Source organism: Kribbella sp. NPDC050470 (assembly GCF_044458365.1).
Taxonomy (GTDB): Bacteria; Actinomycetota; Actinomycetes; order Propionibacteriales; family Kribbellaceae; genus Kribbella.
In genome coordinates, this window is sequence record NZ_JBITHV010000003.1 from 445,714 (window position 1) to 669,883 (window position 224,170).

At 69.0% G+C, this 224,170-nt stretch carries 209 protein-coding genes, 11 tRNA genes, 1 pseudogene and 1 riboswitch (2 of these 222 running past the window's edge); of the genes and pseudogenes, 121 read left to right on the top strand and 100 right to left on the bottom strand.

All coding sequences use genetic code 11. The features are described from left to right. Positions 1 to 201, top strand: partial view of a hypothetical protein gene (locus ACIBGM_RS10635; RefSeq protein ID WP_360514962.1) — the 3' portion only. The gene continues 222 nt to the left of window position 1, outside the view; 201 of the gene's 423 nt are visible here — the last part of the coding sequence; the start codon falls outside the window, past its left edge; its stop codon occupies positions 199 to 201. Here the strand turns inward: ACIBGM_RS10635 and ACIBGM_RS10640 are convergent. Continuing rightward, entirely contained in the window at positions 185 to 769 is a 585-nt protein-coding gene (locus ACIBGM_RS10640) for a TetR/AcrR family transcriptional regulator (protein ID WP_396385192.1), read from the bottom strand. The two genes, ACIBGM_RS10635 and ACIBGM_RS10640, sit on opposite strands and share 17 nt — an antisense overlap. Positions 770 to 837: 68 nt before the next feature. On the opposite strand from ACIBGM_RS10640, the gene ACIBGM_RS10645 reads away from it, so the two are divergent. Both ACIBGM_RS10645 and ACIBGM_RS10650 read left to right on the top strand, forming a co-directional pair. Further along, complete coding sequence (locus ACIBGM_RS10645; RefSeq protein WP_360514968.1) at positions 838 to 1,941, top strand: FAD-dependent monooxygenase; 1,104 nt, start codon at positions 838 to 840, stop codon at positions 1,939 to 1,941. Further along, entirely contained in the window at positions 1,938 to 2,804 is an 867-nt protein-coding gene (locus tag ACIBGM_RS10650) for a phosphoribosylaminoimidazolesuccinocarboxamide synthase (RefSeq protein ID WP_360514971.1), read from the top strand. The genes ACIBGM_RS10645 and ACIBGM_RS10650 overlap by 4 nt, the downstream gene beginning before the upstream one ends. 96 nt (positions 2,805 to 2,900) lie before the next feature. On the opposite strand, the gene ACIBGM_RS10655 is transcribed toward ACIBGM_RS10650, so the two are convergent. The 5 genes from ACIBGM_RS10655 to ACIBGM_RS10675 form a co-directional block, all read right to left on the bottom strand. Further along, positions 2,901 to 3,389, bottom strand: a complete 489-nt coding sequence (locus ACIBGM_RS10655; protein WP_396385194.1) for a hypothetical protein — start codon at positions 3,387 to 3,389, stop codon at positions 2,901 to 2,903. Between the two features lie 175 nt (positions 3,390 to 3,564). Beyond that, complete coding sequence (locus tag ACIBGM_RS10660) at positions 3,565 to 4,182, bottom strand: CDP-alcohol phosphatidyltransferase family protein (RefSeq protein WP_396385195.1); 618 nt, start codon at positions 4,180 to 4,182, stop codon at positions 3,565 to 3,567. Continuing rightward, positions 4,182 to 5,507, bottom strand: coding sequence for a hypothetical protein (locus ACIBGM_RS10665; protein ID WP_396385196.1), 1,326 nt, complete (start codon positions 5,505 to 5,507; stop codon positions 4,182 to 4,184). The genes ACIBGM_RS10660 and ACIBGM_RS10665 overlap by 1 nt, the downstream gene beginning before the upstream one ends. After that, entirely contained in the window at positions 5,507 to 6,178 is a 672-nt protein-coding gene (locus ACIBGM_RS10670; RefSeq protein WP_360514982.1) for an ABC transporter ATP-binding protein, read from the bottom strand. The genes ACIBGM_RS10665 and ACIBGM_RS10670 overlap by 1 nt, the downstream gene beginning before the upstream one ends. Further along, positions 6,175 to 6,696: a PadR family transcriptional regulator gene (locus ACIBGM_RS10675; RefSeq protein WP_360514985.1), complete on the bottom strand. Its 522-nt coding sequence runs from the start codon at positions 6,694 to 6,696 to the stop codon at positions 6,175 to 6,177. Before ACIBGM_RS10675 ends, ACIBGM_RS10670 begins: the two co-directional genes overlap by 4 nt. A gap of 124 nt (positions 6,697 to 6,820) precedes the next feature. Here ACIBGM_RS10675 and purS point away from each other — a divergent pair, with 124 nt between their 5' ends. The 4 genes from purS to purL are packed head-to-tail and all read left to right on the top strand — an operon-like array spanning position 6,821 to position 12,063. After that, positions 6,821 to 7,072, top strand: coding sequence for a phosphoribosylformylglycinamidine synthase subunit PurS (purS, locus tag ACIBGM_RS10680; RefSeq protein WP_360514988.1), 252 nt, complete (start codon positions 6,821 to 6,823; stop codon positions 7,070 to 7,072). After that, the gene (purQ, locus tag ACIBGM_RS10685; RefSeq protein WP_360514991.1) at positions 7,072 to 7,743 is read left to right on the top strand and encodes a phosphoribosylformylglycinamidine synthase subunit PurQ; all 672 of its coding nucleotides are present in this window, start codon (positions 7,072 to 7,074) and stop codon (positions 7,741 to 7,743) included. Before purS ends, purQ begins: the two co-directional genes overlap by 1 nt. After that, the gene (locus tag ACIBGM_RS10690; protein ID WP_360514994.1) at positions 7,743 to 9,800 is read left to right on the top strand and encodes a hypothetical protein; all 2,058 of its coding nucleotides are present in this window, start codon (positions 7,743 to 7,745) and stop codon (positions 9,798 to 9,800) included. Before purQ ends, ACIBGM_RS10690 begins: the two co-directional genes overlap by 1 nt. Before the next feature lies 1 nt (position 9,801). Further along, entirely contained in the window at positions 9,802 to 12,063 is a 2,262-nt protein-coding gene (gene purL / locus ACIBGM_RS10695; RefSeq protein WP_396385198.1) for a phosphoribosylformylglycinamidine synthase subunit PurL, read from the top strand. Here the strand turns inward: purL and ACIBGM_RS10700 are convergent. Then, on the bottom strand, positions 12,060 to 12,422 hold the full coding sequence (locus tag ACIBGM_RS10700; protein ID WP_396385199.1) for a hypothetical protein: 363 nt from the start codon (positions 12,420 to 12,422) through the stop codon (positions 12,060 to 12,062). The two genes, purL and ACIBGM_RS10700, sit on opposite strands and share 4 nt — an antisense overlap. Positions 12,423 to 12,558: 136 nt before the next feature. Here ACIBGM_RS10700 and ACIBGM_RS10705 point away from each other — a divergent pair, with 136 nt between their 5' ends. The 3 genes from ACIBGM_RS10705 (at position 12,559) to ACIBGM_RS10715 (ending at position 14,318) form a co-directional block, all read left to right on the top strand. Further along, positions 12,559 to 13,044, top strand: a complete 486-nt coding sequence (locus ACIBGM_RS10705) for a DUF1707 domain-containing protein (protein WP_360515003.1) — start codon at positions 12,559 to 12,561, stop codon at positions 13,042 to 13,044. Between the two features lie 72 nt (positions 13,045 to 13,116). Next, entirely contained in the window at positions 13,117 to 13,665 is a 549-nt protein-coding gene (locus tag ACIBGM_RS10710) for a GNAT family N-acetyltransferase (protein ID WP_360515006.1), read from the top strand. Then, entirely contained in the window at positions 13,662 to 14,318 is a 657-nt protein-coding gene (locus tag ACIBGM_RS10715) for a hypothetical protein (RefSeq protein ID WP_360515009.1), read from the top strand. The genes ACIBGM_RS10710 and ACIBGM_RS10715 overlap by 4 nt, the downstream gene beginning before the upstream one ends. Here ACIBGM_RS10715 and ptsP read toward each other — a convergent pair. Genes ptsP through ACIBGM_RS10735 form a run of 4 tightly spaced genes read right to left on the bottom strand, consistent with a single transcriptional unit; the run spans position 14,297 to position 18,909 of the window. Further along, positions 14,297 to 16,675 (bottom strand): phosphoenolpyruvate--protein phosphotransferase, encoded by a 2,379-nt coding sequence (gene ptsP / locus ACIBGM_RS10720; RefSeq protein WP_396385201.1) that lies wholly within the window; start codon positions 16,673 to 16,675, stop codon positions 14,297 to 14,299. The two genes, ACIBGM_RS10715 and ptsP, sit on opposite strands and share 22 nt — an antisense overlap. Next, complete coding sequence (gene dhaL, locus ACIBGM_RS10725; RefSeq protein ID WP_360515126.1) at positions 16,672 to 17,295, bottom strand: dihydroxyacetone kinase subunit DhaL; 624 nt, start codon at positions 17,293 to 17,295, stop codon at positions 16,672 to 16,674. Before dhaL ends, ptsP begins: the two co-directional genes overlap by 4 nt. A 2-nt stretch (positions 17,296 to 17,297) precedes the next feature. Next, complete coding sequence (gene dhaK, locus ACIBGM_RS10730; RefSeq protein ID WP_396385202.1) at positions 17,298 to 18,302, bottom strand: dihydroxyacetone kinase subunit DhaK; 1,005 nt, start codon at positions 18,300 to 18,302, stop codon at positions 17,298 to 17,300. 46 nt (positions 18,303 to 18,348) lie between these two features. After that, positions 18,349 to 18,909, bottom strand: coding sequence for a sigma-70 family RNA polymerase sigma factor (locus ACIBGM_RS10735; RefSeq protein WP_360515015.1), 561 nt, complete (start codon positions 18,907 to 18,909; stop codon positions 18,349 to 18,351). A gap of 62 nt (positions 18,910 to 18,971) precedes the next feature. On the opposite strand from ACIBGM_RS10735, the gene ACIBGM_RS10740 reads away from it, so the two are divergent. Together ACIBGM_RS10740 and ACIBGM_RS10745 are read left to right on the top strand one after the other, a co-directional pair. Then, positions 18,972 to 20,540 carry a serine/threonine-protein kinase gene (locus ACIBGM_RS10740; protein WP_396385203.1) on the top strand — a complete coding sequence of 523 codons (1,569 nt, stop codon included), beginning with the start codon at positions 18,972 to 18,974 and terminating at the stop codon, positions 20,538 to 20,540. Positions 20,541 to 20,550: 10 nt separating this feature from the next. Continuing rightward, the gene (locus ACIBGM_RS10745; protein WP_396385204.1) at positions 20,551 to 20,682 is read left to right on the top strand and encodes a hypothetical protein; all 132 of its coding nucleotides are present in this window, start codon (positions 20,551 to 20,553) and stop codon (positions 20,680 to 20,682) included. Positions 20,683 to 20,706: 24 nt separating this feature from the next. Here ACIBGM_RS10745 and ACIBGM_RS10750 read toward each other — a convergent pair whose 3' ends face one another. Together ACIBGM_RS10750 and ACIBGM_RS10755 are read right to left on the bottom strand one after the other, a co-directional pair. Further along, complete coding sequence (locus ACIBGM_RS10750) at positions 20,707 to 21,465, bottom strand: hypothetical protein (RefSeq protein WP_396385205.1); 759 nt, start codon at positions 21,463 to 21,465, stop codon at positions 20,707 to 20,709. A 121-nt stretch (positions 21,466 to 21,586) separates the two neighbouring features. Continuing rightward, a complete protein-coding gene (locus tag ACIBGM_RS10755; protein ID WP_396385206.1) occupies positions 21,587 to 22,279 on the bottom strand; it encodes a hypothetical protein in 693 nt (230 codons plus the stop codon). A 306-nt stretch (positions 22,280 to 22,585) separates the two neighbouring features. On the opposite strand from ACIBGM_RS10755, the gene ACIBGM_RS10760 reads away from it, so the two are divergent. From ACIBGM_RS10760 to ACIBGM_RS10780, 5 genes are all read left to right on the top strand, one after another. After that, positions 22,586 to 23,872 (top strand): extracellular solute-binding protein, encoded by a 1,287-nt coding sequence (locus ACIBGM_RS10760; protein ID WP_360515028.1) that lies wholly within the window; start codon positions 22,586 to 22,588, stop codon positions 23,870 to 23,872. Further along, entirely contained in the window at positions 23,869 to 24,801 is a 933-nt protein-coding gene (locus ACIBGM_RS10765; protein ID WP_360515031.1) for a sugar ABC transporter permease, read from the top strand. The genes ACIBGM_RS10760 and ACIBGM_RS10765 overlap by 4 nt, the downstream gene beginning before the upstream one ends. Then, entirely contained in the window at positions 24,798 to 25,625 is an 828-nt protein-coding gene (locus tag ACIBGM_RS10770; RefSeq protein ID WP_360515034.1) for a carbohydrate ABC transporter permease, read from the top strand. Before ACIBGM_RS10765 ends, ACIBGM_RS10770 begins: the two co-directional genes overlap by 4 nt. Before the next feature lie 2 nt (positions 25,626 to 25,627). Then, a complete protein-coding gene (locus ACIBGM_RS10775; protein WP_396385208.1) occupies positions 25,628 to 29,356 on the top strand; it encodes a hypothetical protein in 3,729 nt (1,242 codons plus the stop codon). A 114-nt stretch (positions 29,357 to 29,470) separates the two neighbouring features. Beyond that, positions 29,471 to 31,105 carry a DUF222 domain-containing protein gene (locus ACIBGM_RS10780; RefSeq protein ID WP_396385209.1) on the top strand — a complete coding sequence of 545 codons (1,635 nt, stop codon included), beginning with the start codon at positions 29,471 to 29,473 and terminating at the stop codon, positions 31,103 to 31,105. Between the two features lie 42 nt (positions 31,106 to 31,147). Here the strand turns inward: ACIBGM_RS10780 and ACIBGM_RS10785 are convergent. Then, a pseudogene (locus ACIBGM_RS10785) lies at positions 31,148 to 31,435 on the bottom strand (DUF1963 domain-containing protein); the annotation flags it as partial. A gap of 358 nt (positions 31,436 to 31,793) precedes the next feature. On the opposite strand from ACIBGM_RS10785, the gene ACIBGM_RS10790 reads away from it, so the two are divergent. Both ACIBGM_RS10790 and ACIBGM_RS10795 read left to right on the top strand, forming a co-directional pair. Next, positions 31,794 to 32,033 carry a helix-turn-helix domain-containing protein gene (locus ACIBGM_RS10790; protein WP_396385210.1) on the top strand — a complete coding sequence of 80 codons (240 nt, stop codon included), beginning with the start codon at positions 31,794 to 31,796 and terminating at the stop codon, positions 32,031 to 32,033. 85 nt (positions 32,034 to 32,118) lie between these two features. Further along, on the top strand, positions 32,119 to 34,227 hold the full coding sequence (locus ACIBGM_RS10795) for a hypothetical protein (protein WP_396385211.1): 2,109 nt from the start codon (positions 32,119 to 32,121) through the stop codon (positions 34,225 to 34,227). A 5-nt stretch (positions 34,228 to 34,232) separates the two neighbouring features. On the opposite strand, the gene ACIBGM_RS10800 is transcribed toward ACIBGM_RS10795, so the two are convergent. After that, positions 34,233 to 35,645 (bottom strand): family 43 glycosylhydrolase, encoded by a 1,413-nt coding sequence (locus ACIBGM_RS10800; protein WP_396385212.1) that lies wholly within the window; start codon positions 35,643 to 35,645, stop codon positions 34,233 to 34,235. A gap of 131 nt (positions 35,646 to 35,776) precedes the next feature. On the opposite strand from ACIBGM_RS10800, the gene ACIBGM_RS10805 reads away from it, so the two are divergent. The 14 genes from ACIBGM_RS10805 (at position 35,777) to ACIBGM_RS10870 (ending at position 50,570) form a co-directional block, all read left to right on the top strand. Continuing rightward, on the top strand, positions 35,777 to 36,001 hold the full coding sequence (locus tag ACIBGM_RS10805; RefSeq protein WP_396385214.1) for a hypothetical protein: 225 nt from the start codon (positions 35,777 to 35,779) through the stop codon (positions 35,999 to 36,001). A 25-nt stretch (positions 36,002 to 36,026) separates the two neighbouring features. Beyond that, positions 36,027 to 38,678, top strand: a complete 2,652-nt coding sequence (locus ACIBGM_RS10810; RefSeq protein ID WP_396385215.1) for a hypothetical protein — start codon at positions 36,027 to 36,029, stop codon at positions 38,676 to 38,678. A gap of 242 nt (positions 38,679 to 38,920) precedes the next feature. Next, positions 38,921 to 39,154, top strand: a complete 234-nt coding sequence (locus ACIBGM_RS10815) for a hypothetical protein (protein WP_396385216.1) — start codon at positions 38,921 to 38,923, stop codon at positions 39,152 to 39,154. Between the two features lie 181 nt (positions 39,155 to 39,335). Continuing rightward, positions 39,336 to 40,673: an FGGY-family carbohydrate kinase gene (locus tag ACIBGM_RS10820; protein WP_396385218.1), complete on the top strand. Its 1,338-nt coding sequence runs from the start codon at positions 39,336 to 39,338 to the stop codon at positions 40,671 to 40,673. Continuing rightward, the gene (locus tag ACIBGM_RS10825; protein WP_396385219.1) at positions 40,670 to 41,287 is read left to right on the top strand and encodes a histidine phosphatase family protein; all 618 of its coding nucleotides are present in this window, start codon (positions 40,670 to 40,672) and stop codon (positions 41,285 to 41,287) included. Before ACIBGM_RS10820 ends, ACIBGM_RS10825 begins: the two co-directional genes overlap by 4 nt. Beyond that, entirely contained in the window at positions 41,284 to 42,084 is an 801-nt protein-coding gene (locus ACIBGM_RS10830) for a DeoR/GlpR family DNA-binding transcription regulator (protein WP_396385220.1), read from the top strand. The genes ACIBGM_RS10825 and ACIBGM_RS10830 overlap by 4 nt, the downstream gene beginning before the upstream one ends. 12 nt (positions 42,085 to 42,096) lie before the next feature. Next, positions 42,097 to 43,557: an FGGY family carbohydrate kinase gene (locus ACIBGM_RS10835; protein ID WP_396385221.1), complete on the top strand. Its 1,461-nt coding sequence runs from the start codon at positions 42,097 to 42,099 to the stop codon at positions 43,555 to 43,557. Next, the gene (locus ACIBGM_RS10840; RefSeq protein WP_396385223.1) at positions 43,557 to 44,576 is read left to right on the top strand and encodes a 2-hydroxyacid dehydrogenase; all 1,020 of its coding nucleotides are present in this window, start codon (positions 43,557 to 43,559) and stop codon (positions 44,574 to 44,576) included. The genes ACIBGM_RS10835 and ACIBGM_RS10840 overlap by 1 nt, the downstream gene beginning before the upstream one ends. A gap of 99 nt (positions 44,577 to 44,675) precedes the next feature. After that, the gene (locus ACIBGM_RS10845; protein WP_396385224.1) at positions 44,676 to 45,482 is read left to right on the top strand and encodes an inositol monophosphatase family protein; all 807 of its coding nucleotides are present in this window, start codon (positions 44,676 to 44,678) and stop codon (positions 45,480 to 45,482) included. After that, the gene (locus ACIBGM_RS10850; RefSeq protein WP_396385226.1) at positions 45,479 to 46,432 is read left to right on the top strand and encodes a carbohydrate ABC transporter permease; all 954 of its coding nucleotides are present in this window, start codon (positions 45,479 to 45,481) and stop codon (positions 46,430 to 46,432) included. Before ACIBGM_RS10845 ends, ACIBGM_RS10850 begins: the two co-directional genes overlap by 4 nt. Beyond that, the gene (locus tag ACIBGM_RS10855; RefSeq protein ID WP_360515084.1) at positions 46,429 to 47,241 is read left to right on the top strand and encodes a carbohydrate ABC transporter permease; all 813 of its coding nucleotides are present in this window, start codon (positions 46,429 to 46,431) and stop codon (positions 47,239 to 47,241) included. The genes ACIBGM_RS10850 and ACIBGM_RS10855 overlap by 4 nt, the downstream gene beginning before the upstream one ends. A 2-nt stretch (positions 47,242 to 47,243) precedes the next feature. Further along, positions 47,244 to 48,563 carry an ABC transporter substrate-binding protein gene (locus ACIBGM_RS10860; RefSeq protein WP_396385227.1) on the top strand — a complete coding sequence of 440 codons (1,320 nt, stop codon included), beginning with the start codon at positions 47,244 to 47,246 and terminating at the stop codon, positions 48,561 to 48,563. Further along, a complete protein-coding gene (locus ACIBGM_RS10865) occupies positions 48,560 to 49,240 on the top strand; it encodes a glycerophosphodiester phosphodiesterase (protein ID WP_396385229.1) in 681 nt (226 codons plus the stop codon). Before ACIBGM_RS10860 ends, ACIBGM_RS10865 begins: the two co-directional genes overlap by 4 nt. 133 nt (positions 49,241 to 49,373) lie before the next feature. Further along, entirely contained in the window at positions 49,374 to 50,570 is a 1,197-nt protein-coding gene (locus ACIBGM_RS10870) for a Gfo/Idh/MocA family protein (protein WP_396385230.1), read from the top strand. A gap of 793 nt (positions 50,571 to 51,363) precedes the next feature. Here the strand turns inward: ACIBGM_RS10870 and htpX are convergent. Continuing rightward, positions 51,364 to 52,242, bottom strand: a complete 879-nt coding sequence (gene htpX, locus ACIBGM_RS10875) for a zinc metalloprotease HtpX (RefSeq protein ID WP_396385232.1) — start codon at positions 52,240 to 52,242, stop codon at positions 51,364 to 51,366. 95 nt (positions 52,243 to 52,337) lie between these two features. Between htpX and ACIBGM_RS10880 the strand changes: the two genes are divergently transcribed. Together ACIBGM_RS10880 and ACIBGM_RS10885 are read left to right on the top strand one after the other, a co-directional pair. Beyond that, complete coding sequence (locus tag ACIBGM_RS10880; protein ID WP_396385233.1) at positions 52,338 to 52,682, top strand: VOC family protein; 345 nt, start codon at positions 52,338 to 52,340, stop codon at positions 52,680 to 52,682. Positions 52,683 to 52,710: 28 nt separating this feature from the next. Then, on the top strand, positions 52,711 to 52,989 hold the full coding sequence (locus ACIBGM_RS10885; protein WP_360518200.1) for a hypothetical protein: 279 nt from the start codon (positions 52,711 to 52,713) through the stop codon (positions 52,987 to 52,989). Positions 52,990 to 52,992: 3 nt separating this feature from the next. Here ACIBGM_RS10885 and ACIBGM_RS10890 read toward each other — a convergent pair whose 3' ends face one another. Together ACIBGM_RS10890 and ACIBGM_RS10895 are read right to left on the bottom strand one after the other, a co-directional pair. After that, a complete protein-coding gene (locus ACIBGM_RS10890) occupies positions 52,993 to 53,151 on the bottom strand; it encodes a hypothetical protein (RefSeq protein WP_360518197.1) in 159 nt (52 codons plus the stop codon). Next, positions 53,151 to 53,861: an LLM class flavin-dependent oxidoreductase gene (locus tag ACIBGM_RS10895; RefSeq protein WP_396385236.1), complete on the bottom strand. Its 711-nt coding sequence runs from the start codon at positions 53,859 to 53,861 to the stop codon at positions 53,151 to 53,153. Before ACIBGM_RS10895 ends, ACIBGM_RS10890 begins: the two co-directional genes overlap by 1 nt. A 119-nt stretch (positions 53,862 to 53,980) precedes the next feature. On the opposite strand from ACIBGM_RS10895, the gene ACIBGM_RS10900 reads away from it, so the two are divergent. Next, positions 53,981 to 55,108, top strand: a complete 1,128-nt coding sequence (locus ACIBGM_RS10900; RefSeq protein WP_396385237.1) for a hypothetical protein — start codon at positions 53,981 to 53,983, stop codon at positions 55,106 to 55,108. 279 nt (positions 55,109 to 55,387) lie between these two features. Here the strand turns inward: ACIBGM_RS10900 and ACIBGM_RS10905 are convergent, their stop codons facing one another. Next, on the bottom strand, positions 55,388 to 56,023 hold the full coding sequence (locus ACIBGM_RS10905; RefSeq protein WP_360518188.1) for a DAPG hydrolase family protein: 636 nt from the start codon (positions 56,021 to 56,023) through the stop codon (positions 55,388 to 55,390). 37 nt (positions 56,024 to 56,060) lie between these two features. After that, entirely contained in the window at positions 56,061 to 56,741 is a 681-nt protein-coding gene (locus ACIBGM_RS10910; RefSeq protein WP_396385238.1) for a GntR family transcriptional regulator, read from the bottom strand. Positions 56,742 to 56,863: 122 nt separating this feature from the next. On the opposite strand from ACIBGM_RS10910, the gene ACIBGM_RS10915 reads away from it, so the two are divergent. The 7 genes from ACIBGM_RS10915 to ACIBGM_RS10945 all read left to right on the top strand — a co-directional run bounded on the left by ACIBGM_RS10915 (position 56,864) and on the right by ACIBGM_RS10945 (position 67,413). Then, positions 56,864 to 59,578 carry a UxaA family hydrolase gene (locus tag ACIBGM_RS10915; protein ID WP_396385239.1) on the top strand — a complete coding sequence of 905 codons (2,715 nt, stop codon included), beginning with the start codon at positions 56,864 to 56,866 and terminating at the stop codon, positions 59,576 to 59,578. Between the two features lie 11 nt (positions 59,579 to 59,589). Next, positions 59,590 to 60,480, top strand: coding sequence for a fumarylacetoacetate hydrolase family protein (locus ACIBGM_RS10920; RefSeq protein ID WP_360518179.1), 891 nt, complete (start codon positions 59,590 to 59,592; stop codon positions 60,478 to 60,480). Then, positions 60,477 to 61,928 carry an aldehyde dehydrogenase (NADP(+)) gene (locus ACIBGM_RS10925; RefSeq protein WP_396385240.1) on the top strand — a complete coding sequence of 484 codons (1,452 nt, stop codon included), beginning with the start codon at positions 60,477 to 60,479 and terminating at the stop codon, positions 61,926 to 61,928. The genes ACIBGM_RS10920 and ACIBGM_RS10925 overlap by 4 nt, the downstream gene beginning before the upstream one ends. Then, positions 61,925 to 63,742 (top strand): IlvD/Edd family dehydratase, encoded by a 1,818-nt coding sequence (locus ACIBGM_RS10930; protein WP_396385241.1) that lies wholly within the window; start codon positions 61,925 to 61,927, stop codon positions 63,740 to 63,742. Before ACIBGM_RS10925 ends, ACIBGM_RS10930 begins: the two co-directional genes overlap by 4 nt. Continuing rightward, positions 63,742 to 65,049, top strand: a complete 1,308-nt coding sequence (locus ACIBGM_RS10935) for a DUF2088 domain-containing protein (RefSeq protein WP_360518170.1) — start codon at positions 63,742 to 63,744, stop codon at positions 65,047 to 65,049. The genes ACIBGM_RS10930 and ACIBGM_RS10935 overlap by 1 nt, the downstream gene beginning before the upstream one ends. Further along, on the top strand, positions 65,046 to 65,912 hold the full coding sequence (locus tag ACIBGM_RS10940) for a U32 family peptidase (RefSeq protein ID WP_360518167.1): 867 nt from the start codon (positions 65,046 to 65,048) through the stop codon (positions 65,910 to 65,912). Before ACIBGM_RS10935 ends, ACIBGM_RS10940 begins: the two co-directional genes overlap by 4 nt. 118 nt (positions 65,913 to 66,030) lie before the next feature. Beyond that, positions 66,031 to 67,413: an FAD-linked oxidase C-terminal domain-containing protein gene (locus ACIBGM_RS10945; RefSeq protein ID WP_360518164.1), complete on the top strand. Its 1,383-nt coding sequence runs from the start codon at positions 66,031 to 66,033 to the stop codon at positions 67,411 to 67,413. Between the two features lie 116 nt (positions 67,414 to 67,529). Here the strand turns inward: ACIBGM_RS10945 and ACIBGM_RS10950 are convergent, their stop codons facing one another. The 13 genes from ACIBGM_RS10950 to ACIBGM_RS11010 form a co-directional block, all read right to left on the bottom strand. Then, positions 67,530 to 67,718: a hypothetical protein gene (locus tag ACIBGM_RS10950; protein WP_360518161.1), complete on the bottom strand. Its 189-nt coding sequence runs from the start codon at positions 67,716 to 67,718 to the stop codon at positions 67,530 to 67,532. A gap of 54 nt (positions 67,719 to 67,772) precedes the next feature. Beyond that, positions 67,773 to 67,856: transfer RNA gene (locus ACIBGM_RS10955), tRNA-Tyr, on the bottom strand. An 11-nt stretch (positions 67,857 to 67,867) separates the two neighbouring features. Continuing rightward, on the bottom strand, positions 67,868 to 68,695 hold the full coding sequence (locus ACIBGM_RS10960) for an alpha/beta fold hydrolase (protein WP_396385242.1): 828 nt from the start codon (positions 68,693 to 68,695) through the stop codon (positions 67,868 to 67,870). 95 nt (positions 68,696 to 68,790) lie between these two features. After that, positions 68,791 to 68,879, bottom strand: a tRNA-Ser gene (locus ACIBGM_RS10965). Positions 68,880 to 68,921: 42 nt separating this feature from the next. Beyond that, positions 68,922 to 70,115, bottom strand: coding sequence for an RtcB family protein (locus tag ACIBGM_RS10970; protein ID WP_396385393.1), 1,194 nt, complete (start codon positions 70,113 to 70,115; stop codon positions 68,922 to 68,924). A gap of 28 nt (positions 70,116 to 70,143) precedes the next feature. After that, positions 70,144 to 70,236 (bottom strand) — tRNA-Ser (locus ACIBGM_RS10975). Between the two features lie 31 nt (positions 70,237 to 70,267). Further along, a tRNA-Gln gene (locus tag ACIBGM_RS10980) sits at positions 70,268 to 70,340 on the bottom strand. Positions 70,341 to 70,373: 33 nt separating this feature from the next. Continuing rightward, on the bottom strand, positions 70,374 to 70,820 hold the full coding sequence (locus ACIBGM_RS10985; RefSeq protein WP_360518155.1) for an HNH endonuclease: 447 nt from the start codon (positions 70,818 to 70,820) through the stop codon (positions 70,374 to 70,376). A gap of 69 nt (positions 70,821 to 70,889) precedes the next feature. Then, positions 70,890 to 70,966: transfer RNA gene (locus ACIBGM_RS10990), tRNA-Leu, on the bottom strand. Between the two features lie 81 nt (positions 70,967 to 71,047). Next, positions 71,048 to 71,124: transfer RNA gene (locus ACIBGM_RS10995), tRNA-His, on the bottom strand. 2 nt (positions 71,125 to 71,126) lie between these two features. Further along, a tRNA-Arg gene (locus ACIBGM_RS11000) sits at positions 71,127 to 71,200 on the bottom strand. A gap of 92 nt (positions 71,201 to 71,292) precedes the next feature. Then, positions 71,293 to 71,368: transfer RNA gene (locus ACIBGM_RS11005), tRNA-Pro, on the bottom strand. Positions 71,369 to 71,541: 173 nt separating this feature from the next. After that, positions 71,542 to 71,610: transfer RNA gene (locus ACIBGM_RS11010), tRNA-OTHER, on the bottom strand. Positions 71,611 to 72,093: 483 nt separating this feature from the next. Here ACIBGM_RS11010 and ACIBGM_RS11015 point away from each other — a divergent pair. After that, a tRNA-Thr gene (locus ACIBGM_RS11015) sits at positions 72,094 to 72,169 on the top strand. A gap of 869 nt (positions 72,170 to 73,038) precedes the next feature. Here the strand turns inward: ACIBGM_RS11015 and ACIBGM_RS11020 are convergent. Together ACIBGM_RS11020 and ACIBGM_RS11025 are read right to left on the bottom strand one after the other, a co-directional pair. Beyond that, positions 73,039 to 74,490: a SpaA isopeptide-forming pilin-related protein gene (locus tag ACIBGM_RS11020; RefSeq protein WP_360518096.1), complete on the bottom strand. Its 1,452-nt coding sequence runs from the start codon at positions 74,488 to 74,490 to the stop codon at positions 73,039 to 73,041. A 1,075-nt stretch (positions 74,491 to 75,565) separates the two neighbouring features. Beyond that, positions 75,566 to 75,985, bottom strand: coding sequence for an ATP-binding protein (locus tag ACIBGM_RS11025; protein ID WP_360518093.1), 420 nt, complete (start codon positions 75,983 to 75,985; stop codon positions 75,566 to 75,568). A gap of 338 nt (positions 75,986 to 76,323) precedes the next feature. On the opposite strand from ACIBGM_RS11025, the gene ACIBGM_RS11030 reads away from it, so the two are divergent. Together ACIBGM_RS11030 and ACIBGM_RS11035 are read left to right on the top strand one after the other, a co-directional pair. Continuing rightward, a tRNA-Thr gene (locus tag ACIBGM_RS11030) sits at positions 76,324 to 76,420 on the top strand. Between the two features lie 970 nt (positions 76,421 to 77,390). Beyond that, positions 77,391 to 77,717, top strand: coding sequence for a hypothetical protein (locus ACIBGM_RS11035; protein WP_360518090.1), 327 nt, complete (start codon positions 77,391 to 77,393; stop codon positions 77,715 to 77,717). A 93-nt stretch (positions 77,718 to 77,810) separates the two neighbouring features. Here ACIBGM_RS11035 and ACIBGM_RS11040 read toward each other — a convergent pair whose 3' ends face one another. Then, positions 77,811 to 78,398 carry a GNAT family N-acetyltransferase gene (locus ACIBGM_RS11040; RefSeq protein ID WP_396385243.1) on the bottom strand — a complete coding sequence of 196 codons (588 nt, stop codon included), beginning with the start codon at positions 78,396 to 78,398 and terminating at the stop codon, positions 77,811 to 77,813. 476 nt (positions 78,399 to 78,874) lie between these two features. Here ACIBGM_RS11040 and ACIBGM_RS11045 point away from each other — a divergent pair, with 476 nt between their 5' ends. After that, positions 78,875 to 79,198 carry a hypothetical protein gene (locus tag ACIBGM_RS11045; protein ID WP_396385244.1) on the top strand — a complete coding sequence of 108 codons (324 nt, stop codon included), beginning with the start codon at positions 78,875 to 78,877 and terminating at the stop codon, positions 79,196 to 79,198. Between the two features lie 273 nt (positions 79,199 to 79,471). Then, positions 79,472 to 79,798, top strand: a complete 327-nt coding sequence (locus ACIBGM_RS11050; protein WP_396385245.1) for a hypothetical protein — start codon at positions 79,472 to 79,474, stop codon at positions 79,796 to 79,798. A gap of 185 nt (positions 79,799 to 79,983) precedes the next feature. On the opposite strand, the gene ACIBGM_RS11055 is transcribed toward ACIBGM_RS11050, so the two are convergent. Both ACIBGM_RS11055 and ACIBGM_RS11060 read right to left on the bottom strand, forming a co-directional pair. Next, positions 79,984 to 80,397 carry a hypothetical protein gene (locus tag ACIBGM_RS11055; protein WP_360518078.1) on the bottom strand — a complete coding sequence of 138 codons (414 nt, stop codon included), beginning with the start codon at positions 80,395 to 80,397 and terminating at the stop codon, positions 79,984 to 79,986. Between the two features lie 121 nt (positions 80,398 to 80,518). Continuing rightward, positions 80,519 to 80,953 (bottom strand): hypothetical protein, encoded by a 435-nt coding sequence (locus tag ACIBGM_RS11060; protein ID WP_396385246.1) that lies wholly within the window; start codon positions 80,951 to 80,953, stop codon positions 80,519 to 80,521. A gap of 921 nt (positions 80,954 to 81,874) precedes the next feature. Here ACIBGM_RS11060 and ACIBGM_RS11065 point away from each other — a divergent pair. After that, the gene (locus tag ACIBGM_RS11065) at positions 81,875 to 82,192 is read left to right on the top strand and encodes a hypothetical protein (protein WP_360518072.1); all 318 of its coding nucleotides are present in this window, start codon (positions 81,875 to 81,877) and stop codon (positions 82,190 to 82,192) included. Positions 82,193 to 82,769: 577 nt separating this feature from the next. Here ACIBGM_RS11065 and ACIBGM_RS11070 read toward each other — a convergent pair. The 3 genes from ACIBGM_RS11070 to ACIBGM_RS11080 form a co-directional block, all read right to left on the bottom strand. Further along, a complete protein-coding gene (locus ACIBGM_RS11070) occupies positions 82,770 to 83,249 on the bottom strand; it encodes a hypothetical protein (RefSeq protein ID WP_360518069.1) in 480 nt (159 codons plus the stop codon). 228 nt (positions 83,250 to 83,477) lie between these two features. Further along, positions 83,478 to 83,744, bottom strand: coding sequence for a hypothetical protein (locus ACIBGM_RS11075; protein ID WP_396385247.1), 267 nt, complete (start codon positions 83,742 to 83,744; stop codon positions 83,478 to 83,480). 140 nt (positions 83,745 to 83,884) lie between these two features. Further along, positions 83,885 to 84,835, bottom strand: a complete 951-nt coding sequence (locus ACIBGM_RS11080; RefSeq protein WP_396385248.1) for a histidine phosphatase family protein — start codon at positions 84,833 to 84,835, stop codon at positions 83,885 to 83,887. Between the two features lie 126 nt (positions 84,836 to 84,961). On the opposite strand from ACIBGM_RS11080, the gene ACIBGM_RS11085 reads away from it, so the two are divergent. Then, positions 84,962 to 85,321: a hypothetical protein gene (locus ACIBGM_RS11085; protein WP_396385250.1), complete on the top strand. Its 360-nt coding sequence runs from the start codon at positions 84,962 to 84,964 to the stop codon at positions 85,319 to 85,321. Positions 85,322 to 85,337: 16 nt separating this feature from the next. Here ACIBGM_RS11085 and ACIBGM_RS11090 read toward each other — a convergent pair whose 3' ends face one another. After that, entirely contained in the window at positions 85,338 to 85,820 is a 483-nt protein-coding gene (locus ACIBGM_RS11090) for an NUDIX hydrolase (RefSeq protein ID WP_396385251.1), read from the bottom strand. A gap of 34 nt (positions 85,821 to 85,854) precedes the next feature. Between ACIBGM_RS11090 and ACIBGM_RS11095 the strand changes: the two genes are divergently transcribed. Both ACIBGM_RS11095 and ACIBGM_RS11100 read left to right on the top strand, forming a co-directional pair. Continuing rightward, complete coding sequence (locus ACIBGM_RS11095; protein ID WP_396385252.1) at positions 85,855 to 86,577, top strand: hypothetical protein; 723 nt, start codon at positions 85,855 to 85,857, stop codon at positions 86,575 to 86,577. Between the two features lie 49 nt (positions 86,578 to 86,626). After that, positions 86,627 to 87,193 (top strand): DUF664 domain-containing protein, encoded by a 567-nt coding sequence (locus ACIBGM_RS11100; protein ID WP_396385253.1) that lies wholly within the window; start codon positions 86,627 to 86,629, stop codon positions 87,191 to 87,193. A 29-nt stretch (positions 87,194 to 87,222) separates the two neighbouring features. Here the strand turns inward: ACIBGM_RS11100 and ACIBGM_RS11105 are convergent, their stop codons facing one another. The 5 genes from ACIBGM_RS11105 to ACIBGM_RS11125 form a co-directional block, all read right to left on the bottom strand. Continuing rightward, positions 87,223 to 89,121, bottom strand: coding sequence for a heparinase II/III family protein (locus ACIBGM_RS11105; protein WP_396385254.1), 1,899 nt, complete (start codon positions 89,119 to 89,121; stop codon positions 87,223 to 87,225). 360 nt (positions 89,122 to 89,481) lie between these two features. Beyond that, positions 89,482 to 90,231 carry a hypothetical protein gene (locus tag ACIBGM_RS11110; RefSeq protein ID WP_360518048.1) on the bottom strand — a complete coding sequence of 250 codons (750 nt, stop codon included), beginning with the start codon at positions 90,229 to 90,231 and terminating at the stop codon, positions 89,482 to 89,484. Positions 90,232 to 90,270: 39 nt separating this feature from the next. Further along, positions 90,271 to 91,026: a hypothetical protein gene (locus ACIBGM_RS11115; protein WP_360518045.1), complete on the bottom strand. Its 756-nt coding sequence runs from the start codon at positions 91,024 to 91,026 to the stop codon at positions 90,271 to 90,273. Between the two features lie 120 nt (positions 91,027 to 91,146). Further along, positions 91,147 to 93,084, bottom strand: coding sequence for a heparinase II/III family protein (locus tag ACIBGM_RS11120; protein WP_396385255.1), 1,938 nt, complete (start codon positions 93,082 to 93,084; stop codon positions 91,147 to 91,149). A gap of 180 nt (positions 93,085 to 93,264) precedes the next feature. Then, positions 93,265 to 93,714, bottom strand: a complete 450-nt coding sequence (locus ACIBGM_RS11125; RefSeq protein WP_396385256.1) for a winged helix-turn-helix transcriptional regulator — start codon at positions 93,712 to 93,714, stop codon at positions 93,265 to 93,267. 139 nt (positions 93,715 to 93,853) lie between these two features. Here ACIBGM_RS11125 and ACIBGM_RS11130 point away from each other — a divergent pair, with 139 nt between their 5' ends. The 4 genes from ACIBGM_RS11130 to ACIBGM_RS11145 are packed head-to-tail and all read left to right on the top strand — an operon-like array spanning position 93,854 to position 97,685. Beyond that, complete coding sequence (locus tag ACIBGM_RS11130; protein WP_396385257.1) at positions 93,854 to 94,765, top strand: nitrilase family protein; 912 nt, start codon at positions 93,854 to 93,856, stop codon at positions 94,763 to 94,765. 4 nt (positions 94,766 to 94,769) lie between these two features. Then, the gene (locus ACIBGM_RS11135; protein ID WP_396385258.1) at positions 94,770 to 95,942 is read left to right on the top strand and encodes a hypothetical protein; all 1,173 of its coding nucleotides are present in this window, start codon (positions 94,770 to 94,772) and stop codon (positions 95,940 to 95,942) included. After that, positions 95,939 to 97,252, top strand: a complete 1,314-nt coding sequence (locus tag ACIBGM_RS11140) for an amidase (protein WP_396385260.1) — start codon at positions 95,939 to 95,941, stop codon at positions 97,250 to 97,252. The genes ACIBGM_RS11135 and ACIBGM_RS11140 overlap by 4 nt, the downstream gene beginning before the upstream one ends. Before the next feature lie 22 nt (positions 97,253 to 97,274). Continuing rightward, on the top strand, positions 97,275 to 97,685 hold the full coding sequence (locus ACIBGM_RS11145; RefSeq protein WP_396385262.1) for a hypothetical protein: 411 nt from the start codon (positions 97,275 to 97,277) through the stop codon (positions 97,683 to 97,685). A 7-nt stretch (positions 97,686 to 97,692) separates the two neighbouring features. Here ACIBGM_RS11145 and ACIBGM_RS11150 read toward each other — a convergent pair whose 3' ends face one another. Further along, positions 97,693 to 98,067, bottom strand: a complete 375-nt coding sequence (locus ACIBGM_RS11150; protein ID WP_360518024.1) for a VOC family protein — start codon at positions 98,065 to 98,067, stop codon at positions 97,693 to 97,695. Between the two features lie 121 nt (positions 98,068 to 98,188). On the opposite strand from ACIBGM_RS11150, the gene ACIBGM_RS11155 reads away from it, so the two are divergent. Further along, positions 98,189 to 98,596 carry a VOC family protein gene (locus tag ACIBGM_RS11155; protein ID WP_360518021.1) on the top strand — a complete coding sequence of 136 codons (408 nt, stop codon included), beginning with the start codon at positions 98,189 to 98,191 and terminating at the stop codon, positions 98,594 to 98,596. Between the two features lie 73 nt (positions 98,597 to 98,669). Continuing rightward, on the top strand, positions 98,670 to 99,182 hold the full coding sequence (locus ACIBGM_RS11160; protein ID WP_396385263.1) for a DinB family protein: 513 nt from the start codon (positions 98,670 to 98,672) through the stop codon (positions 99,180 to 99,182). On the opposite strand, the gene ACIBGM_RS11165 is transcribed toward ACIBGM_RS11160, so the two are convergent. Beyond that, a complete protein-coding gene (locus ACIBGM_RS11165; RefSeq protein WP_396385264.1) occupies positions 99,179 to 100,144 on the bottom strand; it encodes a 2-hydroxyacid dehydrogenase in 966 nt (321 codons plus the stop codon). The genes ACIBGM_RS11160 and ACIBGM_RS11165 overlap by 4 nt on opposite strands. 118 nt (positions 100,145 to 100,262) lie before the next feature. Between ACIBGM_RS11165 and ACIBGM_RS11170 the strand changes: the two genes are divergently transcribed. The 3 genes from ACIBGM_RS11170 to ACIBGM_RS11180 all read left to right on the top strand — a co-directional run bounded on the left by ACIBGM_RS11170 (position 100,263) and on the right by ACIBGM_RS11180 (position 102,185). Continuing rightward, complete coding sequence (locus tag ACIBGM_RS11170; protein WP_396385265.1) at positions 100,263 to 101,138, top strand: CorA family divalent cation transporter; 876 nt, start codon at positions 100,263 to 100,265, stop codon at positions 101,136 to 101,138. A 99-nt stretch (positions 101,139 to 101,237) separates the two neighbouring features. Continuing rightward, a complete protein-coding gene (locus ACIBGM_RS11175) occupies positions 101,238 to 101,672 on the top strand; it encodes a VOC family protein (protein ID WP_360518009.1) in 435 nt (144 codons plus the stop codon). A gap of 12 nt (positions 101,673 to 101,684) precedes the next feature. After that, a complete protein-coding gene (locus ACIBGM_RS11180; RefSeq protein ID WP_396385266.1) occupies positions 101,685 to 102,185 on the top strand; it encodes a kinase in 501 nt (166 codons plus the stop codon). Between the two features lie 90 nt (positions 102,186 to 102,275). Here the strand turns inward: ACIBGM_RS11180 and ACIBGM_RS11185 are convergent, their stop codons facing one another. Next, positions 102,276 to 103,595: a Gfo/Idh/MocA family oxidoreductase gene (locus ACIBGM_RS11185; protein WP_360518003.1), complete on the bottom strand. Its 1,320-nt coding sequence runs from the start codon at positions 103,593 to 103,595 to the stop codon at positions 102,276 to 102,278. Between the two features lie 78 nt (positions 103,596 to 103,673). On the opposite strand from ACIBGM_RS11185, the gene ACIBGM_RS11190 reads away from it, so the two are divergent. Next, positions 103,674 to 104,645: a LacI family DNA-binding transcriptional regulator gene (locus tag ACIBGM_RS11190; RefSeq protein ID WP_360518000.1), complete on the top strand. Its 972-nt coding sequence runs from the start codon at positions 103,674 to 103,676 to the stop codon at positions 104,643 to 104,645. Here the strand turns inward: ACIBGM_RS11190 and ACIBGM_RS11195 are convergent. Beyond that, positions 104,642 to 105,130: an Lrp/AsnC family transcriptional regulator gene (locus tag ACIBGM_RS11195; RefSeq protein WP_360517997.1), complete on the bottom strand. Its 489-nt coding sequence runs from the start codon at positions 105,128 to 105,130 to the stop codon at positions 104,642 to 104,644. The genes ACIBGM_RS11190 and ACIBGM_RS11195 overlap by 4 nt on opposite strands. Before the next feature lie 198 nt (positions 105,131 to 105,328). Between ACIBGM_RS11195 and ACIBGM_RS11200 the strand changes: the two genes are divergently transcribed. Genes ACIBGM_RS11200 through ACIBGM_RS11210 form a run of 3 tightly spaced genes read left to right on the top strand, consistent with a single transcriptional unit; the run spans position 105,329 to position 108,669 of the window. Further along, positions 105,329 to 106,417 (top strand): thiamine pyrophosphate-dependent dehydrogenase E1 component subunit alpha, encoded by a 1,089-nt coding sequence (locus ACIBGM_RS11200; protein ID WP_360517994.1) that lies wholly within the window; start codon positions 105,329 to 105,331, stop codon positions 106,415 to 106,417. A gap of 3 nt (positions 106,418 to 106,420) precedes the next feature. Continuing rightward, on the top strand, positions 106,421 to 107,407 hold the full coding sequence (locus ACIBGM_RS11205) for an alpha-ketoacid dehydrogenase subunit beta (RefSeq protein WP_396385268.1): 987 nt from the start codon (positions 106,421 to 106,423) through the stop codon (positions 107,405 to 107,407). After that, positions 107,404 to 108,669 (top strand): dihydrolipoamide acetyltransferase family protein, encoded by a 1,266-nt coding sequence (locus ACIBGM_RS11210; protein WP_396385270.1) that lies wholly within the window; start codon positions 107,404 to 107,406, stop codon positions 108,667 to 108,669. Before ACIBGM_RS11205 ends, ACIBGM_RS11210 begins: the two co-directional genes overlap by 4 nt. Here the strand turns inward: ACIBGM_RS11210 and ACIBGM_RS11215 are convergent. Then, positions 108,666 to 109,373 carry a TetR/AcrR family transcriptional regulator C-terminal domain-containing protein gene (locus tag ACIBGM_RS11215; RefSeq protein ID WP_360517985.1) on the bottom strand — a complete coding sequence of 236 codons (708 nt, stop codon included), beginning with the start codon at positions 109,371 to 109,373 and terminating at the stop codon, positions 108,666 to 108,668. The genes ACIBGM_RS11210 and ACIBGM_RS11215 overlap by 4 nt on opposite strands. A 358-nt stretch (positions 109,374 to 109,731) precedes the next feature. Here ACIBGM_RS11215 and ACIBGM_RS11220 point away from each other — a divergent pair, with 358 nt between their 5' ends. After that, complete coding sequence (locus tag ACIBGM_RS11220) at positions 109,732 to 110,673, top strand: hypothetical protein (RefSeq protein WP_396385271.1); 942 nt, start codon at positions 109,732 to 109,734, stop codon at positions 110,671 to 110,673. Position 110,674: 1 nt separating this feature from the next. Then, positions 110,675 to 111,415: a sortase domain-bontaining protein gene (locus ACIBGM_RS11225; RefSeq protein ID WP_396385272.1), complete on the top strand. Its 741-nt coding sequence runs from the start codon at positions 110,675 to 110,677 to the stop codon at positions 111,413 to 111,415. Between the two features lie 14 nt (positions 111,416 to 111,429). Here the strand turns inward: ACIBGM_RS11225 and ACIBGM_RS11230 are convergent, their stop codons facing one another. Further along, positions 111,430 to 112,245 carry an aldo/keto reductase gene (locus tag ACIBGM_RS11230; protein WP_396385273.1) on the bottom strand — a complete coding sequence of 272 codons (816 nt, stop codon included), beginning with the start codon at positions 112,243 to 112,245 and terminating at the stop codon, positions 111,430 to 111,432. Positions 112,246 to 112,258: 13 nt separating this feature from the next. Beyond that, on the bottom strand, positions 112,259 to 113,485 hold the full coding sequence (locus ACIBGM_RS11235; protein WP_396385274.1) for an MFS transporter: 1,227 nt from the start codon (positions 113,483 to 113,485) through the stop codon (positions 112,259 to 112,261). Between the two features lie 123 nt (positions 113,486 to 113,608). Between ACIBGM_RS11235 and ACIBGM_RS11240 the strand changes: the two genes are divergently transcribed. Next, a complete protein-coding gene (locus tag ACIBGM_RS11240) occupies positions 113,609 to 114,058 on the top strand; it encodes a MarR family transcriptional regulator (protein ID WP_360517970.1) in 450 nt (149 codons plus the stop codon). Between the two features lies 1 nt (position 114,059). After that, on the top strand, positions 114,060 to 114,242 hold the full coding sequence (locus ACIBGM_RS11245; protein WP_132210089.1) for a DUF3099 domain-containing protein: 183 nt from the start codon (positions 114,060 to 114,062) through the stop codon (positions 114,240 to 114,242). Here ACIBGM_RS11245 and ACIBGM_RS11250 read toward each other — a convergent pair. Further along, on the bottom strand, positions 114,233 to 115,093 hold the full coding sequence (locus ACIBGM_RS11250; protein ID WP_360517966.1) for a LysR family transcriptional regulator: 861 nt from the start codon (positions 115,091 to 115,093) through the stop codon (positions 114,233 to 114,235). The two genes, ACIBGM_RS11245 and ACIBGM_RS11250, sit on opposite strands and share 10 nt — an antisense overlap. 71 nt (positions 115,094 to 115,164) lie before the next feature. Here ACIBGM_RS11250 and ACIBGM_RS11255 point away from each other — a divergent pair, with 71 nt between their 5' ends. From ACIBGM_RS11255 to ACIBGM_RS11285, 7 genes are all read left to right on the top strand, one after another. Continuing rightward, positions 115,165 to 116,214: an SDR family oxidoreductase gene (locus ACIBGM_RS11255; RefSeq protein ID WP_360517963.1), complete on the top strand. Its 1,050-nt coding sequence runs from the start codon at positions 115,165 to 115,167 to the stop codon at positions 116,212 to 116,214. A gap of 35 nt (positions 116,215 to 116,249) precedes the next feature. Next, entirely contained in the window at positions 116,250 to 116,834 is a 585-nt protein-coding gene (locus tag ACIBGM_RS11260) for a helix-turn-helix domain-containing protein (protein ID WP_396385394.1), read from the top strand. Positions 116,835 to 116,898: 64 nt separating this feature from the next. Continuing rightward, entirely contained in the window at positions 116,899 to 118,059 is a 1,161-nt protein-coding gene (locus ACIBGM_RS11265) for an NAD(P)/FAD-dependent oxidoreductase (protein WP_396385276.1), read from the top strand. Beyond that, a complete protein-coding gene (locus ACIBGM_RS11270) occupies positions 118,056 to 119,780 on the top strand; it encodes an FAD-dependent oxidoreductase (protein ID WP_396385277.1) in 1,725 nt (574 codons plus the stop codon). The genes ACIBGM_RS11265 and ACIBGM_RS11270 overlap by 4 nt, the downstream gene beginning before the upstream one ends. Beyond that, positions 119,777 to 120,679, top strand: coding sequence for a dihydrodipicolinate synthase family protein (locus ACIBGM_RS11275; protein ID WP_360517954.1), 903 nt, complete (start codon positions 119,777 to 119,779; stop codon positions 120,677 to 120,679). Before ACIBGM_RS11270 ends, ACIBGM_RS11275 begins: the two co-directional genes overlap by 4 nt. Further along, the gene (locus tag ACIBGM_RS11280) at positions 120,676 to 121,677 is read left to right on the top strand and encodes a proline racemase family protein (RefSeq protein WP_396385278.1); all 1,002 of its coding nucleotides are present in this window, start codon (positions 120,676 to 120,678) and stop codon (positions 121,675 to 121,677) included. Before ACIBGM_RS11275 ends, ACIBGM_RS11280 begins: the two co-directional genes overlap by 4 nt. Before the next feature lie 106 nt (positions 121,678 to 121,783). Then, entirely contained in the window at positions 121,784 to 122,128 is a 345-nt protein-coding gene (locus ACIBGM_RS11285; protein ID WP_360517948.1) for a UBP-type zinc finger domain-containing protein, read from the top strand. Between the two features lie 5 nt (positions 122,129 to 122,133). Here the strand turns inward: ACIBGM_RS11285 and ACIBGM_RS11290 are convergent, their stop codons facing one another. Next, complete coding sequence (locus tag ACIBGM_RS11290; RefSeq protein WP_360517945.1) at positions 122,134 to 122,772, bottom strand: HD domain-containing protein; 639 nt, start codon at positions 122,770 to 122,772, stop codon at positions 122,134 to 122,136. Between the two features lie 56 nt (positions 122,773 to 122,828). On the opposite strand from ACIBGM_RS11290, the gene ACIBGM_RS11295 reads away from it, so the two are divergent. Both ACIBGM_RS11295 and ACIBGM_RS11300 read left to right on the top strand, forming a co-directional pair. Continuing rightward, the gene (locus tag ACIBGM_RS11295) at positions 122,829 to 123,830 is read left to right on the top strand and encodes a helix-turn-helix domain-containing protein (protein ID WP_360517942.1); all 1,002 of its coding nucleotides are present in this window, start codon (positions 122,829 to 122,831) and stop codon (positions 123,828 to 123,830) included. A 114-nt stretch (positions 123,831 to 123,944) separates the two neighbouring features. Continuing rightward, positions 123,945 to 124,304 (top strand): hypothetical protein, encoded by a 360-nt coding sequence (locus ACIBGM_RS11300; RefSeq protein ID WP_396385279.1) that lies wholly within the window; start codon positions 123,945 to 123,947, stop codon positions 124,302 to 124,304. Between the two features lie 99 nt (positions 124,305 to 124,403). On the opposite strand, the gene ACIBGM_RS11305 is transcribed toward ACIBGM_RS11300, so the two are convergent. Together ACIBGM_RS11305 and ACIBGM_RS11310 are read right to left on the bottom strand one after the other, a co-directional pair. Beyond that, the gene (locus ACIBGM_RS11305) at positions 124,404 to 124,808 is read right to left on the bottom strand and encodes a hypothetical protein (RefSeq protein ID WP_396385281.1); all 405 of its coding nucleotides are present in this window, start codon (positions 124,806 to 124,808) and stop codon (positions 124,404 to 124,406) included. A 288-nt stretch (positions 124,809 to 125,096) separates the two neighbouring features. Continuing rightward, positions 125,097 to 128,690: a hydantoinase B/oxoprolinase family protein gene (locus ACIBGM_RS11310; RefSeq protein ID WP_396385282.1), complete on the bottom strand. Its 3,594-nt coding sequence runs from the start codon at positions 128,688 to 128,690 to the stop codon at positions 125,097 to 125,099. A gap of 101 nt (positions 128,691 to 128,791) precedes the next feature. On the opposite strand from ACIBGM_RS11310, the gene ACIBGM_RS11315 reads away from it, so the two are divergent. From ACIBGM_RS11315 to ACIBGM_RS11325, 3 genes are all read left to right on the top strand, one after another. Continuing rightward, positions 128,792 to 129,538: a GntR family transcriptional regulator gene (locus tag ACIBGM_RS11315; protein ID WP_396385284.1), complete on the top strand. Its 747-nt coding sequence runs from the start codon at positions 128,792 to 128,794 to the stop codon at positions 129,536 to 129,538. Positions 129,539 to 129,625: 87 nt separating this feature from the next. Then, positions 129,626 to 131,056 (top strand): aminopeptidase P family protein, encoded by a 1,431-nt coding sequence (locus ACIBGM_RS11320; protein ID WP_360517927.1) that lies wholly within the window; start codon positions 129,626 to 129,628, stop codon positions 131,054 to 131,056. A 200-nt stretch (positions 131,057 to 131,256) separates the two neighbouring features. Continuing rightward, on the top strand, positions 131,257 to 131,484 hold the full coding sequence (locus ACIBGM_RS11325) for a hypothetical protein (protein ID WP_396385285.1): 228 nt from the start codon (positions 131,257 to 131,259) through the stop codon (positions 131,482 to 131,484). A gap of 49 nt (positions 131,485 to 131,533) precedes the next feature. Here the strand turns inward: ACIBGM_RS11325 and ACIBGM_RS11330 are convergent, their stop codons facing one another. Continuing rightward, complete coding sequence (locus ACIBGM_RS11330) at positions 131,534 to 133,006, bottom strand: alpha/beta hydrolase (protein ID WP_396385286.1); 1,473 nt, start codon at positions 133,004 to 133,006, stop codon at positions 131,534 to 131,536. Between the two features lie 124 nt (positions 133,007 to 133,130). On the opposite strand from ACIBGM_RS11330, the gene ACIBGM_RS11335 reads away from it, so the two are divergent. Together ACIBGM_RS11335 and ACIBGM_RS11340 are read left to right on the top strand one after the other, a co-directional pair. Next, positions 133,131 to 133,484, top strand: a complete 354-nt coding sequence (locus ACIBGM_RS11335; protein ID WP_360517918.1) for a DUF3817 domain-containing protein — start codon at positions 133,131 to 133,133, stop codon at positions 133,482 to 133,484. Continuing rightward, positions 133,482 to 133,587, top strand: a riboswitch (glycine riboswitch). (Overlaps the previous gene by 3 nt.) Before the next feature lie 79 nt (positions 133,588 to 133,666). After that, a complete protein-coding gene (locus ACIBGM_RS11340) occupies positions 133,667 to 135,040 on the top strand; it encodes an L-serine ammonia-lyase (RefSeq protein WP_396385288.1) in 1,374 nt (457 codons plus the stop codon). On the opposite strand, the gene ACIBGM_RS11345 is transcribed toward ACIBGM_RS11340, so the two are convergent. Next, positions 135,027 to 135,701 carry an alpha/beta fold hydrolase gene (locus tag ACIBGM_RS11345; protein ID WP_396385290.1) on the bottom strand — a complete coding sequence of 225 codons (675 nt, stop codon included), beginning with the start codon at positions 135,699 to 135,701 and terminating at the stop codon, positions 135,027 to 135,029. The two genes, ACIBGM_RS11340 and ACIBGM_RS11345, sit on opposite strands and share 14 nt — an antisense overlap. A 179-nt stretch (positions 135,702 to 135,880) precedes the next feature. On the opposite strand from ACIBGM_RS11345, the gene ACIBGM_RS11350 reads away from it, so the two are divergent. Further along, entirely contained in the window at positions 135,881 to 136,510 is a 630-nt protein-coding gene (locus ACIBGM_RS11350) for a hypothetical protein (protein WP_396385291.1), read from the top strand. On the opposite strand, the gene ACIBGM_RS11355 is transcribed toward ACIBGM_RS11350, so the two are convergent. From ACIBGM_RS11355 to ACIBGM_RS11370, 4 genes are all read right to left on the bottom strand, one after another. Beyond that, positions 136,507 to 137,421: a hypothetical protein gene (locus ACIBGM_RS11355; protein ID WP_396385292.1), complete on the bottom strand. Its 915-nt coding sequence runs from the start codon at positions 137,419 to 137,421 to the stop codon at positions 136,507 to 136,509. The genes ACIBGM_RS11350 and ACIBGM_RS11355 overlap by 4 nt on opposite strands. A 183-nt stretch (positions 137,422 to 137,604) precedes the next feature. Then, complete coding sequence (locus ACIBGM_RS11360; RefSeq protein ID WP_396385293.1) at positions 137,605 to 137,742, bottom strand: hypothetical protein; 138 nt, start codon at positions 137,740 to 137,742, stop codon at positions 137,605 to 137,607. After that, a complete protein-coding gene (locus ACIBGM_RS11365; RefSeq protein ID WP_396385295.1) occupies positions 137,739 to 138,059 on the bottom strand; it encodes a hypothetical protein in 321 nt (106 codons plus the stop codon). The genes ACIBGM_RS11360 and ACIBGM_RS11365 overlap by 4 nt, the downstream gene beginning before the upstream one ends. A gap of 56 nt (positions 138,060 to 138,115) precedes the next feature. Next, on the bottom strand, positions 138,116 to 138,925 hold the full coding sequence (locus tag ACIBGM_RS11370; RefSeq protein WP_396385296.1) for a PaaX family transcriptional regulator C-terminal domain-containing protein: 810 nt from the start codon (positions 138,923 to 138,925) through the stop codon (positions 138,116 to 138,118). Positions 138,926 to 139,074: 149 nt separating this feature from the next. Between ACIBGM_RS11370 and ACIBGM_RS11375 the strand changes: the two genes are divergently transcribed. The 4 genes from ACIBGM_RS11375 to ACIBGM_RS11390 are packed head-to-tail and all read left to right on the top strand — an operon-like array spanning position 139,075 to position 145,604. Beyond that, the gene (locus ACIBGM_RS11375) at positions 139,075 to 140,400 is read left to right on the top strand and encodes an MFS transporter (protein ID WP_396385297.1); all 1,326 of its coding nucleotides are present in this window, start codon (positions 139,075 to 139,077) and stop codon (positions 140,398 to 140,400) included. Between the two features lie 13 nt (positions 140,401 to 140,413). Beyond that, on the top strand, positions 140,414 to 141,946 hold the full coding sequence (locus tag ACIBGM_RS11380; protein ID WP_396385298.1) for an FAD-dependent monooxygenase: 1,533 nt from the start codon (positions 140,414 to 140,416) through the stop codon (positions 141,944 to 141,946). Then, positions 141,943 to 143,949, top strand: a complete 2,007-nt coding sequence (locus ACIBGM_RS11385; protein WP_396385299.1) for an acetate--CoA ligase family protein — start codon at positions 141,943 to 141,945, stop codon at positions 143,947 to 143,949. The genes ACIBGM_RS11380 and ACIBGM_RS11385 overlap by 4 nt, the downstream gene beginning before the upstream one ends. Then, positions 143,949 to 145,604 (top strand): (2,3-dihydroxybenzoyl)adenylate synthase, encoded by a 1,656-nt coding sequence (locus ACIBGM_RS11390; protein ID WP_396385300.1) that lies wholly within the window; start codon positions 143,949 to 143,951, stop codon positions 145,602 to 145,604. Before ACIBGM_RS11385 ends, ACIBGM_RS11390 begins: the two co-directional genes overlap by 1 nt. On the opposite strand, the gene lysX is transcribed toward ACIBGM_RS11390, so the two are convergent. Continuing rightward, positions 145,601 to 148,960: a bifunctional lysylphosphatidylglycerol synthetase/lysine--tRNA ligase LysX gene (lysX, locus tag ACIBGM_RS11395; RefSeq protein WP_396385301.1), complete on the bottom strand. Its 3,360-nt coding sequence runs from the start codon at positions 148,958 to 148,960 to the stop codon at positions 145,601 to 145,603. The two genes, ACIBGM_RS11390 and lysX, sit on opposite strands and share 4 nt — an antisense overlap. Before the next feature lie 109 nt (positions 148,961 to 149,069). Between lysX and ACIBGM_RS11400 the strand changes: the two genes are divergently transcribed. After that, positions 149,070 to 149,744, top strand: coding sequence for a DUF998 domain-containing protein (locus tag ACIBGM_RS11400; RefSeq protein WP_396385303.1), 675 nt, complete (start codon positions 149,070 to 149,072; stop codon positions 149,742 to 149,744). Beyond that, entirely contained in the window at positions 149,741 to 150,490 is a 750-nt protein-coding gene (locus ACIBGM_RS11405; RefSeq protein ID WP_396385304.1) for an alpha/beta fold hydrolase, read from the top strand. The genes ACIBGM_RS11400 and ACIBGM_RS11405 overlap by 4 nt, the downstream gene beginning before the upstream one ends. 69 nt (positions 150,491 to 150,559) lie before the next feature. Here ACIBGM_RS11405 and ACIBGM_RS11410 read toward each other — a convergent pair whose 3' ends face one another. The 4 genes from ACIBGM_RS11410 to ACIBGM_RS11425 form a co-directional block, all read right to left on the bottom strand. Then, positions 150,560 to 151,789 (bottom strand): ROK family transcriptional regulator, encoded by a 1,230-nt coding sequence (locus ACIBGM_RS11410; protein ID WP_360517872.1) that lies wholly within the window; start codon positions 151,787 to 151,789, stop codon positions 150,560 to 150,562. A 180-nt stretch (positions 151,790 to 151,969) separates the two neighbouring features. Then, positions 151,970 to 154,894, bottom strand: a complete 2,925-nt coding sequence (locus ACIBGM_RS11415) for an ATP-binding protein (RefSeq protein WP_396385306.1) — start codon at positions 154,892 to 154,894, stop codon at positions 151,970 to 151,972. A 113-nt stretch (positions 154,895 to 155,007) separates the two neighbouring features. Beyond that, positions 155,008 to 155,223 carry a hypothetical protein gene (locus ACIBGM_RS11420; RefSeq protein WP_360517866.1) on the bottom strand — a complete coding sequence of 72 codons (216 nt, stop codon included), beginning with the start codon at positions 155,221 to 155,223 and terminating at the stop codon, positions 155,008 to 155,010. A 23-nt stretch (positions 155,224 to 155,246) separates the two neighbouring features. Next, the gene (locus ACIBGM_RS11425) at positions 155,247 to 158,126 is read right to left on the bottom strand and encodes a type 2 lanthipeptide synthetase LanM family protein (RefSeq protein WP_396385307.1); all 2,880 of its coding nucleotides are present in this window, start codon (positions 158,124 to 158,126) and stop codon (positions 155,247 to 155,249) included. A gap of 336 nt (positions 158,127 to 158,462) precedes the next feature. Here ACIBGM_RS11425 and ACIBGM_RS11430 point away from each other — a divergent pair, with 336 nt between their 5' ends. Continuing rightward, positions 158,463 to 159,533 (top strand): MsnO8 family LLM class oxidoreductase, encoded by a 1,071-nt coding sequence (locus ACIBGM_RS11430; RefSeq protein ID WP_396385308.1) that lies wholly within the window; start codon positions 158,463 to 158,465, stop codon positions 159,531 to 159,533. A 22-nt stretch (positions 159,534 to 159,555) separates the two neighbouring features. Further along, positions 159,556 to 161,016: an NAD-dependent succinate-semialdehyde dehydrogenase gene (locus ACIBGM_RS11435; protein WP_396385309.1), complete on the top strand. Its 1,461-nt coding sequence runs from the start codon at positions 159,556 to 159,558 to the stop codon at positions 161,014 to 161,016. Here ACIBGM_RS11435 and ACIBGM_RS11440 read toward each other — a convergent pair whose 3' ends face one another. From ACIBGM_RS11440 to ACIBGM_RS11470, 7 genes are all read right to left on the bottom strand, one after another. Next, a complete protein-coding gene (locus tag ACIBGM_RS11440) occupies positions 161,017 to 162,243 on the bottom strand; it encodes a glutathionylspermidine synthase family protein (RefSeq protein ID WP_396385311.1) in 1,227 nt (408 codons plus the stop codon). Then, positions 162,243 to 162,644, bottom strand: a complete 402-nt coding sequence (locus ACIBGM_RS11445; RefSeq protein ID WP_360517852.1) for a hypothetical protein — start codon at positions 162,642 to 162,644, stop codon at positions 162,243 to 162,245. Before ACIBGM_RS11445 ends, ACIBGM_RS11440 begins: the two co-directional genes overlap by 1 nt. Then, entirely contained in the window at positions 162,641 to 163,993 is a 1,353-nt protein-coding gene (locus tag ACIBGM_RS11450) for an APC family permease (protein WP_360517849.1), read from the bottom strand. Before ACIBGM_RS11450 ends, ACIBGM_RS11445 begins: the two co-directional genes overlap by 4 nt. Before the next feature lie 22 nt (positions 163,994 to 164,015). After that, positions 164,016 to 166,445, bottom strand: coding sequence for a glycoside hydrolase family 2 protein (locus ACIBGM_RS11455; protein WP_396385312.1), 2,430 nt, complete (start codon positions 166,443 to 166,445; stop codon positions 164,016 to 164,018). 51 nt (positions 166,446 to 166,496) lie between these two features. Further along, positions 166,497 to 167,105 carry an SGNH/GDSL hydrolase family protein gene (locus tag ACIBGM_RS11460; RefSeq protein WP_396385313.1) on the bottom strand — a complete coding sequence of 203 codons (609 nt, stop codon included), beginning with the start codon at positions 167,103 to 167,105 and terminating at the stop codon, positions 166,497 to 166,499. Further along, on the bottom strand, positions 167,102 to 168,199 hold the full coding sequence (locus ACIBGM_RS11465) for a Gfo/Idh/MocA family protein (RefSeq protein WP_396385314.1): 1,098 nt from the start codon (positions 168,197 to 168,199) through the stop codon (positions 167,102 to 167,104). Before ACIBGM_RS11465 ends, ACIBGM_RS11460 begins: the two co-directional genes overlap by 4 nt. Before the next feature lie 76 nt (positions 168,200 to 168,275). Next, on the bottom strand, positions 168,276 to 169,025 hold the full coding sequence (locus ACIBGM_RS11470; RefSeq protein ID WP_396385315.1) for a sugar phosphate isomerase/epimerase family protein: 750 nt from the start codon (positions 169,023 to 169,025) through the stop codon (positions 168,276 to 168,278). A gap of 276 nt (positions 169,026 to 169,301) precedes the next feature. Here ACIBGM_RS11470 and ACIBGM_RS11475 point away from each other — a divergent pair, with 276 nt between their 5' ends. Next, the gene (locus ACIBGM_RS11475; protein WP_396385317.1) at positions 169,302 to 170,315 is read left to right on the top strand and encodes a LacI family DNA-binding transcriptional regulator; all 1,014 of its coding nucleotides are present in this window, start codon (positions 169,302 to 169,304) and stop codon (positions 170,313 to 170,315) included. On the opposite strand, the gene ACIBGM_RS11480 is transcribed toward ACIBGM_RS11475, so the two are convergent. From ACIBGM_RS11480 to ACIBGM_RS11490, 3 genes are all read right to left on the bottom strand, one after another. Next, positions 170,312 to 172,405 carry a molybdopterin-dependent oxidoreductase gene (locus ACIBGM_RS11480; RefSeq protein WP_396385318.1) on the bottom strand — a complete coding sequence of 698 codons (2,094 nt, stop codon included), beginning with the start codon at positions 172,403 to 172,405 and terminating at the stop codon, positions 170,312 to 170,314. The genes ACIBGM_RS11475 and ACIBGM_RS11480 overlap by 4 nt on opposite strands. A gap of 35 nt (positions 172,406 to 172,440) precedes the next feature. Beyond that, on the bottom strand, positions 172,441 to 172,953 hold the full coding sequence (locus ACIBGM_RS11485) for an AAA family ATPase (protein ID WP_396385319.1): 513 nt from the start codon (positions 172,951 to 172,953) through the stop codon (positions 172,441 to 172,443). A gap of 81 nt (positions 172,954 to 173,034) precedes the next feature. Further along, entirely contained in the window at positions 173,035 to 173,634 is a 600-nt protein-coding gene (locus ACIBGM_RS11490; protein ID WP_396385320.1) for a TetR/AcrR family transcriptional regulator, read from the bottom strand. A gap of 79 nt (positions 173,635 to 173,713) precedes the next feature. Here ACIBGM_RS11490 and ACIBGM_RS11495 point away from each other — a divergent pair, with 79 nt between their 5' ends. Genes ACIBGM_RS11495 through ACIBGM_RS11505 form a run of 3 tightly spaced genes read left to right on the top strand, consistent with a single transcriptional unit; the run spans position 173,714 to position 175,603 of the window. Further along, entirely contained in the window at positions 173,714 to 174,265 is a 552-nt protein-coding gene (locus ACIBGM_RS11495) for a 2TM domain-containing protein (protein WP_396385321.1), read from the top strand. A 40-nt stretch (positions 174,266 to 174,305) separates the two neighbouring features. After that, a complete protein-coding gene (locus ACIBGM_RS11500; RefSeq protein ID WP_360517820.1) occupies positions 174,306 to 174,947 on the top strand; it encodes a Pr6Pr family membrane protein in 642 nt (213 codons plus the stop codon). Positions 174,948 to 174,958: 11 nt separating this feature from the next. Next, a complete protein-coding gene (locus ACIBGM_RS11505; protein WP_396385322.1) occupies positions 174,959 to 175,603 on the top strand; it encodes a hypothetical protein in 645 nt (214 codons plus the stop codon). Between the two features lie 202 nt (positions 175,604 to 175,805). On the opposite strand, the gene ACIBGM_RS11510 is transcribed toward ACIBGM_RS11505, so the two are convergent. Beyond that, positions 175,806 to 176,387, bottom strand: coding sequence for a transglycosylase family protein (locus ACIBGM_RS11510; RefSeq protein WP_396385324.1), 582 nt, complete (start codon positions 176,385 to 176,387; stop codon positions 175,806 to 175,808). Between the two features lie 500 nt (positions 176,388 to 176,887). Between ACIBGM_RS11510 and ACIBGM_RS11515 the strand changes: the two genes are divergently transcribed. After that, on the top strand, positions 176,888 to 177,487 hold the full coding sequence (locus ACIBGM_RS11515) for a response regulator transcription factor (protein WP_360517812.1): 600 nt from the start codon (positions 176,888 to 176,890) through the stop codon (positions 177,485 to 177,487). On the opposite strand, the gene ACIBGM_RS11520 is transcribed toward ACIBGM_RS11515, so the two are convergent. The 5 genes from ACIBGM_RS11520 to lanKC all read right to left on the bottom strand — a co-directional run bounded on the left by ACIBGM_RS11520 (position 177,466) and on the right by lanKC (position 185,609). After that, positions 177,466 to 179,163, bottom strand: coding sequence for an ATP-binding cassette domain-containing protein (locus tag ACIBGM_RS11520; protein WP_396385325.1), 1,698 nt, complete (start codon positions 179,161 to 179,163; stop codon positions 177,466 to 177,468). The two genes, ACIBGM_RS11515 and ACIBGM_RS11520, sit on opposite strands and share 22 nt — an antisense overlap. Beyond that, entirely contained in the window at positions 179,160 to 180,812 is a 1,653-nt protein-coding gene (locus tag ACIBGM_RS11525; protein ID WP_396385326.1) for an ABC transporter ATP-binding protein, read from the bottom strand. The genes ACIBGM_RS11520 and ACIBGM_RS11525 overlap by 4 nt, the downstream gene beginning before the upstream one ends. Beyond that, positions 180,809 to 182,725 (bottom strand): prolyl oligopeptidase family protein, encoded by a 1,917-nt coding sequence (locus ACIBGM_RS11530; protein WP_396385327.1) that lies wholly within the window; start codon positions 182,723 to 182,725, stop codon positions 180,809 to 180,811. The genes ACIBGM_RS11525 and ACIBGM_RS11530 overlap by 4 nt, the downstream gene beginning before the upstream one ends. A gap of 161 nt (positions 182,726 to 182,886) precedes the next feature. Continuing rightward, positions 182,887 to 183,021: a SapB/AmfS family lanthipeptide gene (locus ACIBGM_RS11535; protein WP_132210032.1), complete on the bottom strand. Its 135-nt coding sequence runs from the start codon at positions 183,019 to 183,021 to the stop codon at positions 182,887 to 182,889. Between the two features lie 5 nt (positions 183,022 to 183,026). Further along, complete coding sequence (lanKC, locus tag ACIBGM_RS11540) at positions 183,027 to 185,609, bottom strand: class III lanthionine synthetase LanKC (RefSeq protein WP_396385329.1); 2,583 nt, start codon at positions 185,607 to 185,609, stop codon at positions 183,027 to 183,029. A 243-nt stretch (positions 185,610 to 185,852) separates the two neighbouring features. Between lanKC and ACIBGM_RS11545 the strand changes: the two genes are divergently transcribed. Beyond that, a complete protein-coding gene (locus tag ACIBGM_RS11545; protein ID WP_396385330.1) occupies positions 185,853 to 186,380 on the top strand; it encodes an NUDIX hydrolase in 528 nt (175 codons plus the stop codon). Further along, positions 186,364 to 187,404, top strand: coding sequence for a hypothetical protein (locus ACIBGM_RS11550; protein ID WP_396385331.1), 1,041 nt, complete (start codon positions 186,364 to 186,366; stop codon positions 187,402 to 187,404). Before ACIBGM_RS11545 ends, ACIBGM_RS11550 begins: the two co-directional genes overlap by 17 nt. A 46-nt stretch (positions 187,405 to 187,450) precedes the next feature. Here ACIBGM_RS11550 and ACIBGM_RS11555 read toward each other — a convergent pair whose 3' ends face one another. Genes ACIBGM_RS11555 through ACIBGM_RS11570 form a run of 4 tightly spaced genes read right to left on the bottom strand, consistent with a single transcriptional unit; the run spans position 187,451 to position 190,522 of the window. After that, the gene (locus ACIBGM_RS11555) at positions 187,451 to 188,551 is read right to left on the bottom strand and encodes an ABC transporter ATP-binding protein (protein WP_396385332.1); all 1,101 of its coding nucleotides are present in this window, start codon (positions 188,549 to 188,551) and stop codon (positions 187,451 to 187,453) included. After that, positions 188,548 to 189,354 carry a molybdate ABC transporter permease subunit gene (gene modB / locus ACIBGM_RS11560; protein ID WP_360517794.1) on the bottom strand — a complete coding sequence of 269 codons (807 nt, stop codon included), beginning with the start codon at positions 189,352 to 189,354 and terminating at the stop codon, positions 188,548 to 188,550. Before modB ends, ACIBGM_RS11555 begins: the two co-directional genes overlap by 4 nt. Next, positions 189,351 to 190,127, bottom strand: coding sequence for a molybdate ABC transporter substrate-binding protein (modA, locus tag ACIBGM_RS11565; RefSeq protein WP_360517791.1), 777 nt, complete (start codon positions 190,125 to 190,127; stop codon positions 189,351 to 189,353). Before modA ends, modB begins: the two co-directional genes overlap by 4 nt. After that, the gene (locus ACIBGM_RS11570) at positions 190,127 to 190,522 is read right to left on the bottom strand and encodes a helix-turn-helix transcriptional regulator (RefSeq protein WP_360517788.1); all 396 of its coding nucleotides are present in this window, start codon (positions 190,520 to 190,522) and stop codon (positions 190,127 to 190,129) included. Before ACIBGM_RS11570 ends, modA begins: the two co-directional genes overlap by 1 nt. A gap of 100 nt (positions 190,523 to 190,622) precedes the next feature. Here ACIBGM_RS11570 and ACIBGM_RS11575 point away from each other — a divergent pair, with 100 nt between their 5' ends. Next, the gene (locus tag ACIBGM_RS11575) at positions 190,623 to 192,635 is read left to right on the top strand and encodes an acyl-CoA dehydrogenase (protein ID WP_396385334.1); all 2,013 of its coding nucleotides are present in this window, start codon (positions 190,623 to 190,625) and stop codon (positions 192,633 to 192,635) included. Further along, the gene (locus ACIBGM_RS11580) at positions 192,628 to 193,254 is read left to right on the top strand and encodes a hypothetical protein (RefSeq protein WP_360517782.1); all 627 of its coding nucleotides are present in this window, start codon (positions 192,628 to 192,630) and stop codon (positions 193,252 to 193,254) included. The genes ACIBGM_RS11575 and ACIBGM_RS11580 overlap by 8 nt, the downstream gene beginning before the upstream one ends. Before the next feature lie 780 nt (positions 193,255 to 194,034). Here the strand turns inward: ACIBGM_RS11580 and ACIBGM_RS11585 are convergent. Further along, the gene (locus ACIBGM_RS11585; RefSeq protein WP_396385395.1) at positions 194,035 to 196,539 is read right to left on the bottom strand and encodes a bifunctional FO biosynthesis protein CofGH; all 2,505 of its coding nucleotides are present in this window, start codon (positions 196,537 to 196,539) and stop codon (positions 194,035 to 194,037) included. Between the two features lie 115 nt (positions 196,540 to 196,654). Here ACIBGM_RS11585 and ACIBGM_RS11590 point away from each other — a divergent pair, with 115 nt between their 5' ends. Together ACIBGM_RS11590 and ACIBGM_RS11595 are read left to right on the top strand one after the other, a co-directional pair. Beyond that, entirely contained in the window at positions 196,655 to 197,209 is a 555-nt protein-coding gene (locus ACIBGM_RS11590; RefSeq protein WP_396385335.1) for a TetR/AcrR family transcriptional regulator, read from the top strand. A gap of 69 nt (positions 197,210 to 197,278) precedes the next feature. Then, a complete protein-coding gene (locus tag ACIBGM_RS11595; RefSeq protein ID WP_396385336.1) occupies positions 197,279 to 199,123 on the top strand; it encodes an FtsX-like permease family protein in 1,845 nt (614 codons plus the stop codon). Here the strand turns inward: ACIBGM_RS11595 and ACIBGM_RS11600 are convergent. From ACIBGM_RS11600 to ACIBGM_RS11620, 5 genes are all read right to left on the bottom strand, one after another. After that, entirely contained in the window at positions 199,106 to 199,432 is a 327-nt protein-coding gene (locus ACIBGM_RS11600) for a DUF2867 domain-containing protein (RefSeq protein WP_396385337.1), read from the bottom strand. The genes ACIBGM_RS11595 and ACIBGM_RS11600 overlap by 18 nt on opposite strands. Position 199,433: 1 nt before the next feature. Next, positions 199,434 to 200,645, bottom strand: coding sequence for an MFS transporter (locus ACIBGM_RS11605; protein WP_396385338.1), 1,212 nt, complete (start codon positions 200,643 to 200,645; stop codon positions 199,434 to 199,436). Next, positions 200,642 to 201,079 carry a MarR family transcriptional regulator gene (locus ACIBGM_RS11610; protein ID WP_360517764.1) on the bottom strand — a complete coding sequence of 146 codons (438 nt, stop codon included), beginning with the start codon at positions 201,077 to 201,079 and terminating at the stop codon, positions 200,642 to 200,644. Before ACIBGM_RS11610 ends, ACIBGM_RS11605 begins: the two co-directional genes overlap by 4 nt. Before the next feature lie 24 nt (positions 201,080 to 201,103). Continuing rightward, the gene (locus tag ACIBGM_RS11615) at positions 201,104 to 201,709 is read right to left on the bottom strand and encodes a DUF998 domain-containing protein (protein ID WP_396385339.1); all 606 of its coding nucleotides are present in this window, start codon (positions 201,707 to 201,709) and stop codon (positions 201,104 to 201,106) included. A gap of 68 nt (positions 201,710 to 201,777) precedes the next feature. Beyond that, positions 201,778 to 203,025: a hypothetical protein gene (locus ACIBGM_RS11620; protein WP_396385340.1), complete on the bottom strand. Its 1,248-nt coding sequence runs from the start codon at positions 203,023 to 203,025 to the stop codon at positions 201,778 to 201,780. Positions 203,026 to 203,063: 38 nt separating this feature from the next. Here ACIBGM_RS11620 and ACIBGM_RS11625 point away from each other — a divergent pair, with 38 nt between their 5' ends. After that, complete coding sequence (locus tag ACIBGM_RS11625; protein WP_396385341.1) at positions 203,064 to 203,543, top strand: MarR family winged helix-turn-helix transcriptional regulator; 480 nt, start codon at positions 203,064 to 203,066, stop codon at positions 203,541 to 203,543. After that, entirely contained in the window at positions 203,536 to 203,997 is a 462-nt protein-coding gene (locus tag ACIBGM_RS11630; protein WP_360517752.1) for an isoprenylcysteine carboxylmethyltransferase family protein, read from the top strand. Before ACIBGM_RS11625 ends, ACIBGM_RS11630 begins: the two co-directional genes overlap by 8 nt. On the opposite strand, the gene ACIBGM_RS11635 is transcribed toward ACIBGM_RS11630, so the two are convergent. Beyond that, complete coding sequence (locus tag ACIBGM_RS11635) at positions 203,987 to 204,178, bottom strand: hypothetical protein (protein ID WP_360517749.1); 192 nt, start codon at positions 204,176 to 204,178, stop codon at positions 203,987 to 203,989. The two genes, ACIBGM_RS11630 and ACIBGM_RS11635, sit on opposite strands and share 11 nt — an antisense overlap. Positions 204,179 to 204,328: 150 nt before the next feature. Here ACIBGM_RS11635 and ACIBGM_RS11640 point away from each other — a divergent pair, with 150 nt between their 5' ends. From ACIBGM_RS11640 to ACIBGM_RS11650, 3 genes are all read left to right on the top strand, one after another. Next, entirely contained in the window at positions 204,329 to 204,949 is a 621-nt protein-coding gene (locus tag ACIBGM_RS11640; protein ID WP_396385343.1) for a TetR family transcriptional regulator, read from the top strand. Next, complete coding sequence (locus tag ACIBGM_RS11645) at positions 204,946 to 206,502, top strand: MDR family MFS transporter (protein WP_396385345.1); 1,557 nt, start codon at positions 204,946 to 204,948, stop codon at positions 206,500 to 206,502. The genes ACIBGM_RS11640 and ACIBGM_RS11645 overlap by 4 nt, the downstream gene beginning before the upstream one ends. A 159-nt stretch (positions 206,503 to 206,661) precedes the next feature. Beyond that, a complete protein-coding gene (locus tag ACIBGM_RS11650) occupies positions 206,662 to 206,961 on the top strand; it encodes a thiamine-binding protein (protein ID WP_360517740.1) in 300 nt (99 codons plus the stop codon). On the opposite strand, the gene ACIBGM_RS11655 is transcribed toward ACIBGM_RS11650, so the two are convergent. After that, positions 206,958 to 207,782 carry a hypothetical protein gene (locus tag ACIBGM_RS11655; protein ID WP_360517737.1) on the bottom strand — a complete coding sequence of 275 codons (825 nt, stop codon included), beginning with the start codon at positions 207,780 to 207,782 and terminating at the stop codon, positions 206,958 to 206,960. The genes ACIBGM_RS11650 and ACIBGM_RS11655 overlap by 4 nt on opposite strands. A gap of 43 nt (positions 207,783 to 207,825) precedes the next feature. Then, a complete protein-coding gene (locus tag ACIBGM_RS11660; RefSeq protein WP_360517734.1) occupies positions 207,826 to 208,569 on the bottom strand; it encodes an SDR family NAD(P)-dependent oxidoreductase in 744 nt (247 codons plus the stop codon). A gap of 100 nt (positions 208,570 to 208,669) precedes the next feature. On the opposite strand from ACIBGM_RS11660, the gene ACIBGM_RS11665 reads away from it, so the two are divergent. Further along, the gene (locus ACIBGM_RS11665; RefSeq protein WP_396385347.1) at positions 208,670 to 209,515 is read left to right on the top strand and encodes a helix-turn-helix transcriptional regulator; all 846 of its coding nucleotides are present in this window, start codon (positions 208,670 to 208,672) and stop codon (positions 209,513 to 209,515) included. Here ACIBGM_RS11665 and ACIBGM_RS11670 read toward each other — a convergent pair. Next, the gene (locus tag ACIBGM_RS11670) at positions 209,491 to 210,375 is read right to left on the bottom strand and encodes a bile acid:sodium symporter family protein (RefSeq protein ID WP_396385348.1); all 885 of its coding nucleotides are present in this window, start codon (positions 210,373 to 210,375) and stop codon (positions 209,491 to 209,493) included. The two genes, ACIBGM_RS11665 and ACIBGM_RS11670, sit on opposite strands and share 25 nt — an antisense overlap. Before the next feature lie 161 nt (positions 210,376 to 210,536). Between ACIBGM_RS11670 and ACIBGM_RS11675 the strand changes: the two genes are divergently transcribed. The 5 genes from ACIBGM_RS11675 to ACIBGM_RS11695 all read left to right on the top strand — a co-directional run bounded on the left by ACIBGM_RS11675 (position 210,537) and on the right by ACIBGM_RS11695 (position 215,412). Further along, a complete protein-coding gene (locus ACIBGM_RS11675; protein WP_396385350.1) occupies positions 210,537 to 211,604 on the top strand; it encodes a ThuA domain-containing protein in 1,068 nt (355 codons plus the stop codon). 20 nt (positions 211,605 to 211,624) lie between these two features. Continuing rightward, positions 211,625 to 212,698 carry an oxidoreductase gene (locus tag ACIBGM_RS11680; protein WP_360517722.1) on the top strand — a complete coding sequence of 358 codons (1,074 nt, stop codon included), beginning with the start codon at positions 211,625 to 211,627 and terminating at the stop codon, positions 212,696 to 212,698. Positions 212,699 to 212,761: 63 nt separating this feature from the next. After that, complete coding sequence (locus ACIBGM_RS11685; RefSeq protein WP_360517719.1) at positions 212,762 to 213,580, top strand: endonuclease/exonuclease/phosphatase family protein; 819 nt, start codon at positions 212,762 to 212,764, stop codon at positions 213,578 to 213,580. A 252-nt stretch (positions 213,581 to 213,832) separates the two neighbouring features. Beyond that, positions 213,833 to 215,233 carry a C40 family peptidase gene (locus ACIBGM_RS11690; protein WP_360517716.1) on the top strand — a complete coding sequence of 467 codons (1,401 nt, stop codon included), beginning with the start codon at positions 213,833 to 213,835 and terminating at the stop codon, positions 215,231 to 215,233. Beyond that, complete coding sequence (locus ACIBGM_RS11695; protein WP_396385353.1) at positions 215,233 to 215,412, top strand: hypothetical protein; 180 nt, start codon at positions 215,233 to 215,235, stop codon at positions 215,410 to 215,412. Before ACIBGM_RS11690 ends, ACIBGM_RS11695 begins: the two co-directional genes overlap by 1 nt. A 12-nt stretch (positions 215,413 to 215,424) precedes the next feature. Here the strand turns inward: ACIBGM_RS11695 and ACIBGM_RS11700 are convergent, their stop codons facing one another. Then, positions 215,425 to 215,913 (bottom strand): inorganic diphosphatase, encoded by a 489-nt coding sequence (locus tag ACIBGM_RS11700; protein WP_360517710.1) that lies wholly within the window; start codon positions 215,911 to 215,913, stop codon positions 215,425 to 215,427. Between the two features lie 50 nt (positions 215,914 to 215,963). On the opposite strand from ACIBGM_RS11700, the gene dacB reads away from it, so the two are divergent. The 7 genes from dacB to ACIBGM_RS11735 form a co-directional block, all read left to right on the top strand. Further along, positions 215,964 to 217,328 carry a D-alanyl-D-alanine carboxypeptidase/D-alanyl-D-alanine-endopeptidase gene (gene dacB / locus ACIBGM_RS11705; protein ID WP_360517707.1) on the top strand — a complete coding sequence of 455 codons (1,365 nt, stop codon included), beginning with the start codon at positions 215,964 to 215,966 and terminating at the stop codon, positions 217,326 to 217,328. A 120-nt stretch (positions 217,329 to 217,448) separates the two neighbouring features. Continuing rightward, a complete protein-coding gene (locus tag ACIBGM_RS11710) occupies positions 217,449 to 218,543 on the top strand; it encodes a zinc-dependent metalloprotease (protein WP_396385355.1) in 1,095 nt (364 codons plus the stop codon). Continuing rightward, the gene (tilS, locus tag ACIBGM_RS11715) at positions 218,515 to 219,579 is read left to right on the top strand and encodes a tRNA lysidine(34) synthetase TilS (protein ID WP_396385356.1); all 1,065 of its coding nucleotides are present in this window, start codon (positions 218,515 to 218,517) and stop codon (positions 219,577 to 219,579) included. Before ACIBGM_RS11710 ends, tilS begins: the two co-directional genes overlap by 29 nt. 4 nt (positions 219,580 to 219,583) lie before the next feature. Continuing rightward, entirely contained in the window at positions 219,584 to 220,135 is a 552-nt protein-coding gene (hpt, locus tag ACIBGM_RS11720) for a hypoxanthine phosphoribosyltransferase (protein ID WP_360517698.1), read from the top strand. 207 nt (positions 220,136 to 220,342) lie between these two features. Then, complete coding sequence (ftsH, locus tag ACIBGM_RS11725; protein WP_360517694.1) at positions 220,343 to 222,379, top strand: ATP-dependent zinc metalloprotease FtsH; 2,037 nt, start codon at positions 220,343 to 220,345, stop codon at positions 222,377 to 222,379. Positions 222,380 to 222,446: 67 nt separating this feature from the next. After that, the gene (gene folE / locus ACIBGM_RS11730; protein ID WP_360517691.1) at positions 222,447 to 223,019 is read left to right on the top strand and encodes a GTP cyclohydrolase I FolE; all 573 of its coding nucleotides are present in this window, start codon (positions 222,447 to 222,449) and stop codon (positions 223,017 to 223,019) included. Between the two features lie 130 nt (positions 223,020 to 223,149). After that, positions 223,150 to 224,170 carry the 5' portion of a S1 family peptidase gene (locus tag ACIBGM_RS11735; protein ID WP_396385357.1) on the top strand. 122 nt of this gene lie beyond the right edge of the window, so 1,021 of the gene's 1,143 nt are visible here — the first part of the coding sequence; it begins with the start codon at positions 223,150 to 223,152; the stop codon falls past the right edge of the window.

Consider the following 224,170-nt stretch of genomic DNA (forward strand, 5'->3'; position numbering starts at 1 on the left):
GTGATCCTGGCCGGGTGGTGGTTGCTGACCCTGCTTGGACTGTTGCTCCTGGCCCGTTGGCTGCCCAGCGGCGGCCGGCACTCCGAGGACACGAAGGGCGACGCGTGGGGTTCCGGCGCCGGCCTGTCCGTGCTCGGCCACGTCGGCATGCTGCTCGGCGTCTGCTACTTCACCTTCATCACGGTCACCGACCGGCTCTGAGCCCGTCCAGCAGTGCAATGACCGAGCGCCGTACGCCGGTCTCGAAATCCTCCTGCAACATCATGGCCCCGGCGCCGGCCACGCGGTCGTACAGCAGGCCGTCCAGCATCGCCGCGGCGGGCCAGGCCGCCGCAGCAGGATTCGGTACGCCGAGCCCGTCCAGCAACTGCGCCAGCATCGCCCGCAACTGCTGTCCCCCTGCGACGATCGCGTCCCGCAACTCCGGCTGACGACTGGCCTCGAGCGACAACTCGTACCGCGCGACCAGGTCGTCCGGACGGTCCCGCGCCAGGCCGACGACCATCTCGATCAGCAGGTCGATCGGCGACGTCCCCGCGCCGAAGCTCGGTGACGCGGCCAGATCGCGGGCGAGCATCCGGTTCACGCAGGCGGTCAGCAGTGCGTTCCGGGTCCGGAGATAGTACGACGTCGAGCCCGGCGGTAGCCCGGCTTCCGTGTCGACCGCGCGGTGGGTGAGCCCGCGCAGGCCGCGGGTCGCGACCAGATGGATCGCGGCGTCGGCGATCGCGTCCCGCCGATCCGCGCCGAGCGGCACCTGCTTCGTCACGGCGGTCAGTCTCCCATCTCCGAGGTAAGCACTTCTCAACCAGCCTCTACAGATGTAGAGTCTAGGTCATGAGTACGGCGATCGTGGTGGGAGCGGGGATCGGCGGGGTCACGGCGGCCGTCGCGCTGGAGCGGTGCGGATGGCAGGTCACGGTGCTGGAGCGGGCACCGGAGTTGGGGGAGGTGGGCGCCGGGATCTCGGTCTGGCCGGCGGCGGTCGCCGTACTGGAGGAGCTCGGGGTGAAGGGCGTCGAGAAGGCCGCGGTGGAGTCCAACCCGGCCGGGATGCGCAAACCCGGCGGTCAGTGGGTGGTGGAGGCGGCCGATCTCGGGGTCGAGCTGCCGGTGATGATCCACCGCGCGCAGCTGCACGAGCTGATCACGGACCAGTTCGGGCCCGGGATCACGGTCCGGACCGGCTACACCGTCATGAAACTTACGCAGGACGAGAGCGGCGTGACGATCAACGACGAGCTGCAGGCCGACCTGGTGGTCGCGGCCGACGGAATCCGCAGCGTGATCCGGCAGGCGCTGTACCCGGAGTTCAAGGGACCGCAGTACTCCGGCTACACGGCGTACCGGGGGATTGCCGACGTGCGGATCGACGACGGTGGTGGCGAGACTTGGGGCCGTGGGCAACGGTTCGGGTTCGCGCGGCTGATCGACGGGCGGATCTACTGGTACGCGACGGCCAACCAGCCGGCCGGCCAGGGTGGCGACCACGCGACGGCGACCAGGGACTTCGGCAGCTGGCACGACCCGATCCCGGCGATCCTCGCGGGGACGCCGCCGGAAGCCCTTCTGCAGAACGACATCTACGACCTGGCGACGCCACTCGTCCCGTTCGTGCGCGGTCGCGTCGTACTGCTGGGTGACGCCGCCCACGCGATGACGCCGAACCTCGGCCGCGGCGCCTGCTCGGCGATCGAGGACGCCGGCGCGCTGGCGAAGCACCTGGCCGAGCCTGGTGACCTGGGTACGGCGCTGGCGGCGTACGACCGGGATCGCCGGCCCGCGACCACGAAGCTGGTCAAGCGGTCCCGCGGCGTCGGACGGCTGGGTCAGGTGGAGAACCGGGTGGTGTGCGCGATCCGGGACGGACTGCTCGCACTCAGTGGCAAGGTGGTGGCCCTGCGGGCGCGGAGGCGGCGGATGGAAGAATCGGGGGCGTGACCACAGCCCCTGAGATCCCCGGCGCCAAGCACATCCACTCCGGCAAGGTCCGGGACCTGTACGAGCTGGACTCCGGCGAGTTGCTGATGGTCGCCAGCGACCGGCAGAGCGCGTTCGACTGGGTGCTGGAGACGCCGATCCCGGACAAGGGCAAAGTGCTCACCGCGATGAGCCTGTGGTGGTTCGAGGTGCTCGGGGTGCCGAACCACATCCTGTCCACCGACGTGCCGGCCGAGGTCGCGGGGCGTGCGGTGGTCTGCGAGAAGCTCGCGATGATCCCGGTCGAGTGCGTGGCGCGCGGGTACCTGAGCGGCTCCGGTCTGCTCGACTACAACGCCACCGGCAGCGTGTGCGGGATCCCGCTGAAGCCGGGTCTGGTCGAGGGGTCGCGGCTGGACGAGCCGATCTTCACCCCCGCGACGAAGGCCGAGCTGGGCGAGCACGACGAGAACGTGTCGTACGACGATGTGGTCGCGACCGTCGGCGCGGAGACGGCGGCCGCGTTGCGGCACACCACGCTGGACATCTACACGCGGGCGCACGCGATGGCGGCGGAGCGCGGGATCATCGTGGCGGACACGAAGTTCGAGTTCGGGACCCGGGCGGACGGGACGATCGTGCTGGCCGACGAGGTGCTGACGCCGGACTCGAGCCGGTTCTGGCCGGCCGACCAGTGGGAGCCGGGGCGGCAGCAGCCGTCGCTGGACAAGCAGATCATCCGCGACTGGCTCCAGTTCGACTCCGGCTGGGACCGCACGTCGGGTGACGCCCCGCCGCCCCTGTCCGACGAGGTGGTCGAGCGCACCCGCGCTGCCTACATCAACGCCTACGAGCAGCTCACCGGGCGCACGTTTGGTGGGTGAGGCGGACCGCCAGGCCATCACAACGAAGCCTTGAGGTCCGGCGCTCGCGGAGAGCGCCGTCTGGCGTTCAATTGTGATGGCCTGGCGGTCCGCGACTCACACCAGGCTGACGCCGAGGGCCAGGAGGACGAAGCGGGCGGCTCGGCCGAGCAGGACCGACAGGCTGAAGGTGAGCACGCCCATGCGGGAGGCGCCGCCGATGAGCGCGACGCCGTACAGGGGTGGGATGCCGACCGATGCGCTCAGCAGCGTGACGGGGATGCCCAAGCGGCGGTCGCTCATGGCGTCGAGGAGGCGTTTGCTGACGTCACGGTTCCACTGGACGAAGCGGCCCCAGCGGGTGTCCAGGTTGACGGCCTTCGGCTCCTTGGTCTTCCGGGCGGCGTACCCCGGGCGGTAGCGGACGGCGAGGAACATGGCGACCTTGCCGATCGTCTGCCCGACCGAGACCCCGGTTGCTGCGACCACCGGGTCCAGTGCCCCGGACACGCCGACGCCGAGGACATATGCCTCGGCGTTCATTACCGGAATGACGGCGGACCCGATACCGAAGCCCACCGCCAATGCCAGTTGCCAGACCCACATGACCCCGAGGCTATGTGCCGTCAGCAAGGGTGCCACGCATCCCACCTCCACTCCCGGGGTGAACCAGGGCCCCACCCGATGCACCCCCTGCCCCCCTTGACGTCGTCCCCCATGCCGCCAGCACGGGCCTGCGGCCCGTGAAAGCAGAGGAGGTGGGCACGCTGGATGGCCGAGCTCAGGTGGTGGGGGTGGCGGGGTGGGGGCCGCGGAGGATGGTTAGGAGGCGGTAGGTGGAGACGATCTTCACGACCAGGGCGGCGAGGGCGACGCCGTACGGGAGCCAGTGGGCGCCGGTCTGGTGGGCGATGATCAGCGAGATCACCACGGCCGCGGTGTTGACCGCCTTGGCCGGTTTGGACCAGTTCCACAGCCAGATCGGCCGGTCGACCTTGTAGAAGTAGTTCGGGCTGAGCGTGCCCGGCCAGAGCAGGAAGGCCAGCGACAGCATCGTGTCCAGTACGCCGAACTGGACCAGAAAGATCGCCAGCGGCCCAATCGTCGCCGGGAATGTGGCCATGAACGCGGCCGCCAACAGGAACGAGCAGGCCCGGTCGCAGACGATGTCGAACACCGCGCCGGCCACCGACTCCTCGTCGCGGTAGCGCGCGACCGCCCCGTCGGCCATGTCGCCGACCCAGTACGCGGCGTACCCGACCACCAGCCAGCTCAGCGCGCCGGTGCGGAACGCGATGGCGGCGATCACCATCGCGACGACGGTGCGGACCAGGGTGATGCGGTTCGGAACGCCCAGCAGCAGCGCCGGCGCCGAAGATCCCGCCAGAAGCACACTCATCAGGCTGCCCTCAGATTCTCGGGATCGAGTGCGTCCCGGACTTGGTTGCGAAGCAGGTGGCCGGCCGCGACACCGCCGAGCAGGCCGATCAGCCAGCCGCCGATGGTCAGCCCAGCGGCGGCGACCACCGTGCCGAGATGGAACGGGCTGGTGAACCCGCCGATCAGCCGCCCGAGGCCGAGCAGTGTGCCCAGGAGCATGCCGCTGGCGAGCGCCGGTGCGGCAACCGCAGTCAGCTGCCTACGGATCACCCGGCGAAGGAACTGCGTGTCGACGCCCAGTGCGGTAAGGCACGCGAGCTGGCGACGCTGGTCCACCAGTTGGTCGGCCACACCGACGACCAGTGCGGCCATGCCGGTCAGCACGATGAGCAGTACGCCGACCGCGCCGAGCACGTACCCGGTCACGTAGAAGTCGGCCCGCCCGATGATCTGCTCGCCCTCGGTCAGTACGCCGATGGTCCCGTGCACCAGCGTGCCGACCAGAAAGCCGCAGCAGGCGAGCACAGTCGCCATCCGGCTCGACGACCGGGCGTCGGTGACCAGGCGGACACCGGTCAGCAGGTTGGCCGGGTCGCCGGACCGCTGCAGCCGGCGGCCGATGGCCCGGATCCACAGCGGGGAGAGGCTGAGGAAGAACAGCGCCAACCCGATCATCAGCACAGTCGACGCGATGTACCCGGCCCAGCGGACCGTCGCCAGCCCGAGGACGATCATCACGGGCCCGGCGATGATGCCGGTGCGCACCTGCTCCGGTTGCTCGACGCTCGGCTCCAGCTGGTCGCGGTGCAGCAGGCTGCCGATCAATGCGCCGGCCGCAGTCGTCATCACCACCACCGGAATCCACACGATCAGGTCCAGCAGCTCTGCGCCCGGGAGGATCCGCGCCATGCGCGGCAGTGCGCCCAGCAACAGGCTGAGCGCCAGGTACACCGGCCCCGCGAGCAGTCCGCCGGCCAACCCCGCCATGGCCGCGTCTGTCACGGACAGCTGTCGCACCTGCTTCCGGGAGGCGCCCGCCAGTCGCAGCGCTGCGAGTCGCCGTTCGCGGGCCGCCGTACCGAGTCGCAAGGCCTGCACGGCCAGACCACCGGTGAGTACGGCGAGGATGACCAGGATCGCGATCAGTCCCGAGCGGAGACCGGCCTCGGCGATGTAGTTGCTGTAGACGGTCTCCGGCAGCATGTCGCTGCCCAGCCGCACGATTCGCAGTGCGCCGAGCAGGAGCGCACCACTGAGCCCCAGCGCTGCTGTGGCCAGTTGGATGCGGCTGCGATCGGCGGGCGTGCGCGACCGAGCGAGCTGGACCAGCGTCTCGAGCGTCATCAGAGCGCGACCTCGTGCTGGATCACGCCGTCGCGCAGCCGGATCTCCCGGTCCGCCGACGCTGCGACGAGGTTGTCATGCGTCACCATCACCAGAGCCGCCCCGCGGTTCCGCGACGCCCGCAGCAACACCTCGAGCAGCTCCTGACCGGCCCGGCTGTCCAGGCTGCCCGTCGGCTCATCCGCGAGTACGACGGAAGGTCCGGTGACGAGGGCACGGGCGACGGCTGCTCGCTGGGTCTGGCCGCCGGACAGCTCAGCAGGCACCGCGTCGGCCTCGTCGGCGATACCGACCTGCTTGAGCCAGTCCAGCGCGGTCTCGTGCGCCTCAGCTCGCTCATGTCCGTCCAGCAGCAGCGGCAGCGCGACGTTGTCGACCAGTGCGAGATCAGGCACGAGCTGCCCGAACTGCAGCACGACGCCGACCTTGGTACGGCGAAGCCGTGCGCGCTCCTCCTCCGGCAGTTCGGCCAGGTCCTGCCCGGACACCCGCACTGTGCCGGTGTCCGGAGCCAGGATGCCCGCGGCGCAGTGCAGCAGCGTGGACTTCCCGCAGCCGCTGGCGCCGGTGATCGCGACGACCTCACCGGGCTTGACCTGGAGCGTGACACCCCTGAGGGCCGGGTTGCGGCGGTACGAGTACTCGACGCTGGTCAGCTCCAGTGCGCTCATGAACGCTGATCCTTCTGCTCGGAGATGTGTTCCAGGGCGCTGTCCAGCCAGCGCAGGTCGGCGTCGAGGTGGGCCACGATGTACTCGCGGACCAGCGGCGACGTCGGGTCGTCCTCGGCCGGTGTCTCCCGCAGTTCGCGGATCCGGCGCAGGTGGCTCGCCCGCTGCCGAGCCAGGAACGCGGCCGCGTCGCCACCGGTCCGGATCGCCGCGACGAGCTTGCGCAGCACCTCGTCAGCGCTGCCCCAGGCCGGCGGCACCGGGTCGCTGAGCCACTCCTCAAGGTGGTCGCGGCCCTTGCTCGTCAGTGCGTAGACCGTCCGGTCCGGACCGCCGCCGGAGGTCTTGTCCACCACCTCGACGAGCCCGTCCCGCTCCAGCCGCCCGAGCGTTGTGTAGACCTGCCCGAACGCCAGCGGGCGACCGTCCGGGAACCAGGAGTCATGGCCCCGCTTCACGTCGTACCCGTGGGCAGGGCCGCGGGACAGCAGTCCCAGCACCAGCTCCGCAGTGGCCATGGAACGACTATACACCGCGTGTATGTACTGAGTGAATAGTCCGGAATTCCGGCCGATGCTGGGGAACTGGGCATCGGTCGGTAGGATTCAGGCGTCACCCCGGAACGAGACCTGGAGTAAGTCAGTGGCTCGCGTTGTCGTCGACGTCATGCTCAAGCCCGAGATCCTCGACCCGCAGGGCAAGGCGGTGCACGGCGCGTTCGGCCGGCTCGGCTTCGACGGCGTGGCCGACGTCCGCCAGGGCAAGCGGTTCGAGATCACCCTGGACGGCGAGGCGACCGAGGAGCGGGTCGCCGAGATCCGCAAGGCCGCCGACACGCTGCTGGCCAACCCGGTGATCGAGGACTACACCCTGCACGTCGAGGTCGACGCCTGATGAAGATCGGGGTCGTCACCTTCCCGGGCTCGCTGGACGACGTCGACGCAAGGCGCGCGGCCGCGGTGGCCGGCGCCGAGCCGGTCGCGCTCTGGCACGCCGACGCCGACCTGCACGGGGTGGACGCGGTCGTCCTGCCGGGCGGGTTCTCGTACGGCGACTACCTCCGGGCCGGCGCGATCTCCCGGTTCGCCCCGGTGATGGAGACCATCGTCAAGAAGGCGGGCGAAGGCCTGCCGGTGCTCGGGATCTGCAACGGCTTCCAGGTGCTGTGCGAGTCGCACCTGCTGCCCGGCGCCCTGATCAAGAACCACCACCGCAAGTTCCTCTGCAAGGACCAGTCGCTGCGGATCGAGAACAACCGCACCGCGTGGACGTCGGACTACGACGCCAACCACGAGATCACCATCGTGCTCAAGAACCAGGACGGCTCGTTCGTCGCGGACGAGGCTACCCTGGACCGGCTGGAGGGCGAGGGCCGGGTCGTCGCCCGCTACCTGGGCGAGAACCCGAACGGCTCGTACCGCGACATCGCCGGGATAACCAACGAGCGCGGCAACGTGGTCGGCCTGATGCCGCACCCCGAGCACTGCGTCGAGACCCTGACGGGCCCGACCACCGACGGCCTGGGCTTCTTCACCTCGGTGCTGAAGGCCGTCGTCGCCGGCTGATGAGCTCGACTGGGTTGCGGCGAGTCCTGGTCCGCACCCTCTTCCTGACCCTGGCGGCGCTGTTCGTCACCACCGGTACGGCGGGCGCGCAGCCGAGCAGCCTGTTGGCCAAGGTGGTGGTGATCGGCGTCCCTGGCCTGACCTGGAACGACGTGAAGGCGTCGCCCGAGCTGACTGCGCTGGTGAACGAGTCGCACGTCGGCTCGATCACCGTGAAATCGGCCGGTCCGCGCACCTGTCCGGTCGACGGCTGGCTGACCATCAGCGCCGGCACCCGGGCGTGGGGCAGTGTCCCCGACCAGGCCTGTGGCGACCTCCCTGCTGTCAGCAACGGCCAGGTCGAGGGATGGCAGACGTACGTCGACCGCCAGGCCGAGCACCACACCGGCGCCCCCATCGGCCGACTGGGCCAGACGGGCTACCCGATCTGCGGCTTCGGTCCGGGCGCTGCGGTCGCGCTGGCTCGCACCGACGGCTCGGTGACCAACTGGCAGCCCGAGTTCGATGCGGCCAGGCTGGCGAGCAACGAGTGCGGCGACGCCATCGTCGCCGCCGGCCCGATGCCTCCGCGCGAAGGACGGGACGAGGCCCGGAAGAGAGTCGCAGACCTGGTCGCCCAGGCGCGCTCGGCCGGCGGCTGGGTCTTGCTGGTCGGCGTCAGCCAGACGATGGCCAACGAGCACCAGCAACCGCTCGTCGCCATGCAGGTGCCGCCGGACGACGGCCCACGTTGGCTCACCAGCGACAGCACCCGCCGTCCCGGCCTGATCCAGCTGACCGACGTGACCGCGACCATCCTCAAGGAACGCGACGTCGCCGAGGTCGACCCGGCCGGGTCCGAGGCGGCCGGGCCGCTGGACGGCAGCGAGATCCACTTCACGGGCGATCGCCACAGCGATGCTGCGACCGTGATCGAGGAGCGGCTCGACACCAATGAGCGGTTCGAGCAGCCGCGGCCGATGCTGTTCGCGGTGTCGCTGACGATCCTGGCCGCGGAGCTGATCGCGCTGGCCTGGTTCGTGATCACGCGCAGTCCGCTGTCTCGCCGTACCTTCGTCTTCACGCTGCTGACGCAGGGTGGGTTCTTCATCGCGGTCTTCCTGTCGACGGCGACCATGTGGTGGCGCTGGCCGGCTCCTGCGTTGTCCTTGTACTGCGTGGTGATCGGCATCAGCGCCTTGCTGGCTGCTGTGGCTCAGATCGCCTTCAAACGCTATGCATTCCTCGGGATCGCTGGGGCGGCGTACGGGATCTTGCTGGTGGACGGAGTCCTCGGGACGCCGCTGCAGTTCGGCAGCATGTTCACCGACGGGCCGGTGATGGGCGGACGGTTCTACGGCTTCGGCAACTCCACGTTCGCCACGCTGGCGGTCGCTGCGCTGGTCATGGCGGGCTGGGCGGCGCAGAGGCTTCTCGACCAGAGCAGGAAGCAGGCTGCGCTCGCAGTACTCGCCATCGGGGGCGCTGCCATCGTCGTGGACGGTCGGCCGGGCTGGGGGACGGACTTCGGCGGCATCCTGGCGCTGACACCCGCCGTACTGCTTATGGCGTGGCTGACGTGGCGGGGGAGCATCTCCTGGCGCGCACTGCTCGGTGTGGGCGCGGCCGGCGTGCTGGCGGTGTCTGCGGTCGCGTTCCTCGACTATCTGCGGCCGGCGGACCAGCGGAGTCACTTCGGCACGTTCGTGGCCCGGCTGCTCGACGGCGACGTCAGCGACATCCTGATCCGCAAGCTGGACATGGCTGCGCAGTACTTCGCCGGCCCGGCCGGCTGGGCGATGCTCGTCGGCGTGGTGCTGGCGATGCTGGCCACCGTGCTGCCGGACCGGGTGCCGTCGGAGAAGTACAGAACCTTCTACACAAGTCTGCCGATGATCCGGCCGACTCTGCTCGCGATGTCGACCTGCGGCCTGATCGGCATGGTGCTGAACGACTCCGGCGTCACACTGCCCGCGATCATGACCGGCTTCGCCCTTCCACTGCTGGTGGCCCACCTCGTGGCCTCCGAGCAGCCCGCTACCGTTTCACCTGAGTCCCACCTAGTGCAGGAGTCCTAACGTGTCGACCGACACCGTCAGCAACGCGAGCAGCACCCCTGACATCGAGCAGCCATGGGCCGAGCTCGGCCTGAAGCCGGACGAGTACCAGCGGATCCGGGACATCCTGGACCGCCGCCCGACCAGCTGCGAGCTGGCGATGTACTCGGTGATGTGGAGCGAGCACTGCTCGTACAAGTCGTCCAAGGTGCACCTGCGCAAGTTCGGTGACATTCCGCAGGAGACGCCGGCCGGGAAGATGCTGGCCGGGATCGGCGAGAACGCCGGCGTGATCGACATCGGCGAGGGGTACGCGGTCACCTTCAAGGTGGAGTCGCACAACCACCCGTCGTACGTCGAGCCGTACCAGGGCGCGGCGACCGGGGTCGGCGGCATCGTCCGCGACATCCTCGCGATGGGCGCGCGCCCGGTCGCGGTGATGGACCCGCTGCGGTTCGGCCCGCTGGACGCGCCGGACACCAAGCGCGTGCTGCCCGGGATCGTGTCCGGGATCGGCGGCTACGGCAACAGCCTCGGCCTGCCCAACGTCGGCGGTGAGGTCGTCTTCGACTCGACGTACCTGGGCAACCCGCTGGTGAACGCGCTCTGCGTCGGCGTGATGCGGCACGAGGACCTGCACCTGGCGAACGCGACCGGCATCGGCAACCAGATCATCCTGTACGGCGCCAAGACCGGTGGCGACGGGATCGGTGGGGTGTCGGTGCTGGCGTCGGAGACGTTCGCCGAGGGCGGCCCGACCAAGCGGCCGGCGGTCCAGGTCGGCGACCCGTTCATGGAGAAGCTGCTGATCGAGTGCACCCTCGAGCTGTTCCAGGCGAACGTGGTCGAGGGCATCCAGGACCTCGGCGGGGCCGGCCTGTCCTGCGCCACCTCGGAGCTGGCCAGCGCGGGCGACGGCGGGATGTACGTGTCGCTCGACAAGGTGCCGCTGCGGGACGCCTCGCTCGCTCCGGAGGAGATCCTGATGAGCGAGTCCCAGGAGCGGATGATGGCGGTCGTCACGCCGGCCAACGTCGAGGCGTTCCTGAAGATCTGCGCCAAGTGGGACGTGCAGGCGGACGTGATCGGCGAGGTCACCGACACCGGGCGGCTGCAGATCGACTGGCACGGCGAGCGCGTGGTCGACGTACCGCCGCGGACCGTCGCGCACGAGGGCCCGGTGTACGAGCGTCCGTACGCCCGGCCGGCGTGGCAGGACGAGCTGCAGGCCGACGGCGCGGAGAAGTTGCCCCGAGCAACCACCGGCGCGGAGTTGCGGGACACGCTGCTGAAGCTGGTCGCGTCGCCGAACCTGTGCGACAAGTCGTGGGTGACGGATCAGTACGACCGCTACGTGCTGGGCAACTCGGTGCTCGCGCAGCCCGAGGACAGCGGGATGATCCGGGTCGACGAGACCAGCGGTCTCGGGGTCGCGGTGTCCACCGACTGCAACGGCCGGTTCGCCAAGCTGGACCCGTACACCGGCGCCAAGCTGGCGCTGGCCGAGTCGTACCGGAACGTCGCGACCACGGGCGCCCGCCCGGCCGCGGTGACCGACTGCCTGAACTTCGGCTCGCCCGAAGACCCGGCGGTGATGTGGCAGTTCGCGGAGGCGATCCGCGGCCTGGTCGACGGCTGCATCGAGCTCGGCATCCCGGTGACCGGCGGCAACGTGTCGTTCTACAACCAGACCGGCGACACCCCGATCCTGCCGACGCCGGTGGTCGGCGTGCTGGGCGTGATCGACGACGTCACCCGCCGTACGCCGATCGGCTTCACGGCCGAGATGGAAGGCCACCAGCTCTACCTGCTCGGGGTGACCGACGAGGAGCTGTCCGGCTCGGAGTGGGCGCACGTCGTCCACGGCCACCTGGGTGGCCGCGCGCCGGCGGTCGACCTGGCCGTCGAGCAGCAGTTGGCCGACATCCTGATCAACGCGTCCCGCGACGGCCTGATCGACGCCGCGCACGACGTCAGCGACGGCGGTGTCGCGCAGACGCTGGTCGAGTCCGCGCTGCGTGGCGGTGTCGGCGCTCGCGTCTGGGCGCCGGACGGCCTCGACCCGTTCCTGTTCCTGTTCGCGGAGTCGGCCGGCCGTGCGGTGGTCGCCGTACCGCGCACCGAGGAGGTCCGGTTCACCGACATGTGTACGGCGCGGCGCTTCCCGCACGCCAAGATCGGTGTCATCACCGGGGACTCGCTGGACGTGCAGGACCAGTTCGAGATCCCGCTGACCGAGCTGCGGACCGCCTGGACCGCGACCCTGCCGGCCGCCCTCAGCTAACTCTTCGTCAGCTGGACCCGGTCCGAGCAGATCTCGACCACGGAGTACTTGGTCGCCTTCACCGTGACCGTCCCGCCGACGCTGACCTCCGCCGCGGTGCGCTCGCCCGCGGCGGTGCCGAGCAGCGAGAGGCGAGCGGTCGCCGGCTCGGCGTCCAGGTGCGTCTCAGTGAGTACGGCGCGACCGCCGGACGGCAGGTTGACCGGGCCGGACGACAGCACGCGCGTGCTTCCCGGGGTGTCCGTGCCGACACACTTGGCCGGCGCCGGGGTGGTCTCCGCTTGGTCATCCCCGTCGCCGTCGCCCGAGCAGGCGGTGAGGGCGGCGACCAGCAGTACGACGAGGCCAATGGTCTTCACGGTTGCTGCTCCAGTTCGACGTACCGCTGAGTGATCGTGTTCACCGCGGATGCACGATAGCCCGCGGAGGGGTCCGCTCCCGGTGCGCGTGCCTGGCCGTCTGGCACACTCGAAAGGGACGAGTGAGGTGAGGCGGATGGCGGACCGGCGGCCGGTCAAGCCGGGTGAGCTGATGGGGCTCGCGGCTGCGGCCGGGCAGGAAGCCCGGGTGGCGGCTGCGCGGCGCCGGATGGCCAACATCCGGCTCACCGAGGAGGAGCGCCGGGTCTGCACCGACGAGCTGGCCGAGCAGTTCGCCGTCGGGCGGCTGGACCAGGACGAGTTGCACGCGCGGGTCGACCGGCTGAACACCGCCGTCACGCACGCGGACCTGCAGCCGGTCTTCGCCGGGCTCCCGACACCGTCGCTGTACCAGCCGGGTCCGCGGAAGCCGAGCAGGTGGCGGTGGGCCGCGTTCGCAGGTGCGGTGTGGCTGGCCGCCCCGTTCTTCCTGACCGGGCTGGTGCTGCTGCTGTTCGGCCGGGAGGTCGCCGCGGCGATCTTCGGGCTGCCCGCCCTGCTCTGGACCTTCGTGGCGTACCGCTGGGCGGCCGGCAAGAGCAAACGCTCCCGCCGGCCTTGAGCGGATCTACTTCTCCGGCTCACGACGCCGGTCATTTCACCCCACTGGTGTTGCAGAACTAGCCTGTGGGGCGTGGAGGGTGTGTTGCGGCTGGCGGTGAGGGCGGATGGGCCTGCGATTGCGGAGTTGGCGCGGGCGTCCGTGCGGGAGTTGTTCCCGGCGTACTACGACGCAGTGCAGACGGCGAGCGCCGCCGAGCACATCACCACGCTGGACCAGGCGCTGATCGAGGACGGCACGTACTACGTGCACGAGGCGGGCGGCGAGGTGGTCTCCTGCGGTGGCTGGAGCCGCCGCAACAAGCTCTTCAACGCCAGTACGGCGGGAGCCGACGAGCGACTGCTGGACCCGGCGACCGAGCCGGCCCGGATCCGCGCGATGTTCGTGCGCAGCGACTGGACCCGGCGTGGACTCGGCCGGGCGATCCTCACCGCCTGCGCCGACGCAGCGAAGGCCGAGGGCTTCACGCGGCTCGCACTGATGGCGACACTGCCCGGTGTGCCGCTGTACCGGGCCTTCGGGTTCACCGAGATCGAGACCGTCGAGCTGCCCATGCCGGACGGTGTGCTGCTCGGTGGCGTAGCTATGGAACGCCCTATCGATGAGGAGAAGGCCCTATGACCGCAGGCACCACCGTTGTCGCTCCGGACGGGACCGAGGTCGTCCTCGGTGAGATCGGCACTCGCGTGCTGCTGAAGAACTCTCGCGTCCGCGTCTGGGAGGTCTCGCTCGCTCCCGGCGAGGCCCAGGGCTGGCACCTGCATCACAACCCGTACGTCGTCCTCTGCCTCTCCACGTCCCCGTGCCACATGGACTGGCTCGATGGCAGCCCGGCGCGCCACCTCAACGAGACCGTCGGCGGCTCGGTCTACCGGCCGGTGTCGCCGGTGCACATGCTCACCAACGACGGCGAGTCGCTCTACCTCAACCGCCTGATCGAGGTGCTCGACCTGGGCGAGGAAGCGTCCGGCGACCCGTACTTCGGGATCACCGGTGTGCCTGCGGAGGCCGGGTTCGAGCAGGTGGGTGAGGTCCCGGCCAAGGTGGTCGTCGACGAGGACGACGTACGCGTGCAGCACGTGACGCCGGACGCGGGGGAGTCGTACACGTGGCACACCGGTGCGTATCCGGCGCTAGTGGTCGACCTGGACCTGGACAGCCCGGACGTGACGTATCTGGAGCCGGGCCAGAGCTACACGCTGCCCGCCAAGGCGACGCGGACCTCCGGCTTCAACCTGGTCGAGCTGCGCTACTACAGCAAGCCGCGCACCTGAGCTGCATCCCGCGCTCCGAGGATCTCCGCGGTTGGCAGCTGAGTCAGGTCCGTCTCGCGTAGGCGGGCCTTGACCAGCGGTACCTGCGGACCCACTGCGCTCAGCTCCTGCACACCAAGAGCAGCCAGCAGTACGGCGGCCGACGGATCGCTGGCCAGGTCACCGCAGACCGCTACTCGCACGCCGGAGTGCCGCACGACGTGGTCGATCAGCTGCAGTACCGCGGGGTCCAGCCCGTCTGCCAGTGGGGCGACGGCCGAGTTGGTGCGGTCGGCAGCGGTTGTGTACTGCGTGAGGTCGTTCGTGCCGATGCTGACGAAGTCGAGGCCCTTGGCAAGCGTTTCGATCCGGAGTGCGGCGGCCGGGACCTCGACCATGATGCCGACCTCCAGGCCGTCGGGCCGCGGGCCGAGCTCGTCGAGCGCCCAGGCGACCTCGTCGGCCGTCGTCACCATCGGGAACATCACGAGCACCGGGGTCTCTGCCGCGACCTGCCGGATCGCTTCCAGCTGGTCGCGCAGCAGCTGCGGCCGGCTACGGAAGACGCGGAGGCCGCGTTCGCCCAGGAACGGGTTGGCCTCGTGGTCCTGCGGCAGGAATGGCAACGGCTTGTCGCCGCCGATGTCCCAGGTGCGGATCGTGATCGGCTTGCCATCCAGCGCGGCCGCGACCGCCCGGAACGTCTCGACCTGCTCTTCTACCGTCGGCGGCGTACGGCGGTCGCCGAAGAGCACCTCGGTCCGCACCAGCCCCGACCCGTCCGCGCCGCGTGCATCGACAGCGTCCTGCACCGAGCCGACGTTCACGAGTACGTCGATCGTCCTGCCGTCCACGGTGGTTGCGGGCTGATCGGCTTGTGCTGCGGCGTGCTCGCGCTCGGCCCGCCGCTCCACGATCGTGGCGTGGATCGTCGCCTCGTCCGGCGCGACCTGGAACGACCCGTGCCGCGCGTCGAACGCCACGATCGCGCCCGCTTGCACGGCGACGTCACCGATCCCGGTGATCAACGGGATTCCCCGGGATCGCGCGACGATCACCCCATGTCCGGTCGTCCCTGCCGCCCGCACCGCAATCCCGGCGATCCGCTCGGCGTCCACAGTCGCTGCCGTGGCGGCATCCAGCTCGGGCACTACGAGGATCCCCTCCTCCGGCCGCTCCGCCACGTCGCCGGTGAGCACGCGCAGAACGCGATCCCGCACCGACCGGACATCCTGCGCCCGTTCCCGCTGATACGCGTCATCCAGCCCTTCGAACACCCTCGCCAGCTTGTCGTACACCTGCTTCCACGCGTCAGCCGCAGACTCCCCGGCGGAAATCGCCGCCCTAACATCACCCAACGGCTTCCGATCCCGCAACATCGCCAACTGAGCATCGAAGATCCCGCCGTGCTCGGAACTGCCGTCCCGGAGCCGCTCGAGCTGACCACCAGCTGCATCCAAGGCATCCGCGAGCCGCCCGTGCTCGTCGTCCCCCGGGCTGTAGTCGCTGAGGTCGACCTGCGCGTCGACAACCACAGCCGGCCCGATCGCCACATCGAGCCCGGAACCACCAGCAGCCGCCGGGCCACCGGGGCCCTCGGAGCCCTCGCCTCCGGCACCTCCGACTCCCGGGCCTCGGGCCCTCTCGAAACCCCCGGTCGGCGTGTCACCGAAGTCCTGTTCGGCTAGCTCGGCGATCGCGGCGAGTGCCTCCGTGGCCTGTGGGCCTGTGGCACCCACCTGGAGGCGGTGGCCTTGTTGGGCGTTCAGGGTGGCGACCATGCTCAGGCTGCCTGCGTCGACAGGTCCGCGGCCGGTGTCCAGGTCGGTCAGCGTGACCGTGGCGTCGTACGAGTTGACCAGCGCGACGAGTCGGGCCGCCGGACGCGCGTGCAGCCCGTGTTCGTTGCTCACCGCAACTTCAATCGTCTGGTCGGAAGTCACCAGGTCCTCTTGGGCAACAGGGCTTGAATCGCCCAGGTGCTCTTGCTTGCCGAGCAGGCCGCGGTTCGCCTCGGCGACGACCGCGTCGAGCGAGGCGCCGGTCGAGGCGGTGACCACGGCGGCGACCAGGCCCTCGACCAAGGGCGCGCTGGACAACCGCACCCGCTCGACCACGGACGGGTCCACGAATTCCAGCGCCATTTCGGCGCTCAGCACCGCGCTGCCCAGGTCAAGCAGAACGAGGACGCCGTCCGGGCTGTCGGCCGCGGTGATCGCCTCGGCGACGGCCATCGCGTCGGTTCCGAACGTCTTCTCGTCCAGACCGGCCGCGACCGCGATCACCGGACGGTTGTTCTCGGCAACCATTTCGGCGGCCAGGCCGACCGCGGCGGTCGCCAGCGCGTGGCTGTGCGACACCACCACGATCCCGATCATGCGAGGGTGCGCGCGGCCGACTCCAGCAGCAGGGTGGTGCTCGTCGCGCCCGGATCCTGGTGCCCGGCGCTGCGGTCGCCCAGGTAGCTGGCCCGGCCCTTCCGGGCGACCAGCGGCACCGTCGCGTCCCGGCCCTTCGCCGCCGCCTCTGCGGCCGCGTTCAGGGCGCCGGCGAGATCGGATCCGCTCGCGACCGCAGCGTCGTACGCGTCCAGAGCCGGCGCCCAGGCGTCGTACATGGTCTTGTCGCCGAGCTCGGCCTTGCCGCGCGCGAGGATGCCGCCGACCCCGGCCTTGAACGCCTCGCCGATCGCCTCCGGGGTGATCGGCGAGACGCCGGCCAGCGCGGTCCCGAAGCGCAGGAAGAACGTGCCGTACAGCGGCCCGCTCGCCCCGCCGACCTTGCTGACCAGCGTCATCCCGGCCTTCTTCAGCAACTCGTCGGCCGACGCGAATGTGGACTCGTCCAGCAGCGCGACGACCGCCTGGAACCCACGGTCCATGTTGGCGCCGTGGTCGGCGTCCCCGATCGCCGAGTCGAGCTCGGTCAGGTACGCCGCGTTGTCGTGCAAGGTGCTCGCGGTGTCGCGCAGCCAGCTGACGAAGTTGTCGACTCCCATGCTCACGCGCCCCAGCGTAGGCCGGGGGTGTTCACCGGTGCGTCCCAGAGGCGTACCAGTTCGTCGTCCGCCTTCAGCAGGGTGACCGAGCAGCCGGCCATCTCCAGCGAGGTGATGTAGTTGCCGACCAGCGAGCGGGCGACCGTGATACCGGCCCGGTCGAGCAGTTGGGCGACCTCGTTGTACATCAGGTACAGCTCGATCAGGGGGGTGCCGCCCATGCCGTTCACGAACGCGATCACCGAGTCGCCCTGCTGGTAGGGCAGGTCGCCGACGATCGGGTCGACCAGCATCGCCGCGACCTCCTTGGCCGGTGCCAGCGGCAACCGTTGCCGGCCGGGCTCGCCGTGGATGCCGATGCCGACCTCCATCTCGTTCTCGGCCAGCTCGAAGGTCGGTTTGCCGGCTGCCGGGACGGTGCACGAGGTGAGCGCCATCCCCATGCTGCGGCCGTTGTCGTTGACCTTCTTGGCCAGGTCGGCGACCTCCTGCAGCGGCCGGCCCTCCTCGGCCGCGGCGCCGACGATCTTCTCCAGCAGCACGGTGACACCGACTCCGCGGCGGCCGGCGGTGTAGAGGCTGTCCTGTACGGCGACGTCGTCGTTCGTCACCACGGACAGCACCTCGGTGCCGGCGTCGGCCGCGGCGAGCTCGGCGGCCATCTCGAAGTTCATCACGTCGCCGGTGTAGTTCTTCACGATGTGCAGCACACCGGCGCCGGCGTCGACCTCCTTGGTCGCTGCCATCATCTGGTCGGGAACCGGCGAGGTGAACACCTCGCCCGCGCACGCCGCGTCCAGCATGCCGAGCCCGACGAACCCGCCGTGCATCGGCTCGTGCCCCGACCCGCCACCGGAGATCAGCCCCACCTTGCCGGGTCTCGGCGCGTCCTTGCGGTACACGATCCGGTTCTCGTGATCCACCCGCAGCCGGTCCGGATGCGCTGCCGCCATCCCCCGCAGCGCTTCACTCACAACATCACCAGGTTCGTTGATGAGCTTCTTCATGCCCCCATCTGAGCACAAGCAGACGGCCTGCGGGAGGGGCCTCGCGTCAGTCCTTCGGCCGCAGGAGCGGGCGGACGACCTCGCGGGCGTCGTGGATGCGGGACTTCACCGTGCCCAGCGGCGCGCCGACCTCGGCGGCGATCTCCTCGTACGACAGCCCGTAGACATCCCGCAGCACCAGCGGCGTCACCATCTGCGGCCGGTCGCGCTCCAGCGTCTCCAGCGCCTCGAGCAGGTCCAGGCGGGTGCCGGCGATCACGCTGGTGGTCCGCGGGTCCGGCTTCTCCATCGTCTCCGGGTTGTGTGCCGCCTGCGCGCTGCGCTTCAGCTTCCGGTACGTCGACCGCGCCGAGTTGGCCGCGACCGAGTGCACCCAGGTGGAGAAGCTGCTGCGGCCGGAGTACGTGTTGATCTTGGTGGCGATGTTCAGCAGCGCTTCCTGGGCCGCGTCCTCGGCGTCCGCTGAGTACGGCAGCACGCTGCGGCAGATCCGCAGGACGCGCGGGTGGACCAGCCGCAGCAGGTCGTCCATCGCGTGCTTGTCTCCGGCCTTCGCGCGCTCCGCCAGGGCTCCGAGGTCGTCGGTCGGGCTGCTGCTCTCGCTCATCTGCGCCTTTGCTTGTCAATCGTCCCCGGGCATGGGACTCCCAGTGATCCATAATGCCCTCTATGGGGGTCCCAAGCAGGCTCGGCCGTTACGTCGTGCGACGACGCCTGGGCTCGGGTGGTTTCGCTACGGTGTGGCTCGCTCACGACGAGCAACTGGACGCCGAGGTGGCGATCAAGGTCCTCGCGGACAACTGGGGGCACGACGACACGGTCCGCCGCCGGTTCCTCGAGGAGGGCCGGTTCCTGCGCCGGGTCGAGTCCGAGCACGTGGTCCAGGTGCACGACGTCGGCGAGCTCGAGGACGGCAGGCCGTTTCTCGTGCTCACGTACGCCGATCGCGGCACCCTGGCCGACCGCCTGAAGAAGGAACCGCTGCCGCTGCCCGAGGCTGTCGACGTCGTCGTGCAGGTCGGCCGCGGCCTCCAGGCCCTGCACCGGCGCGGTCTGCTGCACCGTGACGTGAAACCCGCGAACGTCCTGTTCCGCAGCACGGACGAGGGCGAACGCGCCGTCCTGTCGGATCTCGGCCTGGGCAAGTCGCTCGACGAAGTGTCGCGAATCACAATGCCCGGCGGCACTCCGTCGTACGTCGCTCCCGAGCAGGCGATGGGGGAGCGGCTGGACCAGCGCGCCGACCAGTACTCGCTGGGAGCCGTCGCGTACGCCGCTCTCACCGGGCGGTCACCGCATCAGGTCGATGGGCTGGGCGCGGCCTCTCGGGTGGAGGCGGCGCCGCCGCCGAGCACGCTGGGGTTCCTGCTGCCGGAGCAGGTCGACTTCGCCATCGTCCGCGCACTCGAACCGGACCGGGAGAAGCGCTGGCCGGACGTCCAGTCGTTCACCCGGGAACTGGTCGGCGCCCTGAATGAGACGACCCACGACTTCGTCCCGCCGAAGGTCGCGAGCCGGGAGACCATCGCGGTCTCGATCTCCGACGATGCCGGCGAGAACACGGCGCTCAGCGACGAGAACAAGCCGACGATCGTGAAGACGCCGGCACCCTCCGAGACGGTGGCTGCTCCGACCGAGCCACCCGCGGAGCCGCCGGCCGCCGCCGCGCTGCCTGCTGCCGAGGCTGATGCAGCGCCCGGGCCGCCGAAGCGTCGCCGCGGTCGCTGGGTCATGGCCGCCGTACTTGCTCTGATCGTCGGCGGGGGCGGTGGATTCTTCGGCCAGCGGTACCTCGCGGAGAGTGAGGTCATCACGGTCTCGGAGGGCGGGTTCTCGGTGGACGTCCCGCGCGGCTGGGCGAAGTCGATCGCGCAGTCGGAGTGGCAGCCACCCGGTAGTCGCGCCCCGTACCCGGCGATCCGGGTCAGCCAGGACGCCGACTGGGCGGCGAACGCCACCCCGGGCATCTTCATCGGGGTGTCGAGCTCGAAGCTCGCCCTTCCGGACACGTCTCAGTTCGGTTGCAGTAAGAACAACGACCTCGAGGGTGGGAGCGTGGACGGCCAGAAGGTCACCGCGCGCGTCTCAACCGACTGCGGCGATGCCGGTATGGTGCTCCTCCAGCGAGTCGTGGACCGGGGGGACGCGGGCTCGCTGCTCGTCCAGGTCATGGTCCCGGACGCTGACCGTCTGGTCCGCGCGACGGAGATGGCCGACTCGGTGACGTACTCCGGTTGAGGAAGTCTGCATGCCCACTCGCAGCGAATGGCTCAGGCCCAGCGAACGGTTCCGGCTGTCGCCTGCCTTCGTCCAGTCCACCCGCCGCCGGTTCTACCGCCTGCGCTCGACCGTCTTCCGCCTCATCTGGCCGGTCAACTAAGGCCCACCATCGGTCGGCAAGAGGTCAGCTGGGCTTCTCCGAGTTCGAGCCCGACAGCGGGCTGTCGCGTCGTACGACGTTGGCAGCGGCCTTGTCGAGGATGGCCAGCAGGGCCTCCTCGTCCTGCGGGAGACCGGTGGAGCTCATCTCGACCGCGCAGAGGCCGCTGTCGTCGGCGACCCAGCGGACGATCACGTAGCGGACGATCGCCTTCGGCGCCAGCGACGCGGGCGGCACGTAGGTGTAGGAGAGCGTCGCGTACCTGCCCTCGGTCGTGCTCGAGATGATCTTCAGCATCTGGTCCGCAGGCAGCTTCTTCAGCTCGTCGATCCGCGCCTGCATCGAGGCGGCCGGCGGGCGCTGGATGGTGAAGCCGGACTCGATCCGGAGCCAGCGCTTGCCGGTCGGGTCGGTGAAGCGGGCGGTCCGCGGCGGGTCGGGCTGCGTCATGCTCCAGTTGGACGGCACCCGGGCCGTGACTCTCGACTTGTAGACGTAGCTCACCTCGAACGTGCGGCTCTTGTAGCGCAGGTCCCCGGCCTCGAGCGGGGGTGAGTTATCCGGCACGATCTTCCGCGGCGGCGCGGTCGGCGTCGGAGTCGTCGAGGCGCCCGGTGTCGGCACCTGAGGGATGCCGAGCGGAGCCGCCGTTCCGGTGGAGGCCGCAGCCGACCGCTCGACCGCGGTCAGCAGGCCGACTCCGTACCCACCGGCGCCACCGAGCGCGGTGATGACGACCAGTCCCGAACCCAGCAGAGCGCCTACAGTCCCCCGACGAGCCACGCCTGCCTCACCTCCCCAGATTTCCCCTACTCCCCACAGACACCGTAGCCCGGCGCGGGGTTGCAGCAGCCGCGTAACGATTCCGTGAAACAACCCTTTCGGGCACCGTCGAACGGTCTGCTCAACTGGTCTCGCGCACGGTCCGGGTCGCCGCCAGCAGCACCTCGCCGAGGCCGTCCGCGTCCTGCGGGAGCCCGGTGATGCTCATCTCCACCGTGGTCAGGTCGTCGCCGGTCGCGACCCAGCGGACGATCACGTAGCGGAGGGTCTCCTTCGGGATGAAAGTGTAGATCAGGGTGGACACCGTCCGCGGACGGCCGTCGTCGCCCTCGACCTGCTCGTCGGACTCGGTGAGGATGCGCAGGTCGTTCTCCGGGGCCTGGCTCTGCTTCAGTGCGACGACGAGCGCGGCGCGGGCGGCCGCCGGGGTCTGCTTCGGCTCGACCGCCTCGACCCGGACACCGCGCTCGGTCAACCGGTCCAGGAACTTGACCTCCGCCGGAGCCTTCTTGTCCCGGGTCAGCCGCCAGTCGTCCGGCGTCTCGATCGAGACCTGCACCGGCTGGCCGTCCTCGCGGGTGACCGTGAAGCTGCGGCGCTTGTAGCTCAGCCCGGTCTCCAGCGCGGCCACGTCGCTCGGCACCGGCGTCTTGACCGGCACCGACGGCTCCGGCGGCGTCACCTCGCCGAGTGGCGCCGCCTGGCCGGTGGCGGTGGGGACGGGGACTTCGGTGCGGTCGCCGGTGAAGTAGCCGGCGGTCGCGCCGAGGAGCGTGATCAGCAGGATGCCGCTGACCAGAATCGGACGTTTCACCCGTGCACCGGTCCGGGAATCAGGCGGCTCCGGCCGGTCCCGTCGTACGGCGTGACGGAGCGCAGCACGTCGTACGGCGTGCTGTCCGACGGAACGCGGGCGGGATCGGGCACGGCGCCATCTTCTCAGGCGACCCGGGCACCCGGCCAAACAGCGTCGGTCGACTGAATCCTTTCAACGAGGTCTTGACACCCCTCCGGGCCGTCCGTAGCGTCCCGCGTGGAGAAAGTAACACGACTTCACGATTACTTCACATCACCAGGCGGTATTTCAGGGGCTCTTGCCCCACGGCTCAGGAGGAACCCCATGGCACTCGATCAGTCCGTCAGTCGGAGGCGGCTCCTGCAGCTGATGGGCGGCGCCGCCGCCGTCGGCACGCTCGCCGCCTGTGGTGGCGGGAACGGCGGCTCGTCGTCGTCCGGCGGCCAGCTGAAGGTGATCGGCGCCGGCAGCCAGGAGGCCGGTCTGCGCAAGGCGCTGGACGACTACAAGAAGGCGCACTCCGACTTCGACTTCAACCTCTCGTTCTCACCCGCCGACCAGCTGCAGACCGCGCTCCGCGCCCAGCTCGCGGCCGGGAACGCGCCCGACCTGCACGCGGTCTACCCGGGCAACGGCAGCGCGATGTCGATGGTCCAGCTGAGCAAGGCGAACCTGCTCGCCGACCTCAGCGGCCAGTCCTGGACGCAGAAGATCCCGGCCGGCTTCAAGGGCGCGTTCCAGAACGACGGCAAGACGTTCATCTTCTCGCCCGGCACCAGCGTGCTCGGCGCGATCTACAACAAGAAGGCGTTCGCGACGGCCGGCGTCGAGCCGCCGAAGACCTGGTCGGAGCTGCTGGCGGTCTGCGACAAGCTGAAGAAGAAGGGCATCGTCCCGATCGCGCTCGGGGCTCAGACCCCGTGGGTGACCCAACTGATCGACTACGCGCTGGTGCCCGGCACGGTCTACGCCAAGACTCCGGACTTCGACGACAAGATGACCGCCGGCAACGCGTCGTTCGCCGACTCCGGCTGGGCCGACGCGATGGACAAGTACCTCGAGCTGCAGAAGAAGGGCTACTTCAACGACAACCCGAACGGGACGACGTACGAGCAGGCCACCTCGATGGTCGGCACCGGCAAGGCCGCGATGGCTGTGCAGGTGTCCGCCGTACTGCAGGCGTTCCGGGAGGCCGCGCCGTCGCCGGACGACCTGGGCATGTTCCCGTTCCCGGCCACCGACGTCGAGGCGGACAACTGGATCCCCGGCGGCGTCGTGGTCGGCATCGCGATCAGCGCGAAGAGCAAGAAGGCCGACCAGGCGAAGAAGTTCATCGAGTACTGCGGCCAGCCGGACGTCGTGAACGCCTGGGCCGAAGCGGTCGCCTGCGTCCCGCTGTACTCCGACGGCGAGGCCAAGGTGGACCCGGTGCTGAAGCCGTTCCTGCCCTACCTGAAGGACGACAAGGCCGTCCCGTTCATGGACCAGCGCTGGCCGAACGCCGAGGTCCAGCCCACCCACTTCGCCGTCGTCCAGGAGCTCCTCGGTGGCAAGACCACGGTGGACGGCGCCCTGAAGAAGATGGACGAGGCCTACCGGAAGAGCGCATGACAGTTTCCTTGCAGGCGGTCCGACGCGACGCCGTGAAGGCATCACGGCGTCGCGGCGGCGGGATCTCGCCGCCGTGGTTGTTCGCGGTGCCGGCTCTGGTGGTCTACGCGCTGGTGATGCTGTATCCGAGCATCGCCGGGGCGGGGTCGGCGTTCACGGACTGGTCCGGGGTGGGGGAGCAGCGCTCGTTCGTCGGGCTGGAGAACTTCAAGCAGCTCGTGCACGACGACCAGGCGCTCGGCGCGTTGTGGAACACGCTGCTGCTGACCGTCGCGATCGTCGTCGTACAGAACGGGATCGGCCTGCTGCTCGCGCTCGGCGTGCACACCGGGATCAAGAGCCGGATGGCGTTGCGGGTGATCTTCTTCGCGCCGGTCGTGGTCAGCCCGGTGATGGTGTCGTTCCTCTGGAAGTACGTCTACAACCCGGCGCCGGACGCGGGGCTGAACGCCGCGCTGAACGCGATCGGCCTCGGGGCGCTGCGGCAGGACTGGCTCGGTGATCCGTCGCTGGCGATCTGGTCGGTCGCGTTCACCGTGATCTGGCAATGCGCCGGGTACTCGATGGTGATCTTCCTGGCCGGGCTCGAAGGCGTGCCGCAGGAGCTGCAGGAATCCGCGATGGTGGACGGCGCCGGCCTGTTCGCGCGGTTCCGGCACATCACCTGGCCGCTGCTCGCCCCGGCGACCACGATCAACGTGATGCTGTCGACGGTCGGCGGCCTGACGCTGTTCACCCAGATCATCGCGATGACGAACGGCGGTCCCGGGTACGCGACCGACACGCTGTCGACGGTGCTCTACAAGCAGGCGTTCGTGTACGGGAAGTTCGGCTACAGCACCGCGGTCGCGCTGGTGCTGGCGATCTTCGTCGCGGCTGTCTCCTTCATCCAGATCGGCTACCTGCGTTCGAGGGAGACGACGGCATGAGGACCGGCTACCGCCCGCGCACGCTGCTGCGTGAGCTCGTCATGATCGCGGTCGCGATCGCCTTCCTGTTCCCGGTCTACGCGCTGGTGACGCTGGCGTTCAAGGATCCGTCGCAGATCGCGAACCAGCCGCTGTCGGTGCCCAACCCGCCGTCGGTCGGCAGCTTCGGCGAGGCGTGGCAGTCCGCGTCGCTCGGGTCCGCCTTGCTGAACAGCACGCTGATCACGGTGTCGAGTGTGGTCATCCTGATCGTGCTCGGGTCGCTGGCGGCGTACTTCCTGGCCCGTACGGCGTCCCGGCTGAGCTACAGCCTGTACATCCTGTTCCTGGTCGGCATCATCCTGCCGTTCCAGCTCGGGATGATCCCGCTGTACCAGCTGGTCAACGACCTCGGCCTGCTCGGCACATACCAGGGCATGATCCTGTTCTACACCGGCATTCAGCTCCCGTTCACGGTGTTCCTCTACACCGGGTTCATCCGGTCGCTGCCGGCCGACTACACCAACGCCGCGCTGATCGACGGCGCCTCGCACCTGCAGGCGTTCGGGTACGTGATCTTCCCGCTGCTGCGGCCGATCACCGGCACCGTGCTGATCTTGAACGCGGTGCACATCTGGAACGACTTCTTCACCCCGCTGCTGTACCTCGGCGGCTCCGGCCGGGAGACCGTCCCGGTCCGGGTGTTTGCCTTCGTCAACGAGTACACCTCGGACTACGGGCTCGTCGCCGCCGGCCTGGTGCTGGCCGCGCTGCCGATCCTGCTCGTCTTCCTGGTCCTCCAGCGGTACGTCATCCGCGGCTTCTCCAGCGGCCTGAAGGGATAACCGTGGCACTTCCCCCTCGCCTGGCGTCGGTCCTCGCCGATCCGCCCAGGTCCCACTCACCTGTGCCGATCTGGTGGTGGAGCGGCGAGCCGCTCGACCCGGCCCGGCTGCGCTGGCAGCTGGAGCGGTTCGTCGAAGGTGGGGTGTACCAGCTCGTCGTACTGAACCTGGCCCCGGCCGGGTCGGACCACGGGTGCGACGCGGACGATCCGCCGTTCTTCTCGGAAGAGTGGTGGAGCATCTTCCTCGGGGTCTGTGACGACGCGGCGTCGCTTGGAGTCTCGCTCTGGTTCTACGACCAGCTCGGGTTCTCGGGGGCGGACATCCAGGCGCGGTTGGTGGCTCGGCAGCCTGCCTACGCCGGACGGCGGTTGCAGCGTTCGACGGTCAGCGGGACCGGCCGGCTCGTGCTGCGGTGTCCGCCGGGTGGCCGGGTGATCTCGGCCTCCGTGTCGTCGGGCGTTGACGTGGTTCTCGATGGCGCAGGCGCTTCGTGCGAGGCGGATGTCGAGTCGGAGCTGTTGTTGTACTACGAGACGGACCACGGGTTCGACTACCTGAGTCCGTCGGCCTGTACGGCGTTGCTGGACCAGGTGCACGGTGAGTTCGAGCGGCGGCTCGGGGATCGCCTCGGCCGGGTCGTGGTCGGGTCCTTCCAGGACGAGTTGCCGTCGGTGCCGACCTGGTCCGCCGACTTCGCTTCGCGATTCGAAGCACGGTACGGGTACGACCTTCGGGACCGGCTCGATGCGCTGTGGGATCTCGCCGTACCGGATGGGGCTCGGGTACGGCGGGACTACCACGCGCTCCGGGCTTCGCTGGCCGAGGAGGCGTTCTTCAAGCCGTTGCACGAGTGGCACGAGAAACACGGGCTGATCGTGGGCTGCGATCAGCAGGACCCGGCGCGCGCCGGGCTGCCGGTCGAGGGCGTCGAGCTGTACGCCGACTATGCGCGGACGCACCGGTGGTTCAGTGCACCGGGGTCGGACCATCACGGGGATGCGCGGATCCACTCGTCGTTGGCGCACCTGTACGGGCGTCCGCGGACTTGGATCGAGGCGTTCCACTCCACCGGGTGGGGTGGGACGTTGGAGGAGACATTCGACTGGCTCCTGCCGTGGTTGCGGACCGGGGCGACGCTCTACAACCCGCACGCCGTGTACTACACGACCCGGGCCGGGTGGTGGGAGTGGGCGCCGCCGTCCACTGACTGGCGGCAACCGTACTGGCGGCATCACAAGTCGTTTGCGGATGCGGTGACTCGGTTGTGCGCGGCGTTGTCGTTGGGGCGGCATGTCTGCGAGGTCGCCGTACTGTTTCCGAATGCGACGGCGCAGTCCGACCTGACGATGGACGGGCCTGGGCCGGATGCGTTGCGGGCTCAGTCGGTGTATCGGGAGTTGATCGGGGACGCGACGTGGTTTGCGCCGGTGCTCGGTGTGCTGGATCGGGCTCGGATCGATGCGGACGTGATCGATGACGAGTCGGTGGCCGGGGCTGAGGCTGTCGATGGGGCTCGGTTGACGGTTGCTTCCGAGTCCTACGCGGCCGTTGTGTTGCCTGCGGCGACGGTGCTCGAGGATGCGGTTGCTGAGCGGCTGAACGAGTTTGTTGCTGCAGGTGGGTTGGTCGTTGCTGTCGGCGCCGTACCTGACGGGTTGTCGGGGCTTGTGCTGGTCGAGTCGGCGGCGGAGGTGCCTGCGGCGCTGTCCCGGTTGCCGCGGCGGGTGGAGGCGGACGTGCCGGTGCTGACCCGGGAGGTCGACGGGGCGCTGGTCGTGTTCGCCACGCCGACCGAGTGGAGCGCGACCGAGATCGACGGTCAGCCGGTGGGGCGGGGGATCAGCCACGAGTGGGCTCGGGTCGGGTACTCCTTCGATCCGACGCGGTACCGGGACAAGGTTCGCCTTCGGGTCCGGGAGGTGCCGGGGCCGCCGGTGCTGGTGTCGCCGTTCGACGGGTCGTCGAAACCCCTTGCCCACACCGTGGATGAGAGCGGGATCGCCGAGATCGTCGTGCCGTTCACGGCCGGGCCGGCGGCGCTCGTGGTGTTTGCCTCGGGCAACGCGTCGGCTGATGCTGTATCGGCCGATGCTCCTCAACAGGTAGAGACGCTGACCGGGGAGTGGGAGTCGGAGCTGATTCCGACCCTCGACAACAGCTGGGGCGACTTCGCTTGGCCGGCCTCGGCGCCGTCGGATCCGGTGGTTGTCGAGCGCTGGGCCCTCGAGCATCGCGTCGACGGCTCGGACGAGTGGCAGCCGGCGCACGCCACCTTCGGACCGCATGGGTTGATCAACGGCGAGCCCGTCGAGTACTCCGAGTCACGGGGGATCCGCAAGGACCACATCCACCACCACGCGCTCGGCCCGAAGGGTCACGTCCCCGAGGACTTCCTGGACTTCGGTGCCGTTGGGGCCGGCCAGACGGTGACCTTCACCGCGGCGTTCCAGCTGGCTTCGGCGTTGGAGAGCACTGTGGTTGTCAGTGCACCGGCGGCCAAGGAGCTGCTGATCGACGGTCGGTCGTTGCCGATCACCGATGCCGGTGGGTACTTCGGCTCGGTCCCGGTGGCGCTGGACGCCGGTACGCATCACCTCGAATTGCGGCTGACACCCGACGAGGAGTTGCAGCTTCGGGCGAATGTGGCGTTCGTACGCGACCTGGCGGCGTACCGTCGTCCTTCGTGGATCGCGGCTGCGTCGCCCGGGTCGGCGATCACGTACAGCACGAGCGTCGTACCGGGGGATCGCACCGAGCTCACGTTGACTGCGTGGGGCGCGGCGCGGGTGCTCGTCAACGACGTGGAGATCGGGCGTCAGGGTGGCTTCCTGCCGTACGAGCGGCCGTCTCCGCGCGTACGCCGGTACGACGCGGCTGCCGCACTCCGGCCGGGTGTCGAGAACACGATCGTCGTGGAGGTCACCCGGCCGACCCCGATCCTGGTCGACGGGCTCGCGATCTCCGAACACGACTGGAAGGCGACGGTCGACGGCACGACTGTTCCGACCGTACGGCGGCGGCCGTGGCACCGCGCCCTCGCCGACCTCTACTTGACCCGTCGACCACATCCGCTGCCTGGGGCTGCGTGGCTCGACGGCACTTCTACTGACGTGGTTGAGCCGATCACTTTCGCCGTACCTCGCTCGACGCCGGACCGCATCGAGCACCTGCGCTTCGACCTTCCACCAGGCACCACCGGCCTGGAGGTCGACGTGGTCGGCGACGCCGTCCTCACGGTCGACGGCCAGCAGTTCGCTACTGGCTCGGGTCGAGTGGTGGCCGACGTACCTGTTGGCGCTCGTACGGGTTGGCTCACCTTGATGACCACCCCCGGCCATGAGTCCGGCGCTGCTCTCACCGGGCCGATCCGCCTCACCGTCGGCCCCGGCCGAATCCCCTTGGGTGACTGGCAATCCCACGGCCTCGCCGAATACTCCGGCGGCGTCCGCTACACCCGCCGCCTGGACCTCTCCCAGGCCACAACCCTGAACCTGGGCAGCGTCCGCGGCACCGCCGAGGTCCTAGTCGACGGCATCTCGATCGGCATCCGCTTCTGCTCCCCCTACACCTTCGACCTCCCAAACGTGGCCCCCGGCAACCACACCCTCACCCTGGAAATCTTCAACACCGCCGCCAACCATCTCGACGCCATCAGCCCCACCCACTTCGTCTTCCCAGGCCAGGGGATGTCCGGTCTCTTCGGCCCAGTGACAGTGAGCAGCAGGTAGGCCAGGGTTGTCCACAGGGTCCCGTGGCTGTGGACAACAGTGGTTGCCGGAATCCCAAGAAAATAAGGGGATTTCGGTTTGAGTTCTGTCGGTGGTGGTGTCTAGGGTTCAGGTATGGAGCCTCTGGGTGAGCGGCCGGTGTGGTCGATGAGCGGCTGTGAGATGCTGTCGACTCTCGACACACTCGAGGCTGAGCTCGCCCGGCTCCAGACCTACCGCCTACAGGTCATCGCGGGCCTGGAGGGTGTTGGGCATGCCGAGGAGATCGGCGGCCACGACACGGCCCGATTGCTGGCCTTCCGGTATCGCCTGAATGGCATCGACGCTCGGCGTAATGTGCGGCTCGCTCTTGCATTACCGAGGTACGTCGAGGTGTCGGCGGCTCTCCCCGATGCGGCTGCGCAGTACTCCACCGATGTCGCCGTCGACGTAGCTGATGACGTGGCGAGAGCTGATGATCGTGGTTCGGACGGTGAACGTCGGTGGCTGCTACGGCCGGCGCAGGCCGAGGCCATCGTGTCGGCTCTCGAGCGCGTCCCGTCAACGGTTCCCGCTGAGGACGTCGAGGTCGCCGAGCAGCAGCTGGTTGCCTTGGCTCGCCACCTTTCGCCGGCTGAGCTTCGCAAAGCAGGCAAGGAGATCCGCGATCTTCTGGACGCTGACGGCCCGGAGCCCGACGAACGCAAGGCCTACGCCCGCGAGTCTCTCACCATGAGCACGGCCGACAACGGTGTGACGTTCCGCGGCTACCTCGCGAACGAGAACGCCGAGCTGTTCCGCGCCCTCATCCACGCCGGCGCCAAGCCGCGCAAGACCGTGGACGGCGAAGCAGATCCGCGATCACGCGACAAGCGCCAGGCAGACGCATTGACCAGCGTCCTGACGACTGCCGCCGCTGCTGCCGACGCCGGCCACAGGCCCGACACCACCACCGGCCACACCACCACCGGCTGCATCACCAGCGGCCCGGCACCGCACGCTTGTGCCGGTCCGGATTGCGCAGCCTGCGTGGGCGACGCTTCTGCTGAGCGTGCGGCTGCTGATGGTGTGCGTGGTGGTGCGGGCGGGTGGGTGCCCGGCTTCGGGGCCAAGGCGAATATCACGGTCACCATCGACCTGGCGGACCTGAAGGCGGCCACCGCCGACGCGACCGGCAAGCTCGTGTACGGCGACGACCTGTCCGCGGGGGCAATTCGGCGTCTGGCCTGCGACGCGAAGATCATCCCACTGGTACTCGGCACGAACTCGGAACCACTCGACGTCGGTCGCGCCGAACGACTAGTCAACCGAGCGATGCGCCGCGCCCTGAACGCGCGTGACCGAGGCTGCGTCGTGTGCGGCGCGCCACCGATTCACTGCGACGCCCACCATCTGCGGAGCTGGATCGACGGCGGCCCCACCTCGGTCGGCAACCTCGTCCTGTTGTGCCGCCGCCACCATCATGACCTCCACGCCGGCCACTGGACAGTCACGATCTCCAACGGCAAAGTCCACGTCTCCCGCCCACCGTGGGCCGACCCGCCACCACCTCGCGCAACCAGCCCTGACTTATCGAGTCGGCACGGCCGGAGTGAGCGCACTGCTCGCCTACGTCCTGTGTCCGCGCAGTCTCACCCACCCACGCCCCGCGGCGATCCCGACCTGCCACGCACAGAGCCGGTGGCCTGCGAACGCTCGCCGCTGACGGGTCGGTGGGCGGCCGATGAGGCGGCAATAGAAGAGGCAACCCGGTTCGCGATCCCGGGGTGAGCCTTCTGCCGTTCCCGAGCCGGCGCTGATCCAGCCAGCGGCGGGCAGGGGCGCGGCCGCCGCCGGCGAGCAGGCGTGCATCTCCGCGCAGTCGAGTTGGGCGATGAAGCTCAACGGGCGCCCCTCGGCAGTGGTCGGCCACTCGATGCTCTCGGCAAGCATCGGCCGGCCGCCAAGCCGTGTCCGGGTGTCCTGAGCCGGTACGAGGCGGAGGCTTTGGCGGCACAGCCTGGTCAGGGGTTCGGCGTACTCGGCGAGTCCGACTGCCAGGAGGCGGTTGCGGAATTCGGTGGGTGCCTTCGGCGAGTGCTGCCAGGTCGCGCTCGTCACAAGGCCAAGTAGACCTTAGGGGTACAGGGTGGGATCGGTTGGAGGATGGCGTGTTGTTCCTTGGTTACCCGGGCGAGCAAGGTTAGGAGTACCTAGCAGTAGCGGGTGGTGGACCAGGAGGCGCCATAGCGGTAGAAGACGGCTCTGCGTTGGCCGAGGTTGGTTCGTGGCGTCGCCGTGGGAGAGGCCGTCGCCGTAGCCGTACTTGCCGCCTACCGCGCCCCGGTAGCTGCCGGAGTGGACGGGGAAGAAGAAGCCGCCGTGCCGCCGGATCGACGCGAAACACCCGTCGATGAAGAGACCCTCGACGTAGCTGTCCTCCTCACCGCAGAAGCGCCGTAGGAGTGACCCAGGACGGGTGGTCGGCCAGCCGCTCGAACGCCGGGCCGGCTTCGACGCCCAGCAGATGGGCACGAACATCACCCGCTTTCGCAACGAGCACCGCTTCCGGCGTTTCCTCGACACGTACGGCGCCGGCCACGACGTCACCGTCCTGGACGCAGCCCTCAAGGCCGGCTTCGGCAGCTACCCCCAGCTCCACCGAGTCACGCGATCAATCACCGGCACAAGCCCAGCCGAATACCTCAAAGCCCGTTAGTCGATCGTCGCTGTAACGTTCGGCCGCCGTAGCCGATAGCAGAGCGCGGCTATCTTTCCGCCGCTCTGACTTCTGGGAGTTCCCTTTGCGCACGTTCCTGCGCTTCGCCGCGCCTGTGGCCCTGTCGGCCGTCCTCCTGACCGCGGCTGTTCCGGCCACGGCGGTCAACGGTTTCTCCACCTCGACCCAGCAGGTGGAGTCGGTTCCGTCGGTGCCGCTCGGCGTGCGGGTGAAGGGCACCTTCACCGGGATCGACCTCGCCTGGAACCTTCCCGCTGACGAAGGGACCGCTGAAGGGGTGACCGGCTTCGTCGTTCGCCGCACCGTGAACGGCACCGAGACCTCCTACCCCGTGCCGCGGGCCGCGGGCACCCTCTTCAACTGGCAGGACACCGAGCGGCTTCCCGGCGCGATGTACTCCGTTGCCGCGGTCAACGCCGACGGCGAGGGACCGGCCAGCGTTCCCGGACCGGCCGACACCGTACCGGGCACAGCCGTCGTGGAGCCGAAAGATGCCATCACCGTCGCTCACACCGTGACGACCGACGGCGTCAGCCGCACCTTCCTCGGACAGCTCGCCGTGCAGGGAGCAACCCAGGTCATTCCGCTCGCCACCTCGGGCCCGACCCAGCAGGTCGACAAGGCCATCGCGGCGTCGGCCGACGGCCGGCAGGTCGTCTTCTCACAGGGGCAGACGAGCCTGTGGACGGTCTCGGCGGTTGTCCCGCACGCGCAACCGGTGAAGATCCTCGACGGGTCGAGTGGGATTTCGGTGAAGTCGTGGTCACCGGACGGCACCCGGATCGCTTTCGAACGGGTGCAGGACGGCACCTCCTGTGTCGAGGTCATCGGCGCGACCGGCGGCACCCCGATCCGGGTCGGCTGCAACCTGGCCGCGCCGTCCTGGCTGCCCGACAACCAGACACTCGTCGTCAAGGAGCAGGCGCAGGGCAAACTGCAACGGATCCAGGCCAAGCCGGGCGGCGCGGTACTGACCACGTACGCCGGCACCGAACTGGCGCAGCACCCGGTCGCGTCACCGGACGGCCTGTGGATCGCCTATTTCAAGAACACCTCGGTGAACGTGATCCCCGTCGCCGGGGGCACTCCGGTCCCTGGTTACCCGTTCGGCACGAGTGGTGAGTCGATCAGCTGGGCGAACTCCAACCACCTGCTCGTCACCCGCCGTACGGAGTCCGGGAGCACTCTGCAGCAGGTCCCCGTCAACGACGGACGGCCGTACGTGAACGCGCAGCTCTTCGACCCGCCGGCCGGCGACCTTGTCGAGTCGGCCGTCTGGCAGGGCCCACAGATCACGATCAAGCCGACCCCGGCCTACGTCGGGCCGAACCTGACGGTGCCCTTCGACACAACGGGGCTGGTCTCGCCCTACCTGACCTGCGAGTTCGACGGGGTGAGGACGGCGCCGTGCCCGCCGTCGCCGTTCCAGAAGGCCGGTGTCGCGCCCGGCCTGCACGTCCTGCGGGTCTGGGCCGTCGAGCCGGGCGGACGCGGGACCACAGCCGTCCGCTGGCTCAACGTCGACTCCGTTGCGCCGAGCGTCAAGATCACCGGACCGACGTTCGACGTGACGAAGGCGGCCACGGCCACGATCACCTACGCCGGGGCCGACGACAACGGCATCGGCTCGTACGACGTCCGGTGGCGGATCGCATCCACAGCGGGGAACTTCGGCGCCTACGCGCCGGTCAAGTCCGGTACGACGGCTACGTCCGTCGCGATCAGCGTTGCCGCGGGCTACGAGTACTGCGTTTCGGTCCGGGTCCGCGACCTCGCCGGCAACCTGTCCGGATGGACCGCCGACAAGTGCTTCGCCCGGCCCTCGGACGACCGCCTGATGGGCGCCGCCAAGGGCTGGGTCCGGGCCTCTCATCGCGCCTACTACCTGGGCACCGCGACCGTCACCAGCGCGCAGGGCATCTCCGTGTCCCGCAGCGTGCAGGCCAAGCGGCTGTTCCTGATCGCCACGAAGTGCGCAACCTGCGGCGGCCTGAACATCTACTACAACGGCAAGTACGTGGGCGCTGTGAACCTGTACAAGGCGACGACCGAGTACCAGGCCGTCGTACCGCTCCCCGTCCCGGCGACCTTCCTGACCGGTTCGGTACTCCTGACCACCAGGGTGGGAAGCAAGGTCTACCAGGTCGACGGGCTCGCAGTACGGCGTACCTGAGCCCGTCAGTAGACCTCGATGCGGTCCAGGCTGATGACTGTGCTGCTGGAGGCTGGGTTCTTGTCGCCGGTGACGCGGACGCGGATCGTGTGGGCGCCGGGGGCGAGGGTTGGGCTGACGTACATCAGGTGCTCGCCGACGCGGATCGAGCTGTAGTAGTCGATTCGCTGCTCCGGTCCGCCGTCGATCGAGATACCGGCGATCCCGTTGCCCACGTCGGCGACGCTGAGCAGCGCGACCTTGGTGCCGTTGAAGTGGATCGTCGCGGAGGCGTCCCGAACGCCGCTCCAGTGGTCGTTGCCCCAGAAGCACTGGTTCCCGCAGCCCGATCCGGAGCTCCAGTTGCCGCTGTACACGACCGTGCTGTCGGTGTCGTTGATCCAGTAGTTCGCCGAGCCGGGATCACCGGACGGCAGGTTCTGCGTCGCGCCGGCAGCCAGCGGCCGGCCGAGGTTCGGGGTGCCGTCGGCGTTCCAGCTGATCTTCTGCGCCCGGCTGGTGCGGAAGGAGTACGTGTAGGTGCTGGTGTTCTTGCCGTGGTACGCGATCCAGTCCTCGGTCCCGTCCGGCGACTTGAAGAACGAGTGGTGACCAGGTCCCCACACACCGGTCGCGTCGTTGCGGGAGAAGATCGGGCCGGGGTGCTGCACCCAGTTCGACGCGACCATCGGGTCGGCGCCGTTCGCGATGCTCTTCATCCACAACTGGTAGTCCGGCTTGCCGGTGTCGCAGGACGAGTAGGTGAGGAACACGCGCCCGTTGCCGTAGATCGGCGTCGGTCCCTCGCGCACCTCGCTGCAACCACCGTCGGCAGGGATCGCGACCCGGCCGCCGGTCACCGTCCACGGGTTGCTCATCCGCGCAATGTAGAGCTGCGCCGGACCGCCCTGACCACGTCCCGGCCCGGTCCAGACGAAGTACTGCTGCCCGTTCACCATGATCGGCTCGCCGTCGATTGCGTACTCGCCGAAGTCCGCGATCTTCGCCTTGAAGTGGTACGGGCCGAGCGGGTTGTCGCCCTCGGACTCGATCACGTACATCCGGTGGTTCGCGTCCACGCCGTCGGAGGCGGTGTAGTAGATGTACCAACGGCCGCCGACCTGCCGGAACGCCGGCGCCCACATCTGCGTGTTGCGGCTCGGGTCCGCGTCCCGCCACACCACCTGCTCCGGCTGCACCAGCAGGGTCGCCAGGCTCGGCGACGACCAGATCCCGATCCGGTCGCCACGGGTGGTCGCGACGTAGTACCGGCCGTTGTGGAACATCAACGACGGGTCGGCCGACGGGTTCACGGGATTGCGGAAGGTCTGTGACTGCACAGCACTCTCCAGTTGGGGCGCCGACGACGCCGGTACGACGCCGGCCAGCAGCAGTACGGCGGAAGCGATCAAGGCGACTGTGGGGCGGAAGAACCACATGGCAGTACCTCTCGAGCCGGAGGGGCGGACCGGTCCCGTCGTTTGTACTGCGTCTTTACCATCGTTGTAAACCCTTCACAGCAGGATCGAAGGCCGGGAACCGCCGTACCAGGACCGGCGTCGTATCGCGCATGAAGCTGAAGGTGAGGGTCGTGCACTACCGCTGTCACGGACGTGACTGCTGGTACGCCGACATCGACGACGCCGACGACCGCCAGCCGGACGACCCGTACTGGTACGCCGACGGCTGCTGCTCGCAGCCCGAGGCGATCAAACTCGCCTGCGCTCAACTCGCCGCGCTGGAGCAGGCGGCCGGGCCGTTGACACGCATCAGCGAGTCTCAAGTCGCCGCCTGAACTCCACGACCGGCATCATGGGGCGATGCTCGGGGAATCGGAGGGCACGAAAGGCGACGCCACGATCGAGCAGATCGGCCGGCGCCGGACGTTCACCAGGACACTTCAACTCGCAGTCGTGCTCGCCGTGGTCCAGTGGCCGATGCGCGACGCGGTGCACGACGCGGCCGGCTCGGCGCTCGGCTGTGAGGTGCCCGGCCGGCTGTCGCTGCTGGTCGACGCGACGTTCATCATGGCCTACGTCTACGCGGCGTACCGGGCCTACAAGTACGTCAAGTTCCTGAATCGCCAGTCCTGGAAGCAGATCGCGGCCGTCGGGTCGTGGATCGTGTTCGCCGCCGCGGTGCTCGACATCGTCGAGGATGTTCGGCTGTGGAACGAGCTCGGGACGTCCTGCGCCGACCTGTCGACGGGCTGGCTCACCTGGCTGATGCGCGGTACCGCACTCGCCGGCGCCGTGATCCTGGCCGTCGCGCTCTTCGCCACCAGCCGCTTCGGGCAACGCAAGCTGTACGGCGTCCGCCTCGACCCACCGGCGACGTTCAACCGGATCAAGGACGACGGCAAGGACGTCGGCCAGCTGGTGATCACCTGTTCCGGCGGTGGGATCCGGTCGGCGTCGTTCTGCCTCGGCGCCCTGCAACTCCTGCGCGAGAAGGGCTTGTACGACAAGGCGTCGAGTGTGATCGGCGTCAGTGGCGGCGGCTACATGGCCGCTGCGTTCCATGTCCTCCGGCGGACCTGCACCGACCCGTTCTCGCCGGGATCGCCGGAGCTCGCGCGGTTGCGGCGGCAGACCCGGTACCTGTTGCAGGGCGGCCGGGCGATGTTCCGGGCCGCGTTGTCGGTGCTGTTCGGGCTGGTCGTCAACCTGCTGCTGATCGGGATCACGCTGCGCGCGATCGCCTGGGTGCTCGGCTGGTTCCTCGCCGACCAGCAGGTGGTCGTGCTGGGCGACGGCGGGATCGAGGTCGACTGGCGGCCGAACGACTCGTGGTTCTTCCTCGGGCTGTCGCTGTTCCCGCTCGCAGTGAGCGCGGCGATGTTCGTGCTGGAGAAGGTGTGGGACCGCTGGGCCCGGATGCCGGATGTGGTCCGGATGATCCTGACGACGATCGCGAACGTCGCGCTCAAGTTCGGCGTACCCCTTGCCGTGCTGCTGCTCGGCGTACCGGGCGGCCTTTACCTGCTGGCACAACTCGCGGGTGAGTCCAGTCTGCCCTCGGCGTTGCTGGCGCTGGTCGACCCGGCGAGACAAGGCATCGCGTCGTTCAGCGCACTCGTCGTCGTCCTGATCGGGCTCGGCAAGGCGGTCTGGAACGGTCTCGCGGTCGAGGGCAAGGAGTCCAGCAGCATGCGGGCCCGAGTGCTCGCGTTCGCCCGGACCAAGCTCGCGCCGTGGGCGGCGAGTGCGATCATCGTGCTCGCGGCGGTGATCGTGCTGCTGCGCTGGACCGGCGGCTACGCGACCGAGCCCGGGTACCAGGAGAACTGGACCGTCGCGCTGATCCTGGCCGCGATCGCGGTCGCCATCAAGGTGCTCACCGACGCGAACCGGACGTCGCTGCACTCGTTCTACCGCGAGCGGTTGTCGCGCGCGTTCCTGGTCACCCGGAAGGACAACGGCGCGGCCGTCGCGCTCGACTACCACCTGCGGCTGCGGTACTCGGAGTGGGGCAAGCCGGTCGACGGCGGGCCGCAGCTGGTCATCGCCGGCGTCGCGAACGTGTCCGACGGCGACTTCGTGCCGAGCCAGCGCGACTGCGTGCCGTTCGTCTTCGACGCCCAGCAGATCGGGATCATCGGCGACCGGTCGCTGCCCGACGGCGGCCGCCGGGTGACCGACGACTACGAGCGCGAGGCCGACATGCTGAAGCGGGAGGTGACGGTGCCGGCCGCGATGGCGATCAGCGGCGCCGCGTTCAGCCCGCTCACCGGCCGGGTGAACGCGCGGACCAGGCCGGTCCGGCTGCTGCTCGCCGTACTGAACGCGCGGCTCGGGGTGTGGCTGCCGAACCCGTACTGGAACAACCGGTCCACGCCCGCGTTCCCGGAGGTCCGCGGGACCGTCGCGAAGGTCCGCCGGTACGTCGGCAGCGTGATCGACAAGCCGGGTCCGTACCGGCTGCTGCTGGAGGGGATCGGGCAGCCGTCGATGTACGACCGGCGGATCTACGTCACCGACGGCGGGCACTACGACAACCTCGGCCTGGTCGAGGCGCTCCGCCGGGAGCCGGCCCAGGTGATCGTGATCGACGCGTCGAACGACCCCGAGGACCGGTTCACCGCGCTGGCCGAGGCGATCGCGACCGCGCGGATGGACCACGGGATCCAGATCGACATCGACCCGTCGCCGATGGTCCGCGGCGGCAAGCCGCGGGCCGACCGACCGTGGGCCTACGGGATCGCGACGCACCCGCTGAAGGACGGCGCGGACAAGCCGTACAAGACCGAGATCTTCTTCCTGAAGGCGGTGCTGGCCGGGCACCTCGGCTGGGACATCGAGCAGTACGCCGCCGGGCACCCGGACTTCCCGCGGCGGACCACCGGCGACCAGTTCTACGACGAGTGGGACTTCGAGGCCTACCGCTCCCTCGGCTACGCGCTGGCCGAGTCCCTCACCGAGCACCACCGGGTCCGCGCCCGCCTCGAGGACCTCCGGACCGCGAGGGTCTAGGCAACCAACTACCGGGTCGACGGCAACCAAATGCCGGTGCGGATGCACGTGCAGTCCGCCTGGTGAGCGGATGGTTGCCTACCTCCCGGTGCGGTGGTGTTATTGGTGGCCGTGTGCCGGAGAATCTTTACACAAAATTAGCCGTGACCTTTCCGGGCATCAGGTCGTTGAGCAGTCAGACAGTTCACGATCTGCAGAGATCGCTGGGGCAGATTCGCTGGGGAATCTGGGAAGGACCGCCCGTGCATCGATTCAACTCGCCACCTGACTGGCCCGAGCCGCCCAGCGACACCTGGCGTCCGCCGCCGGGCTGGGAGCCGGATCCCGAATGGCCGGAGGCCCCGGCGGGCTGGGGCTTCTGGGTCAACCGCAACGGCCGCCCGGCAAGCGGACCGATCGGCGCGTACGGCGCGCTCGACGCCGGCCGGGTCGAGTTCGCCGCCGTCGATCCCGCCCTGGTGCTCATGCACTCCTGATCAGCCACCACTCTGACCGTCCCGTCGGTACAGGCGCAGCCGACTGGGCCCGCCCGGCTCCCGCAAGCCTCACAGCTGCGGGAGCCGAGTCTTGTCCGGGTTCGGACGTGGGCTGGCGTGTTCTTACCGTCTTCTGATGTTATGTTATCAGCGCAGATAACACTGGATCGGGAGGCTGGGCGTGAGCTGGATCGGCGTTGACCTCGGCACGCAGAGTGTGCGCGCCGTCCGCGTCGATGCCGACGGTTCGGTTGCCATCCGCGCCGCGCGGCCGCTGGTCAGCCACCGCGACGGCCCGCGCCACGAGCAGGACCCGCAGACCTGGCTGGACGCGGTCGACGCGGTCCTCGCCGAAGTCGCCGGTCCCGAGATCGACGGCATTGCGATCTGTTCGACCTCCGGCACCTTCTTGCTGACCGACGAGCAGGGCCGCCCGGTCACCCCGGCGCTGATGTACGACGACGCCCGTGCAGCCGACCTGCGTGACCGCATCGTGGACGCCGACCCGAATCGCTGGTCGACTTCGATGCAACCGACCTGGGCGCTCCCGAAGCTCCTCTCGCTGAACCCGTCGGCTCAGCACCGGATCGTCCACAGCGCCGACTTCGTCGCGGCCCACCTCGTCGGCCGCCCGGTCGCCACGGACACCAGTCACGCCCTCAAGACCGGTTACGACCTGGTCGCCGACACCTGGCCGCAGGCCGCCTTCGACAAGCTCGGCCTCCCGGCGAGCCTCTTCCCCGACGTCGTCCTCCCCGGCACCGAGCTAGGCCGGACCCCGTCCGGGGTCCCCGTCTACGCCGGCATGACCGATGGCTGCGCCGCCCAGATCGCCGCCGGCGCCCTGAGCCCCGGCGCGTGGAACTCGGTGCTCGGTACGACGCTCGTCCTCAAAGGCGTGAGCAAGGACCTCCTCGACGACCCCACCGGCGCCGTCTACAGCCACCGGCATCCGGACGGCGGCTGGCTCCCCGGCGGCGCATCCAGCACGGGCGCCGGCGTACTCACCGAACTGCTTCCACACGCGGACCTCAATGCGCTGGACAAGGCGGCAAGTCCGGTCGACGCCGTCATCTACCCGCTCACCAAGACGGGTGAGCGGTTCCCGTTCGTCGCTCCGCAGGCCGAGCGTTTCACCCTCGGCAACCCGTCCGGTGACTTGGCGACGTACGTCGCGGTACTACAAGGTGTGGCCTTCATCGAGCGACTCGCCTTCGAGCACGTGGTCGGCCTCGGCGCGGAGCCACTCCGATCGGTGTCGCTCACCGGAGGCGCCGTCCGCAGCGGGTATTGGAACCAGCTCCGCGCCGACGTCCTCGGCGTACCGGTCGAGCTCCCGGCGTCACCGGACCCGGCGTACGGCATGGCCGTGCTCGCCGCGTCGTCCGGCGGCTCGCTCACCGAGACGGCGCGCCGGATGGTCAGGACGGACCGCATCCTCGAACCAGGTCCACGACACCTCGAGGACCTGTACGGCGAGTTCGTCGCCGAGCTGGATCGACGGGGGTACCGCGGATGAGAACGACGATCGTCCTGGCCAGGCACGGCCGGACCGAGTGGCACCACGGCAACCGCTACACCGGGTCGACCGACCTCCCGATCGACGAGGTCGGCGTACGGCAGGCGCAGCAGCTCAGGGAGTGGGCGGTCGACTACGCGCCGGACGTGCTGTGGTGCTCGCCGATGCTGCGCGCCCGGCAGACCATCACGCCGACGGCCGAGCTGCTGAACCTCGAGCCGACGCTCGACGCGCGGCTGCGGGAGGTCGACTTCGGCTCCGCCGAGGGGAAGATGCTCGGCGAGCTGCCGCCGGCGGTGGCGAAGGCGTTCCAGCTGGACCCGGTCCGCGACCACTTCCCCGGTGGCGAGGACCCGGCCGCGGCGGCCGATCGGGTGCACGAGGTCTTCCACGAGATCGGGCGGCGGCACCAGGGCCAGAGGGTGCTCGTGGTCGCGCACAACACCCTGATCCGGCTGCTCACCTGCCGGGTGCTCGGACTGCGGCTGAACGACTACCGCAGACTGCTACCTGCGCTCGGTCCCGCGGCGTTGGTGCGTTTCCGGTGGCAGGACGGCACAGTGGGTCTCGAGGCGTACAACGTTCCCGCAGTACGAATGGAGACCCTGGCATGACATCCGACGTCGACGGTGACTCCACCGAGCTGAGTCGTCCCGCCCGCCGGCAGGCCGAGATCGCGGCCTACGTCGTCGAGCACGGCTCGGTCTCGGCCAACGACCTGGTCGAGGCGTTCGGGGTGAGCGTGATGACCGTGCACCGCGACCTGGACGAGCTCGAGCGCCAGGGCGTGGTGCGCAAGTACCGCGGCGGCGTCAGCGCGCAGCCGACCAGCGTGTTCGAGAGCAACGTCGCGTACCGGCTGAACACCGCGCAGACCGAGAAGACCGCGATCGCCCGGCACGCCCGCGCGATGATCGAGCCCGGCATGTCGGTGATGCTCGACGACTCGACCAGCGCGCTGGCCCTGGTCGACCTGTTCGAGGACATCACCCCGTTGACGGTGGCAACGAACTTCCTGCCCGCGATCACCAAGCTGACCGCGCTGCGGGACATCACCCTGCTCGCGCTCGGCGGGATCTACTCCGCGACGCACGACTCGTTCGGCGGGATGCCGTGCGCGGAGGCGGTCGAGGCGCTGCACACCGACCTGCTGTTCTGCTCGGTCTCCGCGGTGTCGCCGACGCACGCCTTCCACCAGGAGGAGGAGATCGTCCTGGTGAAGCGGGCGATGCTGCGGTCCGCGAAGACCAAGGTGCTGCTGGTCGACCACGCGAAGCTCCAGCGCACCGCCCTGCACCGGCTCGCGCCACTCACCGACTTCGACGTCGTGATCGTGGACGAGAAGACCCCGCAGGACCTGATCCAGCCGCTCCGCGACCACGGCGCGACCGTGGAGGTCGCAAAACTCTAGAAGGGGGAGCTTATGGACGTCGGGGTTGACGTCGGCACCACTGTCACCAAGGCCGTCGCGTTCGACGACGACGGGCGGCCGGTGGCCGAGGCGTCCCGGCCGACCAGGCTGGTCCGGCCCGGGATCGGCCGGTTCGAGCACGAGACCGGCGAGATCATTGCCTCGGTCAACGAGGTGGTCGGTGAGCTGGCCGGCACGGTGGGGAACCGGCCCGGCGTCCTGGCGATCACCGCCCAGGGTGACGGCCTCTGGTTGGTCGACTCCGACGGTACGGCGGCCCGCCCGGCGATCTCGTGGCTGGACGCGCGCAGCAGCGCGATCCTGGAGCGCTGGACCGACGACGGTGTCGCCGAGCGGGTGTTCCGCCGGTCCGGCAACCGGATGTTCCCGGGCGCGTCCGGTCCGCTGCTGGCCGCCGTACTCGCGGAAGAGCCCGAGGTGGTCGCCCGCGCGGGGACGGCGGCGTACTGCAAGGACGTCGTGATGCAGCAGCTCACCGGCGTCCGTGCGACCGACGTGTCGGACGCGTCCGCGCCGTTCCTCGATCCGCGGACCAACGAGTACGACGACGAGGCGCTGAAAGCAACCGGTCTGTCCGAGCTGCGGCACCTGCTGGCGCCGGTGGAATCCGCCGGCCCGGTTGGCGAGCTCCGCGACGACTCGACCGGAATGGCGGCCGGCACCAGGGTTTCCGCCGGACCGTACGACCTCCCAGCCGCAGCCGCCGGGACCGGCGTACAAGAGCCCGGCGACGCGTTGCTGACCGTCGGTACGACGCTCGCCTGCCAAGTGGTGACGCGCGAGCTGCCGGTGGACGGGGAGCCGGCGGGATTGTTCCTCGGGACGTGGACACCAGGTGTCTGGCTCCGCGCGATGCCCGCGATGGTCGGCACGGCCGCGCTCGACCGGGTGCTGGCGTTGGTCGGCGTCGGGACGGACAAACTGCCGTCGTTGCTCGCGGAGAGCCCAGTCGGCGCACAAGGCGTGACCGTCCTTCCGTACCTGTCCGAGGCCGGCGAGCGGGCGCCGTTCGTCGACACGCGCGCTCGCGGGACGATCGACGGGATCTCGCTGTCCACCACCACAGCCGACCTGGTCCGCGCGACCTGCGAGGGCATCGCGTACGCCGCCCGCCATTGCCTGGAGGCGGCCGGTTGGACCGGTCGCGTCACCGTCTGCGGCGGCGGCGCTCGCAGCCGCGAGTGGACGCAGATCCTGGCGGATGTCCTGAACGCGCCCCTGCACACCGCCGAGGCAGAACAGGTCGCCGCTCGCGGTGCCGTGATCTGTGCCCGGCGCGCGGCCGATCCGGACAGCGCCGGACCGGAGTGGATCGCCGAGACCCGCCAGGTCGACCCGGATCCCGCCCGCGCGGCCTTCTACGCCGAGGGCTACGCCCACTACCTGCGCCGCATCGAGTCGGCCCGCCCACGCTGGTCCGACCCCGCCCCAACGTTCACCACAGGAGTTTGATGAGAACCATCAAGGCATTGCTGGCCGGCGATCATTTCGTGCGCAACGAGATGCTCGCCAAGGCACTGTCCTCTCTCGACGACGTCGCCTTCGACTTCCGCGAGGTCACGCTGCCCTGGCCGTTGACGCCGTACGGGCGGGTGGCCGAAGTGGACGAGGCGAGTGACGCCGAGGACCAGCTGATCGAGGCGCTGGCCGGCGTCGAGGTCGCGGTCACCCAGATGGGCCCGTTCACCGAGCGCGTCCTCGAGTCCGCGGCCGACCTGAAGTTCCTCGTGGTCTGCCGGGGTGGGCCGGTCAACGTGAACGTGCCGGCGGCGGCCAAGCGCGGGATCGCCGTCGCCTCCACGCCCGGCCGCAACGCGGTCGCGGCCGCTGAGCATGCCGTCGCGTTGATGATGGGCGCCATGCGCAACCTGCCCCGCCTGCAACGCACGCTGGAGCAGGGGGAGTGGCGCAGCGACCTCTACGCGTACGACGAGTGCGGCCTCGAGCTCGACGGATCCACCGTCGGACTGGTCGGGTACGGCGCGATCGGCCAGCGGGTCGCCCGCGTGATGCTCGCCTTCGGTGCGCACGTCCTGGTCGCCGATCCCTTTGTCGACACGGCATCTGAGGGCATCGAGCTGGTCGAGCTGGACGACCTGCTGCGCCGGTCGGACGTGGTCAGCCTGCATGCCCGGCTGACCGAGCAGACGCGCGGCATGATCGGCGCCGACCAGATCGCGCTGATGCCACGCGGCGCCGTACTGGTGAACACGGCTCGTGGCGGCTTGCTCGACTACGACGCGACCGTCGACGCGCTGGAGTCCGGTCAGCTGGGCGCGGCCGCCTTCGACGTCTTCCCGTCCGAGCCGGTCCCAGCCGGCGCCCGGTTGCTGACGGCACCCAATGTCGTCATGACCCCGCACCTCGCCGGTGCCACCCGCCAAACCGCCCACCGGGCCGGCTCCCTGGCCGCCGAGGCCGTCGCCGCCTACCTGGCCGGGAGGGACCCGGTCGGGTTGGTCTCGGCGTAACGATGACGACTGAGGTTGTTGTCCGGATCGTTGTGAAGTAGGTGAGAAAATCACATAGATTCTCTATACGTCACCATGAAACGGTGATAATTTCACCGCGTGCTTAACACTCCGCCCCACACCGAGCTTCGTGAACTGGCCCTTCGGCTGGCGTTCGAGGCCGGTGCGGAGTTGGTCGCGCGGCAACCAGGTCTATCGATTGACGCGGCCGGTGTCGAGACCAAGACCTCGGCGAGCGACCCGGTCAGTGCCGCGGACCGGGCGTCCGAGAAGCTCATCACCGATGGCCTGACCGCGGCGCGACCGGGTGACGGCCTGCTCGGTGAGGAAGGCGCGTCCCGCCCGTCGACCACCGGCCTGACGTGGGTGATCGACCCCCTGGACGGGACGGTGAACTACCTCTACGGCAGGCTCGACTGGTGTGTCTCCATCGCGGTCGAGGATCAGGCGGGTGCACTGGTCGGCGTGGTCCACCAGCCGCGGACCGGGCTCACCTGGTCGGCCGCTCGCGGTGCAGGTGCCGTCCGCAACGATGTCGCTCTTGGCCCGCTGCGTGACGTCGTCCTCGATTCCGCCTTGGTGAGCACGGGATTCTCGTACCTACCGGAGGTGCGCGCTGAGCAGGCCGACCACCTGCGCCGGCTGCTGCCCGTCGTACGGGATATGCGTCGTGGCGGCTCGGCCGCCCTCGACCTGTGCTCAGTAGCCGACGGTACGGCGGATGCCTACTACGAACACCTGATCCAGCCGTGGGACATCGCCGCCGGATCCCTGATCGCCCGCGAGGCGGGTGCCCAGGTCATCACCGGAACCGCCTTGCCCCACGGCGTTCTCGCGGCCGCGCCTGCCCTGGCGGCCGCTCTTGTCGAACTGCTCGCCCCATCAACCCCGAGGAGGTCGGTGTGACCGCACTAGACCTGCCGGTCCGGGCCCATCCGGACGAACGCCGGCTGGCCGCGGACAGCGGCAACCAGCAACGCCGCAGGCGACGCCGCGAGTACGGGCTGTTCGCCCTGCTGGTGGCGCCCAACCTGCTGGTGATCGCGGTCTTCGCGTACTGGCCGATCATCTACAACGCGTTCCTCAGCCTGACCGACTGGAACATGATCGCGGCCCGCCCGTCCTTCGTCGGACTGGCGAACTACGGCCAGACGCTGACCGACCCGGCGTTCCACAAGACCCTGTGGATCACCGTGGTGTTCACCGGCCTGATCGTGGCCGGCAGCCTGGTCATCGGACTGGCGCTGGCGTTCCTGTTCAACCTGCCGCTGAAGGGCCGCGGCGCGGTCCGGACGATCGCGTTCGCTCCGCACATCCTGTCGGGCGCGGCGGTCGCGACCATCTGGCTGTTCATCTTCGACCCCGGCTACGGTCTGATGCGGGCGTTGATCGAGCCGTTCGGCGCCGAGCCGCCGGACTGGATGAACAACTCCGACTGGGCGCTGCCCGGCCTGGTGATCGTCTACCTGTGGAAGAACGTCGGCTTCGCCGCGCTGATCTACCTGGCCGGCCTGCAGGGGCTGCCGAAGGAGCTCGACGAGGCGGCCGCGATCGACGGCGCCTCGACCTGGACCCGGTTCCGCGCGATCAAGCTGCCGTTGCTTGCCCCGATCACCTTCTTCCTGCTGATCACCACGGTGATCGGCACCTTCCAGGCGTTCGACGTGATCGCAGTGATGACCGGTGGTGGCCCTGGTGACGCCACTACCACGCTCAGCTGGTCGATCTACAACGAGGGCTTCCAGGCGTTCAACGCCGGCCGGGCGGCGACGCTGTCGATCATCATGTTCGTGATCCTGCTGCTGGTGACCACGGTGCAGGCCCGCGTGATGGAGAGGCGGGTGCACTACCGATGAAGGCTCGTGCGATCCAGTACGTCGTACTGGTCGGGGTGGCGGCCGTGTTCCTCGGACCGCTGTACTGGCTGCTGTCGACGGCGTTCAAGGTGCCGACCCAGATCTACCAGTGGCCGCCGGCCTGGTGGCCGGACCTGACCTGGGAGAACTTCAGCCTGGCCTGGAAGGCGGCGCCGTTCGACCGGTTCTTCCTGAACTCCACGATCATCACCGTGGCCGGAACCGTGCTGAAGGTGGCCAACGCCGTACTGACGGCCTATGCGTTCGCCTACCTGCGCTTCCCGTTCAAGAAGGTGCTGTTCTTCGCGGTGCTCGGCGCGATGATGGTGCCTGGTCACGTCACCCTGCTGCCGAACTACCTGACCGTCGCGACGCTCGGCTGGATCAACACCTACGCCGGCCTGATCATCCCCGGCATCGGCTCGGCGTTCGCGACCTTCCTGATGCGGCAGCACTTCCTCACCCTGCCGACCGAGGTGACCGACGCGGCCGCGGTCGACGGTGCCGGGCACCTGCGGACGCTGTGGCGGGTCGTGCTGCCGATGTCGCGGCCGATGCTGATCACGGTCGTGGTGATCACCGCGGTCGAGGAGTGGAACAACTTCGTCTGGCCGCTGATCGTCACCAACACCGCCTCGATGCGGACGCTGCCGGTCGGGCTGCTGATCCTCAAGGACGAGGAGGGCCTGGCGAACTGGGGAACGATCATGGCCGGCACGCTGCTCGTCCTCGCGCCGATGCTGCTGATCTTCCTGATCGCCCAGCGCTACATCGTCGGCGGCATCACCCAGGGAGCGCTGAAGGGATGAGCATGCTGAATCGCAGGGTGTTCCTCGGGCTGGCGGCCGGCGCCACGCTGGCCGGCTGCGGCTACCGCTCGGTCGACGCGGAGTACTCCCAGCCCGCGGGGGTGGTGCCGAAGCAGTATGCGAACCGGGTCCGGGTGGTGTTCTGGTCGCCGTACGGCGGTGTGAACGGCAAGGCAGTCGACAAACTCGTTGCCAAGTTCAACGACTCCCAGCAGGACGTGTACGTCGAGGTGCAGTTCCAGGGCAGCTACGACGACGTGGCCCAGAAGGTCGCGGCCGCACTCGTCGCCAAGCAGGCGCCGGACCTCGCCGTACTGTCCGACGTGACCTGGGAGCGGTTCTTCCTGAACGACGCGCTCGAGCCGCTCAACGGCTACTTCACCGACGGTTTCGGCCCGGCCGTCTACCAGGAGAAGCTGTTCGGCGAGTACGTCGTCAAGGGGCAGAGCTGGTGTGTCCCGTTCGCCCGCAGCACACCGATCATGTACTACAACCGGGAGGCGTTCGCGAAGGCCGGGCTGCCGGACCGGGCGCCGCGGACCTGGAGCGAACTGCGGTCCTGGGGGCCGGAGCTCGCCAAGGTGCAGTCCGGCGGCCGGTCGCTGCGGACGATCGCGTTCGCGAAGATCGACGGCGACTGGCAGTTCCAGGGCAACGTGTGGCAGTTCGGCGGCGCCTACTCCAAGGGCCTCGACGTCACCATCGACCAGGACGGCGCGGTCGCCGCGGGTGAGTGGCAGCGTTCGATGGTGCACGACAAGGGGCTTGCCTACATGGCGAGCAGCCCCAGCACCGACTTCGCCAACGGGCTGGTGGCCGTCATCCAGGAGTCGACCGGCGGCATGAAGACCATCACCGGCAAGGCCAAGTTCGACGTCGGCGCCGGTTTCATCCCGTCCGAGGTCGCCTCCGGGCTGGCGACCGGCGGTGGCGGGATCGGGATGCTGCGGAACATCTCAGGCGAGCGCAAGACCGCGGCCGCCACGTTCCTGCAGTTCCTGGCCCGGCCGGAGAACTCGGCCTGGTGGACCAAGGAGACCGGCTACCTGCCGGTGGTGAACGCGGCCCGGGACAACCCGGACCTGAAGAAGCTGATCGCGGAGAAGCCGAACTACGGTGTCGCGATCGAGCAGCTGAAGAACGCCCGGCAGCAGGACGCGATCCGGCTCTACGGCCGGAACGCGAACGTCGTCATCTACACCGGCCTGCAGCAGATCTACGCCGACAACGCCCAGCCGAAGCAGGTGTTCGCGTCGGTCGCCCGGCGGCTGGACGCGATCGGCGAGGAAGTCCGCCGACAGTACGAGGAGAAGGTTCTGTGATCATCACCGGCCACCGCGGTGCGCTCGGGACCGAACCGGAGAACACACTGCGTTCGTTCCGCCGCGCCGTCGCCGATGGCTGCGACGAGATCGAGCTCGACCTCCGGGTCACCGCCGACGACGAGCTCGTCGTCCTGCACGACGCGACCGTCGACCGGACCACGTCCGGCTCGGGGGAGGTCGCGTCGCTGTCGTTCGACGAGCTCCGGTCGCTGGACGCCGGGCTCGGCGAGGTGGTCCCGACCTGGGCCGAGACGATCGCCGCGATCGGTGTCCGGTTCCAGGCCGAGGTGAAGGCGGCTCGCGCCGTACCGCTGCTGGTCGAGTCCCTGCAGGCCGACCCGGCGCTGGCCGCCCGGACGATGGTCACGTCGTCGCACGCCGACATCCTGCTCGCGGTCCGGCAGGCGATGCCGTCGGCGTCGACCGGGCTGATCTTCGGCCGTACGCCGGATGTCGCCGACGTGCTCTCGCTGACCCAGGCCGCTCAGGCGGGTACGGCGCTGTGTGGCATCGCCGGCCTGACCGCGGACGGCGTCGAGAAACTCCACGCCGCCGGCCTCGACGTCACCGCCTGGCCGGTCCCCGACCCAGAGGTGCTCGCCCAAGCCATCGCCCTAGGCGTAGACGGCATCACCACCGACAACCCCCACCTCCTCGCGCGGTCCCGTCCTTGAGAATCCACCAACCAAGAATCCCGCTCGGAGACGATCGGTGGCTTCTCAAGGTGGCGGTGGTGGGGCGTCCCGACACGTTCCAACGTCTGAATTTGTTCTTTCGCGGCAGAAAAATGTGTGATTGCCTAGGCGCATGAGCATCAGCATCGGTGTGGTCGGAGCCGGCCAGTTCGCCCCCTCGTTCCTGCGGCTGTGGTCCGCGCACCCGGATGTGTCCGACGTGCGGCTGACCGACGTCGTACCCGAACGGACTGCCGAAATGGCGGCCAAACAGGGGATCACCCTCACCTACCAGTCGTTCGAGGAGATGCTGGCGTCCGACGTGGACGCGGTGGCGATCTTCACCCAGCGCTGGCTGCACGGTGAGATGGCGATCCGCGCGCTGGAGGCCGGCAAGCACGTGTACTCGACCGTCCCGATGGCGATCGAGGCGGACCAGATCGCCCGGATCATCGAGCTGGTCAAGGAGACCGGCCTGACCTACATGATGGGCGAGACCAGCTACTACTACCCGTCCTCGGTGTACTGCCGGCAGAAGCTGGCCGACGGCGCCTTCGGCCGGGTGTTCTACGCCGAGGGCGACTACGTCCACGACATGGACCTCGGGTTCTACGCGGCGTACCAGTACAGCGGCGGCGACGACTGGAAGAAGACCGCCTCGTTCCCGCCCATGCTGTACCCGACCCACGCGGTCGGCAACGTGCTCTCGGTGACCGGCCAGCACGCCACCCACGTCTCCTGCATCGGCGTCCGGGACGACCGCGGCGACGGCGTCTTCGACAAGGACGTCAGCGAGTTCGACAACGACTTCAGCAACGCCACCGCGCTGTTCAAGCTCGCCGACGGCGGCGTGATGCGCACCAACGAGATGCGCCGCGTCGGCTACCCGTCGCACATCCGTGAGTCCCGGCTGCGCGTGTTCGGCACCGAGGGCAGCTTCGAGCAGCTCGCCACCACGACCCTGTGGCAGAACAAGGAAGGCGTGGAGGACATCAGCCAGCTGATGGAGACCAAGCCCAGCAGCTCCCTCGACGACGCCGACCTGGCCAACGTCGACCCGGCCCTGCGCGACGCCTTCCGCTCCGGCCTCTCCCCGGTCCACGACCGCAGCCGCCTCCCCGCCGAGTTCGACGGCCTCCACAACGGCCACGAGGGCTCCCACCACTTCCTCGCCGACGACTTCGTCCGCGCAGTCGCCGACAAGACCCTCCCACCCATCAACGCCTGGGTAGCCGCCCGCTACACCCTCCCCGGCATCTACGCCCACCAGTCCGCCCTCCAAGGCGGCACCCAACTACAAATCCCCGACCACGGCGACGCCCTGGCCTAAACCCACGCGTGCTTCCGCGGGTGAGTGCGTGCTGCAGTGGGTGAGCCGGCCCGTGATGGGTGGGAAGTGTGGTGTCAGCCCACGCGTGCTCCCGCAGTCGCTCCTGCGTCGCGCCCGCTACGCGCGCTCCCACCCGCCCCGGCTTCCGCCGTGCGTTCCTTGCCCGGCTGCCGCCGGGCGCTTGCGGGCTGCCGCCCGCGGGTGAGTGCGTGCTGCGGTGGGTGAGCCGGCCCGTGGTTGGGGTGGGGCGCCGTGCTGCGGGTGTGGTGAAGCCGACGTGGGCAGAGCTGGCCGCCAGCGCATGAAGGCGTGGCCAGAGTTGGGGATAGCGCATGAAGTGGTGGGGCTGAACAGGCTGTTTGGGCTCTTGCGAAGGATGTGTGGCGCGGGTTGAACGGACGCACACCGTTGCGTTGTCGGGTTTGTGAGCGGCGAGGGCGGACCGCCGGGCCATCACAATCGGCTGGCATCCGGCGGTGCCAGGCAGGGCGCCGGGTTGGAGGTGGTGATTGTGATGGCCTGGCGGTCCGCGGCATCGGGATCCCGTTCGCGGGTGGTCCGGGTGGCATGGGCGCGGTGCACTCGACCGCCCTGGGTAGTGAACTAGGGCACCAAGCTGACCCACACATCAGTCAGAAGAGCCGTTATTTGCTGTGCAAGCACACGACAGGGTCGGCCAGCCCAGGAGAGCTGGACCAGACAGCCTGGCTGGTCTCGGTGGGAGCTGGGCCCGTCAACCCACCGCTGGGCAGCAGAAAGGCCGACCGGGTTGCGGTCGGCCTTCTGGTGGGGGTCAGGCGGCGGCTAGTTCGCGGGCTTTGGCTTGGAGGCGGGCTATCCGGCGGTCCATCGGGGGGTGGGTGGAGAACAGGGCCGCGATGCCGCGGCCGTTCAAAGGGTTGGCGATCATCAGGTGGCTTTGGGTTGCCACGCCGGAATTGGTCGGGAGTGGCATGGCCGTCGTACCGCGGCTGATCTTGGCGAGGGCGCTGGCTAGGGCGAGCGGGTCGCCGGACAGTACGGCGCCGTCGTCGTCTGCGGCGTACTCGCGTCTCCGGCTGACGGCCAGCTGGATCAGGCCGGCGGCGAACGGCGCGAGGAGCACGGTCAGCAGCGTGGCCAGCGGGTTCGGGGCGTCCTCGTCGTCGGACGAACCGAGCGGGAGGAAGATCGCCAGGTTGGCGAGCGTCGTCACGATGCCGGCCAGCCCGGCCGCGATGCTCGAGGTCAGGATGTCGCGGTTGTAGACGTGCGCCAGCTCATGGCCGAGTACGGCGCGCAGCTCGCGGCGATCCAGGATGCGCAGGATGCCCTCCGTCACCGCGACGGCCGCGTGCTCCGGGTTCCGCCCGGTGGCGAACGCGTTCGGCTGGGCGACCGGGCTCACGTAGATCCGCGGCATCGGCTGACCCGCCCGCTGCGCGAGCTCGGCCACGACGCCGTACAGCTCAGGCGCCTGCTGCGGGCTGACCGGCCGCGCCGCCATCGAGCGCAGCGCGAGCTTGTCGGAGTTGAAGTACAGGTAGGCGTTGAGGCCCAGTGACAGTACGGCGGCGATCAGCACGCCCGTCGTACCGGCGATATAGCCGCCGACGACGATGATCAGAGCGGTCAGCAGGGCGAGTAGTGCGGCGGTCCTGAGCGCGTTACCGGCGCGTCGAAGACCGGTCATTCTTCATCACTCTCCATCGGAAAGGTCTTTGACTGCAGGAACATCGCCGGCCGAACCAGTATTCCCGGTGACCTGGTGGCTTCGTACGATGCGATATGGCTCTCGACCTGTTTGCGGAGATGTCCGTGTCGGACTACCCGGGTGCGCTGAAGTGGTACGAGCAGCTGCTCGGGGCGGCGCCGGTGATGTATCCCAACGACATCGAGGCGGTGTTCGAGCTCGCCGAACACCAGTACCTCGTCGTCGAGCACCGCCCCGACCATGCCGGCCACGGCCAAGTGACAATCTTCGTCGGAGACTTCGACGACCGCGTCACCGCAATCACCGAACGTGGCCTGGAACCGGCCCTCCGCGAGACCTACGACAACGGCGTCCGCAAGTTCATCTACAAAGACCCCGACGGCAACGAAATAGGCTTCGGCGGCGGCCCCGCCGACTGAACCGTCACCTTGCTCCGAGGGTCTGCTCGTGTTGCAGATCAAGGGCTTGCTCGATGCCGGTCTGCCGACCCGGATCATCCGGCAGTTGCTCCCTTGCCTCGATCAGCCGCAGAGCATCTACGTCCCTGAAGTGACACCCGAGATGATCGCCACGTTGCAGCGGGAGCAGGTCCGGCTGACCGAGCGCATCGACTGTCTGGCCCGCAACCGGAAGGCGATCGCCGAGTACCTCGACAAGGTCATCAGCGTCAAAGCCGCGAACGAGCGGAAACAGAGTCTCGGCGGGAAGCCGGCTGCTGCTCGCTGATCCTCAGGGCGTGAGTACGCCGAGGTGGCCGGCTGCCTCGATCACCTCGCCGAGCAACTCGAGCCATTCGTCCACGTCGGCGGCCTTCAGGCCCACGTCCAGCCCGAGGCCCTGGCCGCCGGCCAGGTACACCTGGGTCGCACCACTCTCGCGGGCCGCCATCAAGTCCTCGGCGATCTGCTTGGGCGATCCGCCGAGGAAGGGACGCCCGTCCCCGATCGGCTCACGGGTGACCGGGGTCGGCCACGGTGCCTGGTTGACCACAACGAGGTCCCCGGGCTCGCGGCCGGCAGCACCGGGATGCGGGCCTGGACCGGCTTGGGATTCACCTGCGACGGCGCGATCCGGTAGAACTCGTCCTCGTGCTGGACAGGGTCCGGACCCCACGCGGCCCGCATCGCCATGATGAATTCCTCGGTACGGGCGCCTTTGCGGCTGCCCGACACGTTCGCCGTCTCGAACTCGTTGTGCTGCCATCCCTGTCCCAGATCGGCGATCACCCGGCCTCCGCTGAGCCGATCCAGAGTGGCGAACTGGCGGGCGAGCATCACAGGCACATGGAGCGGGGCCACCAGGACCGCGGTGCCCAGCTTGATCCGTTCTGTCGCGGCGGCGACATAGCTCAGCGTCTCCAGCGGCTCGTAGACCGAGCCGTAGAACTCCGGCAACAGCTCGGGTTCACCGCCCGTCCACAGCACGACTTTGTCGAGCGGACGGAGCAGACGCTCGAACGTCCACAAGGCCGTGTAGCCGAGCCGTTCGGCCTCCTTCGCGAGCTTGACGAGCATCTCCGGTGACGTCTCCGGCCCAGCCGTGGGCAGTGCAAGGCCGAGCTCCAGGGGTCCGGAGCGCCGTACTGTTTCGTTTCGCATGGCACCCATCGTGAACCGTCACATGGATGTGAAGGTCAATCCGGGGTCGTGTGAGGTCGGCCGCATGTCGTGGGGCGTCAGTGCTGGTTCGAGGTGGTTGTGGTGCCTAGCATCGGGGCGTGGGGGAATCTGAGCTGCGCGGCGCCAGGCGCGAACCTGATGATGTGGATCTCGAGCGTTGGCGCGTGCGTCAGCGACGGCTGGCCGAGGTCTACGCGCAGGGGCAGGTGGCGCTCGACGAGGGCCTTGAGCTCCGGCCGATCACGCGGGACCTCGCGGAGTTGTTGTGGTCGTTCCGTGACGACCGCCGGCTGTGGAGGCAGTTGCGGAAGCAGCAGATCGTCGTGGAAGACCTCGACGAGGCCAGACGAGTCCAGTTGCGTGCCGCTGTCGACATCGATTGGGCGCCGTTCCTGCGTGAAGCTGGGCACCAGCCACCACCGTCTGCCGAGGTGCTGGCCGATGAGTTCCGGATGGATGTACGCCGTGCGATCGGCGACGGCGGCGTGTACACCCGTGACCTCCGGGCTCGGGTCGCGGACCTCGCGACCCGGCTCGATCGAGCCCTGGCGGATCAGCGCCCGGGAGCCGGCGCGAGGATTCGCTCGTACCTGAGGCTGACTTTGCCGGTGGCAGGCCGGGCCGCCGTGGTGCACGGTGTCGCGGCTGCTGCGGGGTTCGGAGCGGGAGCGGCGCTGGCACCTACGCTGGGTCCGTTCGGCGCCGCCGTGGGCCTCGCGGTCGTCAGCGGCGCGACCAGGGAGGCTTTGGGTCGTGTGCTTCCGCAGTGGGAAGCAGACACTCGGGGAGCCGACGGCCCCACTCGTTCAGAGGTCATCAGGACCGTGATCGAGCGGCTGCGGCCGGAGGAAGCCGGCGCCCAGGCGGAGAATCTTCATGCGCTCGGCGCGCTGTCGCGGCAGCATCCGCCGGGAACCAGCATGCTGAGGGTCGCCACCGAGGCCGGCGCCGAGGAACTCTTCCGGGCAGCACTCGAATGGATCGACCGCACGCTCGCCGCTGTCTTCGTCGCCTGGCAGTACGCCGCGACCAGCGACACCTTCGCGGCAGAGCCGTCGTTCACCCAGCAGCTGGAATGTCTCGCCGACGACTTGGGTCGGGCGCGTAGAGCCCTGGCGGACTTCGGCGTCGAGGGCTCGAGCCTGGAGGCGCTGGCGGACGAACTGACCGAACACGTCCACACCGTCCTCAGCCAACTACCCCCAGGCCACGGAAAGCAGGTCTGACTGCAAGGGGCGTGGTCTCTGGCGGGGGAGGCTCGCTCAGGTGCGGCCTGCGTGTGAGACCCCGATTGCACACTGCTCGATGCAGTACGAGTCACAGGGGTCATCTGGACCGGTCACAAGCCGCACGTACCCAGCGCGGTCTGCAGCCCGCAAGACGCTGGCTAGCCGGTAACTCCCGGCGGTAGCCGGAGTGGATGCACCGCGCTGAGCGGGGGCGGGTGGGAGCGGGCGTAGTGGGCGCGACGAAGGAGCGACCGCGGAGCACGCGTGGGTTGGTTCTTACGGTTCGTGGTCGGAGCGGTAGCGGAAGAGGTCGGGGAGGAAGTTTTCCAGGTTGCCCACTTCTTCTATGTGGTGGCGGATCCAGGCGGCCAGTTTGGCCGGGGGGAAGGCGCGGGTGTGGGCGATTCGGTTGAGCACGACGCCGCCCAGCAACGTGGTGTCGCCGAGGGTGAGGCGGGTGATGTAGCGGGTGCCGCCGTTGTACGGCGTGAACTCGTTCTCCAGGCGGATGAGGCAGGTGCCGAAGAGGCGTTTGGAGATGATCGCGGCCTGGGTGTCGATGGTTTCGACGGTGACCTGGATGTCGATCAGCTTGGTGACGTCGCGGCCGAGGGCTTCGGTGATGTGGAGGCGGGTGCCGGGCTCGACGACAGCGCTCGAGGTCTCGTACGAGATGTGGTCGAGCGGGTGCCAGACCAGGTAGCGCGGCACGATCTGGCCGGCGTACCGCATGGTGCCGGGGACGTGCCCGTACCACCAGGCGAGCATCTCGGGGGTCACCTGGGAGAGCGGGGAGTGGCGGATCGTGACGACGGTTCGGCCGTTGGTGGCGTTGGTCCAGACGGCCGCGGACCCGAGCGGGCGGAGCGGCCACAGGACGGGCCGCGGTTCAGGGAGCTGGGGTGCCGTCATTCCCTGCGCGTGCCCCGGCGGCGGAGTCCGAAACCGCTCAGTCGTAGATCCGGCGGAGCCGGACGGACATCGAGTTGTCGATGTGCTGGTTCATGGCGGCTTCGGCGGCTTCCGGATTGCCGGAGCTGATGGCGTCGACGAGGGTGCGGTGCTCGGTCAGGACCTCGGGGCCGATGTCGCGTTCGTAGTGCAGGCGGAAGATGTGCAGGTGACAGTGGGTGCGCTCGAACGCGAGCCGGACCTGCTCGCTCCCGGACAGCGACGCGATCAGTGAGTGGAACCGGTTGTCGTGCGCGGTCAGGGACTTGTAGCCGGCGTAGTCCACCGACGTCGGCTCGACGGCGTTCGCGAGCTCGGCCTTCAGGCGGGCGCGGCCGTCGTCGTCGATCAGCTCGGCCGCCCGGCGGGCTGCCCACGGCTCGAGCAGGCGGCGGAACCGGTACAGGTCGTCGAACTCCTCCAGCGACAGCAGCGGCGTCGCGCGGTACCCCTTCAGCGGCTCCTTGACCGCGAGCCCCTCGGACTCGAGCCGAGCCAGCGCCTCGCGAACCGGTGTCGACGACACCTGGAACTCGCGGGCCAGCCCGTCGATCGAGATCCGGGCGCCGGGCCGGATGACGTGGTCCATCAGCATCGTCTTGATCGCCTCGTACACGTCGTCGGCGAGCATCTGCCGCCGCAGCAACCGCCGGTCCTGCGGCTCCACGATGTCCGTCATCGGCCCTCTCCGGATCCTGGTCGCGGTCTTGACCCAGCCGGTCGTCTTCGGCAGGGTTACGTCTGTAATCATGCATCATGCACGATTCGGGGTCACTGAGCCAGATCCACGAGAGGCGAGGCATGTTGAGGTTCGACGAGGTCGGCGTACTGCCCGAGCCCGAGGACAACGCGGCGATCTGTTCCCGCCGGCTGGACGCCGGTACGGCGATCGACCTCGACGGCACTGTGGTCACGCTGCCGCACACGATCCTCGAGGGGCACCGCTTCGTCGTCCGGCCGGTCCCCGCCGGGGAGGCGGTCACGTCCTGGAACACCCCGTTCGCCCGCGCGACCCGGGATCTCGTCCCCGGTGACTATGTGTGTACGCCGACCAGCCTGGCGGCAGTCACCGCACGCGGAGTCGAGGGACTCCCGACCGAGCCGTCGGCCACCAACGAGCCGCTCGACCCGTACCAGCTGGACGAGTCCGCGCTGAACTTCGGCGCCCAGGTGACGAGTGTCGAGCAGCCCGGAACGTTCCTCGGCTACCCGCGGGAGCAGGGCGCGGCCGGCACCCGCAACCACGTGGTGGTGATGGCGACCAGCTCGCGCAGCAGCGGGTTCGTCACCGAGTTGGCCCGGCGCTTCGACGGCGCGGCCGCCGGCGACGGCGTCGTACCGGTCGCGCACACCGAAGGCGGCGAGGACGAGGCCCCGAACAACCTGGACCTGCTGCTCCGGACGCTGGCCGGCTTCACGCTGAACCCGAACGTCGGCGCCGTCCTGGTCGTCGACGCCGAGGACGACGTGGTTTCCGGCCAGGCGGTCCAGGACTACATGGCGGAGCACGGCTGCCCGTCGATCAAGGTCCCGCACGCGTTCTTCACCCGCCGCGCCGGCTTCGAGCACGACCTGACCACTGCCGGTGCGCTGATCGAGCCGTGGCTGCCGGTCGTGGACGCCCAGCCCCGGGTCGAGGTGCCGCTCGCCGATCTGAAGATCGCCCTGCAGTGCGGTGGGTCCGACGCGTTCTCCGGGATCTCGGCGAACCCGCTGGCCGGCCTGGTCGGCGCGGAGGTGATCAAGCACGGCGGCGCCGCCGTACTCGCGGAGACCGACGAGCTGATCGGCGCCGAGGGGTACGTGCTGAAGAACGTCCGCGACCTGGCCACGGCGAAGCGGTTCCTCGCGACCGTCCGGTCGTTCAAGGAGCGGGTCGGCTGGCATGGTCACACCGCCGAGGGCAACCCGTCCGGCGGCAACGTCTACCGCGGGCTCTACAACATCGTGCTGAAGTCGATCGGCGCCGCGCGGAAGCTGCCGCGCGAGGTCCGGCTCGACCACGTGATCGACTACGGCGAGCCGCTGCCGGGCAACGGCTACATCTTCATGGACAGCCCGGGCAACGACCTCGAGTCCGTGGCCGGCCAGGTCGGCAGCGGCTGCAACCTGATCTTCTTCACCACCGGCAACGGCTCGATCACCAACTTCCCGTTCGTGCCCACTCTCAAGTTCGTCACGACGAGCACCCGGTACGAGCACCTGCACGCCGAGATGGACGTGGACGCGGGCCGCTACCTCACCGGTACGGCGATGGACGAGCTGACCGCGGACACCTTCGACCTCACCGTTCGGGTCGCGTCGGGCGAGCCGAGCGCGGGGGAGCGGGCCGGACACAGCCAGGTGTCGATCTGGCGGAACTGGCGGCAGAAGGGCCCACGGGAGGGCATCTCGATCAGCACCGACGGCCGGATGAGCCGCAAGCTGACCGACCTCCCGGCCGAGGACCGCGACGCCCCGCTCGACGGCCTCCCGCTGACCGGGCTCGGGACGAATGCGCGGACAGCCGTACGGCTGCTGCAGGTCGACGACCGCCTGGTGCCCGAGTCGGTCGGCCTGATCCTGCCGACCAGCCTGTGCTCCGGCCAGATCGCGATGCGGCTCGCAGCTCAGGCGGAGCTGGAGAAGTGGGCCGGTGGCGCGGTCACGCGGATGGTCGCGCTCCCGCACACCGAGGGCTGCGGCAGCAGCGGCGGCGCGTCCGAGGAGACGTTCGCGCGCACGATGCTCGGCTACCTGCTGCATCCGAACACCCGGATGGCGCTCCTGCTCGAGCACGGTTGCGAGAAGACGCACAACGACTACTTCCGCTCCCGCCTGGTCGAGGCGGGCGCGGACCCGGCCCGCTTCGGCTGGGCCAGCATTCAGGCCGACGGCGGTCTGGAGGCCGTCGGGACGAGGGTGCGCGACTGGTTCGGCAGCTTCGACCTCGCGCCGCCGGTCGAGTACGACGGGACGGTCGGCGACCTCACCATCGGGCTCGAAGCCCGCGGACGGCTGTCCGACGAGACGGCCGAGGCGCTGGCGCTGATCGGCCGCGAGATCGTGGGCTCCGGCGGTTCCGTCGTACTGTCCTCGCGCGGTGCGCTGCTGGCGCACGACGTGTTCCGTACGGCGGCCTTCGGGTCGGCAGGCCACGTGGAGTCGACGATCGCGCACGGGCAGCGGTTCGCCGAACCTGGCTGGCACGTGATGCGGATGCCCGGCACCGACTGGATGGAGACCGCGACCGGATTCGGGGCCGGCGGCGTCCAGCAGATCCTCGCGCACGTCGCCGGCGGCACCTTGTCCGCGCAGCGGTTCGTCCCGGTGGTCGAGTTCAGCAACGATCCGGAGACGGTCGCGAAGTACGGCGACGACCTCGACGCCGTCGCCACCGGCGACGCGGCGGACCAGGCCCGGACCGGGCTCGACACCATCGCGGCCGTCGCCGGCCGCCGGCTCGTCCCCAAGGCGGTTGCCTCCGGCAACGTCGGCTTCCAGATCACCCGCGGTTTGCTCGGCACGTCGATGTGAAAGGTCAACCCATGCATTTGGTCCGTTACCAGTCCCCGGACGGCCGGCCCGTCGTCGGTGTGCGCACCGGCGACACCGTGGCTCCGCTGGAAGGCGTCAACAGCTTCGCGGAGCTGCTGCGGCTGCGGCTCGACGAGCTGCAGACCGCGGTCGCCAAGGTCGGCGCGGAGGTTCCGGCCGCCGGCCTGAAGTTCCTGCCGCCGCTCGACGGCCGCGGCGAGGTCTGGTGCGCGGGCGTCACGTACGAGCGGTCGCGCGGCGCCCGGATGGAGGAGAGCACCGAGCAGTCCGTGTACGACAAGGTCTACACCGCTGACCGGCCGGAGCTGTTCCAGAAGGCGCCGGCGTGGCGGGTCGTCGTGGACGGCGAGCCGGTCGGAATCCGGTCCGACTCCGGTCACGACGTACCGGAGCCGGAGCTGGCCGTCGTCGCGAACAGTCACGGCGAGATCGTCGGCTTCACGGTCTGCAACGACATGAGCTCGCGCTCGATCGAGGGCGTGAACCCGCTCTACGTGCCGCAGGCCAAGTTGTTCGCCGGCGGCTGCGCGCTGGCCGCCGGGATCCGGCCCGCCTGGGAGGTGGCCGACCCGAAGGACCTCACCATCGACCTGGTCATCGAGCGGGCCGGTGACGAGGTGTTCGCGGGTACGACGTCCACCGCGAAGCTGGTCCGGGACCTGCAGGACCTGATCGACGCCCTGTTCCTGCCCAACGACTTCCCGGATGGCGTGATCCTCGCAACGGGTACTGGGATCGTGCCGGAGCTGGACTTCGCGCTCGCCGAGGGTGACGTGATCACGATCACCATCGCCGAGCTCGGATCGCTGACGAATACGGTGGCTGTAGGCCGGGACCCGTTCGCGTTCCTGGCAACCGAGAACCTGGAGGCAAAGCGATGATTCCGGACACCACCCCCGCCGAGCTCGAGCAGGCCCTGACCGACGCGGCCGCCGCCGCACCGGCGCTCGGCGCCTCGGAGCCCGCCGTTCGGGCCGGGTGGATCCGTGCTGTCGCGGACGCGCTGGACGCGGCCGCGGACGAGCTGGTGCCGATCGCGATGCGGGAGTCGTCGCTGCCCGAGCCGCGGCTGCGCGGTGAGGTCGCGCGCAGCACCGGCCAGCTGCGGATGTTCGCGGACGTGCTCGAAGAGGGCTCGCTGCTGGAAGTGATCATCGACACCGCCGACCCGAACGCGAAGCCCGTACCGCGGCCCGATCTGCGCCGCGTGCTCGTGCCGCTCGGGCCGGTGCTGGTGTTCGCCGCCAGCAACTTCCCGTTCGCGTTCAGCGTCTGCGGCGGCGACACCGCGTCCGCGCTGGCAGCTGGGTGCCCGGTGATCGTTAAAGCACACCCCGGCCACCCGGACCTTTCGGCGAAGACGGCCGAGGTGATGATCGAGGCGCTGCGGGTCGCCGGTGCTCCGGCGGGCGCGTTCGGCCTGATCCAGGGCTTCGACGTCGGCGTCACCGCGCTGAAGGATCCGCGGATCACCGCGGCCGGGTTCACCGGTTCGGTCCCGGCCGGCAAGGCGCTGCACGAGATCGCGGTCACCCGGCCCGAGCCGATCCCGTTCTACGGCGAGCTCGGCAGCATGAACCCGGTCTTCGTCACCCAGGCCGCGATCGATGCCCGCGGCAAGGACATTGCGACCGGGTACGTCGGCTCGTTCACGCTCGGTGTCGGCCAGTTCTGCACCAAGCCCGGACTGCTCTTCCTGCCGTCCGGACACGGCCTGCAGGAGCAGCTGACTGAGGCAACCGGAGGCGTTGCCGAGGCCCCGATGCTCAACGACCGGATCAAGGACGGCTTCGCCTCCGGCCTGGACCGGCTGCAGAAGGTCGAGGGTGTCCGGGTCTGGGCGTCCGGTGGCGCGACGCTGCTGCAGACCACGGTCGCCGAGCTGCTGTCCCGCCGCGACGAGATCCTCGAGGAGTGCTTCGGCCCGGTCTCGATCGTCGTCGAGTACGACGGCCCGGACGAGCTGAAGGCCGCCGTCGAGGCGTTCGAGGGCAACCTGACCGCGACGCTGCACGCGGAGTCGTCGGACACCGAGCTCGCCGGTGAGCTGCTTCCGTTGCTGTCGGCAAGGGCTGGGCGAGTGCTCTGGAACGGCTGGCCGACCGGAGTCGCGGTGTCCTGGGCCCAGCACCACGGCGGCCCGTTCCCGTCGACGGTCGGCTCGATCCACACCAGCGTCGGCGTGACCGCGGCCCGCCGGTTCCAGCGGCCGGTGGCCTACCAGGACGCGCCCGACGCGGTGCTGCCCGCCGTACTGAAAGACTCGAACCCGGCCGGGATCAGCCGCCGGGTGAACGGCACTGTGAGCACAGGTGAGGTGTCTCGATGACCGATCTTCCCCCGACCAACGACCCCGGCGAGGGTCAGGTCCTGCCCGGTGAAGGGCATCCGCAGGAAACCGGCCGGCGCAGTTTCGACCACTGGTTCGGTGAGAAGGGCCGCAACGGCTTCATCCACCGGTCCTGGATGCGTTCGCAGGGCTTCTCCGAGGAGGCGTTCGACGGCCGACCGGTGATCGGCATCTGCAACACCTGGTCCGAGCTCACCCCGTGCAACGCGCACCTGCGCCGGGTCGCCGACGCGGTGAAGCGCGGCGTCTGGCAGGCCGGCGGGTTTCCGCTCGAGTTCCCGGTGATGTCGCTCGGCGAGACGCTGCTCCGGCCGACCGCGATGCTGTTCCGCAACCTGCTCAGCATGGACGTGGAGGAGTCGCTGCGCGGCAACCCGCTCGACGGCGCGGTGCTGCTGACCGGCTGCGACAAGACCACGCCCGGCTCGATCATGGGCGCCGCGAGCGTCGACCTGCCGACCCTGGTGGTGACCGGCGGCCCGATGCTGAACGGCAAGTTCCGCGGCTGCGACATCGGCTCCGGTACGGCGGTCTGGCGGTTCACCCAGGACCTCAACGCCGGCCGGATGTCGGCCGACGACTTCGCCGCGGCCGAGGCGGGCCAGTCCCGCAGCAACGGCCACTGCATGACGATGGGTACGGCGTCCACGATGGCCTGCATGGCCGAGTCACTCGGTCTGCAGCTGACCGGCGGTGCGGCCATTCCCGCGGTCGACTCCCGCCGCTACGTGATCGCCCAGAAGTCGGGTCAGCGGATCGTCGAGATGGTGAAGGAGGACCTCAAGCTCAGCGACATCCTGACCCGGGACGCGTTCGCGAACGCGGTCCGTGCCAACGCGGCGATCGGCGGCTCGACCAACTTCGTCATCCACCTGCTGGCGATCGCCGGCCGGGTCGGCGTCGACATCACGCTGGACGACATCGACGAGTGGGCCCGTGGGGTGCCGTGGCTGGTGGACCTGCAGCCGTCGGGCAAGTACCTGATGGAGGACTTCTACTACGCCGGCGGCCTGCCCGCGGTGCTGAAGGAGATCGAGCCGCTGCTCAAGGCCGACGCGATCACCGTGACCGGCAAGTCCATCGGCGAGAACATCGCGAACGCCGACCGGATCGAAGCGATCATCCCGGGTGGTACGGCGAACGACACCTATGCGGTGATCCGGCCGGTCGGCAACCCGCTCGGGTCCGGCGCGGGAACCGCCGTACTGAAGGGAAATCTGGCGCCGGACGGGGCCGTCATCAAGCAGTCCGCCGCGTCCGAGCGGCTGTCGCAGCATCGTGGCAAGGCGCTGGTGTTCTCCAGCATCGAGGACTACGACAAGGCCGTCGACGACCCGGATCTGGACGTCGACGAGGACACGGTCCTGGTGCTCCAGAACGCCGGGCCGCGCGGCTACCCGGGTATGCCGGAGGTCGGCAACATGACGATCCCGCGCAAGCTGGCCGAGCAGGGCATCGACGACATGGTGCGGATCTCGGACGCGCGGATGAGCGGTACGGCGTACGGCACCGTCGTACTGCATGTCACGCCGGAAGCGGCTGTGGGTGGTCCGCTGGCGCTGGTGCGGACGGGTGACTGGATCGAGCTCGACGTACCGGCTCGTCGGCTGCATCTCGACGTACCGGAGGAGGAGCTGGAGAAGCGGCGGGCCGACTGGCAGCCGCCGGCGCCGCCGTCGGATCGCGGGTGGGCGCGGCTGTACGTCGACCACGTCACCCAGGCGAACCAGGGCTGCGACCTCGACTTCCTGGTCGGCCGCACCGGCTCGTCCGTCGCGAGGCAGAGCCACTGATGTCTTCCTGGGGCCCGTTTGATGCCATCCGGGGGCTGCGGCCGACCGGTGTGATCCCGCAGGTCACGCCGGTCCGGCGGTTGCTCCCGGACCTCCCCAGCTCGGCCGATCCATATACCGACGCCTTCAACGCGTTGGAGCCGTTGCGCGGCCGGATCCTCCCGGGTGCGCGGATCGTGGTGACTGCCGGCAGCCGCGGGATCCACGACCTGGTGCCCGTGGTGAAGGCGGCCGTGGACTGGCTGACGTCGGTCGGCGCCGAGCCCTTCGTCGTACCGGCGATGGGCTCGCACGGCGGTGCGACCGCCTCCGGTCAGCTCGAGATGCTGGCCGGGCTCGGGATCACCAAGGAGTCCGTCGGTTGCCCGGTCGAGGCGACCATGGAGACGGTTGTCCTCGGCACGCTGGTCGACGGTACGCCGGTGCACCACGACGCGCTGGCGGCAAAGGCGGACGGCGTCCTGCTGGTGAACCGGATCAAGCCGCACACGGACTTCCGCGGCCCGATCGAGAGCGGGCTGGCCAAGATCCTGGCGATCGGCCTCGGCAACCACGCCGGCGCGGCGTCCCTGCACGCCGGCGGGATCCCGTCACTTGGTGGCGCGATCGAGGCCGCGGCCCGGATCGTCATTGCCCAAGGCAAGATCCTGGGCGGTCTCGGCATCCTCGAGAACGCGCTGGAACGCACGGCCGCGGTCGAGTTCGTCGACGCCGACGGGATCGCCGGACCGGCCGAGCAGGCCTTGCTGCAAACGGCCGGCAGCCTGCTCGGGCGGCTGCCGTTCGACGAGCTCGACGTCCTGGTGGTGGACGAGCTCGGCAAGGACAAGTCCGGCGCCGGGATGGACACCAACGTGATCGGCCGGTGCTGGGTGCACGGGATCCCCGAGTTCGAGTCGCCGTCGATCGCGGCGATTACGGTGCACTCGCTGTCCGAGGCATCGCACGGGAACGCGTCCGGCCTCGGCCTGGCCGACGTGATCCCGGGCCGGCTGCTGGAGCAGATCGACCTGCGGGTGAGCTACGTGAACGCGTTGACGTCCGGCGCCGGCGGAGCCCGCCGGTCCCGGCTGCCGATGGTGATGGAGGACGACGAGGCCGCAGTCCTGGCCGCCGCGACGATGTGCGGCCGGCGCGACTGGTCCGAGCTCCGGCTGGCCCGGATCAAGGACACCCTTTCCCCGAACGAGTTGATGGTGACGCCGGCACTGCTGACCGAGGCAGGTGACCGCTTCGACCTGGAGATCGCCGGGACGGCCCGGGACCTGACGTCGGCCGGCCGGCTCGGACCCTGGAGTGACGCATGAACCTTCGCGAGGCACACGCGCTGCTGGCCGACCGCGGCTTCCGTCCGGGCGACACGTCCGCGCGGACGTTCCCGGACGGCTCGCCGTACAAGATCGAGATCCCTTCCTGTGAAGGGCCGCGGGTGATGGCGGCCGTGCTGGAAGAGGCCAAGACCCGCGGTGTGACCATCGACCGGGTGTCGCAGGGCAGCGGCGTGATGATGCTGACCGACGCCGAGATCGAGGAGATGCTCTCGCTCGGCGCGTCGGCCGGCGTCGAGGTCTGCCTGTTCCTCGGGCCGCGTGGCTCCTGGGACATCGGCGGCCAGGCCAAGGTCTCGGCCGCCGTCGGTGGTGTTGCCCGGGGCAACGAGATGGTCGCGGCGTCGCTGTGTGACGCGTTCCGGGCGGTCGAGCTCGGGGTGCGCAGCCTGCTGGTCGGCGACATCGGCGTGCTGGAGATCCTCGGAGAGCTGAAGGTCGACGGGTCGCTGCCGTCCGACCTGGTGCTGAAGACGTCGGTGCTGATGCCGCTGCCGAACGCGCCGACGGCCCGGCTGTACGAGCGGCTCGGTGCGACCAGCCTGAACGTGTCGACCGACCTGCCGGTGCCGGTGCTGGCCGAGATCCGGTCGGTGACGACGGTTCCGATCGACATGTACATCGAGGTCCCCGACGACCAGGGTGGGCATGTCCGGTTCTACGACGTACCGGAGATCGTCCGGGTCGCGGCGCCGGTGTACCTGAAGATGGGGCTCCGAAACGCGCCGAACATCTACCCGGTCGGCGCCCACCTGTCCGGCACCGCCGAGGCCCTCGGCCGCGAACGGGTCCGCCGCGCGGAGTTGATCCTGCGGTTGCTCGCCGAACAGGATGAGGGATGACAGTGCTTTTGGCCGGGCCTCCGGCGCCGGCGTGGTCATGGGGCCTTGGCTCCCGGCCTTCCCTCGTCCCTCCGGTCGCTTCGCTCCCTCCACTCCTCAGTCCAGGCCGGGAGGCCCCATGACCTCCGATCCGTTTGTCGCCCGGCTGCGGTCGGTGCTGGGCGACAAGGGTGTGCTGGACGATCCCGACGTACTGGACGCTCATCGCAACGATCACGCGACCTTCTGCACGGCCGGCGTACCGCGGGTGCTGGTGCGGCCGTCGTCGACCGCCGAGGTGTCGGAGGTGCTGAAGGCCGCTGGTGAGTTCGGGGTGCCGGTGGTCACGCAGGGGGCGCGGACCGGACTGTCCGGGGCGGCGAACGCCATCGACGGGTGCCTGCTGCTCTCGACCTCGAGGCTCAACCAGGTGCTCGAGGTCTCGGTGGAGGACCAGGTCGCCGTCGTACAGCCCGGTGTGGTGAACGCCGAGTTGTCGCGCGCGGTTCTCGAGCAGGGGCTGTTCTACCCGCCGGATCCGTCGTCGTGGGAAATGTCCACGGTGGGTGGCAACATCGCCACCAACGCCGGCGGGCTGTGCTGTGTGAAGTACGGCGTGACGTCGGACTTCGTGCGTGGACTGGAGGTGGTGCTGGCGTCGGGCGAGGTCGTCCGCACCGGCCGCCGGTCGGCGAAGGGCGTCGCGGGGTACGACCTGACCCGGTTGATCGTGGGATCCGAGGGGACGCTCGGTGTCGTCACGGAGGCGACGCTGGCGCTGCGTCCTGCACCCGAGGCCGCGTTGACCGCGGCGGCGACGTTCCTGTCCATCGAGGACGGGATCGCCGCTGCTGCCGCGGTGATGGCGTCCGGGCTCCGGCCGTCGCTGCTGGAGTTCCTGGACGGGCCGACGGCCCGGGCGATCCAGGACTACCGGGACATGGGGCTGCCGGCCGACGTCGGGTCGCTGCTGATCGCCCAGTCGGACCGCGGTCCGCGGGCGGCCGAGGACGTCGCCCGGATCGCCGCGATCTGTTCCGAGCACGGTGCGATCGAGGTCGCGGAGGCCTCCGACGCCGAGGAGTCCCGGATGCTGCTCGAGGCCCGGCGGCTGGTGAACCCGGCGCTGGAGCCGTTGGGTGTCACGTTGGTCGACGATGTCGCCGTACCGCGGTCGAAGCTGGTCGCGTTGCTGCGCGGGATCGCGGAGATCGGCACGAAGTACGACGTACTGATCTGTTGCCCTGGGCATGTGGGTGACGGGAACATGCATCCGACCGTGATCTTCGACCGCGACGACCCGGCCGCCGAGGCGCGGGCCCTGGAGGCGTTCGGCGCGGTGATGGAGCTCGGGCTGGCGCTGGGCGGCACGATCACCGGCGAGCACGGCATCGGCACGTTGAAGACCCGCTGGCTCGAGCAGGAGCTCGGCCCGGCCGGCCTCGACCTGCAACGCCGCATCAAGCAGGCCTTCGACCCCGCCAACCTCCTCAACCCGGGCAAGGTCCTGGAACGCTTCTGAGGTTTTCGGAGTCCCCCTGCCTGGAGTCGAACCAGGGACCCGGCCTTCGGAGAGCCGGGCGTGCATCCGTCACCAAGGGGTCGTCCGGGCACGCCGACGGCGTACCCGGCGGGTGGTCACTCGTCGACCGAGACGACGCGCATCCAGTCGGAGCAGTCGGCTTCGCACCACACGTGATCGCCGCGGTGGGCGATCCGGTCGCGCTGGACGTGCCCGCAGGCGAGCCGCACCCGGCGCATCGCGTGACCCTGTTTGACCGGAGCACCGGTCCTACCACCCGGAACACGCTTCCTGAGGTCGGCCATGGCCGGTCCTCCTCTCTCGTCATCTCAGTTGTTGCTGAAGGCATCTTTGCCTCGTGCAGGAGACAGGATTCGAACCTGCTCAGCCCTAGGGCAACGGGTTTACAGCCCGCCCCACCTCTCCCACGGTGGCGCTCCTACCGGGAGGTTGGTCAGCTTCGCGTCCGTGCGAGCTCCGCGAGAAACGCATCGGGCCGCTCGATGTGCGGGACGTGCCCGGCGTCATCGATCACGCGCAACTGCCAGCCGAGCCGCCCACTCGCCTCGATGGCAAGCTCCAGCGGCACGAACCGATCCTTCGCACCCCACAGCAGCGACGTCGGTACGGCGATCGGGTCATGGACCTGCTTGGTGCAAGGACGGATCAGCTGCCGCATCGTCCGCTTGACGTGCGGTACGACGGCACGGCTGCGGGTGTATGTGGTGAACGCGTCCATCCAGTCCGGCGCATCCCGCCGTACCCGATCGAGGTCCGCGAACGCCCACCGCTCGAACCGCACCATGTTGTCCTCGGTCGGCCGCACCGCGAACCTGATCGCCGTCACCCGAAGCCCGATCGGCATCCGATACCGGCCGACCCCGGGAGCCGCGTAGATCACCAACCGGCGCAGCGACTCACCATGCTTCGCCGCGAACCGGGCAGCCATCGTCCCGAGCAACGAGTGCGCGATCAGGACCGGCGGCTCGTCGCAGGTCAGCCGCAGTAGATCGATCATCCAGCGGCCGAACGCCCCTTCATCCAATCGGTCGACCGGATCGGACTCCCCAAGCCCTGGTACGTCGGGAACGATGACCCGATGCTCTTCGGCAAGGCGAGCCAGCACCGGCGCCCAGTAGATCCCTCCACACTCGATGCCGCCGTGCAGCAACACCAGCGGCGGTCCGTCGCCGCCCTCCAGGATGACCGTGGACACGCCGCTGACGTCGATCCGCCGTTCACCAACCGGCAGATCACGCAGCAGCCGTGCGCGTTCTGGCATCACGTTCGTCAGGCTAGGTCCGGGCGCCGGGCGGCCGCTTCCAAAGAACTACGCAACTCCAGGACGGCGGTGCTGCGAACAACTGCGTAGCTGCGCGGTGAGGGCGAGATTCGAACTCGCGGACCGGGCGCACCCGGCCGACGGTTTAGCAAACCGCTGCCCCTGCCTGCAGGCGGACCTCACCAGCAGGGTCCTGCCGTGTCCCCTGACCACGGCAGGACCCCGATCAGCCCTTCACGCAGATGACCTGCTTGAGGTGGGCGACGACCTCGACCAGGTCGGACTGAGCCGCGATGACCGACTCGATGTCCTTGTACGCCGCCGGGATCTCGTCGATCACGCCGGCGTCCTTGCGGGACTCCACGCCCGTGGTCTGGGCGATCAGGTCGTCGACCGTGTACCGGCGCTTCGCCTCGTTGCGGCTCATCCGCCGGCCTGCCCCGTGCGAGGCCGAGTAGAACGACCGCTCCGAGCCGAGGCCGCGAACGACGTACGACCCGGTCCCCATCGACCCCGGGATCAGCCCGAGGTCGCCGCGACCCGCCCGGATCGCGCCCTTGCGGGTGACCAGCAGGTCGAGTCCGTCGAGGTGCTCCTCGGCCACGTAGTTGTGGTGGCACGAGATCGGCTGCTCGAACCGGACGTCGTACGGGAACGAGTCCCGGACCGCCTGCATCACCAGCGCCAGCATGACCGCGCGGTTCCGGGACGCGTACTCCTGCGCCCAGGTCAGGTCCCGGCGGTAGGCGTCCATCTCCGGCGTGCCGGACAGGAACACCGCCAGGTCACGGTCCGGAAGGTCGGCGTTGTGCGGCAGCGTGCGGGCGATCCGCATGTGCCGCTCGGCGAGCTCCTTGCCGATGTTCCGGCTGCCGGAGTGCAGCATCAGCCAGACGCGGTCCTCGTCGTCGAGGCAGACCTCGATGAAGTGGTTGCCGCCACCCAGCGACCCCATCTGCTGGTGCGCCTTCTTCTCCCGGTCCTGCACCCCGTCGTGCAGGCTCGAGAACGAACCCCAGAAGCGGTCCCAGCCCCGGTCCAGCCCGAGCTTGCGCACACTCACCGGGTCCTCGTGCGCCCGGAACCCGACCGGTACGGTGGCCTCGATGCGGGATCGAATCGCCGACAGGTCGTCCGGCAGGTCCGCGGCCGTCAGCGAGGTGAGCACACCTTCCATCCCGCACCCGATGTCGACCCCGACCGCGGCCGGCGACACGGCCTGGTACATCGCGATCACCGAGCCGACCGTCGCACCCTTGCCGAGGTGCACGTCCGGCATCACCCGAACGCCGTGCACCCACGGCAGCGCCGCGATGTTCCGCAGCTGCTGCAGCGCCTGCGCGCCGACCTCATGCTCCTGCGCCCACATGAGCGTGGAGCTCTTCGCCCCACTGAGCTCAACCGGAAACTCCACGTCCATCTCCCCACTCTCCTCAATCGTCAGCATGCGGTGAGACTGGGATTCGAACCCAGACGTCCGTTGAAGGACCTGCCGTTTTCGAGACGGCTGCCGCTAGGCCTGACACTCGGCTTATCTCACCAGGTCATGTGCGCCGGGTGATCGGCGTACCGCTGCCAGGGCAGGGCTCGAACCTGCGGGACCTCGGGTCAGAACCGAGGGTGGGTCACCGTCGCCCACCTGGCATCGCCCTCCGGCGCGACACCTGGTGGTGCCGCGTCAGAGCGCTATCTCCGCACGCGAGGGGATCCACGGCTGCCACAGCAGTGGCATGCCGGCCTCCTCGGGCGTGCGTGAGCCCTTCTTCTCGTTGCAGGACGCGTGCGCGGCGACGGCGTTCAGCCACTCGCCACGTCCACCGCGTGATCGCGGCACCACGTGGTCCATCGTGGTCGCGCCGGGCTGACCGCAGTACGCACAGGTGTGCTTGTCGCGCTTGAGCACGCCGGCCCGCGTGTACTGCAGGCGTCCGGAGGCGTAGCGCCACTTGGTCACGACGTACCGCACCAGCCGCAGCACGCGGGGGAGCGGGAACGGTCCGATGCTGGCGCCGTCGTGCGCTTCCTCGACGACGGCGACCTCCCGGACGAGCATCCGGATGGCGTGCGGAATCGACACGACGTGCAGTTGCTCGTACGAGGCGTTGAGAACGATCACACCGCTCATGTGGTCCCTCCTCCCTTCCAGTGTGCCCGACAGCGCGTCGCCAGGTCGGCTGATCTCGGTGTGGTCGTGTGGTACGGCCCCGGGGATTCGAACCCCGAACCTCCTGGGTCTGAGCCAGGCGCCTCTACCAGTTGGGCGAGGGCCGCAGGTCTGTCGGTACGGCGGGTCTGCTTTCGGCCGGCCGTGTGGTTGGTCGTGTGGCTTGGTCGTGTGGTTGGTCGTCGTACTGGGGTGTCCGGCGGGGCTCGAACCCGCTTCCTCCGGGGTCACGTCCCGGCGCATCGACCGCTTCTGCTTCGGACACAGCACGCCCGGCAGGACTCGAACCTGCACTCCCCGGCTTCGTAGACCGGTGCTCTCTCCCGTTGAGCCACGGGCGTCCGGTGCCCTGCGCCGGATGTGGTGCGGATTTCCGGCGCAGGGCACGTTCGTGGCGCCCGCTCGGCCGGTAGCTGAGCATCCTGCGGGCGCCTGGTCCAGCTGGAGGGACTCGAACCCCCGTCGTCCTCAACCCAAATGAGGCGGCCTAGCCACTGGCCCACAGCTGGTGACGCCCCCGGGTTGCCCCGGGGACGGTGCCCGGGACACGCCCGGGCGTCCTCCCCGGCGCACGGGCGGCGCCGCAGGGAAGGTCCACCGGGCTTCGGCCGCCCGGCGGAAAATGCGATGAATGTCCAGTTGTCAATTGTTCGGGTCGGTATTCGTGAATACCGCACAAAAGCATCGGTGGAAGGAGTCGAACCCTCGCGGCGCGGGTTTGGAATCCGGCCGGCAACCATTGCTCACCGACGAGGTAAAAGAAAAGAGCCGCCTGACGCCGGACACCCGGCTCAGACGGCTCCCTGGGACGATCTCCCGCTGGAGATCACACAGGTGGGCCGCCCGTACTCGGGATCAGCTCGCTGCCAAGCTGGTGATAAAAGGCGTCTTCACAGACGGATCGGCTATCGCGCACCGGTTGCGGGCGCGCCGGCAAGGCAATGGCTCCCCGCCACGCCTGCATCGCGTTCCACTTCCCGGTCACAGCGATCTCCTCGAAGTCTCGTAGTCCCTTGCGGCCATTAGTCTCACCCAAACCCACCAACAAAGTCAACGCATTTCCCATCCCATTTCTTCCCGCCCCATTTCCCACCCCTCCGCGCGCCCCTCACCCGCCGTGGTTCCACCCCGCGCCGCCCACTACAACCCGTGACCCTCCGACCACCGCGCCCCTCCAGCCCTATCCGATTCGGAATCTCCCCAACCCTCCCGCTACACTCTTGCCTCGGCACCCGCCGCCTTAGCTCAGTCGGCAGAGCGTCTCACTCGTAATGAGAAGGTCGTCGGTTCGATTCCGACAGGCGGCTCCACCAAACTCCCAGGTCAGAGGCCAGTTTCCTCGCCCGGGGGTTTCTTCGTTCCAAGCCGCGTGGCGTGGTTCGTGGCGCGAAGCTGCTGACCATGTCCGCGGCATGGCGAAGGGTAATGGCAAGAAGCGCCAGCCCGGCCGCGATGAACCGCTGCCGTCGGGGGTCCATCAGGGTGCGTGTCTACGCGGGGATAGATCCGGTGAGGAACACCGTCAGGTACCTACGCAAGACCGTCCCGCCCGGCCCGGACCAGAAGAGGGTTGTAGTACGCGTGCCCGGCGTCCCGGTTGCAATGCTCGCACGGAGGCTGACGAGAACGGTGGCGAACCGATTCGGACGTCGGCAGACGTGCCCGCTACGCAGGCGATCGCCGCCTTCTCTGCTGCACTCGCGAGGACTGGTGACGGGTGCCGGCCGGGCTGCGGGACCATGCCGACGACCAGCTCGGCCGCCGGATACCGCAGGCGGCACCGGCGCGACCAAACCGTCGCAACGGAGGGCGGCTGGCCGGACAGCCCGGAAGACGAACCCCCGTGCCCGACAGGGGCCGGATCTGATTCCTTTGCACGGCTCCACCAAGACAGGGGACCGCGACCTGCGGCGTGCTGCCGAGGGCAACCGTCTCACCTACGTACGGCGAGTCGTCGCAGTCGGCCTTGTTGTTCACCTCCACGTTACTCGTGGTGTCGCCATCGGCCGCGCGGTTCGCCGGCACCGTCTCGGTGACGGCGTACGTGCCGACCAGCAGACAGTCGACGCACGATTCTCCATGAGTGCATACACAGAGCCCAAGGCGTGGGCCTTGGGCTCTGTGCTGTTGCTGTTTCGTTGGTTGCGGCCGACTGGCCTAACCGCCGATCAACGGTCGATCACGGGTCGATCACGATCGTGCAGACGACGGTACGCGGCGACGGGTCGATCCGGATGCCCTCGTGGGTCACCGAGTCGTCCCAACCGGTTGCCGGCGTCGTGTCCGCAGTCGTCCCCGTGTTGGTGCAGACGATCGACGTCGCGCTGGTCTCCCCAGAGCCACCGTCGCGGAAGTTCACCTGGATGTCCGCGAGCGGCGGATCGGTGAACGTCACCACTGCAGACCCCGTTGGCGGGCTGTCGGTGCAGTTGGTCCCTGCGACCACGGTGACGGTCTCGGGGCCGGGGTCCGTGGGGAGGCCGTAGCCGGGCGGCGCCGATGTCTCGGTGACTTGGTAGTCACCCTGGAGAAGCCCGGAGACACACACCTCGCCGACGGTGGGATCCTCGTCCCCAGCACCGTTGTCCGTGACGCTGGAGCCGTCATACGAGAACACGGCACCTGCCTGGGTCACCGGTCCACCCTTGGTGCTGTTCTTCAGGATCTGTAGAGCCCCGACCTGCAACGTGTTGGTGTAGGTGCAGTCGATCGTGTCCAACGGATTGAGGTTGAAGCTGGCCGTCCGGGTGCCCTCGTTCTCAGTGACGGTCGAGCCATGGGAAACGTCCGAAGCCGAGCAGTCGATATCGGTCAGCACGAAGTTCGGACCCGGGTCCGTCTCGGTGACGCTGTAGCTCCCCGTTTGGACCTCATTGCCGTAATCCTGGGCCTCGCCATTCTTCAGGTCGAAGGTCGCCGGGTCCAGGCCGCCGGTCGTCGTGTAGGCGAAGGTCGTGTCGGTGGGATCCGGACTCGGGACGGTCACCTTGCGGATGATTACCGAGCCACAGTTGGTGATGTTGATATCCCCAGGCCCGACCAGATCCTTCATCTGCGCCTGAGCGGAGTTGCCGGACGACCGGCTGACGGCGAAGGTCTTGCCGAATCCGAGGCAGACGCCCGGCTGGAACACACCGGCGTCGGTCAGGTTGATGATCGCCTCACCGAACTCGTTGGTCCCAAGGGTCGAATCTACCGATGTCGTCGCCGGCGGCGGCGGCGGCGTGTTGGCATCCAACACCGAGCCTGTCGTGTTGACCTTGGCCTCGGCGAAGCCGCTCGCGGTCAGGTCGGCGGCCGTTCCCCAGCACGGCGGGCTGTTGGTGCTGACCTCGCAGGATCCGGACGTCACCCAACGGCGCAGCGTGATTCTCGGGATGTCGGTGGTGCCGCCCTCGAAGTCGTACACGATCAGCATGTCGCCGGCGGTACGTTGCACAAGGCCGTCCGAGCCGGCCGGACACGGGGTGCTGCCCTGGTTGAACTCGAAGCCGATGTGGGCCGACGGGGAGGTGGTGTTCTGTGGGATGCGCACCCAGGACAGGCCGAGGAATACATCGCCACCCACGGTGTTGCTGGTCACGTAGACCCGTTTGAGGTCGTCCTTGTTCGGCGCCTTGGCACCACCCACAGTTGCACAGTTGTCGTCCTGCTTCGTCCCGCCGGCGAACGCGGAGTCGCTGGTTGTGGCTTGTGCGTCCTCCAGGCCGGTGAACGCCCAACCCGCAACAGTCTTGACGGCCGTTCGGCCCGGTGCGGTGCCTAGCCAGGTAGTCGGATCGAAACTGTTCCAATCGAAGTTGATTGGTGCCGCCGGCGCCAGGTTGCCGTCGTCGCCCTCGAATCCCGCCGCAGTCGAGACGGGACCCGCAAACGCCGGCGACGATGTCGCTACCAGACCGAGTGTTGCCAGCGATACGACTGCCAGCCCGATGATTCCGCGCCTGTGCCGTAGCCCCCGACGGTGAGCGTGCTCACCGCTATTACGTTGTCGAATCATGCTGATGCTTCCCCCTTCGATTCGTCGATCCCCCGAGTCGAGGCGGCCGCTCCGCGAACCGTCTTGTCACACGTGTCGACCTGTGCACAGCGAGACACAACCGGTCGAGCCGGCTATGCCGCAGGCGCGTCGGCGGCGACCTTGGCGGACCCGGTCCGGCGCGCAGGACTGCGGGCGAGCGGTTACTCCACCGTTCGCTGAAATGTTCGAACTCCCCCACTGCATCCCCCACGACAGAACGAGTCACCCATACACATCAAGCAACTAGGGCGCTGACTGAATCGACCTATGCACGTGCGCGGGAGCGGCAGCGACTCGGCTGGACATCAGGACGTCACAGTCAATGCCCGTCAGCGTTCGCCGCGGTCGACTGCCTGCAGCGCGCACGCCGAAGCCAAGCGATGGGTACATGTCTCCCCCTCAGGAGAACCGGCTCACCGGGCCTGGACCGGCCCGGCGCGGCTCCTTCGTGGCGCCGCGGATCGCGCATCCCTCCCCCACAGACCATCCCCCCGGAACGCCGCCGCGCGGCGTGGGATCCACGGCACCTGAACCCGTGCTCAAAAGCTACCCCTGTGAGTCTCGTATCACAATTGCCTAACAACAGTTGACCTTGCGGAACATCTCCGCTGCGCGCAGTGATGTCAACGGACATCGGGACTTCCCTGTGGGCGGACAGTCGATCTCCCTGTCCGCAGACAACTGATCACCTGGGTGGGGGTTGGTTCAGGGGCATTACTCCTCGTCCGGCGGTGGCCTCGGACAGGCGCAGTGAGGTGCCCTCGGTGAGCACGACGTGGGCGTGGCGGAGCAGTCGGTCGACGGTCGCGGTGGCGAGCGTCTTGGGCATGATGGTGTCGAATCCGGACGGGTGCAGGTTGGATGTGACGGCGATGCTGCGGCGTCCGTAGGCGGCGTCGACGACGCGGTAGAACGCCTCGCCGGCGGCTTGCCCGGCGGGCACCATGCCGAGGTCGTCGATCACGATGAGCTCGGCTCGGGAGTTGACGATGGTCTTGTCCACCGCTCCATCGACGGTGGCGCGGCCGATCGCGGCGGTGAGGACCTGTTCGACATCGGACCGCCGGCTGGCCCCGTCCCGCTGGCCGCTCGATTGTCCGGCCACGACGACACACGTCAAGAGCGCTCCGCGTCCTACGGATCGGCAAGCCGACTGCTGACGTGCGCTCAACCCGCAGCCACACATGGTCGTGCCCTCTACGTGCCTTGACCGGTGGTCATCTGCGGTCACCGGCGGGCTGCTATGGGGATTCGTTTCAGGCGTCGAGACCATGTCCATGCAGGCGGTCGGCCGCACTTCCAAACTGGCTAGCCACTAACAGCGGACTTGAGGCCGGACGTACGTGGTCGATCGCCGCAGCCCTAGGGTGGTCGACACGTGTGGCATCATTCGTGGCACGAAATTGTGGATGCTCATGGGGAATCTCGCGCTTGCCGGGTGCGGCCGTGTGGCTGGAAGCGCTGGTAGAGAGCGGACGCGACGACGAAGTTCTTACTCGTAATGAGAAGGTCGTCGGTTCGATTCCGACAGGCGGCTCCACCAAACCCCAGGTCAGAGACCACTGTCTGAGGCTGGGGGTTCTGTAATTTGGACCCCTGTCTCCTTCGAGGCCCCGATGTGCTCGGCGACCTTCTGGCGGCATCCCAGAGGTTCTGGTCGATCAGGTGTCCATGGAGGTCCATCGTCGTCGACGCGGTTGCGTGACCAAGGCTGCGTTGCACCACCTTCGGGTCAGCGCCTGAGCCCAGCCAGACAGGGAGACGGGACAGGCGTGGAGACCGGTGCAGTCATCGCGCCTACACGTTCCAGGAGACAACGACAAGGGAACCGAGTACGAGACCTAGGTACCAACCTACGGTTACTCCGACCACAGAGCTCGCAGCCCACAGCCGAACGCGCCGTATTGCGCAAAGACCAGTCCCGACGACAGCGGGCGTCACGAGCGGCAGATAAAACTCCACCACGGCGGTGTCGGCAGGCGTGACGAATGTGTGCAGGACCAGGACAATCCCCGTCAACCAGCAGGCAGTCATCCCGAGAACCATGCCCGCCGCCATGAACCCCGGTTCTTTCAACCACCTCGGGTCCGTCGACGGCTCGTGCATGCAGCACACCGTCTCACATCGGGACCGGCTGCACCGGACATGGCGGGTGGGCGGCATACCTGGGTTGACGGTGGATCAGCAACTTGAATCTCTCGACGGCGATCCAGGCTGTGTGCAATTAGCTTGCGATTAGCAAGGGTCAGCCAGGGCCCACAGGGTCACCCCGGGGCACCTGCCCACCCTCAGGATCCCCGAAGGTCCCTGAACAGCCGTCAACGACCCCCGGCCACTGAGCATGATCGCCGCTCAGGATCGGGAGTCCTCGGCGCGGGGACGCTCACCGGACCGGACTCGTAATGAGAAGGTCGTCGGTTCGATTCCGACAGGCGGCTCCACCAAACCCCCAGGTCAGAGACCACTCTCTGAGGCTGGGGGTTCGTCGGTTACCGCCTCGATCGCCTTCGATGCCCCCGAGGACACCGTCCCAGTCCCACCACTCCGTCAGCGATGACGACCGCGCCACCGGTTCGCAGTACGTCGACCGGGCGCGCCAGTGGTTCGACAGCCTCTGGGGAACGCTCGGCAGGACACCTGCGAGCGGTGACCACCGAAGCGCTGGTCGACAGCCCGCGATCGTCAGCAACAACACCGGGGCATCGGTGCGCGCGTACGCCGACCGAGTCGGCCTGGCCGATCTCGTCCAGCACATGGCCGACGACCTCGCCGCCACTGGAGCCGATGCCGTGATCGCCCACATCGACGAACTCACCGAGGCGATCCGAGCCAACTAGTCGGTCGACACCAGCTCCGCGGGCTGTGATCCGCCAACAGGTCCGCGACACATCTCCGCCAACTGAAGTCTCCGCGTGGAGCGGTGGACTGGTTCAGTCGCGCGTGCTCAGGGCCACGTCGCGGACCATCACGCAGTTGCCCAGGCCCTTAGGCCGGTCGTAGGTGAAGCCCTCGCGCTCGTACATCGTGCGGGTGCCGTTGTAGAGGAACGACGAGTTCTTCTTCCGTACCCCGCCGGTGTCGTGCGGGTAGCCCTCGACCAGGCCGCCGCCGGCCTGTGCGATCAGGTCGACGGCTCCGCGCAGGGCGATCGCCGCCAGGCCCTGACCGCGGAAGCCGCGCTCGACCAGGATGCAGGTGACCCGGTAGTCGGGCAGTCGCTCGGCGGTGGCGACGTACTCCTTGCGGTGTTGGATGTTGGGCAGTTCCTCGGGTGATCCGTACTCCGCCCAGGCGACGGCCCGGTCGCCGTCGTAGACCAGCGCCGCGTGCGCGATCCCTTCGGCCACCAGACGCTGCTTGAAGGCCCGGTTCCCCTCGCCGGTCTCGCGCCTCTCCTCGCAGTCGGGATGGAAATGCGTGCACCAGCAGCTGGCGAACATGCCCTTGTTCCGCTCGACAAGAGCGGCGAAGTCGTCGAACGTCTCCGGCGTGAGCGCCTTGATCGTGAAGTCGGCCATGCAAGCAACGTACCCCCGATTCCGGACGTTTTGCGTCCGGTAGCTCACGCTGCCAGGACGGCGTACGCGCCGTCGCGGGCGCGGAGCCCGTCCGGGTGAACACACTCATCTGCCGATCCAAGCTTTCGGCTGTAACTGATCACCTAGCGGACGAGCGTCGCGCACCACCCGACGAGGCCGACAGCTCCGCGAGCGGCGCTGGCGCGCGGTCCTCGCCGGTGCCCAGCAGCAAGACGCTTCCCGTCCACGCGATCCCAACTGCCACAAGCCGAGTCCCGGCGTCCGACTGCCGGTCAGCCCCGTCTCCACGGCCGTTCGATCGTACGGCCCAAACGACACGCATCAAGGGCGCTTCGCGTCCTGCGAATCGGCAAGGCGACTCTTGACCCGCGCCGCGCTGGCCTGGGTTTGGCAGCTATCAGGAGGACTGGGCAAGTGTGGCGCTCGGTCCGGTTGCGTGTGCGACACTCAGCGCCATGGCAGACGTGTTCATCTTCGAGGTCGAGGACATCGACTCTGACTGGTGGATGTCCGAGGTCGCCGTGCTGGCAGAGAGCCGCGAGGATGCCTACCAGCATCTTCGTGATGCGGGCTTGCACAAGAAGCAGATTCAGAACGATGGCCGACCGGTGCGAATCGAGCCGGTCTCGGCGTGGGACATCCTGGACAATAACCAGGCTTCAGTGATGCGGCGGCAGGGCGACCATCACGGTTGGGGCGCATGGGAGCACGTACCTGAGGGCGTCTCGCTCGACTGGCGGATCAGCGGGACGGCGCGACGAGCGCACCCTCAGCGATAAACCGGATCAGGCCGCGCGGTGATTGCACGGGCGTGCCCTCCACGTGCCCTAGCCGGTGGTCATCTGCGGTCACTCAAGGGGCTGCGGGGACCGGTGAACCCGTGCGACGGCAACGACCAGCCCGCAAGAGCGACTGGTATTCCCGCAGTACCCGCGCAGGTGCCCTGCTCATAGGAACTGCAGCGTCTCGGCCTGCGTGCACGTCGAGTTCGCTGGCGTTATCTGTTGCCGGAGTACCCGGTCGAGGTCCGTCTTCTTCCCTCGAGGTACGACATGCACTCGGCGGTGCAGGTGCGGCTCGGTGAGCGGTGGACTCTCGTGGATGCAACCCATGATCCTCCGCTGTCCGCGAAACTGACGGTTGCTGATTGGGATGGGGAGAGCGCCACCCCGCCGGCCTATGAGCCGGCCGGGCCGATGTGGATCGACGGCCGGCATGACGCCGAGATCCGTGCCGAGCTCGAGGAAATCGCTCGGCGTTGGCACGGTGTATCGCCCGGCGTCGTTCCTGCCTACCAGCGGGCATTCAACGCATGGCTCGACGAACTCCGTTCACCCCGCGAACGAGCTCCGACTCAGCGTGGCGGCCAGTCGCAGTAGGAATCCTCAAAACAGGCGCGATCCGCGCCTTCGGCTGTCGCACGTGCCCTGGCGGACGACCGTCGTGCGTCTGTCAGCGGAGAGACAACCCGCTCTTGTGATCCGCCAACAGATCCGCGACACACTCCGCCAACTGATATGCGACAGGCTAGAAAGTCTGTCTGCGAGTCGGAGCTACGCACGGATCAGCCGATGTCCGGATGTGTGGACAACGCCGGCTTGAAGGCGTCGGGGACCTCGGCGAGTCGGGTGCGGAACGCGTCGACGAGCGTTTGATCTCCGGGTATCGCTCGTGCGTACTCGTCGTCGGCTCGCACCTCCAGGGCCTCCCCTCGATCGTCGTCCAGCGCGCCCGCGTCCATTTCCTGTCGCACCATGGCTACGACCTCCGCAGCTTGGTCGAGCCCCAGCCATTGGTAGCCCTCCACAGCCGCTGCCAGTTGCTCGGGTGTCACGCGCTCAACAGCGTCCAAGAGCCCACCGCTCATGGCCAGACTGTGCAGACCGAGAACAGCGGTCAGCGCAAGGTCACCTCGGCTCGGGTCGGGGCCTCCGCCGTTCAGAGCGGCGCGGTTCCAGATCTCGTCGGCGGCATCCATGATGCGAATCCTCGCAGCAGGGCGCTCGGCTCGATGAAACAGCTGCGCGGCGGCGAAACGCACATGCCGCGATCTGCGCTGTCATGCCGATATTCAGGGCGTTGGTTCCACTCATCCGGGGCTAGGTCAGGGCTGTCATGAAACTCGCCGAATCAGCCGGTGGCAGCAGTTCGGTCACGGCGTCCTCGACCGCTCGGAGGAAGCCTGGACGCAACAACCCGTCTTCGTCCCAGACGTCGCTGTCAAAGGCGCCCAGAAGGACCGATTCGAAGCGGGCCAGTACCTTGAGGAAGGTTGCTGCTGTTGGGGCGACCCGATCTGCCCTCCAGTAGCCGGCGCCATGCCGCGCAAAGTAGATCGGGACCGCTGGCTCATCGACGTCTGCGATGAACGGGTCACCGAAGATGGCCGCGATCACAACCCAGTTCGACGGCCACGTTGGCAATCTCCGTCTCTGTGGCCCTGTCCATCGGTAGCCATCCTGGGCAGTGTCCAGTTCCCTGATCGAGAACAAGAAGAGTTCTTCGACGAGCCATGGAATGGAGCTGTTCGGCACCGGTCCACCTTGTGTGTACAGAAGTTCCAGGTCCGGCGGCAGACCCAGTTCTGCGACGACATCAGATACCGAGTCTGCTTGGGACCTGCTCGGTTCGGAAGGGGACAGCGTGGGAAACGAGGACCTGCTCAAGGGCGTCGAACCCGGATCGGCCGTGGCCGCGCACCCCTACCGCCTCCCCAACAGGTCCAGCCGCGACGCCACCGGGCAGTCCGCTAGATGGAACGCCGTCGCAGCATCGAGTTCATCCCAAGCCTCCATGTCGATGAGTATGCCGTCGCCAGCGGCGCGAGATCCCGTCGTCGGTCCGGTGTCGTGGGCGTACATCGCCACCCCCCCAACATCGGGGCCCGGGGCTTCGGCCTAGGACAACGACCGCTCCGCAACGTCCTGATTTGCCGCGTTCCGTGCTGTGGCTGTCGCTGATCACCTGGCGGACGACTGTCAAGCATCACCCGACACATGACACCAGCTCCGCGGGCACTCTGCCGAGTTTGGCTCATATGGATGAAGAGCGCGCCTCGGCGCGCGGCCCCGTCTGCGGGCGGCGCTGGGGCGCCGTCCTCGCCGGAGCCCAGGAGCAGGACGCTTCCTCGTCGATGCGATCCCAACTGCCAATGCCCGACGTGTCTGGCGTCCGGTCCTCCGTTAGCCCCGTCCCCCTGGCCGCTCGATTGTCCGGCCACCACGACCCATATCAAGAGCGCCTACGGCACTCGGCCTCGAGGCCGAGCAGGCGGGCGAGCTGGTTGAAGGTGCCGGCGGCCCCGTTCCTGAATCAGCAAGTCGAGATTCTCGACGCAGGCGAGATCTCCGGCACGCCGACTCTTGACATGCGCCGCGCTGACCTTGGGTTGGCAGCTATCAGGGGGACGGGGCAGGTCCGGACGAGCTGCGTCCCGTGTCGGCGATGATGAGTAGATGGAACCGCCAATCGCGAGCGACGACCTGGTCGAGGTCGACCTGCGGCGATCCGGATTCATCGACTGGAACTACTCGTCGGGCACTGGCGACGTCGTGGAGCTGATCCTGTATCCACTCGCATGGTTTCTCAACTGGCTCACCAATCTGGTCGTGTTCCGCGGCGGCTGGACGATCCGCGTCTATCGGGCTGGAAGCGACAGCAAGCCGATCAGCCAGGCTCGATACCGGCGCAAGGCCACAGCGCTCGCGGACGTGGAGCGTCAGATGCGGCTAGCCAGAGCCACCACCCTTGATCCATCCCCGGGCGATGCGTAGCCGGAATGGATTAGCGTCCGAGTCGTGCCCTACCCGGTGGTGATGTGCGGCCGCCCTTCCAAACTGGCGATACAGGCTCCCTAGCGGCCCCCGACGGTCTCTGACCAGCCGTCAACGACCCCCAACCACTGAGCATGATCGCCGCTCAGGATCGGGAGTCGGCGGCGCGGGGACGCTCACCGGATCGGACTCGTAATGAGAAGGTTCGAATCCGACAGGCGGCTCCATCAAACCCCCAGGTTAGAGGGCCACGCTCCGACACTGGGGTTCGTTGTTCCCGGCCCCAATCGCCTTCAGGGCCTCCGAAGTGCCCCCGAGCCTCTTGGGAGCGGTCCCGAGGTTCTGGTCTGCCCATAGAGGGGTCCACCCTCACGACCCGGAGACGTGCCCCAACGCCCCGCTGAACCACCTTCGGGTCAGCTCCCGAACCGAGGCACACAGACGGCGCCGTACGACGCAGATCGTGAACCCGCAGGTTCGGGACACAAATGAACTTGGTCGCGGTGGACTACCGAACGGAGCGCTTTCAGTCGGCCTCGCTATTCGGGGGACGGGGCGAGTCTGGTGGCGATTCTCATCATCGGTACGGCGCGTACTCCACTCGCCGACCGAGTCGTATCCAACCCGGAACGGGCAAGCACCCGATCGGAGCAAGCGCCCCGATCTCGACCGTCCTGGTTCCCTCGGACAGAGTCACCTCGACTCGTGATCGCGCGGGGCCGAACACCTCGATCACGCGACCAGCGATGACCGACCGGACGAGGTCGAACAAGAACAAGAGGTCGTCCTCGTCGCGGCCAAGTTCCCACCTACCGCCCTGATGGCCGGCTTCGACCTGAAGCGCATCGCCAGGCGATCCATCGCCCGCCTGGTAGAAGTCCGTCCATGACAGAGCCAGTGCGCGCTCCCGTCTCGGCAACAGGTCGACGGCGCGCCAACCGTCGCGATTCTCGACCGTGATCGACACAGCATCGCCGAGCTCGCTCGTGAGGTCGTCAAGGAACAGCGTGAGACGCGTGGAGATTGAGTCCGGCGTGTGGGACCTGCCCTCGGTCATTGCCACATGATGCCGGTGGCGCGGTTGACTCGGCCATCAGGCCTACAGTGGAGGACAGGCGTCGTGCCTTACTCACGTTCTCTAGCGGTCACTCAGGGGTGTTGCGGGCGTGGAGACCCCAGCCGGCCGCACTTCCAAACTGGCCAGGGCAATCGGTAGGCCGGCTCTGGACGTCTGCCGGAGCGCCAGAGTCTGGTAGACCGTCAGCAGGACGAGCCGGTCTGGCTGTCACTTCGCCTGGTCCGAAGGTGGTTGTCGCGCCTGGTTCAGACGGTAGATCTCGATGGCTTGATCGCCGAGGCTTGAACCGAACCGACCAGCATCGGGGTCCTTGTTGATGGCTCCGCACTCGCAGTGGCCGTGCTCGGTCGGGTCGAGCGACACGAAGCTGCCGCAGCGGATGCAGCTGGCAGATAGATCCGACCGCATAGCCCAGCCCGGATCCCCGCCGGTGGCCGCCGGGCCGTTGCCAAGGTACGTATATCCGCTGACCACTCACAGAGCTTAGACGCACTCGCTTCGCTCAGCCGCTCGGGCGACAAACGTAAGTGCAGTGCAAGCCGCTTTCAGTGTTGTGACAGCTGCCGTCACCGGCGGGATGCTGCCGAGAAGCCTGGACCACGCGAGCGGGGCTCTCAGAGGTCTTGTAGGTGGTGGGTTTCGTTCAGGGATAGGAGTTGGTGGCTGTGGTGGGGGGTGTTGCGGTGGAGGGTGGTGATGCTGCCTGGGGTTAGGGGGAAGAAGGCTCGGTCTGTTGAGGTCTTGGGGATGCCTAGCCAGGCGGCGATCAGGTAGCTGGAGGCGGAGCCGTGGGAGACGACTATCTGGGTTGCGACAGGGCGGCGGAGGATGTCGGCCAGGGCTGGGTAGAGGCGTTCGACCAATGCCAGTCGGGTTTCTGCGCCGGCTGGGCCGTCGTGGTGGCCTAGGCGGTCGCCGTACTCGGGGAGGGGGATGCGGCGCTCGGCGAGCCAGGATTGGGGGCGGCCGTCGGCCTGGCCGTTGGATCGCTCGCGGAGCCGCGGATCAGTCTGGACTTCGACGGAGAAGCGCCGGGCAATTCGCTCTGCGGCTTGGCTGGCGCGACGGAGGTCGGAGGAGTAGACCTCGACCGGCTGGGGGCCGATTCTGGTTGCCAGGGCGTCGGCGATGCGTTCGGCGTGTAGGTGGCCGCGGGCTGTCAGGTGTGAGTCGTACCAGCCGCCGACGAGGCCGTCGACGTGATGCTGTGCCTCGGGATGCGTGACGAGGTAGATGTGTCTCACGCTCGGCGTCGGGCGGGTGGGATCCGGCTCGATGTAGTCGGGGGCGGGGTCGACGGTGAAGCGGGTTGCTTTGATGGTGGTCGCGCCGTTGAGCCAGGCCTTGGCGATTCGGTGGCCGCCGTCCATCAAGCCTCCGTCCGCTGACAGGATCACGGGGTAGCTGAGGTCGGCCTTCTGGATCCGATCGGCGTGTACGGCGACCATCCGGCAGGTGACCGCATCCCCGCCGAACCAGCAGTCCTGATCGAACTCCCGGATGCTGTCGATCGGCACGGACTCGACCGGGAGACCCTCGGCCCACTTCCACAGCCGTTCAGTCAAATAGAAGGCCCGCCCACCTGGCACGGGGCGTGAATGTCGTTCAGGCATCGCACCATCATCCCCTGAATTCGCCGTACTCTTCGGTGTGTGGGGAGACTGAGGGTCGCACTCGGGGTTGTACTCGGCATGTCTGCCGTCGCGACGGTCGGGGCGTTCGTGACGAGCGGACCACGGTCTGCCGTTTCGGGGGCGCTCACGACCGTCCTTGCCGCCGTGCTCTTCTACCGCTTGGTGCGGCAGCCCTCGCCGGCACCCCGGCTCTGGACGAGACGGCGGGCGGTCGCCACAGGCGTTGTCGGCGGGGTCGCCAGCCTGGTGACGATCGGATGCATGGTCTGGGTGGTGGCGATCCGCCCTGAGTGGGAACTGAAGGCCGCGGGTGTCGTCAGCGTCCTGCTCATACTGGGCTTTCTGGCGTGGATGGTCCGCATCGCTCGTGCCGAACACGCGGAGGCCCTCGCGATCGCTCAGCAAACCGACCTTTGATGTTGCTCGAGGATGTCTAGCCAAGCGGGCCCGACTGCCACATCCAGTCGGTGTTGTCGGCGAGGGTAAAGATCCAGGCGGCCTGCGCTGCTGTCTGCAGGTAGGCGAGAGCCGGCACGGTGATGGGTGGGTAGGGCAACGGATGCAGGAGTTGTACGGCGTCCTGCGGTGAGAACCAACCCACGTCGGTCACCGAGTCGTCTGGATCGTCGATTCGGAACGCAACGTCAGTCACGGCTGCCACGTAGTTCCAGGACTGGGACAAAGTCTGGCCGTCCCTGGTGACTGTCGTCGTCCACGCGAGGCGGAGCGCATCCTCCGTGGCACGTAGGCCGGTTTCTTCGCGGAGTTCGCGGATCGCACCTGCTTCGGGTGACTCGCCTATTTCGACTGCACCGCTCGGAAGGTTCCAGTGCGGTGTGTCCCAGGCCTCGTAGTGCTCGCTGACCAGGGCGATCTTGCCGTCGTACTGCGCAATCACCCCCGCGTACCGGCGCATGCGGTCAGTTGGGGAGGTGAGGGAGGACGTCGGTGTGGGGCCAGGTGTTGGCGAGGTAGCCGTCCAGGCGGAGGGTGGTGTACTCGAGGTGGCGGTGGGGCGGTTGGGGGAGGTGTTGGCGGGGGTTGAGGTGGATGTCGGTGACTACTGCGGTTTCTGTTACAGCGAGGAGGATGTCGCGGCGCTCGCGGGGCCGGTCGGGGCGATTCCTGCGAAGCTGGTGTCCAGAGCGGTATTCGGTGGGCCCGATCACTGGGACGACTTCGCGAACCTGTACAGGAAGCTGACGCCCCGGCTGATGGCGCTGCTGGTGCACGGCGAGCTGAGTCTCGACCAGGGCCTGTTTGCGCAACATCTGGTCACGGCGGGTTGCTGGAGTACCTGGGCGGAGTCCGAGCGTACGGCGATGCTTGCCGTGTGCAACCTTTGGTGGGACGCGACGCTCGCGACGTACCCGTGTCGGCCGGAGGCGCGGGAGGTGCTGAGCTTCCTGGCGTCGACGCCCGTCCCGTTCGTCCGTTGGCTCGAGGTGTGGAACGCCCAGCCGGCCGGTGCGGCGGACCTGCATGCTGCGGACCTCTGCCTCTGGTGGGCGGACGAGCTGCTCGGCGGCCGGCTGATGGTCGGATGGTCGGGGACGATCGACCTCACGGCGGACGTGAAGCCCTGGATCCTCGAGGACGCGCAACCCCGCCTCGCGCGCGTGCCGGCCGAACCGCGCCTGACCGTGCTTCTCGAACTCCTCAGAAGTCGCTGATCGAGCATTCCGGAAGGAGAACGTCCGGAATGGGGGTTAGCGTCGTCGTATGGCTGAGATTCCTTGGGAGCCGCCGGTGGCGGGGTCGGATGTGGACCATCTGGTGGGGGCGTTGGAGAGGTTGCGGACGACGTTTCGGTGGAAGGCCGATGGGTTGGGCGCGGAGGGGTTGAACGCGCGGATCGGGAAGTCGTCGTTGACGATCGGTGGGTTGCTGAAGCATCTGGCGGCCAACGAGGACTACACGTTCACGGTGAAGTTTCGTGGTGAGTCGATGGGGGATCCATGGGTGGGCAACGGGTGGCGGGACGACAACGACTGGGAGTTGACGTCTGCGGTCGATGACAAGCCTGAGGAGCTCTACGCGCTCTGGGACGACGCGGTCCGGCGGTCGCGGGCGTGCCTCGCCGCGGCCATCGCGGACGGTGGCCTCGACCAGCCCGCGCACATCGCTTGGCCGGACGGACGGCACGCCAGTCTCCGTCGTCTCGTCTGCGACCTCATCGAGGAGTACGGGCGCCACACCGGCCACGCCGACCTTCTCCGCGAAGCCGTAGACGGTCGCGTAGGTGAAGACCCGCCCGCCGACTGGCGCCCGATCGGCGCCCACAGCTAAAGCGCGCCAGCACGAGCTAGTGGCCGGAACTACTTCACCCGCTGCAGCGTGCCGTCAGGGGAGACCGCGATGGTGGTCTGGACCTTGTCGACGACCAGGTTTACAAGAGTGCGGTTGCCGGACTGAGTGGTGGTGTACGTGACGGCGGCGTTGGTGCGGACCGGGACGATGACCGACAGGATAGTTGCCGAGCGCCCAGAGCGGGTGAACTTGACGACGGGTGCCGGCTTGCGGGTGTCGATGGTCTGGTAGTGCCAGCCCTGGATCGGGTCGGTAGTGCCGTTGGCGACCTTGATCGGGGTCGTCTCCTGCTGGAACGGAACCTGCAGCAACACCGTCTTCACCTTGTCGCCGGGCTTGGTGGCCACCGCGGTCCCGTTGCTGGCAACAGTCACCTTCTGGTCCGACGGCAGATGCCACAGCGTCTCGTACTGCTCGTCCGACGCCGACGTGCCGCGGTCCAGCACGACCATCAGGTCCGGGTCCTTCAGCACCAGCACGCCACGGGTCCGGTCGATCCCCGGGCCGAGCGAGTCCTTCAGCTCGTAGAACTCCGAGGTCGCCCCGACCGACGACCGCGTCAACCGAGTCACCGGGTGGGAAGCTGCCGTCGACAACACCGTCATCTGGTTGTGCGAGAACTGGCTCTTCGCCCAGCTCCGCCAGTCGTCCCACTTGTACCCGGAGTGCCCGCCGTCGATCAGGATGTCGCGGCCGTGCGAGGTGTAGGTGACCGACGTGTGGTCCTCGTGCCCGTGCAGCTTGCGCGACGGACCGAACCGGATGCTGTACGACGACTCCTGCGTGAACGGCCGCGTCTCACCCCAGCCGGTCCGGCCGAAGATGTACCCGGCGTCGAAGATCCCGACCCGCTGCGTCGGCCGGATCCCCTGCTTGCCGAGCGTCCCGGCGTACTCGAGGACCGTGCCGGGGACCGGCGACGTGCGGACCACCTCGGAGTCGCCGATCTGGTGCAGGTTGCCGAGTGAGTTGGTCGCGAGCGCGAGCCACTTGGCGAGCTCACGCCGGCGCGCCTTGATCGTCGTCCCCGGGTCGACGCCGCACTTCTGCAGGACGTCGATCGCCCGCCCCCAGAGCGAGTAGTTGAACTGCGCGTACGCCGTGGACTGCTCGTTGGTCGACCCCTGGGTGTCGATCGACGTCTTGATCGCGCTGGTCAGCCGGTCGGCGGCGATCTTCTTCAGGTCGGGCCGGTTCAGCGTGCAGCCGATGCCGAACAGCGCCAGGCTCTCGTCGGTGCCGTGGTTCCAGTCGCCGCTGTAGTTCTTCTGCAGGAACCACGCGTGCTCCTGCAGCGCCTTGTCCAGCCAGGCGTACGACAGCGGCAGCTTCGCCACCTTGAGTCCGGTCAACGTTGCCTGGCGCAGGCATATCAGCACGTTGGTGCGGTGCATGGTCGACTCGTACGCGCCGATGTTCGGCTTCCACGAGTACGGGTTGTCCTTCACCCAGTCGCGGACGATCGCGCTCACCCGGGCGAGCGCCTGCTTGTCGCCCATGCCGCCGGCGGCGATACCTTGACCCAGCCAGCGCAGCGAGTGGAACCACATGTACCAACTCGGGTTCTGGTACGGGTTCAGGCTCCAGTCGATGTCGCCCTTGCCGTTCCCGACCTTGTACGGCGCCGACGTCCCCCAGGCGAACGTGTCGTTGTAGAGCGCGGGGAGCGGGTTGCCCCGGTCGATGCCGGAGTACGCCGGGCATGTGTAGACGTTCCGCCTCGGCTGCTGCGTGACGGTCGGCGTGGGCGGTTCCGGAGTGCGGGCTACGGTCGGGTCCGGTGCTGCTTCGGGCGTCGAGCCACCCCAGGGAATCACGAGGGAGGTCACCACGACGAGCGCGCTCAGCAGCAGGGCGAGGCTGAGCCGCAGGGTCGTGCCGGCCTTGCGTTGTCGGTGCGCGGGCATGGTTGGTTCCTCACTGCAGCCCCCAGGGCATGCCTTGTTCTGGCCTAGACCTGAATTTGGGTCGGATGTGTCCCCGGGTCTGGTCAGGTTGGTCGTCGTCGCGATGCCCGAGCCGAGCGGTGGCTCCGGGCCAGAGGGTCTTGCTCTATAGACGTTGCGGGACCGCCGCGAAGTTGCGTCCGGCATCGAAATCGGTGCCGCGGCCCAGCCGTCGTACCGCTGTCACTCCAGCTTCATGGTCGCTGTCATCGGTTCCCCCCGACTCGAAGTGAATCCCTCTGTCCGCTTTGATGTCCGTACACACCCTAAAAGTTGTCCGGACCCCGTACTCCGGTTCCCGGGTTGCCCTTGCGGGCACGCTCAGTGGTCCAGAATCGCCTGCAGAATCAGGGCGTTCCGCGCGTTCTGCCCAGCCGGCACCGTGGTGTGACGTCCGTCGCGCAGGTCCGTCCGCAGCCGGTCGGGACGGGCAGCCAGGTACTCCGCCCAGTGCACGATGCGCAGGTTCGAGTGCCGTACGGCGGCCTGCTCCAGCTGCAGGTTGATCCACGTACTGTTCCGCTGGTCCGCGGCCTGGATCGCCGACGGCTCGTCCGTCCGCCGCACCTGCACGTCGACCCAGTACACCGTCCGCGAAGGTCCGGCGAGCTGCAGCGCACGATCGACCTGCGCGGCAAACGCCGGCGGATCGAAGATGTCGTTCGACCCGACCGCCATCACGATCCGGTGCGGAAGCCCGAACTGCTGCTTCCAGACCGCAAGAGCGTCGACCGCAGCCGACGCCGGCTCACCGGACCAGCTGTGCTCCGCAAACGTCGTGCCGTCCCGTTGCGCAAGCAGGTGCCCGAGCGCACCCCCGTCCTGTACGGCGATGCTGTCGCCGAACAGGTCCACCCCGTCCGTCGCAACCACATGCCGGATCTGGGCGGCGCTCGAGATCACCTTCGCGTGCGCCTGCCACGGACCGAGCGTGCCTGATCCATAACGGCCCGTGCCGGTGTCCTTGGCATGCGCAGTCGGGGCCTCAAGGTGGATGAAGGTGAGCAGGGCGGCGACCAGCGCCGCGATGAGGGCCGCGGAGGTCGCGGTGCGCGCAGCGATTCGAGGCACACCCTGATAACGCGTTAGGACGCGCGGAGGTTGCCATCGTCACTGGGGCCCCGCGAGGGCCTCGACGATCAGCTCGTTGCGCGCCTGCTGACCGAGCTGCGAGGTGTGGACGCCGTCCCGCAGGTACTTCGCCGCCCCGTCGGCTTGCACCGCGAGGAACTCGTTCCAGCGCACGATCCGCAGGTTCGGGTGCCGAACGGCGGCCTGCTCCAACTGCTGGTTGACCCACGCACTGTTCGCGAGGTCGGCCGACCGGACGGCGGAAGGCACACGCACCCGGCTGACGTGCACGTTCACCCAGTACACGGTCCGCGAAGGACCCGCGATGTGCATCGCCCGCTCCACCTGTGCGGCGAATGCGGGCGGGTCGAAGATGTCGTTCGAACCCACTGCCATCACGATCCGGCTCGGCAGGCCGAACCGCCGTTCCCAGTCCGCCAGCGCGTCCACGGCGGCCGAGGCCGGCTGCCCCGACCAGTCGTGGACGGCGATGGCGTCACCGGTCCGGCTCGCCAGCAACTCCTCCAGGGCCGGTCCGTCCTGTACGGCGATGCTGTCGCCGAACATGAACACCCCGTTGAACATCAGCGTGTCCCGGATCTCGTCGTCGGACGAGATGTGGTTGACCAGGTTCTCCCACGGGCCCAGCCGCCCCGAGCCGAACGGTCCCCGGTCCACCGAGCGCGCCCCGGTCCCGGGGGCGCTGCTGACCGGCACTGCCACGCTCGGGCGGCTGGGCTCGAGCAGCACCAGCACACCGCCCACCAGCGTCAGCACGACCATCGTCACCGACATGGCGGCCAACGGACCCCCGACGTGCTGACGGAAGCTGTGCCTCAACGCCCCCACACCCCCAGAATCTCGCCCTACCCCTCTACATGTCTCGACGCGGTGAACGGTTCCCTGCGTTGCATCTCAGGCAACCCGGATCAGTGAACCTCCAGCGGTGATCCCGATCGACGTCCGGACGCCGGCCACGTTGAGGTCGACGACGTACGTCGTACGGGACCAGCGGGCGCGGTACGTCACCGAACCGGTTGCCCGGACCGGCGCGATGAACGACAGGATCGACGCCGACGTCCCGGCCCGTGCGAACATCAGCGTGGGCGCCGCCCGGCGGATGGTGATCTTCGGGTAGTGCCAGCCCTGGATCGGATTGGTCTGCGCCTGCTTGAGCAGGATCGCGCCACGCGGTAGCGCCTGCCGGTAGGGCACCTGGAACAGGATCGTCCGGGTGCTGTCGCCTGCCCGCGCCGCCAGTGCGGTCGTCCGTGAGTACACCGTCGCGCGCTGGTCCGACGGCAGGTGCCACAACGTCTGGAACTGCTGCGCGGTCGTGGACGATGCGCGGTCGAGCGTGACGATCAGGTCGGGACTCCGGACCACGAGTACGGCGCGAACCCGGCTGATCCCGGTCCCGGGCACGTCGGAGAACTCGTAGAAGTCCGAGGTCGACTTGAGCGCGTACCGTGTCAGCTTGGTGGCGGGCAGTCGGTCAGCGGCCCGCGGCGTCGTCATCGAGCTGTGCGCGAACGGGCTCTTCGCCCAGGTCCGCCAGATGTCGTTCTGGTAGCCGGCGTGGCCGCCGTCGATCACGATGTCCCGCCCGCGAGCGGTGTACGTGAGCGACATGTGGTCGCTGTGCCCGTGCAGCTTGCGCGGTGGTCCGTACCTGATGCTGTACGCCGCCTGGGCCGTGAACGTCGCCCGAGTCCCCCAACTGGAGCGGCCGAAGACGTAGCCGGCCGAGTACAGGCCGACGCGTTGGGCCGGCGCGGTCCCGCTCGCGCCGAGGCTTCCGGCGTACTGGAGTGGGGTGCCGGCGACGGGCGCCGTACGCACGACCTCGGAGTCGCCGAGCTGATGGAGGTTGCCCATGGAGTTCGTGGCCAGGGCGAGCCAGCGCGCCATCAGGGCTCGTCTCGCGGTGATCGTCGCACCGGGGTTGGCGCCGCAGGCTTGCAGTACGGTGACCGCTCGGCCCCAGAGCGCGTAGTTGAACTGCGCGTACGCCGTCGCCTGCTCGTTGGTCGACCCCTGGGAGTCGATCGCGGTGGTGATGCCGGCCGCGAGGCGTTGCTGGGCGAGCGTCTTGTAGTCGGAGCGGTTGAGTGTGCAGCCGACGCCGAACAGGGCGATGCTCTCGTCGGTGCCGTGGTTCCAGGCGCCGCTCCAGTAGTTGATCAGGAACCGGGCGTGGCTGATCAGCGCGGTGTCCAGCCAGAGGTAGCGCGGCGGGAGCGTGGTGACCTTGAGCCCGGCGAGCACTGCCTGCCTGGTGCAGATGATCACGTTGGTGCGGTGCATCGTCGACTCCCAGGCGCCGACGTCCGCCTTCCAGGAGTACGGGTTGTCGAGCACCCAGTCGCTGACGATCGTGGTGACGTGCGCGATCGCGTTCGCGTCGCCCTTGCCGGCCGCGATGATGCCTTGCCCGAGCCAGCGCAGCGAGTGGAACCACATGTACCAGCTGGGATTGCCGTACGGGTTGAGCTTCCAGTTGATGTTGCCGCTGCCGTTGCCGACCCTGACCGCCTTGAACCCGCCCCAGGCGTAGTAGTCGTTCATCACGTACGACAACGGTGTCGCGTCGTCGACCGTGCTGAACCCCGGGCACGTGTACGTCAGCGCCGCCGCGGCCTCCGCCGCCAGTTCGGCCTGGCTCTTCGCCCGCACATCCGCCGCCGGCGCCTGGGTCGCCGGCACCACATTAGTTGCCCCCGGCAAAAACTGCGCCCCCTCCGGCTCCGGCAGATCCGCCGCGATCGCGATCCCCGGACCCTCCTCGGACGGCCTCGCCGTCGCCACCTCGCCAGTCCCGCCGGCGATCCCCGCCACCACCAGCCCAACCACCAAAACCCACCTGACCATGTCCTTCCCCCACCACTAACCCGCAGCCCCCCAGCCGGCGGTGGAAACCCCTACACCCCCAAGATGACCCGCGGACAGGAAAAGTTGTGACTCCTTGCCCAAGGCCACAGTGCTCTCACGCAGTGAAGATCCGGTGGCTGTGAGTGCGCGGGCGCAGGCGGGTCAGGTGCCTACTTTGCGGACGTAGGTTTGGGTGGGGGTGATGGGGCGGCCGGTGGCGTCCTTGATCTCGAGCTTGCGGAGGGGGCGGTCGGTCTTCGCGTCGAGGAGGACCGAGTGGGGTTCGGTGGGCTCGAAGAGGTGATCCTCGCCCCACTGGCGCAGGCTGACCAGGACGACGAAGAGGTCGCGGCCCTTCTCGGTCAGGGCGTACTCGTGGTACGACGTCCCGTCGGCGGCCGGAACCACCTCGAGGATGCCGTGGGCGACGAGCTCACGCAGCCGCGACGACAGGATGTTCTTCGCCAGGCCGAGGTTGCGCTGGAACTCGCCGAACCGGCTGATCCCGTCGAACGCGTCCCGGACGATCAGCAGCGACCAGCGGTCCCCGATCGCGTCGACGGCCCGCGCGACCGGGCACTCCGCGTCCTCGTGCGTGACCCGCTGCGGCATCTGTGTCCCCTTCGAGTACTGCGGTCGTCCGCCGCAGATTCCTGGCGCCAAGTGGTTGCAAGTATAAACCGGATCCCCTACGCTCCCGGTCAAGCTGGTTTCAACTTGAAACCAGATTCCACGAGCGGAGGAGCCAGTCATGGCGACACAGGCGCAGGAGAGTGCAGACCAGAGAGTGAGCCCGGTGCGGGTCGCGGTCGTGCAGTTCGAGCCGCGGGTCGGGGTCGAGAACCTCAAGGCCAACGCGCTGGCGGTGGAGCAGCGGCTGAACGCGGCGGCCGACGCCGGCGCCGGCCTGATCGTGCTGCCCGAGCTCGCCACCACCGGCTACGTCTTCGAGAGCCGTGAGGAGGCCTTCGCCCATGCCGAAGCGGTTCCGGACGGTCCGACCGTGGAGTCGTTCGCCCGGATCGCCGCCGCGCGGAACGTGTACATCGTCGGCTGCCTGCCGGAACGAGCCGGGGTGAAGCTCTACGACACCGCCGTACTGGTCGGCCCGGAGGGCTACATCGGCCGCTACCGCAAGACGCACCTGTGGAACACCGAGAAGCTCTGGTTCACCCCCGGCGACGAGGGGTTCTCGGTGTTCGACACCAAGATCGGCCGGATCGGGCTGCTGGTCTGCTGGGACATCTGGTTCCCCGAGACGGCGCGGATCGTGGCGCAGATGGGCGCGGACATCATCTGCGTGCCCACCGGCTGGGTCTGGACACCGCCACCGCTGTACGACGCGAGCGGCGTGTGCATGGCGGCGTACCTGACCATCACGGCCGCCCATGCCAACAACGTCTTCATCGCCACCGCGGACCGGACCGGTCAGGAGCGGGGCGCGGGCTTCATGGGCAACTCGCTGATCGCCGGGACGAACGGCTGGCCGATCGACCGGATCGCGGGCCCGGACGAGGACACCGTGATCTACGCCGACGTCGACCTGACAGCCGCGCGAACCGCCCCGATCTGGAACCAGCTGAACGACCTGCACCGCGACCGTCGTACCGACCTGTACGACCAGATGCTCGGTTACCGCGACCGCGCTCCGCTGCCGAGGTGACCTGATGACGACAGTCCGCAGTACGGCGGGAGTCACCGGCCCGCGGAGATTCGCCTCCTGGGGTGCCGGGCTGGCCGGCCTTTGTCTCCTGGTCCTCGCCGGCTGGACGTTCACGCAAGTCGACGGGCCCTGGCAGCCCTGGAACGGCGACTACGCCGACGTGGGCCGGTTCGCCTCCTGGCTGGCCGGATCCATCAGCGAGCCGCAGTTCTACGCGGTGGCTCCGGCTGGGGTGTTGCTGCTGGTGGGCGGCCTGGCCGGTCATGTCGCCCACCGGAGATCATGGCGATGGCAGGGGTTCGTCCAGGCCTGCGGCACGGGACTGTGGCCGTGGGCCGCCGGCAGCGGGTTGGCCAGCCTGCTCCTCGGCAACCTCCTCTGGGGCTGGACGCTGAAGCCTGGCAGTTGGCAGCCGTTGTTCGTACCGCTGGTGTCCGTCGCGCCGGCGATCGTGGTTCTCTTCGGGCCGGGGTGGAGAGTCGGGCTGTCGGCCGCCGTACTGGGCGCGTTGCTCACGCCACCGATCGCGATCCTCGCGGTCGAACGGGTGTGCGTCCCGCTCGACCTGCCGCCTGTCGTCGGTGCGACCGCAGGCATGGCACTCGGCGCTCTCATCGCGTTCTGGCTCTGCAGACAGCTGAGGTGGATGCCGGCGCCGGGCGCCTGGCGAACGCAGATCGCCGACGAGCCACGCCGTGGATCTGCCCTGCTGTGGTTGCCTCGTCGTGCGTTGGCCGACTTCTCCGAGGCGCAGTTCTTCGGCAACGAATGGGCGAGCGCGGCGTTGATCGTCGGCGCCGTTGTGACGCACCTGATCGCTCCGTCCAGCATCGCCTACGGATCGGGGCTGTTCCTCGCGGTGCTCGCCAGCCAAGCGCTGACCGCTGTCGTCGGTGTGATCGTTTGGCGCAAGCGCTGGCAGGCGCATGGCTTCTACCCGACGTTCGTACCGGTCGTCTCGGTCGCACCGGCAGCCGTCCTGGCCTTCGGTGGCACCCTGCAGTCCGTCGTGGCCGGCGCGCTGGCCGGAGCGCTGATCGCCCCACCGGTGGCCGCCGCGATCGGGGCCCGGATGCCGGCGGGCTTCCACCCCTTCATCGGCAACGTGGTCTCGATGAGCGTGTGTACGGCGCTGATCGTGCCCGTGCTCGGTCTCGTCCCGGGATTCGCCTCATGAACCTCGCAGAGCTCACGCGAGCGATCGGCGAGACCTCCGCCCGCGAGGTCACCGAGACGACGTTGCGCCGGATCCACGAGCTGAACCCCACCCTGAACGCGTTCGCTCTCGTGGACGACGACGGCGCCCGCGCGGCCGCCCGGGTCGCCGACGAACAACTTGCCGCAGGCATCGATCTCGGTCCGCTGCACGGCGTGCCCGTGGCAGTAAAGGACCTCGTCGACATGGCGGGTCTGCCCACCAGCTGTGGATCGGCCACGTCCTTCGGCTCCACTCCGACGGAAGACGCCGAGGTGGTACGGCGATTGCGCGCCGCCGGAGCGGTGATCGTCGGGAAGACGACGTTGCACGAGTTCGCGTACGGCGCCACCGGCGATCGTTCCGTCCACGGCGCCTCCCGTAACCCGGTCGACCCCAGCCGGATGTCCGGTGGGAGCAGCGGTGGCAGCGCGGTCGCGGTGGCGGCCGGGATGGTGCCGCTCGCGCTGGGCACCGACACCGCCGGCTCGATCCGGGTGCCCGCCGCGCTCTGCGGTGTCGTCGGCTTCAAACCGTCGTACGACGCCATCTCGAGCGCCGGCGTGTATCCGCTGGCTCCGAGCTTGGACCACGTCGGCCTCTTCGCGGCCACCACCGAGGACGCGCTGACCGGCTACCAGGCACTCAGCGACCGGCCGGTGACGCCCCGGCCGGGCCGGTTCGCGGTCGGATGGATCCCGCCGGCCTCGATCGCCCGGACGGATCCAAGGATCGAGGAGCTGACCCGGCAACTCGTCCACCGGATCGGAGCCGACGTCGGCGTCGTCCGCGGATTCCCCAAGTGGGAGCGGCCGGACACGCTGTTCGAGATCTTCTCCACCCTGCAAGGCCGGGAGGCGTTCCGCGTGCACGAGCACCACCTCGGCGCGGACCGGGACTTGATCGATCCCGAGGTCCTGGCCCGGCTCGACCTGGGTCGGGAGATCTCCGCGGGCCGCTACGCCGAGGCCGACGCCGCTCGCCAGGAGTTCCGGACCATGGTCGACGAGCTGCTGTCGACGTACGACGTACTCGCGTTGCCGACCGTGCCGATCGTGGCACCACAGGTGGGCGAGCGCAGCGTTTCGGTGACCGGCGCGGACCTCGAGGTGCGCTCGGCGCTGCTGTCGCTGACGAGCCCGTGGAACCTGACGGGTTCGCCGGCGATCAGTGTTCCCGCGGGACGGGTGGACGGGCTGCCGGTCGCCGTACAACTCATCACTGCGCCGGGCGACGAAGGACTGCTCTTCGCCGCCGCCCGGACGCTCGAAACCGCCGCCCTGGCCGAGTAAGCCGGAGCGAGGAAGGACTGTCATGCCATCGATTCAGGTCGACCTGCCGGTGACTGCCGGCGAGGTCACCAAGCGGGAGTTCGCGGAACGCCTCGGCCACATCTACGGCGAGATCATGCAGGTCGGCCGGGACCTGCTCACGGTCTCCGTCCACGACCTCGGCAGCGGCGGGGTGTGGCGCTGCCACGAGTCCGGTCCGCCGACGCCGTCGGCCCTGATCATGTGCGACATCCGGAAGGGCCGCCCCGCGGAGACCAGAGCCCGTCTCGCCCGGGCCCTGATCGACGCCTGCGCCCAGACCTTCCAGCTCGACGCCCTGTGGATAAAGGTCGAGTTCACCCAACACGACGGCGCCGACATGTACCACCCCCACCTGGGCGGCTTCAACAAGAACTGGAACGCCGACGAGCGCCCATCGCACCTGCCTTCGTGAGGACGCGTCAGGCGGAGCGTTCGGACTGGCTGCGTTCGACGCAGAACTCGTTGTGTTCGGGGTCGTGCATGGTGACCCAGCCGGGGCCTTCGAGGGTGCGGTGGTCTTCGTGGATGGTGGCGCCGAGGGCGAGGAGGCGGTCGACCTCCTCGTCGCGAGTGCGCTGGTCGGGGACCCAGTCGAGGTGGACGCGGTTCTTGACCGACTTGGACTCGGGGACGGCGATGAACAGCAAACCGGGGACCGGAGCCGGCGCCACCAGCAGCACCTCGTCGTCGCCGGGCACGTCGCCGTCCGCGATCGGCCAGCCGGTGGCGTTGCTCCAGAACTGCGCGAGCTCGTACGGGTTGCCGGCGTCGATCGTGATGTGTCGCGGGATCATGCCGCGACCCTAACCGCGACCCCGGGCATTCGACGGCTGTTTTTCCCGCCGCTGCTGCAATTGTCGGTGGCCGGGTCTACTGTGCGGCCAAAGGGACCAACACAGGGGGAAGGGGAGTCAGATGCCATCTCGGCTCAATCCGTACATCCAGTTCGACGGCAGTGCACGGGAGGCGATGGAGTTCTACCAGGGGGTCTTCGGTGGTGACCTCGCCACCAACACGTTCGCCGAGTTCGGCGCCAGCAGCGGCCCGGACGACGAGAACAAGCTGATGCACGCCCAGCTCGAGACCCCGAGCGGGTTCACGCTGATGGCCTCGGACACGCCGCCGGGGATGTCGTACAACCCGGGCGAGAACATCTCGGTCAGCCTGAGTGGTGACGACGAGGAGCTGCGCGGGTACTACGAGAAGCTGTCCGAGGGCGGCAAGGTGACGGTGCCGCTGGAGAAGCAGATGTGGGGCGACGAGTTCGGCCAGGTCGTCGACAAGTTCGGCATCAACTGGATGGTCAACATCAGCGGGAGCTGACCGACTTCGGGCGCCGTGACTGGACCAGAAATTCGGTACGGCGCCCCGCGGCCGCCGGGCTACCGTGAACAGCATGGGACTCAACGACGTGCTGTACGACCCGCTCCGGCACAACAACTGGGCGACGAAGAGCCTGATCAGGTTCTGCCGCGACCAGAAGCTCACCGCCGAACAGTTGGAGGTCACCGGCGTCGGCACGTACGGCGGGATCCTCGCCACCCTCGACCACATCGTCCGGTGCGACGGCAGCTACGTGCGCCGGGTCGCGAACAGCCCGCTCGACTTCGTGGACGGCGAGCCGGCCACCGACTTCGACACCCTCGAGCGCTGGAACGACGAGGCCGGCGCGCTGTGGGAGGACGTCCTCACCAAGCCGATCGACGTCGAGCGCGAGATCGTCGTGGACAACAACACCCGCGCCACCCGGGCCGGCATCTTCATCGCCCAGGCGATCAACCACGCCAACCACCACCGCGAGCAGGTCTGCGCGATCCTCACCGGCCTCGGCATCCAGCCCCCGGACATCCAGGCCTGGGAGTACGCCTGGACCCACAACCGGATCTGGGACCTCCCCGCCTCCGGCTAGTCCCGCTTCAGCAGCGGCGCCGACTCGGAGACCGGCGTGACCGGGGTGCCGTAGGTGACCCAGTTGAGGATGTTCTCCACCACCAGGTTGCCCATCGCGTTGCGCGTCGGGATGGTCGCCGACCCGACGTGTGGCAGGAGTACGGCGTTCGGCAGGTCGAGCAGACCGGGATGAACGGTCGGCTCGGCCTCGAAGACGTCGAGCCCGGCGCTGAGGATCGTGCGGTTGCGGAGCGCGTCGACCAGGGCCGGCTCGTCGACGACGGTGCCGCGGGCAACGTTGATCAGGATGCCGTCCGGACCGAGGGCCTCGAGGACCTCGGCGTTCACCAGGTGGCGGGTGTCGTCGCCGCCCGGGATGACGATCATCAGGATGTCGACGTCGCGAGCCATCTCGACCAGCGACGGGTAGTAGCGGTAGTCGACGTCCTTGCGGCGCCGGTTGTGGTAGGCCACGGAGACCCCGAACGGCGTCACCCGGTCCGCGATCGCCTCCCCGATCCGGCCGAGGCCGAGGATGCCCATCCGGCGACCGTGCAAGGTTGCCCGGGTCAACGGGTACGGCCCGTCCTGCCACTTGCCGTCACGGAGGTACCGCTCGGCCTGGGGCAGCTCGCGGACGGTCATCAGCAGCAGTCCGAGAGCGGTGTCCGCGACCTCGTCGTCCAGGACGCCAGGCGTGTTCGTCACCACCACACCACGCTCAGCGGCGGCAGTCGCGTCGATCTGGTCGTACCCGACCCCGAAGCTCGCCACGATCCGCACCGCCGGCAGCCGGTCCAGGAACGCGCCGTCGATCCGCGTGCCGCCGGTCGCGACGGCGACGATCTCGTCCCGGCGCTCCGCGAGTACGGCGTCCGGATCCGCCTCCTGCCAGAGCCGGATCAGCTCGACCTTCCCGTCCAGACCCTCCGCGACGACCGGGTTCATCGGCCCCGGTATCAACACCACTGGCAGTCCCACAGCTCCTCCTCGCTGAATTGCCAGACACGACCCAGGCGCGCCGAAGTTCATCCTGCCTTTCCCGCCCAACCCTATTTCCTGTCGCCGATAGGACTGACGATCGGGGGAGGAGGTCACCATGATCATCGACTGCGCCTACTACCGCGACGGGCACCGCCAGCACGTCGGCCCGATGTCGATCGAGGACGCACAGACCTTCCACCTGCGCCCCAAGGTGGAGCCGTACGAGGGCGACATCCGGCTGGTCATCCTGCGCACGGCCCGGTACGACGACCAGCGCGAGGAGGTCGACTTCGGCGAGGTGAGCGTGTTCGTCGGGCCGGCGTTCGTGATCACCGTCCGCCAGGGCGTCGCCAGCGACCTGCACGGCGCCCGGATCCGGCTCGAGCAGCGGCCCGAGCTGCTCGAGGCCGGCACGAACTCGGTGCTGTGGGCGATCCTCGACCAGGTCGTCGACGGCTACGGCCCGGTGGTCGCCGAGCTCGAGCGCGACATCGAGCAGGTCGAGCACACCGTGTTCGCCGGGTCGGTCGCGCCGACCGAGCGGATCTACTTCCTCCGCCGCGAGGTGACCGACTTCTACCGCGCCGTGCACCCGCTGCTCGCCGTACTCGCGACCATCGAGCGTGGTGCGCAGAGCACCCACCTGCTGCCGTACTTCCGGGACGTGCACGACCACCTGGTGCTGGTGAACGAGGAGGTCGCGGCCCAGCGCGACCTGCTCGCGACCGTGCTGGAGGCGAACATGGCGGTGATATCGGTCGAGCAGACCAAGGTCGGCGTCCGGCAGAACGCGACGATCGAGCAGCTGACGATCCTGGCCACGGGGTTCCTGCCGCTGACCGACGGCCCGTTCAAGCCCATGGACAGCGGCGTGGTCGTCGGTAGCAAGCTGTACGCCGTCCACTCGAACTACCCCGAGTGGCCGATGGAAAGCTCGACGGCGCGTGGTGGGCCGGGTTCGCCAACTACGACGTGGTCCAGGACGGGATGACCGAGCCGTACGGGCAGACCTACAACACAGTTCCGCAAGTGGCCGAATCCGATTGAGTAGCGGACATAAGCTGTCCGCTACTCAGCGGATCCTGGAGACATGACCGAGAACAGCAGCAGCACCAGCACCGCGACCTTCCACGCGTACTTCGGTTACCGCGACGCGGTCGGCGCCCTGCGCTGGCTGGAGAAGGCGTTCGGGTTCGAGACCACGATGGAGGTGCCGGACGACAAGGGCGGCATCATGCACGCCGAGATGCGGTACGGCGGGGTCTCCTTCACCCTGTTCACCGACGAGGAAGGCTACGACAAGCCGGTGCGCAAGGGCGAGACCGTCGGTCACGGCAGCTACGTCGCCTTCGACAGCAAGGCCGAGGTCGACACGATCCACGCGACCGCGGTCGCCGCGGGCGCCGAGTCGGTCTGGAAGCCGGCCGACACCGCGTGGGGCAACTACCGCTGCCGCGTCGCCGACCCCGAGGGCTACGAGTGGACCTTCGGCACGCACCGCCCCGGACTGCCCGCCTCCTGGTAGTACTGTGCGCCGGTGGATCCCCGGCTGATCGTCATCAGAGGCAATTCGGGCTCCGGCAAGAGCTCGATCGTCGAGGCCATCCGGGCGGCGTACGGGCGCGGGGTCGCCTGGATCGAGCAGGACTACGTCCGCCGGATCGTCTTCAAGGAGCTGGACCAGCCCGACGGCGCCAACATCCAGATGATCCGGCAGATCGCGAACCACGCCCTCGATCGCGGGTACCACGCGGTCGTCGAGGGCATCATGCCGAAGGTCCGGTACGGCGAGATGCTCCGGCAACTGCGTGACGACCACGCGGGGCCGTCGTACTTCTACTACCTGGACATCCCGTTCGAGGAGACCGTCCGGCGGCACGCGACCCGGCCGAAGGCGGGTGAGTTCACCGGCGCGGACATGGCCGAGTGGTACCAACCGCAGGACCTGCTCGGCGAGCCGCGCGAGACGGTCATCGACCAGACGAGCTCCCTGGAAACAACCGTCCGGCGGATCCTCGCCGAGACCGGGCTGACGTGAACCGCCAGGCCATCACAATCGAACCGGCTGCAGCCGGTTGAGCGGGAACCCACCGGAAGATGGCGATTGTGATGGCCTGGCGGTCCGCAGCTAACCCTGCGACCAGCCGCCGAGGTCCAGGTCGGCGATCACGACCGGCTGGCCTGAGGCCAGGGACTGGTTCGCGGCGATGCCGACGGCGACCGCGCGGACGCCGTCGTGGACGTCGGCGGCGCGGGCCAGCGGGTCGTCGCCGGGCCCCTTGAACAGGTCGGCGTAGATCAGCCGGTCGCCGCCGCCGTGGCCGCCGACCCCGCGCGGGATCTCGACCTCGACCGCCGGCGCCCAGTGCTTCTGCAGCACCAGCCGCTCGCCGTCGGACCGCACGTCACCAGCCACGACCCGCTCGGACGGGTAGCTCGGATCGATCTGGTCGTCCACCACGGCAGCGCGCTCGACGACCTCGAGCTCAGCGCGCCCTTCGGTGCCGTTGACGCAGACCCGGTAGCCCTCCCACGGCGAGTGCGCGTTGAGCGAGTAGCTCAGCCGGGCGCCGTTCGCGTACTCGGCGATCACCGCCATGTTGTCCTCGATGGTGATCCCCGGACCGAATACGTCCTGGTCGCGGATGTACCCGTCGTACTGCTCGCTCTCCAGGTACAGCTGCCGGTTGGTCTCGTCGGCGCGCAGGTCGAGCAGCCACGGGTCGTCGGCCGACCCGTCGACCGTGCCACGCTCAGGTCGTTGCCCAAGGCCACGAGTCGCGGCGTTGTCGGCGCCGTAGAAGAACAGGCCGCCGGAGGCGAAGACCCGGGTCGGGGTGGAGGCGATCCACCAGTTCACCAGGTCGAAGTGGTGGGACGCCTTGTGCACCAGCAGGCCGCCGGAGAACCGCTTCTCGCGGTGCCAGCGCCGGAAGTAGTCCGCGCCGTGCCGGGTGTCGAGCACCCACTGGAACTCGACGCTGGTGACCGTGCCGATCTCGCCGTCCATGATCAGCTGCCGCAGCGCGCTGTTCCGGGGCGAGTACCGGTAGTTGAAGGTCACGACGACCGACTTGCCGGACTCGTTCATCGCTTCGACGATCTGCCGGGTGCCGTCGGCGTCGATGGTCAGCGGCTTCTCCACGATCACGTCCGCGCCGGCCCGCAGGATCCGGGACACGACGTTCGCGTGCGTGTAGTCGGGGCTCGTCACGACCACCCGGTCGACGGACTGCTCCTTGATCATCCGCTCCAGGTCGTCGGCGCCGTACTGCGGCAGCTCCGGCCCGCCGAGCTCCTTCACCCACCGGTCGTGCACCGCGAGCCGGCCCGGGTTCGGGTCGAGCAACGCGACCAGCACGGCCTCGTCGGGGTGGTCCTGGACGATCGCGCGGACGTAGGCCCGTGCTCGCGAACCGGTTCCTGCCACTGCATAGCGTCGAGGCACGACGAACCCTTTCTACTCGTGTAGAACCAGCACGCTAGCAATCGCTTTCCGCAGCGGTCAAGGTCGTACTATCGGCACATGCCCAAGGCCACCCCAGTCACCCGCAACGACGTGGCGGAGTACGCCGGGGTCAGCACCGCGGTCGTCAGCTACGTGGTGAACGAGGGCCCGCGACCGGTCGCGCCGGAGACCCGGGAGCGCGTGCTGGAGGCGATCCGGGTCCTCGGCTACCGGCCGAACGCGACCGCCCGCGCGCTCCGGATGGGCACGACGCGGACCCTCGGCCTGATCACCCCGGACGGCGGCAACCCGCTGTTCGCCGAGCTTGCGAAGGCGATCGACAAGGAGGCCGCGGCCCGCGGGTACGTCGTTCTGCAGACCAGCGCCGACGGCGACCCGGCGACCGAGCAGGCCAAGCTCGCCGAACTCCTGGTACGGCGGGTCAGCGGCCTGCTCCTGGTCGCGCCGACCGAGGACCCGGACCTGGACGGTGTCGACGTGCCGGTAGTCGCGATCAACCGCGTTCTGCCGCATGCTTCGTCGGTCCGGCCGCAGTACCGCGACGGCGCCCGTCGCGGTGTCGAGCACCTCATCGAGCACGGTCATCGCACGATCGGCCTGGTCATCGGCGGTCGTCGCCGGCCGGAGCGCGAGCTCGGGTGGCGGGACGCGCTTTCGCAGGCTGGGTTGGAAGAAGGGCCGATCGTTCGCGCGAGCTTCAGCCGGAGCGGTGGTCACGAAGCCGGTCGTGAGTTGCTAGCGGCAACGAATCGGCCGACGGCGATCTTCGCCAGCTCGGACCTGCAGGCGATCGGGGTGCTGCGGGCGATTCACGAGGCCGGGCTGAGGGTTCCCGAGGATGTGGCGGTGGTCGCGTTCGACGGGACTGCAGAGACGGAGTACAGCTGGCCGCCGCTGACCGTCGTACGGCAGCCGTTGGAGCTGATGGCACGGGACGCCGTCGGCCGGCTGGTGGACGGCGAGGAAGCCGTCGAGGAAGTGACGTATCCGGCCGAACTGATCGTCCGGCGGTCCTGCGGCTGTCCTTAGAGCGTGCCGACGTCCTCGAAGATCAGGGCGGTGCGGGTGGCGAGCACCTCGGGGATGGCCTGGAGCTTCTCCAGGACGACCCGGCGGAGGTGCTCGTTGTCGGCGGCGCGGACCAGCAGGATCGCGTCGAAGTCGCCGCCGACCAGCGCCATGTGCTTGACCTCGGGGATCGCCTGCAGCTGTTCGCGCAGCGTCCGCCAGGAGCTCTGCCGGAGACTCAGCGTAACGTACGCCGACGTCGCGAGGCCGAGCTTCAGCGGGTCGACGGTGGCGGTGAACCCGGTGATCACGCCGGTCGTGGTGAGCCGCTCGACCCGGGCGTAGGCGTTCGCGCGGGAGATGTGCACCTGGTCGGCGAGCGCCCGGATCGACAGCCGTCCGTCCCGCCCGAGCGCCTCGACGATCTGCCGGTCGATCTCGTCGAGGGCCGGGGCGACGACCATCTGTCCAGGCACCGGCGGGCTGACCATCACGTCGTCGGACATTCTGCTCCTCGGGCTGGGGGGACTGGGCCAAGCGTCTCGTGATTTTTCCAGGTCTGGATCAGATTGACCAGAAGTACGACGATGAGGCCACCGTCCGTCTCCTGCCATGGAGGGTCACATGAACGAGCGAAGCGAGTTCATCGACAAGCACTGCCTACTCCACGCCTCATCGGCGCCCGGAGCGAAGCGAGGACGTCGATGAGCTTCGTCGAGGAGCGTTTGCTCCCCTCCGCGGAACCTGTCCGGTTGATCGACCAGGACGGGCTCCCGCACGACCACCCGTCGTACCGGCTGCCCACCGAGGAAGTCCTGGTCGACGGCTACGTTCAGTTGATCAAGGGGCGCCGGATCAACGACCAGGCCGGCGCGCTGGTCCGGCAGGGCCGGCTCGCCGTCTACCCCTCGTCGCACGGTCAGGAGGCCTGCCAGGTCGCGGCCACGATGGTGCTGCGCGAGGGGGACTGGCTGTTCCCGACGTACCGCGACACGGTGTCGATCGTCAGCCGCGGTGTCGACCCGATCGAGACGCTCACCCTGCTCCGCGGTGACTGGCATTCGGGCTACGACCCGTACGCCCGCAAGGTCGCGCCGCAGGCGACGCCGCTCGCGACCCAGCTCACACACGCGGTCGGGGTCGCGCACGCGGCCCGGCTCAAGGGCGAGGACACCGTGGTGATGGCGCTCTGCGGGGACGGCGCGACCAGCGAGGGCGACTTCCACGAGGCGCTGAACTTCGCCGCCGTCTTCCACACGCCGGTCGTCTTCTTCATCCAGAACAACGAGTACGCGATCTCCGTCCCGCTCGCCCGGCAGACGGTCGCGCCGTCCCTGGCCCACAAGGGGATCGGGTACGGCGTTCCCGGAGAGCGGGCCGACGGCAACGATCTGGCCGGGCTGCTCGCCGTACTCGGACAGGCTGTGGACAAGGCGCGCGCTGGCGAAGGCCCGCAGCTCGTCGAGGCGCACACCTACCGGGTGCAGGCGCACACCAACGCGGACGACGCGACCCGCTACCGGCAGGACGACGAGGTGACGCCGTGGCTGGAGCGCGATCCGATCAAGCGGCTCGAGACCTATCTGACTGAGCAGGGCTTGCTGGACGACGACGTACGGCGACGGGCCGAGACCGTCGCGGACGAGGTCGCACAGCAGTTGCGCGACGGTCTGATGCCGGAGCCTGAGGTGGATCCGGCGGACCTGTTCGCGCACCTCTACACGACGCAGACCCGGCAGCTGCGGGAACAGGCCGCGTTCCTCCGGGACGAGCTGGCGCGAGAGGAGGCCTGAGCGATGACGCACGTGAAGATCACGATGGCGCAGGCGCTGAACCAGGCCCTGCGGGACGCGATGAAGACCGACGACAGCGTGCTGATGTTCGGTGAGGACGTCGGCGCGCTCGGCGGCGTGTTCCGGATCACCGACGGGCTGACCGCGGAGTTCGGCGAGGACCGGTGCTTCGACACCCCGCTGGCCGAGTCCGGGATCGTCGGAATGGCGGTCGGGCTGGCGATGAACGGGATGCGGCCGGTCGTCGAGATGCAGTTCGACGCGTTCGGGTACCCGGCGTTCGAGCAGATCGTCTCGCACGTCGCCAAGATGCGGAACCGCACCCGCGGCCGGGTCACGCTGCCGATGGTGATCCGGATGCCGTACGCCGGCGGCATCGGCGGGGTCGAGCACCACTGCGACTCCTCCGAGAGCTACTACGCGCACACCCCGGGGCTGACCGTGGTCGCGCCGGCGACGGTCGCGGACGCGTACACCTTGTTGCGAAGGGCAATCGAGTTCCCGGACCCGGTGGTGTTCATGGAGCCGAAGAAGCTCTACTGGGCCAAGGAGGAGGTCGACCTCACCGAGGACCAGCCGGGCATCGGCACGGCCGTCGTACGGCGGGAAGGCGCGGACGCGACGTTGATCGCGTACGGGCCGACGGTGCCGGTCGCTCTGGAGGCGGCGCAGGTAGCGGCGGCCGAGGGGCGGCAGCTGACCGTGGTGGATCTGCGGTCGATCGTGCCGTTCGACGACGAGACGGTGGCTGCGGCGGTACGTCGTACCGGCCGGGCCGTCGTGGTAGCGGAGGCCAGCGGGTTCGCGAGTGTGTCGTCGGAGATCGTTGCCCGGATCACCGAACAGTGCTTCCACTCGCTGGCCGCGCCGATCCGGCGGGTGACCGGGTTCGACATCCCGTACCCGCCGCCGAAGCTGGAGAAGCACCAGCTCCCCGGCGTGGACCGCATCCTGGACGCCGTCGACGACCTGCAGTGGGAGGACTCGTGAACACCTTCCTGCTCCCGGACCTCGGTGAGGGGCTGACCGAGGCCGAGATCGTCCGCTGGCTGGTCAAGGTCGGCGACGTCATCACCGTCGACGCCCCGGTCGCCGAGGTCGAGACCGCCAAGTCCGTGGTCGAGCTCCCCGCGCCGTACGCCGGAGTCGTCGAGGAGCTCCACGGCGAGCCGGGCACGGTGATCCCGGTCGGCAAGCCGCTGATCACCATCGCGGAGGTCGATGCGGGGACGACGTACCGCGAAGAGGAGAAGGCCGGCTCGGGCAACGTCCTGATCGGCTACGGAACCGGTGAAGGCGCCGGTGTGGGGCGGCGTCGCCGGCCGCGCGGTCCGGCGGTTTCCGGAACATCGGTGCCGCCCAATGGCAACAATCCTCCGAAGAGCGAGGTGCCGTTGGTGATTTCGCCGTTGGTGCGACGGATGGCTCGGGATGCCGGGGTGGACCTCAGGAGTTTGGTGGGGTCGGGTGACGGTGGGCTGATCGTTCGGCGGGACGTGGAGGCGGCGATCGCTCAGCGGTTCGAAAAGGCGCCGGAGGTTGGCTCGCGGACTGGGCTTGCGGAGTTGCGGCGCGAGCCGCTGAGCGGGTTCCGGAAGGCGGTGGCGGCGACCCTGAGCCGGAGCCGGGCGGAGATTCCGGAGGCCACGACCTGGGTGGACGTGGACGCGACCGCGCTGGTGGAGCTGCGGGAGTCGTTGCGGTCGGCGAAGGATGCCGGCCCTGGGTTGCTTGCGTTGATGGCGCGGTTCGTGGTGGCCGGGTTGCAGAAGTTCCCGGAGCTCAACGGATTCGTCGACACCGAACGCGAGGAACTGGTCCAGTACGACGGGATCAACCTCGGCCTGGCCGCGCAGACCGACCGCGGTCTCGTCGTACCCGCGGTCCAGAACGCGCACCGGTTGACCACGCGCGCGCTGGACGCCGAGATCAAGCGCCTGACCGAGACCGCCCGCGCCGGCCGGCTGACGCCGTACGAGCTGTCCTGCGGGACGTTCACCCTCAACAACTACGGCAGTTTCGGCGTGGACGGCAGCGCGGCGATCATCAACCACCCGCAGGTCGCGATCCTCGGCGTCGGCCGGATCATCGACCGCCCGTGGGTGGTCAACGGCGAGCTCGCGATCCGCAAGCTCACCCAACTGTCGCTTGTCTTCGACCACCGCGTCTGCGACGGCGGCACCGCGGCCGCCTTCCTGCGCTTCGTCGCCGACGCCTTCGAGAACCCGGCGTCGGTCTTCGCCGACCTCTAGGACAACTGTCGTGGCCGCAAGCCGACCAACACGGCCCGGAGCCCGCTGGTGAAGCGGGCCTCCGGGCCGGCCAGGTTCTCCCGGCTCAGGTACGCCGCCAGACTCGCCGCACCCACGCCGAGTTGCTCACCCGCGGCCGACGCCCACTCCCGCTCGGTCAGCCCACTCCGCCGTACTGTCGCCGTCCACGCCGCATCGGTCACGGCCGCACCGATCAGGTAGTGAAAGACCGCCGAAACCGCAGCGTCCAGGTGCACGCCTCGGAAGCCGGCTGAGCTCAGCACGTTCAGGATCCGCTCGGCCAGCAGTTGGTAGTTCGGGCCTAGCCCGGCGTGCGACGCCAGCAACTGTGTCGCCCACGGATGCGCCCACAAGGCTTCGTACGCCGCCGTCGCGAGAGCGGTCACCTGGTCGCGCCAATCACCACGCTCCGCGGGAACCAAGGCCTCACCGAGCACCTCGTCGACAGCGAGCTCGAGCAGGTCGTTCTTGTTCGCGATCCGCCAGTACAGCGCCGACGTGGCGGCGGTGCCGAGCTCGGCCGCCATCCGCCGCATCGAGAACGACTCCAGCCCGTCGCGGTCCAGCACCTTGACCGCCGTACGCACGATGTCGTCACGACTCAACGGCGCTCGCGTCGCCTCCGGATCGGCCCGCAACCACACCGATCCGAGCGCCGTCTTCAGGTCCGCCTCGCGTGCCATCCGGCCGAGCATAGCGAATACGGCGTTTCACGAACTAAAACACTGTGTTAGTGGCAATAGGCAACTACTTTCTGTCAGGGTGGGAAACGGTTCGGTTGCAAAACGTAAGGAACACGGCGAGTCGTGGACCTCCTACTTGCGCGCGGCAACGCGGGACCACCAGAATGCGTGGGTCCATCGATCCTTGCAGGGGCAGGCCGGAGGGGAATGTCGGTCTGAGGACGACGATGGGCCACCGGCGCAGGGCCGGTGATCGACGACTCCTGGTTCGGCCGGGGATGGCTCCGGGGGACCGCCGACGACTTTGCCGGTCATATGACCGGCCACAGACATGGGGAAGATAGTGAACGAAACATCGGTGGACGCACGCGGACAGGCGAAGCGGTCCCGCGTGGTGGCGCTGCTCGGCGGCGCCGGCGCGCTCGCACTCGTGCTGGGCGGCGTCACGCTCGCGATGGCGCCGTCGGCCTCGGCGAGCGGCTCAATCATCGACGGCAACCCGAACTGCGAGAACGTGATCCCGGGTTCGACCGAGATCAAGTTCGACCCGCCGACGCCGGGTCAGGCGACCGCGGACGGCGTGACGGTCAGCTGGTCCACGACCACGCTGGCGCAGGACGACCCCGACCACCCCGGTGACCAGACCGGTGGTCAGCAGGTCACGTTCACCGCCAGCGGCGGCGTCGTGCTCGGTGCGCTGATGAAGGGTGGCCCGGCGGCCAACTTCTACGACTACCGGCCGGCCGGTTCGACCGGGGACTCCGGGCTGCACACCCCGGTGAACTCGAACAACGGCAAGTACTACGGCATCAGCCACGTGACCTTCTGCGTCAAGCAGGTCACCACCACGCCGACACCGACGCCGACCCCGACGCCGACCGAGACCCCGACGCAGACGCCGACCGAGACGCCTTCGGAGACGCCGAGCGAGACGCCTTCGGAGACCCCGAGCGAGACGCCGTCCGAGACCCCCTCGGAGACGCCGAGCGAGACGCCTTCGGAGACCCCGAGCGAGACGCCTTCCGAGACGCCGAGCGAGACCCCCTCGGAGACGCCCAGCGAGACGCCTTCGGAGACCCCCAGTGAGTCGCCGTCGGTCTCCCCGACGGAGAGCTCCAGCACGCCGACCGTGGCGATCCCGACCGAGGTCGACGCGGGTCAGTCCGGTGGCCTGAAGAACATGTCCGCGATCGCCGGCAGCCAGAGCGCGTGGGGCATCGCCCTGCTCATGCTCGGCGGTGTGCTGGTGTTCGCCGGTGTCCTGAAGTCCCGGCAGACGCGCGGTCAGCACTCTGCCTGACATGTCCGCGAGGCGTCGCCGCCCGGGCCGCGCTCGTTCGTCGTGGTGGACGATCGGGGCCCTGGCGGCAGGCGCTGCGCTGCTCGCCACCGGCGGGTACATCCAGCTGAAGGGTGACGACGACCGGCCGCAGACCGCGGCCGGTTCGCCGTCTCCGACGTCAACGGTCGCGGGTACGACGTCCGTCGTACCGCCGGCGTCGTCGGCTCAGCCGCCGACCGCGCAACCGTCGCCGAGGCGGTCGTCGACAGCCACCCCGAGCAAGACGCCGCCACCGCCGGAAACCCGGAGTACGGCACCGGCCCGGCCGGGCAACCCGGTCAGGGTGTCGGTGCCGAGCCTGGGGATCTCCGCCCGGGTGCTCAGCATCCGCGCCCGCGGCGGCACCCTCATCCCGCCGGCCAACCCACTGCTCGTCGGCTGGTGGTCCGACGGCGCCGCGCCCGGCGCGGCCACGGGTTCGGCCATCATCACCGGCCACACCGTCCACGACGGTGGCGGCGCGTTCGACGATCTCGACGAGCTCTCCGCCGGTGACGCGGTCGCGGTGACCACCGGCCGCGGCACTCTCAACTACGTGGTCTCATCGGTCACGACATACCGGAAGAAGGCGCTGGCAGGGCAGGCGGCGCAGCTCTTCAGCCAGAGCGTCCCGGGACGCCTGGTCCTGGTGACCTGCGAGGACTGGGACGGAACGGCGTACCTCAGCAACGCCGTCGTCATCGCCGTACCGAAAAGGTAGGGCCGGACGACGCGCTAGACCGCGTTGAACTCGTCCGGGTGGGGGCCGGTGCGTTCGTTGCGGTCGAGGGTTGCCAGGGAGCCGAGGTCGTCGTCGGTGAGGGTGAAGCCGAAGACGTCCAGGTTCTCGGCGATCCGGGCCGGGGTGACGGACTTGGGGATGACGATGTCGCCGAGTTGGAGGTGCCAGCGCAGGACGATCTGCGCGGGAGTGCGGTCGTGCTCCTTGGCCAGCGCCTCGATCGCCGGCTCGGTCAGCAGCGAGCCCCCCTTCGCCAGCGGGCTCCACGCCTCGGTCCGGATCCCGAAGTCGTTGTGGTACGTGCGTACGTCGGCCTGCTGCAGGTAGGGATGTAGTTCGACCTGGTTCACCGCCGGCGCGATGTCAGCGGACTTCGCCAGCCGGTCCAGGTGCTCCGGCTGGAAGTTGGAGACACCGATCGCGCGTACCCGGCCTTCGTCGTACAGCTTCTCCATCGCCCGCCAGGAGTCGACGTACAGGTCGCGCGCCGGGGTCGGCCAGTGGATCAGGTAGAGGTCGAGGTAGTCGAGTCCGAGCAGCGACAGGCTCCGGTCGAATGCGCGCAGGGTGCGCTCGTACCCCTGATCCGCGTTCCAGAGCTTCGTCGTGACGAAGAGCTCGCCCCGCTCGATGCCGGAATCAGCCAGGGCCTGACCGACGCCGGCCTCGTTCTGGTACGCCGCAGCCGTGTCGATACTGCGGTAGCCGGCTTCGAGTGCGGCGGTCACGGCGGTTGCCGTCTCGTCGTTGGGGATCTGGAAGACGCCGTACCCGAGCTGGGGCATCTCCACGCCGTTGTTGAGCTTCATGAGTCTTCTTCCTTCAGACAGTGGTGAGGACGGGCTGGTCGACGGCAGCGGTACGGCGGCGGCGGTCCAGCAGACCGGAGAGGAGGGCGACGGCCAGGCCGGAGGCGGCCAGTGCGGCGCCGACCCAGTTGGGCGCGGTGTAGCCGAGGCCGTGCTCGATGGTCAGCCCACCGAGGTAGGCGCCGATCGCGTTCCCCAGGTTGAACGCGGCGATGTTGGCGGCCGACGCCAGCGCCGGCGCGCCCGCGGCCTTGTCCATCACCCGCTTCTGCAGCGGCGCCACGGTGGCGAATCCGGCGGCCCCGAACACCGCGATCGTCACCGCTGAGGTCACGTGCCCATGCGCGGTGAACACAAACGCGACCAGTACGGCGGCCAGCAGCGCCAGGATCCCGTACAGACTTGGCATCAGCGCCCGGTCGGCCGCCTTGCCGCCGAGCAGGTTGCCGACCACCAGGCCGCCGCCGAACAGCACCAGCAGCCAGGTCACCGCGCCGGACGAGAAGCCCGCGACCTCGGTCATCATCGGCGCGATGTAGGTGAACGACGCGAACACCCCGGCGAACCCGAGTGCGGTCATCGCCAGCGCCAGCCATACCTGCAGGTTCTTGAACACCGCCAGCTCGCTGCGCAGCCCCGGTCCTTCGGAGGTGCTCTGCCGCGGGACGAGGAAGACGATGCCGAGCAGTCCGATGACGCCGAGCGCGGTGACCGCCCAGAATGTCGAACGCCAGCCGAGTTGCTGGCCGAGCGCCGTACCGCCAGGGACGCCGAACACGTTCGCGACGGTGAGGCCGGTGAACATCAGGGCGATCGCGCTGGCCTCCTTGGCCTTCGGGACGAGGGAGGCGGCGACGACCGAGCCGACGCCGAAGAATGCGCCGTGGGCCAGCGCGGCCACGATCCGCGCGGTCATCAGGACGCCGTACGTCGGTGCGATCGCGGACAGCAGGTTGCCGGCGATGAACACGCCCATCAGTGCGACCAGGACGGTCTTGCGGGACACCTTGGACCCGATCGCGGTGAGCAGCGGTGCGCCGACCACGACGCCGAGGGCGTAGCCGGAGATGAGCAGACCGGCGGACGGAATGCTGACGCCAAAGTCGGTCGCGACCTCGGGCAGCAGTCCCATGATGACGAACTCGGTGGTCCCGATCCCAAAAGCACCTAAAGCCAAAGCCAGAAGAGCCCCTCGCTTCGCTCGGGGATTGGCGGGCGGCGCCAGGAGGGCTGAGGGCATGACTGGGTGACTCCTCGAATGTAGTCTGGTGACTGTTACCGGCGTGTGCGATAGTTGCAGACGCGGGCTATTGCATAAGCGTTATGATTGCGCATGCAATCGTAAAGTTCAAGTGGAGGCGTGATGGGACTGCCGGACGACGCTGCGGAGGCGCGCGCGCAGGGGTGGCGAACCCTGGCGGCCCTGCATGCCCGGATCGAGGACGAGCTGGAGCGCGCGCTGCAGAAGCAGCACGGGCTGTCCGTGAGCGAGTACAGCGTGCTCGACGTGCTCGCCCGGCAGGACGACTACCACCTGCGGATGAACCAGCTGTCGAACGCGGTCGTGCTCAGCCAGTCCGCGACGACCCGGTTGGTGAACCGGCTGGAGGACCGCAAGCTGCTGCAGCGGTACCTGTGCCCGACCGACCGGCGCGGCATCTACACCGAGGTCACCGAGGCCGGCCGCGACTTGCTCGACCAGGCTCAGCCCACGCACGACGCCGTACTCACGGCCGCCTTGGACAAGGCCGCCGATCTGCCCGAGCTAGCTCCGCTGGTCGACGCCCTGGGCAAGTTGTCGCTGAAGGTCTGAGATGGCCCGGCGGTACGACAACCGCAAGCTCTACTACTGGCTGATGGGCAGCTGCCTGGTCCTGATCGGCCTGGCGTGGTTCGTCGTACGCCTGTTCTCGGTGCCGGTCGCAATCGGCATGAGCGCGGTCGCCGCCGTCCTGCCCCCGATCGCCGTGATCGTCGCCAACTGGGGTCAGGACTGAAGGACCTTGATGAAGGCTGCGGCCAGGGGGTCGGGCTCGCCGCGGGTGTAGGCCGTCAGCGTTCGGCAGACCGGGGGATCGGGGCGGAGCACGTGGCCTTCGAAGCCTGCGGGCAGGATGTTGTCGGGCACCAGAGCCGGTCCGAGTCCGGCGGTCGCCAGTGCCGGCGCCGCGGCGGTCTGCTCGGTGCGTACGGCGACGCGTGGCTCGAAACCTGCTTGTGCGCAAGCGAGATCGAGTACGTCGCCCAGGCCGTGGCCGGGTGTGTAGTGCACCCACGCGCGGCCGGCGAGCTCCTTCAGGGCGATCGTTGAGCCGTGCGCCGCGGGGTCGTCGGCGGCGAGTACGACGACGAGTTCCTCGGTGCCGAGGGTGAAGGTCTGGCCGGTCCAGCCGGTGGGCTCGGGACCGACCGCGAGATCCGCTTGGCCGGCGTACATCGCCTCGATCAGCTCGTCGGTGTGGCGGTGCTCGAACAGCCGGATGCCCACGTCGGGATGGCTCAGCCGCCACCGGCGGAGCGCGGTCGGCAGCACTCCAAGGGTGAACGAGTACAGCGTGGCGATCTGCAGCTCACCGACCTCGAGCCCGGCGGCCTGACGTGCGGCGCAGCGGGCTCGTTCGGCGTCGGCGAGCGCGGCGCGAGCGTGCGGCATCATCGCGCGGCCGGTCGGGGTCAGCCGGACCGCGCGCGGCAGCCGTTCGAGCAATGGCCCGCCGGCGGATCGCTCCAGGGTGCGGATCTGGTGGGACAACGCCGGCTGTGTCACGTGCAGCAGCTCGGCGGCCTTCGTGAACGATCCTTGGTCGACCACGGTCACCAGGTACTCGAGCTGCCGAAGCGTCGTCATGAACTCAGCTTATGGCTTCGGTGAAAACTATGCCTTGGAATAATCACCGCAGGTCAGCAAGGCTGTCGAGTATGGACAAGGTTGCTTTGGTGGTCGGTGCGCGCGGCGTGATCGGGACGAATCTGGTCGAGCACCTGGCGTCGCTGGGTGATTGGCGGGTCGTCGGGCTGTCTCGCCGCGGCGGGGTGGACGGGCCTCGGGTCCGGCACGTTGCCGTCGACCTGCTGGACCCGGACGACACCCGCGACAAGCTCGCCGGCCTCACCGAGGTGACGCACATGTTCTACGTCGCCTACCAGGACCGCCCGACCTGGGCCGAGCTCGTGCCGCCGAACCTCGCCATGCTGGTCAACGTCGTCGAGGCGATCGAGCCGGTCGCCCGCGGACTGCAGCACGTCAGCCTGATGCAGGGCTACAAGGTATACGGCGCGCACCTCGGACCGTTCAAGACACCGGCTCGCGAGGACGACCCGCCGCACCTGCCGCCGGAGTTCAACGTGGACCAGCAGCAGTTCCTGGAGCAGCGGCAGCAGGGCAAGTCCTGGACCTGGTCGGCGTTGCGCCCGTCCGTCGTCGGCGGTGTCGCGCTCGGCAACCCGATGAACCTGGCTGTCGCGATCGCCGTCTACGCGTCGATGTCGAAGGAGCTCGGCGTACCGCTGCGGTTCCCAGGCAAACCCGGCGCGTACGACGCGCTGCTCGAGCTGACCGACGCCGGGTTGTTGGCCAAGGCAACGGTGTGGGCGGCGACCGCGCCGGCGGCGGCGAACCAGGCGTTCAACATCACGAACGGCGACCTGTTCCGGTGGAACGAGCTGTGGCCGAAGCTGGCCGGCTGGTTCGGGCTCGAGGTCGCGCCGCCGCTGCAGATGTCCTTGCAGGACGTGATGTCCGACAAAGAGCCGCTGTGGAAGCAGTTGCAGGCGACGCACGGTCTGGCGGCGACGTCGTACGCGGAGGTCTCGTCGTGGCCGTTCGCGGACTTCGTTTTCAGCTGGGACTACGACTTCTTCGCCGACTCCTCCAAGTCCCGCCGGGCCGGTTTCCACGAGTACGTCGCCACCGACGAGATGTTCTTCGGCATCTTCGCGGACCTGCGACGCCGCCGGATCATTCCCTGATCCAACCGGTATGGCATGCTCCGGCTGTGGCGGCGATGGGTGCGGGACGGTTGCTCGGGGCGAATCTGCGGGCGCGGCGGGACGAGCAGGGCATCTCGTTGTCCGAACTGGCCCGGCGGTCCGGGATCGCGAAGGGCACGCTGTCCCAGCTCGAGTCCGGGGCGGGCAACCCGACGATCGAGACGGTGTTCAGTCTGTCGAACGCTCTCGGCGTACCGGTGTCGGCGCTGCTGAGCGAGGCGCCGAGCGCGGACCTGGTGCTGGTGCGGTCCGCGGACATCGACGTGCTGTCCGGTGAGGCGATCGACCTGCGGATGCTGCGCCGGCTGGAGCACCCGGGCGGGCTGTTCGAGATCTACAACCAGGAGGTCCGGGTCGGCGCCGTCCAGCAGTCGGCCGGGCATCCCGGAACCGAGCACCACATCGTGCTCAGCGGGCGTTTGCGAGTCACGTCGCGGGGCCGGACCGAAGAGCTTGGCGAGGGCGACTACATGGCGTTCCGGGCCGGCGGACCGCACGAGTACGAGGCGCTGGACGGGCCGGTGCGGTCGGTCCTGCTGCTCGAGTATCCGCCGGACGCCCACCCGGTCACGCCCGGCAGCCCGCATCTCCCGGGGTGACCGTTGACCGCAGCGGGTCTCACGCCGTATCGTTCATTTTACTGAACGGCAAGGAGATGCTGCGATGCCCGGAACTGCGACGGCCGACGTGGCTGTCGTGGGCGCTGGAATCGTCGGCGCGGCCTGCGCGGAGGCGCTGACCGCGGCCGGTGTGAAGGTCGTCGTGGTCGACCGCGACGCCGTTGCCGCCGGTACGACGGCGTCCGGCGAGGGCAACGTGCTCGTCTCTGACAAGGAGCCTGGCCCCGAGCTCGAGCTGGCGATCGCGTCGCGCGCCGAGTGGGGCGCCGTACTCGCGCGGCTGCCGGAGCGGGTCGCGGATGTCGAGTGGGAATCCAAGGGTGGGGTCGTCGTGGCGACGACCGATCCGGGGCCGTTGAAGGAGTTCGCGGCCAAGCAGCAGGCGGCCGGTGTCGACGCGCGAGTGATCACGCCGGCGGAGGCGTTCGAGCTCGAGCCGCTGCTCACGCGCAAGGTGACGATCGGGGTGCACTATCCCGACGACGCGCAACTCCAGCCGGTGCTGGCGGCGACGGCCTTGCTGATCGCCGTACGGGATCGTGGGAGCTCGGTGCGGTCGGGGGTCGATGCGCTCGGGGTGCGGACGGTCGCGGGTCGGGTTGTCGGTCTGTCGACGTCTGATGGCGAGATTGCTTGTGGTGCGGTGCTGAACGCTTGCGGGCCTTGGGCGGGGGCCTTCGGTGCTGCTGCGGGTGCGCCGATCCAGGTGCTTCCGCGGCGGGGGATGATCCTCGTGACGGCGCCGCTGCCGGAGTGCGTGCGGCACAAGGTGTACGACGCGGACTACGTCGGCGCGGTCGGGAGCGGGGACGCCGAGCTGCAGACGTCGACAGTTGTCGAGTCGACGCGGGCCGGGACCGTGCTGATCGGGTCGAGCCGCGAGCGGATCGGGTTCGACGACTCGATCCGGGTGCAGGTACTGCGGGAGCTGGCACGGAAGGCGGTCGGGCTGTTCCCGTTCCTCGGAGAAGTGCCAGTGATGCGGACGTACGGCGGCTTCCGGCCGTACGCACCCGATCACCTGCCGGTCATCGGGCCGGACCCGCGGATCGCCGGCCTCTGGCACGCGACCGGCCACGAAGGCGCCGGCATCGGGCTGGCCGCCTCCACCGGCCGCCTCGTCACCGAGCTCTTCCTTGGCCTCGTTCCACACATCCCTGCGGACCCGTTTCGCGTCGACCGGCCGGCGGTGCTCGCCTCATGAAGATCACCGTCGACGGCGAGTCGATCAACGCCAAGCCCGGCCAAACAGTCGCCGCCGCACTCCTGTCCAGGGGCCGCGACTCGTGGCGAACCACCCGCGTCAACGGCCGCCCGCGCGGAGTCTTCTGCGGCATCGGCGCCTGCCACGACTGCCTGGTAGTAGTCAACGGCACCCCCGACGTACGCGCCTGCCAAAGACTCCTCCACAACGGCGACGAAATCACCACCCAACAAGGTGCGGAGCTGCCCCGGCCCTCCGGGCCGGGTGAGGCAGGGGAGGCGAGCCGGGACGCTCCGTCGGCGGGTGCTGCGGTGCACCGCACCACCCCACCGTGGGTGGCTGAGGTTGCGGTGGTTGGGGGTGGGCCGGCCGGCGTCGCGGCGGCGCTGGCTGCTGCGGATGCTGGGGTGAGTGTGCTGCTGATTGACAGTGCGCTGGCTGTGGGTGGGCAGTTCAATCGGCAGGTGGCGCTTGCAGGCGAGCGGCCTGAGCTGTTTCAGCATGGGTGGAAGGCTTTCGTGGCCAGGCGGGACCGGCTTGCGGCGCATCCTCTGATCACCCACCTGGCGGAGACCTCGGTCTGGGCGCTCGAGCAGGGCAACAAACTCTGGGTGCAGCGCGGGCCGGCGGACAGCGTGGGGCGCGAGCTGTTCGCGGTCGAGGCGAAGGCGATCGTGCTCGCGACCGGCGCCTACGATCGCGTGCTTCCCTTCCCTGGTTGGGATCTGCCGGGTGTCTACAGCGCCGGCGCGGCGCAGGCGCTGGCCAAGGGTCAACGGGTCGCCGTCGGGAAGCGCGTGCTGGTGGCCGGCACCGGACCGTTCCTTCTGCCGGTAGCCGAGTCGCTGGTCGGCGTCGGTGCGGAGGTCGTTGCGCTGCTCGAAGCCAACAGCATCAAGACTGTCCGCCGCGGTTGGGCTACCGACCCGTTGGTTGCTACCGGCAAGCTTCGCGAGGCGCTCGGGTACGGCGTCCTGCTCGCCCGGCACCGCATCCCGCTGAAGCACGGCTCGACGGTCATCGCCGCGCACGGCGACGAGCGGGTTGAGGCGGTCACCGTCGCGCGGGTGGACGCGGACTGGATGCCGATCGCGGGCACCGAGCGCCGTGTCGAGGTCGACGCGGTCTGTCTTGGCTTCGGGTTCAACGCTCAGCTGGAGCTGGTGGTGTCGGCCCGGTGCGAGCTGACCACCGGACCGGACGGCGGTCCAGCGGTGGTCGTCGACGCCAACCAGCAGACCACCACCCCAGGCGTCTACGCAGCCGGCGAGCTGACCGGCATCGGAGGCGCCGATCTCGCCGCCTCCGAAGGCCGAGTAGCAGGCGCCGCCGCAGCCCGCCAGGCGGTATCCCAAGGGGCCCACAAGAAGGTAGTGAAGGGCCGGCGGTTTGCGGTTGCGTTGGCTAAGGCTTATCCGGTGCGGGGTGGGTGGCGGGCGTGGAGTGGGCCGGAGACCGTGGTTTGCCGGTGTGAGGAAGTGACGCGGGGCGACATCGAAGAGGCTGTCGCCGAGCGGGGTGTGGCCGACGGGCGGGCGCTGAAGCTGACCAGCCGGGCCGGACTGGGGCTGTGCCAGGGGCGGGTCTGTTCGCGGACCGTCGCCGCGCTGGCCGGGCCCAACGACGTACCCGATCCATCAATGAAACGACCGATCGCCGTGCCCGTCCGGCTGCGCGATCTGGCCGAGGCCCAGGCCGGGCCGACCGAGGAGGAACTGTGACCGAGAAGCTGGACGGCGTCATCGTCGCCACCGCACTGCCGTACGCCGAGGACGCGAGCGCGCCCGCCGGGTTGCGGCCGGACCTGGACAAGTTCGCCGAGCACTGCCGCTGGCTGGTCGACAACGGCTGCCGCGGCGTCGGGCCGAACGGCTCGCTGGGGGAGTACTCGTCGCTGACCGACGACGAGCGCCGGGCCGTCGCCAAGACCGCGATCGAGGCCGTCGGCGACGACGGTGTGGTGGTCGTCGGCGTGCACGGCGTCGGCGCGCACCAGGCCCGCGCGTGGGCCGAGAAGGCGGCCGAGGACGGCGCGGACGGCGTACTCTGCCTGCCGCCGACCATGTACCGGGCGAACCGCGGCGAGGTGATCCACCACTTCAGCGAGGTCGCCAAGGCCGGGCTGCCGGTGATGGTCTACAACAACCCGATCGACACCAAGGTCGACCTGACCCCGGACCTGCTCGCCGAGATCGCGCAGCTCGACAACATCGTCGCGGTGAAGGAGTTCTCCGGTGACGTCCGCCGGATCCTGGAGATCCGCGAGCTGGCCCCGGACCTGGCCGTCATCGCCGGCGCCGACGATCTCACCCTGGAGGCGCTGCTGATGGGGGCGACCGGCTGGTTCGCCGGGTTCCCGAACGTGTTCCCGAAGGAGTCGGTGCGTTTGTACGACCTCGCCGTACAGGGCAAGCTGGAGGAGGCGCGGGCGCTCTACGAGCCGCTCGTCGCCGCGTTCCGGTGGGACTCGCGGGTCGAGTTCGTCCAGGCGATCAAGTACGGCATGGACTACGTCGGCCGGTACGGCGGCCCGTGCCGCCCGCCGCGGGGCCCGCTGGTCCCCGAGCACGTCGCCCAGCTGGAGCAGGACATGAAGAAAGCAGTGGAGAGCTTGCGATGAGGTCCGTCCGGACGATCACCGCGATCGACTCGCACACCGAGGGGATGCCGACCCGCGTCGTCACCGGCGGCGTCGGCGTCATCCCCGGTACGACGATGGCCGAGCGGCGCGAGTACTTCCTCAAGCACCTGGACGACCTGCGGCTGTTCCTGATGAACGAGCCGCGCGGTCACTCGGCGATGAGCGGCGCGATCCTGCAGCCGCCGACGCGCTCCGACGCGGACTGGGGAGTGCTGTACATCGAGGTGTCCGGCTGCCTGCCGATGTGCGGTCACGGCACCATCGGCGTCGCCACCGTGCTGGTCGAGTCGGGCATGGTCGAGGTGACCGAGCCGGTGACCAAGGTCCGGCTGGACACCCCGGCCGGGCTGGTCGTGGTGGACGTTGCCGTGAGCAACGGCCGGGCGGAGCACGTGACGTTGCAGAACGTCCCGGCGTACAGTCACGCACTCGACGCTTCGGTGGAGGTTCCCGGCCTCGGCACGGTCACCTACGACATGGCGTACGGCGGGAACTTCTACGCGATCCTGCCGCTGGAGCAACTCGGCATCCCGTTCGACCGGGCCGAGAAGGACCGGATCCTCCAGGCCGGCCTCGACATCATGGCCGCGATCAACGCCACCGACCGGCCGGTGCACCCGCTGGACCCGGGCATCCACAGCTGCAAACATGTCCAGTTCACCGCGCCCGGTCGGAACGGGAGCGACTCGCGCAACGCGATGGCGATCCATCCCGGGTGGTTCGACCGCTCTCCGTGCGGGACGGGGACGTGTGCGCGGATGGCGCAGTTGCATGCGCGCGGTGAGCTCGAGCTGGGGGTGGACTTCGTCAACGAGTCGTTCATCGGCACGTCCTTCACCGGCCGTCTGCTGGAGGCAACCACAGTCGGCGACCGCCCAGGCGTCGTACCGACCGTCCGCGGCCGAGCCTGGATCACCGGCATGGCCCAGTACCTCCTGGACCCCGACGACCCCTTCCCCACCGGCTTCACCCTCTGACCGTCGTCCTGGTGCTTGCCCCGCTCGGGAGGTGCTCGGCCCGCAGGGAGGTGCGTGTCCGTGGTGGTGCTTGTCCGTGGGTGGGAAGCAGGCGAGGATGGCGGGCATGACGGAGACGCCGGGGATCGACAGCGCAGTACCGCCCAGTGGGACCGGATGCGGGGATTGTCTGGCGATCGGCGGTTGGTGGTTCCACCTCCGCCGGTGCGCACAGTGCGGCCACGTCGGCTGCTGTGACTCGTCGCCCGCCCAGCACGCGTCGGCGCACGCCCGGGAGAGCGGCCACCCGATCGTGCAGAGCTTCGAGCCCGGCGAGGACTGGTTCTGGCACTACGGCGAGTCCCAGTACTACGACGGCCCCACCCTCGCCCCACCCCACTCCCGCCCCGAAACCCAACCAGTCCCCGGCGGCAACGTCCCCCCCGACTGGAAAACCAAACTCAACCGCTGACGGGGTTACTCCGGCCAGTTGGAGTTTTTGACTACTTCTACGAAGTCGGTGGGGTGGAAGTCGGGGAGGTAGTGGGTGAGGACGTCGGCTTTGACGTTGCCGAAGGTTGTTTGGGGGCGGTGTTTGATGCCTTCGGTGAAGGCGGTGAGGATGCGGTTCTTGAAGTCGGGGCGGGGGTGGGCGGCGACGATCTGCGCGCGCTGGTCGGCGGTGATCGCGTCGTAGCCGATGCCGAGTACGTCCAGCTCGACCCCGCGCGTGACCAGCGCGATCTCGGGGTCCATGTGTAGCGGGATCTCGGGCGTCGTGTGCAGCGCGATTGCCGTCCACACCCGGTCCGCCGGCAGCCCGGTCACGCCATGCGCCTGCAGGAACTTCCGCGCCTCGTCCGCGCCATCGATCTCGAATCTCTGATCAGTACGACGGAACGGCTCGGTCAACCCGAGGTCGTGGAACATCGCCGCGACGTACAGCAGCTCCGGGTCGAACGTGAGCCCCTGCTGCCGGCCGCGCAATGCCCCGAACAGGAACACCCGCCGCGAGTGGTCGAACAGCAGCGGTGATGCCGCGTCTCGCACCAGCTCGGTCGCGTCCTTGACCAGAACGCTGTCCGGGATCTCGACCCCGGCGATCTCCTCGCTCATCGCGCTTCCTTTCGTTTGGTTGCCTCAACCCTCGCGGATGCGGCTACGCTGGCACCATGTCCACAACGCCACATAAACCACAGATCCGGACACACCGGATCGCCCTTGTGGTGTTCGACGACGTGACGCTCCTCGACGTCAGCGGCCCGCTCGAGGTCCTCCACCAGGCCAACAGGCGCGAGGGCGACGGGAGCCGCCGCTATGGTCGGCGATATGCGCCGGTGCTGGTCTCGCCTTCCGGTGGGGATGTCACGACGTCCTCAGGCCCGGTGCTGGCGAGCACGATCGCGGCGGCCGAGGCCGGGCTGTTCGACACCGTGCTCGTCGCCGGCGCCGATCACCTGGTCGACCGAGTCCCCGACGACCTCCTGAAGGCAGTCGGCACCCTCGCCGATCGCGCCGACCGGGTCGCCTCGGTCTGCACCGGTGCGTTTGTGTTGGCGGCTCTCGGCGTACTCGATGGACGGCGGGCCACCACACACTGGCGGCACGCGCAGACGCTGGCGCGGCGCTATCCACGGGTGGAGGTCGAGCCCGATGCGCTGCACCTCAAGGCCGGCAAGTACGTGACGTCGGCCGGCATCAGCGCGGGGATCGACCTGACGCTCGCGTTGGTCGAGGCCGATCACGGCCCTGAGTTGGCGCGCGAGATCGCGCGTGAACTGGTCGTCTTCATGCAGCGGCCGGGCGGGCAGTCGCAGTTCTCCGCGGCGATGGCGACGCCTCCGGTCCGCAGCGATCCACTCCGTGCGGTGACCGAGACCGTTGTCGCCGATCCGGCTGCTGACCACAGCCTGTCGACAATGGCGGCGTCAGCGGCGCTCAGCCCGCGGCATCTGACTCGCCTCTTCCAGAGCGAACTGCAGACCACCCCGGGCCGCTGGGTCGAACGCGTACGTCTCGACCGCGCCCAGCAACTCCTCCTCGACGGCCACAGCATCACCACAGCCGCCCGCCTCAGCGGCCTGGGCAGCGACGAGACCCTCCGCCGCGCCTTCGCCCGCCACCTGAACACCACCCCGACCAACTACCTCCGCCGCTTCCGCGCCACCGGTTGAGGTCCCCCAAGTGCGCTCATGGGCAAGAGGTGTGCGCGCTGTGCCAACGACAGGGCGGAAACGGACGCCGAGACTGACTGCGTTACTCAGTTCGACAACTGTCTCGGGAGAGTCATGAAGAAGATCCGCCACCTGGCCGTCGGCGGCGCCGCTCTGGTCGCCGTAGGTTCGTTGCTCACCGCAACGGCTCCGACAGCTGCCGCGCACTACAACTACGCGCACCAGGGCAAAGACCTGATCACGGTGAGCGAGACGCACGGCAGCGGCAGCGTCTGTGACCGTGAGGTCGACGGCAACGCGGTCTACGGGATCTGGACGCAGGGACCGGACCGCGATCCGGTCATCGAGTGGGACGGTGGTGACCGCGGCTGCGACACCGCCAATTTCCCGGTCGGCGCCATCTGGATGAAGCTCTGCGAAAACACCAACCACGGCACCGGCGCCGACACCTGCACCGACTGGATCCGCGTCTGACGAACGCGCAGAAGGCGACCGCCTGCTGCCGTCGACCACCTCGAGATGTTCGTGGTGGTCGACGGCGGGCAGCAGGGTGGGTCGCGGGTCCGGAAGCCGTCAGGCGGCGTCGAGGGCTCCGGTGATCTTGCGGGTCATCTCAGTCAGGGCGGGGCCGGGGCCGCCGCGCTCGGCGCGGGCGCCGGCCTCGACGGCGGTGAGGACGGTACTGCGGAAGTTGCCGGCTTCGGCCGGGTCCTGCTGCTTCAGCAGCGTGATCGAGGCCGTCAGGGCCGGCAGCACGGTGTCGGCGAGCTCGGCGGTGGACTTGCCGTGGAGCTTCAGGCCCTTCTGCTTGTCGGCCAGCGCGTGCCCGACCGGGCCGGTGGCGGCGGACAGGGCGAGGGCTCCGGCGGTGGCGATCTTGCCGGCCGACTTGATGCCGGCAGCGGCGACGAGTGCGACGGCGCCGTGCGCGGCGACGGCGAGGGTGGTCTTGTCCTGGTCGGTGAGGGTGACGGACATGGTGTGTGCTCCTTGGTTTGTTGTGGTGATGGAGCAACCATCCAGGTCCGGACTGACACCGCTCTGACACCGGACAGACACGCTGCGGGCGGGTGTGTAGGCGCATGTGGGTGAGGTTCCGTGCCGGCCGATCCGATGGTGGTCCATCGGCTGACCGGCGTTGGCGAGCAGGATGTCATGAGCTGTGGCTACCGCCCACCAGTGCGGTGACCACCAGGTAAGTCTTGTCGCCATGGAGCAGGCGCTCGCCCCACCTTGGGAGACCTTCTGCCCGGGCCGACTGCGGGTTCAGTTGGGAGGTGGGCCGTAGCCGCCACCTCCGGGCGTCTCGATGACGAACACGTCTCCGGCGGACAGTTGAACGGAGTCGCAGCCGTCCATCGCCGTCACGGCACCGCTGACGCGCTCGATCCATTGGCGGCCAAGGCTGCCAGTGCGGCCACCGCCCATCCCGTACGGCGGGATCCGGCGGTGACTGGCCAGCGTGGTCACGGTCATCGGCTCGAGGAAGCGGATCCGGCGCCGGCCACCGTCGCCGCCGCGCCACTGGCCACCGCCTCCGCTGCCCTCGCGGATCTCATAGCTGTCGAGCCGCACCGGGTAGCGCCACTCCAGGACCTCCGGGTCGGTGAGCCGGGAGTTGGTCATGTGGGTCTGCACCACGTCGGCGCCTGCGAAGCCGTTGCCCGCACCGGACCCGCTGGCCACTGTCTCGTAGTACTGGTACCGGTCGTTGCCGAACGTCACGTTGTTCATCGTCCCGGAGCCCTCCGCCTGGATGCCGAGCGCGGCGTACAACGCTCCGGTGACCGCCTGCGAGACCTCGACATTGCCGGCGGCAACCGCGGCCGGGTACTCCGGCGCCAGCATCGAACCGGGCGGGATGACGACCCGCAGCGGCTCCAGGCAGCCCGAGTTCAGTGGGATCTCGTCGTCCACCAGGGTGCGGAACACGTACAGTACGGCAGCCATGACCACCGACGAGGGGGCGTTGCCGTTGCCGGGCTGCTGTTCGGAGGTGCCGCTGAAGTCGATCTCGGCTGTCCGCGCGCCGGCATCAACCCGGACGGACACGTCGATCCGCGCTCCTGAGTCGAGCTCGTAGCTGTAACTGCCGTCGCGCAGGGTGGGGATCACCCGCTGAACTGCCTCGGCGGCGTTGCGGCGGACGTGCTCCATGTACGCCGAGACGACGTCGAGCCCGAAGTGGTCGACCATCGCGAGCAACTCCTCGACGCCCTTCTCGTTGGCGGCGACCTGAGCGCGCAGATCGGCGATATTCGTCGCCGGGTTGCGCGACGGATGCCTCGCGGAGCTGAGCAGGTCGACGGTTTCGCGCTCCCGCAGCCCGCCGTTGGTGACGAGCAGCCAGTTGTCGATCAGCACCCCTTCCTCGTCGATGTGAGTGCTGTTCGACGGCATCGAGCCGGGCGTGATTCCGCCGATCTCCGCGTGATGCCCGCGGGAGGCGACGTAGAACAGGATGTCGTTGCCGGCGCGGTCGAAGACCGGCGTCACCACGGTGACATCGGGCAGATGGGTACCGCCGCGGTAGGGATTGTTGAGTACGTAGGTATCGCCGGGCGCCATCCGGCCGGCGTTGGCGGCGATGACCATCTTGATGCTTTCGCCCATCGAACCGAGATGGACCGGGATGTGCGGGGCGTTCGCGATCAGGTTGCCCTCGGCATCGAACAGTGCGCAGGAGAAGTCCAGCCGCTCCTTGATGTTCACCGACTGCGAGGTGCTCTGCAACCGAACACCCATCTGCTCGGCGATCGACATGAACAGGTTGTTGAAGATCTCCAGCAGTACCGGGTCGACCTCGGTTCCGAGTTCCTGGTGAACCGGTCGTGCCGCCACGCGGCTGAGCAGCAGATGGCCGAGCTCGTTCACCTCGGCCCGCCAGCCCGGCTCGACCACGGTCGTCGCGTTGGCCTCGGCGATGACGACCGGCCCGTCGACAGTGTCGCCGGGCATGATGTCGCCGCGTTGGTAGAGGTCGACGTCCGTCCATGCCCCGGCCGAGAACATCGGCACCCGGGCCACCGCTTGCAAGGCATCGCTCGCGCGGGCCTGACGGTCCCAGGTCTCGGTGCCGTCCGCGGCCGCGCCCAGCAGTTCCAGCGACACTGCTTCGACGACGATCTGCTTGCCGGGCATCAGGAACGAGAATCTCCGCCGATAGGCGGCCTCGAACTCCGCGACCATCGCGTCCATCGTGCCGACCGGCACCGGAACTGCGGTGTCGGTGCCGTCGTAGCGCAGCAGTGCCCGGCGGATCGCGGTGATCCGGCCGGCCGGGATGCCTTCGCGCTCGAGCTCAGCTCCGGCATCGGCCTGGAGTTCGCCGAGGACCTTGCCGAGATCCGGGAGCAGAGCCTCACTCAGCGGTGCCTCGACTGCTCTCTCGCGGAGCGCCGCGACATCCGCGACCCCCATGCCGTACGCCGACAGGACCCCGGCCAGTGGGTGGATCAGCACCTGGGTCATGCCCAGCGCGTCGGCCACGGCGCAGGCGTGCTGACCTCCGGCGCCGCCGAACGTGGCCAGCGTGTAGCGGGTGACGTCGTACCCGCGCTGGACGGAGATCTTCTTGATCGCGTTCGCCATGTTCGCGACGGCGATCTCGGCGAACCCGGCCGCGACCTCCTCGGGGCTGCGCCCGTCACCGATCGCCTCGGCCAGCTCGGCGAACTTCCGCCGTACGACGCTTGCGTCGAGCGGCTCGTCACCGCCCTCGCCGAAAACCGCCGGAAAGAACTCCGGCTGGATCCGGCCGAGCATCACGTTCGCGTCGGTCACCGTCAGCGGTCCGCCCCGGCGGTACGACGCCGGCCCCGGGTCGGCGCCGGCGGAGTCCGGCCCGACCCGGTACCGGCTGCCGTCGAAGGCCAGGATGGACCCGCCGCCGGCCGCGACCGTATGGATGCTCATCATCGGAGCCCGCATCCGCACCCCTGCGACGAGGGTCTCCAGCTCTCGCTCGAACTCGCCGGCGTAGTGCGACACGTCGGTGGAGGTGCCGCCCATGTCGAAGCCGATCACCCGGTCGAACCCGGCCGCGGCGGTGGTGCGCGCCATCCCGACGACGCCGCCGGCCGGTCCGGACAGGATCGCGTCCTTGCCCCGGAACATGTGCGCCTCGGTGAGCCCGCCGTTGGACTGCATGAACATCAGCCGGACGCCGTCGAGTTCGGAGGCCACCTGGTCGACGTACCGGCGCAGGATCGGCGAGAGGTAGGCGTCGACGACGGTGGTGTCGCCTCGCGAGACGAGCTTCATCAATGGGCTGCACTCATGCGACAGGGAGACCTGTGTGAAGCCGATCCGGCGGGCGATCTCGCCGATCGCGACCTCGTGCCGGGTGTAGCGATAACCATGGACGCAGACCACCGCGACCGATCGCAGCCCGTCGTCGAACGCTTGCTGCAGGTCCCGGGTCACGGCGTGCTCGTCGAGGGGGACGACGAGTGTGCCGTCCGCCGCGACGCGCTCTTCCGCTTCGATCACCCGGGAGTAGACCAGTTCGGGCAGCACGATCTCGCGGGCGAAGATCTGTGGACGATTCTGGTACGCGATCCGGAGTGCGTCCCGGAATCCCTTGGTGATGACCAGAGCGGTGGGTTCGCCGTTGCGCTCGAGCAGGGCGTTGGTGGCGACGGTGGTGCCCATCTTGACCACGTCGATGCGCTTGGTCGGCAGGCGCTCGCCGGCAGGCACGTCGAGCAATCGCCGGATGCCCTCGATCGCTGCGTCCCGGTAGCGGCCGGGATCCTCGGACAGCAACTTGTGTGCGATCAGCCGGCCGTCGGGGCGTCGCGCGACAACGTCGGTGAAGGTGCCGCCGCGGTCGATCCAGAACTCCCACTTCTGCGCCACTCGATTCCGCCTTCCAGCATCGTTCGGTGATTCCGACCCTAGAGATTGTTCAACAATCCTGCAAGGGCCTCGTTCGACCAGATTTCCGTGCAATGTGCGGCGTGGGCGATGATGCAGAGGTGGGCGCAGGTCAGCGGACAGATGACGAGGGTCGGCAGGCATGGCTGCGCGGAGTAGCGGCCGACGTGGCGCGGCTGGACCGCAGCAGTTCGGCCGAGCGCGCGGCCGACATCCTTCGCCGGAGCATCACCGAGGGTGCGCTGCCGCCTGGTGCTCAACTCTCGGAGCTGGAGCTGACCGAGGTCCTCGAGGTCAGCCGGAACACGCTGCGCGAGGCGTTCCGGCTGCTCACTCATGAGGGACTGCTCGTCTACAAGCTGCACCGCGGGGTGTTCGTGCCAGAGTTGGACGAACATGATGTGGTGGACCTGTACCGGCTTCGCCGGGTGCTCGAGGTGGACGTCGTCCGGCGTCTTGGTGAGCGCGATCCGGAGCTGCCGGCCACCCGGCTCGAGCCACTGCTGGACGATGTCGAGGCGGCCGAGGCGGCCGCGCTGGCGGAGCGCTGGCCGGCGGTCGGCACAGCGAACATGCGGTTCCACGAGCACCTCATCGGGCTCGCCGACAGTGCCCGGATGAATGCGGTCACCGGTCGGCTGCTGGCCGAGTTGCGTCTTGTCTTCCACGTGATCGCGACGCCGCAGGAGCTGCACGAGCCGTACATCGCGCGCAACCGTGGGCTGTTCGAGCTGCTCGAGGCGCGGAAGTACGAGCAGGCGGCGGCCGACCTCCACCAGTACCTTCTGGACTCCGAGCAGGGCCTGCTGGACGCCTTCCGCGCCCGCTGATCCACGACTTCGGATAAGGGCTTGCGCGCCCCTGCTCCTACCTGAGTTGATGGCTGTAACCGTCAGTTGCAAAGGGGAGCTCAGCACATGACCGAAGACGACCGGACCGACGACACACCGAAGTCCTACCGCCCGATCGACGCCCAGGGGTTCCGGGAGTTCATCTCGCGTGGCTGGGGTCCGGTGGACCGTTCGGTGACCGTGCCCGAGGGGCTGGCGGAGGCGGCCGCCGAGCACCGGATGAAGCTGGCTGCGGCGTTGCCGGGGCGGCGGATCGCGGTCGCGGCCGGCCGGGCGCCGGTCCGGTCGAACGACACCGATTACGCGTTCCGGGCGGACAGCGACTTCGTCTGGCTGACCGGCTGCCAGGCCGAAGGCGCCGTACTGGTGATGTCGGCCGACGGCGACGCGACGTTGTACCTGCGGGAGACGGCCGGGCCGGGCGAGGCCGACTTCTTCGCGAACGCACGCGACGGTGAGCTGTGGGTCGGCCCGGTGCCGGGGCTGAAGGACTGGTCGGAGGCGTTGCAGATCGCCTGCCGCCCGATCGAGGAGCTGCCGGCCGCGGTGCGCGGCGCCGTACCGTTCATGCTGTCGACGCCGGGCGTCGAGCCGCTGCTGGACGCACTGGTCCGGACCTCGCCGACCGACGGGAACTCGCTGCGTCAGACGCTGGCCGAGCTGCGCCGGATCAAGGACGACTGGGAGCTGGACCAGCTGCGCGAGGCCGTCGCGGCCAGCGTGCTCGCGTTCGGCGACGTCGCGAAGGAGCTGCCGGAGGCCATCCGCGGCGGCGGTGAGCGGTGGCTGCAGGGCACCTTCGACCGGCGCGCGCGGACCGCCGGGAACGGCGTCGGGTACGCCTCGATCGTTGCCGCTGGCAAGCACGCGCCGGTGCTGCACTGGGTCCGCAACGACGGCCCGGTGAACGAGGGCGACGTGATCCTGCTCGACGCCGGCGTCGAGACCCGGACGCTCTACACGGCCGACGTGACCCGGACCTTCCCGGCGACGGGTGAGTTCACCGACGCCCAGCGGCAGGTGTACGACCTCGTCCACAAGGCGCAGCTGGCGTCACTCGACGCCGTCAAGGTCGGAGCGCCGTACCGGGCCTTCCAGTACGCCGCCCTGCGCACGCTGGCCGAAGGGCTGCGGGACTGGGGGCTCCTGGACGTGTCGCTCGACGAACTGCTCGGCCCGGACGGCCAGCAGCACCGGCGGTACATCGTCTGCGGCACCGGCCACTACATCGGCCTGGACGTGCACGACTGCGACGCGTCCCGGCCGGAGGCGTACTTCGCCGGCGAAATCGAGGCGGGTATGGCGCTGGCGGTCGAGCCGGGGCTGTACTTCCACCCGCACGACGAGACCGTGCCGCCCGAGCTCCGCGGCATCGGGATCCGGATCGAGGACAACGTCGTCGTGCATTCCGACCGCCTCGAGATCCTCACCGCCGACCTGCCGATCACGGCCGACGGCCTGGAGAACTGGACCCAGTCCCACCTAGGCCGTGTCTGACGCGCGGTAGCCGCGAAATCACCCAAAATTATTCGTCACAAGCAGTAACACCGAAGCCCCCGGCAACGATGTAGCGAGCGGGGGAGGGTCGAATCGGCCCGGCGCGTGGCAGTGGGGGGCCGCGACCACGCGCCAGGGCCGAGCCGGCCGAGCTGGAGCCCGGGGGACTCCGGTTTGCCTGGGGACACGGGGGTAGCGAGATGAACCTACGAGTGCGCGTGGTGCACTGCGGCGGCCGGCACTGGTACGCCGACATCGACGACGCCGACGATCCGCAGCCCGACGACCCGTTCTGGTACGTCGACAACTGCCGATCCCAGACGCAGGCACTCCAGACCGCCTGCGCCGAGCTCCGTCTGCTGTCGGGCCGGATGGTCCGCGGCGACCACCTCGACCGCGTGCTCGAGGTGACCGGAGTACCGGTCTGACGACTCCCGGGCAGGCGTCTGGTTGGGAGACGCCTGCCCGGGGCAGTACCTACACGGGCGGTACGGCGGCGCAGCTCGTGCCGCGCTTCGGCACGTCCAGCGTGAGCAGATAGGCGTCCACGGTGTTCTGCATGCACGGGCTGCTGTTGTAGCTGCCGTGTCCCCAGCCCTCGTAGGTGAACAGAACGCCGTACCGGCCTAGCTGGCGTTCGACGCTGCGGGCCCAGTTGTAGCCCGTGGCCGGGTCGTGGCGGGCGTTGATCAGCAGGATCGGGTCGTCCAGGTCGCGTACCTTCAGCCGGTGCTGCGGGTTGTCCGCCGCGGGCATGCCGAGGCACATCGAGACGGCCATCAGCTGGCCGGGGTAGCGCATGTCCGGGTTGTTCCGGGCCAGTCGGGTGAGCAGGCCGGCGTACTCCTGGTAGTTGCGGACCGGGAGGTTCCAGTCCTGGCAGAAGACCGCGAGCGTGTTGGAGGCCAGGCCGGTCGGCACCGGCGGCTGCCCGGTCGGCGGCGCGCTGGCGTCGAGGGTCTTCAGCATGGTCGCGAGGTCGGTCCAGCGCGGTCCGTAGAGCATGCGGAACACGTTGAAGCTCAGCCAGTACGGCGTGATCGGCAGCGTCGGTCTCTGCGGATCAGGCACCGCACCGCGATCCGCCCGGGCCAGCAGGTCGTCCCACAGCGCGTGGATGTCCCGACCGTGCAGCGCGCAGGCCGTCGTACTCACGCACCACTTCACGAACTCGTCGAACGAGTCCTGAGCAGCCCATGCCTGCGAGTCGAGGAACGAGCGAGCCGAGTCGGCGCTGTGGTCGACCACGCTCTCTACGACCATCGCCCGGACGCGCTTCGGGTACGTCTCGGCGTACTGCGCCCCGAGCAGCGTTCCGTACGAGCTGCCGTGGAACGAGATCGCCGACTCACCCAGCGCGGCGCGAATCGCGTCCACGTCCCGGACTGTCTGCCAGGTGTCGATGTGGTCGTAGACCGGACCGGTGTTGGACCGGCAGTCGGCGGCCAGGTCGCGGTTGTAGCTGATCGTCGCGGCGAACTCGGCCTGGCTCTTGATGACCGGCGACGGCTGCTTGGCCAGCAACGCGGCCGAGCACTTCACCGGGTTGCTCCGGGCGATGCCCCGCGGGTCGAAGCTGACCACGTCGAACCGGTCCTGCACCCGCTGGCTGAACCGGCTCATCCCGGTCTTCACCCGGTCGACACCGGAGTCACCGGGACCGCCCGGGCCCCACACCAGCACGCCCACGCGGTCGCCCGGGTTCTTCGCCGTACGGCGGGCGATCGCCAGCCCGAACGTGGGTCCGTCCGGGTTGTGCCAGTCGACCGGGACCTGCAGAGTCGCGCACTGCGAGCCCTCGACCACCTCCGGCTTGTCTTTGCCCTCCGGCTTGCAGTCGGCCCACTGCACCGTGGTCTCGGCAACGGCCGGCATCGGCAGCGTCACGAGGCCGGCGGTCGCGACACCCAGCGCCACTCCGGACGCGAGGACGCGTTGTCTGAATCTCATCAGGGAGATCTCCTGTCTGCGGAAACTCCCTCGATCCTCGGCAACCGTTTGCTCGGCCACATCGGGGACGAGCCCCCGGCCGACCCCGGGTGCGCCTTGGGGGACTTGTTAGGGTCGGTCGCTGATGAGTACAAAGCACGCGGTGTGGTTCCGGTGGGTGGCGATCGCGGAGGCGGTCTCCTGGACCGGGTTGCTGATCGGCATGTTGTTCAAGTACGTGCTGTCCGACAACGAGCTCGGGGTCAAGATCTTCGGCCCGATCCACGGCGGCATCTTCGTCGTCTACGTGCTCACCGTGCTGGTCGTGCGCGGCCCGCTGCGCTGGTCCTGGCCGGTCACCCTGGCCGCGCTGGCAGCCGGCGTTCCCCCGTTGTTCACCTGGTTCTTCGAGATCTGGGCGGTGCGGACCGGCCGGATTGACGGCGGCCAGCAGGCCGCCGTACCGTCACGGACGTCAGTCAACTCAACAGCCGCATGAACCCGTGCGGGAGAGTCCCGGGCCAGGGAGACATCCTGGACCCGGGCGCCGTAGGAGCAACTCTCCCCAAGAATCTCTCAGGCACCTTCACCGTACGGGCGAGGCACCTCTGGAAGACGTCCGTCTGACAGAGCGGGGAGGACACCAAACGGTCAACGGCGACCGGAAGGAACCTCCACACGATGGCGATCAGCGTCTTCGACCTGTTCAGTATCGGGATCGGCCCGTCGAGCTCCCACACGGTGGGCCCGATGCGCGCCGCCCGCACGTTCGCACTCGGTCTGGCCGACGACGGGCTGCTCGCCCGGACGGCGAGGGTCGAGGCTCAGCTCTTCGGCTCGCTCGGTGCGACCGGCTACGGCCACGGCAGCAACAAGGCCGTCCTGCTCGGTCTCGAGGGCGCGGACCCCGAGACCGTGATCACCCACTCCGTCGACGCCCGGGTCGAGACGATCCGCGAATGCGGCGGGCTGATGCTCGCCGGCGAGCGCGAGATCCGGTTCGACGAGAACACCGACCTGACGATGCACCGGCGCAAGGCGCTGCCGTACCACCCCAACGGGATGATGTTCACCGCCCGTACGGCGGACGGCGAGGTGCTCCGGGAGCGCACCTACTACTCGGTCGGCGGCGGCTTCGTGGTCGACGAGACCGCGGCCGCCGGGGACCGGATCGTGCCGGACACCACCGCGCTGAAGTACCACTTCAGCACCGGCGCCGAGCTGCTCGACCGGTGCCGTGAGTCGCAGCTGTCGATCAGCGAGGTGATGCTCGCGAACGAGCTGGCCTGGCGGACCGAGGACGAGATCCGCGACGGCCTGCTGCGGATCTGGCAGGTGATGCAGGACTGCGTCCGCGAGGGCTGCGAGACCGAGGGCATCCTGCCCGGCGGCCTGAAGGTGCCGCGGCGGGCGCACGCGCTGCACACCCGGCTGAGGTCGGACCCGTGGTCGGTCGACCCGCTCAAGGTGATGGACTGGGTCAACCTGTTCGCGCTCGCGGTGAACGAGCAGAACGCGTCCGGCGGCCGGATCGTCACCGCCCCGACGAACGGCGCCGCGGGCATCATCCCCGCCGTGCTGCACTACTACCGCCGGTTCGTGCCGGGATCGAGCGACGACGGCGCCGTCCGGTTCCTGCTGACCGCCGGCGCGATCGGTGTGCTCTACAAGGAGAACGCCTCGATCTCCGGTGCCGAGGTCGGCTGCCAGGGCGAGGTCGGCTCGGCCTGCTCGATGGCCGCGGCCGGCCTGTGCGAGGTGCTCGGCGGCACCCCGCAGCAGGTCGAGAACGCGGCCGAGATCGCGATGGAGCACAACCTCGGCCTGACCTGCGACCCGGTCGGCGGGCTGGTCCAGATCCCCTGCATCGAGCGCAACGCGATGGCCTCGGTGAAGGCGATCAACGCGGCCCGGATGGCGATGCACGGCGACGGCGTGCACGTCGTCACCCTGGACAAGGTGATCAAGACGATGCGCGAGACCGGCGCCGACATGAAGATCAAGTACAAGGAGACGTCCCGCGGCGGCCTGGCCGTCAACGTCATCGAGTGCTGAGCAGCCCCGCGTCCTGCACGTGGGCGTTGTGCCCGAGCCCCGGGTAGACGACCACCTGGTCGTGCAGGGCGCGGAGCTCCTCGTCGGTGTTCATCGGGTCGCCCTCGCCGCGCGCCAGGACGAGGTCGGCCTTGCACTCCGCGATCAGCTTCGGCATGTCCGGGGCGCCGACGCCGAACGTGCCGGGGTCCATGGCCAGTCGCCAGCGACCGTCGACCTCAGCCAGGCCGTGCTCGACCACCGGGTCGCTCGGGTCGGCCAGTCCCTGCAGGCCGGAGACCTTCAGGAACCGCGCGGCCGCGTCCTCCCGGGTGTCGAACCAGGCGATCGGCTTCTGCGCCAACGCGGCCGCCCGGCCCAGGTCGTCCTCGGTCCAGGCGACCTTCACGCCGACCGCGACGACGCGGTCGACCTCGACACCGTACCGGCCGCTCGCCAGCTCGAGGGCGATCACGCCGCCGAGTGAGTGGCCGACGATGACGACGGCACGCCGTACCGGAAGGGTCTCGGTGACCGCGGCGGCCATCGAGCCGAAGGTGTACGACGGCAGCGCGGCGGCCGAGCCGTGTCCGGGCAGGTCGGGGGCGAACCGCGGTTGCGGCCAGGCGTCCCAGACCCGGCCGTTGGCTCCGAGGCCGTGCAGCAGCACCAGTGCAGACATGAGAGCAGGCTTCCACATCAATGACCGCGGCCGCAGGCCGGATTGGCGCGTCATCAGCTAACGCACTGCAATTCTACGAATGCGTAACGGAACGGACATGCCGAATAGTTGCGATCTAGTGTGGAATTTCTTCCAAGGACTGTTTCAAGCGCCGGATCAGCCGATAACCTGCGGGACTTGTGAAGCCGATCTCTGCCGCTATGGCCCGCCCGCCCTGGCAGAACCGTCAGCGGCTGCGCCAGGCCGGGTTCGTGGCAGGCGGTCTCCTGTTCCTGTACGCCGTCCTGGTGCTGATCGCCCTGCTCGGCGGTCCCCGGATCGGCGCGGCGTTCCTGCCGCTGCCCGGCGGCGGCCCGGAACCGGCCAACCCGGTCGCCGGCCTCGAGCCCAGCAGCCGGGTCCCGACCAGCGGCCCGTCCGTCCCGCGCGGCTCCGAGACCCCGGTCCCGACCCAGCCGCCGACTCCGGGCGAGACCCCGCCGTTGCCCTCGACAACGACCACCACGGCGCCGGCCGTGGTCACCACCGAGGGGCAGCCGGCCACCCCGTGCCCGACGCCGAAGCCGACTCCTGAGCTGGTCGACCACCAGGAGCCGACTCAACCGCCGGCCACCAAGCTGCCGCCGAAGCCGACCACCACGACCACGACCGGCGATCCCACGACGCAGCCCACCGAGCCGCCGACCACGACCGACCCGCCGCCGACCACCCCGACGAACCCGCCGACCACTCCGGACGACCCCGAGGACCCGGACCCGCCGACGCTCGGCGGCGTCCTGACCGCGATCCTCGACACCCTCGGGCTCTAGTACGCCTCGACCTCCGTGGTCGGTGCGTTGCCGGTGATCGTGCGTTTCAGGTCGACCTGCCAGGACTGGTTGCGGCCGAAGGAGCGCTCGAACTTCTGGAACGAGCAGTCCGCGCTGAACTGGCGTCGCGACGGGCTCCAGTCGGTGCCGCTCTTGAAGTAGAGCGAGTAGGCGCCGCCGATCCGGCTGATGGTGGCGGTCTTGCCGGCCTCGACGTACGTCATCACGTGCGGTTTGCTCGGCGGCTGGCCGGTGCTGACGATCGAGATCGCGACGTCGTTCGCCGTACCGTTTATGACCCGGAGCCGCCCGGAACCGGCGGGACCGCGGCGGACCAGGGTGTCGCCGTTGGCCGGGGTCTCCGCTTCCGGCTCGGGCCCGGGGTCGGGCAGGGAGTTGCCGAAGCGGAGGTCGAGCTTGCGGAGCGCGACGATCGCGCTGCTCAGGTCCGCCCGCAACCGGCGTTGGACCTTCTGCGACGTGTAGGCGACGCCGCCGCAGCGGGCGTTCGACTCGGTCCGATCCGAGGTGGACAGGGCGTCGGCGGCAGCCTCGAGGCCGCCGGACAAGACCTTGTGGACACCGGCGAGCCGGCGGGTGACCGTCAGCTCGGCCAAGTCCTCGGCCGCGGCGTTGAGGGATGCGGCGAGGTTGTCCATCGTCTGGGTCAGCGCCTCGGCGGTGCGGACCCGGGTCAGCGCGCGCAGGTCACCTGCCAGACCCTGCTCGATCTTCGTCAGTTCCGATTGGTACGCCGCCGAGCCGAGCGGACCGACTGGCGTCGAGACCCCCGGAGCCTCGACCGGCGGCGTACTGATCGAGGGCGTGGTCGAGGTGCTGTCGACCATGGGTGGTTCGCTGCAGCCGGAGAGCAGGACGAAACCCGCGCACAGCACAGCAAAGCGATTCATGCAGTTCCCCCCAGGTCTCCCCAAACCCCTGTGCCGCAAAGGGTATGCGGGCACAGGGGTCTAAGCGAGGGGGTCAGTCGAAGTTGTGATCCGCGCAACCGATCAGGCGAACCGTGAGCGGTCCGTCGGTCGTCACGTTCAGGTCCGCGTCGCACGTCACCTTGGCCTGAGGCGGGTCGATCGTCACCGTCCGGATGTTCGTGGCGGTGAGTCGAGTTGGTTCGCGACCGGTGCGCTGACCGGAGCCGGCTTGGTCCGGTACTCCGTCGTGTACGCGTTGACCGGGACCGTCGACCCGGTCTCCACACCCGCACCGGTCACGACGACCGCGACGTTACCGGTGTCTTCTTTCCGGTGGCCGCGTCGGTGATGTCACCGGTCCGGCCGTGCACGGTGACGAACTTCTCGGCCGGCACTCGCTCACCTTCGCCTACACCTACCCGACCGACCCGGCGTACCGCGGTGACCAGTTGGGCGCCCTGGTCGTCGTACACGCAGCCCTGGTTGAGGAACTCGCCGGAGCGGTAGGCGCTGGTGTGGCAGATCATCGTGGGGCTCGCCGGCCAGATGCCGGTGTTCTGCAGCTGCGGGGCGGTCGGCGGGGGAGGATTGAAGTGCATGTGTACGCCGTCCGTCAAGAATCTGACATATGACAACGTTGTTCGGTCGACTGGAGAGTGGTTTGGTTGACGGGTCAGGCGACTCGGTCGGTGGTGGAGAGGTCCCGGAAGAAGCGGGTGGCGGGGTCCTTGAGGGCTTCGTGGGCCTGGAGGAAGAGGTCGTGGGCCTCGCGGCCGTGCCAGCCGGCCGGGAGGAGCTCTTCGGGGAGGTCGGGGTCGCGGAACGGGAACATCCGGTAGTCGTGCACGAGTTCCATCCGCTCGACGAGCGCCTGCCGCGGTGACACGCCGCCGCCGCGGTACGCCTTCATCCGCGGCCGGTACGTGCGCAGCAGCTCGGCATAGTCCGCGTCCAGCGACTCCAGGTCCCAGCACCGCGCGGCCATCTCCCGGTCGCGCGACAACCCGGACGACGTGCACTGCAGCAGATCCAGCCGTACGGCGGGTTGGTCCGCGAAATGCTCCTGGACCTCAGTCAGCCGGTTGTGCGGACAAACCCAGGTCGACGACGCCAACGGCCCGAACCCGAGCCAGGCCAGCTCCTTCCGCAGCTCCTCACGCAGACCGCGTTCGCTCTCCGGGACCGAGTAGATCACCATCGACCACTGCCGATCCCACGGCTCCCGGGACCTCTCGAAGATCCTGGTCCGGCCCTCGTCGAGCAGCCGCCAGCTCTTGTCGTTGAGCGCGTAGACGGTCTCGCGGCCGTCCCGCCGGGTGTCGAACCAGCCCTCGCGCCGCAGCCGCGCCATCACCACGCGCACCGTGCTCTCGCCGACGTCGAAGCACTCCAGGAGGGCGGTGAGCGTCCGCAGCCGCACCTCGCCGCCGTGGTACCGGATGTAGTCGCCGAACAGGTCGAAGACGATCGACCGTGGCTTCATGGCGTCTCCTCGGAGCCGTTCCCAGTGGTTCGCTGCGCTCATCCTCTCATGATGCCATCAAAAGCGTGTCAAAGTCTTGACGGTCGTCTGTGATCAGTTCTACTTTCGGAACATCCCCAGCCAGCCCGGTACGAATCGAGGGCCCGCACATGACCAGTCCCACCGCCACCATCGCCCGGTCCCGCGCCGGTCTCTGGGTGGTCGCCATCTGCTTCGTCACGATCGTCTTCGACGGTTACGACCTGATCGTGTACGGCGCCGTCGTACCGTCGCTGCTGAAGAATCCCGACTGGCAGCTGACCGCCGCCCAGGCCGGCGCGATCGGCAGCTACGCGCTCACCGGCATGGTGATCGGCACGCTCTGCGTGGGCGCGCTGACCGACATCGTCGGGCGCCGCCGGATCATGTTCGCCAGCATCATCTGGTTCTCGCTCGCGATGGGGGCGACCGCCCTGGCGCCCAATCCCGAGGTCTTCGGCCTGCTGCGGTTCATCACCGGTCTCGGCCTCGGCGGCGTGGTCCCGACCGCGATCGCGCTGACCGTCGAGTACGCGCCGCCGCACCGCCGGAACTTCAACAACGCGCTGATGTTCTCCGGCTTCTCGCTCGGCGGTGTGCTCGCGGCCGTCCTCGCGATCAACCTCGTGCCCACGCAGGGGTTCCGGATCATGTTCTGGATCGGGATGGCGCCGCTCGTCCTGGTGCTGCCGCTGGCCTGGAAGTTCCTGCCCGAGTCGGTCAGCTTCCTGCAGGCGCGCGGCCGCCACGACGAGGCCGCTGCCCTGGCCGCCAAGTACGGCGTCCAACCCGAGCCTGTCGCGACCGACTCCAGCAGCAAGTGGAGTGCACTCGCCGTACTGTTCGGACGCAAGCACCTCGCCGCGACCATCCTGTTCGGGCTGGCCAGCTTCTTCGGGCTGCTGCTCGTCTACGGGCTCAACACCTGGCTCCCGCAGATCATGCGGCAGTCCGGCTACCCGCTCGGCTCGTCGCTGCGGTTCCTCCTGGTGATGAACCTCGGCGCGATCGTCGGCGCACTGGTGGCCTCGACGCTCGCCGACCGGTTCGGCTCGAAGGTCGTCACCACGGTCGCGTTCGCCCTGGCCGCCTTCTCGATCTACACGCTGAGCGTCAACCCGGCCGCGGTCGCCCTCTACCTGCTGATCGCGATCGCCGGCCTGGGCACGGTCGGCACCCAGATCCTCGTCAACGGGTACGTCGCCACGCACTATCCGGCCGGGAGCCGGGCCACCGCGCTCGGCTGGTCGCTCGGCGTCGGCCGGCTCGGCGCGATCGTCGGCCCGCTGTTCGGTGGCTGGGTGCTCGACTCCGGGCTTAGCCTCGACTGGAACTTCTACGGTTTCGCCGTCCCGGCCGTCCTCGGTGCGCTGGTGATCGCCGCCGTACCGCGGACCGCGCGGGAGCGCCGGCCGGAGCCGGCGCTCGGCACGACTCCCCAGACGACCCAGGCCTGAGAGGAACCAGCAAATGCGGATCGCATGTGTCGGCGGCGGGCCGGGCGGGTTGTTCCTCGCCACCCTGGTGAAGGCGAGTGACCCGTCGGCCGAGGTGACCGTGTTCGAGCGCAACCGCGCGGACGACACGTTCGGCTTCGGGGTGGTGTTCTCCGACGCCACGCTGGCCGCCATCCACGCCGCCGACCCGGTGGTCCGCGACGCGCTCACGCAGTACGGCGTGCACTGGGACGCGATCGAGGTCCGGTTGAAGGGTGAGCGGTTCCGGTGTGGCGGGATGGGCATGGCGGCGATCGCCCGCAAGACGCTGCTCGCCGTATTGCAGCAGCGGGCCGTCGACGTCGGAGTGACGCTGCGATTCGAGACCGAGGTGGACCTGGACGACCTGACCGGGTACGACCTGGTCGTGGCGGCCGACGGCGCCAACTCACGGATCCGGGAGCGGCTGGCGGGCGTTCTCGAGCCGATGGTGGAGGCGGCGGCGGCGAAGTTCATCTGGTTCGGTACGACGTACCACTTCGACGGACTCACCTTCGTCCACGAGCGCGGCGACGACGGCGTGTTCGCCGTCCACGGGTATCCGATCAGCCCGGACGTGAGTACGTTCATCGTCGAGACGGACCGGGACTCCTGGCTGCGGGCCGGGCTGGACGAGTTCGACGTGTCGCAGCCGCCGGGGCCGAGTGACCTGAAGACCAAGGTGTACCTGGAGAAGTTGTTCGCCGAGCAGATCGACGGTCATCCGCTGCTGGTGAACAACTCGCGCTGGGGGAGCTTCCGGACCCGGCGGACCGGGCGCTGGTCGCACGGCAACGTCGTACTGCTCGGGGATGCCGCGCACACGGCGCACTTCTCGGTCGGCTCGGGAACGAAGATGGCGATGGAGGACGCGGTCGCGCTGGCTGCGGCCCTGACCTCGTACGACGACATCCCGGCGGCGCTGGCGGCGTACGAGGAATCGGCTCGGCCCTCGGTGGAGAAGATCCAGGGGTCGGCGCGGCCGAGTCTGTCCTGGTGGGAGCACTTCGGGCGCTACCACGACTCGCTCGAGCCGTGGCAGTTCGCCTTCCACTTCCTCACCCGCAGCATCAGCGGCGGGAAGCTGGCCCGGCGCGATCCGGCCTTCGTCGCGGCGACGCGTACTGCGTGGCACGCGGAGAACGGCCCGGCTCCGCTCGACACGCCGTTCCACTCGGGCGGGCTGTCGTTGCCCGGTCGGTGGGTGGATGTCGCGGAGGTCGGTAATCGTGCCTTGTGGATCGAGGCTCCGGTTGATGAGCAGGGGCTGCCGGCGGCGCTGGCTTCGCTGCATTCCGGCGTACTGGCCGGTCCTGCGGTGGTGGCGGTGCACGGTGGTTCGCGGTTGACGCGGACGCTGCTGGCGGAGGAGTCGCGGCTGGTGGCCGGGACGCCTGCCCTGGTGGTCGATGACGAGCTGACCCCGGACGAGGTCGAGACCCTCCTGCTCTCCGGGCGTGCCGATCTGGTGGGCCGGACCAGCGGCCGCGTCACCGGGGTCAGCCCGACCGTGGGAGGGAGCGCGTGAACGGGCTCGAGGGGTTGTTCACCCCTCGCGGGGTCGCAGTGATCGGCGCCTCGCGCAACCCGGCGAAGCTCGGCGCGGTGATGGCGCGCTCCCTCGCCACGTATGACGGGCCGCTTGCGCTGGTCAACTCCCGGGACTCGCAGCTGCACGGCTCGGTCGCCGAAGCGGTCGACGTACTCGGCGCTCCGATCGACCTCGCAGTTGTCTGCGTCCCGGCGCCGGCCAGCGCGGACGCAGTCGCTGAAGCAGCCAAGGCTGGTGCCAGCGCGGCCCTGGTGTGTGCCGGTGGGTTCGCTGAAGCCGGTCATCCCGAGTACCAGGAGGCGTTGGCTGAGGTTGTCGACCGCTATGGCATCCGCGTGCTCGGCCCGAACACGTCCGGCTTCCTGGTGCCCTCGCGCAAGCTGACCGCCAGCTTCGTGCCGAGCGCTGCCACAGTGCCGTCCGGCGGAGTGGGCGTGGTCGCGGCGAGCGGCGGCGTCAACCACGCGCTCTCGTTCCTCTTGGCCGAGGCCGGGTACGGCGTCAGCGTCGCCGTCGGCCTGGGCAACGCGGTGGATGTGGACATGGTCGACGTACTCGACTATCTGCTGGACGACCCGGCGACGACTGCAGTTGCCCTGCACATCGAGTCGGTGGCGCACGGGTCGCGGCTCGTGCACGCGGTGGCGCGGTTGTCGTCGGTGAAGCCCGTGGTCGCGCTGGTTGTCGGGCGCAACGACGTGGGGGAGTTCGCGCAGTCGCACACGGGTGCGCTGGCCACCTCCTGGCGTACGACACGGGGAGTACTCCGGCAGGCCGGTGCGGTGCTGGTCGACGACGAACGCCAACTGGTCGATGCAGTGGGCGCGTTGTCGATGACTCGGTTGGCTCCGTCGGCGGACCCTGGTGTCGGTGTGGTGACTGCGCAGGCAGGTCCCGGACTGCTGTTGTTGGACGGGTTGCGAGACTCCGGGGTCCGGGTGCCGGTGTTGTCGAACGCTGCACAGGCTCGCCTGGGCGAACTGCTTCCACCGATGACCTACCAGGCCAACCCGGTCGACACGGGCCGGCCGGCGCCGGGCTTCGGTGAGGTCGTGTCCGTGGTCGGCGACGACCCGGCGGTCGACCTGGTCGCGGTGTACGCGTTGTCGGAGCCTGACAGCCTCGACCTGGCCGCCGAAGTCTCCCCGCTGGCCCGTTGCACGCCTACTGTGGTCGCCGTGGGCGGTTCCACCGCGGACGTCGTCGCAGTCCGGTCGGGCCTGAACAGCCATGGCTATCCGGTAGCCACCAGCCCGACCGCCCTCACGCATGCGATCCGAGCCCTGGTGGAAGACGCCAGGCTGTCTTTCCGCAGCTCTGGTGACCCGGGTCCGATGCCGTCGGTCGTCGTTCCGCCAGGTCCCTGGGACGAGCACCAGGCCAAGTCCGTCTTGGACACCCTGGGCATCGTCACCCAACGCCGGGTCCCCTGCGCGTCACCCGACGAAGCCCACGCCGCCCTCGATTCCCTCGGCGGTCCGGTCGCCGTCAAGATCCTCGACGCCGCGGTCCTCCACAAGACCGAGATCGGCGGAGTGCACCTCGGTGTGCGCACGCACGGCGACCTGACCGACGCCTTGGCCGCGCTGGGCGATCGGCGGGTGCTCGTGGAGGCCATGGCACCGCCTGGTGTCGACCTGATCGTCGGTGCCCGTCGCGACCCGGTGTTCGGGCCTGTTGTGCTCGTGGGCCTCGGCGGCACGACAGCAGAGGCGCTTGCTGATGTCGCCGTACGTGCTGCGCCGTTGTCCGTCGCTGAAGCGGCGGCGATGCCGGATGAGCTGCTGGGGCATGCATTGCTGCACGGCTGGCGTGGTGGGCCGGTGCTGGACGCTGTGGAGCTTGCACAGGTGGTGCGGGCCCTCGGTGCGGTCTTGCTGGCCGCACCGGAGGTCGACGAGATCGAAATCAATCCCCTCCGGCTGACCCGCGACGGCTTGGTCGCGCTGGACGCCGTGATCGTGAGCAAGGAGCAGTGATGGTCAGTCCGATCGCCGATGGTGTCGTCCCCTGGCCTGCCGAGGACGCGGCACGCTATGTCGCGGCCGGCTACTGGGAAGGCCGGAGTCTGCCCTTCCACATCTGGCAGCAGGCGGACCGTACGCCGGACAAGCTCGCACTGGTGGATGGTGAGGTCAGGTTGACCTACGCCGAGCTGACCGGTCGTGCCGATGGCGCTGCGGCCAGGCTGCTGGAGTTGGGACTGCGTGCGGACGACCGGATCGTCGTACAGCTTCCGAACGGGTGGGAGTTCGTCGTTCTCACGCTGGCTTGTCTGCGGGCCGGCGTCGTACCGGTGATGGCGTTGCCTGGTCACCGCTATCACGAGCTGTCGTATCTGGCGGCGCACGCCGAGGCTGCGGCTATCGCCGTACCGGATGTGCTGCGGGACTTCGACCACCAGGAGCTCGGGCATCGGCTCGTGGGCGAGGTGGAGTCGTTGCAGCACGTGCTGGTCGCTGGTGACGACCTGCGCGGCGACAGCGTTGACTTGCGGTCGCTGTGCTCGGAGGCCGGCGTTTGGGACGGGCCGGAGCCGGACAGTCGGAGTGTGGCGGTCTTCCTGTTGTCCGGTGGTACGACGGGACTGCCGAAGCTGATCGCTCGGACGCATGACGACTACACGTACAACGCCAAGCGCAGCGGTGAGGTGTCCGGCATGGATGCCTCGACGGTCTACCTGGTCTCGCTACCGGCCGGGCACAACTTCCCACTCGCCTGTCCCGGTCTGCTGGGCGCGCTGCTGGTCGGTGGGACTGTGGTGATGCTGCCGAGCCCAGAGCCGCGCCGGGCCTTTGCCACGATCGCTGTTCAGGGTGTCACGCACACTGCGGTGGTGCCTGCGGTTGCACAGCGCTGGCTGGACGACTATGCGGGTGAGGACCTGTCGTCGCTGCGGGTGCTGCAGGTTGGGGGAGCCCGGCTGGCCGACGAGGTGGCTCGCAAGATCAAGCCCGTGCTGGGCTGCACGCTGCAGCAGGTGTTCGGGATGGCGGAGGGTCTGCTCAACTACACTCGCCTCGACGACCCTGAGGACGTCATCTGCACCACCCAGGGGCGGCCGATGTGCCCCGACGATGAAGTGCAGGTCGTCGATCCCTTGGACAACCCGGTCCCTGCCGGCGAACCGGGCTCACTCCTGACCCGCGGCCCATACACCCCGCGCGGCTACTACAAGGCCGAGCAGCAGAACGCCCGCGCCTTCACCCCCGACGGCTGGTACCGCAGCGGCGACATCTGCCGCATCGTTGCCGGTGGCAACCTGATCGTCGAGGGCCGCGACAAGGACATGATCAACCGGGCCGGCGAGAAGATCTCCGCCGAAGAGGTCGAGAACCTCACCTACACCCTGCCCCAGGTCCAGCAGGTCGCCGCCATCGCCATGCCCGACCCCCGCCTGGGCGAACGCGTCTGCCTCTACGTCGTCCCCCGCGAAGGCGCCGGCGTCACCCTCGAAGCCGTCCGCCACTCGATGGAACAACTAGGCGTAGCCGCCTACAAACTCCCCGAACACCTGGTCCTCGTCGAAGAACTCCCCACCACCAAGGTAGGCAAGATCGACAAGGCCGCCCTCCGCACGGACATCGCGACCCGGCTCGAAGCCGAGCACGGTCACGTCTCCGCCCGCAGCTAGTCTCGCGGGGTTGGGCGGACGAAGGGGAAGGCTAGGGTGGCGCGGATGTTTTGGCCGGTGAGCATCATCATGACGCGGTCCACGCCGATGCCGAGGCCGCCGGTCGGGGGCATGGCGTACTCGAGGGCGGAGAGGAAGTCTTCGTCGAGGGACATGGCTTCGGGGTCGCCGGCGGCGGCTTTCAGGGACTGGTCGGTGAGCCGGCGGCGTTGTTCGACCGGGTCGACGAGCTCGGAGTACGCCGTACCGATCTCGGCGCCGAAGGCGACCAGGTCCCAGCGTTCGGCCAGGCGCCCATCGGAGCGGTGGGTCCGGGTGAGCGGTGACGTCTCGAGCGGGAAGTCGGTGTAGAACGTCGGCAGGGTCGTGGCCGGCTCGACGAGCTCGTCGTACAGCTCGAGGACCAGCTCGCCCGCCGTCAGCTCGAAGGTCGTGTGTACGCCGTGCGTCGCACACAACCCGCGCAGTTCCTCGACCGTGGTGTCCGCCGAGATCGACCTCCCGGTAGCGCGCCCGACCGCGTCGTGGACGGTGATCACCGGCCAGTCGCCGGAGATGTCGATCTCGCCGTCCGGCCGCTGCACCACCGGCTTGCCGAACACCGCGGTCGCGGCCTCGATCAGCAGTTCCCGGGTGAGCTCGCGCATCACGTGGTAGTCGGCGTACGGCTGGTACGCCTCGACCGAGGTGAACTCCGGGTTGTGCGTCGCGTCCGCGCCCTCGTTGCGGAAGTTCCGGTTCAGCTCGAACACCTTGCCGAGCCCGCCGACGCTGAGCCGCTTCAGGAACAGCTCCGGCGCGATCCGCAGGAACAGCTCGGTGTCGTAGGCGTTGATGTGCGTCGCGAACGGCCGTGCGTTCGCCCCGCCGTGCACGGCCTGCAGCATCGGCGTCTCCACCTCGATGAACCCGCGCGCCTCGAAACCGTTGCGCAGGGCCCGTACCGCCGTACTGCGCTGCTGCATCATCCGCAACGAGTCCGGATTCATCACCAGGTCGAGATGCCGCTGCCGGACCCGCGCCTCCGGGTCGGTGAACCCCTTCCGCTTGTCCGGCAACGGATGCAGGCACTTCGCAGCCATCACCCAACTCGTCACCGCGATCGAGAGCTCACCGCGACGACTCGTCACGACCTCACCGGTCACGCTGACGTGGTCACCGATGTCCACCAGCCGCCGCCAGTGGTCCAGCGGCACGTCACCACACTCGTCCGCGGTCAGCATCACCTGCAGCTGCGACAGCCCGTCCTGCAACTGCGCGAACGACAGCCCGCCATGGTTCCGCATCCGCATCACCCGCCCGGTCACGGACACGGTCGCGCCGGTGCGATGGTCGGCCGGCAGATTCGGGTACAGCGAGCGAATCCGCTCCAGGTCCTCCGTCCGCGGCACGTTCACGGGATACGGATCGATGCCAGCAGCAACAAGCTCGGCCAGCTTGGTACGGCGGATCTGCTCCTGCTCGGTCAGCTTCCGATCCGGCAACGCCGGCCGCAGCAGCTCCTCTTCCTGCCCGCGTACGGCGACCGCGAAAGCGTCACCGTCCGCAGCCATGATCACGTGCCGGTCGACCGTCTCCACGCTGTCGACCCGGGTCCACGGCCGTGGCGCCGGCAGGAAGCCTTCAGCCGTCCCGGCCGCAAGCAGCACCTGGGCCAGCGATGCACCCCGCGAGTAGCAGATCAGCCGCGGCGACCAGCGCGGCAGGTACTTCTCGTTCGACTGGTACAGGCTCTCCAGCTGCCAGAACCGGGACGCAGCCGTCAGCAATGCCCTGGTCAACCGCAGCACCGGCCCGGCGCCGACCCGCTCGGCGTCGCTGAAGATCTCCCGGAACATCGCGAAGTTCAGCGAGATCCGGTGCACCCCCAGGTCCCCGCAAGCGTCCACCAGCGACGTGACCATGAACTCCATCAAGCCGTTGACCGACTCGGGATCCCGCCGCATCAGGTCGAGCGAGACACCCCGGACACCCCACGGCGCGAACGACAACAACCCGCGAACCGACCCGTCGGCGTCGCGGGCGATCACCATCACGCACCGCGCGTCGGCCGGATCGCCCAGCCGCCCGAGCGCCATCGAGAACCCACGCTCGGTCTGCGCACCACGCCACTGCTCGGCCAGCCCGACGTACTCCGACAGAGCCTCCGGCGACAGGTCGCCGTGCCGGACCACCTCGGCGTGGTACCCGGCCCGCTGGACCCGCGTCACCGCCTGCCGCACCGGCCGCATCGTCCGGCCCTCGAGCGTGAAGTCGGCGACGTCGATGATCGCCTCGTCTCCCATCGACAACGCGCGCAGTCCGGCGTCGACGTACGCGTGCGCCGCCTCCTCGCTCGCCGACAGCACGGCGGGGGACCAGCCGTAGGTGTGTGCTTCGGCCAGCCACACCTTGATCGCACCGGGCCAGTCGGCCGGGTCGCCGAGCGGATCGCCGCTGGCCAGGCTCACCCCGTTGACCACGCGGTACGCGATCGCAGCGTCCTTGGCGGGGGAGAAGATGACCGCCTTGTCGCGGCGGGTCGCGAAGTACCCGAGCGAGTCGCGTTCCCCGTGCAGCAGGAGCAGCCGCCGTACGTCGAGCTCCTCGGCCTGGCTGAGGTAGCGGACCCGGCGGACCGAGCGTAGGAAGATGGCGAACGCGATCACGAGCGAGGCGGCCGAGATGGCTCCGACGGTCAGGCCGATCCAGCCGTGCCCTTCGTGACCCCCCATCCGGCTGCGGGACTGGCCGAGGGCCGCGATGATCGCCCAGCCGATCTTCTCCCGCTGGCCGGTCAGGTCCTTCGGGAAGATCTGGGTCAGCGTGATGCTGACCGCGGCCGAGATCAGCAGGCCGGTCAGCAGCGCGCCGATCGCGAGCCGCCGGGTGCCGGGCGCCAGCCGGGCCGGGAAGGCACCGCGGATCTTCCACAGCAGCACGATGATCGCGACCACCACGACCAGCTGGGCGATGCCCCACTCCAGGTCCTGGACGGTGGCCGGGCCGAACTCTCTGAGCAGCTCGGCGTCGTTCGGGTTGGCCAGCCGGACGCTGGTGAACGCGACCGCCGCGGTCTGCTCGATCAGCCACAGTGCCTGGAACACCCACAGCACCCAGAGCAACGCGGCGCGCTTGCCGCGCAGCAAGGCACTGCCGATGACGGCCAGGTAGACCGCGGAGAAGAACGTGTGCCCGGCCGGGATGCCGAAGAAGTCGAAGGCTTGGTCCACGCGCCGGACGTACGCCGGGGCGAACAGGTGCAACGGGATCGCGATGAACGACCAGACCGAGGCGGCGACCACGACGCGGCCCACCCAGACGGCAGCGCGCTGCTGCCACTGCGGGACCACCACCTCTGCCTGAACCGGGCGCACCCAGCGATCATGCCACTAGTTCCGGGACGGTTCGGTGGCGCTGGCACTACCTTGAGGGTGTACCTGACTCGACAGTAAATGCCTTGCTCCGTGTGCGACCCTGGCGGGCATGGTGACCGTCCCGTATCGCTTGATGCGCAACGTGATGATCGCCGCCGGCGTGCTTTACTGCAGCCTGATCCTGGAAGCGGTCGCCGGCTACCCGCTCGACATCCACACGTCGTTCCTCAGCGAGCTCGGCGCGCGCGACCAGCCGACCAGCCCGTACGCCCGGGCGCTCGACCTCGGCGCCGGCGTGCTCCTGCTGATCGCCGCGATCCTCGGTCGCCCGGCGGCCCGGATGCACCGCGACATCGCGGGATTGCTGATCAGCGCGGCGGTTTTCGGCGCGGGGACGATCTTCGACTCGTTCTCGCCGATGGACTGCGCGCCGTCACCGAGCGAAGCATGCCGCGCCGCGGAGGCGAACGGTGAGGCCGGTACGGCGCTGCTGCTGCACGAGATCACCTCGACCATGGCCGGGATCGGGAGCGTTGCCATGGGCATCTTCGCGGTCCTGGTCCTACGCCGGTCGGGCTGGGGTGGAGTGTGGGGCCGCCTGGTCGCCGTACTGGCTGCCGGAGTCGCGATCACCCAGGCCTGGCTCGGCATCGAGACCGGTCTCGAGGTGCTGACCGGCAGTGACCTCCATCCGCCGGGCATCCTGCAGCGGGTCTCGGTCCTCCTGGTCTGCCTAATGCTGGCGACATTGTTACCAGGCCTGAGGCAAGCTTTCCTTCGATGACAACAACCTGGGTCCTGCTCCCTGGCCTGGCCGAGACTCCGGAGGAGTTCGCCCGGGTGGTCGAGCTGTTGCCGGGGCTGGATCTGCGGGTGATCGATCCGTGGCGGACGCCGATCACGTCGAGTGTCGACGAGCTGCGGACGGCGGCCGGCGTACCGGCGGACGCGGAGATCGGGCTGATCGGGCACTCCATCGGCGGCCTGGCGGTACTGCGGTGGGCGCTGACCCGGCCGCTCGAGGTCAGTCGGCTCGTGCTCGTCGACACCAGCCTCACGTCGGAGACCGGGGTGCGTTGGCTGTATCCGGGGACGCGGGGTGACCGGGTGGTGCGGGCGTTCCTGCGGTTGCTCGGGCGGGTCGGCGTACCGCAACTGCTCGGTCCGGCGCTCCGGCGGCTGATCGTCTGGGTCGGGAGCGCGTCGAACCGGGATCTGTTGTCCAAGGCAACCGCGCGGAAGCGGTACGGCGACGCGTTGTCCTGGCTGCTGTTCTGGGACGAGCTCGCCAACAGCTGGGAGCTCGCGGCGGAGGTCGGCACGCTGGTCGGCGGCCCGGTCGGCGAGATCGTGCCGACCACCCTTCTGGTCGCCACCGGCGGCAGCTCCCGCTTCACCGCAAACCGCTGGCTGTCCGGCCAGCAACGCCTGGCCGACACCCTCCACGGCACCGTCGAGGTCCTCCCCGACTCAGCCCACCTGGTCCACCTAGACCGCCCCGACGCCCTCGCCGACGCCATCCGCGGGTAAACCCTTCCGCTTCACGTCCTGTTGGTGCGGTGCCGCTGGTTCGAAGTTCGTGGAAGGGCCTCGGACGGCTTAGGCCGTGCTGGTGAGGGCGGGCGTCGGGAGTTTGCGCTGCCAGACCTCGTCCAGGGCCATGCGCATGGCGCCGGTGACTACTGCGTCCTCGGCCAGGGCGGAGAGCTCCAGCTTGGGGTGGTTGAGGGTGAGCAGACGGAGCTGGTCAGAGATGGCATCGAGCAATACGGCGCCCGCGCGGGCGACACCGCCACCGATCACCACGGCCGTCGGGTCCAGTACAAGTACGGCGGGGGCCAGCGCACGAGCGAAGTCCCGCGCGACCTGCTGTACGACGGCCTGCGCCACCGGGTCACGCTCGGCCGCAGCCGCGAACACGTCAGCGGTGTCCAGCTGCTCGCCACCCAGCTCGGCCAGCCGCGAGTCCGGGTTGTCGAGCGCAGCCTGACGGCCCAGCGCAGCGATCGCCTCCGAGCCGACCGCACGCTCCAGCGGTCCGCGGCTGTCCTCCGGGTTGATCACGTCGTCCGGCGCGGTTGCGATGAACCCGATCTCACCCGCAGCACCCGTGCCCCGGTGCAGCCGGCCGTCGATCACGATGCCGGCACCGAGTCGCTCGCCCCACTGCACTGCAAGCAGCGTTCCCGTGCCACCGCGAGCAGCAGCAATGGCCAGCGCGGCCAGGTTGGCGTCGTTGTCGAGCATCACCGGGCAGTCGAGCAGGCTGCGGACATGCTTGGTGAGGTCGACCGCCGACCAGCCCGGCACACTCGGGACCAGCTGGACCCGACCAGTGTGCTCGTCCACGATGCCCGGGCTCGCGGCCACCGCAGCAGCGATGTCCTCGGCCGGCACCTCGGCCTCCGCGAGCGCCTCGGTGATCACCTCACTGATGACCCCGAGCAGCTCCTGCGCCGTCCAGCCAGGCCCGGAGCGGCGGACCAGCGCAAGCTTGCGACCAGCCAAGTCGGAAACACCCACCGTCACCCGGTGCGGGCCGACGTCCAGGCCGAGCACCGGTGCTGCGCGTCCACGCAGTGAGACACGGATCGCCGGACGGCCGAGTGAGCGGTCCGCTGAGTCCGGACCGTGCTGCTGCAGCCAGCCGGCGTCCAGCAGCTCGTCGACGGCCTGGGCGACGGTCGGTCTGGCCAGACCGGTCCGCTCCACCAGCTCGGCGACGCGCAGTGGTGCGGGCGCGGAGCGGCGTACCGCGTCCAGTACCGCCGCGACGTTGATCCGCCGCAGCATCGTCGTACCGCCGCCGCCGACCGTTCCCTTGCTCATGTCCGACCCCTTGCCTGCCACTCGCCCATCCTATATAGAAAGCGAGCGTTCATAAATTACCGAGTTCTGCTGTGCCGTGCCACGCCGACGGGCGGTCGCCGAATGCGTGAGTCGACAAGTATCACCCTCGGGCCGTCCCGTCTCCCAGCACACGCACCAGTGCCGGAATCGGACCACCAATCAGTCCTGCACAACGGTGCGAGCGAAACTGCTCAGTGCCTCCCGGTCCGGTTGCTGGGTCTTGGTCATCAGGCTGGCGACATGCTTCTCCACCGTCCGTGGCGAGATGTGCAGCCGGGACGCGATCGACTTGTTCCCGATCCGGTCCACCAGCAACCGGCACACCTCGTACTCGCGGCTGGTGATGCCGAGCTGGCGCAGGTGCGCCGGCACCTGCTCGGTGCCGCTGCGGCGCTGTGACACCGTCGCTCCGAGCTGGCGCAGCAGACTGCGGCACGAGCTCGCGACCGCCTGGATGTCCGCGTTGTGGAAGTAGTCCTCGGCCTGCCGGAGCCACGCGACCGGCTCACCCCAGCCGTCGGCGTGCGCCGGCTCGGCGACCAGCCGCAGACCCAGGTACCGCGCCATCGGGTAGATCGACGCAGTCTCCAGGGCCTCGGCCACCTTGGCGTTGGCCGCGTCCACCTGACCGTCCCGTCCGAGCAGTACGGCGTGCGCCCACTGGACGAACTGCTTGTTCCACCGCATCCCACTGGCCGCCGCGGCGGTGGTCGCCTCGAAATGCGCCCAGCCGTTGCGACCGGACAGCACGCCGAGCAGCAGCCCCAGCCCGTACTTGCCCGACGTGTGCAGGGTGGTCGGGTTCTGCGCGTCGTACGCGAGGGCCTGGGCCATCTCGGAGTCGGCCAGCTCCCGGTTCTCCTCCAGCAGCGCGCAGAAGGTGCGCGCCAGGCCGTAGGAGTACGGCAGTTCGTACGACGCTCGCTCGCCACCCCAGTTGGCGGCCTCGGCCAGCGTCTCCTCCATCGCCGTACGGCGTCCCCGGTGCGCCTCCAGGATGGCCTTGGTGGACAGGAAGTAGGTCGCCGAGCGGCCGAGCCGGAGTCGCCGGGTGACCTCCAGGCACTCGTCGATGATGACCTGGGCCTTGTCGTACTCGGCGCGCAGGATCGCCTGCTGGCCGAGGATTCCGTCCACCTCGTAGGCCAGCGGGATGGCGCCGATCCGCAGCGCCTGCTGCCGGGCCCGTTCGAGCTCGACGATGCTGCCTCCGGCCAGGCAGATCGTGCCGGCCTGGAAGATGTGCGAGCACACCCGCTGGAAGGTCATGTTGTGCTCTTCGGCCACCAGCCGGGCGCGGTGGAAGTAGTCGATCGATCGGTCGAGGTCGTGCTCGCGCGACAGGATGCCGAGCAGTTGCAGCGCGTCGCAGGCGACCGCGGGCAGATCGGCGCGTTCGGCCGCTGCTGCGGCGCGGGTGGCCAGCTCGGTCGCGGCCTTGAGCCGGCCGGGACTCGGCCGGGCCAGCTCGAGGTGTGCGGCGATCGCGTCGACCGGGGCGAGGTCGGCGTCGCCGGCGTCGATGCCGAGCAGCGACCGTGCGGTCGCCACCTGGGTCAGTGCGGCGGACCAGCGGCCGGCCATGTGCTCGAGGTTCGCCAGCTGCACGTGCAGTGCGGCGACCTTGCGGCTGTCCAGGTTGCGGTCGGCCATCTCCTCGATCGTTGCCGCGTGCGCCGTACTGGTCTCGAACTGGCCGGTCTCACTCAGTGCGATCAGCAACGACCCGAGCACCTCGGCCCGGTAGCTGGTGTCGGAATCGCTGGCCAGCAAGGCGGTTGCCCGCTCCAGCAGCTTCACCGCGGACGCCATCGATCCCTCGTCGAACGAGCGTCGCCCGGCCATGGCGAACAACCGGCCGGCTCGTGCGTTGTCTCCGCCGGTCTCGGCCAGCTCGGCAACCATCTGGCACCACTCACCCGGCAGTCCAGGGTGCAGCGCCTCGATCGCGTCCGCGCAACGCCTGGCGAGTGTCGCCCGCTCGGTCGGAGTGAGACCGGCGAGCAACGCGTCTGCGGTGAGTGGATGCCGGAACGCGTACCAGTCCGGCACCGGCTCGTCCGGCCCGACCAACTGCGCCGCCAGCCCTGCCCGCAACGTGGCGAGCAGCAACCGTTCGTCAGTGCCAGTTGCTTGGCGTACGACGCTCAGCGGGAAGCGGTGACCGATGACAGCAGCAAGGACCAGCAGGTCACGTGACTGTGGTCCGAGCTGGTCGGTCCGGCTACTGATGCTTCGGACAACTGCTGCTGGGACGTTCGTCTGCAGACCGTCGACGACCTGCACGCTGCCGTCGGCCTTGGACAGCAGCTGTCCGGACCTGCTCGCCTCCTGCAGCAGTTCCTCAACGATGAAAGGGATTCCGGCGCTGTCACGCCACAGTTGCTCGACCAGTGCATCGGGTACGCCGCTCGGCGGCACCTCCAGGCAGTCGGAGGCCAACTCACCTACTTGCTCCCGGTCCAGCGGCTGCAGCTCGATCAGGCTGGCCGAGCCGCGTTGGGCGGACAGTGTGGCGAGTTCGTACGCCGCACAGGTCTCCGGCCGCAGTGTGGCGACCAGTGTGATCGGCTGGTCCTCCAGGTTGTCCAGCAGGTACTCGACCACGGCCAGTGTCTCGGGGTCGGACCCGTGCAGGTCCTCCAGCACGAGCAGGCAACCACGGTCCTTGCCGACCAGTGCGAGCAGTCTCAGGACAGCTTCACCGAGGACGACGGTCGACGTTGCGGTGTCGTGCGCCGTACCGTCGTCCCAGTCCGGCACCAGGCGTCCGAGCACCTGCCGGTACGGTCCGAGCCCGTCGGCGTCGGGCATCTCGCCGCGGCGGATGAGTGACAGCAGTGCCTCGGTGAACGGGCGGAACGCCACCATCGTGCCGATGGCTCCGACCCGCCCGCGCAACGTCGCCATGCCGGTGTCGAGCGCGTGCGCCGTACCCACTCCGGCCAGTCGGCTCTTGCCGATCCCGGGCTCGCCGACCAGGAAGATCGCACCCCCGTGACCGTTTCGGGTCTCGGCCAGTCGACGGTGGAGCTGATCGATCTCCCGGTCTCTGCCGACCACTCTGGGTGCGCGGGTCTGCATGCTTGCCAACTCTAACGACGTATTGCTGCCGCCGCAGCGAATCGGCAGCGCCGACCGGCCACCCCCCAGGGGACCGGTCGGCGCCGTCCGAAAATCGCTTGGTCGGTCAGCGGCTAGATCGTCGGCCAGGTGCTGTCGACCACGTTCGCTGCAGCTGCGGCTGCGAACGCGCTCAGGCCGACGGTGCCCACCAGGGCCATCGCCCGGGCGCCGACCTTGGTGCGCTTCGGCAACATGATCGGACCGAGCGGGTCGGTGCCGTCCTGGACCGGCTGCTGGACGTCTGGCTGCTCTGCTTGGTGCTTCGGAGTGTGGTGCTGGGCGGTCATGCTGTATCCCCTCGACTGATGGGTCAGCGCTGTGATGGATGCGTCGACCCGGCGGTTGGTTCGAGCAGCAGGACGGACGGAACGCGTTTGGTGAACGCCAGTCGGAGCAGGCCGTAGCCGATTCCCGCCAGACCGGTCAGCAGGCCTGGAGACGTAACCGACCGCGGTGTCCCGCACTGTGGTCCGTACTGCTGTACTGCCGCGAGCACCAGCCCGGTCCGGCGGCGCCGGACTGTCTCAACGGCTGCGTGGTCGCGTTCGGCGAGCCACACCAGTGGCTCCACCGCGCCGAGCTCGCCGTGACAAAGACTCAGGTCGGCGAGCACCGGACGTTCTGCTGCGGTCCTCAAGTAGGCCTCGAGGTCCGCGGGTACTCCGGCAGACAGCCGGGCCAACGCGGTCCCGGCGTCCCCGGAACACCAGCCATGGCCACCAGGGCGCTCTCGCCGGTCCAGATCGGCCGCCGCACGCGCGGCGTCCGTGTACCTGTCGCCAGGTACGCCGTACCGGCCGAGAGCCCATGCGATGCCCTGGTAGCCCCGAGCCAAGCCGTGGTCCGCTGCTACTCGGCCACGGCGGAGCCCGAGCTCCACTGTGTCGACGAGTTCCTCGGCGTAGTGCTTGGCCAGCCGGGTGGCCACCGGGAACCCTTGGATCGCCTGCATGGCGGCGAGTCCGCCGGCCGCTCCCTCGGCGTACGAGGGGAACTCGTCGGGCTGCAGCTTCTCGCTGAGCTCGAGGGATGCGGTCAGCCAGGAAGTGAGGTCGGAGTCGTCGAGCAGGTCGCGCAGGCGGGCGAGGCCGTAGCTGATACCGCCCAGCCCGTGCAGGCCGGGGCCGACCAGTTGCGCGGACTCCGGGTCCGCTGCGAGGGCCTCGAGCAACGTGGGGATCGGGCGGATCGCGTCCCGGGCGAGCTCGCAGTACTTGCCGGCTCCGGTGAGCGCACCGACCTGGGCGAGGAAGAGCGCCGTACCGGTGTAGCCGTTCGAAAGCCCTGCTCCCATTGGCCTGACGGCCCAGTGGTGATCGTCGAGGAGCTCGAGGCCGAGCCAGTTGGCCGCACCGCCCGAATCGCTGTGGGCCTGCGCCATGATCTCGTCGGCGATGTCCGTGGCGGCGGCGAGCAGGTGGTCCGGGTCCGCCTCAGTGGCGCTGACGCCCGGTAGTGCGGCGGTGCTGGCGTGCACGATCGGCTCCGGCCGGGTCGCGAGCGTCGCGGAGATCACCCACTTCTGCCGGTGCTCGTCGATGTCGCCGAGACCGGCGATCTTCGCCTCGACCGCAGCGAGACCCTCGGTGGCCAGCACGTTCGGGATACGGGCGCCGTCGGATGCCCAGACGTCACGGCTGTCCGGGCGCGCAGTGAACAGCGGTACGTCGCCAGCCCACAGGTCGGCCAGCTCGTACGGCACGACAACGTGCAGTCCCTCGTCGGCGTCCCACAGCAGGTCGAGCAGTTGACTGCGACCGGCTGCGTTCCGGAGTGCGTCCGGATGCGTCGCCTCGTCCAGCAGCCCGGTGTAGAGGCTGGTGCTGCGCGGTACGAAGCGGATCTGGTCCGATGCGCAGCGTGCCAGGAACCCGTCCGCTCCGATCAGCTCCTCGCGGTGCCGGGAAATCGCCTCGTACGCGGCCTGGAACCCTGTGAGTACAGCGACTTCGTGGTCCCGCGGTTCGATGTCGGCGCCGTTCAGCCGTGGCCGGTTCCGCGCTCCGTGGGTCGTCCCGGGGCGCCTGACGAGGTGCATCGAGTCCGTTCCGGCGTCGGCCCAGTCGACGACGCTTGTCGGTGCGGTCGCGCCGGCGTCGCCTCCTAGTCCCGACATGTCCGCCACACCGTGCTCACCACTGACCAGCAGCGGCAGCAATGCAGTGCGGTAGACCGAGCTCAGCAGTGCGCGGTACGCCGGGTCACGGCTGAGTGCGCCTGTCGGTGCGTGGCTCGGATGGAACAGGGTCTCGACGTCGACGAGGACCGGCTGCTCGCCGACGGCGATCAGGTTCTCGTAGTGCATGTCGGTGCCGTCCAGCACGTACAGCAAGGCCAGCAACGCGCCCTGCCGGTGGTAGAAGCGACGTACGTCGGCCAGGTCGCGACAAGGCTGGTGTACGACGTACTCCGACCACCCGAACCCGTCGCGGGGGAGCAAGGAGACCGTTTGGATGTCCAGCCCGGTCTTGTCGTTCAGCCAGCAGACCAACTCGTTGAAGTGGCTGTGCAGGTTGAGTGACCGCGGCTTGTAGACGACCCGTCGTCCGTCCGCAAAGGTGAGTGTGGCCGTCGACCTCCCGCCACGGTGGGGGTCACCCGCGGGGTCGATGTCGGTCAGTGCACCGGGATCACGACCGTCCAGCAGCCCCGTGACGAGCGACTCACGGTCCTCTGCGAGTCGTGCGAGCAGCTCGAGGTGACCCTCGATGCCCTGCCGGCACGACTCGCCCAGGACCCGGGCCAGCACCGGGTATGCGGCCAGGAACTCCGCCAGCTCGCTCCCTCCCACGAGCCGGCGGGTGAAGTCCAGAAAGCGTTCTGCCGGAGTGTCACCGGCCAGCTCGCCACGGTCACGGGCACGAGCGAGTTCCAGCACGAAGGTGCGCGAGGCAAGCTTCACCAGCCGCAGCCCCAACCGGTGCAGGAACTGCTCCGCCAGTACGCCGGTGCGCCCGGCGGCAGCGAGGTCGCGGCGCGCGGAGTCGAGCAGGGGCTCAAGGCAACGTACAAGCGCCTGCCGCCAGTCGCTGAGCCCACCCGACGCCCCGTCAGCCCCACCTGATGTGTGGCCGCCGATGGCATCGGTCCCTGCGGGGCTGCGACCGGCGGCAGGCGCGGTCTGGGTGGTGCTGCGCTCGACATACTCCGCCCAGGCGGGGGCGGAGGCGGTCAGCTCGTGCGGACGCATGCCCGCGGACCACCAGGCTTTTCGCTGGTCGGTCCGGGCGGGCCCGGCAGTCGCTGAGTTGAGCACGCGGACAGGCTGCCATCGGCAACCGTCCCCAGACATGGGTATCCGACCCCCATATTTCGCCGTGCAAGTGCGGGTTCACAGGGAGTGATGTGGTTGGCCCGCGTCCGGCAGTTCGGCGGGAACGATGCCCGACCCGTCAACGGCGCGGCAAGATGTCCGAACCCCCATTTTCGAGGCCTGGCGCGCTGATCGGGAGGTAGGTGTGCACCGGCCGGAACATGGGTGCCGAACACCCATGTGCGAAACGGCCGGCGCTGCCACGGTGGGCACGTGCTCTCCGTGACTCCCGGACTACCCGTCTCAGCGCACTCGGTGCTCGACGTTGTACCGCAGCTGCCCGGTCAGTCGGCTGCGGCCGCGCTCCGGGAGACTGCGGAGGTCGCACAGGCTGCTGACGACCTCGGATACCGCCGCTTCTGGTTAGCGGAGCAGCACGGTGTCCGAGGCGTCGGTAGCGCGACGCCGGCCGTGCTCGCGGCCGTCCTGGCCGCGCGGACGGACCGGATCCGGCTGGGGGCGGGCGGCGTGCTGCTGACCGCCCACCAACCGCTGGTCGTCGCCGAGCAGTTCGCGGCGTTGGCAGCCGCCTACCCGAGCCGAATCGACCTCGGTGTGGGGCAATCGGCCGGGGTGATGCCCAGTACGGCGGCCGCGCTCGGCGAAACCGCCCGTGAATCGTTCCCGCAGCGGCTGGACGAGTTGTGCCGCTTCCTGCGTGACGCTCTACCTGGGCGTGCACTGGTTGGCGACGTACGGCTCTCGTTGGCCGGCTTGCCGCCACCTGTGTTCGTGCTGGCAGACCAGCCGGGTGCTGCCGCGGCTGCCGCCGTACGAGGGTTGCCTGTCGTGCTGGCGCATCACCAGGCGGCGGCAACGACGGCTGCAACGGTGGCGGCGTACCAGGACCAGTTCAAGGCGAGCGCGCCGACCGTGAAGCCGTATCTTGCGGTGACGGTCGGTGTGGTGGCGGCCGACTCCGACGAAGACGCGATCGTCCGGTTCGCGGAGTACGTGCGTGTGACGACGCGTCTCGCGTCCGCGGCGCCCCGGGCCACTCCGGCCGAGCTGATGGAGCTGCTGGATGCACCGCTCACCGGTAGGGAGCGCGGCAAGGCCGAGCGCCTGCTGGACGACCCGGGCCACCTCGTCGGCTCGCGCGCCACCGTGGTGTCCGGCCTGGGCAAACTGGTGGCTGCCACTGGCGCCGACGAGGTCATGCTGGCTCCGTTGGCCTTCGACGGCCTCATGCGGTCGGCCATCCTGCGCACGATCGCCGGCGGTCTCACCCGCACAGTCCGCACCGTCCCGCGTCACGCCCCGCCACTGATCGCCACAGCCTGAACGTCGTACCTATGGTGGGTACATGACGAGCGAACAGGAAGTCGTTGCAGGCTGTCCGACCGAGCTGTTCATCGGAGGCAAGTGGCAGGCGGCCACGGGCGCGAAGACCCTGGCCGTCGAGGACCCGGCCACCGGTACGGCGCTGTGCGAGGTCGCTGATGCGAGTCCGGCGGACGGTGTGGCCGCCCTGGACGCCGCCGTCGGGGCGCAGGCGGAGTGGGCCGCCACTGCACCACGGGAGCGTGGCGAGATCCTCCGCCGTACGTATGAGCTGATGACCGATCAGGCCGACGATCTGGCGTTGCTGATGACGCTGGAGATGGGCAAGCCGGTCGCCGAGTCGAAGGCGGAGATCGCCTACGCCGCCGAGTTCTTCCGCTGGTTCGCCGAGGAGGCGGTCCGGATCGGCGGCGGCTACCAGGTCGCCCCGAACGGCAAAGGCCGCTTCCTGGTGATGCGGCAGCCGGTCGGCCCGTGCCTGCTGATCACACCATGGAACTTCCCGGCCGCGATGGGTGCCCGCAAGATCGGCCCGGCCGTCGCTGCCGGCTGCACCATGGTGATCAAGCCGGCCGCGCAGACCCCGCTGTCGATGCTCAAACTGGCCGAACTGATGACCGAGGCCGGCCTGCCCGCCGGCGTGCTCAACGTGATCACCACCAGCGACTCCGGCGGCGTGATGGAGCCGCTGATCCGCGACGGGCGCGCCCGGAAACTCTCGTTCACCGGCTCCACCCAGGTCGGCCGCAAACTCATCGAGCAGTCCGCCGAGCAGGTGCTGCGGACCAGCATGGAGCTCGGCGGCAACGCGCCGCTGCTGGTGTTCGCCGACGCCGACCTGGACAAGGCCGTCGACGGCGCCATGCTCGCCAAGATGCGCAACGGCGGCGAGGCCTGTACGGCGGCCAACCGGATCTACGTGCAATCCTCGGTGATGGACGAGTTCGCGCGCCGGCTGTCCGAGCGGATGGGCGCGCTGAAGGTCGGCCGCGGCACCGAGGACGGCGTCGACGTCGGCCCGCTGATCGACGCCACCCTGCGCGACAAGGTGAAGGACCTGGTCGACGACGCCGTCGAGCAGGGCGCCCGGGTGCTCACGGGCGCATCGGTTGCATCAGGCAACGGCTACTTCTACCAGCCCACCGTGCTCGCCGACGTGCCGAAGTCCGCGCGCCTGCAGAAGGAGGAGATCTTCGGCCCGGTCGCACCCCTGACCGCCTTCGAGACCGAAGAGGAAGCCGTCCGGATGGCGAACGACACCGAGTACGGCCTGGTCTGCTACCTGTTCACCAGCGACCTCACCCGCGCCCTCCGCGTCTCCGAACAACTCGAAACCGGCATGATCGGCCTCAATCAGGGCATCGTCTCCAACCCCGCCGCCCCCTTCGGCGGCGTCAAACAATCCGGCCTCGGCCGCGAAGGCGGCACCACCGGCATCGAAGAGTTCCTGGAAATCAAGTACGTCGCAATCAACGTCGACTGATCACTCCGCCAGCCACTGCTGGATGGTCTCCTGGTCGGGTCGCGGGCTGGTCCCGATCGCGTGTGGGACGAAGCGCGCGTAGTAATCGGTGATCGGCCCGTCGGACTCGCGCACCATCATGCCGGCCGCGACCCCGTCGACGATCCAGCTGCCGATGACCGCGCGGTTCCCCTCGTACGACGGCAGCGGGTGCCACTCCTGGTAGACCATCGTCGACGTGTCGTACGGACCGTCGTGGACGTGGTCGTCGGCGCCGCCGACGGTGTGGATCCGGATGTTGCCGCCCTCGCGGCCGTGCAGCGGTTTGGCCACCCACTCGAGCAGGTCGCCGGGGTCACCGAAGTACGCCGGCAGCAGGTTCGGATGGTCGGGGTACAGCTCCCAGAGCACCGGCAGGATCGCCTTGGTGGACAGCATGGTCTTCCAGATCGGCTCGATCCAGCGCACCGGCTCGGGCTCCAGCCCGGCCAGCACGTAGCGGCCGAACTCGTCGTCGAGCATGTCCTCCCACGGGTACAGCTTGAACGCGGTCCGGACCGGCCGCCCGCCCCAGTCCACGAACGCGCGCCGGGCCGAGTCCCAGCCGACGTCCTCGATCTCGTGCCCATACGTCGCCAGCCCGGCCATCGCGGCGGTGTCGCGCAGGTACGCGACCGTCATCGCCTCCTCGCCGGAGGTCTCCGCACCGGAGTTGAAGAAGTGCGCCTCGTTGCCCGGGAAGTCGCCGGCCGCGAGGTGCTCGGCCCACCACTTCACCAGCCGGTCGTGCACCGAGTTCCACTGGTCGGCGTCCGGGAACACGTCCTCCAGCCAGGTCCACTGGATCACCGCGGACTCGACCAGCCCGGTCGGGGTGTCGCCGTTGATCTCCAGCATCTTCGGCTCCGGCCCGCTCCAGGCCAGGTCGAACCGCGCGTACACGGACAGGTCGTCGCGCTTCAGCGACTCCCGGACCAGCGGCAGCGTGCCGGGCGCGAGGCCGAGCTGGGTGTCGGAGAACCGGTCACCCGAGGCCATCACCGACGCCGCGTGCCGACACATCTCGTACAGCTCCTCGGTGACCCGCTCGAGGTGCAGCACCTCGTCCATGGTCACCTCGTACCACGCGCTCTCGTTCCAGTACGGCGTCTCGGAGCCGTCCGGCAGGTCGGTCATCGGGAAGACCAGGCCCTGCTCGATCACGGTGTCCTTCCACCGCGGCCGCGGCTTGATCGCGTGCCGCCACATCAGCCGCCAGAGCTCCCCTTGCCGGAGCTGCCGAACCCGCCGCGGGTGATGGTGCCGATGTTGCCGCCACTCTTGTCCAGGCCGCCCCGCTTGATCGTCGGCGACCCGCCGCGGGGAATGGTGTACGTGCCGTGCGCAGTGTCGTAGCGGCCGCCGATCGGTGGCACGAACCCCCTGCCCCTGGTGGCCATGTAGAACCAGAAGAACCCGCTGCCGGACCCGCGGTACTCGGTCTCGTCCTTGCAGTCCTCGTCCTGCGTCCGGACCTGGGACTGCGGATCCACACAGATCGCGGCGTAGTCCGGGGTGTCGTCGTCGCTCGCGCAGCCGGTCAGTGACGCGGCCACGAGCGCCGTCAGCCCGAGGGTCACCCGGGCGCTGCGCATCCGCCGTCTGGTCACTGCCTGCCCTCCCCCTCGGCCGGAGGCTTCATCGAGAACATGATTGCCGCTCCGACCACCATCGTTACACCCAGCACAACCAGCGGCCCGGTGCCCACGTCCACCACCGAGAGCACCAGGATCACCGTGAACGACACCGAGGCCAGCACCGGCACGACCATCCGCTGCACGAACCGCTCACGCACCGCGCCCCTGAAGTACACGGGTACGGCGGCCGCTGTCGCCAGGTAGTACAGCGACACCAGCAGTGACACGGTGGCCACGGAGTCGGCCAGGACGGCGTCCGACGTCAGCACCAGAGACGCATAGACGAGCACGCTGGTTCCGGCGAACGCCCAGGTCGCCACGGTCGGCGTCTGGTACCGGGCCGAGATCCGGGCGAAGTGCCCCGGGAACGCGTCCCGCCGGGCCATCGACAGCATCGTCCGGGCCGTCGGCAGGATGGTGGTCTGGGTCGACGCCAGCGCCGAGACGAGTACGGCGCCGACCAGGAGTCTCCCGCCGGCCGTGCCGAGCAGGTCGTTCGACAGTACGGCGAAGAAGTCGTCGTCGGCGACGTCCGCGAGCGGGTCCACGCCGGCGTACGCGACCGCGGCCCAGGCGACCACGACGTACAGGACGACGAGGAAGCCGTTCGCGACCAGCGCGGCGACGGCCGGTATGCGACTCGGGTCGCGGGTCTCCTCGTTGACACTGAACGAGGAGTCCCAGCCCCAGTAGAGGAACACCGCGACCAGGACGCCGGCCGCCCACGCACCGTCACCGGTCGCGCCGCCGAGGGTGTCGACGGACCCCGCCTCCCGGAACGCGTTGACCGCGAACCACAGCAGCGCGACGACCTCGATGGTCAGCAGCACGAACTGCGTGGCCGCCGCGACCCGGATCCCGCGGTAGGCGAGCAACGCCATCACCAGGATGAACGCCGTCCCGAGACCGGCCTGGGCGAGCCGGGAGTCGGCGGCATCGTCCAGGCCGAGCAGGACGTAGGTGTAGACGGCGGCGACCTGGGCGAGGTTGCTCATCACCAGGACGCACGCCATCACCGTGGTCCAGCCGACCATCCGGCCGGTGCCGATCCCGAACGCCTTCTCGGTCCACGGGAACGTCGTCCCGCAGTCCGGCTCGGTCCGGTTCAGCTCACGGAAGCACAGCGCGACCAGGATCACCGGGATCGCGCTCGCCGCCAGCACCAGTGGGGCCGCGACGCCGACGTACCCGGCGAGTAGTCCCACCGACACCGCCAGCGAGTACGCCGGGGCCGTCGAGGCAATCCCGATCGCGGTCGACGCCCCCAGGCCCAGCGCGTCGCGCCGCAAACTCCGCCCCCGCGACTCCCGTTGAAGAGTCATGGTCGGCCAGTATGCCCGGCTTTCAGCTCACCAGGTCGTTCGCCGAGCGGAGAACGGGCACACCGACGCTGCTCGGCACCTCGGACGCGGTGACGTGGAAGGTGTGCGACTCGCCCGCCGACAGGGTGACGAGGCCGGAGTCCACCCGTGCGGCCGGGTCCAGGCGGTCCGGGAACAGCGCCAGGTCCTTGGCCAGCGCGGTGGCCGTGACGGTGACGTCGTACCCGGTGTCCGTCGCGGTGACCGAGGCCGCGTAGGCGTCGCCCTGCAGGCGCAGGGCGGTGTCCTCGACGAAGTACCAGTACGCGGTCGAGCCGTCGGCGCCGCGGACCTCGACGTACTCGCGGGTCGGGTCGGACGGCTTGGTGATCGACTCGGGCAGCGAACTGAGGGTCGCCGACCGCGGCTCGACCTCCAGGACGAAGGTCTCGCGCGCGGGGCTCTCGCTCCCGGTGGACCGCCGCGTCACAGTGATCTCAGTCGACCACACAGCATCGGTGTCGTTGTGTGCGGCAACCACCAGCTCGTTGTCCCGCGGCTGCACCGTCAGTAACCGCTCGGCGTACACCCGCTTCAGCGCAAACCACAGCGGCTTCCGGATCCCGTGGCCGTCGACAGCCGCCCACGAGACCACCGGCCAGTTGTCGTTCAGCTGCCAGACGACGGCGCCGGTGTTCAGCGGGTACAGGCTGCGGAAGTGCTCGATCCCGAAGATGATCGCCCGGGCCTGGTTGAGCTGCGTCGTCCAGTGCCAGTCATCGATGGTCGACCACTTCGGCAGATGCTGGCCCAGTCCACGTTCCAGCTTGAGGTTGCCCTCGAACGCCTTCTGGTGCACGAGCATCTGCTCGCCGTACGGATCCAGCGGCTCGTCGTGCACCACCGACGTCAGCGTCGACCAGGCCGGCGGCCCCTGGAACCCGAACTCGGACACGAACCGCGGCTTGTACTTGCGGTACGTCGTGTAGTCCACCTGGTTCCACACGTCCCAGATGTGCATGGTGCCGTGCCGCTCGTCGTTCGGGTGGATGAACTGGTCGAACGAGTACGGGCTGCCATGCGAGTACGGCGTCCGCGGGTCGAGCTCGGCCACGATCTTCGGCAGTACGTCGAAGTAGTAGCCGGCGCCCCACGGCCGACCGGCCAGCGGGACGCGCCAGCCCCACTCGACGTACCCCCAGATGTTCTCGTTGTTGCCGTTCCACACCGCGAGGCTCGCGTGCCGGCTGAGCCGGGTGACCGCCTCCCGCGCCTCGGCCTCGACCTCGGCGGCCAGCGCCTCGTCCTCGGAGTACGCCGCACACGCGAACAGGAAGTCCTGCCACACCAGGATTCCCTGCTCGTCGCAGATGTCGTAGAAGTCTTCGCTCTCGTAGATCCCGCCGCCCCAGACGCGCAGCAGGTTCATCCCGGCGTCGACCGCGTCCTGGATGCTGGTCTGGTAGGTCGACCGGTTCAGCCGGGTCACGAACGCGTCGTCGGGGATCCAGTTCGCGCCGCGCACGTAGATCGGCTTGTCGTTGACCGACAGCACGAACTGCGTGCCGTCCTTGTCCGGGTCGACGTTCAGCGACACGTTCCGGAACCCGACCCGGCCCTGCCAGCGGTCCTCGTCCACCGTGACCGTCACGTCGTACAACGGCTGTCCGCCGTGCCCGCGCGGCCACCACAGGTTCACGCCATCGACGGTGGCGACGAGCTCCACGGTCTCGGTGCCGGGCTTCACGGTCGCCGACTGCTTCGTGCCGTCGACCTCGACGCTGACCGTCGCGTCGCCCTCGGCTCCGTCGGCCCACGCCAGTGTCACGTGGGTGGTCAGGAGACCCCGGTCACCCTCGACGCCGGCCAGCGGGCGGACCGAGGAGATCCGGACGCCCGACCACGACTCGATCCGGATCGGCCGCCAGATCCCCGCTGTCGCGACATCCGGTCCCCAGTCCCAGCCGAAGTTGCTGGCCATCTTCCGCAACGCGTTGTACGGGTGCAGGTTCGTGTGCGGCCACGTCCCGTACCCGGCCTGCACCTCCTCGGCCGCCGTCACCGGCCCGGCGAACTCGATCACGAGTTCGTTGCCCTCAGCCACCAATAGGCCGGTGACGTCGAACCGGTACGACCGGTGCTGGTTCGCCGTCCGGCCGAGCTCCCGCCCGTTCAGCGTCACGGTCGCGACCGTGTCGAGCCCCTCGGCGACCAGCTCCTGTACGGCGTTGCCGTCCGCGGCCCAGTCGAACGAGGTCCGGTAGCTCCAGCTCGTCCGCCCGATCCAGGCCAGCGCGGACTCGTTGTCGCCGTCGAACGGGTCCGGGATCTCGCCGGCCGCGAGCAGGTCGGTGTGCACCTCACCCGGGACCGTGGCCGGAATCGCCTTACCTGCAAGGGTTCCTTCGAGCGCCTGCACCGTCCAGACGGCGCCGCCCTCGGTGGTCAGCGGGACTGCATTCACTGATGTCACAGGAGCTCTCCAAAGTGAACCGGTTTAGTTGGCGCACAGCGGCGCGCGTTGTCAGTCTTCCAGTACGACGCGTCGCCACAGGTCGGCGATCGCCCGATGTCCCGCGGCCGTCGGATGCACGCCGTCGTCCGCCAGCGCAGCAGCGCCCGCACCGACCGCCATCCGGTTCAGCTCGATGTCGGCCGGCACCAGGATCGCGCCGTACTCGACCGCGAGCTTGCGGACGACCTCGAGCTTGGGGTCGAGATCCTCCCGCCATCCGTCCTGCCCGGCCTTCACCGGCAGCAGGAACGGCTCGACCAGTACGACGGGACACGTGAGCGGATCCAGCAACGCCCGGTACGACGCCTCGAACGACTCGGCCGTGGTCGGGTCGTCCTCGTCGTACCGGCGCCAGGTGTCGTTGATCCCGATCAGGATCGAGACCAGCGACGGCTCGTGCGCGAGGACGTCGGTGGACCAGCGGGCCACCAGGTCGACGGCCCGGTTCCCGCTGGTCCCCGCGTTCACGATCCGCGGCCGTCGTCCCGCGAGATCGTCGTACAGGTCGCGCACGTACCCGTTGCCGAGGCCTTCGGGATCGGTACGGCGACCGCAGTCGGTGACGGAGTCCCCGGCGAACACGACGGTCCGCCGGGGATCCAGTAGCAGTGACGTCACAGGGTGGCCGCGTGGACGTCCCAGTCGGCCGGCAGGATGTCCGCGACCTCGACCGTGCTGGTCACGTCGACGAACGCGCCGGACTCGATCGACTCGGTGATCGAGGCCATCACGTCGACGATGTGGAACGCCAGCGCGCCGGTGGCCCGGTGCGGCCGGTTCTCCCGGATGGCCCGCGCCATGTCCAGCACGCCGGTGCCGCGCTCGGCCGACGCCTCGGTGTTCGCGACGGTCTCCCAGTCCTCGGCGCCCCGGCGACGGATCTTGATCTCCCCGTCGAACCGGTTCGGGTCCGGTACGGCGAGCGTCGCCTCGGAGCCGGTGATCTCGACGAACCCGCCCCGCGACAGCGGCGAGTCGAAGCTGAAGATGCTCTGCGACGACTGCCCCGACTCGAACCGCGCGATCGCGCTGACATGCGTCGGCACGGTCACGTCGAAGTCGGTGCCCGCCAGCGGACCCGATCCGATGGTGCGCTTCTCCCGCGACTTCGAGGCGAGCCCGGCCACCGCCGCGACCGGCCCGAACAGCTGCACCAGCGTGGTCAGGTAGTACGGGCCGATGTCCCACAGCGGGCCCGCGCCCTCCTGGAACAGGAAGGCCGGGTTCGGGTGCCAGGACTCCGGGCCGGGGGACTGCATCAGGGTGAGCGCGGTCAGCGGCGTGCCGATCTCACCGCGCTCGATGATCCGGCGGGACTCCTGCAGGCCCGGACCCAGGATGGTGTCGGGCGCGCAGCCCAGCCGCAGGCCCGCGTCCTTGGCGGTCGACAGCAGCTTGAGGCCGCTGTCCTGGTCCAGCGAGAACGGCTTCTCGCTCCACACGTGCTTGCCGGCGGCAACCGCTGCCAGCGCGACCTCGACGTGCGCGATCGGGATGGTCAGGTTGACCACGATCTCCACGTCCGGGTGGCTCAGCACCGCCTCGGGACCCCCGTGGGTCTCGATGCCGTACTGCTCCGCCTTCTCCTTGGCCGCCTCCGGCCGAAGGTCGCCGATGGCGACGACCTTCAGGTCGGGGAAGCTCTGCATGCTCTTGATGTAGGCATCGGAGATGACCCCGGCGCCGATCACCCCTACGCCGACAAAGCTCATCGACGTCCTCGCTTCGCTCCGGGCGCCGATGAGGCGCAAAGCACGCTGTGCTCGATGATGAACTCGCTTCGCTCGTTCATGCCGGTGCGCCCTCTCCGGCGAGGAACTTGTAGCTGCCCTCGACGGCGTCGAGGATCTCGCCGCTGAAGTCGTCGAGCTCGACCACCCGCAGCGCGTTCGGCGCCGCGGCCAGGATGTCCGCGACCGCGATGGTGCCGTCGCCGACCGCCACCTGGGCCTTGTTGTCCAGCGTGCCGTCGCCGTCCTTGACGTGGATCGCCGTGACCCGGTCGCCGAACTTGCGGAGCAGCGCCGGTACGTCGGCGCCGCCGACGGCGGCCCAGTAGGTGTCCACCTCGAGGATCACCTCGTCGGACAGGTTGTCGACCAGGATCTCCAGCGCGTGCACGCCGTCGACCTTCGACTCGAGCTCGAAGTGGTGGTTGTGGTACCCGACCGTGATGCCGTGGTCGGCGGCCTCGGCGGCGGCCTTGTTCAGCGCCTCCGCGGTGGCCTTGATGTCGTCGGCGGCCTGCCAGCGGGCCGGGTCGACGAACGGGTCGATGACGGTGCTGATGCCCAGCCGCTTGGCGGCGGCGTAGATCGGTGCGCTGTCCTCGCGCAGCAGGCCGGCGTGCGTGGTGGGCGCCGACAGGCCGTACTTGGGCAGCGACTCGGCCAGGCGGTCCGCGAAGGCGGTGACACCGAAGGGCTCGACCTTGGTGTAGCCGATCTCCGCGATCCGGGCCAGGGTGGCGTCGAAGTCCTCCTCGAGCTTCCCCCGGACCGTGTACAACTGGAGGGACAGGTTGTCCACTGCGACCATGGTTTCTCCTCGTCGCCCGGCGCTTCGCCCGCTGCCCTGGACGTCACGCCGAACTTGATTGCCGAACCGGTTAAGTAACGACGGCAACCGTATCCCACCGGCGCCGCTCCACACCACCCTGAGCCCAACCACTGGGCGGTCACCACCGGGTTTCGGGATTTGATCAAAGCATTACTCTCCGCGCTTGGCTCATGACAACGCGTAGAGATCGGGTGCACACTGAAGGATTCCGGATCGACCGTCAGCGGTCCGGCCGCCCTAGTTCAGGAGGCCGTCGTGGCCCGAGTCACCATCACGGAGATCGCCCGTCGGGCAGGCGTCTCCAAAGGCGCGGTGTCGTACGCGCTGAACAACCAGCCGGGGGTCTCCGAGGCCACCCGCGCACGGGTCCTGAAGGTCGCCGAGGAGCTGGAGTGGGTGCCCAACCGGGCCGCCCGGCAGCTCTCCGCGGCGCGCAGCGAGACGTTCGGGCTCGTTCTCGCCAGGACCGCGAAGACGTTGAGTGAGGAACCGTTCTACATGGGCTTCGTCGGGGGCGTGGAGTCCGTGCTGGCCCGCAGGTCGTACGCGCTGGCCCTCCAGGTCGTGGCGAGTCTGCCCGAGGAGCTGGCGACGTACCGGAAGTGGGCCGCGGAGCGCCGGGTCGACGGCGTGATCGTGGTGGACCTGCGGGTCGACGACCCGCGGATCCCGTTGCTGCGCAGGCTCGGCCTGCCGGCCGTGCTGGTCGGCGACCCTTCCCTCGCCGACGGGATGGCGTGCGTCTGGACCGACGGGACGTCGGCGATGACCGCCGCGGTCGAGCACGTCGCCTCCCTCGGGCACCGCCGGGTCGCCCGCGTCGCCGGTACGCCGGAACACGGCCACGTCTGGATCCGGGACCAGGCGTTCGCCGCCGCGAGTCGTCGGCTGAGCCTGGACGTCGAGGTGGTGCACACCGACTTCTCCGCCGAGGAGGGGGCCGCGGCGACCCGTGCGCTGATGACCGCCGGCATCCGGCCGACCGCGATCGTCTACGACAACGACCTGATGGCGGTGGCCGGCCTGGCCGTCGTCCAGGAGCTCGGACTGCGGTCGCCGTACGACGTCACGCTGGTCGCCTGGGACGACTCGACGCTGTGCCGGCACACGCATCCGACACTGACCGCGATGAGCCAGAACATCGTCGGGTACGGCGCCGAGGTTGCCCAGCGCCTCCTCGACCTGCTCGACGGCGCGCGACCACAGGCACACCTGTACTCGACCCCGCTCCTGATCGTCCGCGACAGCTCCGGACCGCCGCCCCGCTAGCAGGCGGTCACGGTCACCGGTACGCCGTTCACCGCGGCGGTGCCGGCCACGGTGTCGGTGAGCTCGGTGTCGGTCACGTCGTTGATGCTCGGTCCGGCGACCTGGTTCGCGACCGACAGCTGGACCCCCGGCCGGCCGTGCCCGAACCCGTGCGGCAGGCTGACCACGCCCGGCATCATGTCGTTGCTCGCGGCAACCTCTACCGCGACGGTTCCGGCCGCCGAGCTCACGTTGACCAGCTGGCCGTCGGCGAGGTCACGCTTGGCCAGGTCGTCCGGGTTCATCAGCAGCTGGTGCCGCGGCTTGCCCTTCACCAGCCGGGCCGAGTTGTGCATCCACGAGTTGTTGTTGCGCAGGTGCCGGCGGCCGATCAGCAGCAGCTCGCCGTCATTGCCGGTGGCCAATGCCTCGAGCCGGGGCAGGTCGTCCAGGATCATCCGCTGGGCGAGGTCGATCCGCTTCGACTTGTGGTGGAGCGCCCCCGGCAGCGCGGGCTGGAGCGGTCCGAGGTCGATCCCGCCCGGCGACTTCCGCAGCTTGCCCAACGACAACCGGTACGGCCCGATCCGCAGTCCGAGGTCGACGATCCGCCGCGGCGTCAACCGCAGTCGTGCCGACGCCATCAGCTTCCGCCGGCTCATCGGCGCCCGGCTCAGCAGCCGCAGCCCGAGGTCGCGGAAGATCTCCCAGTCGTGCCGGGCCTGCGGCGGCTTCGGCAGTACGGCGTCGTTCCAGCGGGCCGTGTTCCGTACGGCGAGTTGGTGGAAGATCACGTCGTAGTGGTCACGCTCGAGCGGCGGCGCAGGCGGCAGGATCACGTCCGCGTGCCGGGTCGTCTCGTTGATGTACGGATCGATGGCGACCATGAAGTCCAGCGACTCCAGGGCCTCGTCGAGCCGGCGGCCGTTCGGCGTGGACAGCACCGGGTTCCCGGCGACCGTCACCATCGCCCGGATCCGGCCGTCGCCCGGTGTCAGGATCTCCTCGGCCATCGTCGACACCGGCAGCTCACCGCCGAACTCGGGCAGCCCGCGGACCCGGCTCTTCCACACGCCCATGTGTCCGCGGCCGAGGCCGAGCAGCGGGTTCACGGCCGGTCGCGGGAACATCGTCCCGCCGGGCCGGTCGAGGTTGCCGGTGATGATGTTCAGCACCTGGATCGCCCACTGGCAGACCGCGCCGAACTGCTGCGTCGAGACCCCGACCCGCCCGTAGCAGGCGGCCCGGTCGGCGGTCGCGAACTCGTGAGCGATCCGCCGGATCACATTCGCCTCGATCCCGGTGATCCCGGCCGCGCGCTCCGGCGTCCACGGCTCGACCGCTGCCTCGACCGCGTCGAATCCGTCGACGTACGACGCCGGCCGCGCGTGGCCGTCCGCGATCACCTGGTGGATGAGCGCGAGCAGGAAGGCCGCGTCCGTCCCGGGCCGGACGAAGTGGTGCTCGTCGGCGACCGCGGCGGTCTCGGTCCGCCGCGGATCGAGCACGACGACCTTGCCGCCGCGCTTCTGCAGGTCCTTGAGCCGCCGGTGGAAACCGGGCGCGGTCATCATGCTGCCGTTGGACGCGAGCGGGTTCGCGCCGAGCATCAGCAGGTACGACGTCCGGTCGATGTCCGGGACCGCGACCATCAACTGGTGCCCGTAGAGCAGGTACGACGCGAGCATGTGCGGGAGCTGGTCGATCGAGGTGGCGCTGAACCGGTTCCGGGTCCGGAGCTGCTTCACCATCGTCGGCATGTGGGTCAACGCGCCGAGGCTGTGCACGTTCGGGTTGCCGAGGTAGACACCGACCGCGTTCTTGCCGTGCTCCCGCTGGATCTCGGTCAGCCGGCCGACCACCAGGTCGTACGCCGCGTCCCAGCCGAGCTCCTGCCAGCCGTCCGGGGTCCGCCGTACCGGCGTCGTCAGCCGGTCGGGGTCGTCCTGGAGGTCGCGCAGCGCGACCGCCTTCGGGCAGATGTGACCGCGGGAGAGCGGGTCCGACTCGTCACCGCGGATGTCGGTCACCCGGCCGTCCTCGACCGTCACGAGCACACCGCAGATCGCTTCACACAGATTGCAGGAGGTCCGCCGTACTGTGGTCGCCATCCACTCAAACTACCCCTCGGTAGCCTGTCCGGTCATCAGTCGAAGCGTGCCTCGTCCAGCCGGCCGAGGATCGCGTCGACGGTCTCGCCGGCGGACAGGTCGGAGTTGTCCAGCCAGAGCCCGCGGCGCGGGCTGAACGCGTGCAGCTCGTAGTCGAGCTCGTCGACCAGGTGGTGCGCCCCGCCGAGCCGGCTCGAGATCACCTCCGGGCGCGGCGTCAGTACGACGAGGTAGCGCGGCCGGGTCTGGATGCCGTCGAGGAACTCACGCAGCAGCTCGCCGATCACGACGTCCTGGAGGACCACGGTGAAGCCGGCGCCGGCGTACCCGTCGGCGGCCTGGCAGGCGAGCCGGTAGCGGAGCTGGAGCTGCCGCTGCGCCTCCTTGCTGTCGTCGGCCATCGAGGCCTGTCCGCTGACGATCATCCGGCGGAAGACGTCACCCCGGAGATGCACGCCGTACTGGAATCTCTCGGCCAGTACCTGCGAGACCGTCGACTTCCCGGCCGCCATGATTCCACTGACGACGATCACCCCCTCGGACTCCATGCTGGTGATCGTGCCACGCGGGGCAAGGTTTTGGTCCGGTCCCGGCAATTCTTGTCCGAAAACCCTCAGGTGCAAGGGCTTTCAGGCCAGCAGGCCGTCCAGGTGATGACGCAGGAGCTGCCGGACCCGGGCCGGTGTGGTGCGGTCGGGCTGGATCGCCGCGTGCAGGGCGAGGCCGTCGATCAGAGCATGCAAACGCTCGATTTCCCGGCGGAGATCGGTGCCCGCGCGGAGCACCCCTTCCTTGGCCAGCGCCTGGAGCAGCGTCTCGCACAACTCGCGCAGCCCGTCCTGCACCTTGTCGACGTGTGCACGCAGGCCGCCGGCGCCGGATTCGGCCTGGGCCTGCGCCATGAACGACATCCAGATGTCGAACTCGGAGCGCCGCTCGGCGTCGAGCGGGATGACCTCCTCGAGATAGCGCAGTACGGCGGTGGGAGCGTCGCCCTTCGGCTGCAGTGCGCTGACCCGCTCGGTCACCCGGCGGGAGACCAGGTCCATGGCGAAGCTGAGCAGGCCGGCCTGGTCCGGGAAGTAGTAGCGGACGGCGCCGGCGGACCAGCCGGCTTCGGCGGCGATGGTCCTTACCGAGGCGGCCCGGATTCCGTCCCGGCGGACCACCCGCCAGAGCGCCTCGGCGATCTCCTCGCGACGGGCGTCGTGGTCGACGATCTTCGGCATCCGACCTTTTTAGCACAACTGTGTTACTGTTTAGTTCTGACACAGTCGTACTGAAAACGTCTGGGGAGGGTGGACCACTGTGCTGCTCGCTGTGATCGCCGCGTGTGAAGTCGGCTTCTGGGTGCTGCTCGCCGCCGGCATGGTGACGCGTTATCTGTTCCGGCTGCCCCGGGCAGGCATGGTCCTGCTCGCCGGGGTGCCGCTGGTCGACGTGGTGATGCTGGTCGCCGGCGTGATCGACATCCAGCGCGGTGGTGAGCCGTCGTTCAAGCACTCGCTGGCCGCGATCCTCATCGGTGTCAGCGTCGGCTTCGGCCACCAGACGCTGAAGTGGGCGGACAAGTGGGCCGCGCACTACTTCGCCGGCGCGCCGCGCCCGGTCAGGCCGCCGAAGTCGGAGCGCGCCCGTCGCGAGCGTGCCGGCTGGTACCGCCACCTGCTCGCGTACGGCGTGGGCGTGGGCATCATGGTCGGCCTCGGCCTGCTGTCCGGTCGCGGGTACGACGCCGCGCTCGGCCCGGCGTGGACCTGGACGATCGTGCTGGTCATCGACGCCGTCGTGTCGTTCAGCTACTCGTTCGAGGGGGCTGACTCCGAGGACGAGACGCCGCGGGAGAAGCAGTCCGTCTGACATCCCCGGTCGCCCGGCCCGGTCGTCGTACATTGCGTTCATGACTACGGGTGGACGGGTGTGGGCTGGGGTCACCGCACTGGTGGTGGCCTGCGGGATCGTCGTACAGCTCTTCGTCACGGCGAACGGGAACGCGGGCTTCTTCCCGGACAACCCCGAGCGCGTGTTCAACGTGTTCGCGTACTTCACCATCCAGTCGAACCTGCTGCTCGGTGGGACGACGCTGGTGCTGGCGTTGTGGCCGGACCGACCGGAGAGCACGCTGTTCAAGACCTTGCGGTTGAACGGCGTGCTCTGCATCGCCGTCACCGGGATCGTCTACCACCTGGTCCTGGCCGGGCTGGACGACCTGTCCGGGTGGGCCGAGGTGGCGAACTTCCTGCTGCACACGGCCTCGCCGGTGGTCGGCGTACTGGGGTGGTTGCTGTTCGGGCCGCGTGGGCGGACCGATCCACAAATCGTTGCCTGGTCCATCGTGTATCCGCTGCTGTGGCTCGCGTTCACGCTGATCCGTGGCGAGTTCGTCGGGTTCTATCCGTACCCGTTCGTCGACGTCGCTGAGCACGGGTACGCGCGGGTACTGCTGAACTGTCTGCTGGTCGCGGTACTGTTCCTGGCTCTGGCGGCGGGCGCCACCGCGCTCGACCGCCGGCTGCACCGGAAGACGACCGTCGAAAGGTAAGAGCTGTGCTGGTGACCTCTCGCTCGTACGCCGAGTACGAAGCGATGTTCGACCTGTCCGTACTGCCCGAATCGATTCTCGACTGCTGCGCGGGCGGTGCGAGCTTCACCGCCGAGGCCGCAGCCCGCGGCGTCGACGCGATCGCCGCCGACCCGGTCTACGAGCTGGCGCCCGCCGAGCTCGTCGACACCGTGCGCAAGAGCCTTCCGGCTGCGTCGGGGATTGTCGACGAGCACGCGGGAAGCTTCGTCTGGCACTGGTACGGATCACCGGAACGACGCGACGAGCTCCGTATCGACGCAGCCGACCGCTTCCTGCAGGACGTCGCCACCGCGCCGCACCGCTACATCCCCGCCGAGCTTCCCGATCTGCCCTTCGGAGACAGGCGGTTCGAGCTGGTCCTGTGCTCGCACCTGCTCTTCACCTGGGCCGACAAGTTCGACCGCGACTGGCACCTGGCCGCCCTTCGCGAACTCGTCCGCGTGGCCAACTCCGAGGTCCGCATCTTTCCCCTGGTCCTCCAGGGAACCGGCGCACCCGTGAACTTCCTGCCTGAGCTGTTGGATGCCTTGGACAACATCACGTGGGAGATCCGCAAGGTTCCCTACGAGTTTCAGGCCGGCGCCAACGAGATGCTCGTGCTGACGCGCAGCTGACGTCTGGTGCCTCCCACCCGGCGTGGTCACGGGTGAGTGCGCCACTCACCCGTCACGCGGGGTGGGAGGCGCCAAACGCCAGCTGTCGACGTGCGGTGGCGTCCAGGGGACCGGTCGGGCGGGCGGGAGGACGGTCTGCCGCCCGCCCCTACCGGTAGGAGGGCGTGTCAGGGGACGCCCTGCCGGTTGGAGGGTTTCAGTTTCAGCGGAGGTAGCGGCCGCAGACCGGCCACGGCTGGGCGCCGCGCTGGGCGTACAGCTTCTTCGCGCGCATCAGTTGTTCGGCCGCCGACGCCTTCGCCGGGTTGCCGGAGCCGCCGACGCTGCGCCACGTCTGCAGGTCGAACTGGAAGAGCCCGTAGTAACCGGCCGGGTTCACCGCGCGCGGGTTGCCGCCGGACTCACACTCGGCGACCTTGCGCCACGCGGCACTCATGCTCACACTCGACGAGGACCGGTCCTCGGAGCGGCTGGTGCGCGCCTTGCGCTCGGTCTTGCGCTCGGTCTTGCGGACCTTCTTGGTCTCGGTCTTCTTCGCCGTCACCTTGCGCGGAGCGGTGGCCTTCTCCACACCGTCCAGCTTCAGGGTCTGACCGATCAGGATCAGGTCCGGATCCTCGAGGTTGTTGATCCGGGCAAGCTCACGCCAGTCGGCGCCGTTGGCCTCGGCGATCTCGGAGAGGGTGTCGCCGGACTTGACCGTGTAGTCGGTCGCGAACGCCGCGCCCGCGCCGGCGGCGGTGATACCGGCCCCGAGACCGGCAATGGAGAGGGTTCGGGCCACCCGGCGAGTAGTTCGCCGGGGGCGCGCATGTCGTGCCTTGGACATCAGAAGTGCGCTCCTCGTGAGCTTGGGCATGGTGGGACTCACCAGGCCCCCCGTGCAGGGGAGGGGGCATCCGGGCAGGTCACAGGACAGCGTCCGAATGATCACGCCACGGTAACGACGTGACCCGAGTCATCCTGTGCGACCTAGGCCCCGAGCGCAAGACCATTCGGCGATCTGCCCCGACATTTTTTCTGCCCCTGACCTACCGAAATCCCAACAACAGAACGGTTTCCGGCTCCTGAACGGTGGGTTTGGGTACCGCGGGTCCGGGGTAGTCAAACGCTCGAAACAGGCCGGTTTCCCGCCTGGACCGATCGGTTTCCTCCGGTCCCGCGTGCCCTCCGGCCGGTTGGGTCGTTGATGAGACACCGGCACCGCCGTCCGGCAGTTCTGGAAATCACGTCGCGCGGGGTGTGTTCGGCGGATGAGGCAACGGACGTGATGGGGGCGTAGCGGTGATCCGAGTGGCTCTCGGCCATCGCGGCACGATGGTGCGTGGTGCACTGGCCGCGGTGCTGGCAAGGGAGAACGACCTGGACGTGGTGGCCGAGCTGGACCGCTCGGAAGACGTCCTGCAGGTGGCCGGGCGGCGGCCGCACGTCGTGCTGCTCGATCCACAGCTGCCAGGGCGGATCAGGGTCGAGGACCTCTGCCGCAAGCTGACCGGGCCCGGCGTGCTGGTCCTGATCGACCACGAGGCGATCGCCGCGACCAGCCTGGCCCTGGTGAAGCAGGCTCCGCGGATCGGCTTGATTGCGACGGATGCGACGACCGACCAACTGGTGCAATCGGTGCGCGACGTGGCGAAGGGCTTACCGGTGGTCGACGTACGGCTTGCTGTCGCGGCGTTGAAGGCCGGTGACAATCCGCTGACCGATCGCGAGTGCGACGTGCTCCGCCAGGTCAGCACCGGAGCCACCGCGCAGGAGGTCGCCCGCACGCTGAGTCTGAGCACGGGCACGGTTCGCAACTACCTGTCCCGCATCCTTGCGAAGACGGGTTCCCGCAGCCGGATCGAGGCGATCCGGAAGGCTCAGGACGCCGGCTGGATCTGACGTCGCCCTGGGACATTCGGTGTCCAGTGGCCGTGCAACTCGCGGTACTGGCGGGAAGTTCGCATCAGCAGCGCGTGCGTGCCGATCGTTGCCTTGTTCCCGTCCAGGACCAGGATGCGTTGCGCGCGGAGTGCCGAGCTGATCCGGTGCGCGATCACGATCAGCGTCCCGCCGCGCTTGGCGAACGCTTCCTCGGCTCGCCGTTCGGCGTCCGGGTCGAGGAAGCAGGTGGCTTCGTCGAGTACGACGAGAGGCGCCGGCGACAGGTACGCGCGAACCAGCGCGATCAACTGCCGTTCGCCGGCCGACAACTCACCAGGCTTCACGTCCGCCGCCAGCCCGCCGATCCGCTCGATCAACGCACCGGCGCCGATCGCCTCGACCGCCTCTTCGACTTCCCGCGTCGTTGCGTCAGGCAACAAGTAGGTCAGGTTGTCCTGCACCGTGCCGCTGAACACATAGGCCTCCTGCGGGATCAGCACCCGCGTCGCGGCCAGCCGTTCGGTCGTCAGCTCGCTCGGAGGTACGTCGCCCAGCGACAGCCGCCCGCTGGTTGGCCTGAGCATCCCGCAGATCAACCCGGCCAGCGTCGACTTGCCGATCCCGCTCGGCCCGACCACTGCCAGATGCTCGCCCTCGGCCACGGTCAGCTCGAGGTTGTCGAGCACCGGCTCCGCGTTCGGCCCGTACGCGAACGTCAGTCCGCGCATCCGCACCTGATACCCGTGGACGACATCGATCCGGCGCGGCCGCTCCGCCGGAGCCGACGTGTCCAGGATCCGGCCGAGCGTAATGACGTATCGCAGCCCGCTGTCGCCCAATGCACTGAGCACGGTGTTGAGCGCAGGCTGCAAACCGATCAATACATACGTCAGACCACCGAGGAGTGTGCCTGTGCTGACCCCACGGCCTACCAACCACGGCCCGATCGCCAGGAGGATGAGCAACGGCAACCACCCGCCGACCGCGAAGCACAGCGTCCGCAGCGCAGCGACTTTCGCGAGCGCGCGCTCGGCTGCAGCGTGCGCCTCGATCGGCTCGCCGACCAGTTGACCGGCGTACTCCTCGGTTCCCGTCGCAGTGATGTCGCGGACGCCGCCGAACACCATCCCGGCCGACGCCGCCAGCTCCTCGTCGGCCGTCAGCGACGCCCGGACCCGATCCGCCGCCATCCCCAGCACCGCCAGCGACAGCGCGAACCCGAGCAGGAACGGCGGTACGACGAAGGCCGCGACGACCGGTGCCAGTGACAACAGTCCGGCCAGTACGCCGAACAGCGTGACGGCGAAGCTGCGGATCACCAGGACCAGGCCGGCGAAGGTGTCCCGGACGATCTCGACCAGGCGGTTCAGGCGGGCCACGGCGCTGTCGTCACCTGTCCGCAGTGCGCCCGCGACGACCCGCCGTACCAGGTCGTCGCGGAGTGCCTCGACCAGGTCGCCGAGCCGGGCGTACACCTGCTTCGCGCCCGCCGAGCCGAGGCCCGCGGCCGCGATCAGGCCGCCGAGCCAGGCGATCCCTTCCCAGGCGTGCCCGGCGAGGAAGTTGTCCGTCGCCCGCGCGACCGCGATGCCGTACACGGCGGTCGGGAGGATCTCCGGGATCGACCAGGCGAGCAGCTTCAGGCTCGACCGGTTCCGGACCGCGCGGGCGCCGTACCTGAGTTCGCGTCTCAACCGAAGACCTCGCGGTACGACGAGTTCTGCCAGAGGTCGGCGTGCGGGGCGACGGCCAGGACCTGGCCGTGGTCGAGCCAGATGACCAGGTCGGCTCGGGCCGCGGTCGCAGAGCGGTGGGTGACGATGAGGCGGGTCCGGCGGTGCCGGTCCTCGGTGAGGGTGCGGCTGATCTGCAGCTCGGTTGCGGTGTCGAGGCTCGAGGTCGCGTCGTCCAGCACCAGCAGACGGTTCGCCGACCACGCCCGCGCCAGGCCGAGCCGTTGCCGCTCGCCGCCGGACATCGGTGCCTTGCGCAACGAAGTGAAGTACCCGTCGGGCAGCCGGCTGACGAAGTCGTGCGCGTGCGTGGCCCGCGCGGCGGCCAGCGTGCGCACCGGGCTGATGGCGTGCGGCTCGATCACCTCGCCGATCGTCCGCCCGACCAGCTGCGGGCGCTCGAATGCACACCCGACCGCTGTGCGCAGCGCTCGCCGGCTGACTGCCTGCAGCGGCACGCCGTCCAGCGAAACCTGGCCGTTCGACGGGTCGCGAAGCCGCGCGGCGACCGCCGCAAGCACCGATTTCCCGGCGCCGCTCGCACCGACGACGGCCACCGTCGCACCACCGGGCAGCTCGAGATTCACGTTGTCCAGCAGGACATTCCCGCCTGCGACGACGGTGACCGCGTCGAAGGTCAGCTGACCCGAGCCGCTCGGAATCGGCAACGTCCCGTACGCGATCGTGTCCGCCGACAGCACCTCCGCGGCCCGGTGCACCCCGGCTCGCGCCCGGGCAAGCTCACCGATCACGCCGGTCAGGTTGCCCAGGCCGGCGCCGAGCACGGCGTACTGCGAAGCAGCAAACAGTTCGCCGGCGGTGATCCGGCCGGAGACGAGTTGAAGCCCGCCGACAGCCAGTACGGCGACCAGCACGAGCGGACCGACCACGGCAGCCTGTGCGCCGGAGCGGGCCAGGATCCGCCAGGTGACGACCCCGTGCTTGTGCAACTCCGGCAGCAGACCGAGGATGCGGCGCTCCTCGCGGGCCGTCGTACCAGCGGCGGTGATCGTGCGGATGCCGGTGAGCGACTCGGACAGCAGCGAGGCGATCCGGCCCTGCGTCTCCTGGTAGGCAAGGCTGACATCCGCCGTACGGCGTGCGAACGTCCAGAGGACTGCGATCACGAGCAGCACGCCGCCGAAGAAGGCTGCGGCCAGCCATGGGTCGATCAGGGCCAGCAGGACCAGGCTTCCGGCGGGCGGTGCGACGGCGGCGACTGCGGTGACGGCTGCAGGACCGGCCTGCGCGGCGTCGGTGGCGTTCGCCGAGACTCGGGTGACGAGGTCACCGGTCTCGAAGTCGCGAGTGCCTTCCGGTCCGGCCTGCACGACCTGATTGACCAGGCGGTGCCGTAGCCAGGCGGTGGTCTGGGCGACGCAGGCCGCGCCGGCGAAGGCGTCGACCAGGCTGGCTGAGATCCCGAGGGCGACGAGTCCGGCGGCCGCGATCAGCCATTGCGTGTAGTCGGTGCCCGCGACGATCGAGTCGACCGAACGGCCGAGGATCGTCGGCAGCGCGAGCGTGACCGCGCTGCCGATCAGCGCGTTCAGCCCGATCAGCGGCAACCAGCCGCGGCCGTGCTTCACCACCTCGCCGAAGGTGATCATGCGTCGAGCCCGGTCTGCTCGGCGACGAAGGCCAGCATGTCGGCCGCCAGGCTGATGCCCTTGCCGGCCGATCCGGTCGCATGACCGGCGTCCGGGTCGAGCCTCAGCAGCACCGGGCGCTCGCCGTCAGTCGCGTGTTGGAGCGCGGCGACGAACTTCCTTGCATGCAAGGGATCCACGCGCGTGTCATTGCCGAATGCGGTCAACAGCACAGCCGGATACTTCACGCCTTCGGTCACCCGGTGGTACGGCGAGTAGGACAGCAAGTTCTCGAACTGCTCGGGATCCTTGACCGTCCCGAACTCCGGCACCCAGAGCTCACCCAGACCGGACAGCTCGTAGCGGACCATATCCGTCAGCGGCGCCGAGCACACGGCCGCGGCGAACAGCTCCGGCCGCTGGGTGATTGCGGCTGCGACTAGCAGGCCGCCGTTCGACTCACCGCACAGCGCGAGCTGATCGGGGGTGGTCCAGCCTTCCGCGATCAGGTGCTCGGCCGCGGTGATGAAGTCGTCGAAGACCTTCTGCTTCTGGTCGAGGATGCCGGCCCGGTGGGAGGCTGCGTCGCCACGGACGTTGGCTGTCACGAAGACGCCGCCTGCTTCGACCCAGGCGAGGGTGAACGCAGAATAAGTCGGGGTGAGTGACTGGCCGAAACCGCCGTACCCGTAGAGGATCGTCGGCCCTTTGATGCCGGGTTTGGCCATCACCTGGAGCTGGATCTCGGCGCCGTCGGGGGCGGTGCAGGTGAGTTGGTGGGTCACGACCTCGACCGTTGCGCCGGGTGCTTGCGACACCAGCGTCGTATGGCCGTCCCAGCAGTAGACGGCCGATGGCGTGACGCTGTCCGTGTAGGTGAACCATGCCACGCGGCCGCCCTCGGGGCGGGTGGTCAACGAGCCGACCGAGCCGACGCCCGGCAGGTCGACCTCGCCGGTCCGCTGCCCGGTGACTCGGTCGTGGATCGCGATCTCGCCTGCGTTGCTGACGAGAACCAGATCGTCCAGGACCGCGAGACCGGTCAGCGGTACGCCGGGATCGATGAAGTCCTGCCGGGCGTGTGGATCGGCCGGATCGCCGACACAGATCCGGCCGGTCGGGGAGTCCTTGGTCGTGACGATGTACAGGCGGCCGTCGGGGCCGACCGACATCACGGTGAGTGTGTCGACGCCTTGCTGAATCGTTGCCGGTGGCTCGTCTGTGCTGAGGTCGGCCAGCCAGAGGTCGTTCGCCGTTCCGCGGGCAGCCGAGATCGTCAGCCAACGGCCGTCATTGCTGATCTCCAGGCCGTACGACGCTTCGTCGGCGAGGACTGTGGTGTCGTCGCTCGAGCCGAGGATGTGGCGTCGTACCTGGCGGAAACGCACGTAGTAGAAGGACTTTCCGTCCGGGAGCCAGGCGATCGGGGAGTAGCGGCAGCCGTCGATCGGGCCGTCGACCAGTTGGCCGGTAGTGACGTCGAGGACGTGCAGGACGGACTGCTCGTCGCCGCCGCGGGAGACCTGGAAGGCGACGAGGCGGCCGTCGGGGGACGGCTGCCAGCTGTCCAGCGTGGTTAGGCCGGACGGGTCGAGCTGCATCGGGTCGACGAGCGGCGTCTGGTCGACGTACAGGATCGAGTGTTGCTGACCGGGGTCGCGGCGGACGGTGAAGCAGCGGTCGCCGCGCCAGGTCGGCGTCGAGACGGTGCCGACGTTCGAGAGCGACTTCACCCGGGCGCGGAACCGGAACCGGCCCGGCAGCGTGGCGGCGTGGTTCAGCCAGAGCTCGTCCTGGCTCGCCTGCCACTGCAAGGTCTCGGGCGACGTAGCGTCCTCGAGCCGCCGGTAGGGGTCCGCGACGGGATGGCCGTGCACCTGCTCCACGAGCGGGAGCCGCTCGGCGCATGGATAGGACTGCACGGAGTTGGACAACTGCGGTGCTCCTTCCGGTGGAGAAGAAGGCTGGAAAGTGGTGCGGGCCGGGCGCGGGCGAGCGCGGACGGCCCGCCGGTCGTGGGCCGAATGCAGGTTCGGCCCTGGGTGGGATTTGCCGCCCACCCAGGGCCTTCAGAACCTGGTTGCCCAGGGACCGATCAGTGGCAGAGCAGAAGGCTCAGGTTGCTCGGGCGCTGCGACGCGCAGCCCAGCACGGTCAGCGTGGAGCCGCCGTGGTGGTGGCCGCCGCCGTAACCCGGGGTCTCGAGGCCCTGAAGGTCGAGAAGTGCCATGTTCTTTACACCTCCTTCGGTGCAGATCGTCGGGATAGGGACTCGGACCACTGGGGAGGTCCGAGGAACGGGAGGGACACCGGCGCGTCGTGCAGCGCGGATCCCAGGGCCAGCAGGACGCCGGCCGATCCGGTCGCCAGGTCCATCGAGAGACGGAGCAGTTGGTGACCAGGGAACGCGAGGCCGCCTTCGTACGGCATCGCGTGCCAGCCGAGGCCGTACACCAGGTCGTCGACCGTCGCCTGCTCCTCGCCGAGTGAGGCTGCTGTGAGGAGCAGACCGGCGCGACCCATGAACAGGCCGGGCTGGACGTAGTAGGAGCAGTGCGTCACCCGCTGGAGCTCTGCGAGAGTGTCGGCGAGCTCCTCGGACGGCCGGTGGCGCAGGTACCGCTCGAGGACGAGCGCGACACCGGCCGAGCCCTCCTCGAGGTACGGCAGCGTCCGCCAGCCTTGGTTGACCTGTCGCATCCCGTCCGGCGTCTTGACGCTTCGCCGGAGGTCCTGCCGGATGGCGATCTCCGCCAGGTCGAGCAGTCCGGTGTCGCCGAGTCGCTCGTACGCCTCCAGGAACAGCAGCGCCGGCCCCGACGACCCGTACATCAGGCCGGCCCGCGCATGCTGACCACCACTGATCTCCGGTACGTCGTCCACGTCGCCGAGCCGGTCCGCCGCTTGGTCCAGCACACGTACGGCGGCCGCGCGCAGAGCGGGCTCGGTGTCGAAGTGCAGGAGGTTGAGGCCGATACCGGCGAGGCCGGAGTGCAGGCCGAGCTCGCGGGAGTTCCAGTCGTCGGCCAGTGTGCGGTCGACCAGGTCCAGCGCGTCCTGGCGATAGCCGAGCTCGTCGAGGACGTGCGCTACACCGTGCAGGCCGTCGTACAGGCCGGGGCCGCACTCCGTGTCCAGGCTCCGTTTGCGCAACCAGTCGTCGTACTCCGGGAAGGGTCCGGCGCCGGTCTTCGCCAGCGTGTAGAGGACGCCCGCGGCGCCGGTCGCGAGGTCGATGCCGCCGCCGGCCCGGAACTGCGCGATGTCGCCGGGGAACAGCCGGTCGGTGCGGTCGGGGGTGGAGCTGGTGACGATCGCCTTGGTGAGCGCTTCTCTGACTTGTGACCACTCGGCCTTGCCTGGGAGCGCGATGCCGGCCAGGTCGTCCTTGGCCGTTGGTCCCGCGATGGTACGGACTGCCTCGTCAATCGTTGCCCTCGGCACCGGGAAGGCCTCGGTGATCATGTCGGCGAGCTGGAACGCCTTGCCGGGCTGGAGGTTCAGCAGGATCGTCGCCTGTGGTGCGTAGACGCCGAGCGCGACACAGGCCAGCGCGTACCGGTCCACGTCGACACCTTGCCGGTCCGGCGGCGCCGCGTACCCGGGGTGGGCCAGAGTGGAGCGGGCCTTGTCCTCGGCCTTGGTCGCGACCTCGAAGTCGATCAGCTTGAGCCGGCCGTCGGCGTCCAGCAGGACGTTGTCCGGGTGCAGGTCGCAGAACACGACGCCGCGGCTGTGGAGCTTCTCGACCGCCTGGGTGAGTTGCTCGACCGTGCTTGTCGCCCAGTCGGCGTATTCCGCCTTCTCCGACTCCGTCGCATCCGGATGGGTCAGCGGGTAGCGCCGTACCAGCTCTCGCTGCAGGGACACCGAGTCGATGTGCTCCTGGACGAGGAAGTGGTGCTCGCCGAGCTGCAGGTAGTCGTACGTCTTCGGTACGACGTCGAGTCCGTCGAGCTGGGCCAGGATGTCTCGTTCGTGGCTGATCCGGGCGACCGCGTCCCGGCCGGCCATGTCCAGTCCGGCGTACGGACGGCCTTCCTTGAGGACGACGCGTTCACCGGTCTCGTTGTGGTGGCCGACGTACACGCCGCCGCCGTTCGAGAACTGGATGACGCCGTCGATCGTGTACGCGAGGTCGTTGGTGGTGACCGCGTTGCGGGCGTCCAGGTGCGGCTGCAGGAACGCCGGCAGCGTGACCCACGGCGGCACCGAGAACGTCGGGCTGCGATGGTCCGGGACGAGCCGGCCCTGGTCGTCCTCGATCGCGAGCACGCGCTCACCGGTCGGCGACAGGCAGAAGCGGCTGACGAAAGCGCCGTACCGGACGAAGAGCGGGCCTTCGGCGTAGCGCAGATCGCTCAGGATGTAAGGGCCTTCGACACCTGCGAGGATCTCGTCGAGCTCGGTCAGCGTGGTGTGCAGCTGCGTCTCGTCGGCCGGGTAGATCGTCACCAGCTTGCCGCTCGAACCACGCGGCGCGGACTTCGAGTTGACCATCACCAGCACCGGCTCGTTCCGCAGGAACTTGAACGCGATGCCGCGCGGAACGCAGTAGTCCCACACCGCCTCGAGCGTCCGCTCCACATCGGCCAGCCGCGCCGACACGTGAATCTTCCACCCCTGCGCCGGCAGCCGGAGGTCGGCCGGCGCGTAGTGCATCCAGGTCTCGCCCGGCACGTGCTGCCAGCCGTCCGGCACCGCACGCCCGCACAAGGCGAAGTCCGCGTGCTGAGCACCACGGTTGGCCGGCGTCTCGTAGAACGTCCGATCCGCCAAGCAGTAGAACTCGTAGCTGTCCTGCGCTGTCTCATGCATAACTGTCCGACCCCCTTCCGTGGTGCCCCGCCACATCTTGGGCGCCCCGGCAGGGGTCGTCGTAGTGCACGATGTCATCACTCTCGTGTGAAGAACCCACCCACTACGAGTGAGTAACTAAACACTCTTCGTTACTGCGTTGGGTTGTTCGAGCGTGGAACGCCCCTTTACAACATGTCAATCCGTTCCAACGCCATCACAACCCGTAACTTCCAGCTCGCTCACTCGTACTAGGCTCACCACGTGCCGAAGTGGAAGCTCCACGCCGAACGCCTGGTCGACAACACCCGCCACCTCCACCTGACCATCGCCTCCGTCGAACTCCCCGACGGCGTCCAGTTCGAGCAGTACGTCCTACGGATGCCGAAGGCCGCGATGACGGTCGTCCTGGACGACGCCCGCGAGCACGTGCTGATGATGTGGCGGCACCGATTCATCATCGACCGCTGGGTGTGGGAGCTCCCCGGCGGCTACGTCGACCCCGGCGAGGATCCGGCTGTCACCGCGGCTCGCGAGGTCGAGGAGGAGACCGGGTGGCGCCCGAGAGACGTGCGTCCGTTGGTGTCGCTGCAACCTTCCGTCGGTACGACGGATGCCGAGAACCTGCTGTTCGTCTCGTACGGCGCCGAGTACACCGGCCCGCCGACCGACATCAACGAGGCCGACCACATCGAGTGGATCCGGCTCGACTCGATCCGCAACCGCATCGCCGCCGGCGAGATCATCGGCGCCGCCTCCCTGGTCGGACTCCTCCATGTCCTCGCCTTCTGAGACCTGGCTCGAGGTACGGCGCTACCTCGTCAGCAACCGTTACCGCCTCGGCGCAGAGGCCGCACACGACTTCCCCGCCGCCCGCCGTGTCGCCGGGACTCCACTGCTGGCGCCGGCGTCCTGGATCCCGCCGGACCCGATCCCGCTGATGTCCGTGCAACTGGAGTTCGACCCCGACGCGGTGTGCTCCGGCGTGACGGGGTCCGTGCCTGGGCCGTACAAGACCTACGCGGAGGCGATGGCCACCCTGGCTCCACCAGCGGTCTTCGAGAACCGCCCGACGTACCGGCTCCTCTCGGCAGACCTGGCCGGCCCGCGACCGGTGCTTCGCCTGGGCCGAGGCACCTACTTCGACAGCATCAACACCGGAGAGGCTGCCGCCCACGAGTACGCCGCCCGCCGCCTGGGCCACGCCGACCCGGCGACCGTGCGTACCGCGATCGGCGACCCGTGGGACCCGGCGCGACGCCCGACCAACATCGCGATCAGCACGTTGACCATCCGCCGCGACGTGAGCTCCGGCGAGTCGACCTTCTACCTGCACTGGCGAGACCCCGCGAAGGTCGCCCACGCAGCCGGCCTCTACCAGGTGGTCCCGTCCGGCATCTTCCAACCCAGCACCGACGAACTGAACGACTTCTCCCTGTGGCGCAACATCATCCGCGAACTCTCCGAAGAACTCCTGGGAGCCTCAGAGACCTACAACGGCCCCATCGACTACACCACCTGGCCCCTGGCCGCCCACCTCACCACCGCCCTAGCTGACGGCACAGCCCGCGCGTACTGCGTAGGCCTAGGCGTAGACCCCCTCACCTTCGCCACCGACCTGCTAACCGTCCTCTCCATCGACTCCGACCTCTTCGACACCCTCTTCGGCGACGTGGTAGCCACCAACACCGAAGGGCACGTACTCACCCCCCAACCCCTAACCCCCGAAACCCTCAACACCTACATCCACCACAGACCCCTCCAATCCGCCGGCGCCGCCCTCCTCCAACTCACGCTGAACCACCGCCTCACCTGAGCCGCTTCGCCGAGTTGTCGATTCCGGTCGAGATCGGTGGGTTTCGTCAGCCGGAATCCACAACTCGATGCAGCGTGGGATGGGTCAGCTGGGGGTAGGTGTGGATTTCGGTGGCTTTTAGGGTGGCGTGGAGGGGTTGGCCGGGGGAGAGGTGGAGGTCGGCGACCGCGGCTGGGGTGATGTCGGCCAGTAGGGTGTCGGGGCCGGCGGGGGTTGCGGTGAGGCGGACTCGGACTGTGTGGGCGTGTTGCTCGATGCCGGTGACCGTCGCGGGCCAGGTGTTGCGAGGGCTTCCGGACGGCGGTTCGACGTACAGGCTGACCGCAGTGGGTGGGAAGGCGACGTGGACCGGCCCGTTGGCTGGTTCGGCGAGGGTTATCGTGCCGCCGTCGGCCAGGCTGACGGTCGTGCCGGACGCCGTACCGCGGTAGAGGTTGAGGCCGACCAGTTGGGCTACGTAGTCGGTGCGCGGGCGGCGGGAGATGTCGGTGGGGCGGCCTTGCTGGACGATGCGGCCGTTCTCGACGATGACCAGGCGGTCTGCGAGGACCATTGCGTCGAGCGGGTCGTGGGTGACGAGCAGTGTGCGACCGGGGAAGCGTTGTAGGTGCTGGTCCAGCTCGGCGCGTACGTGGATCGTCGTACCGGCGTCCAAAGCGGCCAACGGCTCGTCCAGCAACAGCAGCTCCGGCTCTGTGGCTAGCGCACGAGCCAGTGCCACCCGTTGGGCCTGGCCACCGGACAACGAGCGAGGACGAGTACGCGCGTACGACGCCAGCCCAACCGCCTCCAGCCAGCGCAAAGCCTCAGCACGCGCTGCATGCTTGTCGACCCCACGAGCTCGCAGCCCGAAGGCGACGTTCTCCAAGCAGGACAGGTGATTGAAGAGCAGGTAGTCCTGGAACACCACTCCGATCGGCCGCCGGTCCGCCGTACGGAAGACCCGTGGCGGCTCGTCCCACACCTGCTCGTCCAGCGCGATGCGCCCCTCGCCAACCGGCAGCAACCCAGCAATGGCACGCAGTGCAGTGGTCTTGCCGGCTCCGTTAGGCCCAAGCAGCGCCACGACCTCACCCGGCTCGACAGACAGCTCCACCGAGAGGTCGAAGTCCCCACGGCGTACCCGCACGTCAGCATGAAGCGTCATCGCAACCCCCTGATCCAACGCTCGCGCAGAGACGCCAGTACGACGACCGACACGAGCAGCAGCACCAGACTCAGTACGACGGCCACGTCAGGGTCGGTCTCCAACGCCAGATACACGGCGAGCGGCATGGTCGTCGTACGGCCGGGGAAATTGCCCGCGAACGTGATCGTCGCGCCGAACTCGCCCAGAGCCCGAGCCCAGCACAGTACGGCGCCCGCCACGACACCCGGCGCGATCGACGGCAGCGTGACGCGTCGGAACGTCAGCCACCGCCCTGCCCCGAGTGTGGCCGCAGCCTCCTCGTAGCGCGGGTCCGCAGCACGCAGTGCGCCCTCCACCGAGATCACCAGGAACGGCATCGCGACAAACGCTTCCGCAACGATCACTCCGGCTGTTGTGAAGGGCAAGGAGAACCCGAACCACAGGTCCAGCCGCTCACCGATCAGCCCGCGGCGCCCCAACACCAGCAACAGCGCCACACCACCGACCACTGGCGGCAGCACCAGCGGGACGGTGACCAGCGCCCTGATGAGCCCCCGACCAGGCACAGAGCCTCTGGCCAGCAGCCACGCCAACGGGATCCCCAACAGCAGGCACACCACGGTCGCAGCAGTCGCACACACCAGCGACAGCCGCAGTGCCGTCCAGACGTCTGCACTGAACAGCCGGCCCGGCAGTGTCGACCAAGGCGCTCTGGCGAGCAGGCCAAGCAATGGGATCAGCAGGAAGGCCAGACCGAGCAGCGCAGGCAGCAGGAGCACGAGGGGCGGCCGCCCGGTCGTGCTCCTGCGCCTACGGCTCACGGTGCGGCGAACCCGGCAGCGGTGAGGACTGCCTTGCCCTGGTCGGAGAGGACGTAGTCGACGAACGCCTTGGCGCCGTCCGGGTTCGGCGCCTTGGCCAACGTGGCGATCGGGTACTCGTTGATCGCCTTGCCGGCCTCGGGGAACGCGATGCCCTCCACCTTGTCCTTCGACGACAGCACGTCGGTCTTGTAGACGAGCGCCGCGTCGACCTCACCGAGGCTCACCTTCGTCAGCGCGGCCTTGACGTCCTGCTCCAGGCTGTCCGGCTGCGGCGTGATGCCGACCGCCTTGAACACCTTGTCCGCGGCAGCTCCACAGGGCACTTGTGTGGCGCACAGCGCGATCTTCTTGTTCTTGTCCGCGAAGTCCTTCAGCCCGGTGATCTTGCCCGGGTTCCCAGCGGGTACGGCGATCTCCAGCGTGTTCTGCACGAACACCGTCGGAGTGTTCTTGTCGGTCACCTGGTCCATGTTCTTCGGCGCCGCCGAGGCGAACACGTCGGCCGGCGCGCCCTGGTTGATCTGCTGCGCCAGCGCCGAACTGCCGGCGAAGTTGAACACCACCTTCACACCGGGATGCGCCTTCTCGAAGTCCTTGCCGAGTTGGGTGAACGAGCCGGTCAGTGACGCGGCCGCGAACACGTTGACGGTCCCGGACAGTGCCGCCGTACTGGCGTCGCCCGATGACGCCGCCGGGGCGTCGGCACCGCAGCCGGTGAAGCTGAGCGCGGCAACGGCGGCGAGGGCCGCGAGCGCAGTACGGCGGAACATCAGGCCTCCGGGATTTCGACGACGACATGGGTGGACTTGATCGAGGCGACGGCGACCACGCCGGGCTCCAGGCCGAGTTCGTCGGCGGCCTCGCGACTCATCAGCGACACGACGCGGAACGGCCCGGCCTGCATCTCGACCTGGGCCATCACACCGTCCTTGAGCACGCGGGTGACGATTCCCCGCATGCGGTTGCGCGCCGAGGCGGCGGTGGTGTTCCCCGGCTCGGGCGACTCCGCCAGCTGCTGCGCGAAGGCGGCGAGCTCACGCCCGTCGACCGCCATCCGCCCGCCGTCCTGGACCGACGGCAACCTGCCCTGCTCGACCCACCGGCGCACGGTGTCATCGCTGACTCCGAGGAGTGCAGCGGCCTCACTGATCCGCAATTTCGGCACGATCAACAGTCTAGTGCCGCAGATGCGGATCGTGGCGCGAGTTGTCCACAGTCAGGAAGTGCTGACGGAAAGTGCTCGCCGATCCGCATAAGTTATGAGCATGACGACATCGGGGATGCGGGACTACCTGGACGGGCCCTACAAGGCGGCCCGCGACGTGGTGCGTGCCGGGCTGGCCGCCGACGCGGAGCTGTTCGACCTGGCCGTCACCCTGCCGCGGGAGGACTACCGCGACCGGGTGCTCGGGCTGCTGGAGCGGATCACCGCAGAGGGCCATCCGGCGCGCGGCTTCCCCAAGGAGTACGGCGGGGGCGGCGACCTCGGCGGGTTCATCGCCGGCTTCGAGATGCTCGCCTTCGGGGATCTCTCGCTGATGGTGAAGGCGGGTGTGCAGTTCGGGCTGTTCGCCGGCGCGATCCTGCACCTGGGGACCGAGCGGCACCACGAGGAGTACCTGGCCGACGCGATCAGCGGCCGGCTGCTGGGCTGCTTCGCGATGACCGAGACCGGCCACGGCTCGAACGTCCAGGCGCTCGGGACGACGGCGACGTACGACGCCTCGACCGGGGAGTTCGTCGTCCACACCCCGAATCCGGCCGCCCGGAAGGACTACATCGGCAACGCGGCGCGGCACGGCCGGATGGCGGCGGTGTTCGCGCAGCTCGTCGTCGGTGGTGAGAGTCACGGTGTGCACTGCCTGCTGGTTCCGATCCGGTCGGCGGACGGTTCACCGCTGCCTGGCGTGACGCTGTCCGACTGCGGTCCGAAGCTCGGGCTGAACGGGGTGGACAACGGGCGGATCGTGTTCGACCAGGTCCGCGTGCCGCGGGAGGCGCTGCTCGATCGCTATGCCCAGGTTGATGCTGAGGGCAACTACGCGAGCGAGATCGAGAACCCGGACCGGCGGTTCTTCACCATGCTCGGGACGCTGGTCCAGGGCCGGGTGTCGGTCGGCGGCGCCGCGATCAACGCGAGCAAGGTCGCTCTCACGATCGCGATTCGGTACGGCGCTCGTCGTCGGCAGTTCGGGGCGCCGGGGAGTGCCGAGGAGGCGTTGCTGCTCGACTACCGGATGCATCAACGGCGACTGCTGCCGTTGCTCGCCCGGACCTATGCGCTGCACTTCGCCCAAGCGGAGCTGGTGGACGAGTTCGTCCGGATCTTTGACAGAAACAACGACAAGCAACCGGCCTCCGGCCGGGTAGTGGAGGGGGAGCCGGCCTCCGGCCGGGTGGAGGGGCAGCCGGGCTCCGGCCCGGTGGTGGAGGGGGAGCATGATCGGCGGGCGCTGGAGGCTCAGGCGGCTGGGACGAAGGCGGTGGGGACGTGGCATGCGACGGAGACGATCCAGGCCTGCCGCGAGGCGTGTGGTGGCGCCGGGTATCTGGCGGAGAACAGGCTGGCGACCCTGAAGGCGGACACCGACGTGTTCACCACCTTCGAAGGGGACAACACCGTCCTCCTGCAACTGGTGGCGAAGGGTCTGCTGACCGATTACCGGGAGTCGTTCGGGAAGCTCGACCCGCTCGGGACGGCCCGGTTCATCGCGGCGCAGGCGGTCGAGATCGCGGTCGAGAAGGCGTCCCTGCGACCGTTGGTCGAGCGGCTGCGTGACGCCGTACCGAACCGGAGTGACACGGCCGACCCGGATGCCGGGCTGCGGGACGACGCGTACCACTCCGGCATGGTGCGGTTCCGCGAGGAGCACATGCTGTCCGGGGTGGCGCGGCGGTTGAAGGCCGGGATCGACGCGGGTGACGAGCCGTTCGACGTGTTCAACCGGTGCCAGGACCATGTCATCGCGGCCGGGCGGGCGCATGTGGACCGGGTCGTGCTGGAGGCTTTCCAGACCGCCGTACAGAGCGCGCCGGAGGAGATTCGCGAGCAGCTGAAGGATGTCTACGACCTGCATGCGCTGGCGACGATCGAGTCGGAGCGGGCCTGGTACCTCGAGCACGGGCGGTTGTCGCCCGGTCGGTCGAAGGCGATCACGGCGCTGGTGAACGAGCTCTGCGCCGCGGTCCGGCCGATCGCGGTGGACCTCGTCGACGCGTTCGGCGTACCGGGCGCGGCGGTCGATGTGCCGATGGTTGTACCGTCGCAGCATGAGTGAGCCGATCGAACCCGCGTCGGCCGCCGAGGCCGCCCGTGAACTCGCCCGGGTGCTGCTGGAGCAGGCCGACGCTCTGGACCTGCACGACCTGCGGGCCACCGGCGCGATCGAGAACGTCCGGGTCCAGGCCCGGGCGCTCGCGGACGCCGTGCACGAACGAGGCTGGGGTGACATCTTCCTCGGGATCGACTCGTACGACCCCGACGAGCTCGACGACCTGCCGCTGGGGCCGGACGACTTCGACGACCCCGAGGACTACCGGGAGATCGTCGAGGGCGGCAGTCTCGACGACCTCGAGGAACTGGAGGAGCCGCTGCTGCCGGAGAACGGCATCCGGCTCAGCTACCAGGCGCGCTACGACTACGTCGTGACGGACCCGGAGGCGTTCGTGCAGTACGTCCGCAGCCGCGCGGACGAGGCGCAGAACGACGAGGTCGTCGACGATATCGAGGACGCGCAGTCCGCCTTCGAGCTGCTCTGCTACCTCGACGGCCTCGGCTCCAAGGACTACGACAACGCCGGCCTCACCCCAGCCGGCGGCGAGGAATCCCACAAGATCGTCGAGTTCTCCCTCTGGGACCTAGACCCCACCCGCCGCGACGACACCTACCCGTACTGACCAACTCCAGCGGCCCGCCCGACAGCAGGTCGGTGCGGGCCGCTGCCGCATTCCCAGAGGTCTATGCCGGATCTCGACCAGTGCGCCCTCTACAGGTACTTCGTGAGGTCCCGCAGCGGGTTGTAGATCGCGACGACCGGCCGCCCGGCCGCGCGCCCGTACCGCCGGGCCAGCGCCGCCGCCTGAGCCGCGGTCGCTGCATACGTGATCAGGTCGAGGTAGCAGGTCCGATCGTCCGGGCGGAGCAGTTGCCGCCGGGGTATGTAGCGGTCGCGCCCCCGGTTCTCAGGGGGGCGCGACCAGGTTGTGGATGAGCGCCGTCAGCGGTTGTTGAGCCGGCATCCAGTTACCCCAGGTTGTTGTTGCGAAAGGCAACAGTATACGGAAAGTGAGGATCGATTCACTCAGTGTTGCCTTGTTCAAAGGCAATGCAAATGTTTGATCCGGGGGATGGTCCGGCGCTGTGGCCGCGTGACAACGTTCTGCTGTCGGCGACGGACGGGTCGCCGACACAGGCTCCAGGTGGAACCCGGAAGTGCTCCCGTCCGCGACCGGACTGTACCTCCCCTGCCGGTCACGGAATGAGCCGCCGGGGCCGCCCTCCTTCGGGCCGACTGCCCTCTCGGGGCAACAGCAGGACGCCGGCCGTGCCGTTACGGTGCCGGTCGCCAGTGAGGTGGCGACCGACATCAGGCGCGGCCGGCGTTTCCCTGTTGGGCAAGGAAAAGACTGCCTGGTTGGTGTCTGGTGCTGCTGGGGACCAGACACCAACCGGGAAGTTCAGGCAAGCTCGAGCGCCGGCCGGGAGGGGACCTCGCCGTACGTCGTGGTGCGCTGGCGGGCCGGGCGGCCGGCCGCGGTCGCCATCGCGGTGAGCTCGGCGATCGACTTGCGGGAGCCGTGCTTGGACCCGGCCATCCGGCTGATCGTCTCCTCCATCAGCGTGCCGCCGATGTCGTTGACGCCGCCGTTCAGCACTGCGACGCAGCCGTCAACGCCGAGTTTCACCCACGAGCACTGGATGTTGTCGATCCGCCCGTGCAGCATGATCCGCGCCATCGCGTGCACCGCGCGGTTCTCGTCGTACGTCGGGCCCGGCCGCGCGACCCCGGCCAGGTAGATCGGCGAGTTCTGGTGGATGAACGGCAGCAGCACGAACTCGGTGAAGCCGCCGGTCCGGTCCTGCACGGCGGCGATCGTGCGCAGGTGCTGGACCCAGTGGTGCGGCGCGTCGACGTGGCCGTACATCATCGTCGAGCTCGACGGCAGCCCGACCTTGTGCGCGGTGCTGATCACCTCGATCCAGGTTGCCGTGGGCAACTTCCCCTTGGTGAGGATCCAGCGGACGTCGTCGTCGAGGATCTCGGCCGCGGTGCCGGGGATGCTGTCCAGCCCGGCCTCCTTCACCGAGATCAGGAAGTCCTCGATCGACAGTCCGGTCCGGACCGATCCGTTGACGATCTCCATCGGCGAGTAGGCGTGCACGTGCATCTCGGGCACCCGGTCCTTGACCGCGCGGACCAGGTCGGCGTACGCCGTCCCCGGCAGGTCGGGGTGGATGCCGCCCTGCATGCAGACCTCGGTGGCGCCGATCACCCAGGCTTCCTCTGCGCGCTGGCCGACCTCGTCCATGGACAGTGAGTACGCGTCGGCGTCGGTCCGCCGCTGGGCGAACGCGCAGAACCGGCAACCGGTGTAGCAGACGTTGGTGAAGTTGATGTTCCGGTTGACGACGTAGGTGACGTCGTCACCGACCGTCGCCTTCCGCAAGTCGTCCGCCAGCGAAGCCAGCGCGTCCAGGGCCGGACCCGTTGCCGTCATCAACGTCAGCGCCTGGGCATCGGACAGGCCGGCGGGATCATGCTCGGCGGCGGCGAGAGCGGCCTTGACCTCGGCATCGATCCGAGTCGGTGCGGCGGCGGCCGCCTCGGCCGCGCGGCGAGCGGCGACGTCCTCACGCAGCACATCCCAATCGCCGTACGCCGCGTCGAAGTCGGAGCGAGTCTCGGTACGACGCCCCTCGGTGTCGATCGCCGTGTGGAGATCAGTCCGCCCAACGCTGTCCCAGCCGCCATCAGGCTCCTGCCACGGCAAGCCGACCGGAAGAGCCGACTCGTTCGCCAGACCAGTCGCCGGATCGACCAACGCCTCGACGTGCGAGATCAACCGCGGGTCGAGCCACGGCTCACGCAAGTACTCCGGATGCGCGGTCAGCCGCTCTCGCAGAACGAACCCGGCGTCCGCGCTCACCTTCGCGAGGTCGTCGATCTGCGGCCACGGACGCTCCGGGTTCACGTGGTCGGGCGTCAGCGGCGACACCCCGCCGAAGTCGTCGATCCCCGCGTCGAGCAGCGCACGGCACTCGCTCAGGTCGACCAGGTTCGGCGGCGCCTGGACGCGTACCCGCGGGCCGAGCACGATCCGGGTGACCGCGATCGCGGCCAGCCACTCCTCCAGCGGTACGTCGTCGTCGTTCCGCATCGCCGTGTCCGGCTTCACCCGGAACCCCTGGATGATGACTTCCTGGATCCCGTTGTACTGCCGGGCGATCTTGCGCAGCGCGAAGATCGAATCGGCCCGCTCGGTGAGGTTCTCGCCGATGCCGATCAGCAGCCCGGTCGTGAAGGGGACGTTCGACCGGCCGGCGTCCTCCAGCACCCGCAGCCGAATCGCCGGGTCCTTGTCGGGGGAGCCGTAGTGCGGCTGGCCCTTCTCCTCGAACAGCCGGCGCGAGGTGGTCTCCAGCATCATGCCCATGCTCGGCGCAACCGGCTTCAGCCGCTGCAGGTCCTGCCACTTCATGACGCCGGGGTTCAGGTGCGGCAGGAGCCCGGTCTCCTCGAGCACCCGGATCGACATCGCCCGCACGTAGTCGAGCGTGCTGTCGTACCCGGCCTCCTCGAGCCACTTGCGGGCCGCGTCCCAGCGCTCCTCGGGCGCGTCGCCGAGGGTGAAGAGCGCCTCCTTGCAGCCGAGCGCCGCACCTTGGCGCGCGATCTCCAGCACTTCGTCCGGCGAGAGGTACGGCGAGTGCACGCGGCCCGGCGTCGTCGCGAACGTGCAGTAGTGGCACCGGTCCCGGCACAACCGGGTCAGCGGGATGAACACCTTCTTCGAGTAGGTGACGATCCCGGCCCGGCCGGCGTCCGCCAGGCCCTGGTCGCGGACCCGCGCCGCGGTCGCCATCAAGGCGGTCAGCGCGTCGCCGGTGGCGGCGAGCAGGACCTCTGCCTCGGCCGGGTCGAGTGTCTTGCCGTCGTCGGCACGCTTGAGTGCTCGGCGCATCGCCGTACTGATGTCGTTGGCCACGAAATCCGAGCCTAAGCGCCGGAAACCGGGCGTTCCCGCGATTCCGGGGACCAAAAACAATCCGTACAGCTGTCCTGATAGTTTGCTGTTCGTGCAGGTCAGGCGGGGTGTCGACGGGCGCCGGAGGCGGGGTGAGCAGCGGCGGAGCGAGCTGCTGCGGGCGACGCTGGCGGTGGTCGAGCGCGACGGAGTCGCAGGTGTGAGCCATCGCGCGGTGGCCGCGGAGGCGGATGTGTCGGTCGCGTCGATCACGTACCACTTCCCGACGCTCGACGACCTGCTGGTCGCCGCGCTGACCTGGGCGGCGGAGGATCTCGCGGCCGAGCTGCACGGGTGGGGCAGCGAGCTCGGTGCCCGGCCGGCGGACGAGCTGGCGCGGGTGATCGAGCACAGCCTGGACCGCCGCCGCGGGCGGACGCTCGCGGTCTACGAGCTCTATCTGTACGCCGCCCGCCGGCCGGACCTCCGCGAGATCGCCGGAGCCTGGCTCGAACCGCTTACCGAGATTGCCCGCGCCTTCACCGCCGACCCCCACAAGGCGCGATTGCTGGTGGCAGCGCTGGACGGCTTGCTGATGCAAGCCCTCATCGGTGCCCGTGAGATCGACCGAGCCGACTTCGCGGCCCTGTTGGACGTGCTGAGGTAGCGCCGGCGATACCTCAGGTCGGGTGCTCGAGCCCGGGGCGCACGGAACGCCAGGTAGTTGGCTGGACGCATGCTGAGGTTGTCGGTTGGGGCGGTGCGGGACAGGTGGCAGCTGTTCGCGGGGGCGGTTGTCGCCGTGGCGCTCGGAGTCGGGCTGGTGCAGTCGGGGTTGCAGGTGCTGGCGGCGACGGATCGGCCGGTCCTGCCGCCCGGGTTGTCTGCCTACGAGCGGGCCGGGGTGCGTGAGGGGTACGTCGGAGCGGCCACGTTGATGGGGATGTCGGTGATGCTCGCGGTGTTCCTGACCGTGTTCATCGTCAGCACGACGTTCGGGTTCACGGTGGTGCAGCGGCGGCGTGAGCTCGGGCTGCTGCGGCTCATCGGAGCGCAGCGCGGGTACGTCTGCCTGATGCTGCTGTGCGAGGCCATGCTGCTCGGCCTGCTCGGGACGGCGATCGGCGTGCCCATCGGCCTGATCGGCACCTGGGCGCAGTCCAGGCTGCTGACCGAGCTGGGCATGCTCCCGGACTGGTTCGACGCGCCCTGGGACCAGGGGGCGATGTGGTCCGCGATGATCGTCGGCATGAGTACGGCGCTCGCCGGCGTACTCACCGCCGCCTGGCGCGCCTCGAGGGTCAGCGCCCTCGAAGCGATCACCGACTCACCCAAGGCGATGCGAGTGATGACCGCGTGGCGCTGGTTCTGGGGACTCTCGGCCGCAGCCTGCACGGTGTTGCTGGTGATCGCCGCCCAGGCCGCGCGTGACCTCGTCGCCGGACTGATGATCGGCCTGGTCGTGATGATCAGCGGCTCGATCGCCCTCAGTCAGCTCAGCCCGGTCGTCGTACCGCTGGCCGGTCGTCTCCCCGCCGCAGTCCTCCGCGGCAACCTGATCACCGACATGGCCCGCGCCGGCGTTCTTCATGCAGTACGGCGAAGTGCTGCAACCGCAGCGCCGTTGATCGTGCTCGTCGGTCTCGTCGTCGGCTTGTGGGGAACGTTCGGATCGCTCGCCAAAGCGGTCGGCGTGGAGCAGGAGAGACTGATCACCGCAGATCTCGTGGTCGACCACGCGGTTCCAGCCGGACCGGGGATCGAGGTCGCCTCGCCGCAGACCGCCGTACCGGTTGCGGTCACGCGCGGAAGGCGGACCGTCTACTCCGAGGCGATCGGGATCGATCCGGCCGCATACCTGCAGACGCACAAGCTCCGTCCACGCAAGGGCTCCTTGGACCGCCTCACCGGAAGGACGATTGCGATCGGCCCCGGAATGGCCGCCGAGGGCTACAAGCTCGGCGAGACCCTGACCATTGCTCTCGGCAACAGAAAGCTCTCGGTCAAGGTCGTGGCGACCATGCCTGAGACGCTGGACGTCAGCGAGAACTTCTTCGTCCCGCGCAGCCTGCTGCCCGCCGGCGGCCGCATCGAGACCCTCGTGAAGGTTGCGCCAGGCCACAAGATCCACAACGCGCAGACAGTCAAGGAGTGGGCCGAAGCGAGGGGTGAAGCCCAGCAGCGCAGCAACTCCGGCCTGTTCGCCGCGCTCATGGGCCTCGCCGGGATCTTCACCGCTGTTGCCGTCGTCAACGCCGTCGTGATGTCCACCGCGGATCGGCGTCGGGAGTTCGCCCTCGCCCGGATGGCCGGCCTGACCAGAACTCAGGTCGTCCAGGTTGCACTGGTCGAGTCCACGGCGGTCGTGCTCATCGGCGTACTGCTTGGATCACTCGTTGCCGGTGCAGCGCTGGCCGGCATCGCAGCGGGCCCGTACGGCCTTGCAGCGTTGGCGATTCCGTGGCGCCTGCTGGGTCTGATCTTCGCCGCCGCGATGGTCGTGGTCGGCGCCGCGGCGGCATTGACCGCGCACCGAGCCACCGACCCGCAGCCGATCTCCCTGCTAGCGGGACGCGAGTGACCGGGCGCCTGCGCGAGCCATGCTCTGCACCACGACATGGTGGAACGGCCGGATCAGGTTGTAGTAGAACCGCCCGGCCGTCCGCAGGTACTTGACCAGCGTGACGACCTTGAACTCGCCGACCGGCTGGGCGTTGTCGGTGACGATCGCCAGCCACCCGGTCAGGTGGTTGGCGCACTCTCGACCGTGTCGATCAACCGCGTGGTGAACTGCGCCTCGAAGTGCTCCAAGAGCGCCGACCGAAACCCGGCGGCGCCCTTGAAGTGGTGGTAGGACGACCCCTTGGTGACCCCGAGCTTCCCGGCGCACCTCAGGCGTCGGCGGCGGTGAGGGCTTGGGCTTCGACTGGGGAGTGAGTGGTGGGGGTGCGGAGGTGGGAAAGGGGCTTCCAGCCGGTGGCGAGGGTGGCTACGGCGAGGACTACGGCGAAGGCGCCGACGTAGAAGGGGACTTGGATGTTGATCTCCTCGCCGAGCTTACCCGCCAGCCAGGGGGCGATGGCTCCGCCGGAGAAGCGGACGAAGGAGTACGCCGCCGAGGCCGTGCCGCGTTCGACCGGTGCGGCTGCCATCACGGCCTCGGTGATCAGGGTGTTGTTGATGCCGAGGAACAGGCCCGCGACGATCACGCCGACCGCGAGGACCGCCTTGTGGTGTGCGTAAACACCCATCACTGCAAGGTCCGCAGCGAACAGCAGCAGCGCGGTCATCACCACCGGCAGCGTGCCGAACCACCGCTGCAGCCGCGGCGCCACGAACACCGAGGTGACCGCGAGCCCGATGCCCCAGCCGAAGAAGATCAGCCCGATCTGCCGCGCCGACATCGCCAGCGGGAACGGCGTGAACGCGAGCAACGTGAAGAACCCGAAGTTGTAGAGCAGTGCCGTGATCGCGACCGTCGCCAACGACCGGTGCCGCAACGCCTTCAGTGGCTCGAGGATCGACGTACGGCGTGCTGCCGGTGGTGACGTGGGCAGCAGGAAGGCGGTGGCGGCGAGCGCGATGGTCATCAGTACGGCGACGCCGAAGAACGGACCGCGCCAGGAGATCGTGCCGAGCTCACCGCCGACCAGCGGGCCGGCCGCGATGCCGACGCCGAGCGCGGCCTCGTACAGGATGATCGCCTCGGCGACCGAGCCGCTGGCCGAGTTCACAATTGTGGCCAGTGCGGTCGCGATGAACAGTGCGTTGCCGAGACCCCAGCCGGCCCGGAAGGCGACGATCGCGCCGATCGAGTCGGACAGGCCGGCGAGCGCGCTGAACACGACGATGATGGCCAGGCCGATCAGCAGGGTGCGCTTGGCGCCGATCCGGCTGGAGACCGCGCCGGTGATCAGCATCGCGACACCGATGACCGCCATGTAGCTGGTGAACAGCAGCGACACCTGCGACGGGCTGGCGTGCAGTTGCTCGGCGATCGGCTTCAGGATCGGGTCGACCAGGCCGATGCCCATGAAGGCGATCACACAGGCGAACGCGACCGCCCAGACGGACTTGGGTTGCTTCAGGAACGAGTTGCTCACCGGGATGAGACCTCCAGGGCGAGGATCTTGTGCACGATGGCGACCGAGGCTTCGAGGGTGGCGCGGTCGGTCGCGGGGAGTTGGCGGAGGCGGGCGGCGACGGCCGCGCCGGCTTCCTGGCGGGCGCGCTGTAGTTCGGCGTACCCGGCGTCCGTGAGGCTGATCAGGCTGGCGCGGGAGTCGGCTGGGTCCGGCTCGCGCCGTACCCAGCCTTGGTCCTGCTGGCGCTGCACGAGGTTGGACATCGTCGGCTGGGAACACCGATCGGCCTTCGCCAGCTCACTGATCCGGGTCGGCCCGAGCTCGTCCAGCCGCCCGAGCAACCGCATCGCCGCGTGCGGCAAGGCGCTCACGTCCCGCGCCGCCAACCGCGTCAACCGCGCCGAGGCAACCACCACGTCCACACCCAGCTGCGTCAGCTCAGTCTCACTCACATCCCCCAAATATACATAGCAATACTATGCATCTCTAGCGGCCGCCAGCGTGACCCGAGTCACCGGCGGGGAGCAAATCGCGGCCAGGAAGGCGAACTGGATGGCGGTTGCGACGACGAGGCGGAGGCTGAGGGTGTCGAGGTTCGGCCAGGCGGCGATGGCGAGTGCCAGGGCGATTGCACCCACGGTCGACCAGCGAGCCAGGCCGGTGTTGCGCTTGGCCACGGTGATGGCGGCGGCGATCCAGGCGAGTTGGACGATGGCGAAGCCGGCCTCGTGCAGTACGGCGTGCCAGCTCGGATCGACCCGCCCATCGGGTGCTCCGGCTGGGAAGCCGGCGCCTGGGTCGGTGACGAACACGCCGGCCGCGATCAGGCCGAAGCCGAGGGCGCCGACGAAGCGCGGCAGCCAGCGGCCGTGGTCGCGGAGCCCGATCGCCGCGGCGACGAACAGAGCTCCGGTGATGACGAAGTTTGCGATCTGGATCCAGCCGCCGCTGCCGAGCGCAAGCAGGCTGAGCGGATGCCGGCTGGGGTCGAAGCCGTCCCGGGTGAAGGCCTGCACGGCCCACACGGCCAGGAAGAGCGGTCCGGCCGCGATACCGCACGCGCGAAGTGGGGTGACGTTCATGATCTCGTCCTCTCTGCTGGGGTTTGTCAGCAGAGACGTCGAGGGATCCAGGTCGATCCGGACAGAATTCAGACTTGCCGGGCGATGATTTCCGCGGCTGCGGTCGGACCGTCGACGGCGGCGTACAGCTTCTGGATCCGCTCGGCGGCGGCCAGGTGCGACTTGTCGCCGAGCATCCGGCTAGCGAGGGCGGCCAGGTCGTCGGAGCGGCCGAGGCGGCGGGCTGCGCCGAGGCGCTCGACCAGGACGACGTTGAGGTCCTGCTCGATGTGCAGCGGGATGCCGAGGAGCGGCGTACCGCAGGCCATCGCCGTCTGCACGCTGCCCTGGCCGCCGGTGGTGACCGCGAGATCGACCTGCGGCATCACGAGATGGCTGGGCAGCACGCCCTGGATCATGATCCGGTCGGTGCCGAGGTCGGCGAGGTCGTGGATCGTGCCCGCGACCAGCAGGCGTACGTCGAGCCGGCTGAGCTCGGCGATCGCCGTGCGCACCGCCTCCGGTGGGGTCGAGGTCATCGCGAGGTAGACGACCGGGCCCGGCCGGTCGAGGAACTGCTGCACCTCAGGCGGCATATCAAGCTCGAGATGAGCGAAGAGCGGGCCGGCCGTGCGGAGCTCCGAGCCTGGCCGATAGCCCTTGCCGGGACGCCAGGCGGCTACCTCCTCGGACGAGACGCCGAGCACCTCGGGGATCTCCGGCACCACTGAGAGGTCCCCGAGCAGCAACGCGGCCAGGCTCGGTATCCCTTCGATGCCGAGCGATGCGGCCACCCGGTTGAAGCCGCCGCAGTACGCCGTGGTGCGGTTGGTCGTCCGGTTGACGAGGAACCGCGCGAGCCAGTCGGGGGCGTGCGCCAGGCGTGGGTCCACCGGATGCGTCGGCGCCGGCAGCAGTCGGTGCTCGAAGACCGGCGGGACGAAGCTGCCCGCGTGCTCGGTGATGACGCGTACGCCGGCCAGTCGTGAGGAGAGCAGCGTGGTCACGGTGAAGCCGGTGACGGCGACGGTGATCCCGTGGGCGCGGAAGTAGTCCGCTTCGGCCAGCACGTACGTGCGGATCTCGGCGTCGTCGTACATGCTCTGCCGGGGATCGCCGAGCCCGGCGGCCGAACCGACGAAGGCGGCCGCGCGGGCGTCGGACAGGCCGGGGCCGAGGACGTCGTACTCGATGCCGGCCGCGGCGAGGAGTCGCTCGTGCGGACCGCCGTGGGTGGCGACGCGGACCGGCAGGCCGAGCGCGGTCAGGGCCCGATGGAGCTCGAGCATCCGGGACGTCTCGGACAGGTACGCGCAGTGCGGCAGCAGGCAGATCATCATTGCCCCCTTCGACGATGATAGGTAATATATTGCCTATGTCACCGTTCAACAAGACCCCGGAGCTGTTCGGGATCGGCGCGGGCTCCCAGCTGGCGCCGTCGGTCCAGGCGTTCCGGACGACGCTGATGCTCGCCCAGAAGCTGCGGTACGCGATGGACGAGCGGCTGCGGGCGGACGGGCTCACCACTCAGCAGGCTGCCCTGATCACGGTGGTGACTGCGATGGGGAAGCCGTCGCTGGCCGAGGCGGCCGCCGCACTGGGGAGCACCCACCAGAACGTCGCGCAGATCGTCGCCGCCCTGGTCCGCAAGGATCTGCTGCAGATCGAGCCCGATCCCGCCGACCGGCGCCGCAAGTTGCTGTCCGCAACGAACCATAGCGCGGAGTACTGGCAGGAGCGAGACAGCGGTGACTTCGCCGCGGTGGCCGACTGGTTCGCCGACCTGAGCCCGGCCGAGCTCGAGACCTTCTGTGAGTTGTCCGGCCGGGTGATCGCGAGACTCGACGATGCTTAAGGCGGTGCTGGGCAGTACGGCGTTCTTCTTCGCCGTGCCCTGCGTGGTCGGTGGGCTGATCCCGTGGTGGATCAGCGGCTGGGCCGCGCCCCGGTTCTGGCCCGGGCTGGTGCTGGTGGCCGCCGGCGCGTACGTCGTACTGCGTGCGTTCGTGCGGTTCGTCCGGGAGGGTCGCGGTACGCCGGCGCCCCTCGCGCCCACCGAGGAGCTCGTGGTCGGCGGCGACTACCGCTTCGTCCGCAACCCCATGTACGTCGGCGTCGTCACGGCGATCCTCGGCCAGGCCCTCACCTTCCTCGACCTCTGGATCCTCGGGTACGGCGTTCTCGCGTGGGCCGTGATGGCGTCCTTCGTCCGCTGGTACGAGGAGCCCGTGCTGCTCGCCCGCTACGGCGCTCAGTACGAGGAGTACCGCCGTACCGTCCCGGCGTGGGTGCCACGCCTCAGACACTGACCGGCCGCCCGCCGGCGTCGCGGAACAGGCTGATCGCGAGCGGGCCGCGGTGCAGGATGTGCGGAATGTCGGCCCAGGGCAGCAGCGGCTCGGTGGCCTTGAGATTCCGGAGTCGGTTCAGCGGCAGGACGTCGGTCCCGCGGACGTCGTGGATGGCGGCTCGGTAGAGAAGTGCCGGCATAGAAAAGGCCTCCGAACGCGGGGACCCGCACCGGAGGCTGCCACCTCATTCTACCCGACCGGAGATCGTTGCCGGCAGATTTGTGCGTGGCTGCAAAGTTTCATGATTAATAGTTTGCAGTGAGTGCAAAATTCTACCTAGCCTGGTCGGGTGAGACAGGCAGAGGGTGGGTTGCGGGAGCGGAAGAAGCGCGAGACGCGGGCGGCGCTGGCCGACGCGGCGCTGCGGCTGGCGCTGGAGAAGGGGCCGGAGAACGTCACGGTCGAGGAGATCGCCGAGGCGGCCGACGTGTCGGTGCGGACCTTCTTCAACTACTTCCCGCACAAGGAGCACGCGATCCTCGGGCGCAACCCCGAGCACTTGGAGCGTGCGCTGGAGCTGATGCGGACCGCGCCCGCCGAGGTCTCACCGCTGACCCTGATGTGGCACGTCGTCCGGGAGGTGCTGCAGGACCTGGAGAGCGACGGCGAGTTGTCGCGTCGCGGTGAGCTGATCATGCAGTCGCCGAACCTGGTCTACCAGCTGATGGTGTCCAGCTTCGACGACGAACGCCGGCTCACCGCCGCCCTCGCGGAGCGGATGGGCGAGCCGGCGACCGCCGTACGGCCCGCCCTCGTCGTCAGCGCGGCCGGCGCCGCCTGCCGGGTGGCGATGGAGCTGCACAAACAGACTCCCGACCGGCGCGTCAGCGAGCTGGTCGGCGAAGGCTTCCGACTACTTGCCGAGGGCATCGACCCCGGCTTCGACAGTACCGAGAAAGGTCACTCATGACGACGACCTCGTCGCCTCAACCGGAGGCGCCGGTCGCACTCACGCCACGACAGACCACCCAGGCCATCTCCGGCCTGATGATGGGCATGCTGGTCGCCGTGCTCGCCGGCACCGTCGTGTCCACCGCGCTGCCGCGGATCATCTCCGAGCTGGAGGCCAGTCAGTCCGTCTACACCTGGGTGGTCACCGTCGAGCTGCTCGCGATGACGGCCACCGTGCCGTTGTGGGGCAAGCTCGCCGACCTCTACAACAACAAGCTGCTGGTCCAGCTGTCGCTCGCGTTCTTCGTGATCGGCTCGCTGGTCGCCGGCCTGACTCCGAACGTCGAGTTGCTGCTGGCCAGCCGGGTCGTCCAGGGCATCGGCGCCGGTGGCCTGACCGCGCTCGTGCAGATCGTGATGGCGGCGATCATCCCGCCGCGTGAGCTCGGCCGGTACTCCGGCATCTTCGGCGCGATCTTCGCCTCGGCGACCGTCGGCGGCCCGCTGCTCGGCGGGTTCCTGGTCGACTCGCCGCTCGGCTGGCGGGCCTGCTTCCTGGTCGGCGTCCCGTTCAGCCTGGCCGCGATCATCCTGCTGCAGCGCACCTTGCACCTGCCGACGGTACGGCGGGACGTCAGGATCGACTGGTGGGGCGCACTGCTGATCACCAGTGGCGTGAGCATCGTCCTGGTCTGGTCGACGTTCGCCGGGAACAAGTTCGACTGGGTGTCCGGCTGGAGCCTGGTGCTGGTCGGCATCGCCGTGGTCGCGCTCGCGATCGCCGGCGTGGTCGAGGCGCGGCACCCGGAGCCGATCATCCCGTTGGACCTGTTCCGCAACCGCACAGTCACCCTGTCCGTGGTCGCCAGCATGCTGGTCGGCCTGGCGATGTTCGGTGGCTCGGTGTTCCTGTCGCAGTACTTCCAGATCGCCCAGGGACACTCGCCGACGTCGGCCGGCCTGATGAGCCTGCCGATGATCTTCGGCATGCTGATCTCGTCCACGATCGCCGGTGGACTGATCACGAAGTACGGCAAGTGGAAGATCTACCTGGTCATCGGCGGCGTGCTGTTGCCGGTCGGGCTGGCGCTGCTGGGCACGATCGACGCGCACACCGGGACGTTCCGGATGTCGGTGTTCATGGCCGTCCTCGGTGTCGGCGTCGGCCTGGTGATGCAGAACCTGGTGCTCGCCGCGCAGAACGACGTACCGGCGCGTGAGCTCGGTGCGGCGACGTCGGTGGTGAGCTTCTTCCGCAGCATGGGCGGCACGATCGGCGTCAGCGCGCTGGGCGCGGTGCTGGCGAACAGGGTCGCGACGTCGCTCGGGATGGACGGTTCGCAGGGCGGCGGCGCCGTACCGGACATCAACACGCTGCCGGAGGAGGTGAAGGTGGCGGTGCAGGAGGCGTACGGGAACGCGACCGCGGACCTGTTCATGATCTCGGTCCCGATCGCCGTCCTGGCGCTGGTCGCCATCCTCTTCATCAAGGAGAAAGCCCTCCTGACCACCTCAGCCACCGAACGCCGCGCCGCCGAGGAGGAGGAGGCTGGCAAGCCAGCGCCCCACTGACAACGTCCTTCACACGCTGGCGGCGCCCAGGCACGCACCTCGCTGCGTTGGAGGAGGATCCACGATGAACCCCGCATCGAGGACGCTCCTCCGCCTTGCGATGCACGCACCTGGACACCGCCATCGTGCAAACGACGTCGCCAGTGGGACGCTAGACGCATGATCGTTGCATTCAGCATCAGCCCTTCCGGTGGTGACGAGACCGGGGGCGTGAGCCAGGCGGTGGCCGAGGCCGTCCGCGTGGTGCGCGCCTCCGGGTTGCCGAACGAGACCAACGCGATGTTCACCAACATCGAGGGGGAGTGGGACGAGGTGATGGCCGTGGTCAAGCAGGCCGTCGACGCGGTGGCGGCCGTCTCCCCGCGGGTCGGCCTCGTGCTGAAGGCCGACATCCGGCCCGGGTTCACCGGGCAGCTGACGGCAAAGGTCGAGCGGATCGAGCAGGAGCTGTCCGACTAGTTCTGTGCTGACCGTAGGTCGGCCAGGCGTCGTCGGGCTTCCGGAGTGGCGGGTCGCCAGTCGGCTGGGAACAGGCGGGAGCGCTCGACGGCCGTGGCGGTCGGCACTTCGGCGAGGAGCTCCCAGAGCAGGCTCCAGCGTTCGTGCCGGGCCAAACCTGCACTGAGCTCGAGGAACTGCTCACCGCGCAGCAGGTCGGCGAACTCCGCGGGGTCCTCCACCATCCGGCGAAGGAACTCGAAGAGACCGCCGTCGATCGCCGCACTCCGCATGCGGGCTCGCCCATCGCTGTCGGCCGCCGCATAGGCAGCAGCCGCCGCCGCGCCGTACGGATCGGCGCGGCGGTACCTGTCGTACTCGCCCGTCAGCAGCCAGAACACGGTCCGCCGCGCCGGCTCGGACGGCGTCAGCTCGTGCTCCCGGCAGAAGTCGGCGAGCCGTGGCACGTGGTCCGCGAGCTCGTACACCTCGTCGACGAGGGTCTGGTCGCCGGCGGCCAGGATCTTGCGCTGGGCGATCCGGGCGACCGGATGATCGCCCAGGGCGGCGGCCACGACCACGACCCGGCGCATCTCCGCGGTCAGCTCGTCCTCGGCCGGGTGCAGCACGAGCAGCGTGAGGTCGGCGACTACTCGCTGCTCCGATTCCTGCTCGTGGCCGGGGTCGTCCCGGTACAGGTGCGCCCGCAGCGCCGGGCCGCCGTTGGCGTCGATGAGCTCCCGGCACACGGTGTCGAAGGGCTCGGTCGGCGACTGGAAGCGACGCCTCCACCAGCGCAACAGGCGGCCGGCACGAGTCTCTCGTCCGATCGTCTCCGCCACACGCCTCACCGCCCCCCGAACTTGCGTACTCAACAAGTATGGTTCAGCGCGCGGGGTTCAGTGCAGCGACTGTTGTGTCGTAACGGTTCTCGCGTTCGGCGTCGCGGAGGAAACGGACCCGGTCGACCAGGATCTCGTCGGCGTCCGGCTGGTCCTGGAGCAGCTTGACCGACTCGTCGACGAACTCGTCGAGCGGCATCCACTCCGGGTCCGGTACGCCGTTCAGCAGGCCGGTCTGAACCGCCGGCGGCACCAGCTCGATCACCTGGACACCGGTGTCGGCCAGCTGGATCCGCAGGCTCTGCGTGTAGCTGTGGACGGCGGCCTTGGTCGCGCTGTACGTCGGGGTGTCCACCAGCGGGACGAACGCCAGGCCGGAGCTCACCGTCATGATCACCGCATCCGGCTTGGTCAGCAGGTACGGCGTGAACGCGGTGAGCGTGCGGATCGTGCCGAGCAGGTTGATGTCGATCACCTGCTCGGACGTGGTCAGGTGCGCCGGGTCGCGGAGGTCCTCCTCGACCATGATCCCGGCCATCGTGACGACCACGTTGAGTTCGGGGTGCTCAGTGGTGACCGTCGCGAAGGCGGCCTTGATCGAGTCCGGGTCGGCGACGTCGAGGGTGATGCCCGCGATCCCGTCCTCGGCCGCGATCCGGTCCAGCAGGTCCTTGCGGCGGCCGCTGATGATCACGGTGTTGCCGAGGTCGCGGAACCGCCGGGCCAGCTCGAGGCCGATCCCGGACGTGCCGCCGGTCATGAAGATCGTGTTGCCAGTCGTTTTCATGGCTCCAGCCTTCGCGAGGCCGGCGACGGTAACCAGGCTGCCGTTAACCACGGATCGGCAAGCCCTGGATAACGCCGATCCGTCCGACAGACTGGAGGACATGGAGTACGGCGACCTGTCAGATTTCCTGCGCAAACGACGCGAGGCCCTGCAGCCCGAGGACGTCGGGATGCCGCGCGGCCGGCGTCGCCGTACGCCTGGTCTCCGGCGGGAGGAGGTCGCGGCGCTGGCGTCGATGTCGGCCGACTACTACAGCCGGCTCGAAGGCGGCCGGGGACCGCAGCCGTCGGTCGACATGCTGGGGGCGATCGCCCGCGCGTTGCGGCTGACGACGGAGGAGCGCGACCACCTGTTCGTGCTCGCCGGCCACGGGACGCCGCCGCGGACGACCCGGGCCTGTCACGTCGACCCAGGGATGCTGCGGATCCTCGACCGGCTGCAGGACACGCCCGCGCTGCTTCTCAACCGGTGCGGCGACACCCTCGCGCAGACCCCGGCGCACGTCGCGTTCGCCGGTGAGCAGACCAACCACGAGGGCCTCGAGCGGAGCGAGGCCTACCGCTGGTTCACCGATCCGGCGTCCCGGACGCTGTACCTGGAGCAGGAGGTCGCGACGCACAGCCGGATGCTGGTCTCGATGCTCCGCTCGGTCGCCACCGCGGACGGCCCGAAGTCGTACGCCGCCACCCTCGTCAAGACCCTGCAGAAGCTCAGCCCCGAGTTCGCCGAGATCTGGGACCGGCACGAGGTCGGCGTCGCGCACAGCCGGACGAAGCACTTCAACCACCCGGTCGTCGGCGAGCTCGAGCTGTACTGCGAGGTCATCGACAACCGGGATCAGCAGCAGACGCTCGTGGTCTTCACGGCGACGCCCGGCAGCGAGAGCGCGGAGAAGCTGCAACTACTGTCCGTGCTGGGCAGTCAGACACTCGATCCGGCGCGCTGAACCGCCGTACGGCGACTCAGGTAGAACGCGAAGAGCGCGGTCGGGAAGAACATCACGATGCCGTAGACGGCCACCGGGATGGACATCTCGCTGTTGCCGAGCAGCGTCGGGCTCAGCGCGATCGTGAGCGCCAGCGTGGCGTTGTGGATGCCGATCTCCATCGAGCAGGCGATCGACTGTCGCTCACCAAGGTTGGCCAGCCGCGGTACGGCGTACCCGACAGCGAGACTGATGACGTTCAGCAGGACGGCGACCACGCCCACGGCGGCGATGTAGTCGAGGAAGTTGTCGCGCTCGCTGTAGATGGCGGCGAAGATCACCAGCACCAGCACGACGATCGAGCCGATCTTCACCGGCCGCGCCATCCGGTCGGCGAACGCGGGCAGCTTGTTGCGGATCAGCATGCCGAGCGCGACCGGGACCAGCACGATCGCGAACACCTGCAGCATCTTCGCCGGTTGCAGGCCGATCTCTCCGTCGCCGAGGAAGTGGTCGAGAGACAGGTTGACCACGATCGGCAGGGTGACCACGGCGAGCACCGAGTTCACTGCGGTCAGGGTGACGTTGAGGGCGACGTCGCCGCCGGCCAGGTGGCTGAACAGGTTGGCCGTCGTGCCGCCGGGGGAGGCGGCCAGCAGCATCATCCCGACGGCCAGGGCCGGCGCCAGGTCGAACAGCTTGACCAGGCCGAAGCAGATCAGCGGCACCAGGATCACCTGGACGCCGAGTGCCACCAGGACTGCCCGCGGCATCCGTAGTACCCGGCTGAAATCCCCGGCGGTCAGGGTCAGGCCGAGGCCGAGCATGATGATCACCAGGGCGATCGGCAGCAGCACCGAGGTGAGCACGGATTCGTCCATCGGCAGGCCCCCTTCCAAGGTCGGTGGCTCAGAGTGACAGCGGGACGGCCGGACGGCAAGAGTTCCGGGACCGGCGGACCCTTTACCGGCTTTTCGTCATGAGTTAATTTAAGTTCTGAAATCTCATTGCGTAATCACTCCATGACTGAGGGGATCCGGCCATGGCCGCTCGGAAACTGCTGCCTGCCCTGCTCGCGCTGCTGCTCTGCCTGGTCTCCGGCAGTACGGCGGCCGCGCAGCCGGCCGCCACCTTCAACGTGCTCGCGTTCTACAGCGGCACCTGGGATCCCGCGCACATCGACTTCGTGAAGGAGGCGAACCAGCGGTTCCCGCAGTTCGGGGCGCAGAACGGGTTCACCTACACGGCGACGAGCAACTGGGACCAGCTGAACAACCTGAGCGCCGCGCAGTACCAGGTGGTGATGTTCCTGGACGACTCGCCGCACACCGACGCGCAGCGGACCGGGTTCCAGCGGTACATGAACAACGGTGGCGCGTTCTTCGGCTTCCACGTGACCGCGTACAACGACGCGAGCGGCGGCTGGGCGTGGTTCAACAACACCTTCCTCGGCACCGGGCGGTTCAAGTCGAACACCTGGGGACCGACCGCGGTCACGCTGAAGGCGGAGAACCGGTCGCACCCTGCGCTGGTGAACACCGGCGCGACGTTCCGGTCGTCGGTGAGCGAGTGGTACAGCTGGCAGAACGACCTGCGGAACAACGCCGACATCCAGATCCTGGCCTCGATCGACCCGTCCAGCTTCCCGGTCGGCACCGACCCGAACCAGACCTGGTACAGCGGCTACTACCCGATCGTCTGGACCAACAAGAACTACAAGATGATCTACGCCAACTTCGGCCACAACGCGATGAACTACGAGACCAACACCCGGCTCTCGTCGACCTTCGACGGCCCGGCGCAGAACCAGTTCCAGCCGACGTCCGACGGATTCACCCGGGTCAACAACCGCAACGACGCCACCAAGTCGATCGACGTCACCAACGTCTCGTCCGCCGACAATGCCGGCCTGCAGTTGTGGACGTACGGCGGTGGCGCAAACCAGCAGTGGAAAGCCGTGTCGGCGGGCGATGGCTATTTCCATTTCGTCAGCCGCCTGAGCAACAAATGCCTGACCGTCCCGAACGGCTCCACCGCCGACAGCACCCAGTTGGTCCAACTCACCTGCAGCGGAAATTCTGCTCAGTCTTTCCGGCTGACCGGGATGTGAATCTGGGCTAGGTTCCCGGCATGAGAATCCTGCGTGTGGCCGCTGTTGCGGCAGGAGGTCTGCTGTTGATGTCCCAGCTCGTCCCCGCCGCCCAGGCGGGCGGGCAGCCGTCGTACCAGTGGGAGCTGACGCCGACCGGGAGTACGGCGCAGTTCCGCGGGCTGGCTGCGGTGAGCAAGGACGTCGCCTGGGTCGGCGGGTCGGGCGGGCAGGTGCTGCGGACCGTCGACGGTGGGAAGAGCTGGCAGAACGTCAGCCCGCCCGGGGCCGAGACGGTGCAGTTCCGCGATGTCGAGGCGTTCGACGCGAAGCGCGCCGTCGTGCTGTCGATCGGGAACGGGACGGACTCGCGCGTCTACCGGACCGAGGACGGCGGGAAGTCGTGGACCGAGACGTTCCGCAACCCCGACCCGAACGCGTTCTACGACTGCCTCGACTTCTGGGACAACAAGCGTGGGCTGGCGTTGAGCGACCCGGTCGACGGGAAGTTCCGGATCCTGGCGACTGCGGACGGCGGCAAGTCGTGGCAGGTGCAGTCGACGGCCGGGATGCCGGCCGCGCTGCCCGGTGAGTTCGCGTTCGCGGCCAGCGGGACCTGCCTGGTCGCCGGGCCCGGGCGGACGGCGTGGTTCGCGACCGGCGGCGGGGACCGGCCGCGGGTGTTCCGGACCGTTGACGGAGGCAAGCACTGGACGGTCGCCGACTCGCCGATGGCCAGTGGCGAGGCGGCGGGCATCTTCAGCCTCGCCTTCCGCAACGGGCTGTTCGGCGTCGCCGTCGGCGGTGACTTCCTCAAGCCGACCGAGGCGGTGCGGGCCGCATCGGTGACGTACGACGGCGGCCGCAGCTGGAAGCTGGTCCCGGCCGAGCAGGCGCCGAAGGGGTACCGGAGTGGGTCCGCGTTCGTGCCGAACACGCCCGCTACCGTCATCGCCGTGGGTCCGTCGGGCAGCGACGTCAGCTACGACGGCGGACGCAGCTGGAAGCAGTTCTACGACGGCAGCTTCGACAGCGTCGAGTGCGCCGGCCACGGGAGCAAGGCGGGGTGCTGGGCGTCCGGGGCCAAGGGCGCGGTCGCACGGCTGACGCGCTGATGTTCAGGTCGGCGACACCCGTACGTCGTGCGGGGGTCGCCGACCACCCGACAGGATGAGGGCATGCGCAAACTGGTGCTGGGGACTATTGCGGGACTGTTGATGCTCCTACCGACTACGGCCGCCGCCGAGGCGGGGACGACCGACCGGCCCGGTCGCCCGCTGACCGTGGCGACCTACAACATCCACCACGGCGCCGGGATCGACGGCGTCCTGGACCTCGAGCGGATCGCCGTACTGCTGGAGAAGACCGGCGCGGACGTGATCGGGCTGCAGGAGGTGGACCGGCACTGGAGCGAGCGGAGCAACTGGGTCGACCAGCCGGCCTGGTTCGCCCAGCGGCTGAAGATGCACTACGGGTACGCCGCCAACCTCGACCTGCCGCCGTTGAACCCGGGCGAGCCGCGCCGTCAGTACGGTACGGCGATCCTGTCGAAGTACCCGATCAAGGACTTCACCAACACGCTGCTGCCGATGTACCCGGGCCAGGAGCAGCGCGGTCTGGCGGTCGCGACGGTCAAGGTGCGCGGCGCCGAGTTGCGGTTCGCGAACACGCACCTGACGCACAACAACAACGCCGAGCGGCTGGAGCAGGCCCAGAAGGTGGTCGAGGTCCTGGGCGCCTCGAAGCAGCCGACGATGCTGGTCGGCGACCTGAACGCCCGGCCGGACACGCCGGAGATCAAGACGCTGACGGCGCTGCTGAACGACACCTGGCCGGCCGTCGGGACCGGGCCTGGGTACACCTCGCCGGCCGAGAACCCGACCGCCCGGATCGACTACCTGCTGCACAGCACGCAGCTCCGGCCGACGAAGGCGTCGGTCCCGGTCTCGCCGGCGTCCGACCACCTCCCGGTCGTCGCCTCCTACACCCTTCGCTGACCGCTCCGACCACCGAACGGCGCCCTCCGGCTGATGCCGGACGGGCGCCGTTGCATTGCTCCGGGTGACCGTCAGCGCGGAATTACAAGCTTGTAGTTTGTCAAGTCGACACGCAGGTGAAACAAAGTTATTTGTGTGAAAGGTGTTCCCAATGGGGCTGCAGGCAACTAGTGTCACGTATGAGGTCCAGGAGGACCAAAAGTTCACGAACCCTGGGGAAGGGGTTCGTGACCGGCGGAAGGAACGACCCCGATGCGGACGCCCCCAGGGGCCACGTCCGGCGGGCGGGTCGCGAGCACTGGGAAGACCGGCAGAGCGCTGCTCTCCGGGGTGCTCGCGGTCTGTCTGGCCGGCTCGATGGCCGTGATTCCGGTCCAGGCCGAGGCCAAGCCGAAGCCGCCGGTCATTCCGTCCAAGGCCGCCGTCGAGCGGGCCAAGCAGGCCGCCACCGCGAAGGCCGTCCAGGTGCAGGCGATCGAGAACCAGTTGGCCGCCGCGAGCGCCCGGCTCGAGCAGCTCGGGGTCGCGTCCGGGATCGCCGACGAGGCCTACAACGGCGCCGTCTACCGGTTGCAGCAGGCGAAGGCCGAGGCCACCCAGGCGGCGGCCCGGGCGGCCAAGGCGCAGAAGACGCTGACGACCCAGCGGGAACAGATCGGCCGGTTCGCCGCGGCGTCGTACCAGGGTGGTGGTGACGTGGCGAAGCTCGCGCCGCTGTTCACCGCGGAGGGTCCGCAGCAGCTGCTCGACTCGGCCGGCGCGGCCCGCTCGGTGTCAGCCGCGATGCAGGGTTCTTACCTGCGCTTCACCGCGACCCAGGTGATGGCGAACCTGTTCAAGGTGCAGGCCGACGAGGCCGTCAAGAAGGTGAAGAAGGCCACCGACGAGGCGGCGAAGGCGAAGGCCGCGGCGGAGGCGGCCGAGCAGGCGCAGGCGTCCGCGGTCACCGCGATGGGCGTCCAGCGCAAGCAGGCGATCACGCAGCTCGCCGTGCTGCAGAACACGTCGGTCCAGGTGGCCGCCCAGCGGCAGCGGGGACTCGAGGAGCTTGCGCGCCAGCGAGCCGCCGCCCTCGCCGCGAAGAAGGCCGCCGAGTTGCAGCGCCGGATCGCCGCCCGGGAGGCCGCCGAGCGGGCCCGGGAAGCGGCGGCCGAGCGGGCCCGGGAGGAGCGCGAGCGGGCTCAGGAGGAGCGCGAGCGGCGCGAGCAGCAGCGGGAGAACCCGGGCACGAAGCCGCCGAAGAAGAAGCAGCCCGACCGGCCGCGCGAGGACGACCGCCCGACCCGGAAGGGGGCGAGCGCCGCGATCGAGTTCGCGCTGGACCAGATCGGCGACATGTACCTGTGGGGCGGCACCGGGCCGTCGCGCTGGGACTGCTCCGGCCTGACCCAGGGCGCCTGGGCGGAGGCCGGGGTGTACCTGCCGCACTACAGCGTCGCGCAGTACGAGCAGGTCCGGCACATCGACGAGGACGAGCTGCGGCCGGGCGACCTGATCTTCTGGTCGACCGACCCCGACGACCCCGGCACGATCCACCACGTCGCGCTGTACCTCGGCAACGGCCGGATGGTGCACGCGCCGCGGTCCGGCAAGCCGGTGCAGATCGACAGCGTGTACTACTGGGAACCGCCGGACTTCTTCGGCCGCCCGTGATGAAACCTCTGCGCAGCAAGGCGAAACTCGCCTCCGCGATGTCCCGGGTCCGGCGCCGCCGGCCGGTCGCCGCGGAGGCGGGTCAGCCGCCGTCGAGTGCCGCGGGCAACGAAGCCCCGGGCGCGCCGGAGCCGGCCGCGCGGCCGGCGACCACGACGTACTCGCTGATCGGCTGGTGAGATCGGCCGAGCTCAGTGGCCTTCGGTCTTCAGGCGCTCGAAGGAGGCGCTGATCTCGGCCTCGGCGTCGGCCCGGCCGACCCAGGTCGCGCCCTCGACCGACTTGCCCGGCTCCAGGTCCTTGTAGACCTCGAAGAAGTGCTGGATCTCCAGCCGGTCGAACTCCGGCAGGTGGTGGATGTCGCGCAGGTGCTCCTGGCGCGGGTCGCCGGCCGGGACGCAGACGACCTTGTCGTCCGGGCCCTTCTCGTCGGTCATCCGGAACATCCCGATCGCGCGGGCCCGGATCAGGCAGCCCGGGAAGGTCGGCTCGGACAGCAGCACGAGCGCGTCCAGCGGGTCGCCGTCCTGCCCGAGGGTCTCCTCGATGAATCCGTAGTCGGAGGGGTACTGAGTGGCCGTGAAGAGGGTCCGGTCCAGGCGGAGCCGGTTGGTCTTGTGGTCCAGCTCGTACTTGTTGCGGGTGCCCTTGGGGATCTCGATGAAGACGTCGAACTCCATACGGCAGATACTGTCACGGTTCCGACCGACGAATTGACAGGAGCAGCCCGGTGGTCCGTCCTCCTCGTGCGGCGTTCGTCACGCTGCTCGCCACAGCGCTCAGCGTGAGCCTGGCGGGCGGAGCAGGCGCCGTACCCGGATCTCTCCCGACCGCGCAGGTCCAGGCGCCGGCCGTGCTGGCCCCGGCGAAGGCGGAGGGGGTCGCGCCGACCGCAGCCGGCGTGCAGAAGGCGCTGGCGGCGATCCTCGCCGACCCGGCGCTGGGCAAGCACCGGGGCATCTACGTGTACGACGCCTCGCGCGGCAAGCCGGTGTTCTCGGTCGGGTCCGCCACGCCGTACGTGCCGGCCTCCACGCTGAAGCTGCTGACGACGGTGTCGGCGCTGGACACGCTCGGAGCCGGCCACAGGTTCGCCACCAAGGTGGTCAGCGCTGCGAAGGGCTCGATCGTCCTGGTGGGTGGCGGCGACCCGCTGCTGACCATCAAGCGCCAGACCGACCCCACTGACTACCCGACGCGGGCGTCCCTGCAGACCCTGGCAGCCAGTACGGCGAAGGAGCTCAAGGCACAGGGCATCACAAGCGTCACGCTCGGGTACGACGCCTCGCTGTTTACCGGACCCCCGGTCAACGCGAAGTGGCAGCCGAACTACATCACCGAAGGCATCGCGGCCCCCACGTCGGCGCTCTGGGTGAACGAGGGCCGGCTGAGCCCAGGTATGGCGAAGCGGGCCGCGTCTCCGTCACAGGCCGCGGCCACCGCCTTCGCTGCTCAGCTCAAGGCGGCCGGGATCATGGTGACCGGGGCTGTGAGGCGTGCTGTCGCACCGACGACCGCTACGTCGCTTGCGCAGGTCGCGTCGCCAACGGTCGGGGAGATCGTCGAGTACGTGAACCTGCACAGCGACAACGACGGCGCCGAGGTCCTGCTCCGGCATGTCGGCCTGGCGACCAAGAACGGCGGCTCGTACGCCGGTGGGGTCCTGGGCGTGAAGGCGACGCTGACCAAGCTCGGCCTGAACGTCAGCAAGGCCACCATCGAGGACGGCAGCGGGCTGTCGCGTACGAACCACGTCCCGCTGGACGTGCTGGCCGGTGCGGTCCGGGTGGCCGCGTCCGAGGACCACCCGGAGCTGCGGCACCTCCTGACCGGACTGCCGGTCGCTGGGTTCACCGGCAGCCTCGAGGACCGGTTCGGCGTGGTCGGCACTGGTACGGGCACCGGACTGGTCCGGGCGAAGACCGGAACGCTCACCGGAGTCCACAGCCTGGCCGGGATGGTCCGTGACCGCACCGGCACGCTGCTGGTGTTCGCGGTGGCGTCCGACAGCGTGCCGGTTCCCAAGACGCTGGCTGCCCGGGCAGCCCTCGACAGAGCAGCCGCCGCCCTGGCCAATTGCGGCTGCGCGGTCTGATCGGCGGGCGCATGTTGGGACATACGACTAGGGTCGACACATGAACGAGCGGAGCGAGTTCATCATCGAGCGCAGTGTGCCTTGTGCCTCATCCGCGCCCGGAGCGAAGCGAGGACGTGGATGAGTACGGCGGAAGGCCCGGCTGCGGCGGAGATGGTCGACTGGCAGTTGGCGACGGGAGTAGCGCGCAAGCTGCTCCGGCCCGGCCCGGCGGTCAGCCGCGCCGAGGCGGATCAGGTGGTCGCCGAGCTGCGCCAGTTCGCAGCCGACTCGGAGCACCACGTGCGGGAGTTCACCGGGCTGCAGGCCACCTCGGCCACCGCGCCCGTGGTGATCGTGGACCGGCCCGGCTGGGTGCAGGCGAACGCGGACGGCTTCCGCACCGTGCTGCAGCCGCTGGCGGACAAGCTGCGCGAGAAGGCCGAACGGACCGGTGGGCTGTCGTCGGCAGTCGGCTCGCGGGTGACGGCGATCGAGGCCGGCGCGCTGCTCGCGTTCCTGTCCTCCCGGGTGCTGGGTCAGTTCGACCCGTTCTACCCGGCCCAGCCCGATCCGGACCGGCCCGGGCTCACCGGCCGGCTGCTGCTGGTCGCGCCCAACGTCATGCATGTCGAGTCCGAGCTGGGCGTCGTACCGCGGGACTTCCGGCTGTGGGTGTGCCTGCACGAGGAGACCCACCGGGTGCAGTTCACCGCGGTGCCGTGGCTGCGGGACCACCTGCGGTCCGAGATCGCGCTGTTCCTCGACCAGGCCGAGCTGGACCCGTCGGCGTACGCGGCGATGTTCCGGGAGGCCGTGCAGCGGCTTGGCCGGTCGGTGCGCGGTGAGGCCGAGCTGAGTCTGGTCGACCTGATGCAGTCGCCCGAGCAGCGGGCCGTCCTGGACCGGCTGACCGCGGTCATGTCGCTGCTCGAAGGGCACGCCGACTTCGTGATGGACGGGGTCGGGCCCTCGGTCATCCCGACCGTGGACACCATCCGGTCCAAGTTCACGTCCCGCCGGCAGAGCGGCAACCCGGTGGACCAGCTGCTGAAGCGGCTGCTCGGACTGGACGCCAAGCTGCGGCAGTACAAGGACGGCGCGGCGTTCGTCCGCCGAGTGGTCGACCAGGTCGGCATGGAAGGCTTCAACCGGGTCTGGACCGGGCCGAACACCCTGCCCACCAAGCACGAGATCGCGAATCCCGATGCCTGGGTCGCAAGACTCCACCGCTGAGCCGCCGAGCCGGTCGGCGGCCGAGGAGCTCGTCGAGCACCGGAGGGGGAAGCTGCACCCCGCCGTAGCCCGGACTCGGGAGGCAGTGCGGGCCACGCTGGCCGAGCTGCCCCAGGGCACCACCGTCCTGGTGGCCTGCTCCGGCGGCACTGACTCACTGGCCTTGGCGGCAGCTACTGCGTTCGAGGCTTCGAAGCTCAAGCTGCGCGCAGGGGCCGTCATCGTCGACCACGGGCTGCAGGCGGACTCCGCCCACACAGCGGAGGTCGCGGCCGACCAGTGCCGGTCGCTGGGCCTCGATCCGGTCCAGGTGCGACCTGTGGAGGTCGGCACCGAGGGTGGCCCCGAGGGAGCCGCCCGGACGGCCCGGTACGACGCTCTGCGCGACGCGGCCGACGAGTTCGCGGCGGACGTCGTACTGCTGGCTCACACTCGGGACGACCAGGCCGAGACTGTATTGCTAGGGCTTGCCCGAGGCTCGGGTGCGCGGTCGCTCGCTGGGATGGCCCCGATCGCCGGTCTGCTGCGCCGGCCCTTTCTGGAGCTGCCGCGGGCGACCACTGCGGCAGCCTGCATCGCGTCCGGGCTGCGGCCGTGGCACGACCCGCACAACGAGGACCCGCTGTTCACGCGGGTACGGGTGCGCCACGAGGTGCTCCCGGTGCTGGAGGAGGCGCTCGGACCCGGCGTGATCGAGGCACTGGCCCGTACGGCGGGACTGCTCCGGGCCGACGCGGATGCGCTCGACATGCTCGCGGCTGACGCTGCGGAGACGTCGCTACGTCGTACTGACAATGAGGTGCACTGCGATGTCGGCGCGCTGACTGCCGAGCCGGACGCCGTGCGGACCAGAGTGCTGCGGCAGGCCGCGCTGGAAGCCGGGTGCCGGGCGACGGACCTCACCGCCGGGCACATCGCGGCCATCGACGCGTTGGTCACCGGCTGGCGCGGGCAGCGCTGGATCGACCTGCCGCAGGGCGTCCGGGCGGCGAGACGGGGCGGATTCATCGTCCTGGGCCCGGATGTGACAGGCTGATCGCGTGGATGCGGCGGACATCGAGAAGGACCTGACCAAGATCCATTACACCGAGGACCAGATCCAGGCGAAGCTGCGGGAGCTGGCCGGCCGGATCGAGCGGGACTACGAGGGCAAGGACCTGCTCCTCGTCGGCGTCCTGCGCGGCGCGGTGATGGTGATGGCCGACCTGGCCCGGTCGTTCAACCGGCACGTGGAGATGGACTGGATGGCCATCTCGTCGTACGGGTCGGGCACCAAGTCGTCCGGCGTGGTCCGGATCCAGAAGGACCTGGACACCGACATCACCAACCGGCACGTGCTGATCGTCGAGGACATCATCGACACCGGGCTGACGCTGAGCTGGCTGGTCAGCAACCTGGAGTCCCGCAAACCCGCCTCGCTGGAGCTGTGCACCGCGTTCGTGAAGCCGGACGCGGCCAAGATGGCGGTCCCGGTGAAGTACGTCGGCCTGGAGCTGCCGGACGAGTTCGTCGTCGGGTACGGGCTCGACTACGCAGAGAAGTACCGGAACCTGCGCTGCGTCGCGACGCTCGCCCCGCACGTCTACTCCTGACTGCGCTAATACCTTCCCCACCCCACCACCCCGGTCTGGCCCGCAAGGCAGACTTGGTGACAGCCTGTACAACAGGTCGTACCGTCCTTTGGTGACCCTCGTGCTGTGTTGTCTTGTGCGGCACGAGACACTTGGACTGGTGTTACCGTCTCAAGCCCGCATACCCGGGCCTGCCGAGCTAGGAGGGACGGGGCGTAGGCCTCGATCATGGACGTGAAGCGCATCTTCCGCGGACCCCTGTTCTGGATCGTCGTCGCCTTCCTGGGCGTACTGGTGATCGGACAGCTCCTGACCGGCTCGACCGGGTACAAGACCGAGCCGACCGGTCAGGTCGTGCAGCTGATCCAGCAGGCCACCAGCTCGTCGGACAAGACGATCAAGTCGGTCACGCTGATCGACCCCGACCAGGAGATCCGGGTCGAGAAGACCGACGGCACCAAGGTCCGGGCGCACTGGGTCGACGGCCAGGCCAACACCCTCGGCCAGGCGGTGCAGAAGCTCTACGACGACAAGAAGATCGAGCGGTACGACGTCGAGAACCCGAAGCCGAGCTTCATCGGCCAGGTGTTCTCCACCCTGATCCCGTTCCTGCTGATCGCGGTCGTCTTCATCTTCTTGATGAACTCCATGCAGGGCGGCGGCTCCCGGGTGATGAGCTTCGCCAAGTCCAAGGCCAAGCTGATCACCAAGGACACCCCGAAGACCACCTTCGCGGACGTGGCCGGCTGTGACGAGGCGATCGAGGAGCTCGGCGAGATCAAGGAGTTCCTCCAGGAGCCGGGCAAGTTCCAGGCGGTCGGCGCGAAGATCCCGAAGGGCGTGCTGCTCTACGGCCAGCCCGGTACCGGCAAGACGCTGCTGGCCCGCGCGGTGGCCGGTGAGGCCGGGGTGCCGTTCTACTCGATCTCCGGCTCGGACTTCGTCGAGATGTTCGTCGGTGTCGGCGCCTCCCGGGTCCGCGACCTGTTCGAGCAGGCCAAGACGAACGCGCCGGCGATCGTGTTCATCGACGAGATCGACGCCGTCGGCCGGCACCGCGGCGCGGGCCTCGGCGGTGGCCACGACGAGCGTGAGCAGACCCTGAACCAGCTGCTGGTCGAGATGGACGGCTTCGACGTCCGCGGCGGTGTGATCCTGATCGCGGCCACCAACCGGCCCGACGTGCTCGACCCGGCGCTGCTGCGGCCCGGCCGGTTCGACCGGCAGATCGCCGTCGACGCGCCGGACCTGCCCGGTCGCGAGCAGATCCTGAAGGTGCACGCCCGCGGCAAGCCGATGGCGCAGGACGTGGACCTGACCGCCGTCGCCCGCCGTACCCCGGGCTTCACCGGCGCCGACCTGGCCAACGTGCTGAACGAGGCGGCCCTGCTGACCGCCCGCTCGAACATGCAGGTGATCGACAACAAGGCCCTGGACGAGGCGATCGACCGCGTCATCGCCGGCCCGCAGCGCCGGACCCGGCTGATGTCGGACAAGGAGAAGGTGCTGACGGCGTACCACGAGGGCGGGCACGCCCTGGTCGCCGCCGCGCTGCCGCACTCCGACCCGGTCCAGAAGGTGACGATCCTGCCGCGGGGCCGGGCGCTCGGCTACACGATGGTGATGCCGGACGAGGACAAGTACTCGACCACCCGGTCCGAGATGCTGGACAAGCTGGCCTACATGCTCGGTGGCCGCGCGGCCGAGGAGATGGTCTTCCACGACCCGACCACCGGCGCCAGCAACGACATCGAGAAGGCGACCGCGCTGGCCCGCGCAATGGTCACGCAGTACGGCATGACCGAGCGGCTCGGCGCGATCAAGTTCGGCCAGGACAGCAGCGAGCCGTTCCTGGGCCGGGACCTGGGCAGCCAGCGGAACTACTCCGAGGAGATCGCCGCTGCGGTCGACGAGGAGGTCGGCAAGCTGATCCTGAACGCGCACCAGGAGGCCTTCGACATCCTCGCCGAGAACCGGGCGGTCCTGGACCACCTGGTCGAGGAGCTGCTGGAGAAGGAGACCCTGGACAAGAACGAGATCGCCCGGGTCTTCGCGCCGGTGGTGAAGCGGGAGCGGCGGCCGGCCTGGACCGGTTCGTCCACCCGGGTCCCGTCGGACCAGCCGCCGGTGATGCCGGTGCCGAGCCGCGCCGAGCAGAACGGCTCGCTCTCCGACGTCCTGCCGGGCGGCGCCGTCGGCCCCGACGAGGCCGTCAAGCCCCCGAACTACGGCAGCGGCCCGACCCCGCCGTCGCCGAAGGACTGATACTGGCGCGAACGCCGCCACCCACACGGGTGGCGGCGTTCGCGTTTCTGCTGTCTACAGTGGCGGGATGACGTCGCCGAAGTTCGACCATGCGCGGGCGGAGCGGGCCGTGCGGGAGCTGCTGATCGCGATCGGGGAGGATCCGGACCGCGAGGGTCTGCAGGACACCCCGGCCCGGGTGGCACGCTCGTACGCCGAGATGACGGGCGGACTGGGGCAGCGGGCCGAGGACGTGCTCACCACCACGTTCGACATCGGCCACGACGAGATGGTCCTGGTGAAGGACATCGAGGTCTGGAGCCTCTGCGAGCACCACCTGGTGCCGTTCACCGGGGTCGCGCACGTCGGCTACATCCCGAGCCGGGAGGGCCGCATCACCGGCCTGTCGAAGCTGGCCCGGCTGGTCGACGTGTACGCCAAGCGCCCGCAGGTGCAGGAACGCCTGACCACCCAGGTCGCCGACTCGCTGCTCGACCTGCTCGAGCCGCGCGGCGTGATCGTGGTGATCGAGTGCGAGCACCTCTGCATGACCATGCGCGGCGTCCGCAAACCCGGCGCCAAGACCATCACCTCCGCCGTCCGCGGCCAGCTCCGCAACCCGGTCACCCGCGCCGAGGCGATGAGCCTGATCGTCGGCTGACCGTAGCCCCGAAGGTCCTCGTTCGTTGGGGTTTGAGAGCTGATGTCTGTGGACATTCTGTCGCTGAGCGTTTACTTTCCGTAGTGGTGCTCGGTCGACCGGGATCGGGCACCGGCGTGAGGAGGACAGGATGTCAGGGCGTTACCGGGTCGGCGCCGCACTTGCCGGAGCCGTCGTACTGACGGCGGCTGGGCTGGTCGCGGCGAACTGGGCCAACGCCGAGTCCCGCGGTGATCGGCAGACCGCACAGGCGGGCCCGGTCGACCAGGTGACGGGCCAGTCGCCGCTGCTCGCGGAGACGGTGGAGACGCAGCTCGGGTCCGAGGCCGTCGGGAGCTACTACGACGACGCCGGTGAGCTCGTGGTCGCAGTGTCCGATCTCGCGACCGCCCAGCTGGTCCGCGACGCCGGCGCGATCCCGAAGCTCGTCCGCTTCACCTCCGACCAGCTGAACGCCGTACAGGGCGAGCTGAACCGGCTGGCCAGCAGCTCCAGCGCCGGCAAGGTCCGGTCCTGGTACGTCGATCCCATCTCGGGGACCGTGGTCGTCAGCGTGCCGAAGGGCGCGCACGACCTGATCACCGAGCGGTTCCTCGAGCGGGCCAAGGCGAACGGCGACCAGGTGACGATCCGGTCCGTCACCGGCCAGGTGACGACGACCGCCGACGACTTCGGGCTGCGTGGCGGTGTCCAGGTGGACAAGAACACCGGGTACGTCTGCTCGCTCGGCTTCAACGCCCGGACCACCAAGGGCACCCGGATCTTCCTGACCGCGGGGCACTGCACGGCCGGCAAGCCGTCGTTCTCCCGGAACGGGTACGTGCTCGGCAACACCCGGACGTCGAGCTTCCCGGGCAACGACTTCGGCACGGTCAGCGTGATCGAGGGCTGGGACCAGCAGGGGTACGTCGAGGGCTGGGGAGCCGGGAGCGTCGCGGTCAAGGGGATCGGGAACGCCACCATCGGCTCGACGCTGTGCAAGTCGGGCAAGAGCACCGGCTGGACCTGCGGCCGGATCGTCGCGCGCAACGTGACCGTGAACTACGGGAACAACAAGGTCGTCCGCGGGCTGTTCCAGCACACCGCGTGCACCGAGGGCGGCGACTCCGGCGGGGCGAACATGACCGGCAGCTACGCCCAGGGCATCTCCA

Bases quoted from the DNA above. Each gene is read 5' to 3' on its own strand.
- ACIBGM_RS11410 (WP_360517872.1), bottom strand. From the start codon at position 151,789: ATGAGCAAGGGAACGGTCGGCGGCGGCGGTACGACGATGCTGCGGCGG.
- ACIBGM_RS11695 (WP_396385353.1), top strand. From the start codon at position 215,233: ATGAAACCTCTGCGCAGCAAGGCGAAACTCGCCTCCGCGATGTCCCGG.
- ACIBGM_RS11225 (WP_396385272.1), top strand. From the start codon at position 110,675: ATGTCCGCGAGGCGTCGCCGCCCGGGCCGCGCTCGTTCGTCGTGGTGG.
- ACIBGM_RS11480 (WP_396385318.1), bottom strand. From the start codon at position 172,405: ATGGCGACCACAGTACGGCGGACCTCCTGCAATCTGTGTGAAGCGATC.
- ACIBGM_RS11665 (WP_396385347.1), top strand. From the start codon at position 208,670: ATGGAGTACGGCGACCTGTCAGATTTCCTGCGCAAACGACGCGAGGCC.
- ACIBGM_RS10930 (WP_396385241.1), top strand. From the start codon at position 61,925: ATGACCGATCTTCCCCCGACCAACGACCCCGGCGAGGGTCAGGTCCTG.
- ACIBGM_RS11670 (WP_396385348.1), bottom strand. From the start codon at position 210,375: ATGGACGAATCCGTGCTCACCTCGGTGCTGCTGCCGATCGCCCTGGTG.
- ACIBGM_RS11635 (WP_360517749.1), bottom strand. From the start codon at position 204,178: ATGCCGGCACTTCTCTACCGAGCCGCCATCCACGACGTCCGCGGGACC.
- ACIBGM_RS11320 (WP_360517927.1), top strand. From the start codon at position 129,626: ATGACCGAAGACGACCGGACCGACGACACACCGAAGTCCTACCGCCCG.
- ACIBGM_RS11355 (WP_396385292.1), bottom strand. From the start codon at position 137,421: ATGAATCGCTTTGCTGTGCTGTGCGCGGGTTTCGTCCTGCTCTCCGGC.
- ACIBGM_RS11270 (WP_396385277.1), top strand. From the start codon at position 118,056: ATGAAGATCACCGTCGACGGCGAGTCGATCAACGCCAAGCCCGGCCAA.
- ACIBGM_RS11155 (WP_360518021.1), top strand. From the start codon at position 98,189: ATGCCATCTCGGCTCAATCCGTACATCCAGTTCGACGGCAGTGCACGG.
- ACIBGM_RS11375 (WP_396385297.1), top strand. From the start codon at position 139,075: ATGACCAGTCCCACCGCCACCATCGCCCGGTCCCGCGCCGGTCTCTGG.
- ACIBGM_RS11065 (WP_360518072.1), top strand. From the start codon at position 81,875: ATGGAACCGCCAATCGCGAGCGACGACCTGGTCGAGGTCGACCTGCGG.
- ACIBGM_RS10705 (WP_360515003.1), top strand. From the start codon at position 12,559: ATGGCGGACCGGCGGCCGGTCAAGCCGGGTGAGCTGATGGGGCTCGCG.
- ACIBGM_RS10935 (WP_360518170.1), top strand. From the start codon at position 63,742: ATGTCTTCCTGGGGCCCGTTTGATGCCATCCGGGGGCTGCGGCCGACC.
- ACIBGM_RS10805 (WP_396385214.1), top strand. From the start codon at position 35,777: ATGAAGCTGAAGGTGAGGGTCGTGCACTACCGCTGTCACGGACGTGAC.
- ACIBGM_RS10715 (WP_360515009.1), top strand. From the start codon at position 13,662: ATGACCGCAGGCACCACCGTTGTCGCTCCGGACGGGACCGAGGTCGTC.
- ACIBGM_RS11325 (WP_396385285.1), top strand. From the start codon at position 131,257: ATGAACCTACGAGTGCGCGTGGTGCACTGCGGCGGCCGGCACTGGTAC.
- ACIBGM_RS11370 (WP_396385296.1), bottom strand. From the start codon at position 138,925: ATGAAGCCACGGTCGATCGTCTTCGACCTGTTCGGCGACTACATCCGG.
- ACIBGM_RS11425 (WP_396385307.1), bottom strand. From the start codon at position 158,126: ATGCGTCCGCACGAGCTGACCGCCTCCGCCCCCGCCTGGGCGGAGTAT.
- ACIBGM_RS11630 (WP_360517752.1), top strand. From the start codon at position 203,536: ATGCTTAAGGCGGTGCTGGGCAGTACGGCGTTCTTCTTCGCCGTGCCC.
- ACIBGM_RS11380 (WP_396385298.1), top strand. From the start codon at position 140,414: ATGCGGATCGCATGTGTCGGCGGCGGGCCGGGCGGGTTGTTCCTCGCC.
- ACIBGM_RS10985 (WP_360518155.1), bottom strand. From the start codon at position 70,820: ATGAGCGGTGTGATCGTTCTCAACGCCTCGTACGAGCAACTGCACGTC.
- ACIBGM_RS10675 (WP_360514985.1), bottom strand. From the start codon at position 6,696: ATGGCCACTGCGGAGCTGGTGCTGGGACTGCTGTCCCGCGGCCCTGCC.
- dhaL (WP_360515126.1), bottom strand. From the start codon at position 17,295: ATGGGAGTCGACAACTTCGTCAGCTGGCTGCGCGACACCGCGAGCACC.
- ACIBGM_RS10920 (WP_360518179.1), top strand. From the start codon at position 59,590: ATGCATTTGGTCCGTTACCAGTCCCCGGACGGCCGGCCCGTCGTCGGT.
- ACIBGM_RS11265 (WP_396385276.1), top strand. From the start codon at position 116,899: ATGCCCGGAACTGCGACGGCCGACGTGGCTGTCGTGGGCGCTGGAATC.
- ACIBGM_RS10780 (WP_396385209.1), top strand. From the start codon at position 29,471: ATGGAGCCTCTGGGTGAGCGGCCGGTGTGGTCGATGAGCGGCTGTGAG.
- ACIBGM_RS10855 (WP_360515084.1), top strand. From the start codon at position 46,429: ATGAAGGCTCGTGCGATCCAGTACGTCGTACTGGTCGGGGTGGCGGCC.
- ACIBGM_RS11525 (WP_396385326.1), bottom strand. From the start codon at position 180,812: ATGATCACCTTCGGCGAGGTGGTGAAGCACGGCCGCGGCTGGTTGCCG.
- ACIBGM_RS11435 (WP_396385309.1), top strand. From the start codon at position 159,556: ATGACGAGCGAACAGGAAGTCGTTGCAGGCTGTCCGACCGAGCTGTTC.
- purQ (WP_360514991.1), top strand. From the start codon at position 7,072: ATGAAGATCGGGGTCGTCACCTTCCCGGGCTCGCTGGACGACGTCGAC.
- ACIBGM_RS11710 (WP_396385355.1), top strand. From the start codon at position 217,449: ATGAGTACGGCGGAAGGCCCGGCTGCGGCGGAGATGGTCGACTGGCAG.
- ACIBGM_RS11205 (WP_396385268.1), top strand. From the start codon at position 106,421: ATGACGCACGTGAAGATCACGATGGCGCAGGCGCTGAACCAGGCCCTG.
- ACIBGM_RS10940 (WP_360518167.1), top strand. From the start codon at position 65,046: ATGAACCTTCGCGAGGCACACGCGCTGCTGGCCGACCGCGGCTTCCGT.
- ACIBGM_RS10870 (WP_396385230.1), top strand. From the start codon at position 49,374: ATGAGCATCAGCATCGGTGTGGTCGGAGCCGGCCAGTTCGCCCCCTCG.
- ACIBGM_RS10945 (WP_360518164.1), top strand. From the start codon at position 66,031: ATGACCTCCGATCCGTTTGTCGCCCGGCTGCGGTCGGTGCTGGGCGAC.
- ACIBGM_RS11135 (WP_396385258.1), top strand. From the start codon at position 94,770: ATGACGACAGTCCGCAGTACGGCGGGAGTCACCGGCCCGCGGAGATTC.
- ACIBGM_RS10800 (WP_396385212.1), bottom strand. From the start codon at position 35,645: ATGTGGTTCTTCCGCCCCACAGTCGCCTTGATCGCTTCCGCCGTACTG.
- ACIBGM_RS11675 (WP_396385350.1), top strand. From the start codon at position 210,537: ATGGCCGCTCGGAAACTGCTGCCTGCCCTGCTCGCGCTGCTGCTCTGC.
- ACIBGM_RS11140 (WP_396385260.1), top strand. From the start codon at position 95,939: ATGAACCTCGCAGAGCTCACGCGAGCGATCGGCGAGACCTCCGCCCGC.
- ptsP (WP_396385201.1), bottom strand. From the start codon at position 16,675: ATGATCGGGATCGTGGTGGTGTCGCACAGCCACGCGCTGGCGACCGCC.
- folE (WP_360517691.1), top strand. From the start codon at position 222,447: ATGACGTCGCCGAAGTTCGACCATGCGCGGGCGGAGCGGGCCGTGCGG.
- ACIBGM_RS10665 (WP_396385196.1), bottom strand. From the start codon at position 5,507: ATGACGCTCGAGACGCTGGTCCAGCTCGCTCGGTCGCGCACGCCCGCC.
- ACIBGM_RS11490 (WP_396385320.1), bottom strand. From the start codon at position 173,634: ATGCCGAAGATCGTCGACCACGACGCCCGTCGCGAGGAGATCGCCGAG.
- ACIBGM_RS11145 (WP_396385262.1), top strand. From the start codon at position 97,275: ATGCCATCGATTCAGGTCGACCTGCCGGTGACTGCCGGCGAGGTCACC.
- ACIBGM_RS10890 (WP_360518197.1), bottom strand. From the start codon at position 53,151: ATGGCGGCCCGCGAGAGTGGTGCGACCCAGGTGTACCTGGCCGGCGGC.
- ACIBGM_RS11250 (WP_360517966.1), bottom strand. From the start codon at position 115,093: ATGACGACGCTTCGGCAGCTCGAGTACCTGGTGACCGTGGTCGACCAA.
- ACIBGM_RS11115 (WP_360518045.1), bottom strand. From the start codon at position 91,026: ATGTCGGTGACGATGGTCGTGCTGACGCTGGTGGGCGGTGTGCTGGTG.
- ACIBGM_RS11300 (WP_396385279.1), top strand. From the start codon at position 123,945: ATGAAGAAGATCCGCCACCTGGCCGTCGGCGGCGCCGCTCTGGTCGCC.
- tilS (WP_396385356.1), top strand. From the start codon at position 218,515: ATGCCTGGGTCGCAAGACTCCACCGCTGAGCCGCCGAGCCGGTCGGCG.
- ACIBGM_RS11700 (WP_360517710.1), bottom strand. From the start codon at position 215,913: ATGGAGTTCGACGTCTTCATCGAGATCCCCAAGGGCACCCGCAACAAG.
- ACIBGM_RS11290 (WP_360517945.1), bottom strand. From the start codon at position 122,772: ATGAGCGAGGAGATCGCCGGGGTCGAGATCCCGGACAGCGTTCTGGTC.
- ACIBGM_RS11125 (WP_396385256.1), bottom strand. From the start codon at position 93,714: ATGCCGCAGCGGGTCACGCACGAGGACGCGGAGTGCCCGGTCGCGCGG.
- ACIBGM_RS11130 (WP_396385257.1), top strand. From the start codon at position 93,854: ATGGCGACACAGGCGCAGGAGAGTGCAGACCAGAGAGTGAGCCCGGTG.
- ACIBGM_RS11170 (WP_396385265.1), top strand. From the start codon at position 100,263: ATGATCATCGACTGCGCCTACTACCGCGACGGGCACCGCCAGCACGTC.
- ACIBGM_RS11690 (WP_360517716.1), top strand. From the start codon at position 213,833: ATGCGGACGCCCCCAGGGGCCACGTCCGGCGGGCGGGTCGCGAGCACT.
- ACIBGM_RS11215 (WP_360517985.1), bottom strand. From the start codon at position 109,373: ATGGCACGCGAGGCGGACCTGAAGACGGCGCTCGGATCGGTGTGGTTG.
- ACIBGM_RS11575 (WP_396385334.1), top strand. From the start codon at position 190,623: ATGACGACATCGGGGATGCGGGACTACCTGGACGGGCCCTACAAGGCG.
- ACIBGM_RS11100 (WP_396385253.1), top strand. From the start codon at position 86,627: ATGGCTGAGATTCCTTGGGAGCCGCCGGTGGCGGGGTCGGATGTGGAC.
- ACIBGM_RS11535 (WP_132210032.1), bottom strand. From the start codon at position 183,021: ATGGCACTTCTCGACCTTCAGGGCCTCGAGACCCCGGGTTACGGCGGC.
- ACIBGM_RS11415 (WP_396385306.1), bottom strand. From the start codon at position 154,894: ATGCAGACCCGCGCACCCAGAGTGGTCGGCAGAGACCGGGAGATCGAT.
- ACIBGM_RS10835 (WP_396385221.1), top strand. From the start codon at position 42,097: ATGGACGTCGGGGTTGACGTCGGCACCACTGTCACCAAGGCCGTCGCG.
- modA (WP_360517791.1), bottom strand. From the start codon at position 190,127: ATGTTCCGCCGTACTGCGCTCGCGGCCCTCGCCGCCGTTGCCGCGCTC.
- ACIBGM_RS11035 (WP_360518090.1), top strand. From the start codon at position 77,391: ATGCCCCCGAGGACACCGTCCCAGTCCCACCACTCCGTCAGCGATGAC.
- ACIBGM_RS11195 (WP_360517997.1), bottom strand. From the start codon at position 105,130: ATGTCCGACGACGTGATGGTCAGCCCGCCGGTGCCTGGACAGATGGTC.
- ACIBGM_RS11650 (WP_360517740.1), top strand. From the start codon at position 206,662: ATGATCGTTGCATTCAGCATCAGCCCTTCCGGTGGTGACGAGACCGGG.
- ACIBGM_RS11585 (WP_396385395.1), bottom strand. From the start codon at position 196,539: ATGCGCCGAGCACTCAAGCGTGCCGACGACGGCAAGACACTCGACCCG.
- ACIBGM_RS10745 (WP_396385204.1), top strand. From the start codon at position 20,551: ATGCCCACTCGCAGCGAATGGCTCAGGCCCAGCGAACGGTTCCGGCTG.
- ACIBGM_RS11485 (WP_396385319.1), bottom strand. From the start codon at position 172,953: ATGGAGTCCGAGGGGGTGATCGTCGTCAGTGGAATCATGGCGGCCGGG.
- ACIBGM_RS11405 (WP_396385304.1), top strand. From the start codon at position 149,741: ATGACAACAACCTGGGTCCTGCTCCCTGGCCTGGCCGAGACTCCGGAG.
- ACIBGM_RS11240 (WP_360517970.1), top strand. From the start codon at position 113,609: ATGGGACTGCCGGACGACGCTGCGGAGGCGCGCGCGCAGGGGTGGCGA.
- dhaK (WP_396385202.1), bottom strand. From the start codon at position 18,302: ATGAAGAAGCTCATCAACGAACCTGGTGATGTTGTGAGTGAAGCGCTG.
- ACIBGM_RS11345 (WP_396385290.1), bottom strand. From the start codon at position 135,701: ATGTCTGCACTGGTGCTGCTGCACGGCCTCGGAGCCAACGGCCGGGTC.
- ACIBGM_RS11175 (WP_360518009.1), top strand. From the start codon at position 101,238: ATGACCGAGAACAGCAGCAGCACCAGCACCGCGACCTTCCACGCGTAC.
- ACIBGM_RS10910 (WP_396385238.1), bottom strand. From the start codon at position 56,741: ATGACGGACATCGTGGAGCCGCAGGACCGGCGGTTGCTGCGGCGGCAG.
- ACIBGM_RS11465 (WP_396385314.1), bottom strand. From the start codon at position 168,199: ATGAGCTTTGTCGGCGTAGGGGTGATCGGCGCCGGGGTCATCTCCGAT.
- ACIBGM_RS11040 (WP_396385243.1), bottom strand. From the start codon at position 78,398: ATGGCCGACTTCACGATCAAGGCGCTCACGCCGGAGACGTTCGACGAC.
- ACIBGM_RS11615 (WP_396385339.1), bottom strand. From the start codon at position 201,709: ATGAACGTCACCCCACTTCGCGCGTGCGGTATCGCGGCCGGACCGCTC.
- ACIBGM_RS10770 (WP_360515034.1), top strand. From the start codon at position 24,798: ATGAGGACCGGCTACCGCCCGCGCACGCTGCTGCGTGAGCTCGTCATG.
- ACIBGM_RS11230 (WP_396385273.1), bottom strand. From the start codon at position 112,245: ATGAAGCTCAACAACGGCGTGGAGATGCCCCAGCTCGGGTACGGCGTC.
- ACIBGM_RS11260 (WP_396385394.1), top strand. From the start codon at position 116,250: ATGGGTGCGGGACGGTTGCTCGGGGCGAATCTGCGGGCGCGGCGGGAC.
- ACIBGM_RS11470 (WP_396385315.1), bottom strand. From the start codon at position 169,025: ATGGTCGCAGTGGACAACCTGTCCCTCCAGTTGTACACGGTCCGGGGG.
- ACIBGM_RS10810 (WP_396385215.1), top strand. From the start codon at position 36,027: ATGCTCGGGGAATCGGAGGGCACGAAAGGCGACGCCACGATCGAGCAG.
- ACIBGM_RS11055 (WP_360518078.1), bottom strand. From the start codon at position 80,397: ATGGATGCCGCCGACGAGATCTGGAACCGCGCCGCTCTGAACGGCGGA.
- ACIBGM_RS11625 (WP_396385341.1), top strand. From the start codon at position 203,064: ATGTCACCGTTCAACAAGACCCCGGAGCTGTTCGGGATCGGCGCGGGC.
- ACIBGM_RS10860 (WP_396385227.1), top strand. From the start codon at position 47,244: ATGCTGAATCGCAGGGTGTTCCTCGGGCTGGCGGCCGGCGCCACGCTG.
- ACIBGM_RS11680 (WP_360517722.1), top strand. From the start codon at position 211,625: ATGAGAATCCTGCGTGTGGCCGCTGTTGCGGCAGGAGGTCTGCTGTTG.
- ACIBGM_RS11190 (WP_360518000.1), top strand. From the start codon at position 103,674: ATGCCCAAGGCCACCCCAGTCACCCGCAACGACGTGGCGGAGTACGCC.
- ACIBGM_RS11235 (WP_396385274.1), bottom strand. From the start codon at position 113,485: ATGCCCTCAGCCCTCCTGGCGCCGCCCGCCAATCCCCGAGCGAAGCGA.
- ACIBGM_RS10925 (WP_396385240.1), top strand. From the start codon at position 60,477: ATGATTCCGGACACCACCCCCGCCGAGCTCGAGCAGGCCCTGACCGAC.
- ACIBGM_RS11450 (WP_360517849.1), bottom strand. From the start codon at position 163,993: ATGACTCTTCAACGGGAGTCGCGGGGGCGGAGTTTGCGGCGCGACGCG.
- ACIBGM_RS10880 (WP_396385233.1), top strand. From the start codon at position 52,338: ATGGCTCTCGACCTGTTTGCGGAGATGTCCGTGTCGGACTACCCGGGT.
- ACIBGM_RS11050 (WP_396385245.1), top strand. From the start codon at position 79,472: ATGCACTCGGCGGTGCAGGTGCGGCTCGGTGAGCGGTGGACTCTCGTG.
- ACIBGM_RS10825 (WP_396385219.1), top strand. From the start codon at position 40,670: ATGAGAACGACGATCGTCCTGGCCAGGCACGGCCGGACCGAGTGGCAC.
- ACIBGM_RS10660 (WP_396385195.1), bottom strand. From the start codon at position 4,182: ATGAGTGTGCTTCTGGCGGGATCTTCGGCGCCGGCGCTGCTGCTGGGC.
- ACIBGM_RS11440 (WP_396385311.1), bottom strand. From the start codon at position 162,243: ATGTGGCGGCACGCGATCAAGCCGCGGCCGCGGTGGAAGGACACCGTG.
- ACIBGM_RS11305 (WP_396385281.1), bottom strand. From the start codon at position 124,808: ATGTCCGTCACCCTCACCGACCAGGACAAGACCACCCTCGCCGTCGCC.
- ACIBGM_RS11090 (WP_396385251.1), bottom strand. From the start codon at position 85,820: ATGCGCCGGTACGCGGGGGTGATTGCGCAGTACGACGGCAAGATCGCC.
- ACIBGM_RS10950 (WP_360518161.1), bottom strand. From the start codon at position 67,718: ATGGCCGACCTCAGGAAGCGTGTTCCGGGTGGTAGGACCGGTGCTCCG.
- ACIBGM_RS10840 (WP_396385223.1), top strand. From the start codon at position 43,557: ATGAGAACCATCAAGGCATTGCTGGCCGGCGATCATTTCGTGCGCAAC.
- ACIBGM_RS10645 (WP_360514968.1), top strand. From the start codon at position 838: ATGAGTACGGCGATCGTGGTGGGAGCGGGGATCGGCGGGGTCACGGCG.
- ACIBGM_RS11200 (WP_360517994.1), top strand. From the start codon at position 105,329: ATGAGCTTCGTCGAGGAGCGTTTGCTCCCCTCCGCGGAACCTGTCCGG.
- ACIBGM_RS11620 (WP_396385340.1), bottom strand. From the start codon at position 203,025: ATGATCTGCCTGCTGCCGCACTGCGCGTACCTGTCCGAGACGTCCCGG.
- ACIBGM_RS10690 (WP_360514994.1), top strand. From the start codon at position 7,743: ATGAGCTCGACTGGGTTGCGGCGAGTCCTGGTCCGCACCCTCTTCCTG.
- ACIBGM_RS10735 (WP_360515015.1), bottom strand. From the start codon at position 18,909: ATGAGCGAGAGCAGCAGCCCGACCGACGACCTCGGAGCCCTGGCGGAG.
- ACIBGM_RS10960 (WP_396385242.1), bottom strand. From the start codon at position 68,695: ATGCCAGAACGCGCACGGCTGCTGCGTGATCTGCCGGTTGGTGAACGG.
- ACIBGM_RS11255 (WP_360517963.1), top strand. From the start codon at position 115,165: ATGGACAAGGTTGCTTTGGTGGTCGGTGCGCGCGGCGTGATCGGGACG.
- ACIBGM_RS11390 (WP_396385300.1), top strand. From the start codon at position 143,949: ATGGTCAGTCCGATCGCCGATGGTGTCGTCCCCTGGCCTGCCGAGGAC.
- ACIBGM_RS11280 (WP_396385278.1), top strand. From the start codon at position 120,676: ATGAGGTCCGTCCGGACGATCACCGCGATCGACTCGCACACCGAGGGG.
- ACIBGM_RS11045 (WP_396385244.1), top strand. From the start codon at position 78,875: ATGGCAGACGTGTTCATCTTCGAGGTCGAGGACATCGACTCTGACTGG.
- lanKC (WP_396385329.1), bottom strand. From the start codon at position 185,609: ATGCATGAGACAGCGCAGGACAGCTACGAGTTCTACTGCTTGGCGGAT.
- ACIBGM_RS11295 (WP_360517942.1), top strand. From the start codon at position 122,829: ATGTCCACAACGCCACATAAACCACAGATCCGGACACACCGGATCGCC.
- ACIBGM_RS11085 (WP_396385250.1), top strand. From the start codon at position 84,962: ATGTCTGCCGTCGCGACGGTCGGGGCGTTCGTGACGAGCGGACCACGG.
- htpX (WP_396385232.1), bottom strand. From the start codon at position 52,242: ATGACCGGTCTTCGACGCGCCGGTAACGCGCTCAGGACCGCCGCACTA.
- ACIBGM_RS11285 (WP_360517948.1), top strand. From the start codon at position 121,784: ATGACGGAGACGCCGGGGATCGACAGCGCAGTACCGCCCAGTGGGACC.
- ACIBGM_RS10765 (WP_360515031.1), top strand. From the start codon at position 23,869: ATGACAGTTTCCTTGCAGGCGGTCCGACGCGACGCCGTGAAGGCATCA.
- ACIBGM_RS11580 (WP_360517782.1), top strand. From the start codon at position 192,628: ATGAGTGAGCCGATCGAACCCGCGTCGGCCGCCGAGGCCGCCCGTGAA.
- ACIBGM_RS10970 (WP_396385393.1), bottom strand. From the start codon at position 70,115: ATGGACGTGGAGTTTCCGGTTGAGCTCAGTGGGGCGAAGAGCTCCACG.
- ACIBGM_RS11160 (WP_396385263.1), top strand. From the start codon at position 98,670: ATGGGACTCAACGACGTGCTGTACGACCCGCTCCGGCACAACAACTGG.
- ACIBGM_RS11645 (WP_396385345.1), top strand. From the start codon at position 204,946: ATGACGACGACCTCGTCGCCTCAACCGGAGGCGCCGGTCGCACTCACG.
- ACIBGM_RS10740 (WP_396385203.1), top strand. From the start codon at position 18,972: ATGGGGGTCCCAAGCAGGCTCGGCCGTTACGTCGTGCGACGACGCCTG.
- ACIBGM_RS10670 (WP_360514982.1), bottom strand. From the start codon at position 6,178: ATGAGCGCACTGGAGCTGACCAGCGTCGAGTACTCGTACCGCCGCAAC.
- ACIBGM_RS11150 (WP_360518024.1), bottom strand. From the start codon at position 98,067: ATGATCCCGCGACACATCACGATCGACGCCGGCAACCCGTACGAGCTC.
- ACIBGM_RS11340 (WP_396385288.1), top strand. From the start codon at position 133,667: ATGGCGATCAGCGTCTTCGACCTGTTCAGTATCGGGATCGGCCCGTCG.
- ACIBGM_RS10830 (WP_396385220.1), top strand. From the start codon at position 41,284: ATGACATCCGACGTCGACGGTGACTCCACCGAGCTGAGTCGTCCCGCC.
- ACIBGM_RS10905 (WP_360518188.1), bottom strand. From the start codon at position 56,023: ATGACGGCACCCCAGCTCCCTGAACCGCGGCCCGTCCTGTGGCCGCTC.
- ACIBGM_RS11420 (WP_360517866.1), bottom strand. From the start codon at position 155,223: ATGACCGCCCAGCACCACACTCCGAAGCACCAAGCAGAGCAGCCAGAC.
- ACIBGM_RS10915 (WP_396385239.1), top strand. From the start codon at position 56,864: ATGTTGAGGTTCGACGAGGTCGGCGTACTGCCCGAGCCCGAGGACAAC.
- ACIBGM_RS10895 (WP_396385236.1), bottom strand. From the start codon at position 53,861: ATGCGAAACGAAACAGTACGGCGCTCCGGACCCCTGGAGCTCGGCCTT.
- ACIBGM_RS11550 (WP_396385331.1), top strand. From the start codon at position 186,364: ATGTCCTCGCCTTCTGAGACCTGGCTCGAGGTACGGCGCTACCTCGTC.
- ACIBGM_RS11595 (WP_396385336.1), top strand. From the start codon at position 197,279: ATGCTGAGGTTGTCGGTTGGGGCGGTGCGGGACAGGTGGCAGCTGTTC.
- ACIBGM_RS10760 (WP_360515028.1), top strand. From the start codon at position 22,586: ATGGCACTCGATCAGTCCGTCAGTCGGAGGCGGCTCCTGCAGCTGATG.
- ftsH (WP_360517694.1), top strand. From the start codon at position 220,343: ATGGACGTGAAGCGCATCTTCCGCGGACCCCTGTTCTGGATCGTCGTC.
- ACIBGM_RS11070 (WP_360518069.1), bottom strand. From the start codon at position 83,249: ATGACCGAGGGCAGGTCCCACACGCCGGACTCAATCTCCACGCGTCTC.
- ACIBGM_RS11400 (WP_396385303.1), top strand. From the start codon at position 149,070: ATGGTGACCGTCCCGTATCGCTTGATGCGCAACGTGATGATCGCCGCC.
- ACIBGM_RS11685 (WP_360517719.1), top strand. From the start codon at position 212,762: ATGCGCAAACTGGTGCTGGGGACTATTGCGGGACTGTTGATGCTCCTA.
- ACIBGM_RS11660 (WP_360517734.1), bottom strand. From the start codon at position 208,569: ATGAAAACGACTGGCAACACGATCTTCATGACCGGCGGCACGTCCGGG.
- ACIBGM_RS10655 (WP_396385194.1), bottom strand. From the start codon at position 3,389: ATGTGGGTCTGGCAACTGGCATTGGCGGTGGGCTTCGGTATCGGGTCC.
- ACIBGM_RS11245 (WP_132210089.1), top strand. From the start codon at position 114,060: ATGGCCCGGCGGTACGACAACCGCAAGCTCTACTACTGGCTGATGGGC.
- ACIBGM_RS11500 (WP_360517820.1), top strand. From the start codon at position 174,306: ATGACTACGGGTGGACGGGTGTGGGCTGGGGTCACCGCACTGGTGGTG.
- ACIBGM_RS11335 (WP_360517918.1), top strand. From the start codon at position 133,131: ATGAGTACAAAGCACGCGGTGTGGTTCCGGTGGGTGGCGATCGCGGAG.
- ACIBGM_RS11105 (WP_396385254.1), bottom strand. From the start codon at position 89,121: ATGCCCGCGCACCGACAACGCAAGGCCGGCACGACCCTGCGGCTCAGC.
- ACIBGM_RS11555 (WP_396385332.1), bottom strand. From the start codon at position 188,551: ATGACGCTTCATGCTGACGTGCGGGTACGCCGTGGGGACTTCGACCTC.
- ACIBGM_RS11330 (WP_396385286.1), bottom strand. From the start codon at position 133,006: ATGAGATTCAGACAACGCGTCCTCGCGTCCGGAGTGGCGCTGGGTGTC.